Here is a 228707-nt window from a genome sequence, read left to right as displayed (position 1 = left end):
CGTGGCAGATCCATCGCGGTTTCGACATCGACCAGTTCGGGCAGCTTCTTGAGATAGCCGCTGGCCTGCCCGGTCTCGATGATCCGGTCCAGCGAGCGACCCGCAACGCAGAGCTTGCGGTTGGTCTTGCGGGCCACCTCGCCCAGCGTCTGAAGACGGGCCACGTTCGAAGCAAAGGTGGTCACCAGAACCCGGCGGCCGCGGTGCCGCTTCACTTCCTCCAGCAGGCCGCGATAGACCTCGCCTTCGGAACCGGACGCCTCGGGGTTGAAGACGTTGGTCGAATCGCAGACGAGCGCCAGCACGCCGTTGTCGCCGATTTCGGTCAGTTCGGCCTGGGTCGCGGGCGTGCCCACCTGGGGCTCGTCGTCCAGCTTCCAGTCACCGGTATGGAAGATGCGGCCGAACGGCGTGTCGATCAGTAGGGCGTTGCCCTCGGCAATCGAGTGCGCAAGCGGCACGTAGCGAATACCGAATGGTCCGAGCTGGAACTGGTCGAGGTGATCGATGACGATCAGTTCGACCCGGTCAAGAATGCCCGCTTCCTCCAGCTTCGCCGCCACCAGGCGCGCGGTGAAGGGCGTGGCGTAGATCGGAACGTTCAGTTCCTCGGCAAAATACGGAACCGCGCCGATGTGATCCTCATGCGCGTGAGTGAGGACGATCCCCAGCAGGTTTTCGCGCTCACCCTCGATGAAATCGAGGTCCGCGAAAACCAGGTCCACGCCGGGATATTCGTTCATGCCGAAGGTCATGCCCAGGTCGACCATAAGCCATTTGCCCTGGCAGCCGTAGAGATTGACGTTCATGCCAATCTCGCCCGAGCCACCGAGCGCGCAAAACAGCAGTTCGTTACCTGGAATCACTTCTTGGATGCCCTTTCGGCAAGAATGGCGAGGCCTTCGAGCGTCAGGTCGGGATCGACCGCGTCGAAAATATCGGAAGCCTCGTCGAACAGTACGGCCAGCCCGCCGGTCGCGATGACCTTGGCGGGGCGACCTATCTCGTTGCGCATGCGGGCGATCAGGCCCTCCATCATCGCCACATAGCCCCAGAACACGCCGATCAGCATCTGGTCCTCGGTATTACGACCGATCACGCTCTTCGTCGTGGGTACGGCAATGGCGATGCGCGGCAGCTTGGCCGTATTGCCCACCAGCGCGTCCAGCGACAGGTTGATGCCCGGCGAAATGATGCCGCCCTTGTAGGCGCCGTTGTAGTCTACCACGTCGAAGGTGGTGGCAGTGCCGAAATCGACGACGATGAGATCGCCCCCGTGTCGTTCATGCGCGGCAATGGCGTTGACCGCACGGTCGGCGCCGAGCGACTTGGGCTGATCGACGTCGATGTCGATCGCGTAGTCCGCCTTGCCGACGCCCGCCACCAGCGGTTCGACATCGAAATAGTGTCGGCAAAGTATCTCGAGATTGTGTAGCGCGCGCGGGACCACGGTCGAGATGATGATGCTCTTGATCTCTTCCGCCGCTACGCCGCGGATCGAGAGTAGCTGCATGAGCCATACCGCATATTCATCACCCGTGCGGCGGGGGTCCGTGGCAATGCGCCAGCGCCCGCGCAAAGTGCGTCCCTCGAACAGAGCGAAGACGACATTGGTGTTGCCGGCGTCGATGGCAAGCAGCATGGAATTTCCTTCAGGCGAGCGAAACGTCACCGGCGTGAACGACACGTAGGGACCCGTCGGCCAGACGCAAGCGCAATGCTCCGTCCGGGTCAAGCCCAGCAAAGGCACCTGGCAGCAGCCCTTCCTCGTCCAGCGTCACCAAGAGCGGCGTTCCCGGAGGATGAGCATGACGCGTCCAGTCGGCCAGCGTCGAGGCCAGCCCTTCCATGCGCCACTGCGCAAGACGCGCCGCGAAGCGGTCTGCCAGATCGCCGAGAACGGTATGTGCGTCGCTGCGATTTTCAGGGTTTGCCTTGCGGACCGACGTTGTCGCGCGGTCAGCAAGTTCCGGCGCCGTGACGACGTTGACGCCGATCCCGACGATCACATGATCGCCCCTGCGCTCCAGCAGGATGCCGCAGATCTTGGCGCCGCCGACCAGCACGTCGTTCGGCCACTTGAGCTGGCAATCCGCGCCAGCCCCAAGCTGCGAAAGCATGAGGTCGTGCACGGAAAGCGCGGCGACGAAAGCCAGGGTGTGAACCCAGGGGTCATCGGCTCTCAGCGCGACGACGGTGCTGGCGTAGAGATTGCCTTCGGGCGAGGACCATTCCCGGCCGCGGCGGCCGCGTCCGGCGCTCTGTCGCACCGCACGCAGCCAGTAACCTTCCGCCAGCCCCTCGCCGGCGCCCAGGCGCCGAACGAGGTCCGCGTTGGTCGATGCGGTCTCTTCTACGACCTCTATCAAAGGCCGGAGAACAGGGCCGCTGCGGCCGTGTCAGCCAGCCCGCCCAGCCACTTGCTGGCCAGATAGCCCAGCGGCGAGATGAAGATGCAGGCCAGCACGAGGATCAGCTTGTGCCAGACATCGCTCTCGCCCTTCACCACATCGGCCGGTTCGTCGAAATAGACGACCTTGACGACCTTCAGATAGTAGAAGGCGCCAATGACGGAAGCCGCAAAGCCGATGGCCGCAAGAGCGATCATGCCACCGTCGACAGCGGCCTTGAAGACCAGGAACTTGCCCCAGAAGCCGAACATCGGCGGAATACCGGCAAGGCTGAACATGACCATCGCCAGCGCCAGGGCCAGGCCCGGACGGGTGCGCGACAGACCGGCCATCTTGCCGAGATCCTCAACGGGGTTGCCGTCGGCATCCTTGAGCATCAGGATCACAACGAAGCCGCCGACCGACATCGCGACGTAGATCGCGAGGTAGAACAGCATGGCCGAAACGCCCTGCTGGGTTGCCACGGCAAGGCCAACCAGCATGAAGCCGACGTTGTTGATCGAGGAATAGGCCATCAGTCGCTTGATGTTCGACTGGCCGATGGCGCCAAGAGCACCGACGACGATCGAGGCAAGCGCCGCGAAGACCACGATCTGCTGCCAGGCGGCTGCCTGGTCGCCGAAGGCTTCGATGGCAACGCGCATGGTCAGGCCCATTGCGGCGACCTTCGGGGCCGTGGCGAAGAGCGTGGTCACCGGAGTCGGTGCGCCTTCATAGACGTCGGGCGTCCACATGTGGAACGGCACGGCGCTGATCTTGAAGGCAAGACCTGCAAAGACGAACACGATGCCGAACAGCGCGCCGTTCGAGAGGCCCTGCGCCATCGAGGCGCTGATACCGGCGAACGAGGTGGTTCCGGCGAAACCGTAGGTCAGGCTCATGCCGAAGAGCATGATGCCCGAAGCCAGCGCGCCCAGCACGAAGTACTTGAGGCCCGCTTCAGCCGAACGGCCGTCGGTGCGCAGGAAGGCCGCCAGCACATAGGCCGCGAGCGAGTTCATCTCGAGGCCGATGTAGAGCGTCAGCAGGTCGGTGGCCGAAACCATCATGCCCATGCCCAGCGAGGCGAGCAGGACCAGCACCGGATACTCCGCGCGCATCGCCTTGAAGCGGTCGAAGTAGGCCGGGGCTACTACCAATGACACGGCGGCCGAGAGGTAGATCAGGATCTTGGCGTAAGATGCGAAAGCGTCGGCACGGAATTGGCCGAAGAAGGCCGAAGTGTCAGCGCCCATGTGACCGCCGCAAAGCGCGGGGGCAACGAGGACACCGGCGGCGACGAGCGCCGCCACGGCGAGAACGGAGATCAGCTTTGCGGCCTTGTCACCGCCCCAGGCGGCCATCAGGAGCAAGACGAGGCTTGCGATGCTCAGCGTTTCTTCCGGCGCGATCAGGCGCAGCGACTGTGACCAGTCCATCAGTGTGCCCCCTCATGCGCGGCTTCTTCGTGCGCAGGCTTTTCCTTGCCCATGGCCAACTTGGCGTCTCCTTCCGGCTTTGCGCGAGCGAGCCGGGCGTCGAGCGCGGCAATGTCTGCGCGCATCGGAGCGATGAAGCTCTCGGGGTAGACGCCCATCCACAGCACCGCGAGACCGAGCGGGATCACCATCAGGTATTCACGCAAGTCGAGGTCGGCCATGGCGGCGGCATCGGCATTCTTCTGGTCGCCAAAGACGACACGGCGATAGAGGTAGAGCATGTAGGCAGCGCCCAGGATGATACCGGTGGTGCAGATCAGCGCCGTCCAGCTCGAAACCTGGTAGATACCGCCGAGGCTCAGGAATTCGCCGACGAAACCGCTGGTGCCCGGAAGGCCGATCGAGGCCATCGTGAAGAGCAGGAAGAACAGCGCGTAACGCGGCATGTTGATGGCAAGGCCGCCGTAACGGGCGATCTCACGGGTGTGCAGACGGTCGTAGATGATGCCGACGCAGAGGAACAAGGCGCCCGAAACGAGGCCGTGGCTGAGCATGACCAGCATCGAGCCTTCGAGACCCTGCGGATTGAAGGCGAAGAGACCGATGGTCACGATCGCCATATGCGCGACCGACGAATAGGCGATCAGCTTCTTCATGTCGTCCTGCACCAGCGCGATGAGCGAGGTGATGACGACGGCGGCCATCGACAGGCCCCAGACCAGCGGCGCGAAGTAGGCCGAGGCTTCAGGGAACATCGGCAGCGAGAAGCGGATGAAGCCGTAGCCACCCATCTTCAGCAACACGCCCGCCAGGATCACCGAGCCTGCGGTCGGCGCCTGAACGTGCGCCGCCGGAAGCCAGGTGTGGACCGGCCACATCGGCATCTTCACCGCGAAGCTGGCGAAGAAGGCGAGCCAGAGCCAGGTCTGGGCTTGCGGATCGAAGTCGTAAGTCATCAACGTCGGGACGAACGTCGTGCCGGCGGTGTGGACCATCCACAACATCGCCACGAGCATCAGCACCGAGCCGAGCAGCGTATAGAGGAAGAACTTGTACGAGGCGTAGATGCGATCCGCGCCGCCCCAGATGCCGATGATCAGGTACATCGGGATGAGGCCGGCTTCGAAGAACATGTAGAACAGGAAGATATCCTGGGCCGTGAACACGCCGATCATCAGCGTTTCGACGAGCAGGAAGGCCGCCATGTATTCGCCCACGCGCTTCTCGATCGAATTCCAGCTCGCGCCGATGCAGATCGGCATGAGGAAGACGGAAAGCTCGATCAGGAGCAACGCGATACCATCGATGCCAAGGGCGTAGGAGAAGCCGGAGAACAGCTCGTGCCGTTCCTGGAACTGCCACTGCGCGCCGCCGACGTCGAAGTTCATCCAGAGGACGACGCCAAGGGCAAGGTTCGCAAGGGTGGCGAGAAGCGCCACCATGCGTGCCGATTTGGCATCAAGGTAAAGACACGCCAGTGCCGCCGCGAGCGGCACCAGCAACATCAGACTGAGGATCGGAAAACCACTCATCATCTTATCCCGCGATCACCCAGCTGATGGCGCCGACAAGGCCCAGCAGCATGACAAGTGCGTAGCTGTACAGATAGCCCGACTGGACCTTCTGCGCGTAAGTCGAACCCCTGGCGACGACCCAGGCCGCACCGTCGGGACCGAACTTGTCGATCACGCCGATATCCAGGACCTTCCAGAACACCTTGCCGAGCCAGAAAGCCGGACGGACGAAGATGGCGTTGTAAAGCTCGTCGAACATCCACTTGCGGTACACGAAGGTGTAGACCGGCCCGAGCTGTTCGGCGACTGCCTTGGGGAACGAGAGGTTCTTGATGTAGCCGTACCATGCCGTCAGCAGGCCCAGCGCCATCACCGTGAACGGTGCCCACTTCACCCAGGTCGGCACGCCGTGCATGGCGTGGATCAGGTGCTCGTGGAAGACCAGGGCGCCCTTCCAGAATTCGCCGGTCCCCTCGGAGACGAAGGCGTGCTGGAAGACGAAGCCCGCAGCCACGGCGCCGATCGCAAGGACGATCAGCGGCACAAGCATTACCAGCGGGCTCTCGTGCGGATGGTAGCCACCCGTACCGTCGCCATGCGTGTCATAATTCGGTCCGCTCACGCCCAGCGCAGGTGCGGCATGGGCATGGGCATCATGGTGATCCGTGCTCTCGCCCGCATCTTCTTCAGCGGCAGAACCGTGACCGTGTGCGTCATGCGCATGATCGTCGTGACCATGGCCGTGGGCATCGTGAACGGCGTGCTGGATGTGCTCCGACTGGATCCAGCGCGGCTTGCCGAAGAAGGTCAGGAAGACCAGGCGCCACGAATAGAAGCTCGTCATGAGCGCGGCTGCGATACCCATCCAGAAGGCGAAACCGCCCACTGCCGTGCCCGAACCGAAGGCCGCCTCGAGGATTGCATCCTTCGAATAGAAGCCTGCGAAGCCCACGAAGCCCGCGATACCGACGCCGGTGATGGCCAGCGTACCCGCGGTCATCGTCCAGAAGGTGATCGGGATGTGCTTACGCAGCGCGCCGTAGAAACGCATGTCCTGTTCGTGGTGCATCGAGTGGATGACCGACCCTGCCCCCAGGAACAGCAGCGCCTTGAAGAACGCGTGCGTGAACAGGTGGAACATGGCCGCGCCATAAGCGCCGACACCGGTTGCGAAGAACATGTAGCCGAGCTGCGAGCAGGTCGAATAGGCGATGACGCGCTTGATGTCCCACTGCGTGCAGCCGACGGTGGCCGCGAAGAAGCAGGTGCAGGCACCGATGAATGCGATGAAGTGCATCGCCGTCTCGCTGGTTTCGAACAGCGGCGACAGGCGGCAGACCATGAAGACACCGGCGGTGACCATCGTGGCCGCGTGGATCAGCGCCGACACGGGGGTCGGGCCTTCCATCGCGTCCGGAAGCCAGGTGTGCAGGCCGAGCTGCGCCGACTTTCCCATCGCACCGATGAACAGCAGGATGCAGATCACCGTCATCGTGTCGAAGCGGTAGCCGAGGAAGCCGATCGTCGATGCGGCCATGCTGGGCGCGGCGTTCAGGATCTCGGGGATCGAAACGGTGCCGAACACCAGGTAGCAGCCGAAGATGCCGAGCATGAAGCCAAGGTCGCCGACGCGGTTGACCACGAAGGCCTTGATCGCGGCGGCGCCGGCCGAAGGCTTGCGGAACCAGAAGCCGATCAGGAGGTACGAGGCCAGGCCGACGCCTTCCCAACCGAAGAACATCTGCACCAGGTTGTTCGCGGTCACCAGCATGAGCATGGCGAACGTGAACAGCGACAGATAGGCGAAGAAGCGCGGCTGATCCGGCTCCTCGCTCATGTAGCCCCAGGAATAGAGGTGCACGAGCGCAGATACCGAAGTGACGACCACGAGCATGACTGCAGTGAGCGAGTCCACGCGCAGCGACCAGTCCCAGCTCATGGCGCCCGACTGGACCCACTTGAGCACCGGAATGACGCTGGCTTCGGCGCTACCGGTGAGAAAGCCGATGAAAATCGGCCAGCTGAGCGCGCAGGCAATGAACAGCGCGCCGGTCGTCAGGACCTTTGCGGGAACATTGCCCAGCTGTTTGTTGCCCAGCCCGGCGATGATCGCTGCCAGTAACGGCAGGAAGACGATGAATAGGATCGGGTGCAAGGCCTTATCCCTTCATCCGGTTGACGTCGTCGACAGCGATGCTGCCGCGGCCGCGGAAATAGATCACGAGGATTGCGAGCCCCACTGCGGCCTCGCCGGCAGCGACCGTCAGCACGAACATCGCGAAGATCTGACCCGTGAGGTCGTGCAGGGCTGCGCTGAACGCGACGAGGTTGATGTTGACCGCAAGCAGGATCAGTTCGATCGCCATGAGCAGAACGATGACGTTCTTGCGGTTGAGGAAAATGCCGAGGACGCCGAGCACGAAGAGGATCGAGCTCACGACCACGTAATGTTCGACGCCGATCACAGCGAAACCCCCTTGCCGACTTCGGGCTTGACGTTGACGGTCGCCTCATCGGGACGACGCGCGATCTGCTTGCTGACCTTCTGGCCGCGCGTATCGCCGCGCTGACGGTGAGTCAGGACGATGGCACCAACCATCGCGACGAGCAGGATCAGGCCGGCCGCCTCGAACAGGAACAAGTAGCGGCTGTAGAGCAGTCCGCCGATCGCCTCGATATTGGAAGCGCCTGCCGGCGTTACCGCCGTGCCGTCCGGCGTACCGAGGTTCAGCGCGCCGGCCTTGTAGGCGCCAAGGCCCAGCACCATCTCGGCCAGGAGCACGATGGCGACCAGCATGCCCAACGGGAAGTTCTTGACGAAGCCCGCGCGCAGCTCGGCGAAGTCGATGTCGAGCATCATGACGACGAAGAGGAACAGCACCGCGACCGCGCCGACGTAGACGATGATCAGCAGCATGGCGATGAACTCGGCGCCGGTGAGCATCATGAGCCCGGCGGCGTTGAAGAACGCCAGGATCAGGAACAGCACCGAATGCACCGGGTTACGGGACAGGATGGTCGCGGCCGCCGAAGCGATCGTGAGTACTGCGAAGAGGTAGAAGGCTAAAGTCTGGATCATGTCCGCGGCCCCCTATCGGTACGGTGCGTCGGCTTCAAGGTTCGCGGCGATAGCACGCTCCCACTTGTCCCCGTTCGCCAGTAGCTTGGCCTTGTCGTAGAGCAGTTCTTCGCGCGTTTCGGTCGCATATTCGAAGTTCGGCCCCTCGACGATGGCATCGACCGGGCAGGCTTCCTGGCAGAAACCGCAGTAGATGCACTTCGTCATGTCGATGTCATAGCGCGTGGTGCGGCGCGAACCGTCGACACGCGGTGCGGCCTCGATCGTGATCGCCTGCGCCGGGCAGATCGCTTCGCAAAGCTTGCAGGCGATGCAGCGTTCCTCGCCGTTGGGATAACGACGAAGGGCGTGCTCGCCGCGGAAGCGGGGCGAAAGCGGGTTCTTCTCGAAGGGGTAGTTGATCGTCGCCTTGGGCTTGAAGAAGTACTTCAAGGTCAGCCAATGCGCCTTCACGAACTCCCAGAGCGTGAAGCTCTTTATGAGTTGTCCGACGGTCATGCGAAGTGTCCGGTAGCCATGAGGTAGCCGCTGACGATTACGACGAACAGCAGCGATACGGGCAGGAAGACCTTCCAGCCCAGACGCATCAACTGGTCATAGCGGTACCGGGGAACGGTGGCCTTGATCCAGCTGAACACGAAGAAGAAGAAGAAGACCTTGAGCAGGAACCAAACGAAGCCCGGCACGAGGTACAGAACGGGAATGTCGAGCGGCGGCAGCCATCCGCCCCAGAACAGCGTCGCGTTGAGCGCGCACATCAGGAGCACGTTGGCATATTCGCCCAGCCAGTAGGCAGCGAAAGCCATCGACGAATATTCGGTCTGGTAGCCGGCAACGAGTTCCGATTCCGCTTCGGCAAGGTCGAAGGGGGCGCGCTGGGTTTCCGCAAGGCTCGAGATAAGGAACATCACCCACATCGGGAACAGCAGCGGGTTCGCGACGAAGCCGTTGATGATGCCGAAGACGTGGCCCTTCTGCGCCCAGACGATGTCGTTCATGTTGAACGTGCCCGCCCAGAGAACGACGCAGATCAGGATGAAGCCGATCGAGACTTCATAGGAAATCATCTGCGCCGAAGCGCGCATGGCCGAGAAGAACGGGTACTTCGAGTTCGAAGCCCAGCCCGCCATGATCGTACCGTAGACACCCAGCGAGCTGATCGCGAGGATGTAGAGCAGGCCGATGTTGATGTTGGCCAGGATCGCGCCCGAGTTGAACGGGATCACCGCCCAGGAGAGCAGCGCCAGCGTGAAAGTCACGATCGGCGCGATCAGGAACAGGCCCTTGTTCGCAGCCGAAGGAACGATGGTTTCCTGAAGGAAGACCTTCAAACCGTCCGCGAAGGACTGGAGCAGACCGAACGGGCCGACCACGTTGGGACCGCGGCGCAGCGCCATGGCAGCCCAGATCTTGCGGTCGACATAGATGATCATGGCGACGGCCAGCATCAGCGGCAGCGCGATGAGCAGGATGCCGCAGACGGTGGACACGAACCATGCCCACTCGAAGCTCATCCCGAGATTCTGGAAGAATGCGGTCATTCCGCGGCCTCCGCCAGGTCTTCACCGTGGAGCAGTTCGGCCGAGCAACGCTGCATGACCGCGCTCGCGCGGGCGATCGGGTTGGTCATGTAGAAGTCCTTGATCGGATAGGCGATCTGGCCGGCAGCGGAACCGCCACCGTTCGGCAGAACGCTCCCGTAGTCAGCAAGACCCTCGCTGCCAAGTGCAGGAACTTCCGCGATCATTGCGTTGCGCAGTTGATCGAAGCTGTCGAACCCGACCGAGACGCCGAAAGCGTCGGCAAGGGCGCGCAGGATGGTCCAGTCTTCCCGGGCGTCGCCCGGCGCGAACACGCCCTTGTCGGCCCACTGCACCCGGCCCTCGGTATTGACGTAAGTGCCTGCCTTCTCGGTGTAGGCCGAGGCCGGCAGGATCACGTCGGCCGCGTGGGCGCCCTTGTCGCCGTGGTGACCGATATAGACGATCATCGAACCGGCGAACTGGGTGAAGTCCACTTCATCGGCGCCGAGCGCGATCAGGACCTTGGGCTTGGCGGCGACGAGGTCGGCGATGCCGCCCTTCTGCGCGTAGCCGAGCATCAGGCCGCCCATGCGCGAGGCCGCCATGTGGAGGACGTTGAAGCCGTTCCACTTGGTGCCGTCTTCGAGATCACGAACGAGGTTGAACTGGCCTGCCAGCGCAAGACCGGCTTCCAGACCGCCGCGGCCGAGCGCCGCACCGCCGAGGATGACTGCCGGACGCTTGGCGTTCGACAGGGCATCGACGACGTTCTGCGGCAGATTGCCGAGAACCGAGAGGTCTTCGCCCAGGAACTGGCCACCGAACGTGGTTTCCCACTCGGGACCGACCAGGAACACCTTGGCGCCGCGCTTCACCGCCTTGCGCAGGCGAACGTTGAGCAGCGGGGCTTCCCAACGCACGTTGCTGCCGGCGATCAGGATCGCGTCCGCCGTCTCGATGCCCGAGAAGGTGGAGTTGAAATTGACGGCGGCCAGGCTGCCCGTCGCATAGTCCATCCCGGTCTGGCGACCTTCGATGAGCGTCGAACCGAGCGCGCCGACCAGCTTCTTGGCGGCGAACATCGTTTCGCAATCGACCATGTCGCCAGCGACGGCGGCGATCGAGTTGCCCGGGTTCAACGTGGCGATGGCGGCAAACGCCTCGTTCCAGCTGACCGCGACGAGCTTGCCGTCACGGCGCAGGAACGGCTTGTCGAGACGGCGCTTTGTAAGCCCGTCGACCATGTAGCGCGCCTTGTCGCTGATCCATTCCTCGTTGACGTCGTCGTTGTTACGAGGAAGCACACGCAGCACTTCGCGGCCGCGCGCATCGATACGGATGTTGGCGCCAGTGGCGTCAGACACGTCGATGCCCAGCGTCTTCTTGAGCTCCCAGGGACGAGCTTCGAAAGCGTAGGGACGCGAGGTGAGCGCACCGACCGGGCAGAGGTCGATCACATTGGCCGACATCTCGTGCTTTGCAGCATGTTCGAGATAAGTGGTGATCTGCATGTTCTCGCCGCGATAGAGCGCGCCGATCTCGTCCACGCCGGCGATCTCTTCCGAGAAACGCACGCAGCGGGTGCAGTGAATGCAGCGCGTCATCTGGGTCTTGATGAGCGGGCCCATGTACTTTTCGGTGACGGCGCGCTTGTTCTCGTCATAGCGCGAAGCCCCGCGACCGTAGGCCACCGACTGGTCCTGAAGGTCGCACTCGCCACCCTGATCGCAGATCGGGCAGTCGAGCGGGTGGTTGATGAGGAGGAACTCCATCACCCCTTCCCGCGCCTTCTTGACCATTTCGGAGTCCGTGCGGATCTCCTGGCCTTCGGTGGCCGGAAGCGCGCACGAAGCCTGGGGCTTGGGCGGTCCGGGCTTCACTTCGACCAGGCACATGCGGCAATTGCCGGCGATGCTCAGGCGTTCGTGATAGCAGAAGCGCGGGATTTCCTTGCCGGCAAGCTCGCAGGCCTGCAGCACGGTTGCGCCGTTGGGGACGTCGATCTCGACGCCATCGACTTTGACCTTGGGCATTACTCGGCAGCCTCGCGGACGTTATCGGCGATCCGGCGCTCAAGCTCCGGACGGAAGTGCTTGATCAGGCCCTGGATCGGCCATGCGGCCGCATCGCCCAGGGCGCAGATGGTGTGGCCTTCGACCTGCTTGGTCACCTGCTGCAGCATGTCGATCTCCTCGACTTCAGCATCACCGGTGCGCAGGCGCTCCATCACGCGCCACATCCAGCCCGTGCCTTCGCGGCAAGGGGTGCACTGGCCGCAGGACTCGTGCTTGTAGAAGTACGAGATGCGGCTGATGGCGCGGACGATGTCGGTGGACTTGTCCATGACGATGACGGCCGCGGTGCCGAGGCCCGAGCCGACCGCCTTCAGACCGTCGAAGTCCATCGGCGCGTCCCAGATGTCGGCAGCCGGAACCAGCGGAACCGACGAACCGCCGGGGATCACCGCCAGCAGGTTGTCCTTGCCGCCGCGAATGCCGCCGCAGTGACGTTCGATCAGCTCGCTGAACGGGATCGACATCTCTTCCTCGACCACGCAGGGACGGTTCACGTGCCCGCTGATCTGGAAGAGCTTGGTGCCCTTGTTGTTCTCACGGCCGAAGCTGGAGAACCACGCCGCACCGCGACGCAGGATGGTCGGGGCGACGGCGATGGATTCGACGTTGTTGACCGTGGTCGGGCAGCCATAGAGACCTGCACCTGCCGGGAACGGCGGCTTCAGGCGAGGCTGGCCCTTCTTGCCTTCGAGGCTCTCGATCATCGCGGTTTCTTCGCCGCAGATGTAGGCGCCGGCGCCGCGATGGACGAAGACGTCGAAATCGTAGCCCGAACCGCAGGCGTTTTTACCCAGCAGACCGGCCGCGTAAGCCTCTTCACGCGCCGCGAACAGGGTCTCTGCTTCGCGGATATATTCGCCGCGAATGTAGATGTAGGCCGCGCGCGCACCCATGGCGAAGCCCGCGACGAGCGCGCCTTCGAACAGCAGGTGCGGATCGTGCCGCATGATCTCGCGATCCTTGCACGAACCCGGTTCGGATTCGTCTGCGTTGATCACGAGGAAGCTGGGCTTCGGGTTGCCGGCCTGGTCGAGCGGCGGCTGCTTGGGCATGAAGGACCACTTCATGCCAGTCGGGAAGCCAGCACCGCCGCGACCGCGCAGGCCCGAAGCCTTCATCTCGTCGATGATAGCATCACGGCCGCGTTCGATCAGCGCCTTGGTGTTGTCCCAGGCGCCGCGCGCCTGCGCTTCCTTCAGGTTCCACGGCTGATAGCCGTAGAGGTTGGTGAAGATGCGGTCCTTGTCGGCGAGAGCCATTACCACTCACTCCGATAGTCATGATTGGACGTAGTCATCGCGGCCAGATTGGTCGGCTCGCCCACCGGTTCCACCGTGTGACGGGCGGGATCCTGGGTGCCGGCCTTTGGCGTTTCACCACGCACCAGAGCATCGAGAACCGCGTTCAGGCGGTCCGACGTCAGGTCTTCGTAGTTGTCGTCGTTGATCTGGACCATCGGTGCCGAGGCGCAGTTGCCCATGCACTCGACCTCGGTGAACGACCACATGCCGTCCTCCGAAATGTGGCCCTTCTTCATCCCGCGCGACTTGCAGGTGGCCAGCAGATCGTCCGACCCGCGCAGCATGCAAGGCGTGGTGCCGCAGACCTGGACGTGGAAACGGCCGATCGGCGCGATGTTGTACATGGTGTAGAACGACGCGACCTCGACCACGCGGATGACCGGCATGTCGAGATAGGCGGCGATATATTCCATCACCGGGATCGGCAACCAGCCCTGCGTGTTCAGCTCGGCGCCGACCTGGCGCTGGGCGAGGTCGAGCAACGGCATCACCGCCGAGCGCTGGCGCCCTTCGGGATAGCGGGACACGACATCCTTCGCCTTTTCGGCGTTCTCGGCGGTCCAGGTGAAATTGCCCCAACGGGCCCGAAGTTCGGGCGAGTCGGGTTCGATATAGCGGTCAGCCATGCTTACCCCTGCGCTTCAGCCACTGGTCCTGGCCGAAAAGAAACAATTCGAAACCGCCGATCGCGGTCACCAGCATCGGCAGCAGCGCCGTAGGCTGGAGGTCGAGATAGACGGCGGCAAAGTACCACAGCGCCAGCGAAACGCCGGTCACCGCGGCCCAGATGCGGGTCAATTCGAGCGTGTTGAACTTCATCGAACGAGCTCCCTCACCGGATGAATTCTACGCGCGAGCACTTGTCGCCCTCGAAGCTGTAGACAGCGAGGACATCGAAAGGCTCGACGAGATCGGAACCGTCCGTGGCCGGCCCGCGCGTGACGTGCTCGCGAAGGACGACGTAGTTGTCGGTCTCTTCGCGCGAAACGATCTCGGCCCGGTTTTCCGGCCACTTGGCGAAAGCCGTCTTGAGACCCGAGCGCGTACCTTCCCTGCCCTCACGAACGACTGCGCCGCGATAGTTCGCTTCGCAGGCTTCGTCGGTCATGTAGGTCACGTAGAGATCGGCGTCCTGCGCATTGTAGGCGGCGATCATGGCCTCTGCGATGGCGAGACGGCTCAACGGTCGCACTCCCCGAACACGACGTCGATGGCGCCGAGAATGGCGGTCGCGTCAGGCAGCATGTGACCCTTCGACATGAAGTCCATCGCCTGGAGGTGCGAGAAGGCGGTGGGGCGGATCTTGCAGCGGTACGGCTTGTTGGAGCCGTCCGACACGAGATAGACGCCGAATTCACCCTTCGGGCTTTCCGTGGCGACATAGACTTCACCGGCAGGCACATGGAAGCCTTCGGTGTAGAGCTTGAAGTGATGGATCAGCGATTCCATCGACTGCTTCATCTCGCCGCGCTTGGGCGGAACGACCTTGCGGTCATCGGAAGCGATCGGGCCTTCCGGCATCTCTGCCAGGCACTGCTTCATGATGCGAGCCGACTGGCGCACTTCCTCGACGCGGACCATGAAGCGGTCGTAGCAGTCCGAGTTGGTGCCGACAGGGATCTCGAAGTCCATGCGGTCATAGACATCGTAAGGCTGCGCCTTGCGGATATCCCAGGGAATGCCCGCGCCGCGGATCATCGGGCCGGAGAAGCCCCAGGCCAGCGCGTCTTCCTTGCTCACCAGCGCGATGTCGACATTGCGTTGCTTGAAGATGCGGTTGTCGACCACGAGGCTCATCGCGTCCTCGAACAGCGTCGGCAGGCGCGTGTCGAGCCAGTCGGCGATGTCGGTCAGCAGCTTGAGCGGCACGTCCTGGTGGACGCCGCCGGGGCGGAACCAGGCCGAGTGCATGCGGGCGCCCGATGCGCGTTCGAAGAAGTTGAGGCAGTCCTCGCGAATTTCGAACAGCCACAGGTTCGGGGTCATCGCACCCACGTCCATGACGTGCGAGCCGATGTTGAGCATGTGGTTGCAGATGCGGGTCAGCTCGGCGAACAGCACGCGCAGATACTGCGCGCGGATCGGCACTTCGAGGTTGAGCATCTTCTCGATCGCCAGGACATAGGAATGTTCCATGGCCAGCGGCGAGCAATAGTCCAGGCGGTCGAAATACGGCAGCGCCTGGAGGTAGGTCTTGTGCTCGATCAGCTTCTCGGTGCCGCGGTGCAGCAGGCCGACGTGCGGATCGATGCGCTCGATGATCTCGCCATCGAGTTCCATGACCATGCGCAGAACGCCGTGGGCCGCAGGGTGCTGCGGACCGAAGTTGATCGTGTAGTTGGTGATGACTTCATCGCCGGTGGTCGGCGACTGCTCGAGCTGGATGCTCACTTGTCGTCTCCCTTTTCGGACTTGTCGCCGGACGGCTGAGCGGCCTTGTCGTTCGCCTTGTCACCGGCGCCGGTATCGGCCTTCTTCTCGGTCGTCTTCGGTTCGGCCACGGGCGGCGGAGCCGGCTGCTGGGCAACCTTCTCGTCGCCGGGAAGCACGTATTCCGCGCCTTCCCAGGGGCTCATGAAGTCGAACTGGCGCAAGTCCTGGGCCAGCTTGACGGGCTCATAGACGACGCGCTTGTCCTCTTCGGAATAGCGCAGTTCGACATAGCCGGTCAGCGGGAAGTCCTTGCGGAACGGGTGGCCTTCGAAACCGTAGTCGGTCAGGATGCGGCGCAGGTCCGGGTTGCCGGCGAAGATCACACCGTACATGTCGAACACTTCGCGCTCGAGCCAGCCCGCGTTGGGCCACAGCGTGGTCACGGTCGGCACTGGCGTGTTCTCGGCAGCCGAAACCTTCACCATGATGCGATGGTTCTTCGTCACCGAAAGCAGCATGTAGACGACTTCGAAACGCTCGGCCCGCGACGGATAGTCGACGCCGGCCATTTCCATCAGCTGCTGGTATTCGTGATGGTCACGCAGCAGGCGAAGAACGTTCTCGATCTGGTCGCGTGCAACGGTGAGCACGACTTCGCCGTGCTCTTCCTTGGCAGCAACGACCACGTCACCGAGCGCGGCCGAAAGAGCCTCGATCACGCCGTCGTTCGAGGCGAACTTGGGGGCGGAATGCAGAACGGTCATCGTGCCCTTACCTCTCGAGCGTGCCGGCGCGGCGGATCTTGCGCTGCAACTGCATCACGCCGTAGAGCAGCGCCTCCGCGGTCGGAGGGCAGCCCGGCACGTAGATGTCGACCGGAACGATGCGGTCGCAGCCGCGCACGACGCTGTAGCTATAGTGATAGTAGCCGCCGCCGTTGGCGCACGAGCCCATCGAGATGACGTACTTCGGGTCCGACATCTGGTCGTAGACCTTGCGGAGTGCCGGGGCCATCTTGTTGCACAGCGTGCCGGCCACGATCATCACGTCCGACTGGCGCGGGGAAGCGCGCGGCGCGGCGCCGAAGCGCTCCATGTCGTAGCGGGGCATGTTGACGTGGATCATCTCGACCGCGCAGCAGGCGAGGCCGAAGGTCATCCACCACAGCGAGCCGGTACGGGCCCACTGGAAGAGTTCCTCGGTCGAAGTGACGAGGAAGCCCTTGTCGGACACTTCCTGGTTGAGGTCCTTAAAAAAGGACTGATCGGGCGGCGTGATCGCGCCACCCTGGCTAGCGGCCGGAGCGAGAGGCTGACCGGCGGAATTGACGAGCGTGCTCATTCCCAGTCCAGAGCTCCCTTCTTCCATGCGTAGGCGAGGCCGATGGCCAGTTCGCCGAGGAACACCATCATCGTCAGCCATCCAGCCCAACCGGTCATCTTCAGCGAGACGGCCCAGGGGAACAGGAAAGCGGCTTCAAGGTCGAAGACGATGAAAAGGATCGCCACGAGATAGAAGCGGACGTCGAACTGGCTGCGCGGATCTTCGAAAGCGGGGAAGCCGCATTCGTACTCGCTGTTCTTGTCGGCGCTCGGGTTGTGGGTGCCGGTCAGACGGGCGACACCCATCGGCAGCAGCACGATCACCGACGAAAGCGCGAGTGCAATCGCGAGAAAGATCAGGATCGGCAGGTATTGTGACAGATCAGTCAATGGTTCTGGCCTCATACCGGATACGGCAGCCGGACTCATGCCAAAAGCAGTGCCCGGTCGTTGCGGGCGCTCTTAGGCCAGCCCCTCCCCCTCTGCAAGGTGTCCGAAGGGAATAAATGGCTGAACTCTGCGGTGTTGCAAGTCGTTCGCAACAAGCACTGGAGGCGACATGCTTCGTTACCGTGCCGCATCACGGCGAAACCCGCAGAAGCCGCGAGATTGGCCAATTTCAATGGCAAAGCCCCCCTTGGAGGCACCCATGCAAGTTTCTGCATCGGACTTGCGAAAATCGGCGCAATGGATGACCCCGAACCGCCACAGGGATGAAGCATGATCGTGCTTGTTCGGGCGGACTCGCCAATTGCAATTGGTGCAGTGCAACACTACGTCGTCTTCAAGGATACCTGATTTTCAACGCGTGAAAGGCATCATAATAATGGCCCAGATCTCGGCTTCGGACCCGATTGTCATTCTTTCCTACGCCCGCACCCCGATGGGTGGACTCCAGGGCGCTCTCGCCGAAGTTTCGGCGACCGATCTCGGCGCAACCGCCGTCAAGGCTGCGGTGGAACGCGCAGGCGTTGCGGGTGAGGACATCGAACGCATCTACATGGGCTGCGTGCTGCCGGCCGGTCTCGGCCAGGCCCCTGCCCGCCAGGCCGCATTGAAGGCCGGCCTGCCGAAGTCGGTCCAGGCCACCACCGTGAACAAGGTCTGCGGCTCGGGCATGCAGACGGTCATCATGGGCGCGGAAGCGCTTGCCTCCGGTTCGCTCGACCTGCTGATTGCCGGCGGCATGGAATCGATGACCAATGCGCCGTATCTCTCGAAGAAGCACCGTTCGGGTGCCCGCGCCGGCCACGACACGCTTTACGACCACATGTTCCTCGACGGCCTGGAAGATGCCTACGAAGGCGGATCGATGGGCTCGTTCGCCCAGGTGACGGCCGACGAATACCAGCTCACGCGTGAGAACCAGGACGATTACTCCATCGAATCGCTGCGCCGCGCGCAGGAGGCGATCAACAACGGATCGTTCAAGGACGAAGTCGTTCCGGTCACCGTGAAGACCCGCAAGGGCGACATCGTGATCGACAGCGACGAGCAGCCGCCCAAGGGCAATCCCGACAAGATCCGCACCTTGCGCGCTGCCTTCGCCAAGGACGGTACGATCACCGCCGCCAGCTCCAGCTCCATCTCGGACGGTGCGGCCGCGGTCGTCATGACCCGCGCCAGCGTTGCCGCGGAAAAGGGCCTGACGCCCGTCGCCACCGTCGTCGGCGTCGCTGCTCATGCGCAGGAGCCTGCGAAGTTCACCACGGCACCGGTGGGCGCCATCACCAAGCTGATGGAAAAGGTGGGCTGGCAGCTCTCGGACGTCGATCTGTTCGAAGTCAACGAGGCCTTCGCCTGCGTGGCCATGTTCGCGATGCACGACCTGGGCATCCCGCATGACAAGGTCAACATCCACGGCGGCGCCACCGCACTCGGCCACCCGATCGGCGCGTCGGGAACCCGCATCATCGTCACGCTCATCAACGCCCTCAAGGACAAGGGCCTGAAGAAGGGCGTTGCGTCGCTCTGCATCGGCGGCGGCGAGGCGACGGCCGTGGCGATCGAACTGGCCTGACCGTTCTTACAGCATAAAAGAAACCCCCGTCCTTGCGGCGGGGGTTTTCTTTTATTCCCAGCCGTTTACCGGCCTCAGTTCAGGGCGCGCCCGCGCCCCAGAGCATCTCCTGCTCCACGAAACCCTTGTGCCCCTGAACATCGAAGGGGCACCATCCCTCCTTGCAGTCACCCAGCACGCCGACCACGCCCGATTCCATGCGCCAGAGCATGGGCGAAGCGGAACTGGGCGCCGCATGCATTTCGACCAGAGCCTTGCGCCCAGGACCTTTCACCAGCGCAGAGCGCTGGCGGGAGAGCAGGAGATCGCGCATCCAGCCTTTGGCGCCGTCAGGGTCTTCCACGAGTCTCCACGGCCCTTCCCGTCGCAGCACTTTCACGGGCAAGTGGAGACGGCGATAGACCCAATCGATCTTGTAGGATTCACCCGGCCCCACGCGCAAATTCGCGAGATCGGTATCCACCGATGCCCAATAGGGCACTTTGTCGTCATCTGCCGCATGGGCAGCGCCGGCCAGGGTGCAGAGAGCGACTGCACAAGCGGCCAAAGCCGACTGTCGAACTTTTCGAGGAAACATGGTCATTTCATACCCTCTAGCCGCACAGGTCTTCAAGGTTTCTTACCCCAGCCCTGTGGACGGCCGGAAAGTGCGGAAGGCTTAAACTGTCGGATCGAAAACAGGTTGCCCGAGTTTGGATCACAAATGTGATCGGGCGCTTTCAGCGGCACATGACGATGGCTTTTTATTTCGTTATTTCAATGATTAGCCGAGCCAATCTCAGCGGATTTGCAAGATACCGCGGACATCCAATGCGCAATGAAACCAAGGCTTTCGGGACATTGCCCTGCCGGTGATACCTCCGATCTTTCGCGAACGATCGAGACCCATCCGAACAAGCCCGAGTCGGCTTTGCGGGAAATCCCTCAGGTACAACCCCTTGTGTGCAGCCAATTTGCTGCTTTAGACCGATTTCCGGCGCGCGACGATCCAGGCACGCCGATGGGGACAATCGATGACGAAGCGCGGGCTCTTGCCCTTTCTCGCTCTGCCGGCAGCCATGCCGGTGGCCGCCATGGCGCAGGATGGCCGTACCGACTTCGCCGACAGCGGCGATACGGCCTGGATGATCGCAGCAGCCTGTCTGGTGCTTTTCGCCGGGCTCGGCCTTGCCCTCCACAATTCCGGCAGCGTGCGGGCGCGCAATGGGCTTTCGGTGCTCATCCAGACCGCCGCGGTCTCGGCGGTGGTGACGCTGCTCTGGGGCCTGGTGGGATATACGCTTGCATTCGGCGACATTACCGGCGGATGGATCGGTGGCGGCAATGCCTGGATGCTGATCGAGCTTGGCAACTTGCGGGGCGGAACCCGAACTGCCGAAAGCGCCTTCGCCCTGTTCCAGATCGCCGTGGCCGCGCTGGGGCCGGCCCTCATGATCGGAGCTTGGGCCGAACGTGCCCGCTTCGGCTGGGTAGTCACTTTCAGCGCGCTCTGGACCCTGGTTGTCCAAGCCCCGATTGCCCACTGGATCTGGGGCGGTGGCTGGCTCTCGCGAAATCTGGGTGTGCTGGACTGGGCCGGCGGTCTCGTGACCTTTACCAGCGCGGGTGTCTCTGCACTCGTCGTCGCCCTCCTCATGGGGCGCAGGCTGGGTTTTCCGGGTCAGTCGGGCAGACCACAAAACCCGGCGCTCGCGCTCTCCGGCAGCGCGATCGTCTGGATCGGCGCTCTGGGTCTATGCGGAGGCTGGGCTGTTGCCGCCAATGACGATGCGGCGGCGGCGATGATCGCGGCCCACCTCGCCATCGCGGCCGCGGCCCTGACCTGGGCCGGCCTCGAGCGACTGTCCATCGGTCGGGTCACGGCCATTGGCCTGGGTAAAGGCGTCATAGCCGGCATGGCCGTCAGTGCACCCGCGGCAGGCTACATCTCACCTGGCGCCGCCATGCTTTTCGGCGTCCTCGGGGCGCTGACGGGGTTTCCGACGCGCCGCCTGATCCGCGAGGCCCTCAACGTCGACGACACTCTGGATGTTTTCGCAGTGTCCGGAGCCTGCGGTATTCTGGGCTCCCTGCTGCTCGGCTTGTTTCTTTCCCCGAGCCTCGGAGGCATCGGATATTTCGGCGACATGTCCATGAAAACGCAGCTTATTGCACAATTATATGCACTCGCCATCGTGATTTTCTGGTCGGGAATGGCGACAGCGATCGTTGCCCTCATGGCCTCCCTCCTCTTCCCGATGCGCGTGTCCGAAGACGCCGAACTGGCCGGCCTCGACCTTGCCAGCCACGGTCACGGCGGAGAGCCGTTGCCCTGATGAAGGACCATCCCCTTCACGCCATCGGGCGAACGCTTCGGCTGAGCCTTACGCCGTCGGGACGCTCGCGGCGAAGCGAGGTATGGATCTACCTGATGTCCGCCGCGCTCATCGCGGCGCTCCTTTCCGGCCTCGTGTCCTGGGTCATGGAAGGCCCCCTCACCTCGTGGATCGGCCTCGCACTGGTCCTTGTCTGCGTCCTGCCGGCGCCGGCGCTTGCGGTACGGCGCTTCCACGATATCGGCCTCAGCGGTTGGTGGACACTGGCTCTCATGATCGGCGCGCTGCGCCTGCTGCTGCTGGAGATCCTCCAGCGCAGCCTCGGATGGGACGCCAGGGCAATGGCCGAAAGCATCTTCCACTGGGTGGATTGGGCGATTCTGCCCGCTTTCGGCCTTGCTTACCTCGCGCTGCTGACTTGGCCGGGAACCCGCGGCGACAATCGTTTCGGGCCGCGAGTGACATAGCTCAACGGAAGCGTAATCAGCCGGGCCGTTTCGGCAAGGCAATCTCCGCCAGGCCCGCGCACATGAGCGTGCCCTTCTGATTGGTCATCTTGTGCTTGACCTGCACCAGATGGCGACCCTCGTCATCGATCATCGTATCGACCACTTCGGCGGTCTGAATGGTCACATCTCCCGAAAGTGCCGGGCCCCGGTAATTGGCTGTGGAGTGCACCACCATGCCCCATTCCCCGGCCCAGCCCGCCAGATAGTCGGTAACCCACGCCCCCATCGAGGCGCCATATCCGTATGCCCGCGGCATGCCGATCTTGCGCGCATATTTCGGGAAGAGATGCCCACGCGACGGGCCGAAATAGGCACCATCCGTCAGTTCGGGATTGATCCGCTCCATGTGGGGATCGTTTTCATGCCCGGCCATCTCCGGTGTGAAGCCCAAGGCCGCAAGATCGAGTTCGCGCCGGTCGAGCGTCCCCCAGGTGGTGAACAGGAAGGAACGCCATTCGGTCGTGAAGCTCGCGACCGTATGCGGACCGAAGACGCGTTCGGGCAGATGGTCGCCCACTTTCACATCATCCCACCAGCGCTCCTTGTGGCCAAGCTCGTGCAACATCTGAATCCATGCGAACTTGCGGGCTTCGAGCTTCTCCAGTTCGTCATCCGACCATTCCGGTTCCTCGAACTCCGCCGTGTTGACGGTGTCGCCGCCGGCATGGGCGAGGTAGCGGATGGCGGTCGAGCGCTGCTTGGCGATCAGTTCGCCGTTCTGATTGCGGTAGAAGTTGTCTCCGCGCTGGAAGCAGGTCGGCCCGAAACCGGTGCTCTTGACGACGTAATCAAAGGGAATGCGTTCATTGGTCACGACATCGCCGCCGAAGATGCGCGGGCCATAATGCCAGAACTCATCGCCGCCGAAGAGCAGGTGCGAATTCGGTATGCAGCCGACACAGGAAGGTGCCGTGCCGTGGCCGTCGTCCATGACGATAGGAAAGCTTTGCGGCGCGACCAACTTTCCGTAGCGGCTTTCGGCGGCATAGGCCGGGTCGAAGTGAACGAGATTGGGATAATGCATGGCCTGGGCCCAGCGGCGGATGTCGTTGTTTCCCAAGGGCTCGCGGATGGGCGACGAATCGATCACTTTGCCGAGATACTGGTCGATGTCCGAGCAATCGAATTCTGCCACGACCTGATCCGATCCCTGGCCTGACGCTTGGTTAGACATAAGCGGTTCCCTCTCCTGGTGGCCGCCTCCGCAGCCTTCCTGATCGACACTGCTGTCTATTACGTTCAAAAGCCACCGTCCGCGATCTCATATCCTCCCGGCGTTGCAGCGCTTGAACGGCATGACACGCCTCTCGACAGAGCATCGGCGCGGCACTATGCCGGTTTAATCGATCGCTTAAACGGACTGAACATGACCTTGCCCGCGTCCTTCGACAGCTTGCGCCTTCCCGTGATTGCCGCTCCCATGTTCATCGTTTCGACGCCCGAACTGGTCGTGGCGCAAGTTCGTTCGGGCATCGTCGGCAGCTTTCCGGCGCTCAATGCCCGTCCCGCCAGCCAGCTCGACGATTGGCTTTATCAAATCAGTGAAGAAACAGAGGGTTATGACGCACCCTTTGCGGTCAACCTCATCGTCCACAAGAGCAACAACCGGCTCGAAGAGGACCTCAAAGTGCTGGAACGGCACAAGGTGCCGTTGGTCATCACCTCGCTTGGCGCCATTCCCGAGGTCAATGCGGCTGTCCATGGCTGGGGCGGCATGGTCATGCATGACGTCATCGATAACCGTTTCGCCCGCAAGGCCGTGGAAAAGGGTGCGGACGGGCTGATCGCGGTAGCGACCGGCGCAGGAGGGCATGCCGGCCCGCAGTCTCCTTTTGCCCTGATGCAGGAAATCCGCGCCTGGTTCGATGGCCCCCTGGCGCTGTCCGGTGCGATCGCTTGCGGCCGCTCCATTCTCGCGGCGCAGGCGATGGGCGCCGACTTCGCCTATATCGGCACGCCCTTCATCGCGACCCGCGAAGCCAACGCCGCTGAGGCGTACAAGCAGGCCATCGTCGACGGCAACGCGGGCGATATCGTCTATTCCAGCCTCTTCACCGGAGTCCACGGCAACTACCTTCGCGCATCCATCAAGGCTGCCGGGCTCGATCCGGACAACTTGCCGGAAGGCGACAAGAGCCAGATGGACTTCGGCTCCGGAGGAAACACGGCAGCGAAGGCCTGGAAGGATATCTGGGGGTCCGGCCAGGGCATCGGTGCCATCTCCAATGTCGAATCGGTAGCGGAACGGGTCGCCGAGTTCGAATCGCAGTACCGGGCTGCCGGCGAGGAATTGCGCAGCCGCTCCGGCATGGGCTGAACGATCAAAGGAATCGCAGCGGGCTGAAGTGCCTGTTCGGTTCCCGACCAAAGCGCTTCCACCAAGCTATCCAGCTCAAGGAAATCGGATTCCGCCCTGAGCGGATCGTTGCGATTGAGCAGCGGCCTAAGCGTCGATTGCCCAAGCAACAGTCGCCGCAAGGCGCGTTGCAGCAGTTCGATCCGCCAGCGCGCCACTTCCGTCGCGCGATCCGACTCCCGCGTCCGATCGCGCGACCATCGAGCCTCGATCTGGCCCAGACGCTCGCAGACAAGCTGTGTGTAACGGCGATGAGGTCCCCGATGAAGGGGCAGCCCCAGTCGAATTCCAGCCAGTTCAGAACAGGGAAGCAAAAGTCCGTTACGGCGGAAGTCCTCGAAGTAGGTCCGCACCCCGCCGAGCGCCATGAAAAAGGGCTGAAAGTCCGGTCTGCGGGCTAGTTGCAGCGGGAGGAGGTGATGCCGTTGCAGCCCTTCGTCATGATCGGGCAGGCCCCGCCGGTTGACGGAGCGAAACGAAAGATGCCGCCTCAGGGGTGCGGCTGAAAATCAAGCTTGCCGCCAGACCCAAAGCTGCCGTCCCGCCCGGGAAGGCTCCAGAAGCAACCGCCCTTTCGGCGTATCGATCTCGCGCGGTTCGGTGATCGAGCCCTGGCGAACGAGGTAATCCACGATCCGGATCGCCAGCTTCAGCGTTTCCGAGGGCGGCTCGCCCGCAGCCCCCTCCAATTGCATCTCGCAGCCCGAAAAGCGCGACAACCCACGCGTTGCGATGCTGCCGTCCTCCCCTCGCAGCAGCGCCGTCAGCCCGAGGGCGGGAAACGTACCGCCCGCAAGCCAATTCACCACGATCTGCGCGAAATAACGTGGCTCCATCACGGTTTGCGCCGATTGCCAGCCCACCGCAGCGACCGGCAGCTTCAGAGCGAGACTGGCAGCCAGTCCGGCCTGGGTCCGGATAACGGGCGGCAAGCCCGCACCGCCGGCGATATGTCGCCCGGGGAGAAGATGAATCGCCTCCAGTTCCGTCATAAGCGGCGCGCGGTCGAAGCCATGGATCTGCACCGTGTCGCCGCCGGCCGCAGCGTCTGCGGGTTCAAGGCCGGTCAGCTCGAAAGTCAGCCCGCTGGCGAGCAGTTCCAGCCACCCCTCGTCATCGGCAGGCCGATGGGTGACCCTGGCCATGATTTCCCCGTTCGAGGCATCCAGCAGAGCCGCGATCGCGGCTGCGGTCGGACGCTCCCCGGGTCGGAAAAAGAGCGAGACACCGTTGCCCGGCGCGGCGGGCGCCAACTCCATGTCCCCGGGTGCCGGATCGGCCGCATGCGGATCGTGGTTCACACCATCATCCGGCGCGGTCAGACAAGTCGTGTTCTGTTCCAAGATGCTCAGCTCGTTCGTTTTCAACGTGAACGATAAGGACGCAGTTCAGAGCGAACGTCGAGTCTGTTTACTAACTGATGCAACCAAAACGGTTTCATCTTCAGAAGATACCGAGGTCCAATCCTTCCGCAAATGCGGATCCAAGGTTTCGACAGGCATCGAGGTCCACCTCCGAAACGGTCTTTTCCGCGCGGATCTCCTCCATCGTCTGGGCACCGAGATTGACGATCAGCGACTCCGCCACGCGCTTGAGCCTCCAACCGGTCAGGATCCTGTCCATTTGCGAGAGCGCGCCGGCCCCGTCCGATCCGGCCGATATTGCCGTGGCGTAAGGGCGGCCTTCGACCCTGCCGAGCATGGGATAATAGCAGCGGTCGAACATTTCCTTCATCTGCCCCGTCATGCTTCCCAGGTTTTCCGGACAGACGAAAACGTAGCCCTTGGCGCCCAGCAGAATGGCCGGCATGGCCTCAGCCGCGGTGAGCAGCACGCCCTGTTCGCCCGCGCCCTGCGCGACGGCGGCCGCCATCGCACGCGACGCACCGGTGCGGCTGTGCCAGATTATCGCCAGCATCGATCCCTCTCCTCTTCCAATCGCCTCGCTGCCCTTTTCCCCGCTCGCCGCATAGTCTAGTCGGATCGCCATGGCTTCGCGACCTGTTACTTCCGTACTCGGCATCGATCGTTCGCTCACCGGCAAGGCCTGGCGCTGGCGAGGCGGCAACATGGACTTGTCCGAAGGCACTTCCGGCTATTCCGGCGGCGGGCTGGAGGACGACATCGTCACCCAGATCCTGCTGTCGCGCGGCGTCCCGCGCGAGGATCTCGATCGACATCGGTCGCCTTCGCTGCGCTCTTTCCTGCCCGATCCCTCCGAATTCCGTGACATGGATGCCGCTGCCGAACGGCTGGCGCAGGCGGTGATGACGGGCGAGACCATGACCGTCTACGGCGACTACGACGTGGACGGCGCCACCAGCGCGGCGCTGCTGATTCTCCTGCTGCGCGGGCTGGGTCACGACGCCCGCTACTACATTCCCGATCGCCTGCTCGAAGGCTATGGCCCCAGCGGCGAGGCGCTCGTCCGCATTGCCGGTGAAGGTTCCAGCCTGATCGTCACGGTCGATTGCGGCGCCATGGCTCATGAGGCGCTGGAAATGGCGCATCAGGCCGGCGTCGACGTGATCGTGGTCGATCACCACAAGTGTGCGCCCGAGCTTCCCCGGGCAACCGCGCTGGTCAATCCCAACCGCCTCGACGAGAGCGAACTCGCGGCGGGACACGGGCATCTCGCCGCCGTTGGAGTCGCCTTCCTGCTTGCCGTGGCCACGGTTCGCACCTTGCGCCGCCGCGGCTTCTTCGAGAAGCGCAGCGAGCCGGATCTCTTCGCCCTGCTCGACCTGGTGGCGCTCGGTACGGTGGCCGACGTGGCAGCCCTCCACGGGCTCAACCGCGCCCTTGTGGCCCAGGGCCTCAAGGTCATGGCCCGGCGCGACAACATCGGCATGGCCGCTCTGATCGACGCAAGCCGCCTGAGCCGGGCGCCGACGTGCTCCGACCTGGGTTTTGCACTGGGCCCGCGCATCAATGCCGGCGGCCGCGTCGGCGAATCCACGCTGGGCGTACGCCTGCTGACGACGACCGATCCCGACGAGGCGCAGGACATCGCCGCCCAGCTCTCGCGCCTCAACGACGAGCGACGCGGCATCGAGCAAGTGGTTCAGGAAGCCGCAGAGGCACAGATCGAGCGCCAGCATAACCGCGCCGTCATGGTTCTCTCCGGCGCCGGATGGCACCCGGGCGTCATCGGCATCGTCGCCGGGCGCATCAAGGAGAAGACGGGCAAGCCCACGCTCGTCATCGCCATGGATGCCGACGAGGCGGGAAATGGCAAAGGCTCCGGCCGCTCCATTCCCGGCGTCGACCTGGGCGCAGCCATCATCGCGGCCCGCCAGGCCGGTCTTCTGGTGGCGGGCGGAGGCCATGCCATGGCCGCGGGCCTCACCGTCGCTCCCGACAAGCTCGAGGCGCTCTCCGAGTGGCTCGACGCTCTGCTGGCGGCCGATGTGTCACGAGCGAGCGCCAACCAGTCGATGTTGCTGGATCTGGCGCTGGCGCCGCGTGGATTGACGCCTGAACTCGTGGAGAAACTGGAAAGCGCCGGCCCCTTCGGCATGGGCTGGCCGGGGCCGAGAGTGGCCGTAGGGCCCGTGCACGTCATCAAGGCCGACACGGTCGGTGCCGACCACGTTCGCCTGATCGTCGGTGGGCAGGACGGCGGCCGGTTCAAGGCCATGGCCTTCCGCTCGGCGGAAACCGAGATGGGGCAGGCCCTCCTCCACGCGTCACAAGGGCGCCGCCTCTGGCTGGCGGGACGCGCCAAGATCGACGACTGGGGCAGCCGTCCGCAGGCCGAACTGCACATCGACGACGCGGCCTTCGCCGGCTGAATTGTGCAGCGCCCTTCCCCCGCAAAGCCGCCGCTTCGCCGGCTTGTCATAGAGAGTTCAAATTATTCGCGATGAGGGGGTTGACCCCCCTCCGGACCCCCGCTAGAGGGCCGGTCCTGCCTCCGGCGCAACACCGATTGGCCCCTTCGTCTAGCGGTTAGGACGCGGCCCTTTCACGGCTGAAACACGGGTTCGATTCCCGTAGGGGTCACCATCTCGTTGGTGCGTCAAGGTGGATAAAATGGCTTCACGGCCCCTTCGTCTAGCGGTTAGGACGCGGCCCTTTCACGGCTGAAACACGGGTTCGATTCCCGTAGGGGTCACCATTTACATCCGCCTTCCAGCGGCACATGCTGGCCATATGGCCCCTTCGTCTAGCGGTTAGGACGCGGCCCTCTCACGGCTGAAACACGGGTTCGATTCCCGTAGGGGTCACCAGCAGATTTCGGGCCAGCGCCCACTTCCCCCTTCTTCTCCGACATTGCCGATATATCAGCGACATGCGCGCCAACCAGCGGTCCTGTTGGCCTGATCGAGATGAAGATGATCCGCGTGGGCGGCGTTGTAGTCCGGCGAAAGCACCGTCGAAAACGCATTGCAGGCCGAATCGCGCACGGCGTGGAGAAAGGCCGCGGCTTCGACCGAACCCTTCCAGTCCTTGCGCACACTCAGCCGCCTGCCATCCGCCAGCACGAACCCCGAAATGTCGATGGCATTGCCGGTGGCATGTTCGCTCCAGTTACCCTTGGTGCCGTTGCCTATGCGGCGGCAGTTATACGTGCCGAGTTGCTCGATCCTGACCACCCTGCTGCCAAAAATCGCCTCCGCCTGCGGCTGGACGCCGTGTCGCAGCCACCAGGCCAGACCGGCATCGACGGCACAAGTGGCCTCTGGGCGGGACGGAGAGAGCCGGATCTCGGCCGCTGCGGGGGCGGCCAGCACCTTGCGATCGTCGCGCCGGCAACTGTCGCTGCCAGTGGGCGCCAAGGCCGTCTTGTCGATACCACTGCGATCGAGAAACGCACGGCACAAGCCCCGGTCCGCGCGCAGGGCTGAGAGTTTTCGCGGGGTGGCCCAACCCGGTTGTTCCTCCAGGCTCAGGGGCGTCCAGGGGTCGTAGCCGGGATGTTCGCGCAGCCACGCCCGCCCGGCGAGCACCAGGCAGGCCAACAGAAGTGCAGCGACGATGAAACGGTCGAATGGGAAGGACATTCCTCGCCCAACGCATGGGAGGGGCGCTTGCTCCGGCCGGGCCTCAGTCCATCAGTGCGAAGAGCGCCCAGGCCAGCGCCGTTGCACCGCAGAAGAGCGGCCAGGACCAGTAGAGTTCGTGGCCCTGGTAGAAGGTATGGGTGATCGCAAGCATGCCGCCGCGCGATCCCTGGGATCCGATGACGAGAGAAACGACCCAGGTGAGCAGGAACCCTGGAATCAACGCCTTGATGGCCGACATGGATGGTGTCCGGTTTTTGAATAAGCCTGTCGGGATTTTGGCAGCGACAGGTAAATTTCCTCCTACTGGGCGGCATGGAGGCGCTGTGGACAATTCCGGCAAAACCGGTGCATGGCCGGTGGATAATGGGCGGAAAACCTGTGTGATGCGCACAAAAAAGGGGAGCCGGTCTGGCTCCCCTTTTTCTTTTTCAGTTGCCGCGGCCTCCGCTCAGACCGGCGGCACCGGCTGGGGCGGCGCGTCGCTGTCGACCTCGTGGGTTTCGATCAGCCCGCGTCCGACATGGCTGCGCGAACGGCTATAGCCGTAATAGACCAGAAGTCCGAGCATGGCCCAACCGACGAACAGCGCGATGGTCTGCACCGAGAGGCTGAAGAACAGGTAGATGCAGCCGATGATGGCCAGCGGCGCCGTCACCATGATGGCCGGGGTCCGGAACGGGCGCTTGCGTGCGCCGTCGGTCTTGCGCAGCACCATGACCGCGATCGAAACCGCTGCGAAGGCGAAGAGCGTGCCGGAGTTCGACACGTCTGCCAGCAGGCCGACCGGGAAGAAGGCTGCAAACAGCGTCACGAACAGGCCGGTCAGCAGCGTGATGACGTGCGGCGTGTGGAAGCGCGGGTGCACCTTCGAGAAGAACTCGGGGAGCAGGCCGTCGCGGCTCATCACGAAGAAGATGCGGGTCTGGCCGAACATCATCATCAGGATGACCGAGGGCAACGCGATGATCGCGGCGGCGCCCACCAGCCAGCCCACGAAGGGATAGCCGACCTGGCGCAGGGTCCAGGCCAGCGCTTCCTTGGAGCAGACCACGGCATTTTCATGGATTGCCGCACAGGCTTGCGAAAGCTCGGGCGTTCCCGGCGACAGCGCCTGGCCATTGGCGCCGAACACCGGCTGCGCGCCGACGGTACCGATCACGCCCGACGCCACCAGCATGTAGAAGATGGTGCAGATCGCAAGGCTGCCGATCAGGCCGATCGGCATGTTGCGTTGCGGGTTGGTGGTTTCCTCCGCGGCCGTCGAGACGGCGTCGAAGCCGACATAGGCGAAGAAGATCGAGGCTGCGGCGCTGGAAATGCCGGTGAAGCCAAGCGGCGCGAAAGGCGTGAAGTGACCCGAGCGGATGATCGGGATCGTCAGGGCCACGAACAGGGTAAGCGCCAGGATCTTGATGCCCACGAGCACCGCATTGACCGTGGCGCTTTCCTTGGTGCCCTTGATGAGCAGCGCCGTCACCGCCGCCGCGATCAGCATCGCCGGCACGTTGATGATGCCGCCGTCGAACGGCCCCCGCACGAAATCGTACGGAATATGCATGCCGAAGCTGCTGTTGAGCCACCCGATGAAATAGCCCGACCAACCGACCGAAACGGCGCCGGCGGCAATGGCATATTCCAGAATGAGTGCCCAACCGACCATCCAGGCGACCAGCTCGCCCATCACGGCATAGCTATAGGTATAGGCGGAGCCGGATACCGGCACCATGGCTGCCATCTCGGCGTAACAAAGCGCGGCCACACCGCAGACGAAGCCCGCGATGACGAACGAGAACATCATGCCCGGGCCAGCCTTCTGCGCGGCTTCCGCCGTCAGAACGAAAATGCCCGTGCCGATGACGGCGCCGATGCCAAGCATCGTCAGCTGGAACGCGCCCAGCGTCCTGTGAAGTGATTTCTTTTCCGCTGTCGCCAGAATGGCGTCGAGCGGCTTTACGCGTCCGAACATTGCGGTCGACCCCCGAATTTCTATATGCGCCGACGCTAGCGGGCTGCGGCGGCATGGCAAGCCTTAACGCTATCGGCTCCCCAGCTTTACCGAGATTGTTCCGCTTTGGCCGCAGTCTGGCCATGACCATCGCCTTGTTCCGATGCGCCGCAACGAAAATGCGCTTTTGCGCATCATCCAACCCGCGCTAGAAGCGAATCCATGTCTACGACCTTCCAGCTCGACACCGCGACCAGTCGCGCCAACCCCACGCCCGCGCCCATGAAGCGCCTGACCGTACCTGCCATCCAGCGCCGCAAGGTGGAAGGCAAGACCGTGGAGCCGCTGGTGATGCTCACCGCCTATACGGCGCGCCAGGCCCAGCTTCTCGACGAACATTGCGACGTGCTGCTGGTGGGCGATTCCCTGGCCCAGGTGATCTACGGGCTTCCCTCCACCCTTCCCGTCACTCTCGACATGATGATCGCTCACGGCGCCGCCGTCGTGCGCGGCAGCTACCATTCGCTCGTCGTCGTCGACATGCCCTTCGGCTCCTATGAGGAAAGCCCGCAGCAGGCCTTCGCTTCCGCGGCAAGGATCATGGCCGAAACCGGCTGTGCGGCCGTCAAGCTGGAGGGCGGCGTCGCCATGGCCGAAACCATCGCGTTCCTCACGCAGCGTGGCATCCCGGTGATGGCGCATATCGGGCTGACTCCGCAGGCGGTCAACGCACTGGGCGGTTACGGCGCGCGTGGACGCAGCCAGGAAGAGCACGCCAAGATCATCACGGACGGCAAGGCCGTAGCGGACGCCGGCGCCTTCTCGGTCGTGGTGGAGGGCGTTCTCGAGCCGATCGCCATCTCGCTCACCCATAGCCTCGACATTCCGGTCATCGGCATCGGCGCTTCGGCCCAGTGCGACGGACAGGTCCTGGTGGCCGAAGACATGCTGGGCATGTTCGACCGCGTGCCCCGTTTCGTGAAGCGCTATGCCGACATGGCCGGGCTCGTTTCCGAGGCTGCCGCGAAATATGCCGAGGAAGTGCGCGCACGCAGCTTCCCCGGTCCGGAACAGACCTATCAACCGAAGTAAGCCGGCCCCCAGAACGGAACCGGCCTGACCCCGGCCGGCACTGACGCCGGCGATCAGTTCTGCAGGTCGTACTGCTTGAGCAGATCGTAGAGCGTCGGCCGGCTGATCCCCAGCATCTTGGCCGTGCTGGAAATATTGCCTTCGCTGCGCGCGAGTGCATGGCGGATGACCTTGCGGTCTGCCTGCTCGCGCGCGGTCTTGAGGTTGAGCGCGTTGATCACTTGCTCGTCGGGAGCGGCCAGGTCGAGATCGGCGGCGCCCACCAGCTTTTCGTCCGCCATGATGACGGCGCGCTTCACCCGATTCTCCAGCTCGCGTACGTTGCCCGGCCAGTGCCAGGCGTCGATCGCCGCCAGCGCATCGGCAGCGAAACCGCGCACGCTGGGGTTCATTTCCTTGGCGTATCGGTGGAGGAAAGCCTTGGCGAGCAGCGTGGCATCGCCGGGCCGCTCCGCTAGGCCGGGAATGCGCACCACGATCTCGGCCAGGCGGTAGAACAGGTCCTCTCGGAAGCGCCCTTCCCCGATCATGGCTTCGAGGTCCTGATGCGTGGCGCAGACGATGCGCGTGTCGACCGGGATCGATTCGCGCGAGCCGACCCGCTCGATCACGCGCTCCTGCAGGAAGCGCAGCAGCTTCACCTGCAACTGGAGCGGGATATCGCCCACTTCGTCCAGGAACAATGTCCCCCCCGCCGCCTGCTCGATCTTGCCCGGCGTGGTCTTGACCGCCCCGGTGAAAGCGCCTTTCTCGTGGCCGAACAATTCGCTTTCGAGCAGGTTCTCCGGGATCGCGGCGCAGTTGATGGCCACGAACTCGCGCTTGGCACGTCCGCTGGCCTCATGGAGCCCGCGCGCCAGCAGTTCCTTGCCGGTGCCGCTCGCGCCGAGCAGCATGACCGAGACATTGGTGTTCGCCACCCGCTCGATGGTCCGCCCCACGCGGACCATTTCGGGCGCTGCGGTGATCAGCCTCCCGAGCACTTTCTCGTCCTTCTCGACCCGCGAGGCGAGGCGGCGGTTTTCCTCCTCGAGCCGGTGAAGCTGAAGGGCGCGGCGCACGATCAGGCCAAGGGCGTCGATGTCGACCGGCTTCTGATAGAAGTCGTATGCGCCGCGCGCGATCGCCTGAAGCGCGGATTCGCGCGCGCCATGGCCGGATGCGACGATCACCTTGGTGTCGGGCTTCAGCGCCATGATCTCGTCGAGCACGGCAAAGCCTTCGGTCGTGCCGTCGGGATCTGGAGGCAGGCCGAGGTCCAGCGTCACCACGTCGGGCGTCTCGGCGCGCAGGAGCGCCAGCGCCGAGGGCCGGTCGCCGGCAACGACCACGTCGAAATCCTCATAGGCCCACTTGAGCTGCGCCTGAAGACCGGCATCGTCCTCGACGACGAGGAGCTTGGGTCGGGTCTCGGTCATTCTCAGGCTACCTTCTGGTCCTTGTCAGTGCGGTTGAGATACATGTCGGTGGCTGCGGCCAGCGGTATGCGAACAATGAAGCGCGATCCCAGCCCTTCCCGCGATTCCACGTCGAGCCGGCCCTTCATCGCCTTCACCAGCTCGCGCGCCTCGAAGGCGCCGATGCCGAAGCCGCCACTCTTGGTGGAAACGAAGGGCTTGAACAGCCGGTTGCGGACGAATTCGGCCGACATTCCGGTGCCGGAATCGGCCACTTCGAAGCGGGCGCTGAGGCCGTCCGCGCGGATGGACAGGATGACCGGGCTCTCGGGCCGGCTGGCGTCCAGTCCATTCTGCACCAGATGGACCAGAACCTGTTCGAGCGAATGGGCGTTGGCCGTGGCGACAAGGTCCTGGACTTCGCCCAGCACGACTTGCCGGTGGCCGTTGAAGCGGGCGACCACGCTGCGGGCGACATCCGCGGCGCCCACATCGTGCAGCCGGTCCACGCCGCCGGCCCCATAGCGCGAGAGGCGGGCCAGCAGGGCATTGAGCTTGTCCGAGGAATTGCGCAGCGTGACAAGCATGTCGGCGCGAAACTCGGGCTTGTCGGCATGAAGTTCGGCATTGCGCGCGAGCAGGCTGAACTGGCTGGCCAGGTTCTTGATGTCGTGCATGACGAAGGCGATGCGGCGGTGGAAATCCTCGAACCGGCTCGATTCCGCCAGGGCTTCCTGGCTGGCGTGCTCGGCCAGATAGCTGGCGAGCTGCTGGCCGATCACCCGCAGCAGATCGAAATCCTCCCAGTCGAACTTGCGCGCCATCGCCGGGCGCGCCAGCACGACCATGCCGACGAGCCTTTCGTAATGCACCAGCGGAACCAACGCCCAGGCACGGCGCTCGGCAAGCAGCCAGTCGGGGGGGGCTATCTCAAAACCTTCGGCGACGACGCCTGCGCGCACCTCGTCGAGATCGGCGATATAGCAGGTCTGCTCGAACGGTCCGAGGGCGGCGAGCGGGTAGGCCAGGGCCGGCACATCCACTTCGGGCCAGTTCCAGCGGGCAGCGAGCATGAGATCGCCCTGCTCGTCCGGGCACAGCAGCAGGCCGGCAGGGCTGTAGGTGATATCCGCCAGGGACTGCACCACGCGCTCGCTGAGCGGAAGGGTCTCGTCGTCGTTCTTGCCGATGGTCCGGGTGAAGCGCAGCCATTCCTCGCGGTAGTCGTAGCGATGCTGGAAGAAATGCTTGGCGAGAATGACTTTGAGCCAGCTGCGCACGCGCCGCGAAGGCAGCACCACGAGGGCTATCGCGCTGGCGAACGTGAGGAAAGCCATCTCGATCAGCCGCGCAAAATCGCCGCCCGCATAGGACAGCCACTGCGCGACCGACACCATGGCGACCAGATAGACGCCGATGACGAGCAGCGAGAAAGTCTGGAACGTGACCGCGCGCGAGGGTTTGAGCCGCAATTCGTCGCGGTTGCGCGATGCGGTCAGGGCAAAGCAGCCCGCCAGCACGATTGCCGCGATGCCGCGCAGCGCCGCGATCTCGCTCGGCCAGCTTCGCGCGAGATAGGCCACGGTGTAGAGGTTGAGGTCGAAGGACCAGAGGACCGCCAGCCCGATTGCGGGCCAGCGCAAGGCCGGTCGCACTTCACGCGGTGCGCCCGCGTAGAGGTTGTGTACCAGCACCAGCCCGCCCACGGTGACGAGCAGGCGCAGCATGACCTCGATCTCGAACCCCAGATTGGCGAGACCGCCCTTCACCGAGAGGTAAGTCAGGGCCAGCGTCATGCTGAGGTGCAACGTCTCGACGAAAGCCAGTGCGAAGATCACCGGCCGAATCGGCGCAAGGCTGGAATGACGCCCATCGCCCGCGAAAAGCCGGTAGATCGCCACCAGCCATGCGAGATTGCGGATGCTCTCCGCAAAGGAGGCAAACATGGGAACTTCGGCAGTGAGGCCCACGGCCGCCGCGATGCACCAGCCCGCCGTCACCAAAAGCGCTGCGACGACCGCGCCTCCGGCTCCCGCCAGGCGCCCGCGACGAGGCCAGAGCCAGAGCGCCAGGCTGGCGACGGCAATGGCGCCGGTCAGGTCGAATGCGATCCCTGCGGTCGTCCAAAAATCCAGGCTGCGGGCCGCGCTCATCGCGCGCCTTCGCTCCACAGGACCACGCGCAGCGTCTGGAGAATGATCAGCAGGTCCAGAAAGGGTGTGTAGTTCTTGGCGTAATAGAGATCGTATTCCAGCTTGTGCCGGGAATCCTCTATGGAAGCGCCGTAAGGATAGTTGATCTGCGCCCAGCCCGTGATGCCCGGCTTCACCATGTGCCGCTCCGCATAATAGCGCAGCGCATCCTCGAGTTCCGCGACGAACTGCGGGCGTTCGGGACGCGGGCCGACGAAACTCATCTCGCCCTTGAGTACGGTCCAGGCCTGGGGCAGCTCATCGATGCGGACCTTGCGAATGAAACGCCCGACGCGGGTAACGCGCGGGTCGTCCTTGGAAGCCCACTGGGCCCCGGCCACTTCGGCATCGGTTCGCATCGAACGCAGTTTGATGACGTCGAAATTCTCACCGAACAGACCCACCCGCTGCTGGCGGTAGAATGCCGGACCGCGGCTGTCGATCTTCACCAACAGCGCGAACAGCAGGATGATCGGCGCCGTCACGCATAGCGCCACGGCGCTGGCGACGATGTCGAACAGACGCTTGGCGACGCTGGAGATCATCCGTCCCGAAGAGAAGCCGTCGGAAAAGATCAGCCAGCTCGGATTGACGGTGTCCAGATCGACGCGCCCGGTTTCGCGTTCGAGGAAGCTGGAGAACTCGTTGACATGCACCCCCGTGGTCTTGATCCGCAGCAGGTCCTTCAGCGGCAGCGCGTTGCGGCGCTCCTCCAGCGCGAGGACAACTTCGGTAACGCCCAGATTGTCCACGAATCGGGTGAGATTGTGGATGGCGCCGCGCGAGATGGCTTCCTCCACCACCGGCGCGCCATCGCTCATGGCCACATAGCCGACGATGACGAAGCCGCTTTCAGGCCGCTCCGCCAGGTCGCGCAGACGCTGTGCGCGATCGCCCGCCCCCAGGACGAGCACGCGGCGGCGGAAGGCCGAAGTGCCGAGAAATCCGCCCAGAACGAGGCGATTGGCTGTCAGCAGCACGATGGCGAACGCCATCGAATAGGCGAGCGTGGAGCGCCAGAAGTTCTGCGCGGCGAACAGGAAATCGACGAAGGAAAGCGCGATCACGCCCAGCGAAATCGCCACGAGCAGTCGCGCGGCCGCGAAGCGCATGGAACGCAGGGCCTCCGCGCCGTAGACGCCCACGGCCACCATGGACAGCGAGATGACGACCGCGAAGCCGGCGTGAAGCCCGATCCGGTCGACGAGACTGCCCAGCGCCATCCCGATCTGCCCGGCGCGCAGCCGCCAGGAAAGCTCGTTCGCCCCCAGCAGCAGGAACATGTCTGCCAGCCACAGCAGGGCCACGGCATGCGGGATGTAGTGTTTGAACAGACGAATCATCGTCGTGGGGCGCCATTTTCCGAGCCGAATCCGGCAATGAGGCCAGACTTATCCGAAAGGGGTAAACTGTCGGTGAATCTGACAGCCGTGAAACCGGCGGAAGCCGCCCTCTTTCGAGAAAGCCCACGAATTCCGGCCGGCGCTGTCGGTGCTCCTTACACGCATTGCACCGGGCACGAGCGCAATCAGCGCTTGGGCATGAGGCGCAGCGCCGTCAGCGTCAGGGCTTCGCTGCCCGAAGCAATGACCTTGTCGGCCTGGGGCGCCCAGAACGGGCTGTGCAGCGAAGGCAGGGCCGGCCCGCCCGCCTTGGCCGCGGCGATCTTCTGCGGATCGGCGCCGCCTACCCAAAAGATCACGGACTTGATGTGGTCCTCGTCCGCGCGCCGGAATTCGCCGAAATCTTCTCCGCCCATGACCGAGGGCGTGATCACCACATTGCCGTCACCCATCCTGGTCTTGAGATCGGCGACGGCCTCCTGCGTGAACTCGGGTGAGTTCCAGGTGGCGCGTGTATAGGGATCCTTGACCGAGACTTCCGGCATCAGGTTGTCCGGCAGGCCGGAAGCGATCGCCTCGCCCCGCGCGATGCGCTTGATGCCTTCGAGCAGGTGAGCGCGGGTCTCGTCCGAGTAACTGCGAACGGTCAATTCCAGCTTTGCCTGGTCGGAAATGATGTTGTGCTTGGCGCCCGCGTGGAATGAACCCACCGTCACCACTGCCGGGTCCAGCGGGCTCATCTCCCGGCTGACAAGGGTCTGCAGCTTCATGACGATCGCGCTGGCCAGCACGATCGGGTCCTTGGTCGCCTGCGGGTAGGCGCCGTGGCCGCCCAGTCCCTTCACGAGAATGTCCACGCTATCGACATTGGCGAGCGCCCAACCCACGGCCGCGCCGACCTGGCCGGCCGGAAGGTCAGCCGAATCGTGGAAAGCCAGCGTGTAGTCCGGCTTGGGGAAGCGGCTATAGAGCCCGTCCTGCAACATGCTGACCGCACCCGTGCCCACTTCCTCGGCCGGCTGGCCGATCATGACGAGCGTTCCGGCCCACTCCGCCTTGCGCTTCGCCATGAGCCGCGCCGTCTCGATCCAGGCGGTCATGTGCGTGTCGTGCCCGCAGGCATGCATGATGCCGCTCTCTACCCCGGCCGTCGAAACGCCGCGCTTCTTCGAGGCGAAGGCAAGGCCCGTCTGCTCGACCACGGGCAGACCGTCCATGTCGGCACGGATCAGCACGGTCGGCCCCTCGCCGTTCCTGAGCACCGCGACCACGCCGGTCTGGCCGACTTTCTCGGTCACGGTGAAGCCTGCCTCCCGCGCCGCCTTGGCCATCACGCCAGCACTGCGCACTTCCTGGTAGCTCAGCTCCGGATTGGCGTGCAGATCGCGGTAGATCGTCATCAGGCCCGGCAGGTCGCGCGCGATGCTATCGGGAACCGGCTCGGCGCGTACCGCCGTTGCGGAAGCGATCAGACCAAGGGCGACAAGGCCGAGTGCGGAGCGGGTGCGAAGGGCGTTCATGCCGGAAAGAGTATGAAGATGCGTGGCTTGCGGCAATAGGGATCCTCGTCCGGCCTGCGCGCATCAGCGCCCTAGCGCGTCAGCAGGCCCTGCGCCTCCAGCGGCTCGGCAGCGAAGTCCGGAATGCGCAGCTGGCGAACGACCTCCCGCCGGTCCTTGGATACGCCGGGATAGGCCCGCGCCGCTTCTTCCAGCACCCGGCGCGCCTCGGCGCCCTTGCCCGCCTGCGCGTAAGCGGAAGCCAGCAGATAGCGCGACATCAACCCACCATCCGCGGCGCCGAGCCGGGCATAGCGAAGGGCCTCGTCCGCCTCATCGCGATAGAGCGCGTCCAGCGCCAATCCCGACCAGTACCAGGGTGGATGCCCCGGATTGAGTTGGATCGCCTTGCGCGCCAGGGTGGGTGCAATCTCGTGTTCGCCGAGCGCGCCGAGCACCCGGCCCGCATTGGCCAGGACTTCGGAATGGTTAGGGCTGATCTCCAGCGCCTTTCCGATCGCCTCGCGCGCGGCGTCGTCCTCTCCGTGCCGGTAGAGCGCGAGCGCCAGATATTCGTAACCGATCGCATTGGTGGCATTGGCGGCCACCGCACGCTTCGCCGCCTCGAGCGCCTCAGGCGAATCGCCGACACCGTGCGCCTGCGCCTCGTAGAGGTGCATCCACGACAGCAGCGCCCAGGCGTCCGAATAATTGGGCTTGTCGTAGACGGCCCGCTCCAGGCATTCCTTTACGCGTCCGAGCTGCCCCTCGCGGCGCGAACGCATGAACTCGTAGGCTTCCAACTCGCAAAAATAGCGCTCCATGCCGAGATCGCGGTGGTTTTCCAGATCCTGCCGCATGGTCTCGTGGATCACGCCATAAGGCTGGCCGAGGCGCGAGGCGACGCCGAGCGCGATCTTCGACTGCACCTTGAGTATCTGGGCAGGGTCATAGTCGATGGAAGCGCTGCGCCCGGACCAGACGACCACCCCGCCCGGCATGCGCACGAGGCTGGAGTTGATGCGCAGCGTGGACCCCGCGCCGTCTATCGACCCCTGAAGCACGAAGGCCGGGCGCAACCCCTTGCGGCTCGGCTGCGTCCCCAATGCGCCTCCAGCGCCGAGCTGCCGCTCGCCCTTCGCGGTCCGTTCGTCGAGCGAAAGAACCGCCAGGTTCGGCAATTGGGCGAGATAGTTGATCAGGTCGAACTGCAACCCATCGCGCACCCGCTCGATGGCGGGATCCGATCCGGTGATCGCATAAGGCGCGACATAGACCACCGGCCCGTCCGGCATTTCGCCCGCGCGCACCAGCACGGCATCGCGCTCCCCGCCGGGCCAGTAGATGATCAGGAGCGAGGCGGCCAAGGCCAGCGCCGCCAGCAGCCCCCAGGAACGACGGCGTAAATTCAGGGCGCTCGACGACCGGACGATGTCCTCCCCCTGCTGCGCACGCGGCGAGGTGGAGGTATCAACCGGCGCTTCGGGTGACGGCTCCTGACGAGCCTCCTGGCCCCGTTCCGCGGCCGGTTCGAGCATGGGCGCATAAGACCCGCGGGGGACGACGAGACGGAAGGGATCGCCTGCTCCCTCCCCCGCATAGTACTCGCCCAGTGCCCGGCGCAGCCGGGTCATCTGCACGCGGACGATCGAATCCGACGAGGCATCGAAATCCTCGTCTCGCCCGAAGACATCGAGCGCGATGGGATAGCCCTTCAGCCGATCGCCATGACCGGCCAGCTTTTGCTCGACAAGATAGGACAGAAGTTCCGCCAGCTTCGGCGAAGACCGGAAAGTAGCGGCGGCGACGACGCGCGAGAGGGCGTCGCGATATTCGTCGGCACTGGGTTCCATGTCGTCCCCCTCCGGCGCAAAGTAGTCCGGAGGGGGCGATTTGGCAAACGCGCTTCTTGATGCGACCCGAAGCGGCTCTCCAAAAACTCTGTTATCGGCGCCTGCTCATGCCCGGCACCTGTTCCTCGTCATCCGTTCATCGCCAGGCCTTTGGCCGGCGCCCGGGCCGGGAACTGCTGGAAGCGCCGGCGATACAATGCCGCCGGTGTCCCGGAACCTCGTTTCCTCGACTCGGAACAGGCTTCCAGCAGACCTCGATATCGATCGCGGCCCGAGGGACGAAAGACATGCCACTGCGGCTGGGCAGTGGGATTTCAAGGTTATTACCAATGTAGAAAAATTGCCGCGCGAAACATGCGTGTTTCACCGTTAAATCGCGTCCATTCCCGAGGATAAAGGCCGGCGTCCCGTGCATTAGCGATTGTCCCGGTGAAGCCGTGGACGACATGCGCGCTCCCCGCACCCCGGCCATGAATACGAAAAAGCCGCGAGACCCTGGCTGGGTTCGCGGCTTTTCGTGTGGTGCCCCTGGCCCGACTCGAACGGGCACGCCTTTCGACAAACGATTTTGAGTCGTTCGCGTCTACCATTCCGCCACAGGGGCACGATCACGTGCTGCCGGTTGTCTTCGAACAGGAGTCGTCAGACGAACCGGCATCGGCGCGGGTGACTTAGCCGCGCCTTGGCTTCGGCTCAAGTCACTTGAGCGCGTTTGCCAGAATCTTGTGGAGACGCGAGTGCAATGCGTCGTTGCCCGCAAGGATTTCCTTGTCGTGGAACGGCTGCGAACGGCCCTTCCAGTCGGAAACGAAGCCGCCGGCCTCGCGAACGAGCAGACAGCCTGCCGCCGTGTCCCACGGCTTGAGGTCGGCTTCCCAGAAACCTTCGTAACGGCCCGCGGCAACCCATGCGAGGTCGAGCGCCGCCGAACCGAACCGGCGGATACCGGCAACCTGCGGGGCCAGGGCGTGATAGATTCGGGTCCATTCGCCCGCATCGCCGTGCCCGGCAAAGGGAATGCCGGTCGCGATCACGCTCTCGTCGAGATGGCGGCGCGACGACACGCGCAGGCGCTTGTCCTGCAGCCAGGCGCCACGGGCCTTCTCGGCCCAGTAGCTCTCGTCGGTCACGGGGTTGTAGATCAGGCCGGCGGTGACTTCACCCCAGCCCTTCCCGTCCAGGCGCGGTTCCTGCACGGCGATGGAAATCGCGAAGTGCGGAATGCCGTGGAGGAAGTTGGTCGTGCCGTCGAGCGGATCGACGATGAAGCGCGGCTTGTCGGGATCGCCTTCGATCTCGCCCGCTTCCTCGAACAGGTAGCCCCATTCGGGACGCGCTGCGCGCAGTTCGTCCCAGATGGTGCGCTCCGAGGCCTGATCCGCCTTGGAGACGAAATCCGCCGGTCCCTTGCGCGAGACCTGGAGGTGCTCGATTTCGCCGAAGTCGCGGCGCAGACGGCTACCCGCCTTGCGGGCGGCCTTTTCCATGACGCGAATGAGACCGGAGATGGCCATAAAACTTACCTTGTCCTTCGAGTACCGGCACGACGGCCAGTATGATTATCGGCCCTGCGGCGCGGGTTGTTGCGGGGCGGCGCCGGCAGCGGCCGTGGGCTTGTAGCCGCAGATCGCCACCATGGCGCTCAGCAGCTCGCTGGGGTTGTCGCGGTGGATCTTGCCGGCATTCTCGGCAATCACCTTGTCCATCGATTCGCTGATCTTCTGCAGCGAATTGTTGTAGATGCAGCCGACGAGCGCGCCCTTTACCGGGGGCTCGACCTTGTCGGACTGGAGGCCGCTGATCAGCACCTTCAGGTAGAGCATCGCGCTCTCCACTTCGGGCGACGGAGCATGCGCTCCGGCAGCCGGTGCCGGAGCGGCAGCCTTGGCCGGCGCCTTCTTCGGCGCGGCAGCCTGAGCGGGAGCGGAAAGCCCTGCGACCAGAGCAGCCGCGGCGACGAGCGAGGCCAGGGTCCGCATCAGTCGGCCTTCCTGACGTAGGCCTTCTCGTACACGTCGACGACGATGCGCGTGCCGCTTTCGATGTGCGGCGGCACCATCACGCGCACGCCGTTGTCGAGCACGGCAGGCTTGTAGCTGGACGAGGCGGTCTGCCCCTTCACCACGGCGTCGGCCTCGACGATGTTGGCTTCGACCTGTTCGGGAAGCTGAACCGAGATCGGACGTTCTTCCCAAAGCTCCAGGAGAACCTGCATGCCGTCCTGGAGGAAGGCAGCGGCATCGCCCAGGAGATCGGCGGGAAGCTGGATCTGTTCGTAGGTTTCGATGTCCATGAAGACGAGCTGGTCGCCCTCGACGTAGAGGAACTGGAAGTCCTTGGTATCGAGACGGACCTTTTCGACCGTGTCGGCGCTGCGGAAGCGCACGTTGGTCTTGCGGCCATCGATCAGGTTCTTCATCTCGACCTGCATGAAGGCGCCGCCCTTGCCCGGCTGGGTGTGCTGCGTCTTGGCAACTTTCCAGATGCCCTTTTCGTATTCGAGGATATTGCCGGGACGAATGTCGACGCCGCTGATCTTCATGGGATGAACCTTAAGATGGGAAAGAGCCGCTGTACGGGAAAGCATGCGCCCTTAGCCGAGGAGACTGGCTGTGGCAATTGCTTCGCGTGGATGCTAGCGGTTCATCATGATGCGCGCCCTTCATAACGCTCCTTTCGTCGCTTTCCTTCTCGCCGCCGGCTTCGTATCGGTGCCGCTGGCCGCCAGCCCGGCACCGCCCTCGGTGCCCGGCGGGCCGATCGGCACGCTGGCAGTCGGCCAATACAACTGCGAGCGGGACGGCTCGGCCGGTGGCCCTGTCGGCATCCGCCTGCCACAATACGATTTTCGCGCCGTCACGGGATCGAACTACAAGACGCCCGATGGCGTGCGTGGCAGCTATCTCATGACCGGTGACCAGGTCATCATGACCGGCGGCGCGCTCAAGGGCATGAAGATGCACCAAACCTCCAAGGGTTTCCTGCGCCATGTCGGTGCGGACGGCACCGACAACGACATTCGGTGCGTCCTCACCAAGGGTAGCCGCGGCCAGTTCGACGCGGCCGACAGCGTGAACGAGCCGGAGACCTGATCGCCTCGGCGGTTTGCCCCGCCTGAGGATCCGTCCTAGCCCCTTCCCACCACGATGGGACGAAGGCGAGCGGCGGCATGAATCTCGATCTTTCCGGCAGGCTTGCCGTCATAACCGGCGCCACGGCCAACATCGGCCGGGCCATAGCGCTCGAATTCGCAGCGGAAGGCGCTGATCTGGTGCTCGTGGGTCGCGATGAGGAAGCGGGCGCGGGACTGGTGGAGGCATGCCTTTCCAGCGGCGCCGGGCACGCGGTGTTCGTCGCGGCGGACATGCGCGATCCTGCGTCCCCATCGAAAGTCTGCGCAGCCGCCGCGCCAATCGGGCCAGTCGACGTGCTCGTGAACAATGTCGGCGGGAATGTGGACCAGGGGCTGTTCACTGATTCCGACCCGGACCTGTGGATGGCGGACATCGACCTCAATTTCGGCACCGTCCTGCGCATGACGCACGCCGTGCTGCCCGGAATGATCGCCCGCAAGGCCGGCGCGATCGTCAATGTCGGCTCCACCGCAGCTCTGGTTGGGGACTATATGCTGCCGGTCTATTCGGCCGCCAAAGGCGCGGTTCACAGCTTCACGGCCGTGCTGGCTAAGGAAGTGGGCCGGCACGGCATCCGCGTCAACGCCATCGCGCCTTATGCCACGATAGCTTCCGATCCCGCCGCCTTCAGCCGTGGCAGCCGTTTCCATCCCGAATCCGGACTGTTCAGCCGAGGCGGGGAAGCCCTGTCGGAGGAGGACAAGGCGCTCCGCCTGCGCCGAACCGTGGTCGGCCGTCCTTTCGCCGTGCCGGAAGAAATGGCGGGCATGGTCGCCTTCCTCGCCAGCGACCGGGCCAGTTTCATCACCGGGCAGGTCTATCCGATCGACGGCGGCGCCCTGCTCTAGAAAGGTAACATGCCATGGCGATCGATGAGACGGCCCTGCAGGTCCTGCTCGACAAGGAGGCGATCCGCGAACTGGTACTGCTCTATTCGCGCGCCATCGACCGGCAGGATATCGAGCTGCTGCGCGATCTCTACGCGCCCGAGGCCACGGATACCCATGGAGACAGCTTCGATGGCAGCGCCGAAGACTACTGCGCCTTCATCGCCAGAGCCTTCCCTCACATGCCCTACAGCGGCCACCACGTCTGCAACCACCTGATCGCCGTGGAGGGCGAGCGGGCAAGCGGCGAAGTCTACGCTCTCGCCTGGCATCTCATCCCGGGACGGGGCGGGGACAGCGAAGAGGACTTCATGGCCGTTCGCTACATCGACAATTATCGTCGCTGCGCGGACGGCAAATGGCGTTTTGCCAAGCGCGTCGTCACCTACGATTTCAAGCTGCGGCGTCCTTTCTCGGGCGGCGGCACGCTGGGGCAAGGCACGGCGGATCCCAGCTATGCCCTATGCCCCCCATCCCTCTTCGCGCGCGGCAAACGCGCCTAGGACGGACGCCTCCGCAGCATCGTGCAGCCTTTTCCCGTCTGATCCATTGTCTGCCGCAATGGAAAGCAGCCGCGGGACTTGGAGCTGAAGATGGCAGGCGTGACGGTGGGCATACTCAACGACATGGCCGACCCGGCACCTGGCCCCGGCGACATCGGGGAATGGCTGGAACGTGAGGTTCAGGCGCTCCAAAACGCCGGCCGGATCGATTTTCCGGTCAATTTCGCTTTCGCCTACGGCCTGGGGCTGCCTTCCGGTACCTCGGAGGCCGTGGAGACGGCCTATCGCCAACTGGTCGACGCAGGCGCAGGGATGATCGTGGGACCGGCGATCGGCGACAACGCCCTTGTCATCACGCCCCTTGCCGAACAACTGCGGGTGCCGACGATCAACTGGGCCGGCGCCGAACGCGCCCGCGGGCGCTGGATGTTCCAGCTCCAGGTCGGCAGCCATGAAGACGAATCGCTGCTTATCGCCCGCCATCTCGCAGCGATCGGCGCCACCGGAATTGGTGTCATCCACGACCGTTCCGCCATTGGCACCCGGCATTTCAAGTGTCTCCAGGACGAAGCGCGCGTGTTGGGTCTGGAGATCGTCGCAGCGGAAGGCATCTCCCCCCTGGGCGAAGACGCCGGCGTTCTCACCCAAACCGTGCTCAAGAGCCGCCCCGAAGCGTTCGTCTATCTGGGTCTCGGATTGTCTGCCCCGGCCGCTGCCGCCGTCCTGACAGAGGCGGGCTGGACCGGACCGAAGATCATGAACACGGCCGGCCTGCGCGGCTATCACGGCGATTTCGCACAGGCCCTGGATGGCTGGCTCTATCTCGACCTGGTATCCGACGATAACCGCACCCTGCACCGGCTGCTGGCCGAGACCGCGATGGATAGGACGCAAGCCCCGGCCGTAGCCCGAGGCCACGACCTCGGCCGCGTGATCGCCGAAGCGCTTGCCCGGGCTCCGGACAGAAGCCGAGACGGGCTTCGGCTCGGGCTGGAGCGGGTCAAGTGGCTCCCCGCGGCGCAAGGCCGCGAGGGTACTCTGCTCGGCTTCGGGGTCTGCGACCGCGGGGCGCTTCACGGCCGCTACCTCGTCATGCGGCAATGGCAGGACGGCGTGAGCCGTGAAATCGCCGGCAACCTTCACATGGACGGCGCGTAACCCCCGTTGAGAGGATAAGTCTGGCCCGTGATCCATTCCGCTGCATCGGAGCACAGGAAGGTCACCAGGCCGGCAACGTCGCTGGACTTGCCGTAGCGGCGGATCGTGTAGCGGGACATCATGGTCTTGGCATGGTCGCCCTGCATGATTTCGGCGAGTTGCTCCTCGGGCATGTCCGGCATCAGCGCCGAGAGCGAAACCGCGTTGCAGGTCACGTTGTAGCGTCCCAGTTCCTTGGCGATCGACCGCACGAAGCCCTGGGCGCCGGCCTTGGCGGACGCATAGACCGCCAGCCTCGGCTCGCCGATGCGGCCGGAATCGGAAACGATGGTCACGATCCGTCCGCGCTTCGCCTCGACCATGTTCGGGATGAAGGCGAAGCAGCAGTTGTAGACGCCATAGAGATTGGTGCGCAGGTAGCGGTCCCAGTTCGCGGGGTCTTCTTCCCAGAAGGTCTGGCTGGGCCGGATCGTGGCATTGGGACCGGCCATGCCGGCATTGTTGACCAGGATCGTCGCCGGGCCGAGATTCGCGGTTACGGCGGCACTGGCGGCGCGGATCGCGTCGAGGTCGCCCACGTCGAAGGGCACGGCAAGCGCAGGCACGCCCAGCGCGCGGATTTCCTCGGCCACGGCTTCCGCCCGTTCGGGCACGAAGTCGTTGACGGCGATACCCCCGGCATTGTGACGCGCCAGTTGCAGCGCCGTTGCCCGGCCCGCGTTCTGTCCCGCTCCCGTTACGATCGCGACTTGCCCGTCCAGATCGATGAGATCCTGTGTCTTCATGGCATCCTCCACCTGATTTCGTTGTCAGGAGAAGACTTCGCATAGGGCATGGCACGGCGCGATGGACCGAGCGCCAATCCGTGCCCGATATCGCAGCGACGGTTCGCCCATCGCTGCGAGGCTATTCGCCCCAGAGCGCCTCCGCCGCGGCCAGGCCTTGCTCTCCGCGACCGCCCAGTTCCGAGGTGAGCAGCTTGAGGCGATACGTCCACAAATGCAGCGGATGCTCCAGCGTCATGCCCATGCCGCCCAGGAACTGATGGTAATCGTAGCACACCCGACGTGCCGCCTCCTGCGCGTGGAGCAGCGCCATCGCGGCATCTGCGGCCTCGCCCGTGGCTGCGGCGCGCATGGCCAGCCAATAGGCGCAGTTCGTGAGAACTTGCGCCTCTGCCAGCCGGTGGCGCATGGCCTGGAACGTCGCCAGCGGGCGGCCGAACTGCTTGCGCTCGGACACATAGGTCACCGTGCTGGCCAGGGCAGCTCCCAGCAGTCCGGCCGCCTCCGCCGCCATGGCCACCCGCCATGCGCGCGTGATCTCCGCTGGGTCGGCGGCATGCAGGGTCATCGTCTCGGGCATGTCGGCAAGGAACGCGACCGGATAGGCGTAGAGCGTATCCTCCTGCGCCGGCGCAATCTGCTCCTCGCGAGCGGTGAAGCTGCGCACGCCGGACGCGCCGACAACGACCACGGTGGCACCGGGCCGGAGGAAGCGCACCGGCGTGCGGGTCCGTCCTTCTTCCAACAGGCAGATCGGCCGCGGCAAGTCGGGATCGATCAGCGGACGGACGAGCGCTGAAAACGCCGCCTCCACTGCGAAAGGCAGGCGCGCCAGTTTCTCGACCACGAGGGCCGCCGTCACCGGGCCGAGTTCTTCCACGGCCTGGACATCGAGAAAGCCATTCTCCACCAGCGCTGCATCAAGCTCGGCGCTTTCCAGTGCCAGTCCGGCATCGTGCAAGGGGGCGGATGCGAAAGGCCGAGCCAGTGCCTCGACGAAATCGAGCACCTGCCTCTGGTCTTCATTGAGGGCAAGCTGCATCAGCGTGGCTCCCGCGGCAGTTCCAGCACATCGCTGGCAATGATGTTGAGCTGGATCTCTGCCGAACCGGCCGCGATCCCCGCAACGATCCCGCGCTGATGGTGCATCTTCAGATAGGGCGAACCGCCGGCGAGCGCCTCGGGCAGGAACTCGACCACGAAATCGCAGACCGCCCGCTCGGCCATGACGGTAGCGTATCGGGCGGAACTCGACTCCGCGCCGATCGCCAATCCCTCCGTCCGCTTCTGCACGACGGCATAGTTGGCCGTACCCGCCCCTTCGCAGAGCGCAGCGCAGCGCGCAGCTTCGATCCGAACGTGCTCGCGGGCGAAGTCTCCGCGATCCTGCAGCATGGCCACGGCCCGGTCGAGCGCGGCGCGGGCCAGCACGAACCGCGGAATGCCCAGACGTTCGTTGCGCAGCGAATAGGCAACGATCTCCCAAGCCTGCCCCTCCTCACCGAAGCGGGCGGTTTCGGGCACGGTCACGTCGTCGAAGAAGACCTCGTGAATATCGCCCTCGCCGATCAGCGAAGGGATCTGCCGCACGGTAATGCCCGGCGTGTCCATCGGCACGAGGACGATCGTAATCCCCTTCTTCCGGTCGTCACTGGTGCGGGTGAGCAGGAAGCAGGTGTCGGCCAGCCCGGCGTAAGAGGTCCAGATCTTCTGGCCGTTGATGACGTAATGGCCGTCGGTCAGCACCGCGCGGGTGCGCAGCGAGGCCAGGTCCGATCCGGCGTCCGGCTCTGAAAAGCCCTGGCACCACAGCGATTCCCCCTGCGTGATCGGTTCGAGGTAACGCGCCTTCTGTTCGGCAGTGCCGTACTTCTGCAGCGTCGGGCCGATCCAGTTGACGTTCATGTACTGGCCGCCGCGCGGTTCTCCGGCGATCCACATTTCCTCGGAAAGGATCTGCTGCTCCCACGGTCCCAGCCCCTCTCCGCCCATGTCCTGCGGCCAATGCGGAAAGAGCAGGCCCGCCTCCGCAAGTTTGACGCAGAAGCCGCGCGCGAAAGCGGTCAGCGCGGGCGAAGCAGGGCCATGCTCGGAGAACTTCTCCCAGTCATCCGGGAGATTGGCATGCAGGAACTCCCGAATCTTGTGCCGGAACGAATCCTGTTCCTCGGTCCATTCGAACTGCATGGCATCCTTCGTTTTTGCTTTCCCTGGAGTTACCGAGCGCCATCCCCGCTCACAAGCACGGGTCCAACGCCCCGGCGAAAACCGCCCGGGTATGGCGCGCAAGCGCACGGGAAGCGCTCCGGCACGCAGTCTGTGCTTGTCAGACCGCTTAATCGCGGCGGCGGCTTGCCCATGAAAGCAGCCTCACGGTAAGGCTTCCTGTTCAGGCCCCCTGCCCTGTTCGTGTGCGCCAGCGGGAGCCCAAAGAGAAACGGGATGACGATGACCGAGAAGAACTTCGTGGCCGTGGCGACATTGGACGAAGTGCCGCCCGGCACGAAGCGGGTGGTGGACGTGAACGGGCTCAGCCTCCTGCTGTGCAACACGCTCGACCGCCTGTTCGCGGTGCGCAACTTGTGCAGCCACGCTTACGAGACGCTGGAATGCGGGCGGATGCGGGGTGGCTGGATCTCCTGCCCGGTCCACGGCGCGCGCTTCGACCTTGAAACGGGCGCGCCGATCAATCCGCCTGCCACCATGCCGATCGAGACTTACGAAGTGCGGGTCATCGGCGACAGCATCGAAGTCGCAGTCTAGAGCGCGAACGGGGACTGACACGCCTCGATATCGCCGCGGCGACCCGCCCCTGTCTGGACGCCCCCACGGCCGGGCGGCAAGGACAGGGGATGACCGATACTGCCGATCTAGAAGCCCTGCGAATCGAAGTCCGCGGCTTCCTCCAAGCCGAAGCGCCCACCGGCTGGCGCGATGCCAGCCGCACGCAGGACGATTTCGTCCGCACCCAGCGCGACTGGTTCGGCAAGCTCGTCCGCGCCGGCTATGCGATCCCGCACTGGCCCGCCGAATATCCCGGCGGCGGCCGCAGCCTGGCCGAGCAGAAAGTGATCTACGAGGAACTGGCCGGCGCCGATTGCCCCCGCCTGTTGCTCTCGTTCGTGTCCACCTACCACGCCTTCGCCACGCTGCACGAATGCGGAAATGCCGAGCAGAAGGCGCGCTATCTGCCCAAGATCCTCGAAGGCGAGACGTGGTGCCAGGGCTTCTCCGAACCCGGCGCCGGATCGGACCTTGCCGCGATCAAGACGCGGGCCGAACGGAAAGGCGACGTCTACGTCATCAACGGCCAGAAAGTCTGGTCGACGATGGCGCAGTTCGCCGACAAGTGCCTGCTGCTGGCGCGCACTTCGTCTGACGGAGTGAAGCAGGCGGGCATCACCTACCTGCTGATGGACATGAAGGCGCCCGGCGTCACCGTCCGCCCGATCCACCAGATCCAGGGCGACGAGGAATTTGCCGAGATCTTCCTCGATAACGTGGAGATTCCCGTCTCCGAACGCGTGGGCGAGGAAGGCAAAGGCTGGGCCGTGGCGCAGGCGACGCTCGCCTCCGAGCGCGGTTTGACGCTGATGGAACTGTCCTACCGCATGCGCGGGGCTTTGGGCCGGGTCGCGAAACTGATCCGCGAGCATGGGCACGAGGACGATCGCGGGGTGCTGCGCGATTTCGGCACGCTCGTCACGCAAGTCGACGCCGTCTGCGCGATTGCCGACCAGTTCCTCGACAACCGCATCAACGGGATCGAGCGCATGGGCGACGCCTCCATCGTCAAGAACGCCTATAGCCGGGCCCTGCGCGCCTATTCTGCGCTGGGCCTGCGACTGGGCGGAATGGCCGAGCAATATATGGCGCCGATCACGTTCGGCGATCTCAACACCGGCAACTGGATGGCCGATTTCATGAATTCCTATGCCTGGACCATCGCCGGCGGCAGCGAGGAAGTGCAGCGCAACATCATCGCCGAACGCATGCTGGACATGCCGCGCGAGCCGAAGGGGTGGGTGCTGTGATCGAACTGAACGAACTCACCGACGCCGCGCAGAAGGCGTTCCCGGCGGAAAAGCTCTCCCCCTCGCGCGATGAAAGCTGGCAACTGGCCGCCGAAATGGGCTGGCTGATGGTACGCCTGCCCGAAGAAGACGGCGGCCTTGGCTTCACGCGGGAGGCTTCGACCGCGCTGCACCTCGAAATGGGGCGCGTGCTTTCCGCGATGCCGCTGATCCCGGCGCAGCTTGGCCTTCAGGCGATAGCCGCGAGCGAGAGTTTTGCCGAACGTGCGGACTGGCTGGAGCGAATGGCCGGCGGTGATTATGCGCCGCTGCCGATGCTTTCCGCCAGGCTGATCGAAGGATCGGACGGCACCGTTTCCGGCACGATCTCGGGCGTGTTCGAGGCGGACATGGCCGTCGCCGTGGTCGCGCAACTGCCCACTGGCTACGCGCTGGTGCCGCTCGACGCACCCGGCGTCTCGCTGATGGAGCGCGCGATCTGGGATCCCAGCCGCCGCCTGTTCGACGTGGTACTGGATGGGTATGCGCCCACGCTGATGCTCACCGACGCAGCGGGCGCCAAGACCCTGCACGACCGACTTTCCGGCGAAGCCCAACTCGCCCTCGCCGCCGATTGCATCGGTGCTGCTGGCGCGGCGCTGGAAATGACGATCGAGTATATGAAGGTCCGCCGCCAGTTCGACCGTCCAATCGCGCTGTTCCAGGCCCTGAAGCACCGCGCCGCCGACATGAAGACGCGCATCGTCGTGGCCGAGGCCCTGCTGTGGAAGCGCGCGCGCGACGAGCAAGCCAACGTCACCGAACTCGCCGCAGCCAAAGTCCTCGCCGCCGAAGCGTTCCGCTTCGTGACCGAGGAGATGGTGCAACTCCACGGCGGAATCGGCCTTACCGACGAACATCCCTGCCACCTGTTCCTCAAGCGCGCGCTGCTGAACCTGCAACTCTGCGGCAATGCCGACCTGTGGAACGAGCGCGTGGGACGTCAGGCGCTGGGCTAAATCGACAGCCCTTGCGCAACCTCGCACGGGCGGTGACAGTTGGGACTCTTCGAAGTCCTGCGAGGAACCGCCCCACGATGAGCGAGACAGGCAGCGTAGCTGCGCATTTCAAGGCCAATATCGTGCTCTACGGCGCGCTGGCGGCCAATCTGGGCATTGCCGTCGCCAAGTTCGTAGCCGCCGGGATCAGCGGTTCGTCCTCCATGCTGACGGAGGGCGTGCACTCGCTGGTGGACAGCGGCAATCAGGTCTTGCTGCTCTACGGCCAGAAGCGCGCCAGCCGAAAGCCGGACCCAACGCACCCGTTCGGCTATGGGCGCGAGCTGTATTTCTGGGCTTTCGTGGTCGCCATCCTGATCTTCGCGATCGGCGCGGGCGTGTCGATCTACGAAGGCTTCGTCCACATACAACAACCACACGCGATCGAAGATCCGACGCTCAATTACATCGTTCTGGGCATCGCATTCCTGATGGAAGGCGCCTCATGGGCCCTCGCCGTGCGCGAATTCGATCGCGGGCGCGGCGATCAGACCTGGTGGCAGGCGATCCGCCGCAGCAAGGATCCGCCCGGCTTCATCGTGCTGTTCGAGGACAGCGCGGCGCTGATCGGCCTCGTCATAGCGGCGGTCGGCGTCTGGGCCTCGATCCACTTTGCCGATCCGCGGATCGATGGCGTCGCTTCCGTCCTGATCGGCTGCGTGCTGGCGGGCGTGGCAATGCTGCTGGCCCGCGAATCCAAGGAATTGCTGATCGGCGAAGCGGCAGACCCGGTTCTCATCGCGCAAATTCGGGAGGTGCTGAACGGCCACCCTCGCATCGACGCGGTCAATCACATCCGCACGGTCCACACCAGCCCGCAGGCCATCTTCGTCGCCATCAGCGCGGACTTCGATGACAGTCTGATGATGGGCGAAGCCGAAACCCTGATCGAGGAACTGGAGTGCCGGATGAAAGCACTCTCCCCGTGGATTACGTCGATCTACATTCGCCCGGAAAGGCGGGCAGACGCGATGGTGTGGTGATCCGCCGCGGCGCGGCTTGACGGATTTTCGAAGGGCATCGCGTTTCGGGCGCTGCTGCGTTCTCATTCCCAAGCTCTTGCATATGCGCCCCCTCCCGCACTGCTCACAATCTCGTCGCCCCCGCGAAGACGGAGATGACGAGGCCAGAGGGGGGCTTAAGTCGAGCCAGTTCAAATCACGTCGGCATTGCTTGGAGGAAGCCGTCCCCGGCGATCTCTGCTTCAACACCGTCCCGGCAAGTTCCCTACGTCTAGCCCAGCCAGAAGTGCTCCATCGCCCTATAACGCAAAAAGGCCCCCGCATCGCTGCGGAGGCCCTTCCGTTTGAGTGAATGGCGGTGCCGTTCAGCCCATCGCGACGAGGCGCTGGGCTTCGGCAATGATCTCGGGCGGCTGCACGAGGAAAGCGTCTTCCAGCTTCTTCGCGAAGGGCACCGAGCAATAGGGCGCGCCAAGGCGGCCGACCGGGGCCTTCAGCTTGCCGAACAGCGTTTCCTGCACGGTGGCGGCGATTTCCGCGCCGGGGCCGAAATTACGGCCGGCTTCGTGGACCACCAGCAGGCGACCGGTCTTCTCGGCCGAGGCCAGAACAGTTTCCTTGTCCCACGGAGAGATCGTGCGCAGGTCGATCACTTCTACCGAGACACCCGCCTTGGTCAGTTCCTCATAGGCCTGCATGACGGTGAACATCATCTGGCCATAGGAGACGATGGTGATGTCCGAACCGGGTGCAACGACATTCGCCTTGCCCAGCGGGATCGGGCCCTGATTGACCGGCACGTCCATCGGCACGAACAGCGTCTTGCCGCTTTCGACGATGATGACCGGGTCCGGGTCCTGGATCGCCGAGAGGTAGAGGCCCTTGAAATCCGCCGGGGTCCAGGGGATCACCACCTTGATGCCGGCAGTGTGGCAGAACCACGCCTCATAGAAGTCGGCATGCTGGCCGGCAGTCTGGTTGCCCGCGCCGGTCAGCGTGCGGATCACCATCGGCACCTGGCTCTGACCGCCCGACATGAAGCGCAGCTTGGCCGCGTGGTTCACGATCATGTCCATCGCGACCGCCGTGAAGTTCATCAGCATGATTTCGGCAACGGGCTTGTAACCGCCCATGGCCGCGCCGATGGCCGCGCCGATGATCGCCTGTTCGGAGATCGGCGTGGAGCGCACGCGCATCGTGCCGAACTTGGTGGAAAGCCCGCGGGTAACGCCAACGACGCCGCCGCCTTCGTTATCCGCAATGTCCTCGCCCAGCACGAGGACCTTGGGATCGGCCTCCATCGCCTCCATCAGCGCAGCATTGATTGCCTGAAGGCCGTTCATCTTCACCGTTTCCACGGCGGGGGCTTCGAGAGTTTCAGTGCTCATGCCGGAATCTCCTCGGCAAAGACGTCGCGGCGCAGTTCGTCGTCGGACGGGTATTCGCAGGCCATCGCGAATTCGATGGCGTCGTTCACTTCGGCCTCGATCTTCGCGGTCAGCGCGTCGAGCTGCGCCGCAGTGGCAATGCCGTCGTCGATCAGCTTCTGGCGATAGATCGGCAGCGGATCCTTGGCGATGGCTGCCGCCTTCTCTTCCTTGGTCATGTAGCCGTCGGCGTCGCCGAAGACGTGGCCCATGAAGCGGAAGGTCTTGCATTCCAGCAAGGTCGGCCCCTCGCCCGCACGCGCACGCTCGATGGCGGCGTGGGCGTGGGCATAGACGTCGACGGGGTCGTTGCCGTCCACGGTGTAGCCCGGCATGCCGTAGCCGATCGCGCGCTTCGATATCTGGTCGACCGAAGTGCCGTTCTCGTAACGGGTATGCTCGGCAAAGCCGTTGTTCTGGCAGACGAAGATCACCGGCAGCTTCCAGACGGAGGCCAGGTTCAGCGCTTCGTGGAACGCGCCGATGTTGCTGGCGCCGTCACCGAAATAGGCCACGGTCACCTGCTTGGTGCCGTCCAGCAGGGCCGCCCACCCGAAGCCGTTGGCGATCGGCATGGACGATCCGACGATGCCCGTCGTCACCATCACGCCGGTTTCCGGGTGAGTGAGGTGCATCGGGCCGCCCTTGCCCTTGCAGGTGCCGTCAACGCGGCCGCAGATTTCTGCCCAGAGCGGGCGGAGCGGCATGTCCTTGGCGACCATGTCGTGGATGCCGCGATAGATCGTGCAGATCTTGTCGTCGTTGTTCAGCAGCACCGAGATGGCTGAGGGAATGCATTCCTGCCCACGCGCCGAATAGTACGGCGCGGTAATGCGGCCGCGACGGATCTGGGTGCGGGTGGCGTCATCGTTGCGCTCGATCCGGATCATCCGGCGGTAAATGTCGAGCTGCGTCTTGGCATCCGGGGATGCCCTGTTCTCCAGTGTCTGGCTCATGTGTCCTCTCTCGAGCAGCCTCTCCGCCCATAGGTGAACCTTGCGGGCTGAACTCAAGTTCAGTACCGCAAGGGCAAGTGTGCGCAAGGGGAGGCCAGACCGCCGCAGCGTTATCGACCAACCGTCGCACCGGCGATGCCTCTCGACCGGCGCTTGACCGCCGACTTCACGCCGCTGTCAGACCTGGTTGCCCAAGCCTGCCGCATGCCTGGCGGCAATCCAGCCGAAGGTCATCGAAGGACCGACACTGGCCCCGGCGCCGGGATAGACGCGGCCCATCGGCGAGGCCGTGCTCACACCGCAGGCATAGAGCCCCTCGATAGGCGAGCCGTCAGCCCTGAGCACGCGCGAGTCGCTGTCGCAGACGACGCCGCCGTAAGTGCCGACATCGCCGGGAACCACCGGGATCGCATAGAACGGGCCCTGCTCGATGGTGCCCATGCAGGCATTGGGACCGTCCTTGAAGAAGGGATCGCCCAGCCAGTTGTCGTATGCCCGGTCGCCGCGATGAAAGTCCTCGTCCCGCCCGCCCCGGACGAAACCGTTCCAGCGCTCGACAGTGGCCTTGAGGGCCTGCTCCGGCACTGCAATCTGCCCTGCCAGCGCCTCGATGCTGTCTGCCTTGCGCATCCAGCCCGACGTCAGCCAGGCGGTCATGTTCTTCTTCGCCATGCCTTTGCCGGCAACCGCATATTCGTCCATGTACTGCTGATCCATGATCGCCCAACTCGGGATCGCGGGGACCGTGCGGTTGCGCAGCAGCATGTTTTCGCAGAACTCTTCGTAGGAGCCGCCCTCGTTCATATAGCGAACGCCGGTCTGATCGACCTGGATGGCATGCGGCTTGCCGGTGGTGCTCTGGGTACCCGGCTTGACGTAGTCCGTATCCCAGCCCGGGGCTTCCGACATTTGGAACCCGACCATCTGGTCCATCTGGGCGAGCACAGCGCCCTGGCGCTCAAGTTCGGCATGCATGTCGCCCGTGTCGCTTTCGATGCCGTTCGACCACGCGGCGCGCGTTCCGGGCATATACTTGTCGCGCATCGCCTGGTTCTGCGAGAAGCCGCCGGCATTCATCAACACGCCCAGCCGCGCGCCGATCCGCCAGGGCCTGCCGTCCTTGACCGTCACCACGCCCAGCGCGCGGCCATCCTCGACCACCGTTTCCGTGACCGGGCTGTCGGTGCGGATCTCCGCCGCCTGCCGGTCCAGCACGGCCTTGAGCATCCGCCCCTGCAAGGCGGCGCCCGCCGTCACCCAGTGCTTGCCGGTCAGCTTGCCGGCGATGATCTTCACCGCGGTCTTGAGGAGGATCTTCTTGATCGCCCAGGAATGCTTGGCGAAAGGCAGCTTCATACCATCGTCGAGACGGATGGGCGCCTCGGCAAAGCCCTGGCGCAGCTTGCCGGCCCATGACTTGCCCAGCGCGTTCTTGTCGAAAGGCACGGCGGTGACCGTGCGACTGGTCTTCATGCCCCCGGGCAGATCGTCATAATAGTCGGGCCAGAAGCGCGAGCCACGCTCCATCGCCACGCCCTGGGACACGATGAAGTCCAGCATCCGGGGCGCCTCCCGCGCATAAGCGCGGCGGCGTTCGGGGCTGGTCCCGGGGCTGTCGTCACCATCGGGAACGACCGCGTCAAGGTATTGGCAAGCCTGCTCGAAGCTGTCCTCGCCCGGGTCCATGAAGCGGTTGTTGGGGATCCACATGACCCCGCCCGACTTGGCCGTCGTCCCGCCCACCCACGGCGACTTCTCCAAGATGAGCACCGACTTGCCGGCCTGCTTCATCAGCAGCGCCGAGGCCATGGAACCGGCTCCGCTGCCGACGACCACCCAATCGAAGCTCTCGTCGAACTGCGCCATTTACGCTTCCTCTTCCATGACCCGCAGCTGGTGCCGTTCAGGCGTTCAGCGAGGTAGAACGGAACCGCCCGGCCTTGGCAAGGCGAAGAGGCCGACAAAGGCTTGCAAGAGCGAAGGTTTCGCCGGGGCGAAAGGTGATCGCGAAATGGGATTGCCCCTGCCTTCGCTGAACGGAGCGGTCTATCACCGCCAGGACGACAGCAAGAACCATTGGGAGACCTGACGAACATGAGCGCCATTCCGCCGCTGCCGAACCTGGCCACTATCGCCATGGCCCGCGAGGAACGCCTGCTGCGGATCACGCTCAACCGGCCGGAAGCGATGAATGCGGTCAACCTCCAGCTTCACGACGATCTGGCAGAAGCGCTGTGGTTCGCCCAGGGCGATCCGGGCTCCGACCTCGTGCTGCTGACCGGCGCCGGCCGTGCCTTCTCCGCCGGGGGCGACCTCGACCACATCGAGCATAATGCCCGCAACCCCCACTTGTTCGACCATGAGGCCCGCGTGGCGAAGCGCATCGTCTCGACCCTGCTGGATATCGACAAGCCCGTCGTCTGCCGGATGAACGGCCATGCCGTGGGCCTCGGCGCCACGCTGGCACTGCTCTGCGACGTGATTTTCGCTGCCGAAGGCGCGAAGATCGGCGATCCCCATGTCGGCCTTGGCCTGGTGGCGGGCGATGGCGGCGCGGTGATCTGGGCGCAGCGAATCGGCCTAACGAGAGCGAAGGAATACCTCCTCACCGGCGAACTGCTGACGGCTGCCAGGGCGGCCGAAATCGGGCTGATCAATCACTGCGTTCCGGCCGAGGAACTCGACGCCCGGGTGGATGCCTTCTGCGCGAAGTTGCTGGCCGGCGCGATGGTGGCGATCCGGGCGACGAAAGTCCTGACCAATCTCGAACTCAAGCGGCTGGCGGCGGCATTGATGGATGCCGGGATCGCCTATGAAAGCGTCTCCGTCCGCAGTGCCGACCATCTCGAAGGGATCGCCGCCCTGAAAGAAAAACGGCCGCCCCGCTTCAGCGGCCGCTGACACGCCTCGCGGCCGGGTGCCGCGAGGCTGCGGCAGTCACGCGGCAGGGGTTACCCGGTCGCCCCTTTCGGTGAACAGTGCGGTGTAGCAAGTGCCCATGTCCTGCGCGTCGCTCTGCGTGAGCTGGCCGGCAGCCGTGGCCTTGCCGATCGCGCCCAGCAGCGCCATCGGATCGTCTGTCTCGATGTCGTAGATCGCGAGATAGGGGTTGCTGTCGTTGCCGACGAGCCGGGCGACCAGTTCGTAACGCTGGGCACCGGTCATGCCGAAGGTGTTCACCAATTCCGGCAGGTGATTGTTGTCGTACCAGTGGTGATAGTCCTCCTCACGCCCTGCCTTGGGGGTCGTGAGGGCGATCAGCTTGTACTTGGGCATTGTCGTGCTCTCCCGTAGATCCGATTGCATCGGTATGCCGCCAGCTTCGACTACGGACATGACGAGGCGCAAGCGCAGCGACGTCCCTTGCGCATAGATCGCTCTGGCGTTTGCGCGGCTATTGAAGGAGCAGGCTGGCGCGCGGCAGGCCTGCAAATGGCTCGTTCACCGAACGTGCCGCGGCAGGAGCTGGCAAAGCAGCCACACCGCCGCCCTCGCCGCGATATTCTCGGGGGTTCAATCCGAACACGCGCTTGAACATGCGGCTGAAATGCGCCGGGCTCTTGAAGCCTACGCCATAGGCAATCTCGCTGATCGAAATGTCCCGCGGATCGCTCTTGCCCAGCCAGTCCTTCGCCTTTGCCAGCCTCTGCTCCCAGACCAGTTCCGAGAACGAGGTTTCGCGCAGGCGCAGCAGGAACGAGAGGTAGCGCGGCGAAATCCCGCAACCCCTGGCCACCATCGCCGTGGAAAGCTGCGGGTCCGAAAGGTGCACCTCGATGAAGCGCAGGACTTCCTCCAGACGGCGGTCGGCAATCGACTGGCGAGAGGGTTGCAAGGCACATAGGGCGCGCATGGCATTGGCGACCAGACCGATCGCGGTATCCATCAGCAGGCGCGCCGAACTCTCGCCCAGACGCCCTTCATCGGCGAAGACCTCGCCCAGCATCCGCTCGGCCATGGCCAGTTCCGGCCGGCCACCCGCCACCACCAACCCCGCGCCAAGGTCCTGCGCGATAGAGGAGCGCAGCACATGGGTGGGCATGGTGACGTGGAGGCTCTCGTGGCTGTCCTCGTCCTTGCGGCATTCGATGAGAAACGGCGTCATCGAACGCGTCACCAACAAGTCTCCCGGCCGCGCCAGCTTGCCGCCGAACTGGTCGGAATAGGACAGCGCCCCCCTTCGCACGAACCACAGGATCGAAAGATCGGTCGCATCTTCTCGGATATGCTGGCGGGACCGCCGGAAGAACAGGTTGCTGGCCGAGCGCTGGCGAATGATCGACATGGCCCCCACGGCCTTGCGCTCCGATCGGACATCGACAGTGCCCACATCCTCCACCCAGAAATCGCCGCTATAGTATTCCTGTTCGCGGGCGCCCCTGAACACCTGCTGGCAATCGCGGTAGTTGCGCCCGTCGAGCGCAAACAAGGTTTCCGTCATGACCCTCTCCCCGGGTATGAACGCCGGATCGAGCCCGGCCTGCGCCCCGCCGGTTCGAACCGGTCTGTGGGCGCGGATGAAATTATCATCAACCGGCTCGATCAATTCCGCTTTTCGTACGCCAAGGCCCGGCGTCCCTGCACATATCGCCCCCGCGCAAAATCTCGCACAGGGCTTGCAGGCGAGCAGGAACGCCGGATCGAGCCTGCGATCAGGCCTCCTGTTTCTGCATCCGGGCCGTGCGGTCGGTATCCTCATGCCGCATGAACATCTTCATGATGTCGCCCGAGGTGACCGGACGGGTATCGCCTTCCTCCACCGGACGCTCACCTGCAGATGACTTCGGACCGGTATCCACGCCCGCCGCCTTCGCCTTCTCGCGCAGCGCACCGACCGTCAGTTCCGCGCGCGTGAAGTGCTGGAACGGATCGAAGCGGAACCAGCGCATGGCATTCCCGTGCGTGATCTTGTCGATCTGCGCGTCGGTCAGATGGTTGATCGAGGGCCAGAGGTTTTCGGGCACTTCCGGCCAGAGCGTGTCGGAGTGCGGATAGTCGCATTCATAGGCGATGTTGTCCTCGCCGATGAACTGGATGTTCTGCAGGCCGAAGGCATCGTCGATGAAGCAGTTCAGGAAGTGCCGCCGGAACATCTCGCTGGGCTTCATCTTCTGGAAACGAGAGTTGGTCCAGGCCTTGTGCCGCCAGTTCGAGAAGTCCGCCCGCTCGGTGAAGTAGGGCACCCAACCGATCGAGCCTTCCGAAAGCGCGATGCGCATGTCGGGATAGTGATGCAGCGCCTCAAGCTGGAGCCAGTCCGAGGCGGCATAGGCGATCGACATCGGCATGGTCGAGATCCACGCCTCGATCGGCGTTTCCATCGAGGCATGGGGCGCCGGATTGCCGCCGCCGATGTGGATGCAGATCGTCATGTCGAGATCGTTGATCGCCTTGTAGAACGGATCCCAATAGGCGTTGTGGATGCTCGGCAGGCCCTGACAGGTGGGGTTCTCGCTGATCGAGACGGTGTGGCAGCCCTTGGCCGACACGCGCTTCATCTCGGCGATGGTGGCGTCCATGTCCCAGGTCGGAAGGATCGCGCAGGGGATGAAACGCCCCGGATAGGCGCCGCACCACTCGTCGATATGCCAGTCGTTATAAGCGCTTACATGGACTTTCGCGAGTTCGCGATCGGGCACGCGGTGGAGGCGGCCGCCGGCAAAGTCGAACACCGAACCGAAGTTGAGCGACGAGGCGACGCCGTTGACGTCCATGTCCTTGATGCGTTCGTGCACGTCATAGCAACCGGCGCGAAGCTGATCGAGCGAGGTCGGCTCCATGCCGTATTCCTCGAAGGGCCGGCCGACCACGGCATTCAAGCCAACCGAGGGGAACTTCATCCCCTGATAGACCCACAAGTCCTTGCCGTTCTCGTCCTGGATCAGCTTCGGCGCCGAGTCGAGCGCGGCGCCGGAAAGGTGGTTCTGGAACAGATCCGGCGGCTCGCTGATATGATCGTCGACGCTGATCAGCACCATGTCGTTCATTTGCATGACGGCACTCCCAAAGTTGCCGGGCCGGATCGGCTGCCGGCGGGCGCATCTTTAACGGCGCCTTGACCGGGGAAGCTACGCCTCCCCTCCCCAGGCGGCCAGCACGCGTTTCCAGCTATCGCGCCCGCGATTGCGTGGGCCGGGCGATTGAACGGGGCGACGAGGTATGATGTTGACGAGGAAACACGAAAACCAAAAGCCCCGGGAAAAGCCTGAAATGAACTTCGACCTCACCGACGAACAGGGCATGATGCGCGACACGTTCGCGCGCTTCCTCGACGAGCATTCCAGTTCCACGCGCGTGCGCAAGGCGCAGGAATCCGGCGGCTTCGATCCCGAAATGTGGTCGGGCCTTGCCGAACTCGGCGCTTTTGCGATGCGCGTGCCTGAAGAGGCGGACGGCATGGGCCTCGGCCTGTTCGACGCCGGTCTGCTAATGGAAGAGGCGGGCCGCACGCTCGCCTCCGGTCCGCTGGCCGAAGCTCTGGTGGCAACGCGCGTGCTGGGCCTGCTGGGCGGCCAGGAAGACCTTCTGGCAAACGCAGTCGGCGGCGAAGCGGTGGTCACCATCGCCATGCAGGATATTGCACAGTTCCCCAGGCAATGGGTCGCTGGCGGTCTGGTTGCCGACGCTGTCGTGGCCCGCAAGGGTGACGAGATCGTACTCGTCACGGTGCCCGCCGATGCACGCATGGCCGAGCCGACTCTGGCCTCCACGGCTATCGCCGACCTCGATCTCTCCGCCCTGCCCGTAACCGTGCTTGGCAGCGGGGACCCGGCGCTCGCGACTTTCGCCGCCGGTCTCGAGGAATGGAAAATCCTGATCGCACTCGCGCTCTCCGGCCTCAGCCGGGCGGCGCTGACGATGGCGGCGGAATATGCCGGCGAGCGCAAGGCATTCGGCGTGTTCATCGGCACTTTCCAGGCCTTGTCCCATCCGATGGCGGACCTGATCTGCGAGATCGATTCCGCCAAGTTCCTCGCCTGGAAAGCCATGCGCTCGATCGCCGACGGCGAGGCGGCCGCCGGCGCGCAGGTCTCGCTGGCCGCGTGGTACGCCTCCGGCGCGGCGGGCCGCACCGTGCGCCATGCCGTGCAGACCTTCGGCGGCATCGGCCTCACCACCGAGCATGACGTCCACCTCTACAACTTGCGCGCCAAGGCGTGGCCGCTGGTCGCGGGCGATCCCGAGGACTGGCTGGCAGAGGCCGGCCGCCGCCTCTACGCCGACGAAAAAGCCAGCCTTCCCGATGTGGGCGAAGTTCCGGTCGAGTTCGATCTGGGCGAGGATGCCCGTGCGATCCAGCAGGAAATCCGCACCTTCTTCGCCAGCAACGTCACTGACGAACAGCGCGAGAAGTTTCACTTCTCATGGGAAGGCCACAACCCGGTCATCCACAAGCAGCTGGTCGAGGCGAACCTTGCCTATCTCCAGCTTCCCAAAGATGTCGGCGGACGCGGCCTCAGCCCTTATGCAGTGACCGGCGCCCGCGAGGCTTTCGAGGAAGAGGGCTGGAACAATCCTGTCGCCAATGTCGCGCAGATGGTGGCGCTCATCATGTACCGCTTCGGCACCGAGGACCTGAAGCGCGACGTGCTGTCCAAGGTCATGGCGGGCGATGCGATCTGCTCGCTCGGCTACTCCGAACCGGGATGCGGCTCGGACGTCTTCGCCGCGCAGTGCAAGGCCACCCGGCTTGAGGACGGCTCCTGGCGGATCGATGGCACCAAGATGTGGACGAGCGGCGCCAACCTTACCGATTATGTGCTGATGCTCTGCCGCACCGATCCCGACGCGCCGAAGCACAAGGGGCTGACGATGTTCATCGTGCCGCTCAAGGCCGAAGGCGTCACGATCCAGGCCGTCCATACGTTCATGGACGAGCGCACCAATATCACGTTCTACGACAACGTCAGGATCCCGGACACCTGGCGCCTGGGAGAGATCAACGCCGGAGGCCGCACCATGGCGGCCAGCCTCGAACTCGAACATGGCGGCGGCTTTGCCAAAGTGCAGCGCGCGATGCTCGAAAACGCGGTCGAACTCTGCGAGGAAATCCCGGTGGCGGGCGGCGGCAAGCTGATCGATACGCCCAAGGCCCAGATGCGACTGGCCCGCACGTATGCCCATGTCATCGCCTCCGAAATGATCGCCTATCGCGCCAACTGGACGCAAGTCCACGGCAAGGGCAACGGCGCCTATGGGCCGATGGCGAAGATGTTCTCGTCCGAACTCTTCATCACCGACTCGCGCGATCTGCTCGATCTGACGGCGCCCTATTCGCTGGCCAAGCGGAAGGGCGCGGCCAATGCGCTCAATCTCGCCTATCGCCATGCCCATGGGACGACCATTTACGGCGGCACCAGCCAGGTGCACCGTTCGATGATCGCTGAAAAGGGCCTCGGCCTGCCGCGGTCGCGTAATTGAGGAGGTGGAAACCATGACCGACGAAGCACCGCACCTGCTCACCGAAGACGTGGACGGCATCCTGATCGCCACGCTCAACCGGCCCGATAAGCTCAACGCCATCAGCCGGCAGATGATGGACCTCCTGACCGAGGCCGTGCTGCGCTTTCGCGAAACGCCCGAGCTGAAAGTCATGCTCATCCGCTCGGCCGGGCGCTATTTCAGCTCCGGCGCGGACTTGCGCGGCGGCAATCAGAACATCGTCTCGCCCGTCTCCACCGGCGGCAGCGCGCGCGGTATTCGCGAGAACCACCGGCTCAATCTCAACAACATGCAGCAGCTCTGGGATGAGATCGAGCATATCGAGAAGCCCTTCGTCGTCGCACATCACGCGATGTGCGTCGGTGGCGGGCTGGAGATGAGCCTCTCGTGCGATTTCCGCCTTGCCGCGAAGAGTGCAGCCTATGCCTTCCCGGAAGGCCTGTTCGGCGTACTTCCGGCCTCGGGGGGTGTCTCGCGCCTCACCCGCATCTGCGGCCCGCACTGGGCGCGCTGGCTGATCATGGCGAACAAGCCCGCACCCGCCGACATGGCTCTCACCATGGGGCTGGTCCATCAGGTCTATGAAGACGAGACGTTCGAGGCGGATGTCATGGAATTCTGCCGCCACCTGGCCAGGCAGAACCCCGAGCAAATGGGCGCCGCCAAGGTCGCCATCGAACTCAGCGCCGAAGTCGGCCGCGACAGCGCGCGCCACATCGAGCGCATGGCCAACAGCGCGCTGATGCTCAACCCCGATTACATCCGGGGCATGGAAGAATATCTGAAGGGCGTCGGCGGCAAAGCGAAAGCCTGACGCCCAGCGAGCCTATCAGCGGGGACCTTGGGCCATGGCGAACCATGGCCCATCGATCCGGAAGCCTCAGGCCCCGACCATCCCGCGAATGGCGCTTTCGAACAGCGCGCGGCCGTCGGTGCCGCCGTGGATGCTTTCGATCGCGCGCTCGGGGTGCGGCATCATGCCCAGCACGTTGCCGGCCGCATTGAGCACGCCGGCGATCTGGCGCGCCGAACCGTTGACGTCTTCGGCGTAGCGGAAGGCCACGCGGCCCTCGCCTTCAAGGCGGTCCAGCGTTTCCTCGTCGGCATGGTAGTTGCCGTCGTGATGCGCCACCGGCACGCGAATGTGCTGACCCGCTTCGTATCCCGAAGTGAACAGCGACTGGGCGTTCTCGACCTTGAGCGAGACTTCGCGGCAGACGAAGCGAATGCCCGAATTGCGCAGCAGGGCGCCCGGCAGAAGACCGCTTTCGGTCAACACCTGGAAGCCGTTGCAGACGCCGAACACCGGCACGCCGCGATTGGCAGCCGCGACGACGGCCTGCATCACCGGCGAACGCGACGCGATCGCGCCGCAGCGCAAGTAGTCGCCGTAGGAAAAACCGCCGGGCAGGCCGATGAAATCGAGGTTTTCCGGCAGTTCGGCATCGCCGTGCCAGACGCGGATGCATTCGGTCCCCGAAATCTTCTCCAACGCCACCGCCAGGTCGCGGTCGCAGTTGGAGCCCGGGAACGTGACGACAGCGGAGCGGAATGCCATCAGGCGACCTTCTCGATGCGGTAGTTCTCGATCACCATGTTGGCGAGGAGCTTCTTGCACATGTCGTCGATGGCTTCGTCGCTGACCGTGTCTGCAACGTCCAGCTCGAAGAGACGGCCGGCACGCACGTCATTGACGCCGGAGAAGCCCAGGCCTTCGAGCGAGTGGTGGATCGCCCGGCCCTGCGGGTCGAGGACACCAGGCTTGAGGCTGACGTGGACGCGGACTTTCATCGCAGGGCCTTTCGCTTATCGGCGCAGATTCGTTTCACAGCGCCTATGGCCCCGGACACGCGCCGGGGCAAGGTTTGAGAGTCGTCCCCGCGAATGCGGCGCCGAGACGCCTTCCACCATGCATTTGGCCATCATGCACTTGGCCACGAAAGTCGCGATTGATGCGCCTCGCGCAACCTGCCATTTCTTTCTCCATGCAGGAATTCATCTCTTTCGCCGGCCAGGTCGCCGTGGTCACCGGTGCCGGTCACGGGCTTGGTCGCGCTTATGCACTGGAACTAGCGCGGCGCGGCGCGAGAGTGGTCGTGAACGATCTCGGCACCGATCGCGGCGGCGCGGGCCATTCCGAGGCCGCCCTTGCCGTGGTCGATGAGATCAAAGCTCTGGGCGGAGAGGCCATGGCCGATGGCGGCGACGTTTCCGACTTCGCCCAGATGGAGGCCCTGGCCGCTCGTACCCGCGAAAACTGGGGCGGCATCCATATCCTCATCAACAACGCCGGCATCCTGCGAGACCGCACTTTTGCGAAGATGGACATGGCCGACTTCGAACGCGTGGTGCGGGTCAACCTGCTCGGCAGCGCCTTTGCCACGAAAGCCGTGTGGGAGATCATGCGGGAGCAGAACTACGGCCGCGTGTTGATGACCACCAGCTCCAGCGGCCTCGGCGGCAATTTCGGCCAGGCGAATTACGGCGCCGCCAAACTCGGCGTGCTCGGCCTGGCGCGGACCTTGCGGATGGAAGGCGCGAAATACGACATCCGGGTCAATTCGCTGGCACCCACTGCCGGCACGCGCATGACGGCCGATATCTTCCCCGATGAAGCCTATCACGCGTTCCGGCCGGAAGCCGTCGTCCCGGCCGCGCTGTTCCTCGTTTCCAGGGACGCACCCAACGATGCCATCGTTGGCGCCGGCGGCGGCGTGTGCCAGAGCGCCTTCGTGACCATGAACGACGGCGTTCTGCTGCCATCGGAACAGCTGACCGTGGAGTCGTTCGCCCAGGCCTGGCCCCGCATAGCCGACCGGCGCGGAGACCGAATCCTCGAAACGGGAATGGATCAGGCTCATCATGCCTTGTCGATGCTTCTGAAATCGCAGAATTAAATCCGCGAAAGTCGGTTGACCGCGGGACTGCCTCTTGTACGGCCACCCCTCTGGATATTCGGGGGGACGAAGCCATGCAGGAAGACGAGCTTGAAAGAGGACTGATCTCGCTGCGGAGACGGGAAACCGGCCTGCGCTTCGTCATCGGTGCTTATCTGGCCTGCACCGCGGCGACCCTCATCCTGTGGGGATCCGTCATCGGCCGAGGTCTTGACCAGGAGGGAGACCATCCGCTCGTTCTGGCAGCCGGCTTCTCCGGACTGGCCTATGCGCTGTGCTTCGTCGCCAGTGTGATCGCTGTCTGCCTCTGGGTCCACCGCGCCCATGCCAACCTCTTCGCCGCCGGGATCGAAGGGCTGGAGTTCAAGCCGAACATGGCGGTGGGCTGGTACTTCATTCCCTTCGCGTTCTGGTTCAAGCCGTTCCAGGCCATGCGCGAACTGTGGAACGCCAGCCATCTCGCGAACGAAAACCAGCCTGCCAGGACCGAGCGGATGCTGATCGCCTGGTGGTCCTGCTGGGTCCTGGGGAATCTGATCGCCAACGGCAGCACCACCATCGGCGACATCACCAGCCCCATCACCGTACTCGATCTGACAGGCTATGGGTTCCATCTCGTGGCCGGGGCCACGCTGCTGCTGATCGCCAATGCCATCACGAAAGCACAGGCTTCCGAGATGAGCGTGCATCACGCCTTCGCCTGACCCTCAGCAGCGCAAGATCGTTCGAAGGCTCAGTCTTCCACGATCTTGAGCAGCTTGCGCTCCAGCGGGCTGAGAATGCCGGCCAGTTCATGACCGCGCTTGAGCACCTGGCCGGCTTCTCCGAACAGCGTCCACATGCCCTGCTTGCTGCGCAGGGACGGCCGCTTTTCGACCCGGGCCTGAGGCCTTTCCGCAGCGCGGCGGAAGGCTGAAAAATTCGCCGCTTCCTTGCCGAAATCCATGGCGTAGTCGCGCCAGATCCCGGCGGCGACCATGCGGCCGTAAAGATCGAGGATACGTTGCAGCTCCAGTCGGTCGAACCCCACCTGAAGCGGGATGCGTCCCGGAAAAGCGACGACGCTTCCGGTCCCGGTAATGGAAGACATCCGCCCGTCAGACACCCTTCACGGCCGGTTCGACTTGCTTTTCCTCTTCGAGGCGGTGCAGCAGCGTGTCCACTTGCGCCCGGAGCGCCGCGACCTGCTCTTCCAGTTCGTCCACTCGCTGGCTGCCCACCGGCTCGCACGGCTCCTTGCAGGGCGTGCCGTAAGGCATGAATTCCTTGGCGTAAGTCTCCGCCTTGACGAGCGTGGAGCGTGCCTTGACGCCGATCATGGTCGCACCTTCCGGCACGTCTTCGGTAACGACAGCGCTGGCACCCACGCGGGCACGCTTGCCCACCGTGACCGGACCGATGATCTGTGCGCCGGAGCCGACGATCACATTGTCCAGCAAGGTCGGATGCCGCTTGCCGCCCTTGCCGTTGGTCGGGTTCGAGCCGCCGAGCGTCACGCACTGGTAGATCGTCACATTGTCGCCGATGATGGCGGTTTCCCCGATCACGGTGAAACCGTGATCGATGAAAAAGTTACGGCCGATCGTGGCACCGGGGTGAATGTCGATGGCGGTCAGGAACCGCGATATGTGGTTCACCACGCGGGCCAGGAAAAACAGGTCCGCCCGGAACAGACGGTGCGCGATCTTGTGGAAGAACAGCGCCCATACGCCCGGATAGAGCAGGACTTCCCAACGCGATCGCGGCGCGGGATCACGCGCGACCACAGAGTCCAGATAGCGGACCAGATTACCCAGCATCGCGCGAATCTCCCATCAATCGGCCCGCAAAGCAAGCCATGAGGTCATGAGGCTTTCGGCTCGTCGCCGTTGAGGTCCATCGTCCACTTCAACTCGGAAAGCGCTTCACGCCAGATCGCCAGGGTCGGCGGCTGCTTGCGCTCCAGACTGAGACGGTCGATGGCGGCGACCAGTTTTTCGACGCCCACATGGCTACGTTCGCAACGCGGTACAAGATAGTCGGTTGCAGAAGGATCCAGAGACAGCCCGCGCATCTGGGCATGGACGTCGATCAATTCGCCCAGCATTTCCGCATCGGGCGCTCCAATTTCCAGTTCAAGCGCCGCGCCGAGCCGCGATCCGAGGTCCGGCAAAGTCACCTGCCAGCGATCCTCGCCCGACCCGCGCCGCCGACTGGAAATGATCAGCAGCGGCCGCGCGCGTTCCTGGGCGCGATTCCAGCTGTGAAAGACGATGTCCTCATCCAGGCGGTCGGCGTCGTCGAGGGCATCGCCATGGCCCGATTCGACGAACCAGCGCGCCAGCAGCGATTTGCCCGAACGCGGGGGGCCGGACAGGATGGCGCTGTGAAACGGCCAGGTGCCCGGCTCCAACAGCGCATCGATCGCCTGTGCGTTGGCATTGCCGACGACAATGCGCGGCGGGCTGTCGCTCGCGGCCGACAGCGGAAGTGCGATCTGCTTCATCACCGGGAGGACCTAGCGCGTGATCCTCAGCGCGCCGCCGCCGCTCGTCACCTTCCAGCCCTGCCCGCGCAGAGCCGAAGCGAGCCGCTCGCCGCCGCCTTCGACGGTCACGCGCATCACTGAAGTGCCGCCGACGGCCAGGCTGACCGTGGCTGCGCCGCGCACACCCGGCACACCCCGAACCGCCGCGAGCGCCGCATCGACAGCCGCCGCGTCAGGCGAGGCGAACTGTACCGAAACGGTCTCGACCGGGGCCGTGGGCACCAGCGACGGCACCGCGGCGGGCGCCTCCGTCTGCGAGGGAAGAGGCAGCGGCGCGAAAGCGTCTCCGCCCTTGGGCATCAGCTTCTGCCGCAGTTCGGCGAAGGCGCGGTCAAGCACCTGCCCGCTGGTCGTCAGCGTGGCATCGGGCCGCAATTCACCCCCGGAAAGCGCATCGCGATAGAGGCCATCCATACGCTGGACCGCCTTGTCCAGCATGGCCGGCAGTTCCTGCTCGCTGGCAGCATCGAGTTCGAACGTGCCGAGGAACGTATTGTCGGGGCCGTAGCGCGCCGTGAAGGTGCCGTGGATCGGACCACCGGGCCATTGCCGTTCGAGCCGGGCATAGGGCACCAGCACATCGGCAGCGTCGAACTGGTTGAGAACATTGCGCCACCACAGACGGCTGCGGCGCGATGCCTGCCCGGCCGTGAGGATCAGCGATTCTCCGCCCGCGCCCACCGGGCGGACATAATCGATGGGGCTCTGCGAAGCCTGGAATTCGGCCCAGGCACGCTGCCAGGGGCCGCGCACCTCGAATACCTGCTGCACGCCGCCCGAATAGAGCACGGGAAGCACCAGCATCGGCGCCGAACGGATCGTCGCCCCGCCGGCGCCGACATATTGTCCTGCGCGCGCCTTGCTGAAGATGACGCCCAGCGTCGCGATGTAGCGCCGCGGGCCGACCTGTTCCTGGCCGATGACGACCGAGGAAACCATGGCGTCGATCGATTCGACCGGCATGTCCGGTCCGCCGAGCTTCTTCCAGGCTTCCTTCTCGGCCTGCTTCCAGCCTTCCAGGCGCGCATCCGCACCGGTCTTGGCGGTAACGTCGACCTTGATGCCGTTGACCTGGATGTCTTCGGAGTTGGCGAGCGGAGCGATGCCGCGATCGCCCTCCACTTGCGCCACGAGTCGATAGCCGCCCACCGCTCCCGCAGCGAGAATCGCGGCACCGCCGGCCATGAGGGCCATACGGCGCACCGAACCGTCGCCGGAGCCGCGCGAACGGGTCAAGGCCAGGCCCCAGGTGAGGCCCTTGCCGGCCACGCGCCGGATATTATGGGAAAACGCTATCGCCATCATCAAACCGATGGGCCTTTTGCCCAAACCGATCCGGAAAACCAAGTCGTAATCCGAAGGCTCGCACAGTTGTATTGCCGAGCGATGCGCAAATTGGCGGAAGCCTGCCGACAAAGGCCGTCAAAGAATGCGGGAGACAAAGTTTCCGCCCGATTTGTTGCCCGGATTCGCGCCTCGGGCGTGACAGCAAGGCGTTTGCGCACTATGCGCGCGCAATGTCCGACGATAACACCCCGAAGAGCTATTCCTACGAGCAGGCCGGCGTCTCCATCGCCGCCGGCAACGCGCTGGTGAAGGCCATCGCCCCGCTCGCGAAATCCACCGCGCGCCCCGGCGCCGATGCGGAGCTGGGAGGCTTCGGCGGTTTCTTCGATCCGCGCGCGGCCGGCTACAAGGACCCGCTGCTGGTCGCCGCCAACGACGGCGTGGGCACCAAGGTCAAGCTCGCCATCGATCATGATCGCCATGACCACATCGGTATCGACCTTGTCGCCATGTGCGTGAACGACCTTATCGTCCAGGGCGCGGAGCCCCTGTTCTTCCTCGATTACTTCGCCACCGGAAAGCTGGAGAACGGCGTCGCCGAGCGTGTCGTGGCCGGTATTGCCGACGGTTGCCGCATCTCCGGCTGCGCCCTGATCGGCGGCGAGACCGCGGAAATGCCGGGCATGTATGCCGCCGGCGACTACGATCTTGCCGGCTTCTGCGTCGGCGCCGTGGAGCGCGGCGAGCAGCTGACCGGAGACAAGGTAGCCGATGGCGACGTGCTGCTGGGCCTGGCTTCGTCGGGCGTGCACTCGAACGGTTACTCGCTGGTCCGCCGCCTGGCCGAGGACAAGGGCTGGAAGCTCGACCGTCCGGCGCTGTTCGATTCGGACACGCTGCTGATCGACGCGCTGATCGCGCCTACGCGCATCTACGTTAAGAGCCTGCTGCCCTTCATTCGCTCGGGCCGCATCAACGCCCTTGCCCACATCACCGGCGGCGGCCTGCTTGAGAACATCCCGCGCGTCCTGCCCAAGGGTCTCCACGCCCGCATCGATGCCGGTGCCTGGGAACAGCCGCGCCTGATGGCCTTCCTCCAGGCCCAGGGCCATATCGAGCCGGCAGAAATGGCTCGCACCTTCAACTGCGGCATCGGCATGGTTCTGGCCGTGCCGGCCGAAGAAGCCGCCGCGCTCAAGACCGAGCTGGAAGCCGCCGGCGAAACCGTTTTCGTCATCGGCATCATCGAGGAAGGCGACAAGGGCTGCACCGTGCAGGGCGCCGCCGAAGTCTGGTCCGCGCGCGAGGACTGGGAGGCCGTCCATCTTGCCTGAGAAGGCAAAGGTCGCCGTCCTGATATCGGGCAGCGGCACCAATATGGCCGCCCTGCTCTATGCCAGCCGCGCCGAGGACTGTCCCTACGAGATCGTCCTCGTCGCCAGCAACAGGCCGGATGCGGGCGGCCTCGCCCTGGCAGCGGCCGAGGGCGTCGCCACTTTCGCGCTGAGCCACAAGGGTCTCGGCCGCGACGAGCATGACGCAGCGATGGACGCGGCGATCCGCGAATCCGGCGCCCAATGGGTCGCACTCGCGGGCTACATGCGGATCCTCACCGAGGGATTCGTGGGCCGGTGGAGCGGCCGGATGGTCAATATCCACCCGTCGCTCCTGCCGAAATACACCGGCCTCCACACCCACCAGCGCGCCATCGAGGCGGGGGACAGCCATGGCGGAGTCAGCGTCCACCTGGTCATTCCCGAGCTGGACGAAGGCCCGATCCTGGGCCAGATCCCGGTCGCGATCGTTCCGGGCGACACGGCAGAGGCGCTCGCCTCCCGTGTGCTGATCGCGGAACACCAACTCTACTCGCGTTGCCTGGCCGCTCTGGTCGTGCGCGAATCGAGCCCGGAATGGCTGCTCGAACGCATTCGCGAACGCGCTATGGCCCTGCCCGAAGCCGATGAGATCCAGAGCCATGGCATGCCCTGCTTCGGCGTGATCAAGGGCAAGAAGTTCGCTTACTTCACGTCGAATCACCACGCCGACGGGCGCACGGCGCTGCTGGTGAAGATCAGCGGTCCCGACGAACAGGCGATGCTGATCGAGGGGGATGAAGACCGCTATTTCCGCCCGGCCTATTTCGGCGACGGCTGGATCGGCATCCGCCTGGACCTTGGCCAGAACGACTGGGATGCCATCGGCGGATGGCTGGCGCGTTCCTGGCGGGCGATCGCACCGAAGAAGCTAACCGCCCTGATCGACGCGGCCGACCAGTTCTGATCCTTCGAAGGCTCCGGCAGGAGCCGCTGCGACCTGAACTCAGGCGCCCACCGCCCCTGCATCGCGGATCATCCGGCCAAGCTGGTCGAGCAGACAGAGGCGCTCCTTCTTGAGTTCCTCCAGCCGCATGTCCGACGCGGCCTCGATCTCCGATTCGACGCGCTGGATCGCGCCGTTCACTTCGTCATAGCGGTCGGCAAGCACAGCAAAGTGCCCGCGCGTCGCCTTGAGATGGCGCAGGATCTCGAGATCGTCCGGAAACTCGGAGGCAAGATCGTGGGGCTTGTGACCATGGACCTGTGACATCGGCTCTCCTCTTGATTCGAAACGAATGAAGGCGTGTTCCTGAGCTAGTCTCTCTCGTCCGAACCCGCCTTGCGCCAGATCAAGGCAGCGGCGGCCCCTCGGAATTCGGGTTCATCAGATTTCGGAATAGTCGACTTGCGGCCGGCTTTCGCGCGTGCCCCGGTAACGCTTCTCGGGTTCCTGAGGATCCCCCGCGATCAGAACATAATCGTCATGGACTTCGATCAGCGTGCCGACGAAAGGAAACCCTTCGAGACTGCCGCCCACGCGGTAGCTCACGGTGTCGCCCACCTTGAAGGTCTTCTCGTCGAAATTGAACTCGAACGGACAGACTTCGCCCGTATCGCCCATGCCCTGCATGTCTGCTCTCCTCTTCCGGGCGGCAATCTAGCGCAGAAGCGGAATAGGCCAAATCGAAAAGCACAAACCTCCGCCGCTGGTACGATTGCGACCGGGGACGTTGGTTTTGGGCGGTTCGGCAAGCCCGAAACAAAAAGGCCGCCCTTTGGGGGCGGCCTTTTCAATGTCAATCGAAGCGCGTGCTTCAGCCGACGAGTTCTTCCGGCTTGAAGAAATAGGCGATCTCGATCGCGGCGTTCTCGTCCGAGTCCGAACCGTGGACCGAATTGGCTTCGATCGATTCGGCGAAGGTCTTGCGGATGGTGCCCTCGGCAGCGTCGGCCGGGTTGGTGGCGCCCATCACGTCGCGGTTGCGCTTCACGGCGTCTTCGCCTTCGAGCGCCTGCACGACCACGGGACCCGAGATCATGAACGAGACGAGGTCGTTGAAGAAGGGACGTTCCTTGTGAACGGCGTAGAAGCCTTCAGCCTGTTCCTGCGTCATCTGGATGCGCTTGGAGGCGACGACGCGCAGGCCGGCTTCCTCGAGCATCTTGGTCACGCCGCCGGTCAGGTTGCGGCGAGTGGCGTCGGGCTTGATGATCGAAAAGGTGCGGGTAACCGCCATGGGATGTTCCTTGCAAACTGTAGGGCGAAAAGGGTTATGGTTCTTGCGCGCGCCACTAGCCGGGAACCGGCTTCATCGCAAGGCGCAGGCGATTAACTTACGGTCGTTCCGGATCAACTTCGGCGCGAGAGCCTATCGGCTCGGGATCACCCCGCCTGGACCCAGCGGCCGCCGTCCTGCTTCCAGTAATGATGCTCGACGCCTTCTCTGCCGCGCAGTGCGCGCCAGGTGTCGCGCGCGTGCTGGAGCGTCGATTCGTCGAACAGGAAGAAGGTACGCTCGAAAGCCTCTTCCCCTTCCCGCCACTGGCCATCGGCAATGGCCATGAACCTGGCGCCGTTGGCCGGTTCGGGCGCGTCGGAAATGAGGATCGGCTGCCGATCCTCGCTGCCGTCGCCCGCGAAGCCACTGGCCAGGAAACTCTCCGGCCCGGCCGACCAGAGCGCCTGGCAGATCCGCTGGCGCTGGCCGAGGTCGGCGGAGACGACGAGCAGACGCTCGCCATTCCCCGCCACCTTGCCGGCGATCAGCGCAAGCGCGCTTTCGGCGGGGTCACGACTGAGCTGGTAGAAATCCACGCGCATCGCCGTGTCCCCGCCTTTGCCTTACGCTTCGCCTTTGCCTTACGCTTCGAGGGTGTCGCGAACGAAACGGTCGAGCAGGCGTACGCCGAAGCCCGAAGCGCCCTTGTCCCAGGTCGCGCCCGGCTTGTCGGTCCAGACGGTGCCGGCAATGTCGAGGTGGGCCCAGGGGGTGTCGTTCTCGATGAAGCGCAGCAGGAACTGCGCCGCCGTGATCGAGCCGCCGAAGCGCGGGCCGACGTTCTTGATGTCGGCGATCGGGCTGTCGATCATCTTGTCGTAGTTCGGGCCCATCGGCATGCGCCACAGGCGGTCACCCGAAGCGTCGCCCGCTGCGTTGAGCTGGCCGGCGAGTTCGTCGTTGTTCGAGAACAGGCCCGCATATTCATGCGCCAGCGACAGGATGATGGCGCCGGTCAGCGTGGCGAGATCGACGACCTTGGCCGGCTTGTATTCGCGCTGCACCCAGGTGAGCGCATCGCAGAGAACCAGGCGGCCCTCGGCGTCGGTGTTGATCACTTCGATGGTCTGGCCCGAGAGCGAGGTGACGACGTCACCGGGGCGCTGGGCATTGCCGTCGGGCATGTTTTCCACAAGGCCGCAGACGCCGACCACATTGGCCTTGGCCTTGCGCAGCGCGAGCGCGAGCATGGTGCCGGCCACCGCACCGGCGCCGCCCATGTCCCACTTCATGTCTTCCATGCCGGCTGCCGGCTTGATCGAGATGCCGCCGGTGTCGAACGTCACGCCCTTGCCGACGAAAGCCACGGGTGCTTCACCCGCGGTTCCGCCCAGCCACTCCAGCACGAGCAGGCGCGCGGGACGCACCGAGCCCTGGGCCACGCCGAGCAGCGAACCCATGCCGAGGTCGGCCATTTCCTTCTCGTCGAGCACGCGGACCTTGAGGCCGCTGCCTGCATACTTCGCCTCGCAGCGCGCGACGAAGGATTCGGGATAGATCACGTTGGCGGGCTCGGTCACCAGTTCGCGGGTGAACGACACGCCGGCGACGATCGCCTGCTCGACCGCCCAGACCGCCTCGGTGCCTTCCGGCGCACCGATCACGGCGATGTCCACGAGGCTGGGCTTGGCATCGTCGGCCAGCTTGGTGCGGTAGGTGTCGAGACGCCATCCGCGCAGCACCGCGCCAAGCAGCGCACCGGCAGCTTCTTCGGCCGAAAGGCCCGCGCCGGTCAGGTCCAGGGTCAGCGCCGTCTCGCCCGAGGTCAGGTACTTGCCGACGACAGCCGCACCGGCGCGCTCCACGGCGCCCTTGCGGTCTTTCGCATCGGCCGCGCCGATACCGGCCAGCACCGCGCGCACGACTTTGCCGTCACGCTCTACGAAGCCTTCGAACACCTGTCCGGCCTTGCCGGCGAAACGCGATGCCTTGGCGCCTTCGGCAAGGACCTGCTCGATGTCGGCGGGAATCGAATCCTGATTCACGAAGCGGGCGACGAGACGCGCCGGGGCGGCTGCAGCAGCGTCAAGGAACTGGATATTCATGGGATCTCCTGAATCACGTGGGCGAGCGCCGATGTTGTGCGCTTCGCCGCAACAGCGGATTGCAGTTAGGCACAGGCGGTGCGATAGGCAAGTGATGCTCCCTGCCGTGCCGACCCTGCTGCAAGCCCCCATTCGCCGCTTGCGACCCGTTTCGCTGAGCGTCATGGCCCTCGGAATCGCCGCCTTCGGCCTGCCTTCGCTCGCCTGGGCGCAGGACGTTTCGCGCCCCGTCGACACCGGGCCGATCGAAGGCGCCCCTGCCGCGCCCCCGGCGTCGACGGACGACAACGTGCCGATCGCCTTCGAGGCGGACACCGTCGAATACGACCAGAACGACGAATTCGTGACGGCGACAGGCAATGTCGTGCTGCGCAAGGACCGGCAGTCCGTTCGCGCCGACAAAGTCACCTGGAACCGCAAGACCGGCCAGATCATCGGCAACGGCAACGTCCGCATGGTCGATCAGGACGGCAACCAGCTCTATACCGAAAGCGTCGAGCTGACCGACGAGCTCAAGACCGGCATGATGGAGAACCTGCTGCTGGTCATGCGCCAGGGTGGCCGCCTCGCCGCCAGCAAGGGCGAGCGCATTGCCAACGGCGACGTCGTCCTCCAGCATGCGGCCTATACCGGCTGCGCCGTCGAGAACGACGAAGGCTGCCCCAAGAAACCGACATGGCGCGTGGTCGCCAAGACGGTGGTCTATAGCGAGACCCAGAATCGCGTCCGCTTCAGCGATGCCCGGCTCGAACTGTTCGGCCTCGTCCAGCTTCCGCTGCTGGGCCTTTCTGTCAGCACCAACGGCGGCGCCGTCTCGGGCTTCCTGGTGCCCGACTTGCGGTCGAGCCCGTCGAACGGCATCGAAGTCGCGCAGTCCTATTACTGGAAACTTGCGGAAAACCGCGATCTCACCGGCTCGCTCCACGCCTATACCAAGGCGGCGCCGATGGCCTCGTTCCAGTACCGCGCGCTGACCGACATCGGCGCCTACCAGATCACCGGCTATGCGACTTCCAGCAATCGCATTCCGATCAACAGCAGCAATCCGGATCCCAACCGCGAACGCGCCTTCCGCGGCTATATCTTTGCCAACGGTAAGTTCCAGCTCGACGAGAACTGGAGCATCACCGCCTCGATCCGCCGCGCCACCGACCGCACATTTGTGCGCCGCTACGACATCTCGCGCGACGACCGCCTGCGCTCCTCGATCGAGGTCGAGCGGATCGACCAGGACAGCTACTTCTCGTTCTCGGGCTATGCGACGCAGACCCTGCAGTCTAGCCGCGACCAGGGGCAGATCCCGGTCGCCTTCCCGGTGCTCGACTATCGCCATCGCTTCGACGAATCGCTGCTGGGCGGCAAGATCGAAACCCAGGTCAACACCCTGGGGATCACCCGCGTCGACGGACAGGACACCCAGCGCGCCTTCGCCAGCACCCAGTGGTCGCTGCGCAAGCTGACGGGCATGGGCCAGGAAGTGACCTTGACCGGGCTCGTGCGCGGCGACGTCTACCACTCGGACGAAAACGAACTGTCCACCACCGCGCTCTACCGCGGCCAATCGGGTTGGGAAGGCCGCGGCATCGCGCTGGCGGCGGTCGACGTGAAATGGCCGCTGGTCGGGCAGGTCTTCGGCGGCAGCCAGGTGCTGACCCCCCGCGTCCAGCTCGTCGCCACGCCCAGGATCAAGAACCTCGCGATCCCGAACGAGGATTCGCGGGCGATCGAACTGGAAGATTCCAACCTCTTCGCGCTCAATCGCTTCCCCGGCTACGATCGGTTCGAGGACGGCGTGCGCTTCACCTACGGTTTCGACTGGATGTTCGAGCGCCCGCGCTGGCGCATCAAGTCCACGATCGGCCAGTCGATCCGCCTCAGCAACAAGCCCTCGATCCTGCCCGACGGCACCGGCCTTGCCAGCAAGACCTCGGACATCGTCGGCCGCACCGAAGTGCGCTATCGCAATTTCTTCAACATCATCCACCGCTACCGTGTCGACAAGGACACGCTAGCGGTACGCCGCAACGAGTTCGACATCTCTCTGGGCAACAACCAGACCTACCTCGAACTCGGCTATACCAAGCTGAACCGCGACATCTCGATGGACATCGAGGATTTGAAGGATCGCGAGGAAGTGCGCGCGGCCGGACGCGTGGCCTTTGCCAATTACTGGTCCGTGTTCGGGTCGGCTTCGGTCAACCTGACCGACCAGAACGAGGATCCTATCTACGGTTCGGACGGGTTCCAGCCCCTGCGCTCGCGCCTGGGCATGGCCTACGAAGACGACTGCCTCCAGATTTCGTTCACCTGGCGGCGGGACTACGTGACCTTCGGCGATGCGCGGAAGGGCAACTCATTCCAGCTGGGCTTCGCGCTCAAGAACATCGGCGCCTGGTAAAATCGGTCATGGCTGAGGAGCACAGGCGCGGGCGTTGGCACCGCGGACCAAAGCGGCTATCGGACGTGCTCAGTTTCGGTTAAGCCGCGTGCCGACATAGGGCCGGGAAGCTCCCTCGGCGAATTCTCCATCGAGCGGCATCGGCCGGACGGGTCGAATACGGGATACAGGTCAAGGTGAAAGCAATCCAACGCAACAAGTTCATCAAGCGCGCGGCTCTTGCCTGCGGCGCCGTGGCGGCGACGCTTTCGGCCCACGCTGCTTTCGCCCAGTCCGCCCCCCAGGGCGAGATCGTCATTCCTGACGACGTGAAGATCTTCGGTAACGACAATCCCAACCTGCGCCGCGCGACGGCGGTGGTAAACGGCTCGGTCATCACCGGTACCGACGTCGACCAGCGCCTCGCCCTGATCCTTGCCGCCAACCAGGGCAAGATCAGCGAGGAAGAACAGAAGCGCCTGCGCCTTCAGGTGCTGCGCAACCTGATCGACGAAACGCTCCAGATCCAGGAAGCCAAGGCTGTCGAAGTCTCGGTGGACGATGCCGAGGTAGACCAGTCCTACGCCCGCGTCGCTTCGCAGAACTTCAATCAGAACACCCAGGCGATGGACGCCTATCTCAAGCGCGTCGGCTCCTCGCCGGATTCGCTGAAGCGCCAGATCCGCGGCGAACTTTCGTGGCAGCGCCTGCTTCAGCGCAATGTGCAACCGTTCATCAACGTCTCCGACGATGAAGTGAACGAAGTGATCGACCGCCTCAAGGCGTCGAAGGGCACCGAGGAATACCGTCTGGGCGAGATCTACCTCGCCGCCACGCCGGAATCGCAGCAGCAGGTGGCAACCAACGCCAACCAGATCATGCAGCAGCTGCGCCAGGGCGGCAGCTTCGTGGCCTATGCCCGCCAGTACTCGCAGGCATCGACCGCTTCGGTCGGCGGCGATCTCGGCTGGGTGCGCCTCGGCCAGCTTCCGGGCGAAGTCTCGGAAGCGGTGCGCGACATGCAGGCGGGCCAGCTTGCCGGTCCGATCGAGATTCCGGGCGGCTTCGACATCGTCTACCTGATCGACAAGCGCCAGGTCCTCACCGCCGATCCGCGCGACGCCGTGCTGGCGCTCAAGCAGATCTCGCTGGAATTCCCCAAGGGTATCAGCGAAGCGCAGGCCAATGCCAAGGCCGAGAATTTCGCCAAAACCATCAAGACGGCCAAAGGCTGCGGCGATGTGGAAAAGGTTGCCGCCACCATCGGCGCGCAAGTCGTTGCCAACGACCAGGTGAAGGCCCGCGATCTGCCCGGCCCGATCCAGTCCTCGATCCTGACCCTGTCGCCCGGCGAGACCCTGCCGCCCTTCGGCTCGCTTGCCGAGGGCGTGCGCATCCTGATGCTCTGCGGCCGCGACGATCCGCAAGTCGAATCCGGCCCGAACTTCGAGCAGGTCATGGCGCAGATGGAAGACGACCGCGTCAACAAGCGCGCGCAGATGTACTTGCGCGACCTTCGCCGCGATGCGGTGATCGAATACAACTGACGAACAAGGGGGCGGCACCGATGGCGGCCAATACCAACGGCGCGCCGCCCCTCGCGGTTTCGCTGGGAGACCCGGCAGGAGTCGGACCGGAGCTTTTTGCCCAGGCCTGGGCGGATCGGCACGAAGCAGGATTGTCGCCGTTCTTCGCGGTCGGCGGCGCCGAAGTGCTCAAGGCGGCCGCGCGGAGCCGGGGCTTCGAACTGCCCATAGCCCGCATTGCCAGCGCCGACGAAGCCGCCGCCGTGTTCGGTGCTGCATTGCCGGTTCTGGGCGACGAGGATACGGCCGCCGTGTTCGGCCAGCCCGATCGAAGCGGTGCCGCCCTCGCCCTCCATTCATTGACCCGCGCCACGCAGCTCGCCCTTGCAGGCGAGGCCGGCGCCGTCGTCACGGGGCCTATCGCCAAGTCGAAACTTGCGGAAATCGGCTTTTCGCAGCCCGGCCAAACCGAATTTCTCGCCGATGCCTGCGGCGTTGCCCATGGCGATGCCGTGATGATGTTGGCCGGCCCGAACTTGCGCACCGTGCCGCTGACCGTGCACGTCGCCCTTTCGCAGGTGCCCGCGCTGGTCACGCGCGCCTTGATCGAGAGCAAGGCCCGCATCGTCGCGCAGGCGCTTCGCCGCGACTTCGGGCTATCGCCGGCCCGCCTCGCCATCACCGGTCTCAATCCCCACGCCGGGGAAGACGGCCGCATGGGCCGGGAAGAAATCGAGACGATTGCCCCCGCCATCGCCGCGCTCGCCGCCGAGGGACTGGCCGTAACCGGCCCGCACCCCGCCGACGCCCTGTTCGCTGCGCATGAGCGCGCCAAATTCGACGTGGCGCTCTGCATGTATCACGACCAGGCCCTGGTGCCGATCAAGACGCTGGACTTCGATGCCGGCGTCAATGTTACGCTGGGCCTGCCGATCGTACGAACCTCACCCGATCACGGGACGGCCTTCGGCATCGCCGGGCAGGCCGTGGCCAGTGCCGGAGCCACTATCGCCGCCCTTCGCATGGCCGGGGAATGCGCCGCGCGCAGGCGCCTGCCGGAGACCACTGCATGACTGCCGAACTGCCTCCCCTGCGCGAGGTCATCGCCAAGCACGGCCTTTCGGCCTCCAAGGCGCTCGGCCAGAATTTCCTGTTCGACGAGCAGTTGCTCGATCGGATCGCCGCCATTCCCGGCGGCCTTGAGGGGCAAAAAGTCCTGGAAGTCGGCCCCGGCCCCGGCGGCCTGACGCGCGCCCTGCTGCGCGCCGGCGCTGAAGTGACCGCGATCGAAATGGACCGTCGCTGCCTTCCCGCCCTGGCGGAAGTGGAAGCGGCCTTCCCGGGCAAACTGAAGGTCATAGAGGGCGACGCCATGAAGTTCGCGCCCGCCGACTTGTTCGACGGGCCTTATGCGGTGGTGGCCAACCTGCCCTACAATGTCGGCACCGCGCTGTTCATCGGCTGGCTTTCAGGTCAGGCCTGGCCGCCTCAGTGGTCCTCGCTGACTCTGATGTTCCAGGAAGAAGTCGCCCGCCGCATCGTCGCGGAGCCGGATACTTCGGCTTATGGGCGGCTGGCCGTCCTGGCGCAGTGGCGCGCGAAACCGAAGCTGGCGATGAAAGTTCATCGCAGCGCTTTCACGCCGCCGCCCAAGGTGATGTCCGCCATCGTCCATGTCGTTCCCGGCGAGGCGCCCGAGGGCGTTTCGATGCGGGTGCTGGAGCGCGTCACGGAAGCCGCATTCGGCCAGCGCCGCAAGATGCTGCGTCAGAGCCTGAAAGGCGTGATCGGCGCGCTGGATGCCCTGGAGCGACTCGGTATCGATCCGCAACGGCGTGCCGAGACTTTATCGGTGGCGGAATTCGTCAGCATAGCGCGGGAACTGACGCCGAACTGATCTAGCGTTCGGCGTCGCTCAAACCGGGGTTCGCCGTTTTGGAGAGAACCGCACCCGCCTGCGCTGGTTCGGGCTCGGCGGCGCCGAGACCCGGCTTCACAAGCTGGGCTGCCACCCAGATCGCAACAGCCGCACCAAGCGTCATCAGCATCAGCTGAACGAGGCGACCTGCCAGTCTTCCATCGGACGCCAGCGCCCCGGCCAAGCCCTGATCGCGCGGAAAGCGCAGGGCTTCGACCGCCAGCGCCACCGGCAAGGGTTCATCGTTGCCATTGGCATGGGATGCCGAACGTGCGGCTTCCCGCCCAGCGCGCGCTGCGTCGAGATGCACGACGCTGGATGGGTCGCTCGGTCCGGCGGTGTTACCTTCAGCCGGCACACCGCTTGACGGTGTGCCGGGTATGGCGTGCCCGTGGGCACGGTCGATTCTATGTCTCTTCAACGCCGGGCCCCCCTAGCGAACAATCCTTTGAATAGTGCTTTGGGGCCGATAGATCAAATTAAAGTTAATGCGAGAGTCAGACTTCTGCAAAAAGTTGCAGGCGGACGGCGTCCTTCTTTTTACGGCGCCAGGCATGGAGCAAGGGCTCGGTATAGCCGTTGGGCTGCTCCACGCCCTTGAACACCAGATCGCAGGCCGCGAGGAAGGCGAATGAGCCTTCCCAGTTGCCGGCCATGGGCTCGTAGAGCGGGTCGCCCGCATTCTGGGCGTCGACCTTGGCCGCCATGCGGCGCAGCGAATCCATCACTTGCTCGGCCGAGCAGACGCCGTGAAACAACCAGTTCGCCATGTGCTGGCTGGATATGCGCAACGTGGCGCGGTCCTCCATCAGCCCGACATCGTCGAGGTCGGGAACCTTGGAGCAGCCCACGCCCTGGTCGATCCAGCGAACGACATAGCCGAGCAGACCCTGGGCATTGTTGTCCAGTTCGTCCCGCACTTCCTCTTCGGACCAGTTGGCGCCGTCCGCGAGTGGAACCTGGAGCAGCAGGTCAAGGCTCGGGATCGCGGCCCCTGCCATCTCCTCGCGCAAGCCGAAGACGTCGACCTCGTGATAGTGCATGGCATGAAGCGTCGCAGCCGTGGGGGACGGAACCCAGGCCGTGTTCGCGCCCGTCCGGGGATGGGCGATCTTCTGCTCCAGCATGTCGCGCATCCGGTCCGGCGCAGCCCACATGCCCTTGCCGATCTGGGCAATGCCGGAAAGGCCATGCCGCAGACCGATGGCGACATTGCGCCGTTCATAAGCCGCAATCCACTCGGAGCCCTTGATCGCATTCTTGCGGATCATCGGCCCTGCCCGCATCGAGGTGTGGATCTCGTCCCCGGTGCGATCGAGGAAGCCGGTATTGATGAAGACGATGCGATCCTTCACAGCCTCGATGCAGGCCGCCAGATTGGCGGAAGTGCGCCGTTCCTCATCCATCACGCCGACTTTCACCGTGTAGCGCGGCAGGTCCAGCAAGTCTTCGACGGCATCGAACAGGTCGTTGGTGAAGGCGCATTCCTCCGGGCCGTGCATCTTCGGTTTGACGATGTAGATCGACCGCTCGCGGCTATTGCCGAAGCGCGTCAAACCCTTGACGTCCTGCGCCGAGATCGCGCTGGTCAGGACGGCATCCATGATCCCTTCCGGTATCTCCGAACCGTCCGGCAGCAGGATCGCCGGGTTGGTCATGAGATGGCCGACATTGCGGACGAACAGCAGGCTGCGCCCCGGCAATGCCAGCACTTCGCCGGAAGGCGTGGTGACGGTCCGGTCTCCGGCGAGTTCGCGGGTGCGGGTTTCGCCGCTCTTCTCGAACGTTTCCGTCAGGTCGCCGCGAATCACGCCGAGCCAGTTCGTGTAAGCGGCGAGCTTATCCTCCGCGTCCACTGCGGCGACGGAATCTTCCAGATCGACGATCGTGGTCAATGCCGCTTCCAGCACGATATCGGCAATGCCCATCCGATCCGCGCGCCCGACCTGGCTGGCCGGATCGACGACAATCTCGATGCCGAGCCCGTTCGAGCGGTAGAGGCGTCCCGCCTGTGTCACGCCCACATATTGGCCGGGGTCGGCAAGCGGGGCGCCGAGACTGTCGAGATCGCTCCAACTTCCGGTAGCGAGCGGCAGGGCCTTGTCGAGGAAACGGCGGCCCTGTGCGATCACCGCGGCGCCGCGAACCGGGTCGTAGTCCTTTCCCTGGGCCTGCGCAGCGTCGAGCGCGTCCGTCCCATAGAGCGCGTCATAGAGGCTGCCCCAGCGCGCATTGGCAGCATTGAGCAGGAAGCGCGCGTTGAGCACCGGGACGACAAGCTGCGGTCCGGCCATCGTCGCGATTTCAGGATCGACGCCGCGCGTGCCAATGGAAAACGCGTCCGGTTCCGGCACCAGGTAGCCGATTTCCCGCAGGAAATCCTGGTACTCGGCCTGATCGATGGGCTTTCCCGCGCGCTGGAGATGCCAGGCGTCGATGCTCGCCTGCAAGGCGTCGCGCTGCCTGAGCAGAGCCTTGTTGCGCGGTGCCAGGTCTGCGAGCAGCGCGGCAAATCCGGGCCAGAAGGCGGCGGCGTCCTGCCCGATCGGTGGCAGCACCCGGTCCTCCACGAAACGCGCCAGTGCGGCGTCGACCCGAAGGCCCGAGCGATCAACTCTGTCCGTCATTTTTCCTCGCATTCCCTGCACGCAGACCCATTCGGGCGGGCGGCGACCGTGACATCTGTTCAAGACTGTCCTGGGGAGGATCGGCCATTCTATGCCTCATCGCAAATGCCTTGGCAATCGCGAACGCGGTTTCGCAAGGAAGCTCCGTTACGGTCCCAAAGTGGTACCACGTCGGATCAGCTTACACCTTGCGTCGGAAAGACTTACATAGAAGATTGCTGTCGACGCCGCCCATCGCGGGAACCTCGGGTTGGCCCGGATGTTGCTTCGAATGCGCTGAAGTTCCTGCCGATCGGCACAGGGCAGGACTGGAAGGACTGGAATGCTTCGCAAGATCAGCCGCCTCTTCGTGATCAAGACCCGCTGGGAAGCGTTCATGATCATCTATGCCCTCGCGCTGGGCGCGGTGGAGCGTGGAAGCGTCTACCTCACGCGATTTCCGGGATGGGGCGGCAAGTTGCTGTTCCTGGCCTGCACGGGCGCCGTCTTCATGGCCGGCGCCAAGATACTCGACTGCCTGAAGTTCGAACAGGCGCAGGAACGCGCCGCCGAAAAGACCGAAATCGCATCCGAAACCGATCAGAATTCCATGGCGAGAATCGACGCCGCCTGAGCGCTGTCGTTGTTCGAACAGCCATCCGACCGAAGCCGCGCAGCAGGCGGTTTCGCGGCGATTCTCTTTGATGGGTGAAGGTGGGGTGTTTCTGTTGCAAGGTACACCCCGAACCCCTGGAATCCCTTCTGTTGCCCGGTGGGTCCAACCGCGCTTTAGCTTTGTAACGTCAGGCCGTTAGGCCCTAGAATTACGCGGCGAGAGCGAGTGCTTCGTTGTCGTTGGCACTTGTGAGTTTTGAGCCTTGAACGGGTTACTCAGCCCGAATGAAAACACCGCTTTTCAACACACGTCGATCCTAGTTCGGCCCCGTCATCACCCCTGCGACAACAGGGTTGCCCTGCCGAAAGGCAGGACGGGTGATGGTGGAGCCGCCGGGTACCGCCCCCGGGTCCGCTGTGCCTATTGTACGGCGCAGTTTATCATCATAGCCAACCGAAGCTGGCGAGACCCCATATAGGGCGCCGTACGAAAATGAAAAGGGGGCGGGTTCACCCCTCCCCCTCTTCGTGGAACGTCGCTGTGGAACACGCTCTTTCGCGAATTTCCCCAGCCAATCAGCCTTTCTTCAAGGCGTCGCGGATTTCCGCAAGCAGCTGAACTTCGGTCGGGCCGGTCGGCGCGGCCGGTTCTTCCTTCTTGGGCAGAAGGCGATTGGCCTGCCGCACGATCAGGAAAATCACGAAGGCGAGAATCAGGAAGTTGATGATCGCCGTGAGGAAGGCACCGTAGCCGAACATGGCCACGCCTGCCGCTTTGAGGCCGGCGTACGTCATCGGGCCGGTATAGTCTGCCGGGACGGTGCCCAGCACGACGAACTTGTTGCTGAAGTCGATACCGCCGGTGATGAGGCCGATGAATGGCATGATCACGTCGTCAGTCAGCGAGGCAACGATCTTGCCGAATGCGGCGCCGATGATGACACCGACGGCAAGGTCGAGCACGTTGCCGCGCGCAATGAAAGTCTTGAATTCCTGAAGCATGGGTCGGTTTCCCCTCGATCCTGTGCAGGCCATGGCTGGCCCTGGAGACCTGCCACATCGAAGTTTAGCTAACAATCGGTTGCGGTAAGAAGTTGCATGACGCGACTGTCCTTGAACCGGAACCGCCGCCTGCTATCTATCTGAGCAAGAGACCGTCCATTCAGAACGAGGCGGGGCCGAACGGTCCCGTCGATCAGGAGGATCACGCATGACCCTGTCGAACCTGGCCCGCAAGAGCCGCGCCGTGCTTGCCCTTGCGGCGGCTCTGTCGCTGGCCGCCTGCGGCTTCAACTCGGTTCCGACCAAGCAGGAAGCCGCCAAGGCGAAGTGGGCCGATGTGCAGGCCGCCTTCCAGGAACGCGCCAACCTCGTGCCGAACCTCGCCGCCGTCGCCAAGGGCGCCGCGACGCAGGAAAAGGAGATCCTCACGGGCGTGGTCGAGGCGCGTGCCAAGGCAACCAGCGTGCAGGTCAATGCCGAGGATCTGAATGATCCCGCGAAGATGCAGCAGTTCCAGGCTGCCCAGTCGCAGTTCGGCCAGAGCCTGTCGCGCCTGCTGGTCAGCGTCGAGCAGTATCCCGATCTCAAGTCGATCGTGAACTACCAGATGCTCCAGACCCAGATCGAAGGTCAGGAAAACCGCATTCGCATCTCGGTGCGCGACTACAATGCCGCGGTCCAGGACTACAACACCGAAGTCCGCACGTTCCCGACCATGATCGGCGCCAAGCTGCGCGGTGCAGATCCGCTCGTGCCCTACCAGGCCGCAACGCCGGGCGCGGACGTCGCGCCGAGCCTCGAAGGCAAGATCTGATATCGTGATCCGCGTGAAGGCCGTCCTTGCGGCCATCCTTCTGGCGTTCGGCGCGCTGCTTGCCCAGCAGGTGGCCGCCGCGCCCAGTTTCCCCAAGCTGACCGGGCGCGTGGTCGATGACGCCAAGGTCATCCCGGACGATGTCAAAGCCCGGCTCACGCAAAAGCTGGAGGCGCTGGAGAAGAATTCAGGCCGCCAGCTGGTGGTCGTCACCCTTCCCAGCCTTCAGGGCTACGAGATCTCGGACTACGGCTATCAGCTCGGCCGCGCCTGGGGCATCGGCCAAAAGGGCAAGGACAGCGGCGCGCTGCTGATCGTCGCGCCCAATGAGCGCAAGGTGCGGATCGAGGTCGGCTATGGCCTGGAACCGATCGTTACCGACGGCCTTTCCTTCCTCATCATCAACAACGACATCATCCCGCATTTCAAGCAGGACGATTATCCCGGCGGCATCGAAGCCGGCGCCGACGCTCTGGTCAAGCAGCTGACGCTGCCGCCCGAGGAAGCGCAGAAAGTCGCGGCCGAGGCCGATGCCGCGCGCAAGGATAGCGGCGGCGGATTCCCGATCGGCACGATCGTGTTCATCGTCATCATCGTCTTCTTCGTCGTCCTGCCGATGGTCAACGAGGCGCGCGGCGGCGGTCGGCGCCGGGGCGGCTTCGGCGGCCCGATCATCTGGATGCCCGGCGGTTTCGGCAACGACGATGACGACGATCGCTGGGGCGGCGGTGGCGGATGGGGCGGCGGCGGCGGCTTCGGAGGTGGCGGAGGTTTCTCGGGCGGCGGCGGCAGCTTCGGCGGCGGCGGCGCGAGCGGCAGCTGGTAGGGGGACGAGACAATGGCATTACCCATCTACCTCTCCGACGAGGACCATGCGCGGATCAGCGCCGCCGTGGGCGAAGCGGAAATGCACAGCGCCGGCGAAATCGTCACCGTCCTGGCAGACCGTTCGGACGGCTATACTGACGTGGCCCTTGCATGGTCGGCGATCGTGGCGTTTCTCGCCCTGGCCGCGCTGGTAATCGCTCCGGAATTCTACATGGGCCTCTACGAGCGGCTGCTGGCCGACTGGGGGCACGAATGGACCCCGCGCATGATCGTCGGCCTGGCTGCCGGTGTGGCTGCGATCAAGTTCGGCGCCATGCTGCTGCTGCAGCTCTGGCCGCCGCTCAAGTTCTGGCTAGTGCCTCCGCAGATCAAGACCATGCGCGTCCATGCCCATGCGGTTCGCGCTTTCCGCATCGGCGCGGAGCAGCGGACGACGGGGCGAACCGGCGTCCTCATCTACCTCTCCATGCGCGAGCACCGGGCCGAAATCGTGGCCGACCGCGCCATTGCCGCGAAAGTGGATCCCGAGGTCTGGGGCCAGGCCATGGCGGCCATGCTCGCCCATGTCGGCGATGGGCGGATCTGCGACGGCATGATCGTCGCCGTCGGCAAAGTCGGCGCGATTCTTTCCGAACATTTCCCTCGCGCCGATGACGACGTGAACGAACTTCCCGACAGGCTAATCGAAATATGACTGATATCTCCACGCTGCCCCTGCCCCCGGACGCCGATGCGGCGGATGAGATCATGTGGCAGGGCAGGTTCATCACCGCCCGCAAGCGCGGCCGCTGGGAATATGTCAGCCGCGCCAGGGGCATCCGCGCCGCGGTGATCCTGGCCGTCGATCCGCATGACCATGTCATCCTGGTGGATCAATACCGCGTGCCGCTGGGCAAGCGCTGCATTGAATTGCCGGCGGGGCTGGTCGGCGATCACGACGAGAGCGCCGATGAAGATGCCAGCGTAGCTGCTGCCCGCGAGCTGGAAGAAGAAACCGGCTATCACGCAGGCCGCATGGAAAATCTGGGCGAGTTCTTTTCCTCCCCCGGCATGGTCAGCGAAAGCTTCACGCTGTTCCGCGCGCACGATCTGGTGAAAGTAGGCGAAGGCGGCGGCGTCGATAGCGAAGACATCGTGGTCCGCCGCGTGCCGCTCGCCGGGATCGAGCAGGCCATCGCAGACTGGCGCGCGCAAGGCTACGCCATGGACGTGAAGCTCCTCATGCTGCTGGGCGCGCGGCTGTTGGGCTGATCGTGAAAACACGGTTCGGCGTCTGTCAACGCAAGGCGCGCTACGCCAGCGAGGCGGCGGCGCTGGAAGTGGCGCAAAAGGCCGATGTCGTTCTGCGGCCCTATCGCTGCCCGCTCTGCCGGCAATATCACCTGACCAGCCGAACCAAGGGAATGCGGGTTCCGCGTTTCCTGCTGGAGCGGGCGGAAGGGGGCAAGGGGGCCTAGCAACCCGCCCCCGATTGGCGGCCCCGCCCTTCTCGCCTCCCGATCCTCGCCCTCATGACCGGAAAAGTTCCGTCACGGCAAGCGATGGGATCAAGGTGAAAGTTCAGGCCGGGGCCGCTTTGGGCATAACGGAATTCAGAGCGTGGTGAAGATCGCTCCAAAGTCCTTGCCGCCGTTTCCGGCCTCGACGAACGCCTCGTAGATCCTGGTGGCGTGCTCACCCATCGGCACGGCGGCGCCGGAGGTTTCGGCTCCCGCCATCGCCAGACGCAGGTCCTTGAGCATGAGCGCCGAGGCGAAACCGCCCGCGTAGCCGTTGTCCGCAGGGCTCGTCGCGCCAACGCCGGGCATTGGCGTATAGTCGTTAAGCGACCAGCAGTAGCCGGTGGCCTTGGAGCTGATCTCGTAGAATGTCTGGGGATCGAGCCCCGCTTTTTCGGCCAGGGCCAGCGCCTCGCAGGTGCCGATCATATGGATCGCCAGCAGCATGTTGTTGCACATCTTGGCGACCTGGCCTGCGCCCGTTTCACCGGCATGGATAACCGCCTTGGCCATCGGTTCCAGCACGGCGCGGGCGCGCTCGAAGGCTGTTTCGCTGCCGCCGACCATGAACGTGAGAGTGCCGCCATTGGCCGCCGCGATCCCTCCCGAGACCGGCGCATCGACCATTTCATACCCGGCCGCCTGCGCCAGTTCCACGACTTCGCGCGCAGTGGCGAGGTCGATGGTCGAGCAGTCGAGGAAAAGCGCGCCCTTGGGAGCGTTTCCGAACACTTCGGCGGTGTAGACCGATCGGACGATCGCACCGTTGGGGAGCATGGTCACGACCGCTTCCGCGTCCGCGACGGCTTCGGAAACCGTCGCTGAAATCGAACAGCCCTGTTCCGCCGCCTTGCCGGTGGCTTCCGGCGAAAGGTCGAAGGCGGTCACGGCATGCCCAGCCTTCACGAGGTTCGCGGCCATGCCGCCGCCCATGTTGCCCAGACCGATGAAGGCGATTTTCATGACGTTCTCTCCCAAGTTTGAGACCGCTGGCCATCCGTTACCATCGGCCGGGCACCCAAGCGCCTCGCTGCATTCTTGCGCGGCTGGGCCAGCGGTCCCCGGTCACGCCGGGACGACATCCGACCCGCCACGGCGGCCTTAGCGGCCTTTCCAGACGCCGGGGCGCTTCTCGACGAAAGCGGCCATGCCCTCGGCCTTGTCCTCGGTGGCGGTGAGCACCTGGAACAGGCGGCGCTCCATGATGAGGCCGGTGTCGAGCGTGGTCTCGAAAGCGAGGTTGACCATTTCCTTGTTCATCATGGCGGCCAGCGGCGGCATCCCGGCAATCGCTTCGGCGGCCTTCAGCGCTTCGCCGAGGAGTTGGTCCTGCGGCACCACGCGGCTGACCAACCCCGAACGCTCGGCCTCCGCGGCATCCATCATGCGGCCGGTCAGGCACATGTCCATGGCCTTGGACTTGCCGACCGCACGGGCCAGACGCTGCGAACCGCCCATGCCGGGCGCCACGCCCAGCTTGATCTCTGGCTGGCCGAATTTCGCGTTTTCAGAGGCGATGATGAAGTCCGCCATCATGGCCAGTTCACAGCCGCCGCCAAGTGCGAAGCCGTTGACAGCAGCGATCCACGGCTTGCGGGTGGTCTTGACGATCTGCGCGGTCCAACCGGCGAAGAAGTCTTCCGAGTAGAACTCGGCGCCGGGCTTTTCGACCATCTCCTTGATGTCAGCGCCTGCAGCGAAGGCCTTTTCACCCGAGCCGGTGATGACGGCGCAGCCCTGGCTCTTGTCCGCCTCGAAGGCGGCGAAGGCCGTTATCAACTCGCCCAGTACCGATGAATTCAGGGCATTGAGCGCCTGCGGACGGTTGAGCGTGATGAGAGTGACGTTGCCCCTCGTTTCGACCAGGATCGTTTCGTAGCTCATCGGAAGTCCCTTCAGGTATTCGCTTCGATATCGGCGATCAGCGCGGCAAGATGGGCCGGGCTGGCATGTTCGTGCGCCTCGTCACGCGAGGTCGGCGTGTTGTCGTAAGGGATCGGCTCGTCGAACTGGTCCGCAGCCAGATCCCAGAACCGGCCGTCCACCCGGTTGTAGAAGTGAGTGCCGCCCTTGGTCGCGGTCTTGAAGATGTCCCCGCCGAAGTAGTGCTGCACGGCCAGCGCCGTCACCGCGCACTGATTGCGCGCGGGGTTAGCGGGATCGAATGGATCGGGGATGGAAGCGGCGGACCAGGATTTCTTGACGACGTGGTAGAGTTCAATCGGCGTCGGGAACGTCAAATCGGCCTCCACTCGTCTTCGGGGGCGAGCGGCGCGAAAATCGCGTCCAGCATATCCTCGGTCACGTCTTCGGGCGTCGACGGGTTCCACTTCGGCGCGTGGTCCTTGTCCACGATCACGGCGCGCACCCCTTCGGCGAAGTCGGGCAGGACCAGCACGTGACTGCCGATGCGGTACTCCATCGCCATGTTCTGCGCGAAATTGTCGAGGGTCAGCGAGGTGGCGAGCTGGCGCAGCGCGATCTTGCAGGCCTGCGGGCTCTTGGTGCGCAGCGTGGCGAGTTCCCGTGCGGCCCATTCGCTGTCGTCGCTTTCCAGCGAAGCGAGCACCTGCTCCAGCGTGTCGAAGGCGAAATGCTTGCGGATCTGCGCGGCGTGGGCGGCGATCCTGGGCTCGGGCGCCTTGTCGGAAAGCGCGCCGAGCACACCACCGATCTCATGGCCCGCGGCGATGCGGCGCTTGGCTTCGGGAAGCGCCTCGCTGGGCAGGTAGTGCGTCGCAAGGCCCGCCCAGAGGCATTCCGCGCCATCCAGCCGCGCGCCGGTCAGCGCCAGGAACTGGCCGAGCCTGCCGTCCAGCCGCGAGAGGTACCAGCCGCCGCCGACATCGGGGAAAAGGCCGATCCCGGTCTCGGGCATGGCGAAACGGGTGTGCTCCGTCGCCACCCGGAAGGGCGCGGGCTGCGAAATGCCGACGCCGCCGCCCATGGTCACGCCGTCCATGAATGCGACGACCGGCTTGTCGTAAATGAAGAGCTGGTGGTTGAGCTGGTATTCGGCACGGAAGAAGCGACGCCCCTCTATCCCGTGGTCTTCAAGGGCCGACCGGCGCAGCAGGTTGATGTCTCCGCCCGAGCAGAAGCCTCGACCCTCGCTGTGCTCGATCATGATCGCCTTCACCTCGGCATCGTCCGCCCAGGCCGCTAGCGCGTGGCTCATCGATTCGCTCATGCCCAGAGTGAGCGCGTGAATCGCCTTGGGCCGGTTGAGCGAGATGATCCCGGCCACACCATCGCGCCGGGTGAGGATTTCGGCGTCCAAACCACCAGCAGGCACGGCATCGGCAGGGAGGGTATCTCCAGACAGCGAATCGGTAGTCATGTCCTCGTGCCCCTTACTTGAGCAGGTCGCGGCCGATGATCATCCGCATGACCTCGTTGGTGCCTTCGAGGATACGATGGACGCGAAGGTCGCGCCAGAACCGCTCGATGGGATAGTCGCGAAGATAACCGTATCCACCGAAGAGTTGCAGGGCGCGGTCGACGACCGAGGAGCCGGTGTCGCTGGCCATCATCTTGGCCATGGCGGCAAAGCGGGTCTTGTCGGGCGCGCCGGCGGTGACCTTGGCGGCGGCAAGATAGAGCAGCGCGCGGGCTGCCTCCAGTTCGGCGGCCATGTCGGCAAGCCGGAACTGGGTGTTCTGGAATTCGGCAATGGGCTGGTCGAACTGCTTGCGGTCCTTCACATATTGAACCGCCTCATCGAGGCAGCGCTGCGCGCCGCCCAGCGAACAGGCACCGATGTTGAGGCGCCCGCCATCGAGACCGGCCATGGCGAACTTGAAGCCGTCCCCCTCGGCGCCGACGCGGTTTTCGGCCGGGATGCGGGCATCTTCGAAGATCACCTGCGCAGTGGGCGAGGCATTCCAGCCGAGCTTCTTCTCCGGCGCGCCGAAGGAGACACCGGGCGTGTCCTTGTCCACGACGAAGCACGAAATCCCGCGCGACTTGTGATCGCCCGTACGTGCCATCACGACGTAGACGTCGTTGTAGCCCCCGCCGGAAATGAACTGCTTGGTGCCGTTGAGAACGTAGTGATCGCCTCCGGCATCCTGGACCAGCCGCGCGGTCGTCTTCAACGCGGCCGCGTCGGAGCCGGAGCCCGGTTCTGTCAGGCAGTAAGAGCCGATCTTCTCCATGGAGCAGAGGTCAGGAAGATAGCGATCCTTGAGCTGCTGGTCGCCGAACCTGTCGATCATCCAGGCGACCATGTTGTGGATCGAGATATAGGCGCTGGTTGCCGGGCAGCCGTAGGACATGGCCTCCATGATGAGCGCCGCGTCCAAGCGGCCGAGGCCGATGCCGCCGCTTTCCTCGGACACGTAGATCGCCCCGAAGCCAAGCTCGCCCGCCGCTTTCCAGACATCGACCGGATAGTGGTGCTTCTCGTCCCACTCGGCAGCATAGGGCGTGATGCGGTCGGCAGTGAACTTGCGTGCGGTCTCCTGGATCGCAAGCTGGTCCTCGGTCAGCCCAAACTGTTCGGTCATCTCTGTTCTGTTCCTGGCAGGTGCGGTGGGGTGCTTCTAGGGGCACTTTGCATAAGTGAGCGTACCGGGCATCGCGTCCGGTCCGGTGTCCTTGCGGACAAGAGTCTTGCCGCCGTCGGGCGAGCGCAGGGCCACGTCAAGGTTCCAGCTCTGCCCTTCGCCGGTGAAGGCGAATTCGCCCTCCAGAGCCGTCGCGGAGCCGGACTTGATAGTGCCGAGCTTGGCCACTGATTCGTAGAACTTCAACGTATCGGCGTCGACCGTCAGCAGGCCTTTGGCATCACCCCTGGTGCTGGTGCAATCGGCATCGACGAGACCCCAGCGGCCCTGCAGGGCGGCGGGTATCGCCGAAGGCACCGCAGCCGGCTCCGATGAGGCAGAGCCGCCACCCGAGGATGGCGCCGTGGCACCGGGCGCCGGCTCCGGAAGCGTGGTCGCGGTTTCCTCGGCCGTGGGCTTGGCCGGCTCTTTCGAGCAGGCGGCGAGACCGAGGGCAAGCAGCGAGACGGTCAGGGCCGGGGCCAGTGCATTGCCGATCTTCATCATCGAGCGACCTTCCTTTTCTGCGGACGTTCCCGAGGAAACACCTGCAGTCCCTACCCTGTTCCGCGCTCCGGTCCCTGCCAATCGTCAGGCCATGGTCGGGATGATGAAGGCGCTGTCGCCCGCACCGCCATCCGGCCAGCGCTGGGTCACCGTCTTCACCTTGGTCCAGAAGCGGACGCCTTCCATGCCGTACTGGTTGTGATCGCCGAAGGCCGAGCGCTTCCAGCCGCCGAAGCTGTGGTAGCTGACCGGCACCGGGATCGGCACGTTCACGCCGACCATGCCCACTTGCACGCGCTGGACGAATTCACGCGCGGCGTGGCCGTTGCGGGTGAAGATGGCGACGCCGTTGCCGTACTGGTGCCTGGAGGGCAGCTCCACCGCTTCCTCGAAGCTCTTGGCGCGGACGATCTGCAGCACCGGGCCGAAGATCTCTTCCTTGTAGGCGCTCATCTCGGTGGTGACATGGTCGAACAGCGACGGGCCGACGAAGAAGCCTTCCTCATAGCCCTGCAGCGAGAAGCCGCGACCGTCCACCACCAGTTCGGCGCCTTCGTCGACCCCGGTCTGGATCCAGTTCTCGATCTTCTGCTTGTGGACGGCGGTGACGACCGGGCCGTACTGCGCTTCGGGATCGTTGGACACGCCGACCTTGAGCTTGTCGATCGCGGCGACCAACTTCTCGCGGAGCAGATCTGCGGTTTCGTCACCCACCGGAACGGCCACCGGCAGCGCCATGCAGCGTTCGCCCGCCGAACCATAGGCGGCGCCCATGATGTCGTTCACGGCCTGGTCCATGTCCGCGTCGGGCATGACGATGGCGTGGTTCTTCGCGCCGCCCATCGCCTGCACGCGCTTGCCGGCGGCAACGCCGCGCTCATAGACATAGTGAGCGATGTCGGACGAGCCGACGAAGCTGACAGCGGCAATGCCGGGATGATCGAGGATCGCGTCGACCATTTCCTTGTCGCCATGGACCACCTGCAGAACGCCCTCGGGCGCGCCGGCTTCCAGGAACAGTTCGGCAAGGCGGTTGGGAACCGAGGGATCGCGCTCGGAGGGCTTGAGGATGAAGGTATTGCCCACCGCGACGGCCGGAGCGAACATCCACATCGGGATCATCGCCGGGAAGTTGAACGGGGTGATGCCCGCCCCGACGCCGAGCGGCTGGCGCATCGAATAGACGTCGATCCCCGGGCCGGCGCCCTGGGTATATTCGCCCTTCAGCATATGCGGGATGCCGCAGCAGAACTCGACGACCTCAAGCCCGCGCTGGATGTCGCCCTTGGCGTCGTCCACGACCTTGCCATGCTCGGAGGCCAGCATTTCTGCCAGCGCCTGCATATTCTGTTCGATCAGTTCCTTGAACTTGAACAGCACGCGGGCGCGGCGCTGCGGGTTGGTGGCGGCCCACTTGACCTGCGCTTCCTGCGCGGTGGCCACGGCACGGTCGAGCAGGGCCTTGTCGCCAAGCGGGACCTGGGCCTGAACCTGGCCGGTGCTGGGGTTGAAGACGTCACCCATGCGGGCGGCCGATCCGCCGCTTCCGCCGACAACGACGTGGTCAATCAGGCGCATTCCTCATCCTTTCGCATTGTCTTCGACGGCACTCACGGTGCGCTTTCCACGTTAGGTGGTCCCGGTCCGATTTGCAGGCAAGCTGAAAATACGCCATCGATAACTGCACATTTGCAGCCCCGAGGACCATTTCCCGCAGTGACGATACCTTGACGATACCTTTTGGGACGATGCCCTCGATCGACTGGAGCGACTACCAGGCCTTTCTCGCCATCGCCCGGGCGGGACAGCTCGCGGGTGCCGCCCGCACGCTGGGCGTGGATCCCACGACGGTCGGCCGCCGGTTGCGCCGGCTCGAAGCCTCGCTGGGCACTGCCCTGTTCGAACAGACCCGCAGCGGCCAGGAACTGACCGAGGCGGGAGAAGCGCTGCTGTCCTCGGTGGAAGCCATGGCCAGCGCCGCCGGACGCATCGCGGAACAGGCCGGCGGGAACGACGGGCTTTACGGCACCTTGCGGATCAGCACGTCCGAGGGCTTCGGGTGCTGGTTCCTGGCCCGCCACTTGCCACGCTTCCAGGCCGCGCATCCGCGGCTCGCCATCGACCTCGTCGCCTCCAGCGGCTTTCTCAGTCCCACCCGGCGCGAGGCGGATGTCGCTATCATGCTGTCGCGCCCGCGCACCGGGCCGCTGGTGGCGCACAAGCTGTCGGACTACACGCTCGCGCTTTACGGCACGCACGATTACCTCGCGGCCCACGGTACGCCCTCGCGGCCGGCTGACCTGCTGGATGGCCATGCGCTGGTCGGTTATATCCCGGACCTCATCTACTCCCCCGAACTGCGCTATCTCGACGAAATCCAGCCCGGCCTGAAGGCGGCGATCCGCTCCCCCAGCATCACCGCGCAGCAAAGCTTGGTGGCCAGCGGTGCCGGACTGGGCGTGCTGCCCTGCTTCATGGCCGAATCCGATCCCCGCCTGGTGGCCGTGCTGCCGGAAAAGCGCATCCTGCGCAGCTTCTGGTTCGTCACGCATCAGGACATCCGCAAGTTGCCGCGGGTCGTGGCATTTCGCCAGTGGCTTGACGAAACCGCCCTGCGCATGGAGGGGATACTGAAGCCCTGACTTGCCCAAGGCTCCAACCGACAGGATGAACGACCCAGTGACGACAACGACCATCGATCCGGCCGAATTCCGCAAGGTGCTGGGCAGCTATCCCACCGGCGTCTGTGTGATCACCGCGCTCGACGAGGACCGGCCCACCGGCATGGTGGTCGGCTCCTTCACTTCGGTTTCGCTCGATCCGCCGCTGGTGGGCTTCTTCCCCGATCGGAAGAGCACTTCCTGGCCGCTGATCGAGAAGGCCGGGCACTTCTGCGTCAATGTCCTGGCCAGCGACCAGGCCGACGTGTGCCGCGCCGTCACGGCCAAGGGCGACCAGAAGTTCGTGGGCGTGGACTACATCGTTTCCGACCACAACCTGCCGATCATCGCCGATTCGATCGCCGCCATCGAATGCCGGCTCTATTCGGTGACCGAGGCGGGCGACCATTGGTTCGTGCTGGGCGAAGTCCTGCGCATGGAAGCCGTGCGGGAAGACGATCCCATGCTGTTCCACAAGGGCCGCTACGGCGGTTTCGCGGAGCGGATGTAAACGCACCCGAATCCGCCGAGGCGAATTCGGCGCGCTCGGCTTGACTTGACCCGCCCCTGTTGTTCACCCGTTCAGCACAGCAGGATGCTTGCGGGAGAGAATGCATGACACGTTCGCTTGAAGGCAAAGTCGCCGTCGTCACCGGCGGCGGCTCGGGGATCGGACGCGGCATTGCCCGGCGGCTGGCCGAAGACAAGGCGGCCATCGCGGTATGGGACCTCAATCCCGAAGGCGCGGCGGAAACCGTGCGGATGATCGAGGACGAAGGCGGCAAGGCACTGGCCCTCACCGCCGACTGCGCCGACAAGGCGGCGATCCAGGCTGCGGCGCAGGAAACCCGCAGCAAGCTGGGTCCGATCACCATTCTCGTCAACAATGCCGGCATCGCGCCTTTCACCCCGTTCATGGACATCGGCGAGGACGAGTTCGACAAGGTGATCCGCATCAATCTCAAGGGCCCGTGGCTGGTCACCAAGGAGATCGTGCCGGACATGCTGGCAGCCCAGTGGGGGCGGATCATCAACATCACTTCCTCGTCCACGCAGTCCGGCTCCTTTGCGCAAAGCCACTACGTTTCCTCGAAAGGTGGCCTGCTCGGCATGACCAAGGCCCTTGCCATGGAGCTTGGCGGCACGGGCATCACGGCCAACATGATCCCGCCCGGATCGATCGACACACCCATGCTGCGCCAGGCGCCTATCGATGCCGAGACTTACGGCAAGACCCTGCCGGTGAAGCGCCTGGGGCAAGTGGCGGACATTGCCGCCGCCGCCGCGTTCCTCGCCTCCGAAGAAGCGAGCTACATGACCGGGCAGACCATCAGCACCAATGGCGGGCGCTACATGGGTTCCGCCTGATAAGGATCGTGCGGGGCGATTGGAGCAGTGCAGGACGGCGGCGAAGACGCTAGCTTCCGTGTCATGACACAGGACTTCAGCATCGAGATCGGTACGACGACCCCTTGCCAGGCCACCCTGGCAGGGGGTCAACGCAGCGGCACGGGCACGCCGCTCGTCCTGGTGCATGGCTTCGGCGGCTCCCGGCACGACTGGGAGCCCGTCACGGCCGCCCTCCCCGATGACCTGCCGCTGATCGCCTACGACCAGCGCGGTTTCGGTGATTCCCATGGTGAAGCCGGAGCGCCCTTTTCGCACTCGGACGATCTGCTTGCCCTGCTGGATGCGCTCGAACTGGAACGGGCCGATCTGTGCGGCCTGTCGCTGGGGGGCGGCACCGTGCTCAACTTTGCCCTGAACCATCCCGAGCGGGTGCGCCGACTGGTGCTGGTGAGCCCGCTCATGGTCGGCTGGTCGTGGAGCGCCGACTGGATCGAACGCTGGAAGGCCATCGGGCGCGCCGCGCGAGGGGGCGAAATGGCAGCGGCGCGCGACCTCTGGTTGCAGCATCCGCTGTTCGACACGGCCCGCGACGGCCCGAACGCCGCGCGGCTGCGCGCGGGGATCGCCGCGTTCCACGGGCGCCAGTGGGTGCAGGACGACCAGAAACCCGAAATGCCCGATGTAGACCGGCTTTCCGCGCTGGCCCTGCCCACGCTCCTCCTGACCGGCAGCCGCGACACCGAGGATTTCCGCCTGATGGCCGAGTTGATCGATGCCGCCGGGAGGGACGTGACCCGGATCGAGCACCCCGGCGCCGGCCATTTGCTCAATCTCGAATTGCCGCAGCAGATCGCCCGTGAAATCGCGGGCTTCATCGGGAGAGGCTAGCCGCCCTCCCGCTTCCCCCAATCGCCATTGGTCCGGTTACCAGGAGACCCCGCATGAAGCTCGCTTTCGCCATGCCGCATATGCTGGAACTGAAGGCGACGATGCAGCCCTGGGAGACGGCCGTGACCGGCGCCGACCAGACGGCGCTGGCCAAATGGGCGGAAAAGCTGGGGTTCGAGATGATCGCCGTGCCCGAGCATCACGCGATTCCGCGGGATCATGTCGCCCTGTCCGGCGCTTTCTATTTCAGTGCCTTCACCGCGATGAGCCACTTCGCCGGCGCGACCGAGCGGCTGAGGGTCAATTCCTGCATCGCCATCCTGCCCGCCCAGCACCCGATCGTGACGGCCAAGGCGCTCGCGACCATGGACTGGCTTTCCTCCGGGAGGGTCACGGTTACTTTTGCAGTCGGCTGGCTGGAGGAGGAGTTCGCGCTGCTCGGAATTCCGTTCCACGAGCGCGGAGCGATGGCGGACGAATATATCCAGGCCATCATCGCCCTCTGGACTCAGGAAAACCCTGAATTCGAGGGCAAGTACGTGTCCTTCCGCGATCTGGCCTTCGAGCCCAAGCCGGTGCAGAAACCGCATATCCCGGTGTGGTTCGGCGGCGATGCCGATGCCGTATTGCGGCGTACCGCGCGCCATGCGCAAGGCTGGTGGCCCTTCCTCACCAAGCCGGAGACGATCCCCGAGCGACTGGATTTCATCCGCTCCCAGCCGGACTACAACGGCCGCCTGGAAGACGTATTCTACGGTATCTCCACCGCCCGCGTGGGCGAGGGTCACAAGGTCCTGGACGATCCCCGCGCCCGGCCCGGCCAGTCGAAGGACGAGCTGATCGCGCGGCTGGGCGAACTCTCCCGGCTGGGCGTGACCTGGAGTTCGGTTCCGATCCCTCCGCTCTCCGGTATCGAAGCCTACCGTGACTACACCCAGTGGATCGCCGAGGAGATCATGCCCGCGGTGCGATAGGAGTTCCGATGGTTTCGGGTGGTGCGGCCTGACGACCGCACCACCCGTTTACCGGATCCGACTGGACCGATCGGAACGTCCCGATCAGAACTTGCCGGAGAACGAAGCGCCGATCACGCGGGGTTCGTTGAACACGGCGGCCATGTAGTTCTCGATCACACCCTTGAGGTTCTTCTCATTGGTGATGTTGCGCGCGAAGGCCGCGATTTCGTACTGGCCGCCTGCGGCCGAGTAACCGATCTTGAGGCCGCCTTCGAAATCGCCCTTCGAGTAGAACTCCTTGGTCTTGTAGAGCACAAAGTTGGTGTAGCCCTGCCACATCCAGTCGGTGGCCGCGAACAGCGAGCCGCCATTGCCCAACGGCACGTCATAGCGCGCGGTGACATTGGCGGTGTACTTCGGCGCATTCGGCAGCGGATTGCCGTCGATCTGCGCAAAAGTGCCGCGCGCATTGGTGATCGTCGGGTCCTCGACCGTGCAGACGACGACGCCGTTGAGCGCGCAGACCTGGGCGTAGACGTTCTTGTCCTTGATCTCGGTGTGGAGCAGGCTGAGCCCGGCCGTCAGCGAGAGGTTGGGGATCGGACGTGCCTCCAGTTCCGCTTCCATGCCGTAGGCCTCGGCCTTGTCGGCATTGAACAGGACGCCGTTGCCGTCGCTGTCGTTACCGTTCAGCTGGATGTCCTTCACCCGGTAGGCAAAGCCCGAAAGGTTGAAGCGCACCCGGTTGTTCAGCAGGCTGGTCTTGATGCCGGCCTCGCCCGAAAGGATCGTTTCCGAATCCGCCGTGGTGAAGTCCGAGTTGAACACCGCCGAACGGCCCTGGATGGTCGGACCGCGGAAACCACGCGCGACGCGCGCGTAGACGTTGACGTCCGGGTTGACCTGGTAGTTCACGCTGACATCCCAGCTCGGCTCCTCGCCCGAGAGACGCACGTAGCGACGCCCCCGGTAAGTCACCGCGCCGGCCGCCGTGTCCGCGGTCTTGAGCAGACGCGTCTTCTTCGTGTCCTTGGTATAGCGCCCGCCGGCGGTGACCGTCAGACCCTCGGCCAGCTCGTAGCTCGCCTGGCCGAACACGGCCCAGCTGGTGTTCTGGTTGCGCAGGCGCACCCAGTTGTTGGGGTTGTTGGCCGGCGGCGTCAGGAAGTAGGCGCGCTGATAGAACTCGGTGATGTCGCGCTGGTCGAACCACATGCCGCCCACCTGCCACTTGAAGCGGGTGTCGCCATTGCTGGACAAGCGCAGTTCCTGGCTCAGCTGGTCGAGATCGCGCACGTTGCCCTGCGACTGGCCATAGCCGTTGGCCACGCCGTTCACCGGATAGTCCGCCGCCGCGCCGCCGTCGGTATCGCCGCGGCTATAGCCCGAAGTCGATTCCCAGGCGCTGATGGAGGTCAGCGTGACCGGGCCGAAGTCCATGGCGATGCGGCTGGAGGCGCCATAGGTATCGTAGGCCTGCGGATTGTTGTGCGCCTCGTCCAGGGCGATCTTGTCGCGCGGTTCCTGGCTTACGTCGTTCGAACCCTTGGTAAACGCGGCGCGGTGGAAGATCGTGGACGTGCCCTCGTATTTGCGGGCATGGAAGCTCGTCAGCATCGAGAAGCCCGAGCCGGTGGGCGCCAGCAGCAACTGGATGCGGGCGTCGCGCTCCTCGAAGCCGCCCATCGCATCCTTCTTGGGCGAGACGGTGCCATCGGCGCTGGGGCCGCTGTAGGTGTTGTCGATCCAGTCGTCACGGCGCTGGTAGAGCCCGGAAACGCGGACGGCCAGGACGTCCTGGATGATCGGTCCGCCAACGCCGGCGTCCACGTTCACCGAGTTGTATTCGCCGTAGCTGGCGCTGGCGCGGCCGGTCCAGCGGTCGGTCGTGGGCTTGATCGTGTCGATCTTGATGATGCCGGCCGTCGTGTTGCGGCCGAACAGCGAGCCTTGCGGGCCGCGCAGAACTTCCACCTGGTCCATGTCGTAGACCGGGTTGGACTTCAGCACGACGTGCTCCAGCACGACATCGTCCTGGATGATCGACACCGGCTGCGATGCGCCGAGATAGAAGTCGATATTGCCGAGACCGCGAATGTAGAAACGGGGGAAGATGCGGCCCGTGGTCGTTTCCGCGTAGAGGCCGGGTACGCGGCCCGACAGCGCAAGAATATCGTCGCCCGCAGCCTGGAAGCTGCGCAGCTGGTCACCGCCGACAACGCCCACCGAGATCGGCACCTGCTGGAGGTTCTCGGTGCGTCGCTCCGCCGTGACGACGATATCGCCAAGCCCTTCGCTGGGGGGCGCCGCGTCCTGGGCGAAAGCATGGGCGGAAATACAAATGGCACCCAGACCACAGGTCAGATGCAGAGCCTTTTTGGCGATGACTTTCGTGGACACGTCGCATTCCCTATTGGTTGAAAAACCGGCCGGGCGAGTACTTGTCCGCAATGACAGTCTTGTTACCGATTTTTGGGGGATATGTTGGCGGCAACGCAAATCCGCTCCAAATCAACTTTTTCCACATCGGATTTTCAACGGTTTGCGACATTTGCGCAACGCCCGCGCCCCCGCGATCAATCCCCTCCCCTGCTTGACGCAGACCCATGCGGCGCGGAATTTCGGCGCCTAAAAGGGAGAGGCTCCGGACATGAATTTACCCAGGCCCCGGCCCCGGCTGGATCAGGAAAACACCGCGTTCTGGACCGGCGGCGGCGAAGGCAGGCTCAACATCGTCCATTGCGGGGACTGCGGAAAATTCACCCATCCCCCGCGCCTGCTGTGCCGCCACTGCCAGTCGGAAAACGTCGCCCCGCAGGCCGTGCCCGGCACCGGCACGATCGACAGTTTCACGATCAATCACCAGCCCTGGGCCAAGGGGCTGGAAGTGCCCTACGTGATCGCCCGCGTGAAGCTGGACGGGGCGCCGGGGGTCTATCTGACCACCAATATCGTCGGCTGCCCGGTGGAAGCCGTGGACTTCGAGGACCGCGTCCGCGTCGTTTTCGAGGAACAGGACGGCGTCTTCTATCCCCTCTTCGAGAAAGCGGACTGATGCCCAGCAAGGAAGCCTATATTACCGGCGTCGGCCAGTCCGAAGTCGGGGTGCGCTTGCCGCGCCATCCGCTATTGCTGACCGTGGACGCCGTGCGCGAGGCGCTCGACGATGCCGGCCTCACGCTCGACCAGATCGACGGGGTCTTCACGTATCCCGGCAAGATGGCCGGCTATACCGCCTTTTCCCCGATCGCCAGCGAGGACCTGATCGAGGTTCTGGGCATCAAGTCGAAATGGCACATGGGTGCGATGGAGCAGCCGGCCCAACTCTCGGCCATCGGCGTGGCGGCCATGGCGGTGAAGCAGGGTCTGTGCCGCCATGTCATCTGTTTCCGCACGGTCTACGAAGCGGGCGGCATGGCCGATCCGGCCCAGTACATGGCGGGCGCGAAGCAGGACACCGTCAGCGGCAGTTCCCAGTGGACCAGCCCCTTTTGGGCCACTTCGGCCGCCTGCTGGACGGCGCAATATGTGGCACGGCACATGCACCGCTACGGCCTGACGCGCGAACAGCTTGGCCAGATCGCCATCAACGGATCGAGAAACGCCATGGCGAACCCGCGCGCGCGCGCGATCACCAAGGAAGAACTGACGCTCGAAAAGTACATGGCCGCGCGCATGGTGACCACGCCGCTCTGCCTTTACGATTGCGACCGGTTTTCCGACGCCTCGACCGTGGTGATCGTTTCGGCCGAAGACGCGCTGGACGAAGTCTCCGCCAAGCCGATCCGCATCGCCGCCATGTCAGGCTCTGTCGATCGCTATTCCTGGGATCAGGTGGAGGAGTTCGCCGCTTACGAGACCGGCGCCGACCTCTGGAAGCGGACGGACTACACCACTGCCGACGTCGACACGGTGCAGTTCTACGACGGCTTCGCCTTCCTGCCGATCACCTGGCTCGAAGGCCTAGGCTTCTGCGAAAAGGGCGAAGGCGGCCGCTTCATCGAGGGCGGGACGCGGATCGCGCGCGACGGGGAATTACCGCTGAACACGTTCGGAGGCCAGCTCGGCGCCGGACGCCTGCATGGCTTCGGTTTCGCGCATGAGGCCGTGACCCAGCTGCGCGGCAAAGGCGGCGAGAGACAGATCGCCGGCGACCCGAAAGTGGCCGTCGCCACCTCCGGCGGCGGTCCGATGGCTGCGGCGCTGCTGCTGACGCGGGAATGATCGGCGGTTCCGGCCTCGCGAGAGGTCGGAACCGTTTGCTCGTGGGAGTCAGCCTGCCGAAGCGAGGGCAGGCTTCTGCTCTTCGGCCGTGCCCCGCCGGCGCTGCCGCTTGAGCCCGATCAGCGGACGCAGCGGCCCTATCTCGCGCCCGATCAGGTAGAACAGCCAGCAACCCCCGGCCACTGCCGCACAGAGCGTGAGGAATTCCGCCAGGGCGCCAAGGCCCATGTCGCGAATGCCATAGCTGACGAAAACCATCACGGTCTGATGGGCGATGTAGATCGGGAAGACCGCCTCCACCAAAGTCGCACGCCAGCGGTTATCGAAGTTCCAGAAGCGATCGGCGATACCGAAGAGCGCGATCACCGTTCCCCAGCACTGGACGGACTTGGCGAAGGACAACGGCTCCTGCCAGGCCGCGGGCGTCGGCACATTGCCGGGATAGAGCAGCGTGTCGCCGATCACCCAGGCATAGCCGGCGATGCCGAGCGCAAGGGCGAGCTTCCACTGGCGGGCAATGGCCTCGCGGATGGGGTCCGAACCGCGCAGCAGGAATCCAAACAGGAACATGCCGAAATAGTGCAGGTGCGCGCCGCGGTCCTGGAGGAAATTATGGATGTCGGTCCAGCCGTAAGGAAGCATGCGGATCGCGAAGATCAGCCCGATTCCCAGCGGCAGCAAGGCCGGTCCCGAGAGCAGACGCTCGGCACCCCGGCGCAGTGCCGCGCGCCAGCTTCCGGGCAGGAGCATCAGTCCGGCGCAGAGCACCAGCGTGTAAGCCAGCAGATAGATCACGAACCACATGTGCATCGTGGCCGGGAGGATCTCGTATCCCACTTTATGGAACCGGAAGGCATCGTAAAGCAGGAAGTAACCATATCCATGGTCGTACCCGCTATTGACCAGCCCCATGTAGGGCTGGGGCGGCACCACCACGGTCAGGCCGAAAAGCAGAGGGATTCCAAGGCGCAGGATGCGGCTCTTGAGGAAGGCCCGATTGTCGCCGTCTTTCTTGAGAAGCGCGGCGCTGGCATAGCCGGAAATCGCAAAGAGCAGCGCCAGACGCCAGGCGCTGAGGCCGAGCAGCGGAATTTCCGCCCAGCTCACCACACCGCGCGTGGGCGTCTGATAACCCCACGGCGTGAACGAAAAACCGACATGGTAGAAGATCAGCAGAACGAACGCGCCGATGCGCAGCCAATCCATTCCATAGTGGCGTTGCGACGGGGCGAGCTTCATCTTTCTCCGGTGGGGTGGGCGGTTCCGCCAGCTGCGGAAGCACGGCCCACTTAGGGATTTCGCGCCTTTTCTGCAATGACACGGTTGTAACAGGTCGTCGCAGGCACATCTCCGGATCGGATCGGACTGTGCTTGGAAGCGCATGCGCGGGGCGACATGATGTTGAAATGCCACCGCCGCGCCTTACCATGGACGATGTCGCCCGCCTTGCCGGCGTATCCCGAAAAACCGTCAGCCGCCTCGTCAATGGCAGCGCATCCGTAGGCCCTGCTACCCGCGCGCGCATCCTGGCCGCGATGAAGGAGCTGGGCTTCGACCACCGCCTGTTTCCGCTACCCGGTAACGCCGCCGACCCTGCCATGGCCACACTCGCGCTGTTCCACGACGGCAGCGACCCCGCCCTCGCCGCTATCGTGGAAACGGCGATAATGGAGTTTCTGGGCGACGATGACCCGGTCATGACGCCCTGGCTCCTGCGCGAACAGCCGCTTGCGGGCCTGAAGGCCTTTCTTGAACGCCGCCGCCCCCAGGGCGCCATCTTCCTTCCTCCGCTCTCGGCTCGGGAGGATCTTGCCCACGCATGTGCCGATGCAGGGGCAGGCTGTGCGCGCCTCGGCCATCCCGGTCTTGCCTGCGACGATCGCACCGCCATGGCGCAGCTCGTCCACTGGCTCTCAGCCGAAGGACACCGCCGGATCGGTCTCGTTTCGAACAGCGACAATTCGCTATCCGGGCGCCTGCGCGAACAGGGGTTTCTCGAGGCTATCGCGGATCGCCGCCTGACCGGACCCCTGCTGGTGGTGGCGGGAGACGGCTCGTGCGAATCCGGCCGTGCCGCGGCGCACCTCCTGTTCGACGTCAGCCCCCGGCCCAGCGCGATCATCGCCGCCACTGACGAAATGGCTGCCGGCGTCCTTCAGGCCGCGGTGCAAGCCGGTCTGGCAGTGCCGCAGGACCTTTCCGTCGCCGGTTTCGAGGACATGCCCATCGCCGCCAGAACCGCACCTGCCCTCACCTCGATGCGCATTCCCTGGGACGAAATCGCGCGGGAGGCCGTAAGCAGGCTGACCGGCAATGACACGGATCGCCATACCTTCGCGGCCGATCTGGTCGTGCGCGAATCGGTTCGCGGCGTCGATGCAGACCATGCTCTCACCCTTGCCCGTCCTCTCGCCTGACCCCGTCCCGCCTCACGGGAGGCGCCAAGCCGTTCGGCATGGTTAGCAATGCTTTTACACTAAGGGATTAAACGGGTTACGGGCTCCCGTCCGGGACATGCCTTCCGCCGAGGATCGGTTCTCTTGAAGCACGCGATCGTTTCATCCCTGTTGGACCCTGTCCAGCCGCAGACCCGGCCCTCCACGCCTGTCGCGAACCAGGAGGCACAGCTCTATGCCCAGGCTGCCGCGCTCACCGAAATGGGCGCCTGGTCCTGCGACCTCTCGACGCAGGCCCTGACCTGGACCGAAGGCGTGTTCAACATCTTCGGCGCCCCGGCCGACCGACCGATGGACCGGCGCGAGACTCTGGATTTCTACACCGAGGAATCGCGTGCCTTGCTCGCGCAGCTTCGCGCCAAGGCGATCGAGGAAGGTTCGGGCTTCACCATGGACGCCCAGATCCTGCGCGGTGACGGCGAAGTCCGCTGGATGCGAATAACCGCTGCCACGCGCGTCGAACGCGGCCGGGCGACCACCCTCTACGGCATGAAGCAGGACATAACCGAAGAGCGCCTGCGCTGGGAACGCCTGCGCCATCTGGCCGAGAACGATGCCCTCACCGGCCTTTCCAACCGCGCCTGCTTTCACGCCGAATTTCTCGATCGGCCTGCGGGAAGCGAAGGTCTTTGCGAGATCGGCGCGCTTGTGCTGTTCGACCTCAACGGCTTCAAGACGGTCAACGACGCCTGGGGCCATGCAGCCGGCGACGCCTGCCTGAGCGACTTTGCGCGCCGCCTTCGCCGCACATTCCCCGAAGCGCGCCTGATTGCCCGGATCGGCGGCGACGAGTTCGCCATGATCCTCGACCGCAGCGCTTCGTCCGCCGCGCTGGAAAGCTCCGTGCGCCACCGATTGCCAGCACTGATGTCGCCGGTGGTCTGGCAGGGCCATTCCCTGCCGCTCGGCGCGAGTGCGGGAATGGCCGCGCCCGCCCTCGCAGGCGTGGTCGATCCGGAGGCGCTGTTCCACCAGGCCGATGCCGCGCTCTATGCCGCGAAACGGCGCGGCGGCAACCAGCTCTGCACAGCCGGAACCTGACCGCCTCCGCGCGAAAGGCCGAGCGGAGCCACCTGCCCTATTGCCCTTCCGGTTCCACCCATGTCGTGCGGGTGACGCGCGGCGAGAGATATTTCGTCGCCGTCCAGCCGCCATCGACGACGATCGACTGGCCATTGATCATCTCGCTCCCCGGCAGGCAGAGAAACGCGATCACCGAAGCGATATCCTCGGGCTGGGCGAGCCGCGGATAAGGCGTGGTCTCCACATTGCTGCGCTTGAACGTCTCGTCCTCGAAACGGTGGCGGACCATGTCGGTCATCGTCACGCCCGGCGCCACGCAGTTGGAGCGGATGCCGCGCGGCCCATATTCACAGGCCATGTGCTCGGTGAGCGACTTCAGGCCGCCCTTCGCCGCGGAATAGGCGCCCCCGCGCCTTCCGCCGATATGGGCGAACGTACTGGTGACATTGACCACGCTGGCCCCTTCGGAAAGGTGCGGCATGACATCGCGGCAGAGCCGGAACGGGGCAACCAACATGATATCGAGGAAACCGTCGAGCGCTTCGTCGTCAGTCTCGTCGAGCGGCTTGGGACTGCCCACGCCCGCGTTGTTGACCAGGGCATCGATCCGCCCGAACCGCTCCAGCGCGGCAGCAACCACGGCTTTCGGCGCGGCCGGATCGGTCAGATCGGCGCTGATCGCCAGGACGTGATCGGGATTGCCGATCTCCGCCTCCAAGGTCGCCAGCTTGTCCCTGCTTCGCCCGACGCCGACCACGGCAAAGCCCTCGCGGTGGAGAATTTTCGCGGTCTCCAGCCCGATGCCACTGCCTGCCCCGGTGATGATCGCCGTCTTCATCGCATGCTCCCGTCCATCGTCTTCCGCTTTCGGCTAGGCGTTTTCGGCGGGCCGGATAAGCCCGGCCGGGCGAAGGCGATGCTTGATCGTCGCTGCGATAAGCGGGGCTGCTCGTCTTGGCCGGTTCCGGGGCAGGGTCTAGCGTCAGCGCCATCATGAGCACGAACCAGAACGATAAAGCAGCCCTGGCCGGCATCCGCGTCATCGACATGAGCCGCGTCTTTGCCGCCCCCATCGGCGCCCAGATCCTGGGCGACCTTGGCGCCGACGTCATCAAGATCGAGCGCCCGGGCGTCGGTGACGATGGCCGGGGCTACGGTTTCTCGTGGGTGCCCGGCAAGGACGGGATCGAAACGCGTCACTCCAGCTTCTTCACCGTGTCCAACCGCAACAAGCGCTCGATCACGCTCAATCATTCCAAAGCGGAAGGCCAGGTGATCCTGCGCGAGTTGGTCAAGACCGCCGACGTGCTGATCGAAAACTATAAAGTCGGCGATCTCAAGCGCTTCGGCCTCGATTACGAGACTTTGCGAGAGATCAACCCCGGCCTGATCTACTGCTCCGTCACCGGCTTCGGCCAGACCGGACCCATGGCCGCGCGGCCGGGATATGACGGCTTGTTCCAGGCAACCGGCGGCATGATGGCCGTCACCGGCATTCCCGAAGGCCAGCCCGGCAGCGGACCGCTCAAGACCGGCCCCAGCCTTGTCGACTTCGTGACCGGGCACAATACCGCCCTCGCCGTCCTCGGCGCGCTGCAATATCGCAATCGCACCGGAGAGGGGCAATTCATCGACATCGCCCTGCTCGACAGTTCGGTCGCGATGGTCAGCCACATCATGCAGGACTACCTGATCAGCGGGCAGGCTCCGCCCCGCCTGGGCAATGGCGGCAATGGCGGCGGCCCCGCAGACCTGATGCGCTGCGCGGACGGCATCATCTACCTCACCGCCGGCACCGACGAGCACTACCGCCGCCTGACCGTGCTGATGGAGCAGCCCGAACTGTTCACCGATCCACGCTTCGACAGCAACCTCAAGCGCGGCAAGACCAACCGGGCGGAACTGATGGACATCATCAACACCTGGGCCAAGGCTTTCACCGTCACCGAAATGCAGGACATGCTCGACGGCGTGGGCATCCCGGCGGCTCGCTACAACGAGCTGGCCGATGTCTGGGAGGACGAGCAGGTCAAGCACCGGAACCTGCGTGCCACGACGCCGCACGCCCATGCCGAAAGCGGCACGGTGGACCTTATCGCCAGTCCGCTGGCGATGATGTCCGCCAGCCCGGCGACCATCCGCCTCGCCCCGCCGATGCTGGGCGAGCACAATGCCGAAGTGCTCGCCGAACTGGGCTATAGCGAACAACGAATAGCCGAGTTGGAGACCAGCGGGATCATCTGACCTGGCCGCACTGGCTGCCCTTCCCTGGCAGCCTTTGTCGATTCCCCCACCGCCTTTCAGCCGCCGGTTCCACTTCGGGGTCCGGCGGCCTTCGAGACTGCTAGCGCCCCTGGAAGGACGGTTGGCGCTTTTCGGAAAACGCCGTCACCCCTTCCACGAAGTCTTCGGTGCGCGAGGCATCGCGCTGGCCGAGGCGCTCGTTGGTGAGTGCCTGCTCCAGCGTGCAATCGGTGGCGGCCCAGGCCACCTGCTTGATCCGTCGCAGTGACCAGGGCCCGCGCGCCAGTTCCCCGGCCAGCGCCATGGCGGCTTCATCGAGGTCTTCGTCCGGCACCACGCGGTTGACGAGGCCCCATTCCAGCGCCTTCTCCGCAGGGAGCCGCTCTCCCAGCAGCATCATCTCCATGGCGCGCACCCGGCCGACCGCGCGGGCCAGCAACCAGGACGATCCCCCGTCCGGCACCAGCCCGACATGACGGAATGCCTGGAGGAAGAACCCGCTCATTCCGCAGAGGATGAGGTCGCCCGCCATCGCCAGCCCCGCGCCGACGCCCGCCGCCGCGCCGCGCACGGCGGTGACGACCGGCTGCTCCATGTCGCGCATGGCGATGATGACGGGGTTGAAGTGCCGGTCCAGCAAAGTACCCACGTCGCGGCGCGGGTTATCCAGCATATCTTGCGCATCGCCCAGGTTCGCGCCCGAGCAGAAGGCCTTGCCTTCGCCCGTCAGCAGCACGGCCCGCGCCTCGAACGCCGCACGCGAAACGGCATCGAAAAGCTCCTCGCCCATTTGCGCCGATCCGGCATTGCGCGTGGCGGGATCGTTCATCGATATCCGCGCCACGCCGTTTTCCAGGCTGTAGAGGATTTTCTCGTAAGTCATGTCAGGCATCGCTCCGTGCGTCGCGCCGGCTCAGGCCAGCATCTTTCCGAGGCGGGCATTCACGATTTCCTCGGCTTCGGCAACGATCCTATCGATCAGGTCCTTGCACGTCGGCAGGTCGTGGATGAGCCCCTGCACCATTCCCGCCCAGAAGATGCCCTTGGTGAGATCGCCGGACTGGAGCAGTTCCCGGCCCACGGCCCCTGCCACCAGGTGCTTGATGTCGTCGAAGGTCGATTCGGGGCGGGCGGAGATATCGACCACCTCGTCGGAAACGCCATTCTTGCCGACGCGGGCCGTGTTCTTGAACTTGCGGAAGATCAGGTTCGTCCCCCGCTCGTCGTTCTCGATATATTTAGCCTTCACGTTGTCATGGATCGGCGCTTCCTGCGTCGCGCAGAAGCGCGTGCCCATGTTGATGCCCTCGGCGCCCAGCGCCAGAGCGGCAACCAGCCCGCGCCCGTCACCGAAGCCGCCGCTGGCCAGCATCGGGATCTTCACTTTGTCGGCCGCTGAAGGAATCAGGATCAGCCCCGGAATGTCGTCCTCTCCGGGGTGGCCGGCGCATTCGAAACCGTCGATCGATATGATGTCGCAGCCGTGCCGCTCGGCGGACAGGGCATGGCGCACGGCCGTGCACTTGTGGAGCACGGTGATGCCATGCGGCTTCACCATTTCCCAGATCTCGCGCACCTGCTGAGTGCCGGCCGTCTCGACGATCTTGACCCCGCCGTCGATCGCGGCCTGCGCATAGGCCTTGTAATCGGGCGGGAGCAGGGTCGGAAACACCGTGATGTTCACGGCGAACGGCTTGTCGGTCATCGAACGGCAGCGCTCTATCTCTTCCCGCAGCGCCTTGGGGCTGGGCTGGGTCAGCGCGGTGAGCGTGCCCAGGCCGCCGGCGTTGGACACGGCGCTGGCCAGCTCGGCCAGGCCCACGCCCTGCATGCCGCCTTGCACGATCGGATGTTCGATGCCGAGCATCTCGGTGACGCGGGTCTTGAACGCCATTGCTTGCAAACTCCCAGAAACTTCCCTTGCAGTGGTCCTAGGGGGGATCGGCGCGCTTGAGGACACCGAACGCGCCGCCCGCCCCGCAATTCGCGCGGGCGATGCAAAGGCCGTTCCGGATATTGAAAGCCGCCGCGTGATACCCAGATTCCAAAGGCAAACATTTCAAGGAGTTTGGACAAGTGAACGGTTTCAAGACGGCCATGCTGCTGGCGGCGCTCACGGCGCTGTTCATGGGGCTGGGCTACATCTTCGGCGGCAGCGGCGGTGCGATGATCGCGCTGGTCGTCGCGGCGGGGATGAACCTGTTCACGTTCTGGAACGCCGACAGCATCGTCCTGCGCATGCACAATGCCCGCGAAGTGGACGAGCGCAGCGCGCCGGAATTCTACACCCTCGTGGCCGAACTCGCCCGCCGCGCGCGCCTTCCCATGCCGCGCGTCTACCTGGTCGAAAGTTCCAACCCCAATGCCTTCGCCACCGGCCGCGACCCGGAGCACGCCGCCGTCGCGGCGACGACCGGCCTTCTGAACATGCTGGACCGCGAGGAAGTGGCGGCAGTCATGGCGCATGAGCTGGGCCATGTCAGGAACCGCGACACCCTGATCATGACGATGGTGGCGACGATTGCCGGCGCGATCTCGATGATCGCCAACTTCGGCCTGTTCTTCGGGGGCCATCTTGGCGGGGGCGAAAACCGACCTAATCCCATTGCCGCCATCGCGGCCGTGTTCATGGCCCCCTTCGCCGCGATGATCGTGCAGATGGCGATCAGCCGCACCCGCGAATTCGGCGCGGACAAGGCCGGCGCCGAGATCAGCGGCAACCCGCGCGCGCTCGCATCCGCCCTCGCCAAGATCGCGGGCCCGGCGCAGGCGGTTCCCAGCGTGGCTTCGGAGCGCAATCCGGCGGCGGCGCAGCTCTACATCGTGCCCACTTCGGTTTCGGACCTGTTCTCTACCCATCCCGCCACTGAAAAGCGCATCGCGGCGCTGATGGCCATGGAAAGCGCGCCGGCCCGCCGCGCGGCATCCGCGCTCGACCCGGCCCGAAGGTAAGCGACCGACGCGGAGGCCCCTGCCCGCGCCGTTCAAATAGCGCGCCCACGATAGAGCGCGCCATTGCCTGCCCCGCCGACGGTTGTACATTCGTTCAACACGAATGAAGAACAAGCCGAGAGGTGTCGGAGTGCTGAAATCTGTCGACGGCGGACTGCGGTCCGTCCCCTATCCGATCGAGGATCCGGAACGGATTCCGGTCAAGCGCTACTACGATGCCGAATTCTACCAGGCCGAGCTGGACCACCTCTGGCCGCATGTCTGGCAGATGGCCTGCCGGGAAGAGCAGATCCCCGAAATCGGCGACTGGATCGAGTACGAGAACGTCGGCAAGTCCGTCGTCATCGTGCGGACCGCCAGCGGCGTGAAAGCCTTCCACAACGCCTGCCGCCACCGCGGCGTGCCCTTTGCCGGCGGCACCGGCCATGCGCACGGCAATTGCAAGAAGTCGGGCTTCGTCTGCCCGTTCCACGGCTGGCGCTGGAACATGGATGGCGAATCCACCCAGGTCTACGGCAAGCACATGTTCTCGGAGCGGCAGCTTCAGGAGGACGACATCAACCTGGTCCCCTGCCGTGCGGAGACTTTCATCGGCTGCGTCTGGATCAACCATGACGACGACGCGCCTTCCGTGCGCGACTCTTTCGGCCCCCTGGCACCCAATCTGGAAGCCCGCGGCCTGGACAAGATGCGCGCGGAATGGTGCTACGGAGCGGAGCTGCCGGCGAACTGGAAGGTGGCGATGGAAGCCTTCATGGAAGGCTACCATGTGATGCAGACGCATCCGCAGCTCCAGCATGCGGCGCCGATGATGTACGATTCGATGTATCGCAGCCCGCGCGGCCCGGTGCCGATCATGGCCGAACCGCACTTGTCCTATCGCGAGAACCAGGAACTTCAGGTCAAGTCCATGGCTCTGCTCAGCGAAGGCATGGCGGGGATGGTCCACGAAAAGGAAGTGGAAATTGCGCGCGGTCTCATCGGCATCGAAGAAGGCCTGCCGGAAGACCAGAACATGGCGATGTTCCACTGGCTGGGCATCGTCATGCACCAGATTTCCGCGCAGTTGCAGGCCCGTGGAGAGCCGGTGCCCGACCTTTGCACGGTGGCACAGACCCATCCGGTCAAAGCGGTGGAGTTCCTCTTCCCGCATTACTTCCTGCTGCCCTATTTCACCTCGATGTCCGCCTATCGGATCCGCCCAACGGGGCCGGAAAGCTGCTTCTTCGAGATATGGTCGCTGACATATGTCTCCGAGGACGACGACATGGAAACGGTGATGGAGCCCACGGTGCTGCCTTACAACAGCCCCGATTTCCCACCGATTCCGCGGCAGGACTATTCGAACATCCCGATCCAGCAGAAGGGGCTTCATGCCAGCGGCTTCGAGTTCATGCGCCTGTCGCACGAAGTCGAAGGGCTGATCAGCAACTACGAACGGATCATCGACGGCTACCTCAAGGGCGTGCCGCAGGAGCAGCTTGCCAAGGCCATCCACAAGCTGGGCGGCAATTTCGACGGCCCGATCGAAGACCTCGGGTTCTGATCCAGGACCCGCCTTGCCGGACCATCCGGCACGGCGGGCTTTCGGACGTCACTTTGCCGTCTTGGTGCGAAGGCCCGAAGGAATAGGCAGGACTTCCACTTTGCCCGTGGCGACATCGTAGAGGGCGGGCACCACCTTCAGTTCGCCGGACTGGACTTTCGCCTCGATCACGGGCGAGGAATTGATCAGGGTTGCAGCCTGGATCACGGCGTTCTGACGGGTGACGACGCCGGGATCCTGGCTTTGGCTGAGATAGAGCGCGGGCAGGATCGCCGGGAACAGCGCGCTGATCTGGCCGGGGACCTCGGGGTTCTCCATGGCAGCTTTCACCGCCCCGCAGTTCGAATGGCCCATGACCACCACGGCCTTGATGCCGAGCACCGCCACGCCGTATTCCAGGCTGGCGATGATTTCCGGCGTGGTGATATTGCCGGCGATGCGGGTGACGAACAGGCGGCCAATCGGCTCATCGAACACCATCTCCACTGGCACGCGCGAATCGGCACAGGACAGGACGCCGACGATCGGCCACTGCCCTTCCGCCGCGCGGGCCTTGATGATGGCCAGATCCCTGGTGTGGGCCGTGGGCGCTCCCGCAATGAAGCGGGCATTGCCGTCCATGATTTCCTTGAGAGCCTGGTCCGGCGTGACTTGCTCGCCGCCGCCCCCAGGTGCGGCGGACGAGGCGGCCATGGCCGGCGGCGCGGCGGCCAGGCTCAGGGTTCCGACTGCGCTGGCGGCGGCCAGGGCTCCCAGCATCTCCCGGCGCGAGGTCTTGCAGCAGGCGGCTTCGGCGTCAGGCACGGGAAGGCTAGAGGACATCGCGGTCTCCAGTGTGATCCGACTGGAACCTAACATGGCCGCCCCGCCGCGGTGCTTGTTGAAATCGAACGAATTCGGTTCGTTCGGTTTCCGCCTGCTCAGTCTGCCGCAGTTTGGCCGGCCGGGATCTGGTCCAGGCTCTGATCGGCCGGTGTCTGACCCGTAAGCGCCTGCTCAGTCAGGGCGCCGACCAGGGCCTTGACCTTCTTCTGGCGCCACTGCGGCAATGGTGCCACCAACCAGTACCCCCTGCGGCACGGGGTCGTCGTCTGGATCACGTCCCGGTCGTTCTCGCTGATGAGACCGCGCGCGAGCAAGCCGGGAACCCGCGCCCGGCCGAGGCCCGATCGCGCGGCGGCAATGGCCTGACCCGCATCGCTCACCGCAATCGGCGGCTTGGCCTCCTCATTGTCCTGATCGTCCTCGGTGCCCGGTGCAGGGTCGCCCGGCCAGCCGATCCAGTCGCCCTGGCCCACTTCGACCCATTCCGCCGCGCCCAGTGCCGCGCCTTCCAACTCGCCCGGCCCATCGGTCCAGCGCACCGCCAGGTCGAGATTGGCTTCGGTGAAATCGGTCAGTTCGCCGTCGACGATGACATAGCGGACCTGCGGATTATCGGCCCGGAACGCGGCAAGGCGGGGGGCCAGCCAGGCGGCGAAAAATTCGCGCGGTGCGGCGATGGTGTAGACGTGGCTAGACTGGCCCGCCTGCATGGCCTGCACGGCATCCTCGAAATGAAGGAACCCGGTGCGCAGCGCGGCAAGCCCTGCGCCGGCTTCGTCGGTCAGTTCCAGTCCCTTGCTGGTGCGGCGAAACAGCACCACGCCCAGCAGGTCTTCGAGTGCGCGGATCTGCTGGCCGACCGCGGCCGGCGTCACGGCCAGCTCGTCGGCGGCGCGGGTGAACGAAAGGTGGCGTGCCGCTGCATCGAAGACGCGCAGGGCATTGAGGGGCAGGTGCGTGCGCTTCATGGGAGTTCCCTATGCGCTGGTTTTCGCACGGGCAATGAAGAACTGCCGCAACGCCCCCGGCGCTGCGCATCGCCCCCCCGAAAGCCCGTTCCGTCAGCGCGCCGTGGCGGGCGCGGCCAGCGGGAAAAAGGGGATCGCCGCCTCTATCTCAGTGCCGTCGTCGCGCAGGAAGGTGTAGTTGCCTTCCATCGAGCCCTGTGGCGTTGGCAGAGGACAACCGGAGACGTAATCGTGGCTTCGGCCCGGCGCGATGACGGGCTGTTCGCCCACCACGCCTTCGCCATCGACCATGCTGACATCGCCATGACCGTCCGTGATGCGCCAGTGCCGGGTCATGAGCTGGAGCGTCTCATCCGAATCGTTCTCGATGCGAATGTGATAGACCCAGAACCACTTACCCGCCTCGATGCGCGACTGCTCGGGCAGGAAGTTGACGGCGACCCGCACGGTCACCCCATCGGTCATCGCCGTATGTTGGAAGAATTCCTTCATAACATCCGCCAGCCTAACGATGATTTGACGGAACGACAACTGCGCAGCGCGAACCTTGCGCGAGGCATTCGGCTGATGACATGGCGGACAGCCAGATGAAGCGCCGCCCCGGCGGGCAGCGGCGCTTCACGACGAATCAGAGACCGGCCTTGGTCAGCGCCTGGTCGAGATCCTCGATCAGGTCGTCGGCATCCTCCAGCCCGACATTGATGCGTAGCATGCCTTCAGTGACACCCATGGCCTCGCGTCCTTCGGGACCGACGCCGTGGTGCGTGGTCGAGGCCGGGTGGCACATCAGCGAGCGCGAGTCGCCGATATTGTTGGAAATGTCGATCAGTTCGAGCGCGTCCAGCAAGGTATGCGCCTGTTCGCGGCCGCCATCGAGGACGAAGCTGAAGATCGGCCCGCAGGCATCCATCTGCTTCTGCGCAAGAGCCTGCTGCGGGTGGCTGTCGAGCCAGGGATGCAGGATCTTCGGCACGCGGCCGGCGACGAACTGGCCGACCTTGAGGGCGTTCTCGCTCTGCTTCTTGGCGCGCAGATCCAGCGTCTCCAGGCCCTTCAGCACGACCCAGGCGTTGAAGGGCGAAAGGTTCGGCCCGGTGTTGCGCTGGAACGGCAGGAGCTTGTCGTTGATGAATTCTTCGGTGCCGCAGACGGCGCCGGCCAGGACGCGCCCCTGCCCGTCCATCAGCTTGGTCGCCGAATAGGCCACCACGTCGACGCCGAACTCCATCGGCCGCTGCAGGACCGGCGAGCAGAAGGCGTTGTCGACCACGGTGGTGATCCCGTGTGCCTTGGCGATGGCGCAGATGCCTTCGATGTCGGCGATGTCCATGGTCGGATTCGCAGGCGATTCGAAGAAGAACACCTTGGTATTGGGCCGAATCGCCGCTTCCCAGGCCGCCGTGTCGGTGGCGTCAATCACCGTCACCTCGATACCGAAGCGCGGCAGCAGGCTGTCGCCCAGCCAGCGGCACGAACCGAAGGCGGCGCGGGCGGACACCATGTGGTCGCCGGCCGAAAGCTGACAGAGCAGCGCCGTGGTCATGGCCGCCATGCCCGAGGCCTGGGTACGGCAGGCTTCCGCCCCCTCCAGCAGAGCGATGCGCTCTTCCAGCATCTGCACCGTCGGGTTCTGGAGCCGCGAATACGTCATGCCGTCGTCTTCGCCCATGAAGCGGGCGGCCACGGTGGCGGCATCGTCGTAGCTGTAGCCGGAAGTGAGGAACAGCGCTTCGCTGGTCTCCCCCATTTCCGAGCGCCAGGTGCCTCCGCGAATCGCGCGGGTGGCCGGGCGCCAATTGCGGGTCTTCGAGCGGTCCTGTCCGGTAGTGCGTTTCATGGGCCAAGCCTCTAGGATCGCCAAAGGGCCAGCGCAAGCGGCCAGTGCAACCTTAGGCGCGCCGCGGCTTCGGTGGAGCAAGTTTCAGTCAGCCTTGCAGTCCCCTTACTTCGCCCTTATTCCGCCGGTCCGATGCCGAACGCTTCGCGCAATGAGAGAGATCCGATCGGCTGGAGCCTGATCGTGACGGGCCTGTTCCTGGCCCTCGCCCTGTTCCGGCTTGCGGAACCGAACCGCTATTACTTCGACGAGATCCACTACGTCCCGGCTGCGCTCAAGCTGCTGGAACTGATCCCGGCCAATGGCGAGCATCCCATGTTCGCCAAGGAAGTGATCGCCGGCTTCATCTCGATCATCGGCGACCGGCCGATCGCCTGGCGCATCGGCCCGCTGCTGTTCGGCGTGTTCGGCCTGTTCGCCTTCGCGCGCTTCGTCTGGCACTTGTCCGGACGCCGCCGGGCCACGATCACCGCGGCCGTGCTGCTGGCCACCAATTTCATGTGGTTCGTCCAGAGCCGTATCTCCATGCTCGACATGGTCGAGGCCTCGCTGTGCATGATCGCCCTCTGGCAGTTCGCGGCCGCCCTTCATGCGCCGACGAGCGGCGCGGCGCGGGGACGACTGGCAGCGGCAGGCGTAGCGCTCGGGCTTTCGCTCGGGGCCAAGTGGAGCAGCGCTCCGGCGCTGATGGTGCCCGGGCTGTGGTTCCTGGCGCTGCGCGTGCGGGAGAGCGGCTGGAAATTCGTCGGCCGCAAGGGCGCGGGACCCATCCCGGGCATCTCGCTGGCGGAAGCCGCGTTCTGGCTCGGGCTGCTGCCCCTGATGGTCTATTGGGCGACGTACCTTCCGGCGATGTTCTATAGCAGCCGCCCGCTCTCGCCCTGGGGCTTCATCGAGCAGCACCGCCATATGATCGCGCTGCAGGACAGCGTGAAGAAGCTGCACCCCTACCGCAGCCTCTGGTACCAGTGGATGGTCGACTGGCGGCCGATCTGGTACCAGTTCGAGAACATCGACGGCCACCAGCATGGCATCGTGATGCTGGGCAATCCCTTCTCGATGATCTCCGGGCTCTTCGCGCTGGTTTGGGGCGCCTGGGTCTCGCTGTTCCGCGGGCGCCGGGACGTCCTGACGCTGGTGCTGCTCTATGCGGGCACGCTGGGCATCTGGGTGGTCAACGGCAAGCCGATCCAGTTCTACTACCACTATCTGCTCCCCGGAGCCTTCCTCATGGGCATCCTGGCCTTCGCCCTGGACGCCCTGTGGAACCGGCGCAACCGCTGGCGCCACCTGGCCACTGCGACCATGGCGATCTCGGCAGCGATGTTCGTGGGCTTCTACCCCATCATCTCTGGCGCCCCGCTGCCGACCAAGGAATTCTACAACGTCTGGATGTGGTTTCCGAACTGGCGTTGACGGAACGCCGGGCGCCTGTCCCTAGCCAGACGCGGCCAGCTTGCCCAAGTGATCCGCCTGCATGTCGGGCGTAACGACCTCGATCGCGCGTGCGCTCTCCAGCATCAGCTCGATCACGTCCAGGCCGCTCGCACGCCGCCGGTAGCGGGCCGGCCAGCCTTCGCGCCCGGCGATGGCATAGACTTCCGCGATGTCGAGCGATGTCGCCAGGGTCACGCTGCAATGGCCCGCATCCGTGCAGGGATCCTCGCAAGGCACCACAAGCATCTGCGGCGCCGCCTGCGATGCCTCCACGCGCCAACCCGCGCCGCAGCGCACCGACCGGCCGCCGACAAGTTCGGCCAGCACCGCGGCGACCCGGCAGGGGTCGCGGGCGTCTATCGAAACGCGAAAGATCATGCATTGTCCCTCAAGCCGGCTCGGCCCCGGTGCTGGACATGATTGCACGAGTGAACACAAAGCGAATCCGGCGAACGCCCTACAACGACCGACGTAGGGCAAACAAAAACGCGCGCCGGAACCCCGGCGCGCGCTTTTGTCTGTTCGCCGCCGCCATCAGGGCGGCGGGCCAGCTATCGCAGCTGGCTTAGTACTTGCCCCAGACGAACTTCGAGGACAGCGCGAAGTTCCAGACCGCGGCCAGCACGATGCCGGTGACGACCGCCACCACGTCATGAATGCCGATGGTCCTGAGCACAGCAGCCGAACCGACGTTGGTCAGCAGGCCCAGCGAGCAGGCGACGGCGAACTGCGCCCATCCACGCATCAGCGGGCCGAAACCGCGCAGGCGCTTGTCCGAGTACGTCAGTTCGTTGTTCAGCACGAAGTTGAACGTCATGGCCACGATCGCCGCGATCGAGTTCGCGATGTTGAACGTCGCGCTTTCCGACCAGTTGCCGTAGACGAAGCGCTCGGCGAACACGAGGTGGAGCATGATCCACAGCGCGCTGAACTGCACCACCACGCCCAGGGCGCCAACGGTTCCGAACAGGGCGAAACGGGTGGGGATGATGCGCCCCAGCCACTTGTCGTAAAGGCCTACGAGGAATTCGAACACGACGGTCTGGTCCAGCTTGCTTTCGCCTTCCGCACGCGCCGCGAAATGGAGCGGGAACTCCTTCACGCGAAGCGGACGGTCGACAGTTGCGAGAATGTCGAGAAGGATCTTGAAGCCCACGCCCGAGAGACGATGCGCATCGGCGCGCAAGGTCTCGGTGCGAAGCATGAAGAACCCGCTCATCGGATCGGTCAGTTCCACCCCGGTCACCTTGTTGGCGATCCGGTTGGCAAGGCCCGAGGCCTTCACACGGTCGGGACGGCCCCAAGCTTCGGTGCTGGCCCCTTCCGCGAAGCGCGAGGCATAGGCCAGGTCGTACTCGCCCGAGGTCACCGCCTTGAGCATGCCCGGCAGCAGCGCAGGATCGTGCTGGTGGTCGGCATCCATCACGGCAACCACCGGCGCGGCGGTGGAGCACATGCCCTCGATCGCCGCGCTGGCAAGGCCGCGGCGGCCGATGCGCTGGATGCAGCGCACGCGCGGATCCTCCAGCGACAGGCGGCGCGCCTCGTCCGAGGTGCCATCCGGGCTGTTGTCGTCAACGAAGACGGCCTCCCACACCACGCCCTTCAGCGCGGCATCGAGTCGCTCGATCATCGTCGCGATGTTCTTGCGCTCGTTATAGGTAGGCAGGACGATCGCCAGCTCAAGCGGCTTGGCTGCGACGTCGAGCGCCTCTGCGAGATCAGAACGAGTTATGTTCATGCGCCCCGTAATAGGTGGTAATCCTGAATAAACCTTTTTGGTCCGAACGGTAGGCGATCTTACAGCCGTTCGACGACCGCGTCACCGATTTCTCGCGTGCCGGCCGTACCGCCCAGATCGCCGCCCTTGATGCCATCGGCCAGTGTCCTGGCGACGGCAGCCTCGATCCGCGCAGCTTCGGCTTCGAGACCGAAGGAGTGACGCAGCAGCATCGCCGCCGAAAGGATCGTCGCCATCGGATTCGCAAGGCCCTTGCCCGCGATGTCCGGCGCCGAACCGTGGATCGGCTCATAGAGGCCGTACGTGCCCTCGGCAAGGCTGGCCGAAGCCAGCAGGCCGATCGAGCCCACGCACATCGAGGCCTGGTCGGAAAGGATGTCGCCGAAGAGATTGCCGGTGACGATCACGTCGAACTGGCCCGGGTTCTTCACCAGCTGCATCGCCGCATTGTCGACGTACATGTGGGTGAGTTCGACCTCGGGATATTCCTTGGCCACTTCGATCACCACGTCGCGCCAGAGCTGCGAGGTTTCGAGCACATTGGCCTTGTCGACCGAGCAGAGCTTCTTGCCGCGGCCCATCGCCGCTTTGAAGCCGACATGCGCGATGCGGCGCACTTCGTCCTCGGCATAGGACATCATGTCCCAGCCCTGGCGGCGGCCGTCTTCCAGCGTGCGCAGGCCCTTTTCGCCGAAATAGACGTCGCCGTTGAGTTCGCGCACGATCAGCAGGTCGATCTTGCTGGCGACTTCGGGACGCAGCGTGGTCAGGTCCTCAAGGCCTGCGAAAACCTGCGCCGGGCGCAAGTTTGCGAAGAGGCCGAGTTCCTTGCGCAGGCCGAGGATGGCCTGCTCCGGGCGGAGATGGCGTTCGAGATGGTCGCAGGAGAAATCGCCCACGGCCCCGAACAGGATCGCCTTGGCCGAACGCGCGATCTCCAGCGTTTCGGCAGGAAGCGGGTGGCCATGCTTGTAATAGGCCGCGCCGCCGACATCGCCTTCGACAAGCTCAAGACCCGGAAGTTCAAGCTTTTCGAGAACGCGCACTGCCTGCTCGGTGACCTCGGGACCGATCCCGTCTCCTGCAAATACTGCGATGCGCATGTCGTTCTCCGCTTGCTTCTCAGCCATGAATCCGTGCCAGCCGCTCACGCAGCAGGACGCGCGCCCCCATAGCGTCTCCACGCCGATCGGCAAGCGGATAGCGCGAAAGCTCACGGCCGAGGCGGTCGAAAGTGGTGAGTATCGCGCCCCAGTCGTCGTCCTGGGGACGGGCGACAGGTACGCCGTAACCGAGTTCGCGCAGCAGCAGGACCTCGTAGGAAAGCAGCGGCAGCGCCCAGCCCCTGGCCGAGGGCGCCACGCAGATCGCCTCCAGAAGCGCGCAGAGCGCGTCGTAAAGCGCGGGGTAGGGTTGGCGCTCCGGCAGCGCCATGGCGGTCAGCGCCGTCACCCAGGAGATCGCGGCGGCGGGAAGCGGCTCGCTGAGCCAGGGCCCGCGGCTGGTGACGAGTTCGATGCGGGCGAAGGGAAGCTGGCTATCGCTTTTCGCGCGCAGATCCGCCTCCACGGCATTGCCGGGGATCAGCACCGGCCGCAGCTCGCGCCCCCGGCCTCCTGCCACATAGGCAGCGACGATCCCGGCTTCGGACGTCAGCATCCGGGCGATGACCGCCGTCTCGCCGTGAGGGCGGGCAGCGCAGACGATGGCGGGTGCTCGAAGCTGCATGGCTCGCCGCTAGCGGCAGCGCGGTGCGGACACCACAAGCGCCGCACGCCCAATGCAAAACGCGGAGGAAATTCCCCCGCGCTTCATGCCTGTTTCCAGGCCCGTTTCCAGAATGGCGTCACCCAGGCCTTTTACTGGCCCGACTTGCCTTCGAGCGCGTCGATGCGCGCCTTGAGCGTTTCCACTTCGCCGCGCGCGGTGGCGGCGAGTTCCTTCACGGCCTCGAACTCCTCACGCGTGACATAGTCCATGTCGCCCATGAGTTCCTTGAAGCGCTCGCGCGCGCTGTCGCGGGCTTCGCGGCCGACGCCTGCGAGCGTGCCGGCAGCACTGTTCATCATCTTGACGAAATCGGCGACGAAGGGGTTTTCGCTTTGCATGGCGCCTATTTGGTATTTTGCGCGGAGGCGCGCAAGAGCTTCCGGCGAATTTCCAGACCGTTCAGATCTCGAAACGCTCGACTGCGCGTGGCCCTTCCGCACCGTCGAGCGCGGGATTGGCCTGGAGGAAGGCGTAGTTGAGATAAGTCGCGAAGCAGATCCAGGCGAGGTAAGGCACGAGCAGCAGTGCCGCGCCTGGCCGGATTCGCGCGAAAAGGACGATCGTCACCAGGACGGCCAGGTCGAGCAGGCCGATCACGATCAGGCCGGCCGTCATTCGGTGCGCGCCGAAGAAAACGGGGCTCCAGGCGAGATTGAGCGCGAACTGCACGGCGAAGGCGACCACCGCCAGTCCCCGCCCATGCGCCCCGCGCGCCGCGCAGATCATCGCAAGGGCCAAGCCCATCAGCACGTAGAGCACGGTCCAGACGATCGGGAACGTGATCGGGGGCGGGTAGATGCCGGGCTTCACCAGGGCGTCGAACCAGGGATTGCCCGGCCCGCTCTGCGCCACGCGGCCGGAAACGAAGCCCAGCAGCACGACCAGAGGAACGAGCACGAGCGCCCAGCGCAGCAGGCTGGCGCGCAACTGGCCGGACGAGGCAATCAGGTTCATTCCCTTAACAACTCCCGAATCAGGATAAACCACGAAGATGCGCGGGTTGTGTAACGAGCTTGCCGCCGGTGCAATCGCTCGCCGCCGGGAAAATCATCCCCGCAGTGCCGAAACGAGAAACTCGACGTTGCCTTCCGGCCCCTTGATCGGGCTTTCGACGATGCCCTGGATCACCCAGTCATCGGCCTCCAGCCATTCGCGGACTTCGGCGCAGACCCGCTCATGAAGCGCCGGTTCGCGCACCACGCCGCCCTTCCCCACTTCGCCGCGGCCCACTTCGAACTGCGGCTTGATAAGGGCGACCAGACGGCATTCGCGCGCCGCCAGGCGAAGCGGGACTTCCAGCACTTTGGACAGACCGATGAAGCTGGCGTCGCAGACCACCCAGTTGCACGGCGCGTCGATCTGCTCGGGGGTCAGGATTCGCGCGCTGGTCTGCTCCAGTACGGTGACGCGCGGATCCTGACGCAGCTTCCAGGCGAGCTGGTTAGTGCCCGAATCCACGGCAAACACGCGTTCGGCGCCGTGAGTCAGCAGCACATCGGTGAAGCCGCCGGTCGAACTGCCGATGTCCATGGCAACCGCGCCGGTGGGGTCGAGATCGAAATGCTCGATGGCATGCGCCAGCTTGATTCCGCCGCGCGAAACCCAGGGATGGTCGCGCCCGCGCACTTCCAGCGGGGCGTCGGCCTTCAAGCTCTGGCCCGGCTTGGCCACCTTGGTTTCGCCGGTGAAGACCAGCCCTGCCAGCACCAGCGCCTGCGCCCGGGTGCGGCTCTCCGCCAGGCCGCGATCCACCAGCATCTGATCGACGCGGGACTTGGCTATGCGGGGCGCTGGGCGAGTCGCTTGGCGCGGCGCGGCGCCTGCTTTCTTATCGACGGGGCGGGGTTCGGACGGGTCAGTCATGGCTTTGCACACTTGAGATGAGCCGCGCCTCATTCCATACCGGGGGAATGAAGGCAAATCCGCGCCGGCGCACCGACGCCCTTTCGTTCTCCCGCAAGTTGCCCCGCAAGGTGCTGACAGCCGCTTCGCTGACCGCGCTGGTGCTTGTCGCAGCTTGCGTTCCGGCAGCCAAGCCCCCCGTTCAGGCCCCGCGCCCGGCACCGACGCCGGCCGCCCCGCCGCCACCGGCCCCGCCGCCGCCACCCGCCGACTGGCGCGATTCTCCCGCAACGCCGGGCGACTGGCGCATCACCAGCCCGGGAATAGCCAGCTTTGCCGACGGCATTTTCGGCATCCGCTGCAATCGCGCCTCCTCCACCATATCCCTGTTCCGCAGCGGCACTTCGGCCGGCCCCGTTTCCCTTTCGATCACCACATCCGACACGACTCGCGCCGTTGCCGCCCATCCCGTCAGTGGCGGGGTCCAGGTCGACTTGCCCGCGCGCGACCGGCTGCTCGATTCGATGGCCTTCAGCCGCGGCCGTTTCGCGGTCCAGGCGCAGGGCATGCAGCCGCTCTACATTCCAAGCTGGACGGAAATTTCCAGGGTCATCGAAGACTGCCGCTGACCGCCGGATTCGGCCATCCCGTGTCGAAGCGCGTCCTTCGGCACGGTACGGCCGCGCGGCTTGCCGCGCAGGAACCAGACTTGTGCGCACAAGTGACCGGGAATCATCCGACCACTGAGGCAGGAATTTCTCGCGATTCGACGAGGTTTTGCGGCGATTTCAGAAGGTTGCAGGCCGCAGTTTTCAGCCCCCAGAAACGGCCCTTCGGCAGGGCATCCAGGCTGGGGAAAACTAGCCCGAAGCCTCGATAATGACCGCAAAAAAGATGATTGCAAGGCTTGTTGTGCGCTGCGGAATCGGACACAAATTTCACAGGACGGCGGGACCTGGGAAACGCGCCCGGGAGTTACTGAAGTCCAGCTGCCTCGGTGCAAGATCCAAGGTGGCAACCCTGGCTTAACAGCGCGAAAGGAGGTGATCCGATGTCTCATGGTTCAGCAGAGAGGTCGGCAATTTCCGTCGCGAGGCATTATCGCTAAATCTTGATGAAGCGATAAAGGCTTTCGCTGGCGGCACTTCCCGGCCGCTGACCATGCGAAGGGCCGCACCGGGCAACCGGGGCGGCCCTTCTCATTTGAACGTCTGCCAGCCACACGACTGCCAGCAACATCCCGCCGCGGATCGTAAGCTCGGCATCGCTCTCCTGGCTCAGACTTGACTGGCCTGAATGCCAAAAAGCGAATTTCCCGCTGGCCCTCCAGCGTTTCCCGAAGCTAAGGCAGAGACACGGTAAGTCTGGACGTCCATCGGACACCCGGACTTTCGCGCTTTACCGCTTTCCCCGGGCAGTAAAGCGCCTTGCACGCGTATCAAAATTACTTTTCGGTTGCCTTGAGCGTAATTTTCGTTCAACGCGCTCCGGAAACGCACACAAGAGGACTAGTTCGATGGCGACCCTCGCCGATGCCGGCCTGACTTTCACCACCCTGCCCCACCCTTCGCCCGCCAGCGCGGAGCAACGTGAGGCCGTGCTTGCCAACCCCGGATTCGGCACGAACTTCTCCGACCACATGGTGACCGTGGAGTGGACCGAAGGCCAGGGCTGGCACGATGCCGTCGTCGGACCGCGCCAGCCGATCGCGCTCGATCCGGCCGCTTCGGTGCTGCACTACGCCCAGGAAATCTTCGAGGGCCTCAAGGCCTACGTCCAGGCCGACGGATCAGTCGCGCTGTTCCGCCCCGAAGCGAACGCCGCCCGCTTCAATCAGTCGGCCCAGCGACTCGCGATGCCGGAACTTCCCGAAGCGCTGTTCGTCGAGGCGATCGAACGCCTCGTGAAGATCGACCGCGCGTGGATCCCGGCCGGCGAAGGCGCCTCGCTCTACTTGCGTCCGTTCATGATCGCTACCGAGGCCTTCCTCGGCGTGCGCCCGGCCAAGCAGTACAAGTTCATCGTGATCGCCAGCCCGGCGGGCAACTACTTCAAGTCCGGCGCTCCGGCCGTCTCGATCTGGGTTTCCGACTACACCCGCGCGGCCCCCGGCGGCACGGGCGCGGCCAAGTGCGGCGGCAACTACGCCGCCAGCCTGGTGCCCCAGGCCGAAGCCATCTCGCGCGGCCACGACCAGGTCGTCTTCCTTGACGCCGCCGAGCACAAGTGGATCGAAGAGCTGGGCGGCATGAACCTCTATTTCGTGTTCGAGGACGGCACGCTGCTCACCCCGGCTCTCACCGGCACGATCCTCCCCGGGATCACCCGCGACAGCCTGCTCCAGCTTGCGCGCGAGGAAGGCCTCAAGGTCGAGGAAGGCAAGTACAGCCTCGACCAGTGGCGCGATGATGCCAATTCCGGCAAGCTGATCGAAACCTTCGCCTGCGGCACGGCAGCCGTGGTCACCTCGGTCGGCAAGGTTTCGGGCCGCGACGGTGAATTCACCATCGGCTCGGGCGGCCCCGGCCAGCTCACGGCCAAGCTGAAGTACCGCCTCGTGTCGATCCAGCGCGGCGAAGCTGCCGATACTCACGGCTGGATCCGCAAGGTTTCCTGATCGCCGCCATCTGACGGCCGATAATTCGGGAGTCCGGGGGTTAGCCTCCGGACTCCGCTTTCCACACCCCGCCGATTTCGCCTGCCCTCAGCGGCCCGGCGTCACCCCGATACGCCGCAGCATGGCGATCTGCGTCCGGGTCAGCCGCTCGATCGTTTCGTCCAGCGAGAGATCGGGCCGCACGCTGTTGCGATAGACCCGCGGTCCGATCATCGCCCAGGTCAGCAGGAACGTGGCGAAAGCCTCGGCATCCAGGTCCTCATCGTCGCTGAACTCGCCGCGCAAGCCTTCGACAAGCGCCTCCCAATGCGGATAGCGTTCCCCCGCCCGCCCGGGCGCCAGGAATTCCTCGGTCCAGAGCGCGATCACTTCCGGTTTTTCGATCACGAAGCGGGTGATGAAGCGCGTGCGGTTTTCCATGGTGTCCGAAGGCGCGAAAGCCGCGGCCAACTGGTTGGCCGACCACGCCCGCACCGCCGTGAGCAGAGCCTCGCGGCTTTCGAAATGATAATAGACGGTCGTGCGGTTCACACCCGCCTCGCGCGCCACTTCCGACAGCGACAGCGCCTCCGTGCCCTTTTCCGACATGAGACGGATCGCCGTATCGATCAGCAGCGCGTGGGTTTCCTCGAAGCCCTTGTTGCGGCGACGCGTGGGCTGACGCCTGCCCAATGGAGCTGCCGGCGCGTCGATCGTCTTGCTCATTCGCTTCCTGCCTGTCTTCCCGGCGCGACCGGATAAGGCCGCAATATCACTCTAGGCAATTGATTTAAAATGACATTCGCGAAAAGTCGAGGTCTCTTCCGGTGAATATGTCGCCTGCTGCCCATTACCGAAGCGAATTGACCGGCGGCCTTGTCGTGCCTTGGGGCGCTTCCTAGATGTGCGCCCGACACATCAAGGAGTTGCTCATGGCCGACCTTACCTACACGCCGCCCGCTGTCTGGACCTGGGACAAGGGCAATGGCGGGGAATGGGCCAGCATCAACCGGCCCATCTCCGGCGCCACGCATGAGAAGGACCTGCCACGCGGTGAGCATCCGCTGCAACTCTACTCGCTGGGTACTCCCAATGGGCAGAAGGTCACGATCATGCTGGAAGAATTGCTGGCAGCAGGCGTGGCCGAGGCGGAGTACGACGCCTGGCTGATCGACATCGGCGAAGGCGACCAGTTCGGTTCGGGCTTCGTGTCGGTCAATCCGAACTCGAAGATTCCCGCTCTTCTGGATTGCTCGGGCGCATCGCCGGTCCGCGTGTTCGAATCGGGTGCGATCCTGCTCTACCTCGCGGAAAAGTTCGGGAAGTTCGTGCCGGCCGCTTATCCCGAGCGCGCAGAGTGTCTGTCCTGGCTGATGTGGCAGATGTCCACGGCTCCGCTGATCGGCGGCGGCTTCGGGCACTTCTATGCCTATGCCCCGGAGAAATACGAATATCCGATCAATCGCTATGCCATGGAAACCAAGCGCCTGTTCGACGTGGCCGACAAGCGCCTCGGCGAAACGCGATACCTGGCGGGCGATAGCTACACCATCGCCGATATCGCCGCTTATGGCTGGTTCGGCAGCTTCGTGCGAGGCGATGCCTATGGCGATGCGGCGCGCTTCCTGGACGTTCCGAGCTATACCAACCTGGTGCGCTGGGGCGAGGAAGTGGGCGCCCGCGAGGCGGTCCAGCGCGGCCGCATCGTCAATCGCAAGGGCGACGGCTTCGTCCGCGAACGCCACAGTGCCGCGGATATCGACACCGTGCTGAAGGGCTGATCGCTTCCCCATAAAGCCGGCGCGGGAAAAGTGCTCGATAAGGGCTTTTCAGCGCCGGCTTTAGCCGCTAAGCGCGCAATCCCTGCTGGGGCGTCGCCAAGTGGTAAGGCACCGGTTTTTGGTACCGGCATTCGCAGGTTCGAATCCTGCCGCCCCAGCCAGTATTTTGACCCATTTCGACCAACAAGGTCTCAGAGGATCTCAGAAGCAGCAAACTGGACCAGGCAGGTTTTGGATCCGCGACGGCAAGGCCGGAGTGTCGATCATGCTGCCCTATCAATTGCTCACCGCCCTGGCCCCTCGGTCGAAGCCTATCCATCAATCTCCCTCGTAGCATTCCGTTTGGGACAGCCTCCGGTCACACAGTGGCCGGAGGCTCGACGGGGTCACTTTTGCACGGGCAGCTTCGCGAGTTCTGCGTCGATCTTTCCTAGGACTTCATCCGTGACGGTGTCGGATGAGTACGATTGAATCTGCTTCAGCGTCATACCCCGCGCCATCTCGATTTGTGGGTTACTCACAAGATCCGGGAGATACTTCGTGACAATGGCCTTGGTCGTGGGATTGTCTAGCAAGGTCCCGATAGAGGTCGTTGAAGTCGACAAGGCTGCTGCCGGAGCGGAGGCAGCTGCGGGCTCCGCCGCGTTGACCGATAGCGGCGCCGTGATGGCAGCCGCAAACGTTGCGGCGAGTAGAAATTTACGAAGCATATTGGCAGTCCTCTCTTCAGTGATTTTGCACTTTGCTGCTTCGAACGTCCCTTTGACCCTTTGAGGGCTGCCAGGGTCGGCCGGCAGTGCTTGCGTTGACCAGCGATCTTGCGTCACACACGACGGGATGGCCGAGAACAGCAAACCGAATCGCAAGTTGAGCGACACAGCATCGCATAAAGCCGGGCCGCTGGCATCATCAAGATCCACGCATGCCCGCGCCGTGCGATCGGGCAAGGCGCTGCAGGAAGCCATGCTGGCATTGCTCCAGCGCAAGCCCTTCGATCAGATCACCGTTCGCGACATCTGCGCTGAAGCCAAGGTCCATTACGCCACGTTCTTTCGCCATCATGAGACCAAGGAAGCACTGCTCAGCGCCATTGCGAAAGACGAGATCGCGCATCTCAACCGATTGACGCTCTCCATCCGCGATGCCGAAAGCTACGAGGCCGGGTTTCAAGCCTTGTGCGGCTACGTTGCCGACCACCGCGCGCTCTGGGCCATCCTCCTCAACGGCGGAGCCGGCGGTGCCATGCGCGAGGAATGGCTTCGCGTATCCATGGTCGTGGCAAAAGAGGAACAGCCCATCAACGCCTGGCTCCCTACCGAGCTTGGAACGATCTGCGCTGCCTCGCTTATCGCCGAAACGCTTGCCTGGTGGGTTGGCCAACCCGAAGATGCCTACAGCGTCTCTGAAATCGCCAAGATCCTCTACAGGCTCCTTTCGACTTCGATCATGGCGCCCGATTGAGGCATACATCGATCCCAGGATCGGTGCTCGGTTCCCAGGCTTGTTGCTCAAGGTGACGGTGCTTTTCAGAGACCAAATCTCGAAGATCGATCGCGGATCCTCCCTGCCCGGCATCGTTTCTAGTCGGAGGCGTCACTCCCAAGCGAGAGCGACACAATCCGAAGTCGAAAGGGCCGGGGCCAGAAACCCAAAGCCCTTCCGCTCGGAAATCATTTAACGCGAGCCGATTGCTGCGCGGAAAGTCACCCCGAATTCGCGAGGAGCGGTAACCGAAACACCCGCATAGCGGCTGGAGTAAACCGTCGATCCGATACCCGATACGCTGAAGGTCGGCGGCCTTAGAAAGACGTCGGTGACGGAGGTGAACTGGGCGCGGTCATCCTGACTGATGAGCTTCGTCGTATCGAATATGTTCTTGGCGTAGACAGACACTTCCCAGGCCCCGTCCTGCGATCGCAGACCGCCGAACAGGTTCAACAGGCCGTAAGCCTTGACGTCGTCGAACGCGTTGTTCGGGTCCGTCTTGGATTTACCCTTCCAACTGAACAGTCCTCGCAAATAACCATCCATCTTGTTGGCGACCGGCAAAGTATACTCGGCCCTTAATACACCCGACCACTCGGGCTGGAAGGTTGCCGACTGACCGCCACCCGGGCACTGCGCCACGCGTTCGCCGCTGTAAGCCTGCTGCATTTGCGCCAGGGTAGGCGTAACAGTATCGGGAATGCCGTCAGAGCCTACAGCGCCGGTCTGGTTGTCGAGCGCATCCGTGCAGGCCAGCAGAGCATTGCCGATCCGGCTGCGAGCGAAGTTGAGAGTTGCACCAAGATTCCAGCGCGGCGTTGGCGTGAATGCCAGTTCGGCCTCGATCCCGTTCACCTTGATCGGAACCGCGCTAACGAAATTGAAGTTGCCGATCGTCGGGGCGCCCGCCGAGTTGATGTCGATATAGGCAATACCGGCACCGCCCGCTCGATAGGGGTAATTCTTGTAGTTCTGGTGATAGGCGGTCAGGTTGAACTGCAACCGGCGGTCGAACCAGTCCGATTTCAAGCCGACCTCGTAGGACTTCGAGCTTTCCGAAGGCAGCGAGATATGCGCGACTTCGTTCGCCGTGTATTCGGCATGCGTGAAGTCGCCGATGGCCACAACCGGTGGGCGCCACGAGCTGCCGGTCGAGGCATAGACCATGAGCCCCGGCGTGAAACGATGCTTGATGCTTGCGCTGTAGATCGTGGTGTTCTCGCTGACGTCCGATTCCGTACCGTTCTGGCGCGTGCAACCGCCGGCGGCATACATGTCGGGCGTGCAGCTGATGAACAGGCCGTCTCGGTTATCCGTGAAATGGATCCGCCGCAGTCCGCCTGAAAGCTCGGTGGATTCGGTGAGATGGAATGTCAGGTTACCGAAGAACGAGTCTTCCTTGGGCGTCCCCTTTGCAATGTAGATCGGCGTGTCGGTCACGCTTGGGGCGGCGATGGGAATACCGAGGCCGGCCAGTCGAAGCTGAGTGATACTGAGATCGTGGAGGTTGGTCTGCGAAGGTACCTGATAGTGGAAGTATCCGACGACGTAGTCGAACAGCCCGGCTACCCGGTCGGGGTTCTGCAAGCGCACCTCATGGCTGCTTGTCGTTCCCTTGGTGTCCGCAATCTGCGCAATTTCGAGATCCGGGAAGAAATTCGCAAGATCACGGACGCCATAGCTGTAATACTTCTGGGAAGTAGCCGAGCCGACGTAAATGAGACGCTGCCCCAATACGTCGACTTCCGCATTCCAGTTGTAGAACTGGAACTTCTGCTGGGTTGTACTCGGGCGGGACTGAACCGACAGCCTGTCGCTCAAGCCGATATTGCCATAGTCGGGTGCACCGGTCGTCGGCACATAGTCGGGATCGTACGCGCTGACGGATCGCACCTGGTCAAAGCGCGTGCCGTCAGTCTGCATCGCTTCGTACAGGAAGCCCAGGCGAAGCCACTGCGTCGGTTCGAAGCGGACAGCCGCCCGAATTGCATTGGTCTCGCTGCGAGGCTTCTCATCACTATTCAGGCTGGTCACGCGGTTGCCGCGATCCTTGCTGTGAATGCCTGCCACGCGCACGCCCAGCACATCCGAGATGACAGGAATGTTCAGGGCGCCATTGAAATTAGCCGCCCCAGCCGAACCGAGCGTTCCGGCAAGATAGCCACCCGCTTCGACCAGGTCGGGCGCACGCGTGGTTACGGTGACTGAACCGGATGGCGTCGACCGGCCGCGCAACGTGCCCTGCGGCCCCCGCAGCACTTCGATCTGCCCTACATCGTACATCGTCTGCATGACGAAATTCGACGGTACCGGCGCATCGTTGCGATAATACTGAATCGTGCCGTTTTCGGCGCTCACATTCACGTCGTGATTGACGCCGCGAAGTGATGAGGAAGTCCCGATGCCGTTGGCGTTGGGCGTCAGTTGAAGACCCGGAACGACCGAACTGATCTCGGTGAAATTGCGGATGTTCAACTTGGAAATCGCCTCCGAGGTGACGGCATTCACAACCAGTGGCACATCCTGCAGGCTTTCATCACGGCGACGGGCTTGAACGATGATTTCGTTTGCCACTGATGCGTCGGTGGCGTCAGGCGGTGCGGCCGCTTGGTCCTGCCGAGCGATCGCCGGCACGGCCATAGCCAGCGTGCTCGCTCCCACGAGCGTCAGCGCCATTTTCCTACGCATCGAATCCCCTTCCCTATCGATTTTTTTATTCTGATTTTTGTGCGCCACACTATCGCATTGGTCAATCCATTTGCTGGATTCGGATCATCCGTTCGCTCTGGCGAAGTGGGCGCGTCGGGCCATTGGAAACGAGCCGGCGGAAACCCCGTGAGATTCCCCCGGCCCGCTTCTGAATGGCAGGGTCAATCTACCGGCAGCAGGGCCAGATCCCGATCGACGGCATCAAGCGCTTCGTCGGTAAACTGGCCGGGCGCGAACTTCTGAATCGCGCGCAGGGTCATCGACTTCGCCATGCCGATCCGCTTGTCCGCCGTTATCCCGGGAAAGTGCTGATCGAGCACCGCCTTGGCCCCGGGATCGGACAATAGCTTTGCCAGTTTTGTTGAGGCGGTGGAGTACCCGGCGACCGGCACCGAGACTGGCCCCGAAACTGGCGCTGGCGGCACCGCCTGCGGGCTGGATGCCGGTACCGACTTCTGGATCATGGGCGAGCCGCCAGGCGAAAGGTCGACCCCCGCCGCCGGTGTCAGCTTGAGGTGAAGTTCCGAAAGCCCGCGAATGATGAAACTCGGCTCGAAGTCCAGCTTGCGCGCCCCGCGCGGACCATGCACTTCGGCATCGAGATCGATGTCGGCAGTGTACTGGAGCAATTTCTCCAGAATGATCCGCACTTCCACCCGCGCAAGCGGCGCGCCTGCGCAAGTATGGGCGCTGCGCCCGAAGGCAACGTGCTCGCGGATTTTCGGCCGATCGAGCTTGAAGGCCTGGGGATCTTCCCAGCGCGCAGGGTCGCGGTTCGCAGCAGCGATCGACAGCATGATCTTGGTCCCCGCCGGTACCGGAATATCGCCGATCTTCGTGTCACGGCGCGCAAGACGGGCCGTCTGCTTGGTCGAACCCTCAAGCCGCAGAACTTCCTCGATCAGCGCCGGAACAAGCTTGGGATCGGCACGCAGCTTGTCCTGCAGGCCCGGCTGATCCACGATGTAGCGCATCGCATTGCCGAGAAGCTTCGCGCTCGTATCCTGGCCCGCGCCGAACATGAACATGCCAAGCTTGACGATGGCCATCTCGTCGGGAAGCGTGCCATCGGGATAGACGGCATTCGCCAGCTCGGAGAGAATATCCTGCTTCGGGTCGGCACGCCGTTCGGCGACGTATTGAGCGAAATAGCCGCCCATGATCATGAACGGATGATCTTCGGCATTGAGGTCAAGTTCGCCGTCGAGATTGCCGGGAGGCGGCGCATCCTGAATGATGTCCATGAACTTCTGCCGGTCCTCGGCCGGGATGCCCAGAAGGTCGGCAATCACCAGCGTGACGAAAGGCGTCGCGATCGTCCTGACCAGTTCGACGCCGCCATTTGCCACCGCGTCACGCACCAGCTCGTCCGAGAAGGCCTGGATAAACTCCTCGTTCGCCTTGAGCCGCGAGGGTGTGAACAGCCGGTTGACGAGCGCGCGCAACTGCACATGCGCATTGTCGTCCAGATTGACCAGCAAGTCGCCACCGTGGAATTCGCCGCGATGCGCCTCGATCTGTGCCGTGATGTCGGGCCCATGCGGCGTGAACGGCAGCGGGGCCGAGGCGCCCTGCAAACCGATGATCGCCGAAAAATCCTCCGAATTGCGCATGATTTCCAGGGTTTCTTCAAAACCCATGACCATCAGATAGTCCTTGCCCTTGGGCTGATAGACTCTGCCCTTGCCCCTCACCGCTTCGAAATATGCGTAAGGATCGACGAGGATTTCGTGGTCGGTGAAGTAATCCCGATCTGCCAGTTCAGTCATGTGTCCCACTCCTGTTTCGTGCCCGCACTTTTCGCCGGCGAATATTGTATGTCTGGTCAATCTTCAGGGGCGATCTTCACGCGAAGTCCGTCGAGAGCGTCAGTAATCTGGAGCTGACATGAAAGGCGTGACTGGCTGCCGCGATGACTGGACGAATCCAGGAGGTCGTTCTCGTCCTCACTCATCGCCGCAAGAGCATCGGTGGGGCCAGCTTCGATGTGCACATGGCAGGTCGCGCACGAGCAACACCCGCCGCATAGCGCCAGCAGCTCGTCGAAGCCGGCGTCGCGGATGACTTCCATGACGGTCTGTCCGGGATTGGCACGGAGAACTCGTTCCTCTCCGGATGCCCCTATGACGGTGATTGATGCCATTTCTCAGCACTCTCCAGGTTTGGCTTGTTGTGCGCTCTTGGATGAGACTTCCGCCGTCGGCGGCTTGATGCTGCCCGACCGGACAGTGGACGCCCAAAAGCGGCGCTTCGTTTTATGCGATACAGTGGCGCATACATCCAGCAGCCGGAGAGCGTCAACCCGGATTCCGGGACAGGGCTGGCGGTGAGATCGCGTTCGCGGTCCGCTTCACGAGTTTGATCGCCGCAGCGTTATTCCGGCCGCGCGCCGGGCCAACCAGGACATCTGGATAACGAAACCCGGTCATATGAAATAACGCGGTAGTACGGGCGCTTCGCATCGGTCTGACCGGCTTGACAGTCTGCACCCGCAATTTATACGCGACACATTGTCGCACAAAAGTGCGGCTTTGGGAGAGTTGAGCAGATGCGCTTCAGGCAAGCATGTCTGCTTCTGCGAACGTCAGGCGAAAACATCTATGGCGAAGAGAACGCGATTTCGATCCGAAGCGGCAGCGCTGAAGCTACTGCTGCTTTCGATCTCTGCGTGCTCATCCTTGGCATGTGCGCAAGACGGCTCAGTTGTCCCGCCGAGCGCACCGGATGAACTCGAAACGGATTTCTCCGATCCGCCCATGGATGCCCGCCCGCGCGTGTGGTGGCACTGGATCAACGGCAACATCACCGAGGAAGGACTCCTCAAGGATCTTGCCTGGATGAAACGCGTGGGGATTGGCGGCGCGCAGTCGTTCGACGTCAACCTCCAGAGTCCGCAAATCGTGGATCAGCGCCTGGTCTACATGACACCCGCCTGGCAAAAAGCCTTCAAGGCCGCCACCCGCGAAGCGGATCGCCTGGGTCTCGAACTGGCCATCGCCTCTTCGCCGGGCTGGTCGGAAACCGGCGGACCTTGGGTTTCCCCCGCCGACGGCATGAAAAAGCTGGTATGGAGCGAGGTTACACTTGGCGGCGGAACGGGCGGCGGAAAGCGCGTCACCCTTGCGCTCCCCGCCCCGCCCACCGTGACCGGACCGTATCAATCAATAGCCGCAGCATCGGGAACGAACTCGACGATCAACGAGAAAGCGCCCGATGTCCCGGCGCCATTCTACCGCGACGTCAGGGTGCTCGCGGTGCCGGCACTGGCAAGCACGGGCTCAGCCCTTCCGGCATTTGCCGATAGTTCAGGGAAGCCTCTCGACGCGAAAACATTGACGGACGGCGATTTCGAGACCGGGATCGATCTTGCGAAAGCAGCGAAGGGGCCAACGCTCCTCGCCGTTCGCTATCCGACTGCCCGTACAATCCGCGCCATGACCCTGTTCGTGCCCGGAGGATCGGGCAAGTTCATCGGCGCCAACCTCAAGGCAAGCCTCGAAGCGGAAGTCTCGGCGGGGAAATGGACCACCGTGACCGATGTGCCGCTGGCCCGTGTCCCCACCACGCTGGCATTCGCGCCCGTGACTGCCCGGAACTTTCGCGTTTCCTTTCAGGAAGTCAGCAGCCTTCCCGACATCGCCGCGCCGCCTGCCGGTGTCGATCTGTCAGCGCTGGCTGCGGGGTTTTCAGGCGGAAAGCCAAGCACGTCGATCCGCATCACCGAGATCGAACTGTCCGGCCAGGAGCGGGTCAATCGCGTCGAAGCCAAGGCAGGTTTCGACATCGTTCCCGATTATTATCCACTCGACGCAGGCCTCGCCGATTCCGCCGGCATACCTCCGGACAAGATCCTCGACCTGACCGATCGCCTGAGGCCAGACGGCACGCTGGAATGGACGCCGCCCGCGGGGCGATGGCGCATCATTCGCTTCGGTTACTCGCTTGTCGGCACGATGAACCATCCGGCTCCGTTCGAGGCAACCGGCCTTGAAGTGGACAAGTACGATGCCGAGGCAGTCCGGCGCTACATGGATCACTATCTCGCGACTTACCGCCAGACGGTCGGTCCCGATCTGATGGGGCGCAGAGGTATCCGGGCAATCCTTAACGACAGCATCGAGGTTGGCGCCGCGAACTGGACGCCGCAGATGATCGCCCAGTTCAAGCGGCTGCGCGGGTATGATCCCGTCCCGTGGATGCCCGCACTGACCGGGACGATCGTGGGATCGCGCCAGGAGAGCGAACGCTTCCTCTACGATTTTCGGCGAACCCTGGCCGACCTTCTTGCCAGCGAGCATTATGGGACCATAGCCGAGGCAGCGCATGACCATGAGCTGATCGTCTACGGCGAAGCGCTGGAAGATCATCGCCCTCTGCTCGGTGATGACATGGCGATGCGCAGATGGGCCGACGTGCCGATGTCCGCGATGTGGTCGTTCCAGCGCGACCGTGGCCCCAAGCCGAGCTATCTTGCCGACATGAAGGGCGCGGCCTCGGTCGCGCATGTCTATGGCCGCAAATACGTCGCCGCGGAATCGCTGACATCCATGCTGTCGCCTTGGGCTTTTGGCCCAGGCGACCTCAAGCGGATGATCGATCTCGAATTCGCGACCGGCATCAATCGCCCCATCATCCACACCTCGGTCCATGTTCCGGTGGAGGGCAAAAAACCTGGCCTGCGCCTCTCCATTTTCGGACAGGACTTCAACCGCAACGAGGCCTGGGCCGAACTCGCGCGGCCATGGATGGACTATATCGCGCGCAATTCCCACTTGCTTCAGCAAGGTACCAATGTCGCCGACATCGCCTATTTCTACGGCGAAGAGGCCCCGCTGACGTCCCTGTTCGGGGACAAGCCGGTCGCCGAGGTTCCTGCCGGCAACGCATTCGATTTCGTGAACGCCGATGCACTTCTCGGCGCATTCTCCAACGACGGCGGCGATCTGGTGAGCACGGGAGGCGCCCGGTACCGCGTACTCTATCTGGGAGGTTCTGCCAGCAGGATGAGCCTTGCCGTTCTCGTCCGGATTGCCGAACTGGTGGAGGCCGGCGCGACGGTGATCGGCCCGCGCCCAACAAGCGATCCGGGCCTCACCGCAGACCCTGCGCGCTACCAGGCGCTGCTCGAAAAACTCTGGCCGGGATCCCCTGTTACCGAAATCGGGCGAGGCCGGGTGATCGCCGCGGCCGACCTTGGCGGAGCCTTGTCCCAAGCCGGCATCGCGCCGGATTTTGCATTCGAAGGCGGAAAGCAGGGCGCAGCGCTCCCCTTCGTCCATCGCCGGCTGCCCGGAGGCGATATCTATTTCGTCGCCAACCAGAAGGACCGCACCGAAACGATCACCGCGCGCTTCCGGGTCACGGGGAAGGTACCGGAACTGTGGCACGCCGACACGGGCAAGTCGGAACCGGTCAGCTTTACTGTTCAAGGCGGCGTGACAGCCATTCCCATGTCCCTCGCTTCGGACGAATCCGTGCATGTGGTTTTCCGCAAGGACACCGCCGAGACCAGCCGCAAGGTCGCGCCCGTCGAACTCACGAAGGCCGCACTCCTTGCAGGTCCATGGAACGTGGCATTCGAACAGGATCGCGGCGCGCCGCCTGAGACCCGGCTTGCCGAACTGTCCCCGCTCAATGAGAACACGCAGGCGTCGATCCGCTACTTCTCGGGGATCGCGACATACACGAAGGAATTCGTGGCCCCGCGCGGATGGAAGAAAGGCAAGCCACTACTGCTCGATCTCGGCGAGGCGCGCGAGATCGCAGAGGTAAGAGTGAACGGCCAATTCGCCGGCTATGCCTGGCACAAGCCTTATCGCATCGACATCGGCGCGCAGATGCATGCCGACAAGAACCGGCTCTCGATCCGCGTTGCCAACCTTTGGGTCAATCGCCTCATCGGCGACGCGCAGCCTGGGAATGGGGAGGCCGGCGCGAAGAAAGTGACCTGGACCGCAACTCCGACATACCGGAAGGACGCTCCCCTGCGTCCGTCGGGGCTGCTCGGTCCGGTGCAGTTGCTGCTGCAACGGTGAATCTCGAAAAACAAAATCGGCCGAAACAAGCAGGAGAGCGGCGAGTGGGCAAAATCGAACGAATGCTGACGGCGATGATGCTGGGTGCGGCCATAACAGTCACCGCATTCGCCGCGCCTGCTTTCGCGTCATCCGATCGCGCCAGCGCCCAATCGGATGACTCACAGGCGGGTGACGCACAAGCGGGTGACGCAAGGCCGGCGATCGCATTGTCCCAGGGCTGGCGGTTTCATTTCGGGGACGCGCCCAGTTCCGTCACCGACGCCCGCTTCGACGACCGCGGCTGGGAGAAGGTCTCGGTCCCGCATAGCTGGAACCACATCGGCGCCTATGCGCTGACGCGCGGCACCGAAACCGACAACCGGCAAGGCGTGGGCTGGTACCGCCTCTGGGTCGACGCACCCGCGGCGAAATCGGGAGAACGCCAATATCTGGACTTTGCCGCGGTCGGCAAGCTGGCCGAGGTCTGGGTGAACGGCCGGCATGTCGGCACACACAAGGGCGCATTCGCCCGCTTCCGCCTCGACGTCACCGAGGCCTGGAAGCCGGGGCAGCGTAACCTCGTGGTTGTCAGTGCCGATAACAGCAAGGTAGAACCCGGCAGTTCGACATCCGAAGTGATCCCCCTGTCCGGCGATTTCTTCGTGCATGGCGGCATTTACCGCGAGGTTTCGCTGCTCCAGCTTCCAGCGGCCTCTATCGATCCGCTCGATTTCGGCGGGCCAGGCGTTTACGCATACGCCGCGAAGATAACCCCGGAAAGCGCGGCCATCGAAATTCGCACGAAGCTGCGCAATGCAGGCGCGGCCCCGCGTAACCTGACGCTCTCGACCGAGATCCGCGATGCGCGCGGCAAGATCGTCGCCCGCGCAGTTCAGCCCGTGACCTTGGCGTCCGGGGCCAGCGAGCAGCGCGCGAACGTGAACATCGCGCGGCCCCATCGCTGGAACGGCAGGGCCGATCCCTACCTCTACTCGGTCACCTCCACGCTTTCGGACGGAAAGGCCCGGCTCGACCGGGTGTCCCAGCCGTTGGGCCTTCGCACATTCCGCTTCGATGCCGATGCCGGCTTCTTCCTGAACGAGCAGCATGTGAAGCTGCACGGCGTCTCACGCCATCAGGACGCGCTGGGCTCAGGCTGGGCACTCACGCCCGAACAGCATGCCGAGGACATGGCCCTGATCGAGGAGCTTGGCGCGAACACCATTCGCCAGGCCCACTACCAGCACGCCGATGCGTGGTCCGATCTGGCGGACAAGGCGGGAATGGTCGTGTGGGCGGAGCTGCCATACGTCACCACGCCCAGCGTCTCCGGCGGGCAGGGTTCTGAAGCGCTCTGGACCAATGCCGAACAGCAACTTCGCGAGCAGATCCGTCAGAACTACAACCATCCCTCGATCCTGATGTGGTCTGTCGGCAACGAAGTGGATTCGGCCAAGGGCTTCGGTGTCAAAGGCAGCCCGCCCAAGCCATTGGCGTTGCTCCAGCACCTCGATGCGATCGCCAAGGAGGAAGACCCGCACCGCCCGACGACATTTGCGGACTGCTGCGAAGGGCTGACGCTGGTCCAGACCGCAGGCGAAAAACTTGCAGGGACGGCCGACCTCATCGGCTACAACCGCTATTACGGCTGGTACTATCCCAACCCGCTGCAGGCGCGGACCGATCTTGGCGACACGCTCGACAAGTTCCACCGGGATCACCCTGCCCTGCCTTTGTCGCTGAGCGAATATGGCGCGGGCGGCGCGATCAGCCAGCACAGTGACGATGTGCGGAACGGCTTCGTCAATTTCGTCGGGCGCCCCCATCCCGAGGAATATCAGGCCTGGGTTCACGAGCAGACCTGGCCCAGCATCGCCAAGCGCGATTTCGTCTTTGCCAGCTGGGTCTGGGCCATGTTCGACTTCTCCAGCGACCTGCGTGACGAAGGCGAGGCCGTAGACCTCAACGACAAGGGGCTGGTCACCGCGGACCGCAAGGAGCGCAAGGACGCGTTCTGGTTTTACAAGGTCGCATGGAGCGATACCCCTGCCCTGCATCTCGCGGGGAAGCGGTATGTCGATCGCGCCTATCCCGTCATGGACGTTAAAGCCTATTCGACCGCCTCATCCGCGACGCTGGCGATCGACGGCAAGCCGATCGGCACGGCGCCTTGCGCCGAATTCGTATGCGAATGGAAGAACGTCTCCCTTCGCCCCGGCGCCAATACCGCGGTGGTGACGGCCACGGAAGGCGGCAAGACGCTGCGCGATACCGCCCGGTGGAACGGGCCGGACGTCGAGCGCAACGGCCTGCGCATCAACGCTGGCAGCCTTGCCGGGCTCGATCTTGGCACGCGGCAATTCGGCTCCGACACTTTCGTGACGGGCGGCAAGCCCGTCGTGCTTAACCTTGTCGGCTTTGGCGGACGCTCGATGGCCCCCATCCGTCAGGTGGATGCTGCCGATCCCGCGCTGTTCGACTACTGGCGCGATGGCGCCGCCTTTTCCTACGACATCCCGCTGCCCAACGGCCAGTGGACAGTGACCCTGCACTTGTTCGAACCGCGCAAGACCTCCTCGCCCGACCAGTCTCTTGCCGTGAAGGCCAATGGCCATTCGGTCATCGAAGGGCTCAATCTCCTGAAGGAGGCCGGAGCGCCTCTCAAGGAACTGGTTCGCACCTTTCCTGTGACCGTCCTCCACGGCCGCCTGATCCTCGATTTTTCGAGCGTCTCCGGCAACGCGGCCCTGGCCGGGATCGAGATCACGCGGTGAGCGCCGGACGCCGCCACAATTTCCATGGAGAGAGACATGTTTGATCGACGCACGTTTCTGGCATCGAGCGCGGCAGCGGCCGCGCTTTCGGCAAGCGGGGCGAGAGCTGCCGATATTCCGGGCGAAACGGTCCGGGTCGATACCCGCGCGATTGCCGGCCCGCTGCCTCACGTATGGGAAGAGTGCGTAGGTTCGGACCGCGCCGCGATCACGATGCGCGAAGAATGGCGCCAGGACATGCGCCTCGGGCTGGCAGAGGCCGGTTTCAAGCGCGCCCGGTTCCACGGCATCTTCAACGACGAACTCGGCGTGTTCGGAAAGAGCATTCTTGAGATGCGAAGGAACGGCGGGCCGAACTGGCTCAACGTCCACCGCGTCTACGACGGTCTGCTCGACTTGGGCGTATCTCCCTATGTCGAACTCAGCTTCATGCCGGGCAAGCTCGCCTCAGGGAAAACCCAGTTCGGCTTTTACGGCGGCAACATCACGCCGCCCACTTCGGACGCCGAGTTCGCCGGTTTCATCACATCATTCACGACCGCCATGATAGAGCGCTACGGGCTGGAAACCGTGCGCAGCTGGCCGTTCGAGGTGTGGAACGAGCCCAACCTCTCCTTCTTCTGGACCGGTGACAAGCAGCGCTATTTCGAAATGTACAAGGCTGTGGCGACTGCGATCAAATCGGTCGATCCGCGTATCCAGGTCGGCGGGCCGGCAACCTCGAAGACAGCGTGGATCGGGGATTTCGCGCAGTGGTGCGCGGCGAACAATGCCCCCGTCGATTTCTTCGCCACACATGCCTATGCCGGCGACGATCAGGACGACGTCTTCGGAAAGGGCGGTCCGCGCCGCAGCGTCAATGACGTCATTCCCGAGGCCCTTGCCAACGCCCGCCGCACGATCGACGCCGGTCCCTTAGCCGGCAAGCCGATGTGGCTGTCCGAATGGTCGTCAGACAGCCCGGCCATGATTGCCCATGTGATCGCCAATGGCATGGCGCACTGCGCCGGCATGTCACAATGGACGCTGAGCGGCATGTACGAGGAACTCGGCGTCGACGACTACATGCTGAAGGAAGGCTCGATGGGCTGGAGCATGATGATCGACGGCATCGCCAAGCCCTCGTTCAATACCTACCGGCTGCTCCATCGCCTGGGGACGCAGCGCCTCGCCGCACAAGGGCCTGCTTTGGCATCGCGCGACAGGACCGGGCGGACTTCCGTGCTCCTGTGGAATCTGGCCGAAGTGGATCAGCCCGGAGGAATTCCCGGCATGACTGCGGAGCGCAAGATCACCGGAGGTGCCAAGCGGATGACGTTGCAGTTCGACGGGCTCAAGGGACGGAAGACCGCCGAAGTCCGGTTCGTCGATTGGGAACGGGGATCGCCCATGCCGGCCTGGCGCGCCATGGGGTCTCCCCGCTATCCTTCGCGCGCCCAGATCGCGCATCTGCGCCAGGTCTCGCGTCCGGTGGTGGAAACGCACCGTCTGAATGCGGATGGCACCCTGGTCCTGAACCTGCCCGCCGAGGGTCTCGCGCTTGTCGAGCTCGCCTGACCCAGGCCGCGATGACAGTGGGTCCCGGGGCTGTTTATGTCCCGGGACCAGCCACGACTTACGCGGCCATTCCGCCATCGAGCATTAATGTGCTGCCGGTCATGAACATCGCCATGTCCGATGCGCAGAACAGGATGGCCCGGGCAATATCGTCGGCCACACCGACCCGGCCCAGTCGGCTGGTGCCGATCCCGGGGATCGGGCAATTTTTGATGGTCTCTTCGTCCCAGTCGGCAATGAACATGGTCTTTTCAGTGAGCGAAAAGCCAGGCGCGACGCCCAGCACCCGGATGCCTTGCGCGCCCAGTTCGATCGCGAGTTGCCTGGTCAGACCGACCACCCCGTGCTTGGAGCTGCAATAGGCAGCCTGCCCTTCGGAAATCCCCCTGACCCCGGCCAGCGAGGCGACGTTGACGATCACGCCGCCCTGCCCCCTAACTATCATCCGTCTTGCAGCCTCCTTGGCGCCGACGAAGGTACCGCGCAAATTGATCGCGAGGACGTTATCGAACTCCTCCACATCCAGATCGAGCAACGGTGAAAACGAGGGTATGCCCGCGTTGTTGACCCAGATGTCCAGCTTGCCGAAACGGTTTTCCGCCAGGTCCGCAGCGGCGATAATCGAAGCTGCATTGCCGGCATCGAGACGGGTCGAAGTCACATCCGCAGAGAACCGCTCGGCCAGTTCCCTTGCGGTCACGGCCGCCGCTTCCTCATCGATATCGGCAATGAGAACGGCAGCTCCCGCCTCTGCAAGCCGCCGCGCCGCGGCTTTTCCCAGACCCCAGGCCGCACCGGTAACGACGGCGCTTCTGCCCTTGAGAGAGATCAGTTGATCGATCGAATGGTCCGAAACATCTGGCACTGGCATCCCCATTTCTCCTTATCCATCGAGCCTGTCCCGACTGGGTCATTTCCGTAGAAATTGCGGCTCCTGGATGTCCGCCCGGGCCAGTCGCGACTGCACCGCGAAATCGAATCGCGGCGCTGGCGTGCCTATCTGCAGGCTGGACAGGTTTCAAGTTGTGCGCCACAATATCGCATAAACTGGCAGGGTCGAAGATCGCTGCCGGACAGGAAAAGGCACGGTGAACAGTCGCCGCGCGCCGCAAATGGGAGAGAGCGAATGGTTGCCGATCGTGTCGTCGTCGTCACGGGTGGAGCATCGGGTATCGGGCTTGGTGTTGCACGGCTTTTCGCGGACAAGGGCCATCCGGTCGCGATCCTCGACGTTCAGGAAGACGCCCTGAAGCGCGAGAGCGAAGCTCTCCGCGCGCAAGGCGCACGAATCGTCGCGCGCAAGGTCGATGTTTCCGATCGGGCCAGCATCGACGCCGCTTACGAAGCCGTTCGCGAAGAACTCGGCCCGATCGCGATCGTGGTCGCCAATGCCGGTATTTCCGAGGGCATTCCCTTTCAGGACGTGACCGTCGAAACCTGGCAGCGCATGATCGACATCAACCTTACCGGCGTCTTCCACACGGTTCAGGCCGCCTTGCCGGACATGGTCGATGCCAGGTGGGGCCGGATAATCACGATCTCGTCGCAGGCCGCGCAGTCCGGCGCCGGAGACCGCGCGCACTATTCCGCCGCCAAGGCCGGTGTGATCGGGTTGACCCGGTCTCTCGCCCGCGAATTTGCCGGGCAAGGCATTACCGTCAACACCATCCCGCCCTCGGTCGTTGCCACCCCCATGGCCGAGGCCGGTATTGCTGCCGGGACTTTCCCGCCGCTGGAAGTCATCTCCCAGCATATTCCCATCCCGCGTCCCGGTACCCCCGGCGATATCGCAGCAGCCTGCGAATACCTCGCCTCCGACGGTGCAAGCTACGTCACCGGCCAGGTCCTTGCCGTCAACGGCGGCATGTTCATCGGATAACGGGACATCGGCGGCGCACCATCAGCAAGTCGCCGATGTCCGCCGCCGGGACTGCGTCACCTGGAAACACCTGGGAGCGAACACAATGACCAAGCCATCGGAAGCTCGAAAGCTGCGCATCGTGCAATGGGCCACCGGCACGGTAGGCGCGGCAGCCATGCGCGCCGTGCTCACGCACCCCGAGATGGAGCTTGTCGGCGTCAAGGTCTATTCGCCCGCCAAGGAAGGCAAGGATGCCGGCGCGCTATGCGGAATGCCGCCAACCGGCATCAAGGCGGTACGGGACCTGGCATCGGTGCTGGCGCTCAAGCCGGACTGCGTGCTCTACATGCCCGAACTGACCGACTACGATGACGTCTGCGCCCTTCTGGAAAACGGCATCAACATCTCTTCCACGCGGGCGGATTTCTTCCATCCGGGAAGCATGGAGCCCATGATCCGCGCGCGGATCGAAGCGGCATGCCGCAACGGGGGCGCCACGCTGCACAGTTCCGGCAGCAGCCCCGGCTTCATCACCGAAGCCCTGCCTCTCGTCCTGTTGTCGCTCGCACGGCGTCTGGACCTTCTTACCATCGATGAATTTGCCAACTGCATCGACGGCTGCTCGGAAGAGATGCTGGTCGGAATCATGGGCTTCGGCGAGACGCCCGAGGCCTTCGCCCAGCGCCCGTTCTACGAGCGGGACGAAGTGTTCAACCACTCCCTGCGCGCGCTGGCCGAGGCGGTCGGCATCGACATCGAGCGTTTCGAAGTCTCCAGCGAAGTCGCGCTCGCCAAACGTCCCGTTAAACTGCATGAAAGCACCATTCCAGCAGGCTCGGTTGCCGGACAGCGGATGGTGACGACCGGCTACCGCGGCGGAACGCCCGTCATGCGTTTTCGCTGCAACTGGTTCGTCACCGAAGAACTCGATCCCCCGTGGGACCTGCGCGGAGACGGGTGGCGAGTCACCGTCGAGGGGGACACGCCGCTCGATATCAGCATCGGCTTTCCCATTCCCCACGCCGATCGCCAGACAACGCTACCTAACCTGACGGCGCATCGTCCCGTCAACGCAGTATCCAGCATCTGCGCCGCTCCGCCTGGTATCCTGACGACCGGATCGTTGCCCTCGGTCGTGGCCCGTTTGGGTTAGCCCCAGCGCTTTCCCATCAGTGGGAAGCAAACGCACCGCACCTACCCCCGCTCAACCAGAAACTACCTCGCAAACGGCGAGGGCTAAATCCGGGGCCGGCAAGAGGAGCCGCCTTGTTGCACAATGGTGCAAGCTGACGGCACTCGATTAAAAGTGGGTGTTAACCGCTCAGACTAGGTCAGTGGCTGACACTGGGCCAACGCAGACTGAGCCGCAGGATGTCGGCGGCTTCGTTGTCGGGATCGTCTTCGGCCACGACCGCATAGCGCCAAAGCTCATGAGCGGGATCCGCAACTGCCTCCTGCACGAGTTCTCCCAAGGGCCCGTCCTTGACCAGCCCAGCAGCGAGCGAGCCAGCTTTGTCCAACTGGCCGTCGTAGCGGATCAGCCGCGCGGGTGTGTGGTATGAAACGTGCATTTGCAGACCCTTTCCCTTTTCTTCTGGCGACAATCGCGCCGCGCCATGAAACGCGGCACGGTTTCGAGAACAGGGAACGGCACGTCCGAGTGCCCGCATTTCAGGTTTTTGCGACAGTTCGGGCTATAGGCGCGCCAGACCTTTTGGCCAGATTGCCGGTTGCAACCTCCCGCGCCCCGTCGGAGCAGCGATAGATCTGTTCCAGCACCATGGCGGCTGCACCGCGCGCGTAGGCGCCTTTGTCGCCAAGCTTGAAGTGCAGCCTCGTGCGGCGGCGCAGCGCTGGAAACGTGTTTCGCTCCAGGGCATCGAAGAAGATGCTGCGCAGTTCCTCGATCATGGCGAATTTCGGGCCGAGAATGACCACGGCCTCCGGGTCCTGCATCGTGATGTGATTGGCAACGGCCACGCCGAGATAGTGGCTGGCCTGTTCCAGTATCGGCCCGATGTCGATCCTGCCCGCGGCCTGTTCGGCCATCAGGCCGTCGAAGGCGGCGTTCATCCTGTCAAAGTCGGGCAAGGGCCTGCCCAGTTGCGCGCAGGACTGCTCCATGATCGATTGCACGGAGCAATAGGCCTGAAGGCAGCCGATGCCGCCGCAGTAACAGGCTCTGCCCGTGTCGGGCACGACCTTGGCATGCCCGAATTCGGCGGCCATGCCGTGGACGCCGGTGACGAGTTGGCCGCCGCGGTACAAGGCGGCACCGATCCCCAGATCGATGTTGATCAGGGTGAAATCGTCCGCATGGGCAGCGGCGCCGTACCAATGCTCCGCGCGGGCCAGCAGATTGGTGCTGTTGTCGATGAGAGTGGCAACCCCCAGCGCCTCGCCGACGATGCCGCCGAAGTCCACCGGCCCGGATTCCAGCGAGATGATATGCTCGACGATGCCCGTCCGATTGTTGACGATGCCGGGAATGCCGATGCCGATACGGTAGATCTCTTCCCGGGGGACGTCCCACTCGGCAAGGGCCTGTTCCAGCGCCGTGATGAATTGCCGTGCGAGACCTTCGATGGTCGTGTCCCGCGTCAGCGCTGCCTTGGCGAAGCCGAGGCTTTCGCCCCTGAGATTGACGATCTCCGTCAGCAGTTCGCCCTCGTTGGTGGGCGTGGTGCCGACGACGTAGCGTCCTTGCGGATTTATCCGAAGGTTCACGCGCGGGCGGCCCGGGCCCGAGGTGGCGACCTTTTCCTCGATCACGATCCCGCGCCGGACCAGATCGGCAGTGATGGCCGTGATGGTTCCGCCGGTCAGGCCGGTCAGGCCGACCAGATCCGTCCGGGCCACGGGCTCGCTGGCGCGCAGCTTCTTCAGCACGAGCACTCGGTTGAATTCCTGATCGGTGAGCCGCATCGCGCTGTCATCGGCCAAACGCCATGCGCATGCAACCGCGCCGCCCGGGCGATTATTTTAATCTCTAAAATTTCCTCGCGACAGCCCATCTCGGTTATGCCACCCAAGGCCGCGAACGAACGATCATTTCCGAAAGACCAACACTGGCTGGAATGCGGGCAAGGCGCCCTCACCGGATCATGGCAGCACGGAGCACAGGAATGCCTTCTGCAAATCCCTCTCGCTTGAAACTGGCTGGATTGCTCACTGTAACGGCCGCCATGGCCATGGCGGCGATCGACCACTCCGCTGCCAATGCCCAGAGCGTAGCGGCCAAACAGGAGCCTGCCGCCGTGCCCGATGCGACTTTCGCAGAGCCCTATATCGACATCGACGAATGGCGCGATGCGCCGGTGCGCCATCGCTATGTCCATGGCGGCTTCAAGGGCACGGACACGCGCTTCTCGTTCTATTTCCCGCCCAAGGATCAGTACCAGGGCCGGTTCTTCCAGCACTTCACCCCCGCCCCTGACAACGAGAACCTGGCCCAGCGGGCGACGACGCCCACCAACGACAAGCTGTCCTTCGCAATCGCGAGCGGGGCCTATTTCGTCGAGACCAATGGCGGCGGTCCGGCCGTCGCCGGATATGGATCGAGCGATCCCACGATCGGCGCCTACCGCGCCAATGCCGCGGCCGCGCAGTATTCGCGCGTGGTTGCGGTGAAGATGTACGGCGGCAAGCGGCCCTACGGCTATGCCTATGGCGGCAGCGGCGGCGGCTACCGAACGGTCGGTTCGATGGAAAACACGCGCGGCGTGTGGGATGGCGCGGTGCCCTACGTGCTGGGTTCGAGCATGGCGATCCCCAACTCGTTCACGGTGCGCATGCATGCGATGCGCCTGCTTCAGGACAAGTTCCCGCAGATCGTCGACGCCATGGAGCCGGGCGGCAGCGGCGATCCTTATGCAGGGCTCAGCGCGGAACAGGCCTCGGCCTTGCGCGAAGTGACGCGCATGGGCTTCCCGCCGAAATCGTGGTTCGGCTGGAAGACGATGGGGATCCACGGCTTCGCCGCGCTCTACGGCGGCGTGCTGATGGCCGATCCCGGCTATTTCACCGATTTCTGGACGAAGCCCGGATATCTTGGCTTCGACCATCCCGAGAGTTTCGCCGGCTATCGCTTGCAGCATGAAACGGCGATCTCGGCGCCGATCACGGCGGCCGAAGCAGCGCGCCTCAAGATCCACACCGGCGTCACCGACGGCAAGGTCCAGGGCAACGTCGACGACAGTTTCGCCGCCCTGCAGGGCAAGGAAGCGAAGAACGTGGTCGCTGTCCGCCTCGCCAAGGCGCCGCCAAGAGTTCAGTTCCTGGGCGGCGACCTGATGGTCAAGTCCGGCGCCGCCAAGGGCGCGCGCCTCACGGTCAGCCGCATCGAAGGCGACGTGGCGGTGCTGGGCATCGTCGATCCCGCCGTGGCCGCCAAGCTGGCAGCGGGCGACGAGGTCAGTCTCGACAATTCGAACTTCCTGGCCGCGCAGACCTACCATCGCCACCAGGTCCCCGGCCCCGAATTCAAGGTCTGGAACCAGTTCCGCGGGGCAGACGGCAAGCCGCTCTACCCGCAGCGGCCCATGCTGCTGGGGCCTGTCTTCACGCAGGCAACCGCCGGTTCGGTGCCGAAAGGCAATTTCGATGGGAAGATGATCCTGGTGGAATCCCTCTGGGACCGCGAGGCCTTCCCCTGGTCGGCCGACTGGTATCGCGGCCTCGTCACCGCTCACTTCGGTGCTGCGACGGACGATCATTTCCGCCTCTGGTACACCGACCATGCGCTCCACGGCGATTCAGACCCCGAAGACCCGACGCATACCATCACTTATGTGCCGGTGCTCAACCAGGCCCTGCGCGACCTTGCGCTCTGGGTGGAGAAAGGCATCGCTCCGCCCGCTTCCACCAGCTACCGCTTCGACGATGGCCAGATCGTCGTCCCGGCCGGGGCGGCGGATCGTCACGGCGTGCAGCCGGTCATCGACCTCAAGGTCGCTGGGGGAGTTCGGGCCGAGGTCAAGGCGGGCCAGAAGGTCACTTTCGTCGGCAAGATCGATGTTCCGCCCGGCGCCGGCGCAATCGTCGCGGCGCAATGGGATTTCGACGGCGCGGGCACTTTCCCTGTCGAATCCGAAATCCGCTCCGGAGCCCGTTCGGCGACCGTCACGGCGACTCACACCTTCGCCCGGCCCGGCACCTATTTCCCCACATTGCGCGGCACGTCGCAGCGAGAGGGCGACAAGAACACGCCCTTTGCCCGCATCCAGAACCTCGGGCGCGTCAGGGTCGTCGTGAAATAGCGGCCCGGTCCTTGGAGACGCGGCCCGTCTTGGCGGTCAGATTTCCTTGAGTTCCGTGACGAACTCGTAGCGATCACCGCGGTAGACCGAACGGGTGAACTCGACGATCCGGCCGTCGGGAATGCGGGTCTTGCGCTCTATGCGCAGCACTTCGGAATTCTGCTTCACGCAGAGGATGCCGGCCTCGGTCGGGGTCGCGAGCGAGGCGCGGACGCGCTGCGTGCCGGAAGTCGGGCGGAATCCGTGAATGTCGAGCGCCTGGTAGAGCGAATCTCCGAGCGCGGTCAGGTCCGGCATGAACTGCGCCGGGATCACGGCATGTTCGATCGCCAGCGGCTCCCCGCCGGCCAGGCGGACGCGGCCCAGCCGCGCGACGGAAGCGTTGGCGGGGATCTCCAGCGCCGCCGCCTCTTCCTCGGTCGGCTGCGCATAGGCCTTGTTGATCCACACCACGCCGGGGTTCTCCCCGCGCGAGCGGGTATCGTCGCTGAAGCTGCTGAGCCTGGCGCCGGGTGCCTCGATCCGCTTGGCCACGAAAGTGCCCGAACCCTGCTTGCGGAACAGCACGCCTTCCTCGATCAGCTGCTCGATACCCTTGCGCACGGTAACGCGCGACAGCCCCGCCATCTCGCTGAGGTCCCGTTCGGATGGGAGCGCGCTGCCCGGATCGATCGCACCGCTGCTGATGTGCTCGCGCAGGCTGCGGGCAAGCTGCAGATAGAGCGGCGTGCCCTCTTCGCTGCGGGTCCAGGCAATGTCGCGCATCGTCGATCAGTCTCGCTTTTCCAGCAGTTGCAGGACCTGGCGCAGATTGCCGCCATTGTCTTCGAGCAGCGTGTTCGCCTCTGCGAGAGGAACGCCCAGCGCGACGATCACGCCGAGCCGGATTTCGTTTCCTGCCGTTTCCAGCGCGCGGGCCGCGACTTCGGCGTCGACCCCGGCGATATCCTGAACCATGGTCCGCCCCCGTTGCAAGAGCTTCGCATTCGAAATGCGCATGGCCACCATGCGGCCCTGATAGACCAGGCCGCGGCGCAGCATGATCGCGGTCGACAGCAGGTTCAGCACGGCCTTCTGCGCAGTACCCGCCTTCATGCGGGTGGAACCGGCAACCACTTCGCTGCCGGTGACGGCCAGGATGGCATGTTCGGACGTGTCGAGCAGGACCGAGCCGGCATTGTTGGCGATGCCGATGGTGAGCGCACCCGCGGCGCGGGCTTCCTCGATCGCAGCGACGGTGTAGGGCGTGCGGCCGCTGGCAGCGACGCCGATCACCACGTCCGAGGGGCCGATGCCCCGTTCGCGCACTTCGGCGCGGCCGGCCTCGACATCGTCCTCGGCGCCTTCATAAGCCTCGGTCAGGGCGCCGATGCCCCCGGCCATGAGGAAGACCATGCGGTCCATCGTCCAGCCGAACGTCGGATAAAGCTCCGTGCCGTCCTGCACGGCAAGGCGGCCCGAGGTGCCCGCCCCCACGAAGACCAGCCGGCCGGTATCGCCCAGCCGCAGCGCCGCCGCTTCGGCCGCGCGGGCAATCGCCCGGGTCTGCGACTGGATCGAGGCGATGGCCGCCATCTGCCCTTCAAGCATGGCCTCCACGGCCAGTTCGGTCGGCCAGAGGTCGAGATCGAGGTATCGGGCGTCGAGCGCTTCAGTATTCATGGTATCCTTTGTCCCTTGCGGGGATCAACGTTCAACAGGCGCCATCGTCTTGCCCGATCCGGCCGGCGCGGCGCAGATCGCGAAAGCGATGACCGTGCCGATGCAAAGCTGGAACGGGAACGACAGGCTGCTCAGAGCGGCCGGAAGGCCGATGGCATGGGCGATAGAAGGCTGGAGCAACAGGATCGTGACGAAGCCGACGAGAAGCGCGGCGATGACCGATCCGGTGGTGCCCCGTCCGGTGAACAGCGCGGTGAAGTAGACACCCAGCAGGCCGGCGTACGTGAAGACCATCACTTGCAGGGCGAATTCCAGCAGCCCCATGTCGGTGTAGCGCTGCCAGTAGAACGAGACCACGGCCATGACGAACATGGCAAAGCCGATCACGCCCATGCCCACGCGCCCCGCCGAAACGAAGTGATGCTCTGGCGGGGTGCCGCGCTTCTCGCGCCAGGGGCGGTAGAAGTCCTGGACCAGCACCGAGGACATGGCGTTGAGCGCCGAGTTCGTGGTGGCGACGGCCGCCGCGCAGATGCCCACGGTCACCAGTCCGCGCAGGCCGCCGGGAAGCTGGGTGAGGATGTAGTGCATGAAGATGCTGATCTTCTCGCCGCCGAACTGGTTGCCGGCAGCCGCCGTGGCGCCGCCCATCAGGTCGGGCCGGTCGTAGAAGACATAAAGCAGCAGGCCGATGACGATGAACATGCCCACCACCGGCAGCGTCGCGAAGACCGAGAGGTAAAGGCTGCGCGCGCCGGTCTTGGCGTCCTTGCAGGCCAGCAGGCGCTGCGTCGTGTCCTGGTCCATGCCGGCATTCGCGATGTAGAGCAGCGACAGGCCGAGCACGATGGCCAGCATCGAGAAGGGACGCGAAAGGTCCATCGAGAAATCGAAGAACTTCAGCTTGTTCACGCCTTCGGGCGTATGGGAAAGGCCCTGGATGATCTCGCCGGTGGACGCGGGGATCGAGAGGCGCAGGAAGACGAGCACCGCGATCGCCGATCCCAGGTAGACCACGAACTGGATGAGGTCGTTCCAGAGCACCGACTTGAGGCCGCCCACGAACGTGAAGAGCACGCTGGCCACGATGAGCACGGCGGCGGCGATCATGATGCCCTGGGCCTCGACCGTGCCGGTGATGACCATGGCCAGCGCGATGGCGGCCAGATAGACGCGCGCGCCGCCTGCGAAGACGCGGCCGACCAGGAACATGCCCCCTGCCCAGCGCGTCGCCTTCTCGTTGAAGCGCAAGGTCAGCAGCTCATAGGCCGTCGTCGCCTTGATGGCGTAGAAGCGCGGGATCATGACATGGGCGACGAAGATCGCGCCGATCAGTCCGCCGATATTGCCGCTGAGGTAGGTAAGGTCGCCGTGATAGCCATAATCCGGCCCGCCCAGGAAAGTGGCTGCGGACTGGGTGGCGGACAGCACCGAGATGGCCGCGAGCCAGGCCGGAACGCTGCCGCCCGCCAGGAAGTAGTCATGCGCGGATTCGGTCTTGCGCGGCGTGAAGATCCAGCCTCCCGCGACCAGCAGCAGCAGGTAGGCGGCGATCACCAGCCAGTCCGCCATCGAGAAAGGCAGCGTCATCGAATTCGTCTCCGGACCCGGCCCTGAAATCGGTCTTCAGGGCCTGACAAAAAAGCGGGCGCCCGGTCGGAGGAGGAGGAGGTTGACCGGGCGCCGCGCAGGGTGGGTTATCCTCAGAGGTGCGCGGTCAGCGAGAAGCCGATCGTGCGTCCGAGAATGTCATAAGTGTCGGGGAAGGTGTTGAAGACACCGCCCGTCGACACATAGGGGGGATTCTTGTCGAAGAGGTTGTAGATGCCGGCGCTGAAGGTGATCGCGTCGGTGAACTCGTAGGAGGCCGATAGGTCGAAGGTGTTCTGGGCCGAGATCGTCTCGGTCGAACCGACCGTGCTCGACTTCACCTTGCCGATGCGCTGCCAGTCGAACTGGATCACGCCCTTGTCGAACAGCCACGAGAGACCGACCGTGTGGCGATAGTCAGGCTGTACCAGAGTGGTGCCGTCGCTGGAGCAGGTGGCGCCGAAAGTGCCCTTGCACTGCACGGCCGAAACCGTGGAGTTCGCCTGGATCAGGTAGGACGTGACGATATTGCCCTGGTAGCTCAGGCGCACGCCCGTGCCCGGCACGAAGTCCGGATGCAGCGTGTAGCTGGCCGAGATGTCGAAACCGCGCTGGAGCAGTCGGCCCAGGTTCTGGTTGTTGACGAAGGCATCCTTGAACGTGCCGTCGGCATTACGGGTCACCAGCGAGCACAGCGGATTGGTGGCGGTGGGGTTGGTGACATAGCAGCTGGTGATCGCCGCGATCGGCTGGATCACGCCCACGGCGCCGCGCAGGTCAAGCTCGTACCAGTCGACGGTCAGGTTCAGGCCGGGCAGGAACGTCGGCGTGAACACGGCGCCGAGCGTCGTGGTATAGCCGGTCTCCGGCTTGATGTCCGGGTTGCCGCCGTAATAGTAATTGCCGGTGAGGTAGCTGGCCGCGTTGGAGTTCGCCGAACCCACTGCAGGCGCGCCGAAGCGGGCGCACTGGGCGGCATCGCCGGTGCCGAGCACGCACGGATCGCCGCCGTAGCGCGGCTTCAGACGATCGACCGTGACGAGGTTGCTGAACGGCAGCGAGGACATGCCGGCCGCGAACTCGCCGAAGTTCGGGGTGCGCAGGACGCGCTGGTATGTGCCGCGCAGACGCAGGTTGCGATCGACTTCCCAGTTGCCCTCCACCTTCCAGGTGCCGTGCGTGCCGAACATGTTGTAGTCGGACAGGCGGTAGGCACCGCCCACGTCGAACTTGCGGATCAGGGGCAGGTCGCGCAGGACCGGCACCAGGATTTCGCCGTAGAGTTCCTTGACGTCGAACGAACCGCTGTAGGCAGCCTGCACGCCCTGCCGGTAGGTGTTGCCCGTAAGAAGCGCGGTGTCCTGATCGATGCTGGCGGTTTCGCGGCGATACTCGGCGCCGATGGCGAAACCGATCGGGCCGGCCGGCAGCGAGAACAGCTCTTCCAGCGTGCCGCTCAGGGTCGCCGCGGTCACGAACTGGTCGCGCTTGCGGTTGAAGCCGTTGATCGTGCTGCCCAGCGCATCGGCCAGTTCGGTCTGGTTCGGACCGAAGATGTTCACGCTGTTGACGATGGAATCGAAGTTGTTCGCGCCGGTCGGGCTGGTGACCAGGCCATCGCCGGTGATGAGCGTGTTCTCGGTCGAACGGCCGTACTGGGCATAGACGTTCCACTTGACCGCATTGGTCAGCGGGCCGCGCAGGCCGGTCTGGAACTGCAGCGTGTTGCGCTCGGTCTCGTAGTTGATGAGGCCGAGTTCGGCCAGCGAGCGCGAGACGTTCACGCGCGCGGTGCCGTTCACGAACGTCAGCTGGTTGCGGATATCGTCCGTGAGGTAGGGATTGCTCTCGCTGATCGAGACGGTGCGGTTGACCGAGGCCGGCGTCGCGCCGGGGGTACCGGTCTCCTGCGTGCGCGAATTGGTATACATCGCGCGGCCGTAGATCTCGACCTGCGGCGTGATCTCGTACTTGAACAGCGCCGCGACATTGATGCGCTTCAGCGGCGAGACCAGCGGATAAGTATCCGAGATGTTCGAAGTGGCCGAAGGGTTCGTGGTGAAGTCACCGCTGTCGGTGAAGCCGAACTTGCGGCCGCTTGCCACGTCGGTGAAGACGCCGCCGATGCTCGGGATCGTCTGGTTCGGCGTTTCCGCCCAGTCGCGCTGGCCCGCGCGAATGCGGTCGCGCTGGGTATAGTCGGCCGCGATGACGATGTGGCCGCGGTCGCCCAGGCCGGTACCGACCATCAGCGAGCCGCCGTACTGCGCGCCGCCATGCTCGGACAGACGGCTGGTGGCGGTGCCGCGAATGCCTTCGAATTCATCGTTGAGGATGAAGTTGACCACGCCGGCCACGGCGTCCGCGCCATAGACCGCGGCGGCGCCGCCGGTCAGCACGTCGACGCGCTTGATCAGCGAGGCGGGAATGGCGTTGACGTCAGCCGAGTTGCGGAAGCTGAACGGCGTTGCGCGGGTACCGTCGATCAGGACCAGCGAACGGCTCTGGCCGAAGTTGCGCAGTTCCAGAACCTGGGCGCCGAAAGCGTCGCTGCCCTGCGAGCCTTGGCGAACGCCGCCCGAAAGCTGCGGGATCTTGGTGGAGAAGTCCTCGACCGTCAGCGCCGACTGGAGCTTGATCTGCTCCTCGCCGGTGGAGGCGACCGGGCTGCTGGACGTCAGTCCCGGAACCGCGATGCGGGTGCCGGTGACGACGATGTCGGCGCCAGTTGCGGCTTCGCCTGCATCGGCGCTGCCTGCCGACTGCGCGAAGGCAGCAACCGGCACTTGCGAAAGGGCGATGGCAAGCGCCGCCACGGCCACGGTATGTCGTTGTGACTTAACCATTAGACTTCCTCACTACTTCCCTGAACCCTGTTCCGTCGTGTGTTGGTGCGACCCGAAGACTCGACGGCATGCCCTTTCCGGACTCATTCACCATGCATACCTGTCATGGATATGTAAAGGTGTGGTATCTAAGTGGTGATGTAATAATTCGCCGCGATCAGACCACTTCGGCTAACGTGTTTTCCGGCCGCCAGATCGTTCCCCCCGTCAGCGGCTGTGACACCCCGGTAGTGCCGGGGAACGTCAACGGCATGCCGCGCAGGCTGCGCGCGGCGAGGAAGGCCATGGCTTCCGCCTCCACGAAGTCGCTCCGCAGGCCGACTTCGTCCGCGGTCCGGCAGTCGCCCAGCCGTGCGCGGAGAGCCGCCATCAGCGTGGGATTGTGGCTACCACCCCCGCAGACTACCCAGATTTCCGGCACTTGCGGCAGGATGCGGGCTGTCACGGCGACGGCCTCGGCCGTGAAGGCGGTCAGCGTTGCCGCCGCATCCTCCAACGAACAGGCGTCGGCCCATTCGAGCGGGAAGTCGTAACGGTCAAGCGACTTCGGACCCTCGCCGTGGAAATGCGGGTGAGACAGCAGCGCCGCCAGGGCCGCCTCATCCACCGTGCCTGCCGCCGCGATGCGTCCGCCATCGTCGTAGCGGCCCGCGCCATGCGCCTGGACGACCTGATCGATAAGACCATTTCCAGGCCCCGTATCGCAGGCGAGCAGAGAACCGTCCGCGCCGATCCATGTCAGGTTCGCAACGCCGCCGATATTGAGGAAGGCCAGCGGGCGGGGCAGCCCGATTTTCTTCGCCAGAGCAAGGTGATAGGCCGGTACCAGGGGAGCGCCCTGCCCGCCGGCCAGGAGATCGTCCAGACGCATCTGCGCCACCACCGAAGCACCCAGCCCGTCGGCGATCACTTGCGGATCGCCGATCTGCACGGAGAGTTTCCGTTCCGGGCGGTGCAGCAAGGTCTGGCCATGGAAGCCGACGAGGTCAGGAAGCCGTCCCAGCCTCTCGATCACATGATGCCCCGCGCGCAGATGCGCCGCTTCGATCACTTCGCCCGCCAGCCCGAACGACAGCGGCTGTTCGCCGAAACCGTCCCAGAGCAGCGCATCGCGCGTCGCCTTTTCCAACGCCGCGCGCTCGGCGGCCGAAAACGCGATCATGGCCGAAGGCCCGAAACCCTCGATCCGCTCGCCATCGGTCTCCACGACCGCCACGTCGACGCCGTCGAGCGACGTCCCACTCATGAACCCCATGACCAGCATCAGCGTGCACTCCCCCAACTACAGACAATCAGACTGGCATCGTCATGCGGCTTCACCCGGGGATGACGGTGCAGAGAACCCGGCGCTTTTTCGAGGTCGCGCAGGCGGCCGAGCCAGCGCGACCAGTCTTCCCGATCGGAAATGCACAGGAGATCGGCAGGCGTGGCGACCGCGAAAAGCTCGTTCAGCCGCAGGAAACCGTCACTGGCGATCGCAAAGCGCTGCCCCGGCCGCACCGGCATGCGGCATTGCCAAAGGTGGTCGGCCGCCGCCGGCTCGGTGCCGAGCACCCAGTAGCCGCCTTCCCGGTTCATCAGCTTACGGTTCGCCCGGAGACCCGGCAGCAACCGGGCCTTGAGCGCGTCGAACCCGATGTCGCCCTCCGCCGTCAGGATCGCCTTCATGGCCTCGACCGTACGGCCTTCGAGAGCATCGAGCGCATAGCTGCCGAACAGCCGCGCCTCGCCTTCACCGTCGCCGTCGCCGTCGCCGTCGCCCTCACCCTCGACCGTCACGATTCGGCAGTCCGCCAGCGCCGTGAATTCCGCCACGCCGTCGATGACACGCACCATCGCGAAGGCGGCCGAGGGATGTTCATGCGGCCCTTCCGCTTCGCGCACCTGCTCGCGCGCCAAGGCGTCACGGCAGCGCCCCATCACCTCCCGCAGGAGCGCCACGGTCGAAATTTCCGAATTGCCGGCAAGCAATTGCGTCAGGGCCGCGTTGGCGGTCCGGGCAAGCCAGGAGGCATCGCTAGGTGCGTCAAGCAGCGCCGGACCAATCCCTGTCGCGCCATCGACGACCCACGCCGCATCACCATGATGACCGACGCAGTCCTCATTGACTTCACTCTGCCCATCGGAAGCGGCAATCTCGATCCTGAGCATCGTCTTCTCCCACATCCGGCCCTCGCCGAACCGAACCGGTATCATGAACGCGGCGAATTATAAAACCACTTTAATGCCACTTGTACCAAAAAGCTAAACTGGTATCTGTCAGATCATGACCCAAGCGACACCGAACGCGCCGGCAGCGGCGCCCGCCAGCACCACGCAGATGTCCCGCGAAGCGCGCGAGGCGCCCGCGCGCTGCGTCGAGCAGCTTCGCCGCAATGCAGATATCGTGCGCGAGGCCGGCCGCCAGCTCCGCGAGCTTGCCCCGCCCTTCGCCGCGACTCTGGCGCGCGGCAGTTCGGACCAGGCCGCCGCGTTCGCGAAGTTCCTGCTGGAAACCCATGCTCGCATCCCGACGTTGAGCCACGCCCCTTCGGTGGGTTCGCTCTATCACGCCACGTCTGCCCAGTTCCTGGACGTACCGATGATCGCGATCTCGCAGTCCGGTCGCAGTCCCGACCTGCTGGCTGCGGCGCAGGACGCCCGCAACAAGGGCGCGGTCGTCATCGCCGTGGTCAACGATGCCGAATCGCCGCTGGCCGAGCTTGCGCAGATCGTGATCCCCGTCCACGCCGGCCCGGAAACGAGCGTCGCGGCGACCAAGAGCTTCGTCTGCACCCTTGTCGCGCTTACCCATCTCGTCGCCGAGTGGAGCCAGGACGAAGCGCTGCTCGCGGCTCTCGAAACCACGGGCGAGGTTCTGGAAACGGCCGCCAATGCCGACTGGACGACGGCGGTGGACCTGCTCAAGGATGCCAGCGAAATGCTGGTGCTGGGGCGCGGCCCGACACTGCCGATCGCCGGTGAAGCCGCGCTCAAGCTCAAGGAAACCTCCAGCCTCCATGCCGAGGCCTTCAGCAGCGCCGAAGTCGCCCATGGCCCGATGACGCTGGTGGGGGACGGGGATCCGGTGCTGGTGCTTGCCCCGCTCGACGTGGCGCGCACCGGCCTTCGCGAGCGCCTGGACGACTTTGCGGCGCGCGGCGCCCGGGTCATCGCCGCCGGCCTGCCCGAGGATGTTGCTCCCGCCGCGCTGGTACTGCCGCTGGCCACGGAAGTGCATCCGGTCCTTGGAGCCATTGCCGAGATCCAGAGTTTCTACGGCCTCGCCAACGAACTCTCGCTGGCGCGCGGACGGAACCCGGATAATCCTCCGCACCTCAACAAGGTGACGCGCACGCTATGACCCGGATCGCCCTTATCGGTGCGCGTATCGTCCTTGCCGACCGCGTGGTCGAAGACCAGGCGCTGGTCCTCGACGGCGATCGCATCGTCGACCTTGCGGCGCCCGACGCCCTGCCCGGCGACTGCGTGCTGGAGCGGCTCGACGGCGGCTACCTGCTACCCGGCTTCATCGACACGCAAGTGAACGGCGGCGGTGACGTGCTGTTCAACGACATGCCCTGCATCGAAGGCATTCGCGCCATCGCCCAGGCGCATCGCCGCTACGGCACGACCGGCATCCTGCCCACGCTCATCAGCGACTTCCCGCAAGTGGTGGAAGCTGCCATCGCCGCCGGCGAAGCTGCGATGGCCCAGGGCGTTCCGGGCGTGCTGGGCGTGCATATCGAAGGCCCCCACCTCAACGTCGCCAAGAAGGGTATCCACGACCAGACCCGCTTTGCGCCGGTGGACACCGAAGTCATCGCCCGGCTTTCGGCACCGACCACGGGCCGCCGCGTGGTGACGCTGGCGCCCGAACTGGCGCCCGAAGGGACCGTGCGCGCCCTCACCGAAGCGGGCGTGCTCGTCTGCGCCGGCCATAGCCTCGCGAACTACGACCAGACCCGCGCCGCGCTTGCCGAGGGGCTGGTTGGCTTCACCCACCTGTTCAATGCGATGACGCAGTTCCTCAGCCGCGACCCCGGCATGGTCGGCGCGGCGCTGGAAGACCGCGCCAGCCACTTCGGCCTCATCGCCGATGGCTTCCACGTCCATCCCGCCTCGATGCGCGTGGCCCTTGCGGCCAGGGGTGAGGAAGGCATCATGCTGGTGACGGACGCCATGCCGCCGGTCGGCGGGACGCTGGGCCGCTTCACGCTCATGGACCAGGACATCAAGGTGGAGAACGGCACCTGCACCGGGCCCGACGGCACGCTGGCCGGCTCCGCGCTGACCATGGCGCAGGCCCTGCGCAACGCGATGGACATGATCGGCTGCGACATCGTCGCCGCCTCGCGCATGGCCAGCGGCAACCCCGCCCGCTTCCTGCTCCTCGACCATGAGACCGGCGCCATCGCGCCGGGGCTGCGGGCGGACCTCGTCCATCTGGGCAACGATCGCCTGGTCCGCGCTACCTGGATCGGCGGCGCACGCGAGGACCACCGCGAATGACGAGGCAAGGAAGCCAGCCGGAACTGGGCCTGATCGAGGGCCGCTTCGGTCGCATCTGGAACGAGGCCGAGCGCAGCCATGTGGTGAAGACGCTCGCCGAGGCCGGCTACGGCTTCTACCACTATGGCCCCAAGGCCGATCGCGCGCTGCGCCGCGAATGGCGGGTGTCGCATGACATGGCCCGGACCGAAGCGCTGGCCCGCCTTTCCGCCGAGTGCCGCGCCGCGGGCATGCGCTTCGGCATGGCGATCACCCCGGTCGGCTCCACGCATCCCTTCGACGACGAGGCCCGCGCGGACCTCACGCGGCGGGTAGCCGAACTCGACGCCATCGGCATCGACGACCTTGCCGTGCTGTTCGACGATCTTCGCGGCGACATGCCCGAACTCGCAGAACGCCAGGCGGATGTCGTCAACTTCTGCGCCCAGCTCACCGGTGCCGCGCGTGTCTACACCTGCCCCACCTATTATTCCGACGATCCCGTGCTCGACCTCGTCTTCGCGGATCGCCCGGCGGACTATCTCGGCAAGCTCGGGCGGCTGCTCGATCCCGCCGTGCAGGTCTACTGGACCGGCGAGGAAGTCTGCTCGAAGGAAATCGGCCCGGCCCATCTGGAACGCGTCGCAGGCGAACTGGGCCGCAAGGTCTGCCTCTGGGACAACTGGCCCGTGAATGACGGCGCCCGCATGTCGCGCTTTCTCCATCTGCGGGCATTCACCGGCCGTCCGGCAGCGATCGCCGGGCACATCTCCGGCCATGCCATCAACCCGGCGATCCAGGCGCACCTCGGCTGCATTCCCGCCATCACCTTGCCGATGGTCTACCGGCAGGGAGAGACTTACGCCTATGGCGAAGCCTTCGGCGCAGCGGCGCGGCACCTGCTCGGCGATGATTTCGCGCAGATGCTGCAGCAGGATATCCCGGCCCTGCAGGACGTGGGCCACGAGCGCCTCGGCGCGCGCGCCGATCGCCTGCGGGACCGCTACGAAGGGATCGATCATCCCGCGGCGCGTGAAATCCTGAACTGGCTGGACGGCAAGGACCTGATGACCGACGACGAGGTCCAGACCCAGTAAGCGGGGATACAACCATGGCAGCAAGCACCAAGACCCGGGATATCGCGCTACTGACCGCACTGCGCGCCGCCGTGGGCAAGCGCCATGTGCTGACTTCCGCGCGCGAGACGGCCCGCTTCCGCAAGGGCTACCGCACCGGCGAAGGCCCGGCCATCGCGGTGGTCCGCCCCGGCAGCCTGGTGGAAATGTGGCGCGCGGTGCAGGCCTGCGTGGCGGCAGACGTCTCGATCATCATGCAGGCTTCGAACACCGGGCTGACGGGCGGCTCCACCCCCGATGGCGAAGACTATCCCGGCGGCCTGGTGATCGTCAGCACCACCCGGCTTTCCGCACTCAAGGTGATCTGCCGCGGAGAACAAGTGCTGTGCCTGCCGGGGACCACGCTCTACAAGCTGGAGCAGGCACTGCGGCCGTTCGGGCGCGAACCCCATTCGGTGATCGGTTCTTCCTGCCTTGGCGCCTCGGTGGTCGGCGGGGTCTGCAACAACTCGGGCGGCTCGCTGATCCGGCGTGGTCCGGCCTATACCCAGCTTGCGCTTTATGCCCAGGTCCAGGGCGACGGCTCGCTGCGCCTCTTCAACCATCTCGGCATGGACCTTGGCGACGACCCGGAGACCATGCTGTCCCGGCTGGACCTCGAACAGTTCACCGAAGCCGACATCGATCCCGCCAGCGACAAGTGGGCGCACGACCACAGCTATGCCGACCATGTCCGCGACATCGACAGCGAAGTGCCGGCCCGCTTCAATGCCGACCCCCGGTGCCTGTTCGAGGCGGCGGGAAGCGCGGGCAAGCTGATCGTCTTCGCCGTGCGCCTCGATACGTTCGCGCGCGAAGACGAGACCACCACGTTCTACATCGGCACTAACGAGGCAGACCGCCTGACCGCGCTGCGCCGCACGATGCTGCGCGATTTCGACACGCTGCCGATCGCCGGCGAATATATGCACGCCGAAGCCTTCGACGTGGCCGATCGCTACGGCAAGGACATGTTCTTCGCCATCGAGCGCCTCGGCACCGACCGGCTCCCGGCGCTGTTCGCGGCCAAGTCCCGCTTCGACGGCGTAATGGGCAGCGGGCTCAGCGACCGCCTGATGCAGTGGTCCAGCCGGTTCATCCCCGACCATCTCCCGGCCCGCATGCGCGACTATCGCGCGCGCTTCGAGCATCACCTGATCCTCAAGGTGCCGCGGGACCAGGTGGAAGCCGCGCGCACGCTGCTGCACGACCTCTTCCCCGGCGACGCGGAGGATACAGGCACTGACGGCGGGCACTTCGAATGCACGGCGCAGGAAAGCGCCAAGGCCTTCCTCCACCGCTTCGTGGCGGCGGGCGCTGCGGTGCGATACCGCGCCGTCCACCCGGACACGGTCGAGGACATCGTCGCGCTCGACGTCGCCCTGCCCCGCAACACCCGCGAATGGGTGGAACGCCTGCCGGCCGAACTTGCGGCGCGCACGGTCCACACCCTCTACTACGGGCACTTCTTCTGCCAGGTATTCCACCAGGACTACATCGTGAAGAAGGGCACCGATCCGCTTGCATTCGAGCACGCGCTCTGGGCCCTGCTCGACGCGCGCGGCGCGCAGTATCCGGCCGAGCACAATGTCGGCCACCTTTATGTCGCCCGGCCCGAACTCGCGCAGTTCTACCGCGAGATCGACCCGCGCAACCAGCTCAACCCCGGAATCGGCCATACCCCCCGTGGCCGCGACTGGGGAGATCACCCAGGCATCGGGGCTACCGGAGAACATCCATGACCTATTTCCTCGGCATCGACGCAGGCGGCAGCAATTGCCGCGCCCGGCTTGTCGACGCGCAGGGCCAGGAGATCGGCCACGGCAAGTCCGGCACCGCCAATGCGCGCATCGGGATGGAGGCACTCTACGAAACGCTGAAGGACACGGTCGACCAGGCCGTGGCCGAAGGGGGCCTTACAACGGCCGAGCGCGCCACCATCCAGGCCGGCATGGGCATTGCCGGGATCACCCGCCCCGGCGTGCGTGAGGCGCTGGCGGAACTCGACTTCGGCTTCGCCGCGGTGCGCTATGCCACCGATGCCCAGATCGCCAACCTCGGCGCCCATGCCGGGCAGGACGGCGCGATCCTCATCATCGGCACCGGCAGCGCCGCGCAAGTGCGATTGGACGGCCGGGACTTCACCATCGGCGGTTACGGTTTCCCGATCTCCGACGAAGGCAGCGGTGCCGCGCTCGGCCTCAGCGCGATGCGCCACGCCTTGCGCGCGCTCGACGGGCGCACCCGCAAAACCCCGCTGAGCGCGGCCGTGACCGAGCGTTTCGAACACGACACGGCGCAGGCCATCGCCTGGATGGACCACGCCACCCCGCGCGACTACGGCACTTTCGCGCCGCTGGTCATGGACTATGCCGAAGCGGACGACGCCATCGCCCGCTCCATCGTCGAACATGCCGCGGGCCATATCGAGCGTTTCATCGAGACGATCTTCGAGCGCGGCGCCACCCGCTGCACGCTCGTCGGCGGCCTGGCCCCGCGCATGCAGCCCTGGCTGCGTTCGCGCACGGTCGAGCGACTGAGCCCGGCCCTCGGCGATTCCCTTGACGGCGCGCTGCGTCTGGCGGGCTTCCAACCCGCCTGACGCCTGCTGTCCCTGCTGGGCATCTTTGCCGCTGCCGGCATCGGCCGAACGGCGCAAAAATCCCGGCCCTCCCGCGCCGAAAGCCGCCCGCATCGTTCTATAATAGGTCAGGAAAAACGATTTCATTCGGCCGGACAAGATCCGCCGGGCAGGAGTTGAACTTGACAGTCAAGACCGTCGAGGAACGTCTGGAGTTCCTCGAATTCGATGCCGCGCAGCGCCGTATTCTCACCGCTGCGCAACCATTTCTCCGCACCTGCATCCAGCCAGCGCTCGATCACTTCTACCGGCGGGTCCGCGCGACCCCCGAGATGGCGCGCATGTTCCGCAGCGATGCGCACATCAACGCCGCCAAAGGCGCGCAAGTCGGCCACTGGCTGGGCATCGCCACCGGCCGGTTCGACGCCGAATACTACGCCGCCGTCAGCCGGATCGGCAAAGTCCACGCCAAGATCGGCCTCGAACCGCGCTGGTACATCGGCGGCTATGCGCTGATCCTGGAAGAGATCATGGCCGCCGTCGAACGCAGCGCCAGCCCCTGGCGGCTGTTCACGCGCCGCGTCAGCCCAGGCAAGCTCAACCGCGCGCTGATGAAGGCGGCCATGCTCGACATGGACTTGTCGATCTCGATCTATTTCGAGGAAGCCGAAGCGGAGCGCAACCAGGCCATCGCCGCCCTCGATCGCGCCATGTCGCGGCTGGCGGGCGGCGATCTTCTCCACGACATCGACGACCTGCCCGCCGGGTTCCTCTCGCTGAAGACCTCCTACAACCGCAGCCTCGCCAACTTGCGCGAGACGATCGGGTCGGTGGTGACGGCCTCCCATGCGATCTACGGCGAATCCGGCGCCATCGCGCGGGCCTCCGAAGACCTTGCGCAGCGCACGGAAAGCAGCGCCGCGAACCTGGAGGAGACGGCCGCGACGCTGCTGCGCGTCGAGGAACGCGTGAAGGCCACGGCATCGGGCGCGCAGGAAACCCTGGGCATTGCCGGGGAAGCGCTCGATTCCGTCGAGCAGGGACGCGAAGTGGCCGGCGACGCGGTGCAGGCGATGCATGTCGTGCACGAAAGCGCGCGCGGCATCGATGCCGTGATCGAGGGGGTCGACAAGATCGCCTTCCAGACGCGCGTCCTGGCCATGAACGCGGCCGTGGAGGCCGGTCGGGCCGGAAGCGCCGGGCGCGGCTTCGCGGTCGTTGCCGATCTCGTGAGTTCCCTGGCCATGCGCGCCGAGGAAGAAGCCCGCAAGGCGCGCGACGGCCTTTCCGCCACCCGTTCCGAGATCGACCAGGCGGTCGCCACCGTCTCGCGCGTCGATCGTTCGCTGGAGACCATCGCGGGCGAAGTCGGCCGGGTCCACGCCCTTGTCGAGACGATGGCGCGGGACAACGATGCCCAGGCCACGGCCATTTCGGAAGTCAGTTCCACGGTCGGCATGATGGACCGCACGACGCAGCAGAACGCGGCCATGGTCGAGCAGACCTCCGCCGCCGCCCGCACCCTCATCTCGGACGCGACGACGCTTGCCAACCAGGCCGGGCGATTCCAGATCGGCGAGGAGCCACCCGTCAGGACCTGCGCGGCCTGATCGCCCGCGCCTGATCTTCGCGCGCCGCCCTGCTGCGAGGGGGCGGCGCGTGCTCGCCGGGCGTTGACCGCGCCAGAGCGATACTTGGCCGCGCGCTGCATTCCGGCCGCGCGGCACTGGCGGGAAGTGCGCTAGCCCATGGCCAAACACGAATCGCGGGAGACACCTTCGCCATGAAGATCGACAACACGCTGGCCGCCGTCGTCACGGGCGGTGCATCGGGCCTTGGCCGCGCCAGCGCGAAGGCGCTGGCCGATGCAGGCGTGAAAGTCGCCATCTTCGACATCAGCGAGGAGGCAGGCGAAGCTTTCGCGGCCGAAATCGGCGGCGTGTTCTGCAAGGTCAACATTCTCGACGAGGAGAGCGTGGAGGCAGGCTTCGCCCGCGCCCGCGCCGCCCATGGCCAGGAACGCGTCGTCGTCCACTGCGCCGTCGTGGCCGGCGGCGGCAAGACCGTCTCGTTCGACAAGGCCACGGGCGGCTTCAAGCGCATGGCCACCGAACAGATCGCCAAGACGGCCGAGGGCGTGTTCACCGCGTCCTACCGCGTGGCCGCGATCGCCGCGCTGGGCATGGCGACGGCCGAGCCGCTCAATGCCGACGGCGAACGCGGCTGCATCGTCTTCACTTCTTCTGCCGCTTCGCAGGACGGACAGATCGGCCAGGTCGCTTATGGCGGCGGCAAGGGCGCGGTCAATGCCATGGTGCTGCCGATGGCGCGCGACCTGATGGACCTCGGCATTCGCGTCAACGCCATCCTGCCCGGCACATTCGCCACCCCGCCGATGCTGCGCGTCAAGGAGATGAACGAGGCGGTCTATGAAGGCCTCGGGCGGGCCGTCCCCTTCCCCAAGCGCCTGGGCAATCCCGAAGAGTTCGCCAGCTTCGTGCTCGAACTGGTGCGCAACACGTACTTCAACGGCCAGTGCATCCGCCTCGACGGCGGCATCCGCATGCCTCCGAAGTGAGGTAGCCGCAGAACTCGGGCGCAAGCCGGTGCGGCATGCCGCGCGCCCGCAAGAACGGGCGCGCGGACACGGATTCCGTCCGCAGGACGGCCCCGTGACCGCCGCTCTGCACGCTCGCTTTTCTTGCCCCTCCTCCCGATACCCGCCTTGACAGCCGCGCATGCGCAGGCCCAATCGACAATCGATGCGACGTCCCGCCGTTAACGCCCTGAAAGCCCTGGTCATCCGCCAGCGGCAACGCATGCGCGAGAGCGAGCTGGCGTTCATCGTGCTGGCCGTCATGGCAGGAATAGCCGCCGGATGGCTCACCAACCTCCAGGGCTTTCTCGCCCACACGCTGCAACAGCTGTTCTACGCGATCGACGGCAACCGGCTGAGCGCACTGGGTGAAATCCGCCATCCCTGGCGGTTGCTCGCCCTGCCCTTCGGCGGCCTGGTCCTGATCGGCATCGCCTATCTGCTTCGCAGACGCCGGCGCGCACCGATCGACGTCGTCGAAGCCAACGCGCTGCACAGCGGGCGGATCCCCTTCATCGACAATCTCATCATCTCCGCCCAGACCATCATTTCCAACGGCGCGGGAGCCTCGGTGGGGCTGGAGGCGGCTTATGCCCAGATGGGCGGCGGCGTCGCCTCGGTGCTGGGCCAATGGTTCAAGCTGCGCCGCGCCGACATGCGCACACTGGTCGGCGCCGGAGCCGGAGCCGCGGTTGGCGCCGCTTTCGGCGCGCCCCTGGCCGGTGCCTTCTACGCCTTCGAGATCGTGATCGGCGCCTATACGCCCTCCGCCATCGCCCCAGTCATCGCCGCCGCCCTCGGCGCGGCGTTCATCACCCGCGAACTCGGCGTCGAACCGTACCTGATCGCCGCGTCCAGCGCGCGCGACCTCACCACGGGCGACTATTTCATCTACGCCGTGCTCGGCCTGGTCTGTGCCCTCGTGGGCATACTCATCATGCGGCTGGTGACCTTCACCGAATTGCACGTCCAGCGCCTGACCCGCTTCGCGCGCTGGAAGCCGCTGGTGGGCGGGCTGCTGCTGATGCCGCTGGCCTGGGTCTCGCCGCAGTCGCTTTCGGCGGGCCACGGCGCGATGCACCTCAACCTCGCCATGCAGCCGGCGATCCATTTCCTGCTCATGGTGCTGGCGCTCAAGATCGCCGCTTCGGTCATCTCGCTGAGCTTCGGCTTTCGCGGCGGGCTGTTCTTCGCCTCGCTCTTCCTGGGGTCGCTGGTCGGCCTGATCTTCGCCGCCGCCGTGCAATTGCTGCCTTTGGGCATCGAACTCGATCCCACCCAATCCGCCCTCGTCGGCATGAGCGCGCTGGCGGTCTCCATCGTCGGCGGCCCGATGACTCTGGCCATGCTCATGCTGGAGACGACTCACGACTTCGCGCTGATGGGCGTGGTGCTGACCGCCTCGCTCGTCTCCAGCGCCTTCACCCGCGAAATGTTCGGCTATTCGTTCTCGACCTGGCGCCTGCACATCCGCGGCTCGATCATCCGCTCCCCGCGGGACATCGGCTGGATGCTCAGCCTTACGGCCGGACGCATCATGCGCAAGGACTGGATCTCGGCACCGGCCACGCTGTCCGTGGCCGACTTCCGGGCGCGCGTTCCGCTGGGCTCGGCAAGCAAGGCGATCCTGCTGGACGAGGACGAGCATTACGCCGGCATCGTCGCCACGTCCTCTGCCTATAATCCCGAACTGCCGCAGGACAGCGCGATCGGCTCCCTCGCCTCGCTGAAGGGCACCACCCTTTCCCCGACCACCGACATCCGCGCGATGATAAAGGCTTTCGACGTGGCCGTGGCCGACGAACTGGCGGTGGTGGACGGCGTCGGCCGGGTGGTCGGCGTCGTCACCGAGCGCCATGCACGTCGGCGCTACTTCGAGGAAATCGAAGCCTCGCAGCGCGAACTCTTCGGGGAAAGCTGACCGCGTGACCTCGTCCCGGATCGGGTCCGGAACGAGGCCGTTTGCTTAGTCACCAGCAACCGGAAGCCACACGGCACTCGCCGCATCGCCGCCGTACGTCACGGTTTCCGTCGCCTTCACATAGTCGCTGGGCCTGGCTTCCATGATGGAGGATACCCAGGACTGCGGGTTGCGGTCGTAAAGCGGGAACAGGCTGGACTGCACCTGCACCATGATCTTGTGTCCCGGCAGGAACACATGATCGACGTTGGGCAGCGACCACTGGAACGTGTAGCTCTTGCCCGGCTCAAGGGGTTGCGGCTTGTTGAAACCGTGGACGTAGCGGCCCCGGAAGATCTCGATACCGATGCCGAGCTGATAGCCGGCCAGGGCAGGGTTGGCCGAGTTCTCCTGCGGATAGACGTCGATCAGCTTGACCACGTAATCGCTGTCCTGCCCGCTGGTGGCAGCATGAAGCTCGACCTTGGGTGCGCCCTTGATATGGACGGGCTTGTCCAGCACGCCGGTGCTGTAGCTCAGCACATCGGTGCGGCCGTCAACGAAGCGCTGGTCGTGAACGAGCCAGGTCTTCCACTCCTCGCCCTGCATGTGGACGGGGCGCGGCAGCAGCGGCACGGGCTTGGCCGGGTCGGAAACGTAGCTGTCGCTGCCCGCCGCCGGCTTGCTCCACGAAAGGCCGTAGTTCGCCGCGAGGTAGAGCGGCGTGTAGCTGCCTGCGGGCCAACTTTGCGATACTTCCCAGCGGTTCTCGCCCGTGGCGTAAGTCACGACCGGCGGGGTATCGCACTTCGGGGCATCGGTCTTCAGGTGGCAGTCGAAGAACGGCTTCATGTAGCGCTGGCGGAACTGTGCGCCGGTATCGCCTTCCCACTTGAGCGGGCCCAGTTCGCGCGCCTCGTAATTGACCTGGGAATGGCGCCAGGGGCCGATGGCGAGGCTGACCATGTCGCTGGGCGTGCCGTTGGCCTTGAGCGCCTGATAGACGGCCGGGGCGCCGTAGCTGTCTTCCTGGTCCCACTGACCGACGACCAGCATGGTCGGCACCGTCAGCTTGCGCGCGCCCAGCAGCTTGTCCACGGCCTGACCCTGCCACCAGGCGTCGTAGCTGGGATGCTCCAGCACCTTGCGGACCACCGGAAGGTCCAGCAGGCCGTACGCCTTGGCATAATCCATGGCCGAACCGGCTTCCAGATAGGCCTGATATTCGTCGCCGGTGCCCTTGGGCACCGCGCCCCCGCCCTTCTTGACGGTCTGGCCCAGGTCATAGTCGAAACCGAACATGCGGAAGGCGCCGTTATGGAACCAGTCGTCGCCCATCCAGCCATCGACCATCGGGCTCTGGGGCACGGCAGCCTTGAGCGCCGGGTGCGGATCGATCAGCGCCATCAGGGAGGTGAACCCGAGGTAGGACGAGCCGGTGATGCCGACTTTCCCGTTGCTCTCCTTCACGTTCTTCACCAGCCAGTCGATGGTATCGTAGGCGTCGGTGGCATGGTCGACCTTGGTCTTGTTGAGCGGCCCGCGCAGCGGCCGGTTCATCACGTAGTCGCCTTCGGACCCGTCCAGCCCGCGCACGTCCTGGTAGACGCGGATATAACCGTCGTTGACGAAGTCCGCGTCCATGATCGAAAGGATTTCCTCGATCTTCTGGCTGCGGTTGCGGCTGGTCATGCCGCCGGCATTGTAGGGCGTGCGGCCGAGCAGGATCGGCCCGTCCTTCGTGCCCTTGCGCATGACGATGACCGTGAACAGCTTCTTGCCGTCGCGCATCGGGATCATCACTTCGCGGCGGATATAATCCGCCTGCGGGCGCACCCAGTCATACGAGCCGACCTGCTCGTTCATCATCGTATCGGTGGGCGGGGCCGCCGAGAGTTGCGAAGCGGCGGCAAGAGCGAACGGCGCAACTGCGAGGCCCGCGGCGATCCGGAAATGTTTTGTCATGGACCCGTTTGGTGGCCCGTGCATTTCGAGCGGTCAAGCGGGTTCTCGACCGATCTCCACCGGATAGAGCATCCCACTTGCGCGGCAGGATTCAGGTGGGACCAAGTCCCCGCGCCACTTGCGAACGCTCTATGTTCATCCGGTCTTCGCGCGCCTGGGCCGCCCACTCACTGCGGGACATGCAGACCCGCTTGATCTTAAGGCGCGACCCGATTTCCTGGAACTTGCGGCATTCGATCGGATCGGCCTGGTCCATCCCCGGCTTCTTCTCGGCCGCCTTTTCGGACGCCGCAGGGCCCTTTGCCAAGGCCGGATTTCCGGCGGCGAAGACCACGACCAGCGCAAGCAACGCGAACTTCTTCATGACGCCCCCTCCCCACCGAAACATCCCGCCAATCCGTTGCCCCCGGCATTCCAGACAGGCTGCTCAAAAGGCATCAGGACGGACGACGCTCGTCCAAGCCTATCGGCTTTTCGTAGAATTCGCATCGATTTTGCGAAGCTGAAAGAAGAGTCCCGCCCCGTTACAATCAATTTTGCACGGCGGCCCGTCTGGGCGCCGGGGATGAGGGCGGTGGACGAAGCCGAAGTCAAGGCATTGGCGCAGACGCTCGAAATGTGGGCGGCGCTGGGCGGTTCCGTGAAGGAATGGTCCACAGCGGAGGCGACCATGCTTCAGGCCGCCGCGGTGATGCGTCGTCAGGCGGCCCAGATCGAAGCACTGCGCGCGCAAGTGCGGGAAAGCCGATCCGCCGCCTGCCAACCCTGCACCTGAGCTTCGGTCCCACCGCTCAGGCTTCCGGCAAGAAAACGGGCAGGAAAGCCAAGACTTTCCTGCCCGCGCAACTTTATCGAAAGCAGTGGTTTCAGGCCGCCTGCTTCTGCCGCTCCGTCGCTTCCAGGTTGAGCAGGTCGGCGATCTCGAACGCGAGTTCGATCGACTGCGCACCGTTGAGGCGGGGATCGCAGTGCGTGTGATAGCGGTCCTTCAGCGCCTCGTCAGTGATGGCGATGGCGCCGCCGGTGCATTCGGTCACGTCCTGGCCGGTCATCTCGATATGGATACCGCCAGCATGCGTGCCCTCGGCGCGGTGGACGGCGAAGAAGCCGCGCACTTCGGCCAGGATGCGGTCGAAGGGACGAGTCTTGAAGCCGCTCTCGGCCTTGATGACATTGCCGTGCATCGGGTCGCACGACCATACCACGGGATGACCTTCGGCCTTTACCGCGCGCACCAGCTTGGGCAGGCCGGCCTCGACCTTGTCATAGCCATAACGGCTGATGAGCGTCATGCGGCCCGGCTCGCGTGCCGGGTTCAGCGTATCGAGCATGCGCAGCAGAGCGTCGGGCTCGAGGCTGGGTCCGCACTTCATGCCGATCGGATTGCCGACGCCGCGCAAGTACTCGACATGGGCCGAGCCTTCGAAGCGCGTGCGGTCGCCGATCCACAGCATGTGGGCCGAACAGTCGTACCAGTCGCCGGTCAGCGAATCGCGGCGGGTCAGCGCCTGCTCATAGGGCAGCAGCAGCGCTTCGTGGCTGGTGTAGAACTCGGTGCCCTGAAGCTGCGGAACCGAAGTCGGGTCCACGCCGCAGGCCGCCATGAAGTCCAGCGCCTCGCCGATGCGGTCGGCCATCTGTTCGAACTTCTGGCCCCAGGGGCTGCGGTTGATGTGCTCCATCGTCCACTGGTGAACCTGGCGCAGGTTCGCATAACCGCCATGCGCGAATGCGCGCAGCAGGTTCAGCGTGGCCGAGGACTGGCCATAGGCCTTCAGCATCCGCTCCGGATCGTTGCGGCGCGTTTCCGGCTCGAACTCGATGCCGTTGATGATGTCGCCGAAGTAGCTGGGCAGTTCCATGCCGCCGATCGTCTCGGTCTGGGCCGAGCGCGGCTTGGCGAACTGGCCCGCCATGCGGCCCAGCTTCACCACCGGCTGCTTGCTGGCGAAAGTCAGCACGACCGCCATCTGCAGCAGCACGCGGAAGGAATCGCGAATATTGTCTGCGCTGAATTCGGCGAAGCTTTCCGCGCAGTCCCCGCCCTGGAGCAGGAAACCGCGACCGGCGGCGACTTCGGCGAGATCCGCCTTCAGAGCACGCGCCTCGCCCGCAAAGACCAGCGGCGGAAACTTCGCAAGCGTGGCCTCAACCTCGCCCAGCTTCTCCGCATCGCCGTATACCGGAAGATGGCGGGCTTCCTGAGCCTTCCAGCTTTCCGGGGTCCAATTGCTAGCCACGTTACGTACTCCCGGCGGTTCCTTCGCCCTCTCTCCCCGCGCCGAATGCATGGGGCCAAACCGGCAAGAACCGCAAACAAGGGGCGGGCCATAGCCTCCCCGGGCAATTTTTGCAAAGCCGGTTTAGACGATCAGGGTGATCGATTGCGCCTTCAACGCCCCGGCGCGGCGAAACAAGGTGTCGCAGGCAGGATTGCGCGCGTAACTTGCGAACAATCCTGCCCCGCGTTCAACCTGATCCTACTTTACGGCGACCGCGCCGACCGCCTTGCCTTCCGGCATGACCTCCAGCTGCCACGAATTGTTCTTGCCGAGATAGCGGGCGGCAAGCGCCTGCATCTGCTGCGGCGTCGTGGCGGTATAATCGTAGAGGATCGTGCGAACGGTGCCGATGCGCGAGGGATCGTAAGTCGCACCTTCCAGCTGGCCCATGAAGAACGAGGTGCTGGAGGCGGCGCGCGTCACCTGCTGACGCATCGGCTCGGTCACAAGCGCCAGTTCCTGCGCCGTCGGCGGATTGTTGATGAGATCCTGCGCGATCTCGTCCGCGGTCTGGAAGAACACCTTGGTCGACTTGGGGTCGAGCTGCGCCATGGCGGTGATCGAACCGCCGGCCGCCATGTCCACGGGCCACTGCGAATAGACGTAAGGCGCATAGGCCACGCCCAGCTTCTCACGCACTGCATCGAGCAGGCGGTTGGTGAAGAGCTGCGTCAGGATTTCAAGCTGACGCGATTCGCGGATGCCCATAGAGCCGCCGCCGGTCGGCCAGGAGATAACCGCCGCCGCCTGGTCGGGATCGCCATGGTGCTGCAGCACGATGGGGGTGTCCGAAGGCTTGGGCACGGTCACGTCCGCCAGGTTGGCGGTGGAAGGCGCCGGCGTGCGCGGCTTGAGCGCGCCGAAGGTCTTCTCCAGCGCGGCGATGGTGGAAGCCTTGTCGAAATCGCCATAGATCTGGACTTCGACCGGGCCGCTGGCCAGCGCCTTGCTCCAGACTTTCTTGAACCCGGCCGCCGTGGTCTTCTCGATCGCTTCGGGCTTCGGCGTTGCAAAGCGCGGATCCTGGCCGCGCTGGTAGAATTCCAGGTCGCGGTTCAGCACGCCCTGCGGCGAGGTGGAGTAAGTGGCATACTGGATCATCGCCGCGGCCTTGGCGCGGACCAGCGGCTGCGGATCCCAGCGTGGGAGATCGAGCTTGGCCGCGAAGAGGTAGAGCTGGTCCGCCAGGTCCTGCGGGCGCGTTTCCGCCTGGAACTGGAAGCTGGCGTCCTGCACTTCGAAGTCGAAGCCCATCTTGCGCCCGGTCGAAATACGGTCGAGATCTTCCTGGCCGAGCGTGGCTAGGCCCGAGCCGACGAGCGCGAACTCGCCCAGCGCGATATAGGGCGCGTCCTTCGGGTCGATCGAACGCTTGCCGCCGCCGAACCGCACTTTCACGGTGACGCGGCCGGGCTCTTCCTGAACCGGCCAGAGCAGCGCCTTCACGCCATTGGCAAAAGTCAGCTGCTCGATATCGAGCAGTCCCGTCGAGGTCTGGGCGGTCGCCTTGTGAGGCGCGCCGATGGCGGGCAGCTTCTCGAAGGACACCGGCTTTTCATTGCCGGCGGTGCGGATCGAGGCATCGGGCTTGATGGGCTGGAGCAAGGCGGAGCGGAGGGACTGGTCGGTAGCGCCGCCTTCCTTCTGCGTGGTGAACAGCGCCCGCGTCACCGTTCCGTTGAACAGCTGCTGCGTGTGCTTGAGCACGTCCGCTGGCGTGAACAAGTGCTTCGATTCGCGGAAGATGCGCAGCACGTCGTTCGGCGCGGCCACCGTTTCGCGGATGTCGAGCGCATTGACCATGTCGTCGGCCAGCTTCGAGCCCGGCAGGATGCGCTGCTGCTCGACCGGAACCTGGAATGCGACATCCAGTTCGGCCACTTCGCGGTCGATCTCGGCCTGCGTAGGCGGCTTGGTGGTGGCATCCGCGATCACGGCGCGCACATCGCGCAAGGCCGCCTCCCAGTCGTCGCCGAGCGGCGTCACCGACACGAAAGTGGCGTCGGCCGAGCGCGAGACATCGTCCTGGTTCACCGAAGCCGAGAGGAAGCTGCCACCGGCCCGCGCTTTCGATTCGAGACGGCGGTTGATTACGGCCTGGGCAATGGAATCGACCATAAGTCCCTGGTTATAGACGATATTATCCGTAACCTGACGCCACGGGCGCAAGATGGCATACATCAGCGAAGGCGGCAGGTCGGGCTCGACCAGCACTTTCGTCTCGCCGACGGGATTGCTGCGATCGGCATCCTTGGGCGCGACCGGATCGCCGAAGCTGGGCGCCTGGCTCAGCTTGCCATTGGCCTTCCAGTCCGCGAACCACTTCTTCACGTAGCTTTCCAGCGTGGCCGGATCGGCATCGCCCGCGACGATCACCGCCACGTTGTCAGGGCGATACCAGCGCGAATAGAAGGCGCGCACCGAGGTCGGCGTTGCCGAAGTCAGCGATTCCACCGTGCCGATCGGCTCGCGCACGGAGAGCGGCTGCCCGGCATAGAGCGTCTTCTGCATGGCATCCTGCACACGCTTGGCGGCGCCGCCCCGCTCGCGCATTTCGGCCAGCACGATCGGCAAGTCGGACTTGAGGTTGGAGGCCGACAGCGTCGGCGCCGTCACCATGCCGCTCATCAGCTTGAACGTCTCGTCCAGCGAAGTGGGCGTCGCGTTGGGCAGGTCGAGCTTGAACACGGTCTGCGTGGTCGAGGTCACGGCATTGGTATCGCTGCCGAAGGTCGCGCCCAGACGCTGGAAGGCGGCAATGGCCGTGCCTTCCGGAATGTACTTCGACTGGCGGAACAGCATGTGTTCCAGCAAGTGCGCATAGCCGCGCTCCGAATCGGTTTCGTAGAGCGAACCGGCATCGACACGGATGCGGATCGAAACCTGCCCCGGCGGCACGCCGTTACGGCGCACGGCATACTTGAGGCCGTTCGGCAGCTCACCGAAATGCCATTCGGGATCGCGCGGAATGTCGCTGCCGCGATAAAGCCACGGATTGCTGTCTCCGGGCAGCGTGTCTGCCGCCGGAGCCGGGGCGTTCGGCACTTGCGCCAGAACGGACTGAACCGGGAGGGGAGCCAGCAGGAGCAGGCAAGCGAGCGAGCGGGCGGCGCGCGAAGATTTCGTCATCGGGAGGGGTATAGGTTCCGGTTCGATTAAGGGCCAGTGAATAGCGCCGGTGATTAGGAAGCGCCGGTCGTCAGGGGATTCAAGCGTGTGAAGTCGCGGCTTAGAAAGAGGCAAATCGCAGCCTTGTTCCCGCGCCGCGCAAAGTCAATTGCGGCTTGTGGACTTGACCCTATCCGCGCAGCACCTAAATCGCGTGGATCATGTATATCGAAACCGAAGCCACGCCCAATCCCGCCACGCTCAAGTTCCTGCCCGGACGGCAGGTCATGGCGTCCGGCACCCGCGAATTCACTTCGCCCGAAGACGCGGAAGTCTCGCCGCTGGCGCAGGCGCTGTTCGACCTGGGCGACGTGACCGGCGTGTTCTTCGGCCAGGGCTTCGTTTCGGTGACCGCCGCGCCCGGCGCGGAGTGGTCCGACCTCAAGCCGCAGGTCGTCTCCATCCTGCTCGACCATTTCGTATCGGAAGCCCCACTGTTTTCCGGCGGCGATGCCAGCGGCTTCTCGGTACCGGCCGAAGAGGACGCCGACTATGGTGACGATCCGGCCGATGCCGACATCGTCGAGCAGATCAAGGACCTGATCGAAACCCGCGTCCGCCCCGCCGTGGCCAACGACGGGGGCGACATCGTCTATCGCGGGTACCGCGACGGCGTGGTCTACCTCGCCATGCAGGGCGCCTGCTCGGGCTGCCCCTCCTCCAGTGCGACGCTCAAGCACGGCATCGAAAGCCTGCTGAAGCATTACGTCCCCGAAGTCACCGAAGTCCGCGCCGCCTGATCCCGGGAACGACTGACCAGACATGACGGAAGCGACAGATGCGCCTTTCAGCGGCCCGACACTGGTGATCGATAGCGCGACCGAGGCCTGCTCGGTCGCGCTTTTCGATGGCGACAGGCTGGTGGCGGGCGAGTTTCGCATGCTGGGCCGCGGCCACGCCGAAGCCCTCGTACCGATGATCGCCGCCCTTCCCGATCGTGGCCGCGCGCCGCGCATCGTGGCGGCACTCGGCCCCGGCAGCTTCACCGGCGTGCGCGTGGGCCTGGCTGCGGCGCGCGCGCTCGCCCTGGCCTGGGGCTCCGAGATAGCCGGCTATTCGACGCTGGCCATGGTTGCCGCGATCGCGCGCGACCAGGCGGGCAACGTGCCCGTGGGCGTGGCCATGACCGGCGGACACGGAGAATGGTTCATCGAAGGCTTCGCGGGAGACGGCAACGTGGCCCGTCCGCTCGTGTCGCTCCGGCCCGAAGCTGCCGCAGCAAGCGCAATCGAAACCGTGATCGCCGGCACCCAGGCCGAAGCCCTCGTCACGGCGCGCGGAAGCGGCACGGCCCTGCCCGTCTGGCCCGATGCGCGCGCGTTCCCGCTGCTGCCGGCCGCGGCGCTGACATCCGACACCCGCCCTCTGTACGGCCGCGCACCCGATGCGCGCCTGCCGGGCGGCCTTCCCGCTCCCGGAAACTGAGGCGCCGATGATCGACGATCTCGACAGGATCATGGCCGTCATGGCGCAGGCTTTCGAACCCGCCTGGGGTGAAGCCTGGAACCGGCGCCAGGTCGAAGATGCCCTGGCCTTCGGGAATTGCCACTATTTCCTCATTTCTGCACAAGGAACGCCTGTCGCGGAAGACGAAGCGGCGGCGGGTTTTTCGCTTTCCCGTACCGGCTACGAGGAAGAGGAACTGCTGCTTCTGGCCGTGAACCCCGAATATCGGCGCCTAGGACTTGGACGCTCCATATTGGACTCGCTTCGACTTGCCGCAGCGACAAGAGGGGCTAAACGACTTTTACTTGAAATGAGAAAAGGAAACCCTGCGGAACTGCTCTATTCCGCTTTCGGTTTCTACCAGATCGGCGAACGCAGGGAGTACTACCGTACACCTAGTGGTGACAGAATCGACGCACTAACCTTTGCTTGCGACATTGGTTGCCCGCCTTCTGAATAAAGATGTCGATACCTAATGTTACAACTGTCACAATTAGGGACGACTTCTAATAGACCTTGAATTCCTGAACAAAATGGTTCAGAAGACAAGTGCAGGCCTTAAATGGCCGCCGATTCCAAAATGGTCGCAAAAAAGAGGTCGTAAAATAATGGAAACCATCCAGGCTGATGCCAACGAGACGTTGATCACGCTCACGTCGGACATCGTAGCTGCTCATGTCAGCAACAACAGTGTCGGCGTAGAGGATCTCCCCGCCCTCATCACCAATGTCTACGGCGCCCTCGCCGGACTTGGCGGTGCCCCCGTGGTCGAAGAAGAAAAGCCTGAACCCGCCGTTTCGGTGCGCGCTTCGGTCAAGCCCGACTACATCGTCTGCCTGGAAGACGGCAAGAAGCTCAAGATGCTGAAGCGTCACCTCATGACGCACTACAACATGACCCCGGAAGAGTATCGCGCGCGCTGGAACCTTCCCGCCGACTATCCGATGGTCGCCCCCAACTACGCCGAGAAGCGCCGCGAACTGGCGAAGAAGATCGGCCTGGGTCGCAAGCCCAACGCGCGTCGCGGCCGCAAGCCGAAGACCGTCGCCGCCTGATCGGCTGCGAACAGAACCGTCACGAGCATCGTCGATTTTCGTAATCGACGTTCTCCGGTTGTGATTGAAGGCACGGCCGCCTATCTAGGTTGCCGTGCCTTTTCATTGATACAGGTCAAACGTGCATCAACCTATCGACCTCGAAGCCCTCTGCGCAGAACGCGGCCTTCGGATTACCGAACAACGCCGCATCATCGCCCGTGTGCTGTCTGAGAGTACCGACCACCCCGACGTCGAGAAGCTCCATGAACGCGCCACCGCGCTGGATCCGGGCATCTCGATCGCAACGGTCTATCGTACCGTGCGCCTTTTCGAAGAAGCCGGCATCCTGGATCGCCATGACTTCGGCGACGGCCGCGCGCGCTACGAAGCCGCCCCCGAAGCGCATCACGACCACATGATCGACGTCGAATCCGGCCAGGTCATCGAATTCGTCGATCCCGAACTGGAATCGCTGCAGCGCCAGATTGCGGAAAAGCTCGGCTTCCGTCTCGTCGATCACCGCATGGAGCTTTTCGGCGTGCGGATCGGCCGCGAGGAAGGCGAAGCGCGCAAGTGAAGCCAGAGGCTTCGGCCAGGGCTTCCGAACCGATCAGGCGGATCGCGATCTGGGGCTGGCCCCTGATCGCGATCCGCCTTTTCGCTTTATTGGCGCTGCTGCTGGTCTGCGTTCCAGTCTATTATGCGGCATCGCCCTTCACGGCGCGCAATCCGGTGCCGCCGTTTTTCCTGCGTCTGGTGGGCACCATCTCCGGCCTGCGCGTGACCGTTCGGGGCCGCCGGCCAGCACCCGGCAGCTTCTTTCTGGCAAACCATGTCAGCTGGCTGGACATCCCCGCGCTCTCCGGCGCGAGCGGGACAGCCTTCATCGCCCATGACGGCCTCGCCGATTTCGGCCCGCTGCGCTGGCTCTGCACGCTCAACGACACCGTCTTCGTGGCGCGCAATCGCCGCAGCACCGTCGCTGCGCAAGTGGAGCAAATTCGCACGGCGCTGAAGGAAACCGGCGCGCTGACGATCTTTCCCGAAGGCACCACCTCCAACGGCACGGATCTGCTGCCGTTCAAATCGTCGCTGCTTTCCGCCATCGGCACGGAAGACGCGGGCCTGACCGTGCAGCCCGTCTGGCTCGATTACGGCAACGAAGCGGAAGAAATCGCATGGGTGGGCGACGAACCCGGCCTCGACAACGCCCTGCGCATTCTCGCACGCGTGCGGCCCGTTCGGGTGACGCTGCACTTCCTCCAACCCCTGGAGGGCGAGGAACGCCGGGATCGCAAGGCCATGGCGCGCAGCGCAGAGGCCGCGATCGAAACCGCCAGAAACGAGTTGGGCCAGGCCAGGCGCTGACCCTTAGGAAGAAGCTACGGCTCCTGCCGCATCAACCCCGGTCCCCATGATTGCGAGGGCGCCGGAGCGCCCTCGTCTCACACTTAACGCGTGGCGTTGTAGGCGAGCTGCGCCTCGTCGAGCTGGAAGCCCACGAGGACTTCGAAGCTCGACCGGGCAACGGCGGCCTTCACGGCCGGATCCGAAAGCGGATCGACGGCGGCATCGGCGTCGCCGGCCTTGCGCTTGCGGGTGATCTTCTCGCGTATGTCGGCCGGCAGCGTGGCGGCGGCGCGATCGATATAGGCCGAGCCGTTGGCGTGGAACTGCGCGCGATCCTGGCCGTCTGCGAAGTTCAGCGTGACATGGCCGACGCGCTTGGAAACGACGGCGGTGCCGCCCTGAAGCACCGAGACGAAGAACGGCAGCGTCACCTGGCGCGCGCCCTGCTTGTCGTTGCGGCGCGCAAGAACGTCGAACTCCACTTTCGCGAAGACCTTGTCAGTGCCCTGGTCGTTGCAGCTCGTCCGCACATTCGTCATCGCCGCTTCGAGGTCGATATTGTTGGCGGTGCGATCGTTCGCCGCGCGGAACAGCGTCATGTCGCCGGTATAGTCGGGAATACCCACGGCCGGACAGGCCGAACGCACGGCAGTGATGCCAACCCCCGAATCGACCACGATCTCTCCCTTCTTGGCGCAGCCGCTCAGCGCGGTCACCGCGGCGGCGGAGCAGAGAACAGTGGCAGTCAGGCGGCGTGCATTCATCGTGAGGTTCCTCGAAGACGTCGGCTTGCCCTAGCGGCGCAAGCGGCAAAGCGCTAGAGGCCCATTCATGAACGCGCCCTTTCCGTCTCCCAACCCGTCCCGCGCCGGCAAGCCCCTGCGCCTTCTGATCGCGGCCCCGCGCGGCTTCTGCGCCGGCGTCGATCGCGCCATCGAGATCGTGGAGCGCGCGCTCGATATCTACGGCGCCCCGGTCTACGTGCGGCACGAGATCGTGCACAACAAGTTCGTGGTCGACAGTCTCAAGGCCAAGGGCGCGGTCTTCGTGGAAAGCGTGGACCAGGTGCCAGACGGCGTACCCGTGATCTTCTCCGCCCACGGCGTGCCCAAGTCGGTGCCGGCCAAGGCCACGGCGCGTGGTCTCGAATGGCTGGACGCCACATGCCCGCTGGTCAGCAAAGTGCACCGCCAGGCGGAGCGCCAGATCGCGGACGGGCGCCACATCCTCTTCATCGGCCATGCCGGACATCCCGAGGTGATCGGCACCTTCGGGCAGGTCCCGGAAGGCAACATGACCCTGATCGAGACGGTCGGCGACGTGGCGACGGTGGACGTGCCGGAAGGCAGCGAACTCGCCTATCTTTCGCAGACCACGCTGTCGGTGGACGATACGGCCGCGATCATCGCCGCGATCGAGGCGCGCTTCCCGCAAGTCGTGGCGCCGAAGCAGGAAGACATCTGCTACGCCACGTCCAACCGCCAGGGCGCCGTCAAGCAGATCGCCCCGGACTGCGATCTGGTGCTGGTGATCGGCTCACCCAAAAGCTCCAACTCGATGCGCCTGGTCGAAGTGGCCGAGCGCGCCGGTTCGCGCGGCGTGATGATCCAGCGCGCGACCGACATCGAGCCGGAATGGCTGCAGGACATCGACACCCTCGGCCTGACCGCCGGTGCCTCGGCACCCGAGGAGCTGGTGAACGAGGTGGTCGCGCGCATCAAGGAAGTGCGCGAAGTCGAATCCGAAGAGCGTGTGACCGCCGAGGAAACCATCACGTTCAAGCTGCCGCGCCAGCTCGCCCGCTGAAGGAATCCAGTTCGTCATGGCAGTTTATACCCGACTCGGCGCGGAAGAGATGTCCGCGATCATCGAGACGTTCGGCGTCGGTACGCTCATTTCGGCCAAGGGCATCGCGGAAGGCGTGTCCAACAGCAACTGGCTGATCGAAACCCGGCAGGGCGAAGACGCGCGCCGCTTCATCCTCACCGTCTACGAAAGCCGGACGGATGTGGCCGACCTCCCCTTCTTCCTCGACCTGCTCGACCATCTGGCCGCGCGCGACTGCCCGGTGCCGCGCACCATGCATGACCGCGACGGGGCGAGCCACCGCTTCATTGGCGAAGGCGAAAACCGCAAGGCGCTGGCGCTGATCGAGTTCCTGCCCGGGGTTTCGGTTTCCGAGCCTTCGGCGGCGCAGGTTCGCGCGGTCGGTTCGGCCCTGGCGCAGATCCACCTTGCCGCCGCCGACTTCGGACATGGCCGTGTCAACGCGCTGGACCTGCCCGCCTGGCAGCAACTGCTGGGCGACTGCGGCCGCGAAGGGCTGGAATCGATCGACCCCGCGCTCGGCGCCCTGGTCGAACGCGAACTGGCCGAGCTGGCCGGAAAATGGCCGTCGGACCTGCCCAGCGGCGTGATCCATGCCGATCTGTTCACGGACAACGTGCTGATGCTGGGCAGCCAGGTCACCGGCCTGATCGACTTCTACTTCGCCTGCACCGACATCCTGGCCTACGACGTCGCCGTCACCCATTCGGCCTGGTGCTTCAGCAACGACGGCACGCAGTTCGATGCCGAACTCTCGCGCGCGCTGATCGAGGGTTACGAAGCCGTGCGACCGCTTTCCGAGGCCGAGCGCACCGCCCTGCCGCTGTTGGCGCGCGGCGCGGCCATCCGCTTCCTGGCGACCCGCGCTTATGACTGGCTGAACACGCCGGAAGACGCGCTCGTCACCCCCAAGGACCCGATGGCCTTTGCCCGGCGCCTCGAATTCTATGCCGATCCGGCCAATTCTGGCATCTTCGGCGCATGAAACAGGTTCAGATCTTCACCGACGGCGCCTGCAAGGGCAATCCGGGGCCGGGCGGCTGGGGCGTGCTTCTGCGCATGGGCGTCCACGAGAAGGAGATGTCGGGCGGCGAGCCGGACACCACGAACAACCGCATGGAGATGACGGCCGTGATCAAGGGCCTCAACGCCCTTACCGAGCCTTGCGAGATCACGCTCCAGACCGACAGCAAGTACGTGATCGACGGGATCACCAAGTGGGTTCACGGCTGGAAGAAGAAGGGCTGGATCAATGCCAGCAAGCAGCCGGTGCGCAATGCCGATCTCTGGCATGACCTGATCGAGGCGGTTGCACGTCACAAGGTCCACTGGGAATGGGTGCGCGGCCATTCCGGCCATGCCGAGAACGAGCGCGTGGACAAGCTGGCCAGCGACGCGGCGGTGGCGGCAGGCAAATAGGGAGGCGCGACCTGCCTGCTTCCGAACCGCCCCGGTTTCCGCCGCTCCCCGTCCTTCGCGAACGCCTTCGCGAGGAAGCCCGTGCCCTGGTGACGCCCGGCCCGCGCATGGCCGACGAATGGGCCTGCGTCGCCTCGGTCATGCTGGCGATCCTGATCGCTCACCTGATCGGCGCGCAGATGGTCGCCTGGGCAGCCTTCACCGCCTTCGTCCTGCTCAAGAGCGAGACCGCCGAGACTTTACTGCGCGGCGTGCTTCGCATCGTCGGCACGGCCATCGGCTCGCTGCTGGCCCTGGCGATCGTGCCTTATGCCGCTCACGCCCTTCCGCTCGCCATGGCCAGCGCGGCGCTGGTGGGTGCCGTGGGCCTCTACGGCATGATCACGGCGCGGCGCGCTTATGCCTGGCTGCTGTTCGGCCTGACCTTCGAGATGATCCTGCTCGACAAGCTGGAGCATCCCGACCTCGACACCATACATTTCGCGCAGACCCGCCTGCTGGAAGTGATCGCCGGCACCCTGGCCTGCGTGATCGTCAGCCTATCGGCGGCGACCCTGACGGGAAGGAAGTGGCTAGCCGGACGCAAGCCCGCGCCGGACCGGATGAAATGGCACCCTCACGCCGCACGCCACGCGGCGCAGGCCGGTATCGCCATCGCCGTGCTCCCCGTGCTGCACGCGGTGTTCCAGTTGCCGCAGATGGCGCAGGCCGCCGTCACCGTCATGGCCGTGATGATCGTGCCGGTCAGCGGCATCGGCGCGAGCGGCTTCGTGCCCGTGACGCGCCGCCTGTTCCAGCGCACGCTCGGCTGCCTTGCGGGCGGCGGCCTGTCGCTGGCGATCCTGCTGGTCGCGCAGGGCAATACCGCGGTGCTCGTGGCGGGCACCTGCCTCGGCATCGTCATCGGGCGCCATATCGAAAACGGCCTGCCGAACGTGACCTATCTGGGGCTCCAGTTCACGCTCGCCGTGCTGGTGGTGCTGGTGCCGGACTCTTATGCCGACGCGCAGATCATGCCCGCCGTGCACCGCCTCGTCAGCATCTTCGTGGGCATGGCCGTGCTGGAACCGGTGCTGCTGGCATGGCACTTCGTCGCGCCCGGCCGCAAGGCATCGGCACGGGTCGGCGATGCGGAAAACAACGAGTGATGCCCGCCGGAACGAAGCCTGCGGCGGGCGCCCTGGCCTAGCGTCCGAACCGATCCGGCGCGAAGGGGGCGGGATCCACTTCGCCCCCCGTCGTCCGGCCCAGCAGGAGCCCGGCGCCCAGTTCCGCCGCGGCCGGGGCGGTCTGGATGCCGAAGCCGCCCTGCCCCGCAAACCAGAAGAAGGCCGGATCTGCCGGATCGAAACCGTAGACCGGCAGCCGGTCCGGGGCGAAGGAGCGCAGCCCGGCCCAGCGGTGCTCGACGCGGCGAACCGGGCGATCGACCACTTGCTCGAACCTGTCCACCGCAAGCGCCACGTCGATTTCCTCCGGCGCAGCATCGCAGGGCGCGCTGGGCGTCTCGTCATGCGGGCTCAACCAGAGGCGGCCGTTTTCGGGCTTGAAATAGAACTGGCCGGCCACGTCGAGGACCAGTGGCAGCGTGTCCGGCGCGGCCGGCTCGATCGCCACCTGGGCAATGGTGCGCCGATAAGGCGCGATGCCGAGCGGCCGGGCGCCCGCCCGGCTCGCCACCGTATCCGCCCAGGCGCCCGCAGCGTTGACCAGCACGTCGCAGCCAAGGCGGCGGCCATCGGCAAGGGTGAGTGACCAGCCTTGCGGCCCACGTTCGGCGGCAGCGAGCCCGGCGCGGCTCCACAAGGCGACGCCCGCCTTGCGCGCTTCGACCAGGTAGTGCTGGTGGAGCGCGGCGACGTCTATGTCGCAAGTGCTCGGCTCCAGCACGCCGCACGTCCATTCGGGACGGAGATCGGGGATGCGCGCGGCGACCTCGGGAGCTTTCAGAATGGAAACGTCGATGCCGACGGCACTGTAAGTCTCGGCGAAAGCGGCGATGTCGCGCACCTGCCCGGTTCGGCCGATGGTCAGCGCGCCCCGCGGAGTCAGCACGCCCAGCCGCTGCAGTTCCGGTCCCGATGCCGTCGTCAGCGGCTTGACGCGCGGGCCGCCATAGCTCTCGGTCCAGAACGCGGCCGAACGGCCGGTGGCGTGATAGCCGGGGCGCTCCTCGGCCTCGATCACCAGAACCCGCGCATGGTCCGCCAGTCTGGCGGCCAGCGAGGCACCGGCCATGCCGGCGCCCACTATGACGATATCGAACCTCGCATCCATAAGGGTTTCAGCCCCTAACGCGCGCAGTCCGGTTCAGGAAGTCCCGTATGGCCGCGAGTGCCCGATCGCGTGCCGGATCGGCTTCGCGCAGGATTTCGTGGCGCGCCTCGTAGCCGAAAGCCAGGAGTTCCGCCTGCGGCAGACGGCGGGAAGCACGCCGGATCGCCGGCCAGGAGACCAGCCCGTCATACCGGGTGGCCAACAGCAGCACCGGCAGGTCGACCGCTTCCAGCACCCCCCGCGCCTCAAGCAGGCGAATCGAGGCGAGCGCCCGCTCGATCCAGCCCCAGCTTGCCGGTCCCATGGCGATGCCGGGCCGGCGCTGGCGCCACCAGTCCTCATCGGAATAGCGACCCTTGTCATGCGTGAGCAGATGCGATCGGGCCTGCGGCAGGAGTTCCGGTTTCTCGCTGTGCTTCCAGGCAGGGCGCCGCGAATCGCCGAGCCCGGCGATCCCACGCGCCACCGCGTGAAGCAGCCCGGCAGGCAGCCAGGCGGGGTGAATGCCCAGCATCGGCGCCGAGAGCACCAGGCTATCGGGCCGGACTTTGCCTTGCGCCACGGCGCGAAGGGCAAGATGCCCGCCCATCGAATGACCGATCAGCACATGCGGCCCCGGCTTGTCCGCCGCCCAGCCGCGCCAGAAAGCGGCGAGATCCTCGATCCACACATCGAAGTCGGGGACATGGCCGGTCGCGGCGTCGAAGCCGAAGCGTCCGCTCAGCGCCTGGCCGCGCCAGTCGATCGAGCTGACTTCCCAGCCTTCCAGATGCCACTGCTCAAGCGTCTCCAGCCACTTTTCATAGCTGTCACCGCGTCCCGGCAGGAACAGGATCGATCCGCGCGCCTGCGGCAGACCCGCAGCATGGGCGGGCCAGTCGATCCGGCGCAGCGGCTCCGGTCCGCTCGGCCCGGTCCAGAAGCTCTCGACGACGCCTTCGGGTATCGCCCGCCGCGCCTTCGCCGCCAGCCGCGCGATCTCGGCGGGGGACGGCATGCCTTCGCCGGGCACAGGCTCGCTCTCGGTTGCCTGAATGGTCACGATTTTGCAGTCATGGGGCTAAGCTCGGCCTCGATACTGTGGTTACTGTTTGGTAAGCGATGTCCGATAGATCGTGCCCCGGGCCAAGGGGGAACTCACGAATGCCGGGCGGAGCCTTTTCGTATGCATTGCTGCTGGCATTGGCAATCGCCCTGCTTGTCGCAGCCTTCACCGATCTCAAGCGCCGGGAGATCGACAATACGCTCAATCTCGCGATTGCCTTGGCCGCGCCGTTCTGGTGGTGGTCGATCGGGCTGGGCTGGGCCGACATGGCCTGGCAGCTTGGCCTGGCGCTGATCACTTTTGTCGTCGCATGCCTGCTGTTTGCACTGCGCCAGATGGGCGGCGGCGACGTCAAGCTGCTGACCGCGCTGGCGCTGTGGTTTGCGCCTGCCGGTTTCGGCCAGGTCATCGTCCTCATGGCCATGATCGGCGGCGGAGCCTCGATCGCCATGGCCGCCTTCAACATGGAACGGCGGCCCGGCGAGGCGATGCGCGACGCGCTCGGCTGGATCGTCGCCCTGGGCTGGGTCTTCGCTGCGGGCGCGGTGGTTCTTGCGCTGGCCATGCACCGCCCGGTGATCTCACCCGACCAGCTCGGCGCCGTGCACGCTGCCATTCCCCAGGCGTGGCTGCTGGCACTCATCGCGCTGGCCGTGGTCGCGCTGTTCCTGTTCGGCTTCCGCCACATCATGCGCCGCCAGAAGTCGCGCCTGCCCATTCCCTACGGCGTGGCCATCTCGGCGGCGGCGCTCTGGGTGATGGGCGAGCAGGTGCTTTCCAGCGCGCTTGTTCGATGAACTCGATTTTAACCATTTTACGCGATTCTACTGACACTTGCCCAGTCACGAACGCAGTGACTTCGGGCGCAGGGGTTTCGCACAGGGCGTTTCTGACGCCGCATTTCGGCCTTCGGGGCGGCGCCTGCCGCTCCAGGGCTTTCAGGGGGTCGCTTAGACATGGATAGGAAGAAGCTGGTGCTGCTGGTTGCCGCGCTGCTGATAGCAGTGGTGACGGCAATGGGCGCCCGCTCGATGTTCGCCGGTTCGGCAGCGCCCCAGGCGCAGGCCGTGGCGACCGCCCAGCCGACCGGACCCAAGGTCCTCGTCGCCCAGCGCGCCCTGCCCGTGGGCACGATCATCACCGCCGACGCCGTCTCCTATCAGGACTGGCCGAAGGAGCTGGTGAAGGATGCCTACTTCATCGACGGTCAGGCCGACATGCAGAAGCTGCTCGGCACCGTGGTCCGCTTCCAGATCACCGCCGGACAGCCGGTAACCCAGGGCGCCCTCGTCGCGCCGGGCGACCGCGGCTTCCTGGCCGCCGCCCTCGGGCCGGGCATGCGCGCGGTGACCATTCCCGTCTCCGCCAAGACCGGCGTCGGCGGCTTCGTCTTCCCCGGCGACCACGTTGACCTCGTGCTCACCCAGCAGGTCACCGGCAACGACGGCGGTCAGGCCCTGCGCGCATCGGAAACGATCCTGCGCAACTTGCGCGTACTCGCCACCGACCAGGCCACCGACAACGAAGTGGTGGACGGCAAGACGGTGGTCCACGCCTTCAGCACGGTCACGCTCGAAGTGACGCCGCGCATTGCCGAAAAGGTGGCCGTGGCGCAGGAAATCGGCACGCTCAGCCTCTCGCTGCGCGCCATCGCCGACAACCAGGGCGAATTCGAGCGCATCCTCGCCAGCGGCGACGTCAAGGTGCCGGAAGGCGCCACCCGCGAACAGGAGGAGCAGCTCATGCGCAATGCCATGAACCGCCCCATCGAAGGCACCTCTACTTATATGACCGGCGGTGACGTCTCGCGCTTCCAGCGCTCCAGCCGCCCGGCCACCGGCCCCGAAGTGGCGGCCCGCACCGTTCCGGTCGTCGGCGCCCCCCAGACCGCTTCCGCAGCGCCCGTTCGTACCGGCCCCGTCGTGCGCGTCACGCGCGGCAAGGACACGACCGAAGAACCCGTCGGCAGCCACTGATGACCCGCCCGCAGAACGCATTCTCCGCAAAGCGCATCCATCCGACGAAGGGTCTCACGATGCAACCGCGCCTTCTCAAGTCCCTGCTGATCGCGGCCTGCGCGCTGGCGCCGATCGCGGCCGCCGCGCCCGCCTGCGCGCAGTCGATCGTCCATCCCGCGCAGGACCTCTCGCTGTCGATCGGCAACGGCCAGCTCATCAACGTGCCTGGCGCCATGGCCGACGTCTTCGTTGCCAATGACGCGGTGGCCGACGTGCAGGTCAAGTCCGCGCGCCAGCTCTACGTCTTCGGCAAGGCCGGCGGCACCACCACGGTCTATGCCAGCAACGCGGCAGGCGCCGTGATCTGGTCTGCCACCATCCGCGTCGGTTCGAACCTCGACAGCGTGGACGCCATGCTGCGCCTGGCCATGCCGGAAGCGAAGATCGGCGTCTCGACGATGGGTTCCAGCACTTTCCTGCTGACCGGCACCGTCAAGACCCCGGAAGACGCCGCGGAAGCAGAGCGCCTCGTCCAGGCCTATGTCGGCAAGGATGCCAATGTCATCAGCCGCCTGCGCATGGCGACCCCGCTGCAGGTCAACCTCCAGGTCCGCATCGCGGAAGTGAGCCGCTCGCTGGTCAAGTCTCTGGCCGTGAACATGGCCACCATCGACGGCACCGGCGGCTTCAAGTTCGGCATCGGGCAGGGAACCGTCAACGAATTCCATCCCGGCCGCGCCATGGGTGTCGGCGGAGACGTCTCCATCACCTTGCCCGATGGAACGACGGTTCCCGGCAGCAGCGTGACCACCAACACGGCCGGCAGCACGCTGGCTGCGGCAGGCAAGCTGTTCGGCGTGAACATCCTCGGTTCGCTCGACGCCGGCGAGACCATCGGCCTCGTCACCACCCTCGCCCAGCCGAACCTGACCGCGCTGTCGGGCGAAACGGCTGAATTCCTGGCGGGCGGCGAATATCCGATCCCCATCAGCCAGGCGCTCGGCACCACGTCGATCGAATACAAGAAATACGGCGTCAGCCTTAGCTATTCGCCGGTCGTCCTCGCCAATGGCCGCATCTCGATGCGCGTCCGCCCGGAAGTCTCCGAACTGTCGAGTCAGGGCGCCGTCAATTTCAATGGCTACGAGGTTCCCGCCCTCACCGTGCGGCGTACCGAGACCACCGTGGAACTCGGCTCCGGCCAGAGCTTCATGATCGCCGGCCTGCTGAGCAACAATTCCTCCAATACCATCCAGAAGCTGCCGGGCGCCGGCGACCTGCCGATCCTGGGTTCGCTGTTCCGCTCCACCAGCTACAAGCGCGGCGAGACCGAACTGGTGATCGTGGTGACGCCCTACCTCGTCAATCCGGTCGACGCCTCCCAGATCGCGCTGCCGACCGACGGCTTCAACGCCCCGAACGACTTGCAGCGCCTGCTCGGCAACATGGAAAACGACGGCACCAGCGGCAAGAAGCGCTCGGAAGCCGTGAGCGGCGCCGCTGCCGCCCCGGGAGCGAGCGATGCCTCCACCGCGCCCGCCACGTCCGGCAAGCGCTCGGCCGCCGATACCGCCGTTCGCCCCGGCTTCAGCCTGAACTGAGAAAGATGAACCCGATGTCCAACCAGATCGCGCGTCGTCCCGGCCTCGGCCGTCTCGCTGCCGGCTCGCTCGTCCTCTCGTTCGGCCTCCTCCTTACCGGTTGCGGCGGCATGCCCACCAACCGTTCGATGAACAGCGTGCATCAGCCCGTGATCGAGCGCGTCAACTACACGCTGGACGTGCGCACCGACGGCTCGGGCCTCGGGTCCGGGGAGCAGGGACGGCTGGCCGGCTGGTTCGAGGCCATGGGCCTCAAATACGGCGACCGCATCTTCGTGGACGATCCCTCGGGCAATCCCGGCGTCCGCAGCGCCGTGGAAGCCGTGGCCGGACGCTATGGCCTGATCCTCACCGAGGGCGCGCCGGTCACTGAAGGCTATGTCGATGCCGGCAATGCGCGGATCGTCGTCGCCCGCACCAAGGCTTCGGTGCCGGGTTGCCCGGACTGGTCCGCCCATAACGACTTCAATCCCAACAACGGCCTCACCAGCAACTACGGCTGCGCCACCAATGCCAATATCGCGGCCATGGTCGCCAATCCCGAAGACCTGGTGCACGGCGCCCAGTCGACCGGCGAAACCACCGTCATGAGCGCGTCCAAGGCGATCGAGGCTTATCGCAGCGCCACTCCCACGGGCGGCAACACCGTCGCCGCCACCTCCAGCAAGGCGAACTGAGCCATGAACGCACCCTGGAAATCCGGCGGCCCCGGCGGCCGCGACCAGTTCGCCGCCTATATGTGCGACGAGGCATCGCTCGACGTGCTGCGCCCCATTGCGCTCGAAATGGGCTGGCAGCCGGAGAAGTGCAACAAGGGCGGCCTGCGCAACGCGGTCCAGTCGCTGTCGATCACCGCAAGCCCGAACATCCTCCTGGTGGACCTGTCGGAAAGCGGCGACCCGCTGAACGACATCAATGCTCTGGCCGAAGTCTGCGAGCCCGGCACCGTCGTCATCGCGGTGGGCCAGGTGAACGACGTGCGCCTCTACCGCGACCTGCTGGCCAGCGGCATTCAGGACTATCTGCTCAAGCCCCTCTCCCCCGGCACCGTGCGCGATACGCTGGCGCAGGCGCAGGCCGTGTTCTCGGCCCCGCGCGGCCATGAGCCCGGCGCGGCCAAGTCCCACCTTTCCACGGCCGTGATCGGCACGCGCGGCGGTGTCGGTGCCTCCACCTTGGCGACATCGCTTGCCTGGCTGTTCAGCGCGGACGAAAAGCTGCCGACCGCCCTGCTCGATCTCGACATCCATTTCGGCACCGGCGCGCTCTGCCTCGACCTTGAGCCCGGCCGCGGCCTGACCGACGCGATCGAGAACCCCAGCCGCATCGACGGCCTGTTCATCGAACGCGCGATGATCCGCGCCAACGACAACCTGGCGATCCTCTCGGCCGAAGCCCCCATCGGCACGCCGCTGATGACCGACGGCGCGGCCTTCGTGCAGCTTGAGGAAGAATTCCGCCAGGCCTTCGAGATGACGGTCATCGATCTGCCGCGCAACATGCTGATCAACTTCCCGCAGCTTCTGGCCAATGTGAACGTGGTCGTGCTGGTCGTGGAACTGACGCTGGCCTCGGCCCGCGATACGATCCGCATGCTCTCCTGGCTCAAGGCCCATGCCCCGCATGCCCGCGTGCTCGTGGTCGCCAACAAGATCCAGCCCAGCCTGGCCGAGATCACCAAGGCCGATTTCGAAGCCTCGATCGAAACCCCGGTGCAGATTGCCATCCCCTACGACCTCAAGGCCGCATCGATGGCCGCGAAGCTGGGCCAGACATTCGCCGACACCAACCGCACCAACCGGGCCGGTGCCGCAATCCGCGACCTGTCGCGCCTGATCCTCGAAGAGACCGGAGAGGCCCGCTCGGCACCGGGTGGTCCTGCCGCCAAGCCTTCGCTGCTCGGCAAGCTCGACCTCAAGGCTTTCATGGGCAAGGCCGCGGCGAAGAAGGAAACGGCCCCCCGCTGAGGGGCCACGTAAGGGGCGAAAAGCAGCCATGAACATGATGCAGTTGCTGCTGCTGGCGATCGGCCTGACGAGCGCGGTGGCGCTTGTCTGGGTCGCCTTCTCCGGCCCTTCGCCAGCCAAGGAATCGACGCGCCGGCTGAAGTCGGTGCGCTACCGCCATTCGCAGAGCACGACCGACCGCGTCGAGGCGCAGATGCGCAAGGCCGTGGCTGCGCGCCGCCCGAAAATGCACAAGACCGCGGGTTCGGGCTCGCGGATCGACGCCCTGGCCCTGCGCCTGCACCGCTCGGGCGTGAGCTGGTCGCTGAACCAGTACCTCTACGTTTCCGGCGGCGTCGGCCTCTTCGTCACGCTGCTGGTACTGCTCAAGACCAAGGCGCTCATCCTGGCGCTGGCCTTCGGGCTGTTCATGGGCGCGGGCATTCCGCATTTCGTGCTCAACAAGCTCATCTCGCGGCGCACCAACGCGTTCAACGCCAAGTTCCCCGATGCCATCGAACTGCTTGTACGCGGCCTGCGCTCGGGCCTGCCGGTCACCGAGACGCTCGGCGTCGTCGCCAAGGAAGTGCCCGGCCCGGTGGGCGAGGAGTTCAAGCTCGTCACCGAACGCATCAAGATCGGCAAGACCATGGAGGATGCCCTCCAGGACACTTCCGACCGTCTCGACATCCCGGAATTCGCCTTCTTCTGCATCACGCTGGCCATCCAGCGCGAGACCGGCGGCAACCTGGCCGAAACCCTGGCGAACTTGTCCGACGTGCTGCGCAAGCGCTCGCAGATGAAGCTCAAGATCCGCGCCATGAGCTCGGAATCCAAGGCCTCGGCCTATATCGTGGGCTCCCTGCCCTTCATCGTCTTCGGCATGATCTGGTGGATCAACCCCGGCTACATCGGCAAGTTCTTCACGGACGACCGCCTGATCGTGGCGGGCATGGGAGGCGCGGTCTGGATGGGCATCGGCGCCTTCATCATGGCCAAGATGGTCAGTTTCGAGATCTGAGCGAAAGATAGACGGTCCGATGCCAAACCAACCTGCCGGTCCCACCCTTCTCGGTTTCGACGTCATCATGGTCGGCACGCTGCTCGCGGCCGTCGCGGCGGCGGCCGTGCTGCTGGCGATCTATGCCGCGGTCACCGTGCGCGATCCCATGGCCAAGCGCGTCAAGGCGCTCAACCAGCGCCGCGAAGCGCTCAAGGCCGGGATCGCCACCGCCCCGCGCAAGCGCCAGAGCGTCGTGCGCAGGAACGAGACGACCGATCGCATGGGCGCCTTCCTCGGCAAGCTGAAGATGCTGCAGGACAGCCAGCTTCGCACCATCGAGCAGAAGCTGGCCCAGGCCGGCATCCGCAACAAGGAATGGGCGGTCGCGGTGGTCTTCGCGCGCCTCGTCGCGCCAATCCTGATGGGCGGCACCGCTGCTCTGGTGATCTACGGGATCGACTACTTCCCGCAATGGAGCAGCTTCAAGAAGTTCATGGGCTTCGCGGGGATGCTGATCGCCGGCTACAAGGGGCCGGATATTTTCATCAAGAACATGGTCACCAAGCGCACTGACGCCATCCGCAAGGGCCTTCCGGACGCGCTCGACCTGCTGGTGATCTGTGCCGAGGCCGGCCTGACGGTCGACGCAGCGTTCGACCGTGTCGCCCGCGAACTCGGCCGCGCCTATCCCGAACTGGGCGAGGAATTCTCGCTCGCCTCGATCGAACTGTCGTTCCTCACCGAACGCCGGCAGGCATTCGAAAACCTTGCCTACCGCGTCAATCTCGACGCCATGCGCGGCGTCGTCACCACCATGATCCAGACCGAGCGCTACGGCACGCCGCTGGCTTCGGCCTTGCGCGTCCTATCCGCCGAATTCCGCAACGAACGGATGATGCGCGCCGAGGAAAAGGCAGCCCGACTGCCCGCGATCATGACCGTGCCGCTGATCCTGTTCATCCTGCCGACGCTGTTCATCGTCATTCTCGGCCCAGCCGCCTGCTCGATCGCCGATGCCTTCTCGGGCGGCGAGCCCCACGCGCCGAAGTAGAGCTAGCGGCGCTGCGACGGGCGGCGGGGGACATAGACGACCACGCCGTCCGGCCCGCGATAGACCCGCTGCCAGCGCCGCGACCGGGCGAGTTCCCCCGCCAGCGGCGCATTGTGCTCCTCCTGGATGAGGAACGCGGCCGGATGCCACTTGGCGATCACGTCGACGAGGGGAACGTAGCCGTTCTCGATCCCGCCGTTGTACTGCCACTCCTCGCGCGCGTAGCGATAGTAGCGACCGTCATAAGCGACGTGCCAGGCCGGCCAGCCCGCGTCGATGACAGGGCCGCCATAAGGGAAATCGGCGTAGATGGTGCCGTGTACGTCAAGCGTCTTCAGATAAGCGATGGCGCCGAGCGGCAGAGTAGGCGCAAAGCGCGTCGGTGCCACGATCGGCGTGATCGCCGCCACGAACAGCACGGCGGCTGCGGCCAGACCCCGCGGCGCGGCGCGTTGGGTGCTCCCGCACTCTTCGCTCCCTGTCACGGCCCGCGTCATGGCCCGCGCGATCACCGGAACGAGCGCAAGGGCCCAGAACAGCACGAAGCGATAGGCAGTCGCCGTCAGGATGAAGAGAGCCAGCGCCAGCAACAGTTCGCGCAGCTCATGGCGCTCCTGCTGGCGCAGGACAAGGAACAGGGCAACGATGGCCACGGCCAGGACCGGCACGGCGTTGGTCCAGTTGCCCTCGATCCAGAGCGGGCGCCATTCGCTGGCGCCGATCGCAAGGCTCATCTCGGCATTCTTCGCCGAAATGGCCAGGATCGAGACGCCGTCAGGCGTGGCGAAGACCGCGCCGATCGCGGCCAGGCTCAGGATCGCCGGGCCGATTGGCAAGGGACGGCTGCGGTCGCGCAGCCAGGCAAGGAGGCCAAGGGCCGTCTGGATGCCCAATGCGAGCGCGCCGACGCTGACCGAGGGATGCAGGTTCTGCCAGAGCAGGAGCAAGGGCACGCCCAGCGCGATGGCCGGGAGCGGTCGCAATTCGAGGCGCTGCAGCGCCAGGAGCAGACCGAAACAGAGCGAGGCGTAGCTCTGCGGCCGAATGCTGGCCGTCTCGACTGCAGCGATGAACGGCAGCACGAGCGCGGCGGCGACCGCCAGCCTGGAGGCGCCCCGCAGGCGGCAGGCAGCCGCGACCGCCCAGAACCCGCCGAGCCAGCATAGCGAATCGTAGATCCGCAGCCCGTCCCAGCCGCCGATGGCGCGAACGAAGGCCATGCTGGCCTGCGCCAGCCAGCCGATGGCCGGCAGAGGCTCGCCCAGATGCAGCGCGGCGAAGGGCTCGCGCGAGATCGGGCCGCCATGGGCAAGGATGATCTCGCCCAGCTTGAGCTGCCAGAAAATGTCGACATCCCAGACCCGGCGGAGCAGCAGCACGGCGAGCATTGCCGCCGGCACGAGCGCCGCGGCCCAATGCGCCCAGGACACTTGCGCTGTCGTCCTGGCTTCGGCCGTGGGGGCCGCGGCGGCGACCGGCCGTCCTTCGCTCGTCTCGATCCGTCCGCTCACCTTGTCCCCCGGCTCATGCCCCGCGCATGCCCATCACCTGCATGGCACGCGCTTTCCTTCACCGCAGCGCGAGAGGCTGTTCAAGCCCCCTGCGCTGCGGAAGCGGGGATAATCGGGTTCGGACGGCTATCCCGAACGTTGGCACCGGACAAGGCCGCGCTCAGCGTGGCCGAAATGCCCGGCTCAGTAGCCCATCAGGCTGAGCACTTCCTTGCGGCTGCGTTCGTCGTCGAGGAAAGTCCCCATCATGCGGCTGGTGATCATGCTGACGCCCGGCGTACGCACGCCGCGCGCGGTCATGCAGGCATGGCTGGCCTCGATCACCACCGCCACGCCCTGCGGCTGGAGATGGTCCCAGATGCACTGCGCCACTTCGGCGGTCAGTCGCTCCTGGATCTGGAGGCGGCGCGCGAAACCGTGCAGCACGCGGGCCAGCTTGGAAATGCCCACGACGTGGTCCTTGGGCAGATAGGCGATCGCCGCCTTGCCGATGATCGGCGCCATGTGGTGTTCGCAGTGCGACTGGAAGGGAATGTCCTTCAGCAGCACCACTTCGTCATAGCCGCCCACTTCCTCGAACACGCGGCTGAGGTGGATCGCCGGATCCTCGCCATAGCCCTGGCAATATTCCTTCCAGGCGCGGGCCACGCGCTTGGGCGTATCGATCAGCCCTTCGCGCGCGGGATCGTCTCCGGCCCACTCGATCAGCGTGCGGATGGCCTGCTGCACATGGTCGGGGACGGCCGGCTTGCCCAGCGGGTTGTCCTCGTCGGGACCGTCAAGGCTGCTCATCCCTTCTTACTCCTTCGCAATCTGTCCATGAGGCGCAGCCGCATGAGCTGCCCCTTGCGGCGGAAGAGACCGCGCCGCTCGATCGGCTCGAACATCTCTCCGGGTCGTTCCGGGTCGAGCAGAGCACTTTCACCCAGCGCTCTTTCAGCTTCGGAGAGATGTTTCAAGGGCAAGGGTTCCAGATGTTTGCCCGTGGGCACAAGGCTTTCGACCGCCGCCAGCATCGAGCCATGGCGATCCAGCGCCTCGGCGATGGTCTCTTCGGTCACGCCGCAATGCTCGGCGAGCAGGCGATGGCGCAAACCCGCGATCGCCGGCGAGACATGGGCGTTGGCAGGCCGCGCCGCATCGATGAAGACATCGCATTCGGAATCGAGCCCCATCGAACGGTTGTTCATGTTCGCCGAACCCACCCGCAGCACTTCGTCATCGATGATCATGAGCTTGGCATGGACATAGATCGGCGTGCCGTCCGCGGCGACCGGATAGTAGATGCGGAAGCGACCGGCACGGTCCGCCTCGCCCAGCGTCCGCACCAGTTCGACGCGCGCGGTATCCATCGCCACCTGCTCCAGCCAGCCGTCCGCCGTCAGCGGATTGACGATCAGGAACTCCGGCGGATCGTCTTCCAGCAGCCGTTCGCAGATCGCCTCGGCTATCGCGCGCGAGGCGAAATACTGAGTTTCGGCATAGACGAAGCGGCGGGCGCGGCGGATCTGCTCCACGAACAGGGCCTCGATCTCGCTGACCTGGGGGCACTCGCCATATTCGGCGCGGGTCCGGGCAATGCCGACTTCCACATTCTCGAATTCGGCGCGGAGCTTGTCAGGCCAGGGGCTGAAGTCCTGCGGCACGCAAGGCGCGATCTCCGCACCGCCCGCAACCTTCCAGCGCTCGCGCCCCAATTCGCCCAGCGCGGCGGCCACTTCGCCCTCCATCACCATCGTCACGTCGTGCCAGGGGCCATAGAGCCCTCCGGTCGGGCGGCGGCGCCGAGGGTCCTTGGGCAGATGGTCCGGGGTGTCCCAGCGATCGGAAGTCATGTCGATACCGCCGCACGCCGCGAAGACATCGTCCACCACCACGATTTTCTGATGGTGGCTGCAGCCGATCGGATGCGCACCGTCGAACTTGAAATCGATTCGCGCCTGCAGCGCCCAGCGGATCAGGTCGAAGACCATCGTCCCGCGAAAGAGCGACTTCACGAGCGAGATGTTCCACTTGAGCAGCAGGATCTCCAGCCGGGGGTTCGACTTGACCAGCCAGATGATGAAGGAACCGAGCCGCGCGGGAAATTTCTGGCGCCGCCCGCGTTGCCACCAGCGGCGGCCCGAGGCGAGCAGGATCCGCGAATCGAAATCCCAGCCGATCAGGAAGATGCGTTGCCGGGCTTCTTCCATCACGCCGCGCATCAGTTCGAAATAGTCGGCCGCGTCGATCACCACATAGGCGCGCTTCGCCATGGCGTAGCGCCAGACCGATGGCGAAGCCGCTGGGTCCTGGCCTCCCCCGTTAGCCGAGTTTTGTATCATCACTTACCTTGCTGGATCAGCCGTCGCCCGCGATCAAGGGTTGAGATCGAGGGATGTTCCGAAGGGCATTTGTCCGACATGTGACACGACCCGCCGCCCCTGAAACCTGCGAATGGCCGATTTCCGCCACTTCACCGTAAAAAAGAGCCGCTTTGACGGTTGATCCGGCACCGTTCAGCGGCCATTCCGTTGCAAGTGTGCAACATGCACCGTCAAAGTCCGTTCCTTCCCAGTGCTAACCCACGCGGAACGGGCTTCCAGCTTTCGGGTTGGAACAAATCGTCCGGGTCGTGAATTTTCCGGACCACCATTCACGCTTCCGCAGCGATTGCGCGTCGGAAGCCTCCGAGCCGGAACCGTTGGGTCGGTTCCCGCATCGAGAAGGAGTATGCCATGAAGAAATCTCTCATCGCCGCCGCGATCGCCGCCGCGACCTTGTCCCCGGTGACCGTCATGGCTCAGGGCACGGCTGCTGCCGCCACCGCCGCCCCGACGGTAGGTGCCAAGGTCTATGCCCCCGATGGCTCCGAAGTCGGTACCGTGGAAGCGGTCCAGAACGGTGTCGTCACCGTGAACACGGGCACGGCCCGCGCCGGCCTGCCCGGCACCGCTTTCGCCATGCGCGAAAAGGGCCTGACCATCGGCATGAACAAGGCCGACCTCGAAGCCGCCGTGAACGGCGCCAAGGCTGAGAGCAGCGCCGAACTCGCCACCGCCTTCGTGGCCGACAAGCCGATCAAGAGCAGCGACGGCGTCGTTCTCGGCACCGTGAGCAAGGTCGAAGGCGACGACGTCTTCGTGGCGCTCAACAACGGCTCGGTCGCCCAGCTCAAGAAGTCCTACTTCGGCCTCGGCGCAGACAAGTCGCTGACGCTCGGCATGACGTCCACGGCGTTCAACTCGCAGCTGCAGGCCAGCGCCGGCGGCCAGCCGGGTGCGGATGCCCAGGCTGCTCCCTCGGCCACTGCCGCCGCGGGCGAGACCCCCAGCGGCCAGTAATCGCCTGAGGGCAATCTGATCGAAAGGCCGGGAGCGCAGCTGCGTTTCCGGCCTTTTTCGTTTCAGTCTGATCCGGCCTCTCAGCCCGCCTGGTATCGCAGATACGAAAAACCCCGCTGGAGCCAGGCTCCGCGGGGTTTTCAGTGCATTGGTGCAAGTGGTGCGCCCGGAGCGATTCGAACGCCCGACCCTCAGATTCGTAGTCTGATGCTCTATCCAGCTGAGCTACGGGCGCACAATTTGCCCTATGTGGTGCCATTCCCTGCCGAAGGAGAGAATGGTGCGCCCGGAACGATTCGAACGTCCGACCCTCAGATTCGTAGTCTGATGCTCTATCCAGCTGAGCTACGGGCGCAAATGTCATTCTCCAACCAAAGACCATACCCCCGAAGGAGAATGGTGCGCCCGGAACGATTCGAACGTCCGACCCTCAGATTCGTAGTCTGATGCTCTATCCAGCTGAGCTACGGGCGCGTTGGAGAGGCGCCAATAGGAGCGCTTCGCCTTGCCGTCAACGCCTATATCGCGTTCTGCGCCAAGATTGTGGATAAGGCTGCGGCGAGCGGATAGTCGAGCGGCGGCATGTCGAGACCCGGGATCTCGCCGGGCATGTACCAGCCCAGCGCTTCGGCCTCATGGGCCTCCGGCTCGCCCTCCCAGGCACGGCACGCATAAAGAAGAATGACGATGGCACGGCCGCCCCCGCTCTTGGCCCTGACCTTGGCAGCCTCGTCTCCGGACGGCAGGCTCCCCGGCCCGCTCGCGAAGCCCACCGGCATGAGCGCTTCCGGCGCCAGCGCCACGCCCAGCTCTTCATGCAGCTCTCGCGCGGCAGCCATCTCGGGCGTCTCGCCTGCCTCGACTTTGCCGCCGGGGAACTCCCAGAGCCCGCCGTGTTGCGACGCCAGAGCCCGCTGCTGCATCAGCACGCGCCCGTCCGCGCGTAGCAGAGCCACGGCGACGACCAGCAAGGGTGTAAGGAAATTTTCCAGGGAAACGCCCTCCTTTAGGAACTCTTTAACGCTAAGTCGCTAATTCAATCAATGATTGGGGGCATTGCAAGTATTCATGACAGAATCATCATTTCTTACCCGCCTTCTTCGAGATGAAGATGGCGCCACTGCAATAGAGTATGGCCTGATTCTGGCCATGATCGTCCTTGCCATACTTGTCGCGCTCAACAGCCTTGCATCGGAAACGATCGCCTTGTGGGCATCCGTCAGTGATAAGTCTGCAGCGGCTACATCCGGTCAGTAATTACTTTCTCTGTTTAAGTTTTTTTCAACACTTCCAGCCTAGATCCCAATCTGTCCAAAGCGCCGAAGCGAGTGCCTGGCGGGGCGGACCGGGTACACAAGACTGCTTTCATTCAGGAGACATGACATGAAGTTTCTCGCCAAGCTGCGCCGCAACGAAGAAGGCGCCACCGCAATCGAATACGGCCTGATCGCCGCTCTGATCGCCGTCGCCGCGATCGCCGCCATGCAGGGCCTGGGTTCGAACCTTAAGACGACGTTCACCAAGACCTCGACCGCGATCGAAGGCGGCAACACCGCATCTGAGAGCGAATAATAGCTCCATAAGCAATTCTAGAGGGCGGCGGGGAAACCTGCCGCCCTTTTTTATAAGTCGTATGTTTGAGGCCAACGCCGCGATCTACCTTAGCCGACGTCATCCTGAACTTGTTTCGGGATCCACCGCGGGCCATGAACCGCGGCGTCTTGTGCGGCACACATCCTGAAATAAGTTCAGGACAACGCTGGCAATTACCGAAACTAGGCTTCAATACGTCACCAGCTTCACCCGCTGCCCCGGAACCAGCCGCGCACCGCTCCCCAGTCCGTTGAGCACCAGAAACCGCTCCACGGCCCCATCGCTGTACGCCATGCGCGATGCCAGCGACTGCACGGTGTCGCCAGCCTTTACAGTCACGACCGCCAGCCTTCGCGGCTTGACTTGGCCCGCCTCGCCTGCGGAAATCCGGCGCATGCTCTTGAACATCGCGTTGAACGCGCCCGCGCCGCCGACGCGCGTGATCGTCAGGAAGTGATAGGCCTTGCCGCCGCCGAAGTCGTAGGCGAACACGGCCACATCCACCGGACCGCTGGACGCCTGCACTTGCGCCACGCCATAGGCCGCCGGAATGCCGTTCACGTTCGCGCTCTCGATGCTGGACGGCACGATCCGCGCCTGCCCTGATTCGGTGAGGCTGGAAAACACGGTCTGGATATAAGCATCCAGTCCCGTCCCCATCGGTCCGCCCGAGAACTGCGCCTTCCCCGAATCGCCGTTGATCGAAACCGCCTGGGTTCCATTCACGAGGTAGAACCCCTCGGGCGCCTGGAACGCCAGGCGCAGCTCGGGATGGGTGAAACGGTTGCCGTCGATAATTCCCTGCTTGGGATCGTCGCCGTAGACCAGACCATCGATCCGGGTGAGAAATTCGTCGCGGTTGGTCATGCCCGTCGCCGAGGCGCCTGCCTGGGCCTGCGCATCGCGCACGCGGGAGGCCGGGTCCGGGTGCGTTGAGGCCCACTGCGGAACCTGATTCGATGTGCCGCGCAGTTGCGCCTCCAGGGCCGTCTGGCGCGCGAGGCTATCCAGCACGGTCGCCATGGCCCGCGGATCGTAGCCCGCCCGCTTTAGGTAAGTGATGCCAAGCCGGTCCGCTTCCAGCTCCTGACTGCGCGAATATTTCAGCGTCAGCATTTGCGAGCCCTGTGAGGCCAGTTGCTGCCCCAGCCTGCCGAAAGCGCTGTCCCCCAGCAGGACACCCGACAGCAAGGATCCCAGTACGCCCAGCAACTGGTTGCGCGAGGCGGCTTCCTGTCGCTTGGCCGAATGCCGTGCGGCGACATGACCGACCTCATGCCCAAGCACCCCGGCCAGTTCCGCCTCGTTGTTCATCAGGGCCGTGAGCTGACGGGTGACGTAGATATAGCCGCCCGGGATCGCGAAGGCATTGTTCACCGGCGAGTTCAGCAACGTGACGGTAAAGTCGCCGCGCGCGTTCGAAAGGCCGGACTGGATTGCGATGTTCTTGCCGACCTGCTCGACATAACTGGCCTGAGGGCCGGTCACGGCGCCGCCGAATTCGGCGAGGAGATCGGGGTGCGCCTTGGCGCCTTCCGCCTTGTCGGCACGGCTGATGGCGTTGACAGTGGCCGGGCGGGCCGCGGCAGCGACGGCAACGCCTGTCGTGCTTGGCGCCAGGGCCAGCAGCGCGGCGCCCGCGCAAGTCGCGGCGAAAGCGCCCCTGAGCGCCCGAACCGGTTGGTATGCAGACATCTTCTTCCCCTCGGACGATGGCAATTCTTCGCGTTTCTCCCGTGAAGCAACGGGAAGGATAATGCGAGGTTCCCTCCGCTCAGCCGCGCGCCAGTGGATGGCGCGCGTTTACCAGCGCCACCAGCCGCGCGCTGTCGACATGCGTGTAGATCTGGGTCGTCGCGATATCCGCATGCCCCAGCAGCATCTGCAGAACGCGCAGGTCCGCCCCGCCTTCGAGCAGATGCGTCGCAAAGGCATGGCGCAGCACATGCGGAGACACGCGCGTGGGATCGATTTCCGCGCGCACCGCCAGCGCCTTCAGCAATTGAAACAGGCGCACCCGCGTCAGATGGCCGCTTTCCCCGGTGGAGGGGAACAGGAATTTCGACGTGCCGCGTCGTACCGCCAGCCACCGCGAGAGCACCATGCGCGCACGGCCGCTCACCGGCACCATGCGCTGCTGCCCGCCCTTCCCCGTCACATGCAGGAAAGGCGCATCGCGCGGCACCGCGGCGACCGGCAGAGAAACGAGTTCGGTGGCCCGCAGGCCCGAGCCATAGAGCAATTCCAAAAGCGCCAGCAGCCGCACCGCGTCGGAGCGCTCCCCCGCCGCCTCTGCCTCGGCCGTGGCCAGGAACCGCTCCACTTCCGCATGCGAAAGCATACGCGGCAAGGGCCTGCGCGTGCGGGGGCGCGGCAGCGAGCCGGAGGGATCGTCTGCACGCAGGCCCTCGTCCACCAGGAAGCCGTAGAATTGCCGGAGCGCCGAACAGCGGCGCGAAAGGCTGGATGCTGCGAGCCCGGTCCAGGCCTCTCCCAGGCCGGCCAGCGAATCGCCGTCGGCAGCCGCAAGATCGCCCAGCACCTCCTCGGCGGCCGCAAGATCGCGCCGATAGGCGGCGAGCGTGTTGGCCGCGGCCCCGCGTTCGGCCGCCAGCATCGCCAGGAACCGTTCGGCGTGGCTTCCGCCCGCCATCCCGGTCAGGCCCGTGCCACGGCTTCCGCGGCGATCATCCGCGCCTCGGCATCGAGGCCGACCGTGCGAAGCGCAGAGACGATGTGGTAGAGGTAACGCGGCGTCATCCGCTGCCAACTGCTGCCCTGCATGCCGAGACCGACAAGCAGGGCGACGCTGGCGGCATCGCCGTCCGTGGCCGCCTTGTCGATGGCGGCGGTGAAACGGGTCGCGCTGTCCAGCTGCATGCCCCAGTCGCCCGAATAGCGCGAGGCCGCGCCTTCATCGATCCGACCCAGTCCGGCAAGTCCGGCGACAAGGAAGGCGCTGCGGCGCTTGTTCTGGCTGTCGTCGGCCCCGTAATAGGTATCCACCGCGCCCGAATCCACGGCCCGGATACGGCCCGGCGCAGCGAGCGTCAGCAGGCCCCAGCCCTCGCTGCCCGACGCCACGATCGGCGACCAGGCCAGCGCATTGGTATCGTAACCCGCCGAAAGCATCGAGGCGATCAGCGCAGCGGCATCGTCCTCCATGTCCTTGCTCGGCGCAATGCGCGCTGCGGCTGCGGCGGTCAGCACCTGGCGGGCATAGGCAGCCTCCCCGGTCGTGCCGGTCCAGAGGTTCTGCATCGCGGAAAGGCGCGCGCCGGGCGCTTCCAGCGTATAGGCATCGCGCAGGCTTTCTGCGCGCTTCTGCCATTCGCCGGTCACTTCGGGATCGGCATAGACCTGCGAATAGAGGTCGACCATCGCGGCATTGGAAAGCACGCCGCTGGCCGCCGCCCGGTCGGCGGCAATGGCCCGGCGCTCCAGGCCGACCATCGGCGCAAGCGCGGTGGCATAGTCGTACATCCGCCCGGCGCCGGACATGGCGCTATCGGGCGGGGTGAGACCAACGCCGATCGCCAGGCCGTAGCGCCAGGGCGTCATCGTATCGACGCCGTCCCACTCGATCGTCACGGCCTTGCGTGAACGTCCCGCAGCGCCTGCGTACTTCTGCGCGAGCAGCGAATCGATCCGCGGCATCTTGCCGCTGACGCGGGCCCGCTCCAGCCGGGCGAGCGCGGCGGCGCCACTGCCCCGGAAGGCATCGCAGATCGACTGCGCGGCGCTCCATTCGGCAGTGTCGTCCTGCATGCCCTGGATCGAGAGCACCGGGCACATGCCGGTGAAATCGGCCGTGCGCTGGTAGATGTCGAAGGCCTCGCGGGTAATACCCGGCGTGAAGTTCGAGATATCCAGCCCCTGCAGGACCGCGCGGGCGGCGTCCGTTTCGCCCATCCGAATCAGCAGGCCTACGCGAAGGCCGAGGAATTGCTGCGGGCTCATGCCCGGCGGCGCCTGGAGCCGCGAGGCGAGCGCGCGGCGCAGCAGGATATGCCCCCAGCGCGAGACCAGCGCCCCGCGATTGGCGGCGATGGCGGTCTGCACCAGATAGGGGTTCTGGGCGGAGAGCGAAGCTGCGGCCATCCCGCCCTCGCTCTCGTCGACCAGACCGATCTGCTCCATCGAGCGGCGAGCGCCCGCCGGCATGTCGAGATCGAGCTTGTCGGTCAGCAACTGTTCGAAGGCCTCGGGCGACATGCCCTGCAGTTCTTCAAGCGTGGGCATGCGCGTGAGCGTGCTCTTGCCGCTGGCGTCGGTCGTCACGAAGCCGCTGGTGGGAAAGCTCGGCGCATCCTCCACCGGCAAGGCCTGGATCACCGGGGTCGAAACCGAGCGCGGCGCGCTCGACGGCGATGCCGGTGCGGCGACCGAAGGGCTTGCCGCCGGGCGACTGGAAGGCCGCGGCGGCGCAGCAGGCGCGGCGCTTGGCGTGGCGCGCGCGGGCGGTTCGTCGAACATCTTCGGCAGTAGCGATTCGGGCGCATCCTGCGCCACTGCCCACACCGAAGTCAGCGCCAGCGAAACGCCGGCCAGCAGATGCCAGGACCGTACACCCAGGCTCATCGGGGCAGCTCCGGCACCGGAATCGGCTCGACGATATCGCGCACCGGCGAACGGCCGCCGTCCGACCATGCCCAGGCGCCCAAAAGGACCGCCCCCAGGACTGCCACCGGAGCGACGATGGAAACGGCAGCCACGCCTGAGAACTTGCGCCTGCGTTTTTGTATCGTCACTCGCCTTCCTTCACCGATGCTTGCGCTGCGACCTAGCGCAACTATAGGCGATGGAGCAATGGACGTTCAACAAACCCGGTTTTCCGCGCAGGAAATTGCCGCACTCGCGCGGCGCATCGATCGCCCCATCGTGCTGGTGGGTATGATGGGCGTGGGCAAGTCCAGCGTGGGCAAGCGGCTCGCGACGCTTCTCGAATGTCCTTTCGTGGACGCCGATGAGGAAATCGAGCGTTCCGCGCAGATGACCATCCCGGAAATCTTCGAAACCTACGGCGAATCCTACTTCCGCGACGGCGAGCGCCGGGTGATCTCCCGCCTCATCGAATCCGGGCCGGATTCCAGGGTCGGACGCTGCGTGATCGCCACGGGCGGCGGCGCGTTCTGTAATGAGATCACGCGGCAGCTGATCCTGGACAAGGCCATCACGGTCTGGCTCGACAGCGAAGTGGAAACCCTGGTCGAGCGCACCGCGCGCAAGGACAACCGCCCCCTGCTCAAGGGCGGCGACCCGCACGAGATACTCGGCAGGCTGCGCGACGACCGGCGGCCGCACTATTCGCAGGCCCCGATCCATGTGCTCAGTCACAGCGGGCCGCACGTCCAGACGATCAACAACGTCCTGCAGGGAATTTCGCAATGGCTGTAATCCCCGTCGATATCGCCGGCCGCCCTTACGAAGTGCGCGTCGGCGCCGGCCTCCTGGCCGAACTCGTCCCGCAGTGCCGCGGCCTCCTGCGCAAGCGCGGCGTGCCGATCATCACCGACGTCAATGTCCACGCCGCCTGGGGCGCCGTGGTAGAGGCCAACCTGCGCGAAAACGGCCATGAGCCGCACTGGCGCATCCTGCCCGCCGGAGAGGCCACCAAGTCCTGGGAAGAACTGGCCGCCACCGTGAACTGGCTGCTCTCGCTGGAAGTGGAGCGCGGCGATCACATCCTCGCGCTGGGCGGCGGTGTCATCGGCGATCTCACCGGCTTCTGCGCCGCCGTGCTCAAGCGCGGCTGCAAGTTCATCCAGGTGCCGACCACGCTGCTGGCCCAGGTCGATTCGAGCGTGGGCGGCAAGACCGCGATCAACACGCCCGCCGGCAAGAACCTCGTCGGTGCCTTCCACCAGCCTTCGCTCGTCCTGGCCGACCTCTCCGCGCTGGAAACGCTGCCAGAGCGAGACTTCCTGGCCGGTTATGCCGAAGTGGTGAAGTACGGCCTCATCGACGATGCCGACTTCTTCGCCTGGTGCGACACCAACGCGGCCGCCATGATCGCCGGCGACAGCCAGTTGCGCGAATATGCGGTGGCCCATTCCGTGGCGAGCAAGGCCCGCATCGTTGCCGAAGATGAGTTCGAGACCACCGGCAAGCGCGCGCTGCTCAATCTCGGCCACACGTTCGGCCATGCGCTGGAGGCCGAGACCGGCTTTTCCGACCGCCTGCTCCACGGCGAAGGCGTGGCGCTCGGCATGGTGCTGGCCGCACGCTATTCCGCGCGCCGCGAACTCATGCCGCGCGCCAGCGCCGAGCATATCGCCCGTCATATCGGGGAGATCGGCCTGCCTGCCGGGCTTGCGCGGCTGGGTCTGGACTGCGACGGCACCCGCCTGGTCGATCACATGCTCCATGACAAGAAGATGGACGCGGGCACCCTGCCCTTCCTGCTGCTCAAGGGAATCGGCCAGACCTACCTCGACAAGCAGGTTTCGCTGGAGGACGTCGCCGCCTTCCTCGACGAGGAACTCGCCCGCCCGGACTGACCGGCTCTTGGCAAACCACGCCCGACCGACTGATTTCACGCGCAAATGTTCCGATGTCCCGTGCCTCGCGCGCGGTGACTGCCGAAACCCGATGCCTCTCCGCACGTTCTGATTCTGTCCCGCCACGCGGGAATGTGGCGCCGATCGCAAACCCTTTTTTGGGAGGTCCGGGGGCGTACGGGAAGGCGACAGGTCGATCGGGTCTGTCGCCTTTTCCCGTTTGGAGAGAGGCGCTTGGGCCTCGCAGGCCGTGCAATCCTTGGCCTGGCGTGACATTACCATGACGCGCCACTATGGTGCGCGCTTGGATAACAAAAGTACCGGGCCGCACCAGACCGCCATGACACTTTCCGAAGCCACTCCCGAACTCGACTTCCCCGAGGAAATCGAGCGCAACGACCGCGCATTCCTGGGCCACCCCAAGGGCCTGGGCTATCTCTCCTTCGTCGAGGGATGCGAGCGCTTCTCGTACTATTCGATGCAGACCCTGCTCGTGCTCTACATGGTGAAGTACCTGCTGCTGCCGGAGAACGTCGGCAAAGTCGCCGGCCTGTCCTGGCTGCGCGGCTGGCACTACGCCGGGCTGGAGGGACAGCCGCTGGCTTCGGCGATCTTCGGCGACTACACCTCGCTCGTCTACCTGACCCCGATCCTGGGCGGCATCGTCGCGGACCGCTGGCTGGGCCGCAAGGCCACCCTGATCGCGGGCGCCGTGGTCATGTCGCTCGGCCACTTCCTCATGGCGTTCGAGGGCATGTTCCTCTTCGCCCTGATCTCGCTGGTGGTCGGCGTCGGCCTGTTCAAGGGCAATATCGCCAGCCAGGTCGGCGAACTCTACAAGCCCGGCGATTTGCGCCGCGCCATGGCGTTCCAGATCTTCTACATCGCCATCAACGTCTCGGTGATCGTCGCGCCGCTGATCGCGGGCACGCTGGGCGAGGAAGTGGGCTGGCACTACGGCTTCGGCACGGCCGGGATCGTCATGGTGCTGGGCCTCGTCATCTATCTCAAGGCCGGGCACTGGCTGCCCGCCGACAACCGCGCGGCCAAGGGCGACAAGACGCCTCGCTCACGTCTCGCCCGCGGAGACTGGCCGCGCCTCGGCGCGCTGGCCGTGCTGGTGCCGGTGCTCGCCATCGCGATGATGACCAACCAGGAGATCTTCAACGCCTATCTCGTATGGGCGGACGCCAAGTTCCAGCTGACTTTCTTCGGCACCACCCTGCCGACGAGCTGGATGATCACCGTGGATGCGACCCTCAGCTTCTCCATGCTGGTGGCCGTAGCCGCGTTCTGGAAATGGTACGCGGATCGCACCGGCCGCGAGCCCGACGAACTGGGCAAGATGATCATCGGCTCGGTCTTTTCGATCATCGGCGGGTCATGCCTGGTCATCGCCGCCGCAACGGCCGGGGACGCCAGGATCGGCCTGTTCTGGCCGGTCATGTTCCACTTGTTCAATTCGATCGGCTTCGCGCACATCATGCCGGTAAGCCTCGCGCTCTTCACCAAGATCGCGCCGCGCGCGCTCAACGCGACGGTCGTCGGCATCTATTACCTGGCCTTCTTCGGTGCCAACAAGATCGTGGGCGAAGTGGGCGGCTGGTATTCCTCGATGGACACCGTGTCGTTCTGGCTGATCCACGTCGCTGCCGCAGCCGTCGGCCTGATCGCGTTCTCGGCCTTCAAGATCGCGCTGGGCAAGACCCTGGCAGGTGAGCCGGCGCCCGCCTGACAAGGCGGGATCGCCACCCGACTTTCGTCATCGCGCACTTAGCGAAGCGATTCAGGGCGGTTTACACCGCTCCGGATTGCTTCGTGGGCTGCGTCTCCTTGCAGGTGACGAAAAGGGCTGAGCAACTCAGCCGAACACCGCCACCGACTGCATCCCCGCAATCACCGGCGCGCCCGCAGCGCTCCACTGGAGAATATGCTCACTGGCCCCGCCGTCCCGCGCAAATGCGCTGGTGGTGCGCAGCAGCCACCAGCCGTCCTCGGTGACCGGCGCCGGTTCCAGCAGATTGATGTGCCAGTGCATCGAGCTGATCGGCACGCGGAAATTGAGCAGCGGCAGCACCGCCGTCGGCAAGGCATCGCCGACCAACACCGCTTCCAGCGCCGGATCGAGGCCGCCGCGCTCTTTCAGGCGCACCCACCAGCACATATCCGCCTCGCCCAGCGCCGATTTCGGCAAGGCGAACCGCGCATCGAAGTTCCGCTTCAGAAATTCGGGCGCCACGTCCAGCGGCACCGGCCTGGCATCGGCCACCGGGTTCACGCCCTCCGGCATCGGATAGCCGGCGATATCCGCCGCGCTCTCGATCTGGCGCATGAACACGAAGCTGGCGGTGAAACCCACGCACTTCTCGTTCGCAAGCTCGGCAGCTACCCAGGTGGCATTGCGCCCCTTGCGCACGATCCGCGCCCGCGCTTCCACGCGGCCAGCCAGCGGCGCGATCATCGCGAACTGGCCGGAACGCAGCGGCGGCAATTCGGGATCGAGCCGCTGCGCCGCCGCCAGCGCAACCGCCGAAGTCAGCCCGCCGTAAGCGGTGCGGCCCTGAAGCCAGTCTTCGGTGATATCGAAAACGAAACCGCCCTCGATCTCCTCCGCGCTCGCCAGAAGCGCAGCAAACCCCGTCATCAGAACAACCTCGAACCGTTGGGCACCGGCTGGTCCGGTGCGAAAAGGACCACCCGGCCCTCCTCGTCCGCGAAGCCGAGCGTGAGCGCCTCGGACACGGCCTTGCCGATCTGGCGCCTGGGGAAATTCACGACCGCCGCCACCTGCCGCCCGATCAATTCTTCGGGAGAATAGAGCGCGGCGACTTGCCCCACGCTCTTTCTCTCGCCAACGCCGGGACCGAAATCGATCCGCAATTTAAGGCTCGGCTTGCGCGCTCCCTCGTAGACTTCGGCGGCGACGATCGTGCCGACGCGGATGTCCACTTTCAGGAAGTCGTCGAAGCTGACTTGCTCAGCCGCAGGCGCGGCGGGGTCGTGGTCCAGGTGCATTTACTCCATTTCGAGGATGACGGCGTCCACCGCAAGGCTTTCGCCTGCCTTGGCATTGACCGCCTTCACCACGCCCGACTTCTCGGCGCGCAGGATGTTTTCCATCTTCATGGCTTCGACGACGGCCAGCGGCTGCCCTGCCTCAACCTTGTCCCCCTCGCCCACATGAAGCGCGACGAGCAGGCCCGGCATCGGGCAGATCAGGAACTTCGAGAGATCCGGCGGGATCTTTTCGATCATGTGCTTGCTGAGCGAAGCCACGCGGCTGGGCAGGATCTGCACATTGTGGATGCAGCCGCGCGTGGTCATCCTGAGGCCCGTGCGCGTCGGTGCGACGCGGATGCCGATGGCCTCGCCATCGATCTCGGCTTCGATCAGCCGGTCACCGGGGGTGTATTCCATTGCCAGTTCGACAAAGGCGCCGTTCACCGTGACGTCCTCGTCGTCGATGACGACTTCGTAGGCCGCCTTGTCGATGGTGACGGTCCATTCCGAGGGCGGCGACAAACGATGCGGCGCCAGTTGCCCGTCGACCCGGCGTGCCCGGTCTGCCCGCGCAGTGGCGACGAAAGCGGCGACGGCAGCCAGCTTGCCCTTGAGGTCCTCCGACGCGGGCGCGCCGGTAAAGCCCTCGGGATATTCCTCGGCGATGAAGCCCGTGGTCAGTTCGCCCGAGCGGAAGCGCGGGTGCTGCATGATGGCCGAGACGAAATCGATGTTGTGGCCAAGGCCCTCGATCTCGAACAGGTCGAGCGCGGCCACTTGCTTGTCGGCGGCTTCGTCGCGCGTTTCGCCCCAGGTGATGAGCTTGGCGATCATCGGATCGTAGAACATCGAAACTTCGCCGCCTTCGTAGACGCCGTCATCCACGCGCACGCCATGGATGCCGCGACGGCCGTTCTCGGCGCCGTCGTCGTCCCAGCCGTCCACCGGCGGCTGATAGCGCACGAGGCGGCCGGTCGAGGGCAGGAAGCCGCGATAGGGGTCTTCGGCATAGACGCGGTTTTCGATGGCCCAGCCGTCGATCTTCACGTCCGCCTGCGTCATCTCCAGCTTCTCGCCCGCGGCGACGCGGATCATCTGCTCGACCAGATCGACGCCAGTGATCGCTTCGGTAACCGGGTGCTCGACCTGAAGACGGGTGTTCATTTCGAGGAAGTAGAAGCTCTCGCCGGTCGCATCCGCGCCCGAGACGATCAGTTCGACGGTACCTGCCGAATAGTAGCCCACCGCGCGCGACAGCGCGACGCACTGCTCACCCATCGCCTTGCGCATCGCGGGGGTCACGAAGGGCGACGGCGCTTCCTCAACCACCTTCTGGTGGCGGCGCTGGATCGAGCATTCGCGCTCGTTCAGGTAGAGGATGTTGCCGTGCTTGTCGCCGAGGATCTGGATTTCGATGTGGCGCGGGTTGAGAATGAACTTCTCGATGAAGACGCGGTCGTCGCCGAAGGAATTGAGGCCCTCGCGCTTCACGGACTCGAAGCCCTCGCGCACGTCCTTTTCGTCGTAGGCCAGGCGCATGCCCTTGCCGCCGCCGCCGGCGCTGGCCTTCATCATCACCGGATAGCCGATCTCGTTCGAGATCCGCACGGCGTGCTCGGTGTCCTCGATCTCACCGACAAAGCCGGGGACGACGTTGACGCCCGCCTGCTTGGCCAGCTTCTTGGATTCGATCTTGTCGCCCATCGCGGCGATCGCGCCAACGGGAGGCCCGATGAACTCGATGCCCTCTGCGGCCAGCGCTTCGGCGAAGGAGGTGCGCTCGGAGAGGAAGCCGTAGCCGGGGTGCACCGCTTCGGCGCCGGTCTGCTTGCAGGCCTGGATGATCTTGTCGGCAATCAGGTAGGACTGCGCAGCGGGCGCGGGACCGATGTGAACCGCCTCATCGGCCATCTGCACGAACGGCGCGCGGGCATCGGCGTCGGAATAGACGGCAACGGTCTGGATGCCCATGCGGCGCGCGGTCTTGATCACGCGGCAGGCAATCTCGCCCCGGTTTGCGATGAGGATTTTCTTGAACAACCCCGTAACTCCCAAGTCAGCCGCCGTGCATGAAGAAGCCGGCGTCGATCACCAAAACCATCGCTCAGAGCGTCGCGGCGAGGATGAATATCCCCGCCGGCACACTCATCGTTCGTCTCCCTGAACTTGTTTCAGGGTCCATCGCGCCGCACAGGCCATCGGCCCGGGGCGCGAAATGGATGCTGCAGCGCGTCCAGCATGACGGGTTTGCAAGCGGAGAGCACCGGGCATCAGTTCCCCGCGCTCCCATAAGCGCGCAGCTGTTTCGTGCGCGCCTCGGTCAATCCCTTGAGGCAGCCGTTCTGCTGAAGCGGCCAGATCGTGCCGCTTTCCTCACGCGGGCCATTCTCCGAAAGGCACTGGGCGTCGCGCCAGGCGAGCCACTTGCGCTGCGCATCGAGCAGCCGATTGAAATTGCCAACGGGTCCCTGCTTGTCGGCAGCTTTCGCCTTGGCCACCGCCTTCCCCCAAGCCTCGTTCATCACCCGATCGGCGGACTGGAAGTCGCGATACGAACACACGTTCATGTCCGTCTGCGTCATCGCATTGGCGCAATCGATCGGGGGCTGCGAGGCCAGGAGAAGGATCGGCAGGATCATGCGCGGGTCACTCGGCCGCTTCCAGCTTCGCGCAGCCCTTGGGCATCCGCTGGGCTTCGACTTGCGCCTCGGTCAGTTCGATGGCCATCGGCTTGATGCCGAGGCGCGCGAACATCGCCATGTCGCTGTCGTCGCCCGCGTTCGGCGCGGTGAGCAGCTGGTCGCCCGTGAAGATCGAGTTCGCGCCGGCCATGAAGCACATCGCCTGCGTCATTTCCGACATCGACTCGCGCCCCGCCGAGAGGCGCACCATCGACAGCGGCATGGTGATGCGCGCGACCGCCACCGTGCGCACGAATTCCACGTCATCGATCTTGGCCAGCGGAGTGTCGGCCAGCATGTCGCCCAGCACGGTGCCCTTCACCGGAACCAGCGCGTTGACCGGCACCGACTGCGGGTGATCCGGCAGGGTCGCCAGCGTGTGGACGAAGCCCACGCGGTCGGCACGCGTCTCGCCCATGCCGACGATGCCGCCGGAGCAGACGTTGATGCCCGCCATGCGCACGTTCGACAGCGTGTCGAGGCGGTCATCCATCGTGCGCGTGGTGATGACCTGGTCATAGCGCTCGGGCGAAGTGTCGATGTTGTGGTTGTAGTAGTCGAGCCCGGCGTCAGAAAGCATGTCCGCCTGATCGGGCGTCAGCATGCCCAGCGTCATGCAGGTTTCCATGCCCATCGCGCGCACGCCCTTCACCATCTCGATGATGGCGGGCATGTCGCGGTCCTTGGGGTTGCGCCAGGCGGCGCCCATGCAGAAGCGGGTGGACCCCTGATCGGCCGCCTGCGCCGCACGCTGGAGCACCTGCTGCACTTCCATCAGCTTGGTAGCCTTGACCCCGCTGTTGGCCGAAACCGACTGCGAGCAATAGCCGCAGTCTTCCACGCAGCCGCCGGTCTTGATCGAAAGCAGCGTGGAAAGCTGCACTTCGTTGGCCTTGTGGTTGGCACGGTGCACTTCGGCCGCGCGGAACACCAGTTCGGTGAACGGCAGATCGAACAGTGCCGCGATTTCCTCACGGGTCCAGTCGGTACGGGGGCTGATGGAAGGGGTTTCGGTCATAGTCATTCCTCAGGCAGAGCGCGCGGGATGACGCGCGGCCAAACCCCGGTCATAGGGGCAAGCGCGGCGTCGATCCAGCGTGACCATCCTTATTCCGCCACTTCCAGCGAAGAACCGAGCGGCGGCATGTTGTGGCCGAGCAGGCGCAGCACGTCAGCCGCGCATTCGACGACGTTGGTGCCGGGGCCGTAGATGCCCTGAACGCCGGCACCCCGCAGGAACTCATAGTCCTGCGGCGGGATCACGCCGCCGGCGATCACCTTGATGTCGCTCCGGCCCGCTTCGCGCAGTTTCTGGATCAGTTCAGGGATCAGCGTCTTGTGACCGGCCGCGAGGCTGGACGCACCGACCACGTCGACCGCGCTTTCCAGCGCGAGCACGACGGTCTCTTCCGGCGTCTGGAACAGCGGACCCGAAACGACGTCGAAGCCCATGTCCCCGAAGGCCGAGGCGATGACGTTGGCGCCGCGATCGTGGCCATCCTGACCCATCTTGGCGACCAGCACCTTGGGCTTGCGGCCGAGACGGCGCTCCACCGCCTGCACGCCGTCCAGCACCTGCTGCCAGCGGCTGTCACCCTCGTAAGGCGCGCCATAGACCCCCTTCACCGGGGTCGGCTGGGTGCCGTAGCGCTGGAAGCTGTCTTCCATGGCCGAGCTGATCTCGCCCAGCGTGGCGCGGGCGCGGGCACACTCGACGGCGAGCGCGAGGAGGTTGTTCTCGATGCTGGACACGCCTGCCGCGCCGTCACGCAGCGCCTTCAGAGCGGCCTGGCACTTGGCCTCGTCACGCTCCGCCTTCATCTTGTTGATGCGGGCGATCTGGCCTTCGCGGACCTTGGCGTTGTCGACTTCCAGCGTCTCCAGCAGGTCCTCGCTGGCGAGACGGTACTTGTTGACGCCGACGATCACGTCGTCGCCCCGGTCCACCCGCGCCTGGCGGGCGGCGGCGGCGGTTTCGATCATCGCCTTGGGCCAGCCTGCAGCGACGGCCTTGGCCATGCCGCCCTCTGCCTGCACGCGTTCGATGATCTCCCAGGCCTGGTCGACCAGCTGCTGCGTCAGCGATTCGATGTAGTAGGACCCACCCAGCGGATCGACGACATTGCACATGCCGGTCTCCTCCTGGATGATGATCTGCGTGTTGCGGGCGATGCGGGCCGAGAAGTCGGTCGGCAGCGCGATCGCTTCATCCAACGCATTGGTATGCAGCGACTGGGTGCCGCCCAGCATCGAGGCCATCGCCTCGATCGTGGTGCGGATGACGTTGTTGTAGGGATCCTGCTCCTGCAAGCTCACGCCCGAAGTCTGGCAGTGGGTGCGCAGCATCTTCGAACGCTCGTCCTTGGCGCCCAGCTCCGTCATCACCCGGTGCCACAGCACGCGCGCGGCGCGCAGCTTGGCCACTTCCATGAAGAAGTTCATACCGATGGCGAAGAAGAACGACAGGCGGCCTGCGAACTTGTCGATATCGAGGCCCGATGCCACGCCGTACTTCACGTATTCCGCGCCGTCCGCGATGGTGAAGGCCAGTTCCTGCACCTGCGTCGCGCCGGCTTCCTGCATGTGGTAGCCGGAAATCGAGATCGAGTTGAACTTCGGCATCTCGCGGCTGGTATAGCCGAAGATGTCCGAGATGATCCGCATGCTCGGCTCGGGCGGGTAGATATAGGTGTTGCGGACCATGAACTCCTTGAGGATGTCGTTCTGAATGGTCCCGTCGAGCAGCTTGCGGTCGACGCCCTGCTCCTCACCGGCAACGATGAAGAAGGCCAGGATCGGGATGACCGCACCGTTCATCGTCATCGAGACCGACATCTTGTCGAGCGGAATGCCGTCGAACAGGATCTTCATATCCTCGACGGAATCGATGGCGACGCCCGCCTTGCCCACGTCACCCACGACGCGCGGGTGATCGCTGTCATAGCCGCGATGGGTGGCAAGGTCGAAGGCGACCGAAAGGCCCTTCTGGCCCGCCGCGAGGTTGCGGCGATAGAAGGCGTTCGATTCCTCGGCAGTGGAGAAGCCCGCGTACTGGCGGATGGTCCAGGGCCGGCCGGCATACATCGAGGCGCGCACGCCGCGCGTGAACGGCGCGAAGCCGGGAAAGCCGGGATCGACGGTCACGTCCTCGGCGGTGTAGAGCGGCTTCACCGCAATACCCTCGGGCGTGTTCCAGGTCAGGTCCTTACCCTTGACCTCCTTTTCGGCGGCCGCCTTCCAGTCATTGATGTCTGCCATTGTCCGCATCCCTTTCGGCCCGCTTTCATTGCGGCGGACCGTAATCTATCTCAGTGACCGCCTTTGGGCGTTTCCATGATCTCGGTAAGCTGACCGCCCATGTCCCTGGGGTGTACGAAGAAGATCAGCGTCCCGTGCGCGCCCACGCGCGGCTCACCCAGCACGCGCTTGCCGAGGCTTTCGAACCAGGCCTTGGCGGCGTGAATGTCCGGCACTTCGTAGCAAATGTGGTGCTGACCCCCGAGCGGGTTCTTCTCCAGCCACTTGCCTACGGCCGAGTCCGCGGCAGTCGGCTGGAGCAGTTCGATCTGCGTACCTGCCGTGCCACCTTCACCCGGCGTATTGACGAAGCAGACGCGCACCTGCTGGCTATCGAGCACGAACGGCTCGGTAATATCGGTAGCGCCCATCACGTCGCGATAGAACGCGATCGAGGCGTCGAGATCGGGCGTGGCGACGCCGATGTGGTTGAGACGGCCGAGCTTCACGCCACATTCTCCAGCACGAGAGCGATGCCCTGCCCGCCGCCGATGCACATCGTGACTAGCCCGTACTTCCCGCCCGTGCGCTTCAGCTCGTACATGCACTTAATCGCGAGCATCGTGCCGGTGGCGCCGACCGGGTGACCGATCGAGACGCCCGAACCGTTGGGGTTCACCTTCTCCGGATCGAAGCCCAGCACCTTGGAAACGGCGGCGGCCTGCGCCGCGAACGCCTCGTTGCTCTCGATCACGTCGATCTGGTCGAGCGAGAGCCCGGCGCGCTTCAGTGCCACGGGAACCGCCTTGATCGGGCCTTCGCCCATGTAGGCAGGCTCGACACCGGCATGGCCCCAGGCGACGATCTTCGCCATCGGCTTCAGGCCGCGCATTTCGACTTCCGAAGCGGTAGCCAACACCACGGCAGCGGCGCCGTCATTGATGCCCGAGGCATTGCCCGCCGTGACCGCGCCATCCTTCTTGAAGGCAGGCTTCATGCTCGCCAACGTCTCGGCCGTCGTGTCTGCCCGGACATGCTCGTCGGTGTCGAACACGGTCACGCCCTTGCGGGTCTTCACTTCGATGGGAAGGATCTGGTCCTTGAAGCGGCCTTCCGCGATGGCGCGAGCGGCGCGCTGGTGGCTGGTCGCGGAGAGCGCATCCATGTCCTCGCGGGTGACGCAGTGGCGCTCCGCCACGTTCTCCGCCGTGATGCCCATGTGATAGCCGCCGATGGCGTCCGACAGGCCGACCGTCAGCGCGTCTTCCTGCGTGTTCGCGCCCATCTTCTTGCCCCAGCGCACGCCGTGGTCGTGATAAGGCACGTTCGACATCGACTCCGCGCCGCCCGCGACGGTGATCCCCGCCTCGCCCAGCTTCATCATCTGCGCGGCCGAGACGATCGCCTGCACGCCCGATCCGCACAGGCGGTTGAGCGTCAGCGAGGGCACTTCGAACGGCACGCCGGCATTGATGCCGATCACGCGGCTGAGCATCTCATCCTTGGCGCTGGTCGGCATGACCTGGCCGATGACGATGTGGCCGACGTCCTCCGGCGAAACGCCCGCGCGGGCCAGTGCCTCGGTCACGACCTTGCCGCCGAGATCGGACGGCATGAACGACTTCAGCGAACCGCCGAAGTCACCGACTGCCGTGCGCACGCCGCTGACGATGTAGATGTCTTCCATGACCTGACTTCCCAATCTTGCTTCTGACACATGCCGTCTTTCGCGGCCTGGAAGAGATCGCGGAACTCTCAAAAAGGAGGTGTCCCGCGATCCTCATGCGCCATCAAAGCGGAATGTTGTCGTGCTTCTTCCACGGATTTTCGAGGCTCTTGGTCCGCAGCTTGCGCAGGCCCAGCGCGATGCGCTTGCGGGTCGAGTGCGGGTAGATCACCTCGTCGATGTAGCCCCGGCTTGCCGCCACGAAGGGATTGGCGAAGCGGTCTTCGTATTCCTTGGTCTTCTCGGCAATACCTTCGGACGAGAGGCCGCGGAAGATGATCTCCACCGCGCCCTTGGCACCCATCACCGCGATTTCGGCGGTCGGCCAGGCGTAGTTGAGATCGCCGCGGAGGTGCTTGGACGCCATCACGTCATAGGCGCCGCCATAGGCCTTGCGGGTGATCACGGTGATCTTCGGCACGGTCGCCTCGGCATAGGCGAACAGCAGCTTGGCGCCGTGCTTGATGATGCCGTTGTGCTCCTGGTCGGTGCCCGGCAGGAAGCCCGGAACGTCCACGAACGTAATGATCGGGATGTTGAAGGCATCGCAGAAGCGTACGAAACGCGCGGCCTTCTTGGACGAGTTGATGTCGAGCACGCCCGCCAACACCATCGGCTGGTTGGCGACGACGCCCACGGTCTTGCCCTCGATGCGGCCGAAACCGACGATGATGTTGCCCGCATGGAGCGGCTGAACCTCGAAGAAGTCACCCTCGTCGAGCGTCTTCCTGATCACCTCATGCATGTCGTAAGGCTGGTTGGCCGAAGGCGGGATCACGGTGTCGAGGCTTTCCTCGGCGCGGTCCCAGGGATCGGCACAAGGACGCTCGGGCACTTCCTCGCGGTTGTTGAGCGGCAGGAAGTCGAAGAAATCGCGCGCCGCCAGCAGCGCCTCGATATCGTCTTCCAGCGCCAGGTCGGACACCGAAGTCTTGCTGGAATGCGTGATCGCACCGCCCAGTTCTTCCTGCGTGACGACTTCGTTGGTGACGGTCTTCACCACGTCCGGCCCGGTGACGAACATGTACGAGCTGTCCTTCACCATGAAAATGAAGTCCGTCATCGCCGGCGAATAGACCGCGCCGCCCGCGCACGGGCCCATGATCAGCGAAAGCTGCGGCACCACGCCCGAAGCGAGCACGTTGCGCTGGAACACTTCGGCATAACCGCCAAGCGAGGCCACGCCTTCCTGAATGCGCGCGCCGCCGGAATCGTTGAGGCCGATGACGGGCGCGCCCACCTTCATCGCATTGTCCATCAGCTTGCAGATCTTCTGCGCGTGACGGTGCGAGAGCGAACCGCCGAACACGGTGAAGTCCTGGCTGAACACGAAGACGAGGCGGCCGTTGATGGTGCCCGATCCGGTGACGACGCCGTCGCCCGGGATGCGCTGGCTTTCCATGCCGAAGTCGGTGCAGTCATGTTCGACGTAAAGGTCGAATTCCTCGAAGCTGCCTTCATCCAGCAGAATGTCGAGGCGTTCGCGCGCGGTCAGCTTGCCCTTGGCATGCTGCGCGGCAATGCGCTTTTCGCCGCCTCCCAGCTTCGCTGCGTCGCGGCGCTTCTCCATTTCGGCGATATTGGCTGACATCCGGGTTCCCTTGGCAAGTGACCTTGGCGGCACGAATTATTGCCCCTGCTAGGCAGGTCGAGGGGGGAAGGTCAATAGTTTTAAGTGATCGGTTAAATGACAAAAGTGGCAGGTTCGCGCGGATTTCGCCCCACCGATGTGTTTGGGCGCGGTTCGATCGTCCCGGCGCGTTATCGCGCTGCCGCGGGGTTTTCCCGGCCTGACCCGCAAACGAAAGGCGCCGCCACCGAACCGACGGTGACGACGCCCTCTCGTTCCGCCTTGGCGGATCGGCCGACAGATTGCGGCAATAACCGCGTGGCGGGCAAAGCCGCCCGCCCGGCCGCCTTATTTCATGAGCACCAGTTCCTCCGACATGGTCGGGTGAACGGCCACGGTAGCGTCGAAATCGGCCTTGGTGAGCCCGGCCTTCACCGCAATCGCGGCGGCCTGGATGATCTCCGGTGCGTCAGGCCCGATCATGTGCAGGCCGACGACCCGGCCCGTCGTGCCTTCGCAGACCATCTTGTAGAGCGAGCGCTCGTTGCGGTGCGCCATGACGTTCTTCATCGGCCGGAAATCGCTGGTGTAGATCTCCACCGATCCGAGTTCCTGCCGCGCCTGCGCCTCGGTCATGCCCACGGCGCCGATCGGCGGATGGCTGAACACGGCCGAGGGAATGCAGGCGTAGTCGAGCGTGGTCGGCTTGTTGCCGAATACGGTATCGGCAAAGGCCTGCCCCTCGCGGATCGCCACCGGGGTAAGCTGCACGCGGTTGGTGACATCGCCCACGGCGTAGATGTGATCGACATTGGTCCGCGAATGCTCGTCGACCCGGATCGCGTTCTTGTCATCGAGCGCGACGCCGACATTCTCCAGCCCCAGCCCCTCGACATTCGGCACGCGGCCGGTGGCGAAAAGGACGCAGTCGACCTCGAGAGGCTCGTGATTGGTCATCGTGACCGTCAGCGAGCCGTCGGCATTCTTCTCGATGCCGCTGAAATCGGCATTGAAGCGGAAGTCGATGCCCTTGGTGAGCGAGATCTGCAGGAGGCGATCGCGCATGCTTTCGTCATAACCGCGCAGAAGCTGGTCGGAGCGGTTGATCAGGGTCACCTTCGAGCCGAACTGGTGGAAGATGCCGGCAAATTCATTGGCGATATAGCCTGCGCCCGCGATCAGGATGCGCTTCGGCAATGCGTCCAGATGGAACGCCTCGTTCGAGGTGATGCCCAGTTCGTGGCCCGGGCAGGACGGCACATGGGGCCGCGCGCCGGTGGCGACGAGGATGACTTTCGCGGTCTTCTTCGCGCCGCTCGCCAGCGTGATCTCGTGCGGGCCGGTGATCGTGGCGCGCTCGTGGAAGATCTCGACCTTGTTGTTCTCCAGGGTCTGCGTGTAGATCCCGTTGAGCCGGTCGACGTCGCCCAGCACGTTGTCGCGCAGCTTCACCCAGTCGAAGTGGCAGGCCGGGATTTCCCAGCCAAAGTGACGGGCATCTTCCAAATCCTCGGCGAAATGGGCGCCGTAGACGAGCATCTTCTTGGGCACGCAGCCCCGGATGACGCAAGTGCCGCCGACCCGGTACTCTTCCGCCACCGCCACGCGTGCGCCATGCGCCGCTGCGATCCGGCTGGCACGGACGCCGCCCGATCCGGCGCCGATGGTGAAGAGATCGTAGTCGAATTCTGACATGCACTTGCTCCTGCTGCGCCGGCTTGCGTCCGGGCACGGCGCATATGGGGCATGGTGCCTTCGATTGCCAACGGACGTTTTGTCGGAACACGACCTCCGTTGAGCGCAAAAATATTGTCAACTAAAACAGTTGAGTTTATCGGAGTCGCATCACGTTCCGCATACCTACAGGACAGCCTGCGCCAGCGGACATCGGCAAAAGCCCCACTGCGGGCCTACTCCTAGTTTCGGGAGACGAGCGAAATGGCAAAGACGAACCAACATCCCACATCCCCGCAGGAGCCTCTCGTGCTTCTGATCCCCGGCCTTGACGGCAGCGGACCTGGCCACTGGCAGCGCCGCTGGGCCGAGGAGATGGACAATGCCCAGATGGTCGACCTTGGACTATGGGAAAAACCGCATCGCAATACCTGGATCAACCGCCTGAACCTCTCGGTCCAGCGCGCGGGTCGGCCGGTGGTGCTGGTGGCGCATAGCCTGGGATGCCTCCTCACGGCCTGGTGGGCGAAATTCGAGCAGCCCGCCTGGTCCTCGCCGGTGATCGGCGCCTTGCTGGTCGCCCCGCCGGAAGTGGACTTCTTCCCGCGCGACGACCGGCTCAACGGCTTCGCGCCGACGCCGAGCGACGAACTGCCCTTCCCCTCGATCCTCGTGGCCAGCCGCAACGACCCGTGGATCGGCTTCCCCACCGCCCGCCTGCTGGCACGGCAATGGGGCAGCCAGTTCGTGGATGCGGGCGATACCGGCCATATCAACGCGGATTCGAAGATCGGCAGCTGGGAGGACGGCAAGCAGTTGCTGCGCCAGTTGGCCGGAGGTGCCGCTTCGCCCCAGCCTGCGCACACGCCGCTTCATGCGGATTGGTCGGAAGGCCTTGAATACCGTTCCTGAAGCGCACAGGCCCGGGAATGGAGAACGGGGCAGGTCGCCATGCGGCCTGCCCCGTTTCTCATGAGACCGGAATTTCAGGGGGCCTTGTCTCGGCCCCCTATCTCAGGCGATTCCCGAAAGCTGCAGAAGTGCCTCGGTCGAGGGATCGAACGTGGTGCCGCCCTTCTCGATCTGCTTGGCGATTTCCTTGCCCAGCTCGACACCGAACTGGTCGAAGGGGTTGATCTCCATCAGCACGGCATTGGCGAAAGTGCGGTGTTCGTGGAACGCCACCAAGGCGCCGAACGTCGCCGGCGAGATTTCGTCCAGCAGGATCGTCGCCGAAGGACGGTCGCCCGCATAGGCCCGCGCCGGGTCCTCGCTCGCCTTGCCGGCCATCAGCGCCGCGCCCTGCGCGAAGCAGTTCGACAGGAGAATGCGGTGATGCGCGGGGTTGAGATCGTCGCCCGGGGCAATCGCGGCGATGAAGTCCACCGGCACCAGGTTGGTGCCCTGATGGAGCAGCTGGAACACGGCGTGCTGCGCGTCCGTGCCCACGCCGCCCCAGGTGATCGGCGCCGTCGGCCCGTCAACCGGCGAGCCGTCGTACTTCACGCTCTTGCCGTTCGATTCCATCTCCAGCTGCTGGAGATAGTCCGGCAGCAGCGCCAGCCGCTCGTCATAGGCGAAGACGGCGCGGGTCTGGCAGCCGCGCAGGCGGGTGTAGTACTGGTCGGCGAAAGCGGCGCGCAGAGGCAGGTTGGCGAGACCGTCGGTATCGCGGAAGTGCATGTCCATTGCCGCCGCGCCGTCGAGGAATTCGGCGAAATCCGGCCAGCCCAGCGCCATGGCGACCGGAAAACCGATCGACGACCAGAGCGAGTAGCGCCCGCCGACGCTTTCCGAGAACGGCAGGATGCGAGTCTCGTCCACGCCCCATTCCACGGCCTTTTCCGGCGCTGCAGTGAGGGCGACGACCCGTCCGTAGGGGTCTTCCACGCCGTTCTCGCGCATCCACGAAAGGACGCTTTCGGCATTCGTCATCGTCTCGATGGTGGTGAAGGTCTTGGACGCCACGGCCAGCATCGTCGTTGCCGGGTCGCACTTGGCAAAGGCCGCTTCGAGCGCACAGCCGTCGATGTTGGAAACGACCTGAACGTCCACCATGGCGCCGTCGCGCGCGAGCGCGTCGATCGCCAGCGCCGGGCCGAGGGCCGAGCCGCCGATGCCGACGTGGATCAGATGCTTCACTTCGCCCATGGCGCCGCGGTGAATGGCCTCGACAATGGCGGCCATGCGGGCGTGAAACTCATGCGCAAGTGCCACGCTCTCGTCGCTGCCGACGCCGCGCTGGGCGGTATGCTCGGCAGCGCGACCTTCTGTCGGGTTGACGATTTCGCCGGAAAACAGCGCCGCGCGGCGCCCGGCGAAGTCGGTGGCTTCGGCCAGTTCCTCGAAAGCGGCGATATGGGCGGCATCGAGGTGAGTTTTCGACCAGTCGAACCGCATGGCGCCGGGGCTGGTCTCGTCACCCAGCTCCAGGCGAGTGGCGAGCAGGTCGAGACGGGCCGGATCGGCGTCGAACAGCTCGGCAAGCGTCGGTTTGGGCAATCCTTTCAGCTTGTTCCATACCGTTTCGCTCATGCCATGGTTCCTTTGTTCGGGTTGGGGGCCAGCCTTATGCCCAGCAGGCGGCAGAAGGCCAAGGTCATTCTTGCACCCATCTCTGCGCAGGACGCACGTCAGGAACATGACGTTTTTGGTCGATACGGATGTGTCTCTGCTCGGTATGTCACTTGACGGATGGCCTCGCGCGCAACAAGGGTTCGAGCCATGAGCGACATCGAAACCGCGACTTCCGGCCCCGCATCCGACAAGTCTGAACTACCCTCATCGGGGCCTGCCTCAAGCGGCGGCGGCAAGCCGGTCGTGAAGGACGCCAAGAAGGATGCCAAGAAGGATGAAGGCTTCTTCTCCTTCCTGCTCTGGCTGGTGCTCGGCGTCGTGGTGCTGCGCAGCTTCATCATCTCGCCGTTCAACATCCCGAGCGAGTCGATGCTGCCCCGGCTGCTGAACGGGGATTACCTGTTCGCTTCCAAGTGGTCCTACGGCTATTCGAAGTATTCGCTGCCCTTCAGCCTGCCGCTGATCCCCGGCCGCGTCTTCGCCGGCCAGCCGGAACGCGGCGACGTGGTGATCTTCAAGGCGCCCCCAGGCAACGATGTCGACTACATCAAGCGCGTCATCGGCCTTCCGGGCGATGAAGTGCAGGTGAAGGGCGGACAGGTCTGGATCAACGGCAAGGCGGTTCCGCGCGTCAAGCAGCCCGACTTCGCGCTGCCGGTCACCGCGAACACCCATTGCTACGCCCCCGAGTTCGAAGGCAAGGATGCCGCCGGTGGCCCGGTCTGCAACTATCCGCAGTTCCGCGAGACCCTGCCGAACGGGAAGAGCTACAACGTGCTCGACCTTGGCCAGACCCCGCAGGACGACACTGGCGTCTACATCGTGCCCGAAGGCCACATGTTCCTGATGGGCGACAACCGCGACAATTCGCTCGACAGCCGTTTCCCGGCGATCGAGGGCCAGGGCATCGGCATCGTCCCGCAGGACAACCTGGTGGGCAAGGCCGCGGTGATGATGTTCTCCACCGACGGCGATGCGGAATGGCTCAAGCCCTGGACCTGGTTCACCGCCGCCCGCTGGAGCCGGATCGGGAGCGTGATCTGAGTGCTTGAAGCAAAGGACCGCGAGTTCCTCGCCGAAGTCACGGGCAACCTTCCGGGCGACGAAACGCTCTGGCTGGCCGCCCTCACTCACGGCAGCACCGGCGAGAAGCGCAATTACGAAAGACTGGAATTCCTCGGCGACCGGGTCCTCGGACTCTCGGTCGCCGAATGGCTTTTCGAAAACAGCGAGGAAGCGGAAGGCCGCCTTTCGCAGCGCCTCAACGCGCTCGTCAGCCGCCAGACCTGCGCGCAAGTCGCGCGGCAGATCGGCCTCGGCCCGCACATGCGCCTCGGCAAGCAGGCGCGCGACGACGGCGGGCTGGACAGCGACAATATCCTGGGCGACGTGATGGAGGCCCTGATCGGCGCCTGCTTCACCGAGCGCGGCTTCGAAGCGGCGCGCGTGATGGTGCGCAAGCTGTGGTCCGAATCGATGCACGGCAAGGCCGGCAAGCGCAAGCACCCCAAGTCCGCATTGCAGGAATGGGCCGCCGGAAACCGCCGCCGCATGCCCGAATACAAGCTGGTCGAACGCTCCGGCCCGGACCATGCCTCGCAGTTCACGGTGGAGGTCGCGGTCCACAATGTCGGCGCCGCGCGCGCCACGGCCAATTCCAAGCAGGATGCCGAGACTCGCGCTGCCGAAGAATTCATGAGAAAATTCGGCTGATCCTTCGGCAGGACCGACTGGAGCGAGCCGGGACACCAATCGGAACGTCCCGCGTTTAGCCCTGGACCTGTCGAAAACGAAAATCGCCGAAGACCCAAAGCACGCAGGCGCCGAGCCTGACCAAAGGAATGACAATGACTCAAAAATGCGGACTCGTCGCCGTGATCGGTGCGCCAAATGCCGGCAAGTCCACGCTGGTCAACGCGCTGGTCGGGCAGAAAGTGGCGATCACTTCGGCCAAGGCCCAGACCACCCGCGCGCGCCTGCTGGGCATCGCCCTTGCCGATGACGTGCAGATCATCCTGGCCGATACCCCCGGCATCTTCGAGCCGAAGCGCCGCCTGGACCGGGCGATGGTCGCTGCAGCCTGGGAAGGCGCGCAGGAGGCCGACGCCATCCTGCTGGTGGTAGACCCGATCAAGAAGCGCCGCCACGAGCTGGAGCCCCTGCTCGAAGCGCTGGCGACGCGTGCCGAACGCAAGATCCTGGTGATCAACAAGGTCGATGCCGGCGCCAAGGAACCGCTGCTGGTGCTGGCCCAGGAACTCACCGGCAAAGTCCAGTTCGACGAAGTGTTCTTCGTCTCCGCGCTCTCTGGCGACGGCGTGCCCGAGCTGAAGGCCCATCTCGCCGGGCTCATGCCGGAAGGCCCCTGGCACTACCCGGAAGACCAGGTCTCCGACGCGAGCGAGCGCCTGCTCGCCTGCGAGATCACCCGCGAGCAGCTCTACAAGCAGCTTCACGAGGAACTGCCCTACGACGCCGCGGTGCGCCCGGAAGCCTATGAGCAGCGCAAGGATGGCTCGGTGGAGATCCGCCAGCAGATCGTCGTCACCCGCGACAACCAGCGCGCCATCGTGCTGGGCAAGGGCGGCTCGAAGATCAAGTCCATCGGCGAGGCCGCGCGCAAGGAACTGGGCGAAGTGCTTGGGCAGAAGGTCCACTTGTTCCTCCACGTCAAAGTCGAGGAAAACTGGGCCGACGCCCGCGATTTCTACGAAGAGATGGGGTTGGACTGGGTCAAGTGATGGCACGTTTCACGTCGACGGCGTTGTCAGCCGCCGTCATGATTTCCGGCACGCTGGCGCTATCGGCCGCGCAGGCCCGGGCTGCCGAGGCCGAACAGAGCGTAGCCGTCGAGGAAAGCCTCGTCGGGCAGCGCTACGTGGCGATCGGCTCCTCCTTCGCGGCCGGCCCGATGCTGCCGCCGGCCAAGTCCGGCGCTCCGGCACGCTGCGGCCAGAGCATGAACAACTATCCGACGCTGCTGGCAGAGCGCTTCGGAATGATCCTGACCGACCGCACCTGCTCGGGCGCCACGACCAACAATGTCCTTGGCCCCTGGGGCGAGATCGGCCCGCAGATCAATGCCGTCACCCCGCAGACACGGCTGGTGACGGTGACGATCGGCGGCAACGACCTCAACTACATCGGCAATCTGTTCACCGCCACCTGCCTCTATCGCGCCAGCCAGATGCCGGCGGGCAGCAAGCGGGCCGCCTGCGGCGCCGTGAAGGTCCCCACCGAAGTCGACTACGCGCGCGACGAGATGCAGATGATGGAGATCGCGCGCCGCATCCGCACGGTCGCTCCGCGCGCGCGGCTCGTCTTCGTGCAGTACCTCACGCCCCTGCCCCAGGCAGGATCGCTGTGCGCCGTCACGCCGGTCAGCGAGGATCACGCCGCCGTGGTGCGCCGTACCGGACAGCGGCTTTCGGAAATCACGGCCCGCGTCGCGCAGGCCTACAATGCCATCGTCGTCGAGATGAACCAGTCCTCCTCCGCGCATACGCCCTGCGATCCGCTGCCCTGGATGATCGGATCGCCGGAAGGCTATGACGGCAGCCAGGGCCTGCAATGGCACCTGAACTTCGCCGGCATGCAGGCCACCGCCAACGACATCGCCTGGTGGCTGACCCGTAGCGGCGTGAAGGCGCCGCGGCCGACGCTGACCCTGCAGCCGCAAGCGGCGCCCGCGCCGATGATCGCCACCCCGCCCCCGCCGGCTCCACGGGCAACGCCCACGCCCGCACCTACCGGCAGCGCGGCCAAGCCCGGCATCAAGAGCCAGACCGGCGTCAAGTCGCGGCGCTAGGCCTTCTCGGCCAGGCGCCAGCGGGCCAGGCTCGCAAGGGCCGCCACCACCGCCAGCGAAGCGGCCATGAGCATCGGCGCCGGGCCTTGTCCGGCGCCGAGCGACAACATCGTCCCGATCATCGCCGCGCCCAGCGTCTGGCCGAAGAGGCGTCC

Annotated in this window: 212 protein-coding genes, 8 tRNA genes, 1 other RNA gene and 1 pseudogene (2 of these 222 only partly in view); 95 read left to right on the top strand and 127 right to left on the bottom strand. The window is 64.9% G+C overall.

Annotated elements, in window-relative coordinates; all coding sequences use genetic code 11:
- The 19 genes in view from AC1VV3_RS01875 to AC1VV3_RS01785 are tightly spaced (at most 13 nt apart) and all read right to left on the bottom strand, a layout consistent with a single transcriptional unit that may run on beyond the window.
- Positions 1–866: the 5' portion of a ribonuclease J gene (locus AC1VV3_RS01875; RefSeq protein WP_134092835.1), read on the bottom strand. Its footprint begins 760 nt before the window's first position; only the first 866 of its 1626 coding nucleotides appear in the window; it begins with the start codon at positions 864–866; the stop codon falls past the left edge of the window.
- A complete protein-coding gene (locus AC1VV3_RS01870; RefSeq protein WP_132262586.1) occupies positions 863–1642 on the bottom strand; it encodes a type III pantothenate kinase in 780 nt (259 codons plus the stop codon). Before AC1VV3_RS01870 ends, AC1VV3_RS01875 begins: the two co-directional genes overlap by 4 nt.
- A gap of 10 nt (positions 1643–1652) precedes the next feature.
- On the bottom strand, positions 1653–2369 hold the full coding sequence (locus AC1VV3_RS01865) for a biotin--[acetyl-CoA-carboxylase] ligase (protein WP_431566606.1): 717 nt from the start codon (positions 2367–2369) through the stop codon (positions 1653–1655).
- Positions 2366–3829, bottom strand: coding sequence for an NADH-quinone oxidoreductase subunit NuoN (gene nuoN / locus AC1VV3_RS01860; protein WP_134092833.1), 1464 nt, complete (start codon positions 3827–3829; stop codon positions 2366–2368). Before nuoN ends, AC1VV3_RS01865 begins: the two co-directional genes overlap by 4 nt.
- Positions 3829–5361 carry an NADH-quinone oxidoreductase subunit M gene (locus AC1VV3_RS01855; RefSeq protein ID WP_132262580.1) on the bottom strand — a complete coding sequence of 511 codons (1533 nt, stop codon included), beginning with the start codon at positions 5359–5361 and terminating at the stop codon, positions 3829–3831. The genes nuoN and AC1VV3_RS01855 overlap by 1 nt, the downstream gene beginning before the upstream one ends.
- A gap of 4 nt (positions 5362–5365) precedes the next feature.
- A complete protein-coding gene (gene nuoL / locus AC1VV3_RS01850) occupies positions 5366–7498 on the bottom strand; it encodes an NADH-quinone oxidoreductase subunit L (RefSeq protein WP_431566605.1) in 2133 nt (710 codons plus the stop codon).
- Positions 7499–7502: 4 nt separating this feature from the next.
- A complete protein-coding gene (nuoK, locus tag AC1VV3_RS01845) occupies positions 7503–7808 on the bottom strand; it encodes an NADH-quinone oxidoreductase subunit NuoK (protein ID WP_132262577.1) in 306 nt (101 codons plus the stop codon).
- A complete protein-coding gene (locus AC1VV3_RS01840) occupies positions 7805–8422 on the bottom strand; it encodes an NADH-quinone oxidoreductase subunit J (RefSeq protein ID WP_132262575.1) in 618 nt (205 codons plus the stop codon). The genes nuoK and AC1VV3_RS01840 overlap by 4 nt, the downstream gene beginning before the upstream one ends.
- A gap of 12 nt (positions 8423–8434) precedes the next feature.
- Positions 8435–8920 carry an NADH-quinone oxidoreductase subunit NuoI gene (nuoI, locus tag AC1VV3_RS01835; protein WP_132262574.1) on the bottom strand — a complete coding sequence of 162 codons (486 nt, stop codon included), beginning with the start codon at positions 8918–8920 and terminating at the stop codon, positions 8435–8437.
- A complete protein-coding gene (nuoH, locus tag AC1VV3_RS01830) occupies positions 8917–9963 on the bottom strand; it encodes an NADH-quinone oxidoreductase subunit NuoH (protein ID WP_132262572.1) in 1047 nt (348 codons plus the stop codon). Before nuoH ends, nuoI begins: the two co-directional genes overlap by 4 nt.
- Positions 9960–11978, bottom strand: a complete 2019-nt coding sequence (gene nuoG, locus AC1VV3_RS01825; RefSeq protein ID WP_134092829.1) for an NADH-quinone oxidoreductase subunit NuoG — start codon at positions 11976–11978, stop codon at positions 9960–9962. The genes nuoH and nuoG overlap by 4 nt, the downstream gene beginning before the upstream one ends.
- A complete protein-coding gene (nuoF, locus tag AC1VV3_RS01820; RefSeq protein ID WP_134092828.1) occupies positions 11978–13279 on the bottom strand; it encodes an NADH-quinone oxidoreductase subunit NuoF in 1302 nt (433 codons plus the stop codon). The genes nuoG and nuoF overlap by 1 nt, the downstream gene beginning before the upstream one ends.
- Positions 13279–13947: a complex I 24 kDa subunit family protein gene (locus tag AC1VV3_RS01815; RefSeq protein WP_431566604.1), complete on the bottom strand. Its 669-nt coding sequence runs from the start codon at positions 13945–13947 to the stop codon at positions 13279–13281. The genes nuoF and AC1VV3_RS01815 overlap by 1 nt, the downstream gene beginning before the upstream one ends.
- Positions 13940–14140: a hypothetical protein gene (locus AC1VV3_RS01810; RefSeq protein WP_132262565.1), complete on the bottom strand. Its 201-nt coding sequence runs from the start codon at positions 14138–14140 to the stop codon at positions 13940–13942. The genes AC1VV3_RS01815 and AC1VV3_RS01810 overlap by 8 nt, the downstream gene beginning before the upstream one ends.
- Positions 14141–14153: 13 nt before the next feature.
- Positions 14154–14504, bottom strand: coding sequence for a nuclear transport factor 2 family protein (locus AC1VV3_RS01805; RefSeq protein ID WP_431566603.1), 351 nt, complete (start codon positions 14502–14504; stop codon positions 14154–14156).
- The gene (locus tag AC1VV3_RS01800; RefSeq protein ID WP_132262562.1) at positions 14501–15712 is read right to left on the bottom strand and encodes an NADH-quinone oxidoreductase subunit D; all 1212 of its coding nucleotides are present in this window, start codon (positions 15710–15712) and stop codon (positions 14501–14503) included. The genes AC1VV3_RS01805 and AC1VV3_RS01800 overlap by 4 nt, the downstream gene beginning before the upstream one ends.
- The gene (locus AC1VV3_RS01795; protein WP_431566602.1) at positions 15709–16458 is read right to left on the bottom strand and encodes an NADH-quinone oxidoreductase subunit C; all 750 of its coding nucleotides are present in this window, start codon (positions 16456–16458) and stop codon (positions 15709–15711) included. The genes AC1VV3_RS01800 and AC1VV3_RS01795 overlap by 4 nt, the downstream gene beginning before the upstream one ends.
- Positions 16459–16465: 7 nt before the next feature.
- Entirely contained in the window at positions 16466–17035 is a 570-nt protein-coding gene (locus AC1VV3_RS01790) for a NuoB/complex I 20 kDa subunit family protein (RefSeq protein WP_132262559.1), read from the bottom strand.
- Complete coding sequence (locus AC1VV3_RS01785; protein ID WP_132262557.1) at positions 17032–17406, bottom strand: NADH-quinone oxidoreductase subunit A; 375 nt, start codon at positions 17404–17406, stop codon at positions 17032–17034. Before AC1VV3_RS01785 ends, AC1VV3_RS01790 begins: the two co-directional genes overlap by 4 nt.
- 436 nt (positions 17407–17842) lie before the next feature.
- Between AC1VV3_RS01785 and AC1VV3_RS01780 the strand changes: the two genes are divergently transcribed.
- The gene (locus AC1VV3_RS01780) at positions 17843–19036 is read left to right on the top strand and encodes an acetyl-CoA C-acyltransferase (RefSeq protein ID WP_134092823.1); all 1194 of its coding nucleotides are present in this window, start codon (positions 17843–17845) and stop codon (positions 19034–19036) included.
- Between the two features lie 79 nt (positions 19037–19115).
- Here AC1VV3_RS01780 and AC1VV3_RS01775 read toward each other — a convergent pair whose 3' ends face one another.
- Entirely contained in the window at positions 19116–19613 is a 498-nt protein-coding gene (locus AC1VV3_RS01775) for an SH3 domain-containing protein (protein ID WP_132262554.1), read from the bottom strand.
- Positions 19614–20094: 481 nt separating this feature from the next.
- Here AC1VV3_RS01775 and AC1VV3_RS01770 point away from each other — a divergent pair, with 481 nt between their 5' ends.
- The gene (locus tag AC1VV3_RS01770; RefSeq protein WP_482961944.1) at positions 20095–21351 is read left to right on the top strand and encodes an ammonium transporter; all 1257 of its coding nucleotides are present in this window, start codon (positions 20095–20097) and stop codon (positions 21349–21351) included.
- Complete coding sequence (locus AC1VV3_RS01765; protein ID WP_431566599.1) at positions 21351–21818, top strand: DUF805 domain-containing protein; 468 nt, start codon at positions 21351–21353, stop codon at positions 21816–21818. The genes AC1VV3_RS01770 and AC1VV3_RS01765 overlap by 1 nt, the downstream gene beginning before the upstream one ends.
- Before the next feature lie 16 nt (positions 21819–21834).
- Here AC1VV3_RS01765 and AC1VV3_RS01760 read toward each other — a convergent pair whose 3' ends face one another.
- Entirely contained in the window at positions 21835–23034 is a 1200-nt protein-coding gene (locus AC1VV3_RS01760) for an FAS1-like dehydratase domain-containing protein (RefSeq protein WP_431566598.1), read from the bottom strand.
- A gap of 192 nt (positions 23035–23226) precedes the next feature.
- Here AC1VV3_RS01760 and AC1VV3_RS01755 point away from each other — a divergent pair, with 192 nt between their 5' ends.
- The gene (locus AC1VV3_RS01755; protein WP_431566597.1) at positions 23227–24177 is read left to right on the top strand and encodes an NAD(P)H-dependent flavin oxidoreductase; all 951 of its coding nucleotides are present in this window, start codon (positions 23227–23229) and stop codon (positions 24175–24177) included.
- 248 nt (positions 24178–24425) lie between these two features.
- Here the strand turns inward: AC1VV3_RS01755 and AC1VV3_RS01750 are convergent.
- From AC1VV3_RS01750 to AC1VV3_RS01740, 3 genes and pseudogenes are all read right to left on the bottom strand, one after another.
- Positions 24426–24647: pseudogene (locus tag AC1VV3_RS01750) on the bottom strand (AHH domain-containing protein); the annotation flags it as partial.
- 78 nt (positions 24648–24725) lie between these two features.
- Positions 24726–25583 (bottom strand): hypothetical protein, encoded by an 858-nt coding sequence (locus tag AC1VV3_RS01745; protein ID WP_431566596.1) that lies wholly within the window; start codon positions 25581–25583, stop codon positions 24726–24728.
- 76 nt (positions 25584–25659) lie between these two features.
- The gene (locus AC1VV3_RS01740; protein WP_431566595.1) at positions 25660–26133 is read right to left on the bottom strand and encodes a flavodoxin family protein; all 474 of its coding nucleotides are present in this window, start codon (positions 26131–26133) and stop codon (positions 25660–25662) included.
- Positions 26134–26203: 70 nt separating this feature from the next.
- Between AC1VV3_RS01740 and recJ the strand changes: the two genes are divergently transcribed.
- The 4 genes from recJ to AC1VV3_RS01720 all read left to right on the top strand — a co-directional run bounded on the left by recJ (position 26204) and on the right by AC1VV3_RS01720 (position 28447).
- The gene (gene recJ, locus AC1VV3_RS01735; RefSeq protein WP_134092817.1) at positions 26204–28009 is read left to right on the top strand and encodes a single-stranded-DNA-specific exonuclease RecJ; all 1806 of its coding nucleotides are present in this window, start codon (positions 26204–26206) and stop codon (positions 28007–28009) included.
- A gap of 139 nt (positions 28010–28148) precedes the next feature.
- Positions 28149–28223 (top strand) — tRNA-Glu (locus AC1VV3_RS01730).
- Positions 28224–28260: 37 nt separating this feature from the next.
- Positions 28261–28335: transfer RNA gene (locus tag AC1VV3_RS01725), tRNA-Glu, on the top strand.
- A 37-nt stretch (positions 28336–28372) separates the two neighbouring features.
- A tRNA-Glu gene (locus AC1VV3_RS01720) sits at positions 28373–28447 on the top strand.
- Between the two features lie 54 nt (positions 28448–28501).
- Here the strand turns inward: AC1VV3_RS01720 and AC1VV3_RS01715 are convergent.
- The 3 genes from AC1VV3_RS01715 to AC1VV3_RS01705 form a co-directional block, all read right to left on the bottom strand.
- Complete coding sequence (locus AC1VV3_RS01715) at positions 28502–29221, bottom strand: extensin-like domain-containing protein (RefSeq protein WP_431566594.1); 720 nt, start codon at positions 29219–29221, stop codon at positions 28502–28504.
- A gap of 43 nt (positions 29222–29264) precedes the next feature.
- Complete coding sequence (locus AC1VV3_RS01710) at positions 29265–29462, bottom strand: hypothetical protein (protein WP_132262541.1); 198 nt, start codon at positions 29460–29462, stop codon at positions 29265–29267.
- A gap of 210 nt (positions 29463–29672) precedes the next feature.
- Positions 29673–31190 carry an amino acid permease gene (locus AC1VV3_RS01705; RefSeq protein ID WP_132262539.1) on the bottom strand — a complete coding sequence of 506 codons (1518 nt, stop codon included), beginning with the start codon at positions 31188–31190 and terminating at the stop codon, positions 29673–29675.
- Positions 31191–31391: 201 nt separating this feature from the next.
- On the opposite strand from AC1VV3_RS01705, the gene panB reads away from it, so the two are divergent.
- Positions 31392–32261 (top strand): 3-methyl-2-oxobutanoate hydroxymethyltransferase, encoded by an 870-nt coding sequence (gene panB, locus AC1VV3_RS01700; RefSeq protein WP_132262537.1) that lies wholly within the window; start codon positions 31392–31394, stop codon positions 32259–32261.
- Between the two features lie 53 nt (positions 32262–32314).
- Here the strand turns inward: panB and prsR are convergent, their stop codons facing one another.
- From prsR to efp, 9 genes are all read right to left on the bottom strand, one after another.
- Complete coding sequence (prsR, locus tag AC1VV3_RS01695; RefSeq protein WP_132262535.1) at positions 32315–33679, bottom strand: PEP-CTERM-box response regulator transcription factor; 1365 nt, start codon at positions 33677–33679, stop codon at positions 32315–32317.
- 2 nt (positions 33680–33681) lie between these two features.
- Positions 33682–35811, bottom strand: coding sequence for an XrtA/PEP-CTERM system histidine kinase PrsK (gene prsK / locus AC1VV3_RS01690; protein ID WP_482961943.1), 2130 nt, complete (start codon positions 35809–35811; stop codon positions 33682–33684).
- Entirely contained in the window at positions 35808–37193 is a 1386-nt protein-coding gene (locus tag AC1VV3_RS01685) for a TIGR03013 family XrtA/PEP-CTERM system glycosyltransferase (RefSeq protein ID WP_132262531.1), read from the bottom strand. Before AC1VV3_RS01685 ends, prsK begins: the two co-directional genes overlap by 4 nt.
- Positions 37194–37378: 185 nt before the next feature.
- Positions 37379–38713 carry an amidohydrolase gene (locus AC1VV3_RS01680; protein WP_431566592.1) on the bottom strand — a complete coding sequence of 445 codons (1335 nt, stop codon included), beginning with the start codon at positions 38711–38713 and terminating at the stop codon, positions 37379–37381.
- A 71-nt stretch (positions 38714–38784) separates the two neighbouring features.
- Positions 38785–40545 carry a hypothetical protein gene (locus tag AC1VV3_RS01675; RefSeq protein ID WP_482961942.1) on the bottom strand — a complete coding sequence of 587 codons (1761 nt, stop codon included), beginning with the start codon at positions 40543–40545 and terminating at the stop codon, positions 38785–38787.
- A 520-nt stretch (positions 40546–41065) separates the two neighbouring features.
- Positions 41066–41149 (bottom strand) — tRNA-Leu (locus tag AC1VV3_RS01670).
- A 94-nt stretch (positions 41150–41243) separates the two neighbouring features.
- Positions 41244–42059, bottom strand: a complete 816-nt coding sequence (locus tag AC1VV3_RS01665) for an inositol monophosphatase family protein (protein ID WP_132262501.1) — start codon at positions 42057–42059, stop codon at positions 41244–41246.
- Between the two features lie 45 nt (positions 42060–42104).
- The gene (locus tag AC1VV3_RS01660; protein WP_132262499.1) at positions 42105–42524 is read right to left on the bottom strand and encodes a hypothetical protein; all 420 of its coding nucleotides are present in this window, start codon (positions 42522–42524) and stop codon (positions 42105–42107) included.
- Positions 42524–43087, bottom strand: a complete 564-nt coding sequence (gene efp, locus AC1VV3_RS01655) for an elongation factor P (protein WP_132262497.1) — start codon at positions 43085–43087, stop codon at positions 42524–42526. Before efp ends, AC1VV3_RS01660 begins: the two co-directional genes overlap by 1 nt.
- Before the next feature lie 106 nt (positions 43088–43193).
- On the opposite strand from efp, the gene AC1VV3_RS01650 reads away from it, so the two are divergent.
- The 4 genes from AC1VV3_RS01650 to AC1VV3_RS01635 all read left to right on the top strand — a co-directional run bounded on the left by AC1VV3_RS01650 (position 43194) and on the right by AC1VV3_RS01635 (position 46227).
- A complete protein-coding gene (locus AC1VV3_RS01650; protein ID WP_431566590.1) occupies positions 43194–43637 on the top strand; it encodes a hypothetical protein in 444 nt (147 codons plus the stop codon).
- A 77-nt stretch (positions 43638–43714) separates the two neighbouring features.
- On the top strand, positions 43715–44527 hold the full coding sequence (locus tag AC1VV3_RS01645; protein WP_431566589.1) for an SDR family NAD(P)-dependent oxidoreductase: 813 nt from the start codon (positions 43715–43717) through the stop codon (positions 44525–44527).
- A 14-nt stretch (positions 44528–44541) separates the two neighbouring features.
- A complete protein-coding gene (locus tag AC1VV3_RS01640; RefSeq protein WP_431566588.1) occupies positions 44542–45069 on the top strand; it encodes a nuclear transport factor 2 family protein in 528 nt (175 codons plus the stop codon).
- A gap of 78 nt (positions 45070–45147) precedes the next feature.
- On the top strand, positions 45148–46227 hold the full coding sequence (locus AC1VV3_RS01635) for an ABC transporter substrate-binding protein (protein ID WP_482961941.1): 1080 nt from the start codon (positions 45148–45150) through the stop codon (positions 46225–46227).
- Here AC1VV3_RS01635 and AC1VV3_RS01630 read toward each other — a convergent pair.
- The 3 genes from AC1VV3_RS01630 to AC1VV3_RS01620 all read right to left on the bottom strand — a co-directional run bounded on the left by AC1VV3_RS01630 (position 46209) and on the right by AC1VV3_RS01620 (position 49199).
- Positions 46209–47012, bottom strand: coding sequence for an SDR family NAD(P)-dependent oxidoreductase (locus AC1VV3_RS01630; protein WP_134092808.1), 804 nt, complete (start codon positions 47010–47012; stop codon positions 46209–46211). The genes AC1VV3_RS01635 and AC1VV3_RS01630 overlap by 19 nt on opposite strands.
- A 121-nt stretch (positions 47013–47133) precedes the next feature.
- On the bottom strand, positions 47134–48054 hold the full coding sequence (locus AC1VV3_RS01625; RefSeq protein ID WP_431566586.1) for an acyl-CoA dehydrogenase family protein: 921 nt from the start codon (positions 48052–48054) through the stop codon (positions 47134–47136).
- Positions 48054–49199: an acyl-CoA dehydrogenase family protein gene (locus AC1VV3_RS01620; RefSeq protein ID WP_431566585.1), complete on the bottom strand. Its 1146-nt coding sequence runs from the start codon at positions 49197–49199 to the stop codon at positions 48054–48056. Before AC1VV3_RS01620 ends, AC1VV3_RS01625 begins: the two co-directional genes overlap by 1 nt.
- Positions 49200–49460: 261 nt before the next feature.
- Here AC1VV3_RS01620 and AC1VV3_RS01615 point away from each other — a divergent pair, with 261 nt between their 5' ends.
- The 4 genes from AC1VV3_RS01615 to AC1VV3_RS01600 all read left to right on the top strand — a co-directional run bounded on the left by AC1VV3_RS01615 (position 49461) and on the right by AC1VV3_RS01600 (position 53066).
- Entirely contained in the window at positions 49461–49775 is a 315-nt protein-coding gene (locus tag AC1VV3_RS01615; protein WP_431566632.1) for a Rieske (2Fe-2S) protein, read from the top strand.
- 89 nt (positions 49776–49864) lie between these two features.
- On the top strand, positions 49865–51046 hold the full coding sequence (locus tag AC1VV3_RS01610; protein WP_431566584.1) for an acyl-CoA dehydrogenase family protein: 1182 nt from the start codon (positions 49865–49867) through the stop codon (positions 51044–51046).
- Positions 51043–52044: an acyl-CoA dehydrogenase family protein gene (locus AC1VV3_RS01605; RefSeq protein WP_431566583.1), complete on the top strand. Its 1002-nt coding sequence runs from the start codon at positions 51043–51045 to the stop codon at positions 52042–52044. The genes AC1VV3_RS01610 and AC1VV3_RS01605 overlap by 4 nt, the downstream gene beginning before the upstream one ends.
- A gap of 77 nt (positions 52045–52121) precedes the next feature.
- Positions 52122–53066, top strand: coding sequence for a cation diffusion facilitator family transporter (locus AC1VV3_RS01600; protein WP_431566582.1), 945 nt, complete (start codon positions 52122–52124; stop codon positions 53064–53066).
- A 344-nt stretch (positions 53067–53410) separates the two neighbouring features.
- Here the strand turns inward: AC1VV3_RS01600 and AC1VV3_RS01595 are convergent, their stop codons facing one another.
- From AC1VV3_RS01595 to AC1VV3_RS01585, 3 genes are all read right to left on the bottom strand, one after another.
- Positions 53411–54433, bottom strand: a complete 1023-nt coding sequence (locus AC1VV3_RS01595; RefSeq protein WP_207912805.1) for an alpha-ketoacid dehydrogenase subunit beta — start codon at positions 54431–54433, stop codon at positions 53411–53413.
- The gene (locus AC1VV3_RS01590; RefSeq protein WP_314468014.1) at positions 54430–55428 is read right to left on the bottom strand and encodes a thiamine pyrophosphate-dependent dehydrogenase E1 component subunit alpha; all 999 of its coding nucleotides are present in this window, start codon (positions 55426–55428) and stop codon (positions 54430–54432) included. Before AC1VV3_RS01590 ends, AC1VV3_RS01595 begins: the two co-directional genes overlap by 4 nt.
- Positions 55429–55605: 177 nt before the next feature.
- On the bottom strand, positions 55606–57294 hold the full coding sequence (locus tag AC1VV3_RS01585; protein ID WP_431566581.1) for an FAD-binding protein: 1689 nt from the start codon (positions 57292–57294) through the stop codon (positions 55606–55608).
- Between the two features lie 228 nt (positions 57295–57522).
- On the opposite strand from AC1VV3_RS01585, the gene AC1VV3_RS01580 reads away from it, so the two are divergent.
- Positions 57523–58329: an enoyl-CoA hydratase/isomerase family protein gene (locus AC1VV3_RS01580; RefSeq protein ID WP_132262475.1), complete on the top strand. Its 807-nt coding sequence runs from the start codon at positions 57523–57525 to the stop codon at positions 58327–58329.
- Between the two features lie 36 nt (positions 58330–58365).
- On the opposite strand, the gene AC1VV3_RS01575 is transcribed toward AC1VV3_RS01580, so the two are convergent.
- From AC1VV3_RS01575 to AC1VV3_RS01565, 3 genes are all read right to left on the bottom strand, one after another.
- The gene (locus tag AC1VV3_RS01575) at positions 58366–58704 is read right to left on the bottom strand and encodes a DUF4286 family protein (RefSeq protein WP_314468019.1); all 339 of its coding nucleotides are present in this window, start codon (positions 58702–58704) and stop codon (positions 58366–58368) included.
- A gap of 118 nt (positions 58705–58822) precedes the next feature.
- Positions 58823–59869: a helix-turn-helix domain-containing protein gene (locus tag AC1VV3_RS01570; protein WP_431566580.1), complete on the bottom strand. Its 1047-nt coding sequence runs from the start codon at positions 59867–59869 to the stop codon at positions 58823–58825.
- Between the two features lie 211 nt (positions 59870–60080).
- Positions 60081–61421 carry an amidohydrolase family protein gene (locus AC1VV3_RS01565; protein WP_431566579.1) on the bottom strand — a complete coding sequence of 447 codons (1341 nt, stop codon included), beginning with the start codon at positions 61419–61421 and terminating at the stop codon, positions 60081–60083.
- 217 nt (positions 61422–61638) lie between these two features.
- Between AC1VV3_RS01565 and AC1VV3_RS01560 the strand changes: the two genes are divergently transcribed.
- A complete protein-coding gene (locus tag AC1VV3_RS01560; protein WP_431566578.1) occupies positions 61639–63849 on the top strand; it encodes an acyl-CoA dehydrogenase family protein in 2211 nt (736 codons plus the stop codon).
- Positions 63850–63862: 13 nt separating this feature from the next.
- Entirely contained in the window at positions 63863–64684 is an 822-nt protein-coding gene (locus AC1VV3_RS01555; protein ID WP_132262465.1) for an enoyl-CoA hydratase/isomerase family protein, read from the top strand.
- A gap of 66 nt (positions 64685–64750) precedes the next feature.
- Here AC1VV3_RS01555 and purQ read toward each other — a convergent pair whose 3' ends face one another.
- Both purQ and purS read right to left on the bottom strand, forming a co-directional pair.
- Positions 64751–65428 carry a phosphoribosylformylglycinamidine synthase subunit PurQ gene (gene purQ / locus AC1VV3_RS01550; protein WP_132262463.1) on the bottom strand — a complete coding sequence of 226 codons (678 nt, stop codon included), beginning with the start codon at positions 65426–65428 and terminating at the stop codon, positions 64751–64753.
- Entirely contained in the window at positions 65428–65661 is a 234-nt protein-coding gene (purS, locus tag AC1VV3_RS01545; RefSeq protein WP_132262461.1) for a phosphoribosylformylglycinamidine synthase subunit PurS, read from the bottom strand. The genes purQ and purS overlap by 1 nt, the downstream gene beginning before the upstream one ends.
- A 194-nt stretch (positions 65662–65855) precedes the next feature.
- Here purS and AC1VV3_RS01540 point away from each other — a divergent pair, with 194 nt between their 5' ends.
- Both AC1VV3_RS01540 and AC1VV3_RS01535 read left to right on the top strand, forming a co-directional pair.
- The gene (locus tag AC1VV3_RS01540) at positions 65856–66767 is read left to right on the top strand and encodes an SDR family NAD(P)-dependent oxidoreductase (protein WP_431566577.1); all 912 of its coding nucleotides are present in this window, start codon (positions 65856–65858) and stop codon (positions 66765–66767) included.
- A gap of 74 nt (positions 66768–66841) precedes the next feature.
- Positions 66842–67471, top strand: coding sequence for a DUF4328 domain-containing protein (locus AC1VV3_RS01535; protein WP_431566576.1), 630 nt, complete (start codon positions 66842–66844; stop codon positions 67469–67471).
- Between the two features lie 29 nt (positions 67472–67500).
- On the opposite strand, the gene AC1VV3_RS01530 is transcribed toward AC1VV3_RS01535, so the two are convergent.
- Genes AC1VV3_RS01530 through AC1VV3_RS01515 form a run of 4 tightly spaced genes read right to left on the bottom strand, consistent with a single transcriptional unit; the run spans position 67501 to position 70596 of the window.
- Complete coding sequence (locus AC1VV3_RS01530) at positions 67501–67857, bottom strand: DUF2794 domain-containing protein (protein WP_132262455.1); 357 nt, start codon at positions 67855–67857, stop codon at positions 67501–67503.
- Positions 67858–67864: 7 nt separating this feature from the next.
- Complete coding sequence (gene epsC / locus AC1VV3_RS01525; RefSeq protein ID WP_132262453.1) at positions 67865–68566, bottom strand: serine O-acetyltransferase EpsC; 702 nt, start codon at positions 68564–68566, stop codon at positions 67865–67867.
- A gap of 44 nt (positions 68567–68610) precedes the next feature.
- A complete protein-coding gene (locus AC1VV3_RS01520) occupies positions 68611–69252 on the bottom strand; it encodes a P-loop NTPase family protein (protein ID WP_132262451.1) in 642 nt (213 codons plus the stop codon).
- A 12-nt stretch (positions 69253–69264) separates the two neighbouring features.
- Positions 69265–70596 carry a heavy-metal-associated domain-containing protein gene (locus AC1VV3_RS01515; protein WP_134092791.1) on the bottom strand — a complete coding sequence of 444 codons (1332 nt, stop codon included), beginning with the start codon at positions 70594–70596 and terminating at the stop codon, positions 69265–69267.
- Between the two features lie 215 nt (positions 70597–70811).
- On the opposite strand from AC1VV3_RS01515, the gene purM reads away from it, so the two are divergent.
- Together purM and purN are read left to right on the top strand one after the other, a co-directional pair.
- The gene (gene purM / locus AC1VV3_RS01510; RefSeq protein WP_134092790.1) at positions 70812–71915 is read left to right on the top strand and encodes a phosphoribosylformylglycinamidine cyclo-ligase; all 1104 of its coding nucleotides are present in this window, start codon (positions 70812–70814) and stop codon (positions 71913–71915) included.
- 43 nt (positions 71916–71958) lie between these two features.
- On the top strand, positions 71959–72861 hold the full coding sequence (gene purN / locus AC1VV3_RS01505; protein WP_465128242.1) for a phosphoribosylglycinamide formyltransferase: 903 nt from the start codon (positions 71959–71961) through the stop codon (positions 72859–72861).
- A gap of 39 nt (positions 72862–72900) precedes the next feature.
- Here the strand turns inward: purN and AC1VV3_RS01500 are convergent, their stop codons facing one another.
- The 5 genes from AC1VV3_RS01500 to AC1VV3_RS01480 form a co-directional block, all read right to left on the bottom strand.
- Positions 72901–73167 carry an HP1242/YdcH family protein gene (locus AC1VV3_RS01500; protein WP_431566574.1) on the bottom strand — a complete coding sequence of 89 codons (267 nt, stop codon included), beginning with the start codon at positions 73165–73167 and terminating at the stop codon, positions 72901–72903.
- A gap of 114 nt (positions 73168–73281) precedes the next feature.
- Positions 73282–73527: a hypothetical protein gene (locus tag AC1VV3_RS01495; protein WP_132262443.1), complete on the bottom strand. Its 246-nt coding sequence runs from the start codon at positions 73525–73527 to the stop codon at positions 73282–73284.
- A 184-nt stretch (positions 73528–73711) separates the two neighbouring features.
- Entirely contained in the window at positions 73712–74134 is a 423-nt protein-coding gene (gene ndk, locus AC1VV3_RS01490; RefSeq protein WP_132262441.1) for a nucleoside-diphosphate kinase, read from the bottom strand.
- A 146-nt stretch (positions 74135–74280) separates the two neighbouring features.
- Positions 74281–74718: a DNA polymerase III subunit chi gene (locus tag AC1VV3_RS01485; protein WP_431566573.1), complete on the bottom strand. Its 438-nt coding sequence runs from the start codon at positions 74716–74718 to the stop codon at positions 74281–74283.
- 39 nt (positions 74719–74757) lie between these two features.
- A complete protein-coding gene (locus AC1VV3_RS01480; protein WP_132262437.1) occupies positions 74758–76221 on the bottom strand; it encodes a leucyl aminopeptidase in 1464 nt (487 codons plus the stop codon).
- Between the two features lie 94 nt (positions 76222–76315).
- Here AC1VV3_RS01480 and AC1VV3_RS01475 point away from each other — a divergent pair, with 94 nt between their 5' ends.
- From AC1VV3_RS01475 to rsmA, 4 genes are all read left to right on the top strand, one after another.
- Positions 76316–78619 (top strand): LPS-assembly protein LptD, encoded by a 2304-nt coding sequence (locus tag AC1VV3_RS01475; RefSeq protein WP_134092785.1) that lies wholly within the window; start codon positions 76316–76318, stop codon positions 78617–78619.
- Positions 78620–78795: 176 nt separating this feature from the next.
- Positions 78796–80145, top strand: coding sequence for a peptidylprolyl isomerase (locus AC1VV3_RS01470; RefSeq protein ID WP_431566572.1), 1350 nt, complete (start codon positions 78796–78798; stop codon positions 80143–80145).
- A gap of 20 nt (positions 80146–80165) precedes the next feature.
- A complete protein-coding gene (gene pdxA / locus AC1VV3_RS01465; RefSeq protein ID WP_482961940.1) occupies positions 80166–81197 on the top strand; it encodes a 4-hydroxythreonine-4-phosphate dehydrogenase PdxA in 1032 nt (343 codons plus the stop codon).
- Entirely contained in the window at positions 81194–82021 is an 828-nt protein-coding gene (gene rsmA / locus AC1VV3_RS01460) for a 16S rRNA (adenine(1518)-N(6)/adenine(1519)-N(6))-dimethyltransferase RsmA (RefSeq protein WP_314468047.1), read from the top strand. The genes pdxA and rsmA overlap by 4 nt, the downstream gene beginning before the upstream one ends.
- A 1-nt stretch (position 82022) precedes the next feature.
- Here rsmA and AC1VV3_RS01455 read toward each other — a convergent pair whose 3' ends face one another.
- Both AC1VV3_RS01455 and AC1VV3_RS01450 read right to left on the bottom strand, forming a co-directional pair.
- Positions 82023–82463, bottom strand: coding sequence for a hypothetical protein (locus tag AC1VV3_RS01455; RefSeq protein WP_465128079.1), 441 nt, complete (start codon positions 82461–82463; stop codon positions 82023–82025).
- Between the two features lie 76 nt (positions 82464–82539).
- On the bottom strand, positions 82540–84669 hold the full coding sequence (locus AC1VV3_RS01450; protein WP_431566569.1) for a malate synthase G: 2130 nt from the start codon (positions 84667–84669) through the stop codon (positions 82540–82542).
- 322 nt (positions 84670–84991) lie between these two features.
- Here AC1VV3_RS01450 and AC1VV3_RS01445 point away from each other — a divergent pair, with 322 nt between their 5' ends.
- Complete coding sequence (locus AC1VV3_RS01445; protein WP_134092780.1) at positions 84992–85282, top strand: hypothetical protein; 291 nt, start codon at positions 84992–84994, stop codon at positions 85280–85282.
- Positions 85283–85399: 117 nt separating this feature from the next.
- Here the strand turns inward: AC1VV3_RS01445 and ssrA are convergent.
- Positions 85400–85767: a transfer-messenger RNA gene (gene ssrA / locus AC1VV3_RS01440) on the bottom strand.
- 72 nt (positions 85768–85839) lie between these two features.
- Complete coding sequence (gene mscL, locus AC1VV3_RS01435; protein WP_132262421.1) at positions 85840–86265, bottom strand: large conductance mechanosensitive channel protein MscL; 426 nt, start codon at positions 86263–86265, stop codon at positions 85840–85842.
- A 208-nt stretch (positions 86266–86473) separates the two neighbouring features.
- Between mscL and AC1VV3_RS01430 the strand changes: the two genes are divergently transcribed.
- The 5 genes from AC1VV3_RS01430 to AC1VV3_RS01410 are packed head-to-tail and all read left to right on the top strand — an operon-like array spanning position 86474 to position 89364.
- Positions 86474–87079 (top strand): LemA family protein, encoded by a 606-nt coding sequence (locus AC1VV3_RS01430; protein ID WP_132262419.1) that lies wholly within the window; start codon positions 86474–86476, stop codon positions 87077–87079.
- A gap of 13 nt (positions 87080–87092) precedes the next feature.
- Positions 87093–87905 (top strand): TPM domain-containing protein, encoded by an 813-nt coding sequence (locus AC1VV3_RS01425; protein WP_314468191.1) that lies wholly within the window; start codon positions 87093–87095, stop codon positions 87903–87905.
- A 12-nt stretch (positions 87906–87917) separates the two neighbouring features.
- Positions 87918–88601, top strand: a complete 684-nt coding sequence (locus AC1VV3_RS01420) for a TPM domain-containing protein (RefSeq protein ID WP_132262415.1) — start codon at positions 87918–87920, stop codon at positions 88599–88601.
- Positions 88598–89158: an NUDIX hydrolase gene (locus AC1VV3_RS01415; RefSeq protein WP_132262413.1), complete on the top strand. Its 561-nt coding sequence runs from the start codon at positions 88598–88600 to the stop codon at positions 89156–89158. Before AC1VV3_RS01420 ends, AC1VV3_RS01415 begins: the two co-directional genes overlap by 4 nt.
- Positions 89159–89160: 2 nt before the next feature.
- Entirely contained in the window at positions 89161–89364 is a 204-nt protein-coding gene (locus AC1VV3_RS01410; RefSeq protein WP_431566568.1) for a hypothetical protein, read from the top strand.
- A 135-nt stretch (positions 89365–89499) separates the two neighbouring features.
- Here the strand turns inward: AC1VV3_RS01410 and mmsB are convergent, their stop codons facing one another.
- From mmsB to AC1VV3_RS01375, 7 genes are all read right to left on the bottom strand, one after another.
- Positions 89500–90369, bottom strand: coding sequence for a 3-hydroxyisobutyrate dehydrogenase (gene mmsB, locus AC1VV3_RS01405; protein WP_134092776.1), 870 nt, complete (start codon positions 90367–90369; stop codon positions 89500–89502).
- A 138-nt stretch (positions 90370–90507) separates the two neighbouring features.
- The gene (locus tag AC1VV3_RS01400) at positions 90508–91290 is read right to left on the bottom strand and encodes an enoyl-CoA hydratase-related protein (RefSeq protein ID WP_431566567.1); all 783 of its coding nucleotides are present in this window, start codon (positions 91288–91290) and stop codon (positions 90508–90510) included.
- Between the two features lie 11 nt (positions 91291–91301).
- Complete coding sequence (locus AC1VV3_RS01395) at positions 91302–91646, bottom strand: YunG family protein (protein ID WP_314468059.1); 345 nt, start codon at positions 91644–91646, stop codon at positions 91302–91304.
- On the bottom strand, positions 91643–92746 hold the full coding sequence (locus tag AC1VV3_RS01390) for an enoyl-CoA hydratase/isomerase family protein (protein ID WP_431566566.1): 1104 nt from the start codon (positions 92744–92746) through the stop codon (positions 91643–91645). The genes AC1VV3_RS01395 and AC1VV3_RS01390 overlap by 4 nt, the downstream gene beginning before the upstream one ends.
- Positions 92747–92759: 13 nt before the next feature.
- Positions 92760–93914, bottom strand: coding sequence for an acyl-CoA dehydrogenase family protein (locus AC1VV3_RS01385; RefSeq protein WP_132262405.1), 1155 nt, complete (start codon positions 93912–93914; stop codon positions 92760–92762).
- 36 nt (positions 93915–93950) lie between these two features.
- Positions 93951–94460: a hypothetical protein gene (locus tag AC1VV3_RS01380; protein WP_431566565.1), complete on the bottom strand. Its 510-nt coding sequence runs from the start codon at positions 94458–94460 to the stop codon at positions 93951–93953.
- Between the two features lie 84 nt (positions 94461–94544).
- A complete protein-coding gene (locus tag AC1VV3_RS01375; RefSeq protein ID WP_431566564.1) occupies positions 94545–96038 on the bottom strand; it encodes a CoA-acylating methylmalonate-semialdehyde dehydrogenase in 1494 nt (497 codons plus the stop codon).
- A 170-nt stretch (positions 96039–96208) separates the two neighbouring features.
- Here AC1VV3_RS01375 and AC1VV3_RS01370 point away from each other — a divergent pair, with 170 nt between their 5' ends.
- From AC1VV3_RS01370 to AC1VV3_RS01350, 5 genes are all read left to right on the top strand, one after another.
- Positions 96209–97102, top strand: coding sequence for a LysR family transcriptional regulator (locus AC1VV3_RS01370; protein ID WP_132262399.1), 894 nt, complete (start codon positions 96209–96211; stop codon positions 97100–97102).
- A 37-nt stretch (positions 97103–97139) separates the two neighbouring features.
- Positions 97140–97631, top strand: coding sequence for a flavin reductase family protein (locus AC1VV3_RS01365; RefSeq protein ID WP_132262398.1), 492 nt, complete (start codon positions 97140–97142; stop codon positions 97629–97631).
- Between the two features lie 104 nt (positions 97632–97735).
- Positions 97736–98488: an SDR family NAD(P)-dependent oxidoreductase gene (locus AC1VV3_RS01360; protein WP_431566563.1), complete on the top strand. Its 753-nt coding sequence runs from the start codon at positions 97736–97738 to the stop codon at positions 98486–98488.
- Between the two features lie 63 nt (positions 98489–98551).
- Positions 98552–99358, top strand: a complete 807-nt coding sequence (locus tag AC1VV3_RS01355; RefSeq protein WP_431566562.1) for an alpha/beta fold hydrolase — start codon at positions 98552–98554, stop codon at positions 99356–99358.
- 53 nt (positions 99359–99411) lie between these two features.
- Entirely contained in the window at positions 99412–100332 is a 921-nt protein-coding gene (locus AC1VV3_RS01350; protein ID WP_431566561.1) for a TIGR03619 family F420-dependent LLM class oxidoreductase, read from the top strand.
- 84 nt (positions 100333–100416) lie between these two features.
- Here the strand turns inward: AC1VV3_RS01350 and AC1VV3_RS01345 are convergent, their stop codons facing one another.
- On the bottom strand, positions 100417–102714 hold the full coding sequence (locus AC1VV3_RS01345) for a TonB-dependent receptor (protein WP_431566560.1): 2298 nt from the start codon (positions 102712–102714) through the stop codon (positions 100417–100419).
- Positions 102715–102964: 250 nt separating this feature from the next.
- Between AC1VV3_RS01345 and AC1VV3_RS01340 the strand changes: the two genes are divergently transcribed.
- On the top strand, positions 102965–103369 hold the full coding sequence (locus AC1VV3_RS01340) for a Zn-ribbon domain-containing OB-fold protein (RefSeq protein WP_431566559.1): 405 nt from the start codon (positions 102965–102967) through the stop codon (positions 103367–103369).
- Entirely contained in the window at positions 103369–104538 is a 1170-nt protein-coding gene (locus AC1VV3_RS01335; RefSeq protein ID WP_482961939.1) for a thiolase family protein, read from the top strand. Before AC1VV3_RS01340 ends, AC1VV3_RS01335 begins: the two co-directional genes overlap by 1 nt.
- Positions 104539–104586: 48 nt before the next feature.
- Here the strand turns inward: AC1VV3_RS01335 and AC1VV3_RS01330 are convergent, their stop codons facing one another.
- A complete protein-coding gene (locus AC1VV3_RS01330; protein ID WP_482961938.1) occupies positions 104587–105777 on the bottom strand; it encodes an acyltransferase family protein in 1191 nt (396 codons plus the stop codon).
- A gap of 167 nt (positions 105778–105944) precedes the next feature.
- On the opposite strand from AC1VV3_RS01330, the gene AC1VV3_RS01325 reads away from it, so the two are divergent.
- Positions 105945–106955, top strand: a complete 1011-nt coding sequence (locus tag AC1VV3_RS01325; RefSeq protein WP_431566557.1) for a LacI family DNA-binding transcriptional regulator — start codon at positions 105945–105947, stop codon at positions 106953–106955.
- 123 nt (positions 106956–107078) lie between these two features.
- Positions 107079–108035 (top strand): GGDEF domain-containing protein, encoded by a 957-nt coding sequence (locus tag AC1VV3_RS01320; RefSeq protein ID WP_465128077.1) that lies wholly within the window; start codon positions 107079–107081, stop codon positions 108033–108035.
- A 37-nt stretch (positions 108036–108072) separates the two neighbouring features.
- On the opposite strand, the gene AC1VV3_RS01315 is transcribed toward AC1VV3_RS01320, so the two are convergent.
- Positions 108073–108855: an SDR family NAD(P)-dependent oxidoreductase gene (locus AC1VV3_RS01315; RefSeq protein WP_134092768.1), complete on the bottom strand. Its 783-nt coding sequence runs from the start codon at positions 108853–108855 to the stop codon at positions 108073–108075.
- A gap of 155 nt (positions 108856–109010) precedes the next feature.
- Here AC1VV3_RS01315 and AC1VV3_RS01310 point away from each other — a divergent pair, with 155 nt between their 5' ends.
- On the top strand, positions 109011–110261 hold the full coding sequence (locus AC1VV3_RS01310) for a CaiB/BaiF CoA transferase family protein (protein WP_431566554.1): 1251 nt from the start codon (positions 109011–109013) through the stop codon (positions 110259–110261).
- 100 nt (positions 110262–110361) lie between these two features.
- Here AC1VV3_RS01310 and AC1VV3_RS01305 read toward each other — a convergent pair whose 3' ends face one another.
- A complete protein-coding gene (locus AC1VV3_RS01305; protein ID WP_431566553.1) occupies positions 110362–111144 on the bottom strand; it encodes an enoyl-CoA hydratase-related protein in 783 nt (260 codons plus the stop codon).
- Positions 111145–111174: 30 nt separating this feature from the next.
- Positions 111175–112155, bottom strand: coding sequence for an NAD(P)H-dependent flavin oxidoreductase (locus AC1VV3_RS01300; RefSeq protein WP_132262379.1), 981 nt, complete (start codon positions 112153–112155; stop codon positions 111175–111177).
- A gap of 182 nt (positions 112156–112337) precedes the next feature.
- Between AC1VV3_RS01300 and htpX the strand changes: the two genes are divergently transcribed.
- Together htpX and AC1VV3_RS01290 are read left to right on the top strand one after the other, a co-directional pair.
- Positions 112338–113213 (top strand): zinc metalloprotease HtpX, encoded by an 876-nt coding sequence (htpX, locus tag AC1VV3_RS01295; protein ID WP_431566552.1) that lies wholly within the window; start codon positions 112338–112340, stop codon positions 113211–113213.
- A 130-nt stretch (positions 113214–113343) separates the two neighbouring features.
- Positions 113344–114759 (top strand): aromatic ring-hydroxylating oxygenase subunit alpha, encoded by a 1416-nt coding sequence (locus AC1VV3_RS01290; protein WP_243654048.1) that lies wholly within the window; start codon positions 113344–113346, stop codon positions 114757–114759.
- A 48-nt stretch (positions 114760–114807) separates the two neighbouring features.
- On the opposite strand, the gene AC1VV3_RS01285 is transcribed toward AC1VV3_RS01290, so the two are convergent.
- The 4 genes from AC1VV3_RS01285 to AC1VV3_RS01270 all read right to left on the bottom strand — a co-directional run bounded on the left by AC1VV3_RS01285 (position 114808) and on the right by AC1VV3_RS01270 (position 118389).
- The gene (locus tag AC1VV3_RS01285) at positions 114808–115581 is read right to left on the bottom strand and encodes a carbonic anhydrase (RefSeq protein ID WP_431566551.1); all 774 of its coding nucleotides are present in this window, start codon (positions 115579–115581) and stop codon (positions 114808–114810) included.
- 98 nt (positions 115582–115679) lie between these two features.
- Positions 115680–116552: a LysR family transcriptional regulator gene (locus tag AC1VV3_RS01280; RefSeq protein WP_431566550.1), complete on the bottom strand. Its 873-nt coding sequence runs from the start codon at positions 116550–116552 to the stop codon at positions 115680–115682.
- A gap of 93 nt (positions 116553–116645) precedes the next feature.
- Positions 116646–117044, bottom strand: coding sequence for a Co2+/Mg2+ efflux protein ApaG (gene apaG / locus AC1VV3_RS01275; protein ID WP_132262370.1), 399 nt, complete (start codon positions 117042–117044; stop codon positions 116646–116648).
- A 136-nt stretch (positions 117045–117180) separates the two neighbouring features.
- Positions 117181–118389, bottom strand: a complete 1209-nt coding sequence (locus tag AC1VV3_RS01270) for a trans-sulfuration enzyme family protein (RefSeq protein ID WP_314468095.1) — start codon at positions 118387–118389, stop codon at positions 117181–117183.
- Between the two features lie 132 nt (positions 118390–118521).
- On the opposite strand from AC1VV3_RS01270, the gene AC1VV3_RS01265 reads away from it, so the two are divergent.
- Positions 118522–119805, top strand: coding sequence for a phospholipid carrier-dependent glycosyltransferase (locus tag AC1VV3_RS01265; RefSeq protein ID WP_431566549.1), 1284 nt, complete (start codon positions 118522–118524; stop codon positions 119803–119805).
- 21 nt (positions 119806–119826) lie between these two features.
- On the opposite strand, the gene AC1VV3_RS01260 is transcribed toward AC1VV3_RS01265, so the two are convergent.
- The 7 genes from AC1VV3_RS01260 to AC1VV3_RS01230 all read right to left on the bottom strand — a co-directional run bounded on the left by AC1VV3_RS01260 (position 119827) and on the right by AC1VV3_RS01230 (position 125200).
- Positions 119827–120204 (bottom strand): hypothetical protein, encoded by a 378-nt coding sequence (locus tag AC1VV3_RS01260; RefSeq protein WP_431566548.1) that lies wholly within the window; start codon positions 120202–120204, stop codon positions 119827–119829.
- Positions 120205–120391: 187 nt separating this feature from the next.
- Positions 120392–121567 carry a glycosyltransferase gene (locus AC1VV3_RS01255; protein WP_132262362.1) on the bottom strand — a complete coding sequence of 392 codons (1176 nt, stop codon included), beginning with the start codon at positions 121565–121567 and terminating at the stop codon, positions 120392–120394.
- Between the two features lie 59 nt (positions 121568–121626).
- A complete protein-coding gene (gene leuB / locus AC1VV3_RS01250) occupies positions 121627–122670 on the bottom strand; it encodes a 3-isopropylmalate dehydrogenase (RefSeq protein WP_132264056.1) in 1044 nt (347 codons plus the stop codon).
- A 19-nt stretch (positions 122671–122689) separates the two neighbouring features.
- Entirely contained in the window at positions 122690–123295 is a 606-nt protein-coding gene (gene recO / locus AC1VV3_RS01245) for a DNA repair protein RecO (protein ID WP_132262360.1), read from the bottom strand.
- 131 nt (positions 123296–123426) lie between these two features.
- Positions 123427–123675 carry an accessory factor UbiK family protein gene (locus AC1VV3_RS01240; RefSeq protein WP_134092760.1) on the bottom strand — a complete coding sequence of 83 codons (249 nt, stop codon included), beginning with the start codon at positions 123673–123675 and terminating at the stop codon, positions 123427–123429.
- A 61-nt stretch (positions 123676–123736) separates the two neighbouring features.
- The gene (locus tag AC1VV3_RS01235) at positions 123737–124291 is read right to left on the bottom strand and encodes a TspO/MBR family protein (protein ID WP_431566547.1); all 555 of its coding nucleotides are present in this window, start codon (positions 124289–124291) and stop codon (positions 123737–123739) included.
- A gap of 93 nt (positions 124292–124384) precedes the next feature.
- Positions 124385–125200 (bottom strand): TlyA family RNA methyltransferase, encoded by an 816-nt coding sequence (locus AC1VV3_RS01230; protein WP_132262354.1) that lies wholly within the window; start codon positions 125198–125200, stop codon positions 124385–124387.
- Between the two features lie 47 nt (positions 125201–125247).
- Between AC1VV3_RS01230 and AC1VV3_RS01225 the strand changes: the two genes are divergently transcribed.
- Together AC1VV3_RS01225 and AC1VV3_RS01220 are read left to right on the top strand one after the other, a co-directional pair.
- On the top strand, positions 125248–125808 hold the full coding sequence (locus tag AC1VV3_RS01225) for a hypothetical protein (protein WP_134092759.1): 561 nt from the start codon (positions 125248–125250) through the stop codon (positions 125806–125808).
- An 887-nt stretch (positions 125809–126695) separates the two neighbouring features.
- Positions 126696–127796, top strand: a complete 1101-nt coding sequence (locus tag AC1VV3_RS01220) for a branched-chain amino acid aminotransferase (RefSeq protein WP_431566546.1) — start codon at positions 126696–126698, stop codon at positions 127794–127796.
- Positions 127797–127883: 87 nt separating this feature from the next.
- Here AC1VV3_RS01220 and AC1VV3_RS01215 read toward each other — a convergent pair whose 3' ends face one another.
- Complete coding sequence (locus tag AC1VV3_RS01215; protein ID WP_431566545.1) at positions 127884–128501, bottom strand: TetR/AcrR family transcriptional regulator; 618 nt, start codon at positions 128499–128501, stop codon at positions 127884–127886.
- A 206-nt stretch (positions 128502–128707) separates the two neighbouring features.
- Between AC1VV3_RS01215 and yghU the strand changes: the two genes are divergently transcribed.
- Complete coding sequence (yghU, locus tag AC1VV3_RS01210; protein WP_314468108.1) at positions 128708–129556, top strand: glutathione-dependent disulfide-bond oxidoreductase; 849 nt, start codon at positions 128708–128710, stop codon at positions 129554–129556.
- An 86-nt stretch (positions 129557–129642) separates the two neighbouring features.
- Positions 129643–129717, top strand: a tRNA-Gln gene (locus AC1VV3_RS01205).
- A 225-nt stretch (positions 129718–129942) separates the two neighbouring features.
- Here AC1VV3_RS01205 and AC1VV3_RS01200 read toward each other — a convergent pair.
- The gene (locus AC1VV3_RS01200) at positions 129943–130476 is read right to left on the bottom strand and encodes a hypothetical protein (RefSeq protein WP_431566544.1); all 534 of its coding nucleotides are present in this window, start codon (positions 130474–130476) and stop codon (positions 129943–129945) included.
- 13 nt (positions 130477–130489) lie between these two features.
- On the opposite strand from AC1VV3_RS01200, the gene AC1VV3_RS01195 reads away from it, so the two are divergent.
- On the top strand, positions 130490–131017 hold the full coding sequence (locus AC1VV3_RS01195) for a TetR/AcrR family transcriptional regulator (protein WP_465128075.1): 528 nt from the start codon (positions 130490–130492) through the stop codon (positions 131015–131017).
- 213 nt (positions 131018–131230) lie between these two features.
- On the opposite strand, the gene AC1VV3_RS01190 is transcribed toward AC1VV3_RS01195, so the two are convergent.
- The 3 genes from AC1VV3_RS01190 to AC1VV3_RS01180 form a co-directional block, all read right to left on the bottom strand.
- Positions 131231–133717, bottom strand: a complete 2487-nt coding sequence (locus AC1VV3_RS01190) for a TonB-dependent receptor (RefSeq protein ID WP_482961937.1) — start codon at positions 133715–133717, stop codon at positions 131231–131233.
- Between the two features lie 194 nt (positions 133718–133911).
- Positions 133912–135519 carry a cytochrome P450 gene (locus AC1VV3_RS01185; protein ID WP_431566541.1) on the bottom strand — a complete coding sequence of 536 codons (1608 nt, stop codon included), beginning with the start codon at positions 135517–135519 and terminating at the stop codon, positions 133912–133914.
- Between the two features lie 56 nt (positions 135520–135575).
- On the bottom strand, positions 135576–135893 hold the full coding sequence (locus AC1VV3_RS01180) for a 2Fe-2S iron-sulfur cluster-binding protein (protein ID WP_314468116.1): 318 nt from the start codon (positions 135891–135893) through the stop codon (positions 135576–135578).
- Positions 135894–136506: 613 nt separating this feature from the next.
- On the opposite strand from AC1VV3_RS01180, the gene AC1VV3_RS01175 reads away from it, so the two are divergent.
- The 3 genes from AC1VV3_RS01175 to AC1VV3_RS01165 are packed head-to-tail and all read left to right on the top strand — an operon-like array spanning position 136507 to position 144098.
- A complete protein-coding gene (locus AC1VV3_RS01175; RefSeq protein ID WP_431566540.1) occupies positions 136507–139785 on the top strand; it encodes a glycosyl hydrolase in 3279 nt (1092 codons plus the stop codon).
- A gap of 44 nt (positions 139786–139829) precedes the next feature.
- Positions 139830–142541 carry a glycoside hydrolase family 2 TIM barrel-domain containing protein gene (locus tag AC1VV3_RS01170; RefSeq protein WP_431566539.1) on the top strand — a complete coding sequence of 904 codons (2712 nt, stop codon included), beginning with the start codon at positions 139830–139832 and terminating at the stop codon, positions 142539–142541.
- Positions 142542–142577: 36 nt separating this feature from the next.
- The gene (locus AC1VV3_RS01165) at positions 142578–144098 is read left to right on the top strand and encodes a GH39 family glycosyl hydrolase (protein WP_431566538.1); all 1521 of its coding nucleotides are present in this window, start codon (positions 142578–142580) and stop codon (positions 144096–144098) included.
- A 58-nt stretch (positions 144099–144156) separates the two neighbouring features.
- On the opposite strand, the gene AC1VV3_RS01160 is transcribed toward AC1VV3_RS01165, so the two are convergent.
- Positions 144157–144969 (bottom strand): SDR family NAD(P)-dependent oxidoreductase, encoded by an 813-nt coding sequence (locus tag AC1VV3_RS01160; protein WP_465128074.1) that lies wholly within the window; start codon positions 144967–144969, stop codon positions 144157–144159.
- Between the two features lie 255 nt (positions 144970–145224).
- Here AC1VV3_RS01160 and AC1VV3_RS01155 point away from each other — a divergent pair, with 255 nt between their 5' ends.
- Together AC1VV3_RS01155 and AC1VV3_RS01150 are read left to right on the top strand one after the other, a co-directional pair.
- A complete protein-coding gene (locus AC1VV3_RS01155; protein WP_134092749.1) occupies positions 145225–145977 on the top strand; it encodes an SDR family NAD(P)-dependent oxidoreductase in 753 nt (250 codons plus the stop codon).
- A gap of 85 nt (positions 145978–146062) precedes the next feature.
- Entirely contained in the window at positions 146063–147112 is a 1050-nt protein-coding gene (locus AC1VV3_RS01150; protein WP_482961936.1) for an NAD(P)H-dependent amine dehydrogenase family protein, read from the top strand.
- A gap of 178 nt (positions 147113–147290) precedes the next feature.
- Here the strand turns inward: AC1VV3_RS01150 and AC1VV3_RS01145 are convergent, their stop codons facing one another.
- Positions 147291–147530 (bottom strand): hypothetical protein, encoded by a 240-nt coding sequence (locus tag AC1VV3_RS01145; RefSeq protein ID WP_132262330.1) that lies wholly within the window; start codon positions 147528–147530, stop codon positions 147291–147293.
- A 100-nt stretch (positions 147531–147630) separates the two neighbouring features.
- Complete coding sequence (locus AC1VV3_RS01140) at positions 147631–148884, bottom strand: ROK family protein (RefSeq protein WP_431566535.1); 1254 nt, start codon at positions 148882–148884, stop codon at positions 147631–147633.
- Between the two features lie 239 nt (positions 148885–149123).
- Here AC1VV3_RS01140 and AC1VV3_RS01135 point away from each other — a divergent pair, with 239 nt between their 5' ends.
- Positions 149124–151217 (top strand): PKD domain-containing protein, encoded by a 2094-nt coding sequence (locus tag AC1VV3_RS01135; protein WP_431566534.1) that lies wholly within the window; start codon positions 149124–149126, stop codon positions 151215–151217.
- Between the two features lie 36 nt (positions 151218–151253).
- On the opposite strand, the gene AC1VV3_RS01130 is transcribed toward AC1VV3_RS01135, so the two are convergent.
- The 6 genes from AC1VV3_RS01130 to AC1VV3_RS01105 all read right to left on the bottom strand — a co-directional run bounded on the left by AC1VV3_RS01130 (position 151254) and on the right by AC1VV3_RS01105 (position 159466).
- A complete protein-coding gene (locus tag AC1VV3_RS01130; protein WP_132262327.1) occupies positions 151254–151982 on the bottom strand; it encodes a GntR family transcriptional regulator in 729 nt (242 codons plus the stop codon).
- Positions 151983–151988: 6 nt separating this feature from the next.
- On the bottom strand, positions 151989–152879 hold the full coding sequence (locus tag AC1VV3_RS01125; protein ID WP_134092745.1) for an N-acetylmuramic acid 6-phosphate etherase: 891 nt from the start codon (positions 152877–152879) through the stop codon (positions 151989–151991).
- Positions 152880–152903: 24 nt separating this feature from the next.
- On the bottom strand, positions 152904–154469 hold the full coding sequence (locus tag AC1VV3_RS01120) for a sodium:solute symporter (RefSeq protein WP_431566533.1): 1566 nt from the start codon (positions 154467–154469) through the stop codon (positions 152904–152906).
- A 113-nt stretch (positions 154470–154582) separates the two neighbouring features.
- Positions 154583–157315: a TonB-dependent receptor domain-containing protein gene (locus AC1VV3_RS01115; RefSeq protein WP_132262322.1), complete on the bottom strand. Its 2733-nt coding sequence runs from the start codon at positions 157313–157315 to the stop codon at positions 154583–154585.
- A 157-nt stretch (positions 157316–157472) separates the two neighbouring features.
- Positions 157473–158561 carry an anhydro-N-acetylmuramic acid kinase gene (locus tag AC1VV3_RS01110; protein WP_482961935.1) on the bottom strand — a complete coding sequence of 363 codons (1089 nt, stop codon included), beginning with the start codon at positions 158559–158561 and terminating at the stop codon, positions 157473–157475.
- A 17-nt stretch (positions 158562–158578) separates the two neighbouring features.
- Positions 158579–159466 (bottom strand): protein phosphatase 2C domain-containing protein, encoded by an 888-nt coding sequence (locus AC1VV3_RS01105; RefSeq protein WP_482961934.1) that lies wholly within the window; start codon positions 159464–159466, stop codon positions 158579–158581.
- A gap of 115 nt (positions 159467–159581) precedes the next feature.
- Here AC1VV3_RS01105 and AC1VV3_RS01100 point away from each other — a divergent pair, with 115 nt between their 5' ends.
- From AC1VV3_RS01100 to AC1VV3_RS01065, 8 genes are all read left to right on the top strand, one after another.
- Positions 159582–160658, top strand: a complete 1077-nt coding sequence (locus AC1VV3_RS01100) for an SIS domain-containing protein (RefSeq protein ID WP_132262316.1) — start codon at positions 159582–159584, stop codon at positions 160656–160658.
- Complete coding sequence (gene nagA, locus AC1VV3_RS01095; RefSeq protein WP_431566530.1) at positions 160655–161806, top strand: N-acetylglucosamine-6-phosphate deacetylase; 1152 nt, start codon at positions 160655–160657, stop codon at positions 161804–161806. The genes AC1VV3_RS01100 and nagA overlap by 4 nt, the downstream gene beginning before the upstream one ends.
- Positions 161803–162882 (top strand): beta-N-acetylglucosaminidase domain-containing protein, encoded by a 1080-nt coding sequence (locus AC1VV3_RS01090; RefSeq protein WP_431566529.1) that lies wholly within the window; start codon positions 161803–161805, stop codon positions 162880–162882. The genes nagA and AC1VV3_RS01090 overlap by 4 nt, the downstream gene beginning before the upstream one ends.
- A 14-nt stretch (positions 162883–162896) precedes the next feature.
- Complete coding sequence (dld, locus tag AC1VV3_RS01085; protein ID WP_431566528.1) at positions 162897–164642, top strand: D-lactate dehydrogenase; 1746 nt, start codon at positions 162897–162899, stop codon at positions 164640–164642.
- Complete coding sequence (locus tag AC1VV3_RS01080) at positions 164639–165502, top strand: glucosamine kinase nucleotide-binding domain-containing protein (RefSeq protein WP_431566527.1); 864 nt, start codon at positions 164639–164641, stop codon at positions 165500–165502. The genes dld and AC1VV3_RS01080 overlap by 4 nt, the downstream gene beginning before the upstream one ends.
- A 161-nt stretch (positions 165503–165663) precedes the next feature.
- A complete protein-coding gene (locus tag AC1VV3_RS01075; RefSeq protein WP_314468148.1) occupies positions 165664–167091 on the top strand; it encodes a protoglobin domain-containing protein in 1428 nt (475 codons plus the stop codon).
- 173 nt (positions 167092–167264) lie between these two features.
- Positions 167265–168059, top strand: coding sequence for an SDR family oxidoreductase (locus tag AC1VV3_RS01070; protein ID WP_134092736.1), 795 nt, complete (start codon positions 167265–167267; stop codon positions 168057–168059).
- Positions 168060–168243: 184 nt separating this feature from the next.
- On the top strand, positions 168244–169998 hold the full coding sequence (locus tag AC1VV3_RS01065) for a chloride channel protein (protein WP_132262303.1): 1755 nt from the start codon (positions 168244–168246) through the stop codon (positions 169996–169998).
- A gap of 45 nt (positions 169999–170043) precedes the next feature.
- Here AC1VV3_RS01065 and AC1VV3_RS01060 read toward each other — a convergent pair whose 3' ends face one another.
- Complete coding sequence (locus AC1VV3_RS01060) at positions 170044–171942, bottom strand: CocE/NonD family hydrolase (RefSeq protein WP_431566525.1); 1899 nt, start codon at positions 171940–171942, stop codon at positions 170044–170046.
- A 91-nt stretch (positions 171943–172033) separates the two neighbouring features.
- The gene (locus tag AC1VV3_RS01055; RefSeq protein ID WP_431566524.1) at positions 172034–172306 is read right to left on the bottom strand and encodes a hypothetical protein; all 273 of its coding nucleotides are present in this window, start codon (positions 172304–172306) and stop codon (positions 172034–172036) included.
- A gap of 210 nt (positions 172307–172516) precedes the next feature.
- Between AC1VV3_RS01055 and AC1VV3_RS01050 the strand changes: the two genes are divergently transcribed.
- Entirely contained in the window at positions 172517–172717 is a 201-nt protein-coding gene (locus AC1VV3_RS01050; RefSeq protein WP_132262298.1) for an SUI1 family translation initiation factor, read from the top strand.
- Positions 172718–172808: 91 nt separating this feature from the next.
- Here the strand turns inward: AC1VV3_RS01050 and AC1VV3_RS01045 are convergent, their stop codons facing one another.
- Both AC1VV3_RS01045 and AC1VV3_RS01040 read right to left on the bottom strand, forming a co-directional pair.
- Positions 172809–174182: a class II 3-deoxy-7-phosphoheptulonate synthase gene (locus AC1VV3_RS01045; RefSeq protein WP_132262297.1), complete on the bottom strand. Its 1374-nt coding sequence runs from the start codon at positions 174180–174182 to the stop codon at positions 172809–172811.
- A 240-nt stretch (positions 174183–174422) separates the two neighbouring features.
- On the bottom strand, positions 174423–177353 hold the full coding sequence (locus AC1VV3_RS01040) for a M16 family metallopeptidase (RefSeq protein ID WP_482961933.1): 2931 nt from the start codon (positions 177351–177353) through the stop codon (positions 174423–174425).
- A 200-nt stretch (positions 177354–177553) separates the two neighbouring features.
- On the opposite strand from AC1VV3_RS01040, the gene AC1VV3_RS01035 reads away from it, so the two are divergent.
- The 6 genes from AC1VV3_RS01035 (at position 177554) to AC1VV3_RS01010 (ending at position 181243) form a co-directional block, all read left to right on the top strand.
- Complete coding sequence (locus tag AC1VV3_RS01035) at positions 177554–178132, top strand: NifU family protein (RefSeq protein WP_132262293.1); 579 nt, start codon at positions 177554–177556, stop codon at positions 178130–178132.
- A 22-nt stretch (positions 178133–178154) separates the two neighbouring features.
- On the top strand, positions 178155–178817 hold the full coding sequence (gene tsaB / locus AC1VV3_RS01030) for a tRNA (adenosine(37)-N6)-threonylcarbamoyltransferase complex dimerization subunit type 1 TsaB (protein ID WP_431566522.1): 663 nt from the start codon (positions 178155–178157) through the stop codon (positions 178815–178817).
- A 7-nt stretch (positions 178818–178824) separates the two neighbouring features.
- Positions 178825–179298 (top strand): GNAT family N-acetyltransferase, encoded by a 474-nt coding sequence (locus AC1VV3_RS01025; RefSeq protein WP_431566521.1) that lies wholly within the window; start codon positions 178825–178827, stop codon positions 179296–179298.
- 148 nt (positions 179299–179446) lie between these two features.
- The gene (locus AC1VV3_RS01020) at positions 179447–179893 is read left to right on the top strand and encodes a Ros/MucR family transcriptional regulator (protein WP_132262288.1); all 447 of its coding nucleotides are present in this window, start codon (positions 179447–179449) and stop codon (positions 179891–179893) included.
- 121 nt (positions 179894–180014) lie between these two features.
- Positions 180015–180452, top strand: coding sequence for a Fur family transcriptional regulator (locus AC1VV3_RS01015; protein ID WP_132262286.1), 438 nt, complete (start codon positions 180015–180017; stop codon positions 180450–180452).
- Positions 180449–181243 carry a lysophospholipid acyltransferase family protein gene (locus AC1VV3_RS01010; protein WP_465128071.1) on the top strand — a complete coding sequence of 265 codons (795 nt, stop codon included), beginning with the start codon at positions 180449–180451 and terminating at the stop codon, positions 181241–181243. Before AC1VV3_RS01015 ends, AC1VV3_RS01010 begins: the two co-directional genes overlap by 4 nt.
- A gap of 83 nt (positions 181244–181326) precedes the next feature.
- Here AC1VV3_RS01010 and AC1VV3_RS01005 read toward each other — a convergent pair whose 3' ends face one another.
- Positions 181327–181989, bottom strand: a complete 663-nt coding sequence (locus AC1VV3_RS01005; RefSeq protein ID WP_132262283.1) for a hypothetical protein — start codon at positions 181987–181989, stop codon at positions 181327–181329.
- A 67-nt stretch (positions 181990–182056) separates the two neighbouring features.
- On the opposite strand from AC1VV3_RS01005, the gene ispH reads away from it, so the two are divergent.
- The 4 genes from ispH to AC1VV3_RS00985 all read left to right on the top strand — a co-directional run bounded on the left by ispH (position 182057) and on the right by AC1VV3_RS00985 (position 185619).
- Complete coding sequence (ispH, locus tag AC1VV3_RS01000; protein ID WP_431568019.1) at positions 182057–183031, top strand: 4-hydroxy-3-methylbut-2-enyl diphosphate reductase; 975 nt, start codon at positions 182057–182059, stop codon at positions 183029–183031.
- A 16-nt stretch (positions 183032–183047) separates the two neighbouring features.
- The gene (gene thrB / locus AC1VV3_RS00995; RefSeq protein ID WP_431568018.1) at positions 183048–184037 is read left to right on the top strand and encodes a homoserine kinase; all 990 of its coding nucleotides are present in this window, start codon (positions 183048–183050) and stop codon (positions 184035–184037) included.
- On the top strand, positions 184034–184471 hold the full coding sequence (gene rnhA / locus AC1VV3_RS00990) for a ribonuclease HI (RefSeq protein ID WP_132262277.1): 438 nt from the start codon (positions 184034–184036) through the stop codon (positions 184469–184471). Before thrB ends, rnhA begins: the two co-directional genes overlap by 4 nt.
- 89 nt (positions 184472–184560) lie before the next feature.
- On the top strand, positions 184561–185619 hold the full coding sequence (locus AC1VV3_RS00985; protein ID WP_431568017.1) for an FUSC family protein: 1059 nt from the start codon (positions 184561–184563) through the stop codon (positions 185617–185619).
- 37 nt (positions 185620–185656) lie between these two features.
- On the opposite strand, the gene AC1VV3_RS00980 is transcribed toward AC1VV3_RS00985, so the two are convergent.
- Both AC1VV3_RS00980 and AC1VV3_RS00975 read right to left on the bottom strand, forming a co-directional pair.
- Complete coding sequence (locus tag AC1VV3_RS00980) at positions 185657–186748, bottom strand: NAD(P)/FAD-dependent oxidoreductase (protein ID WP_431568016.1); 1092 nt, start codon at positions 186746–186748, stop codon at positions 185657–185659.
- 7 nt (positions 186749–186755) lie between these two features.
- On the bottom strand, positions 186756–187745 hold the full coding sequence (locus tag AC1VV3_RS00975) for an alpha/beta fold hydrolase (RefSeq protein ID WP_431568022.1): 990 nt from the start codon (positions 187743–187745) through the stop codon (positions 186756–186758).
- 146 nt (positions 187746–187891) lie between these two features.
- Between AC1VV3_RS00975 and AC1VV3_RS00970 the strand changes: the two genes are divergently transcribed.
- The 7 genes from AC1VV3_RS00970 (at position 187892) to AC1VV3_RS00940 (ending at position 195352) form a co-directional block, all read left to right on the top strand.
- Positions 187892–188590, top strand: coding sequence for an A24 family peptidase (locus tag AC1VV3_RS00970; protein WP_465128070.1), 699 nt, complete (start codon positions 187892–187894; stop codon positions 188588–188590).
- Between the two features lie 159 nt (positions 188591–188749).
- The gene (gene cpaB, locus AC1VV3_RS00965) at positions 188750–189769 is read left to right on the top strand and encodes a Flp pilus assembly protein CpaB (RefSeq protein WP_314468177.1); all 1020 of its coding nucleotides are present in this window, start codon (positions 188750–188752) and stop codon (positions 189767–189769) included.
- 59 nt (positions 189770–189828) lie between these two features.
- Complete coding sequence (locus AC1VV3_RS00960) at positions 189829–191352, top strand: type II and III secretion system protein family protein (RefSeq protein ID WP_431568014.1); 1524 nt, start codon at positions 189829–189831, stop codon at positions 191350–191352.
- 14 nt (positions 191353–191366) lie between these two features.
- Positions 191367–192029 (top strand): CpaD family pilus assembly protein, encoded by a 663-nt coding sequence (locus tag AC1VV3_RS00955; protein WP_431568013.1) that lies wholly within the window; start codon positions 191367–191369, stop codon positions 192027–192029.
- Positions 192030–192032: 3 nt separating this feature from the next.
- Positions 192033–193319 (top strand): pilus assembly protein CpaE, encoded by a 1287-nt coding sequence (locus tag AC1VV3_RS00950; protein ID WP_132262263.1) that lies wholly within the window; start codon positions 192033–192035, stop codon positions 193317–193319.
- A 28-nt stretch (positions 193320–193347) separates the two neighbouring features.
- On the top strand, positions 193348–194319 hold the full coding sequence (locus tag AC1VV3_RS00945) for a type II secretion system F family protein (protein ID WP_134092722.1): 972 nt from the start codon (positions 193348–193350) through the stop codon (positions 194317–194319).
- Between the two features lie 19 nt (positions 194320–194338).
- A complete protein-coding gene (locus tag AC1VV3_RS00940; RefSeq protein WP_132262259.1) occupies positions 194339–195352 on the top strand; it encodes a type II secretion system F family protein in 1014 nt (337 codons plus the stop codon).
- A gap of 2 nt (positions 195353–195354) precedes the next feature.
- Here AC1VV3_RS00940 and AC1VV3_RS00935 read toward each other — a convergent pair whose 3' ends face one another.
- From AC1VV3_RS00935 to AC1VV3_RS00925, 3 genes are all read right to left on the bottom strand, one after another.
- The gene (locus tag AC1VV3_RS00935) at positions 195355–196863 is read right to left on the bottom strand and encodes a hypothetical protein (protein ID WP_431568012.1); all 1509 of its coding nucleotides are present in this window, start codon (positions 196861–196863) and stop codon (positions 195355–195357) included.
- A 183-nt stretch (positions 196864–197046) separates the two neighbouring features.
- Entirely contained in the window at positions 197047–197655 is a 609-nt protein-coding gene (gene folE / locus AC1VV3_RS00930; protein WP_132262257.1) for a GTP cyclohydrolase I FolE, read from the bottom strand.
- Positions 197652–199187, bottom strand: coding sequence for a phospholipase D-like domain-containing protein (locus AC1VV3_RS00925; RefSeq protein WP_431568011.1), 1536 nt, complete (start codon positions 199185–199187; stop codon positions 197652–197654). Before AC1VV3_RS00925 ends, folE begins: the two co-directional genes overlap by 4 nt.
- A gap of 393 nt (positions 199188–199580) precedes the next feature.
- Here AC1VV3_RS00925 and AC1VV3_RS00920 point away from each other — a divergent pair, with 393 nt between their 5' ends.
- Entirely contained in the window at positions 199581–200186 is a 606-nt protein-coding gene (locus AC1VV3_RS00920; protein ID WP_132262253.1) for a hypothetical protein, read from the top strand.
- A gap of 158 nt (positions 200187–200344) precedes the next feature.
- On the opposite strand, the gene AC1VV3_RS00915 is transcribed toward AC1VV3_RS00920, so the two are convergent.
- The 4 genes from AC1VV3_RS00915 to AC1VV3_RS00900 all read right to left on the bottom strand — a co-directional run bounded on the left by AC1VV3_RS00915 (position 200345) and on the right by AC1VV3_RS00900 (position 201157).
- A tRNA-Arg gene (locus tag AC1VV3_RS00915) sits at positions 200345–200421 on the bottom strand.
- A 43-nt stretch (positions 200422–200464) separates the two neighbouring features.
- Positions 200465–200541, bottom strand: a tRNA-Arg gene (locus AC1VV3_RS00910).
- 42 nt (positions 200542–200583) lie between these two features.
- Positions 200584–200660, bottom strand: a tRNA-Arg gene (locus tag AC1VV3_RS00905).
- A 44-nt stretch (positions 200661–200704) separates the two neighbouring features.
- A complete protein-coding gene (locus tag AC1VV3_RS00900; RefSeq protein ID WP_465128069.1) occupies positions 200705–201157 on the bottom strand; it encodes a (deoxy)nucleoside triphosphate pyrophosphohydrolase in 453 nt (150 codons plus the stop codon).
- 97 nt (positions 201158–201254) lie between these two features.
- On the opposite strand from AC1VV3_RS00900, the gene AC1VV3_RS00895 reads away from it, so the two are divergent.
- Positions 201255–201443: a Flp family type IVb pilin gene (locus AC1VV3_RS00895; protein WP_482961932.1), complete on the top strand. Its 189-nt coding sequence runs from the start codon at positions 201255–201257 to the stop codon at positions 201441–201443.
- Positions 201444–201569: 126 nt separating this feature from the next.
- Complete coding sequence (locus AC1VV3_RS00890; RefSeq protein ID WP_465128068.1) at positions 201570–201758, top strand: Flp family type IVb pilin; 189 nt, start codon at positions 201570–201572, stop codon at positions 201756–201758.
- 210 nt (positions 201759–201968) lie between these two features.
- Here AC1VV3_RS00890 and AC1VV3_RS00885 read toward each other — a convergent pair whose 3' ends face one another.
- The 4 genes from AC1VV3_RS00885 to AC1VV3_RS00870 all read right to left on the bottom strand — a co-directional run bounded on the left by AC1VV3_RS00885 (position 201969) and on the right by AC1VV3_RS00870 (position 206530).
- Positions 201969–203474: a M48 family metalloprotease gene (locus AC1VV3_RS00885; RefSeq protein ID WP_431568007.1), complete on the bottom strand. Its 1506-nt coding sequence runs from the start codon at positions 203472–203474 to the stop codon at positions 201969–201971.
- A 79-nt stretch (positions 203475–203553) separates the two neighbouring features.
- Positions 203554–204432 carry a tyrosine recombinase gene (locus tag AC1VV3_RS00880; protein ID WP_431568006.1) on the bottom strand — a complete coding sequence of 293 codons (879 nt, stop codon included), beginning with the start codon at positions 204430–204432 and terminating at the stop codon, positions 203554–203556.
- A gap of 5 nt (positions 204433–204437) precedes the next feature.
- A complete protein-coding gene (locus AC1VV3_RS00875; protein ID WP_431568005.1) occupies positions 204438–206360 on the bottom strand; it encodes a hypothetical protein in 1923 nt (640 codons plus the stop codon).
- Positions 206357–206530, bottom strand: coding sequence for a hypothetical protein (locus tag AC1VV3_RS00870; RefSeq protein ID WP_166675155.1), 174 nt, complete (start codon positions 206528–206530; stop codon positions 206357–206359). Before AC1VV3_RS00870 ends, AC1VV3_RS00875 begins: the two co-directional genes overlap by 4 nt.
- A 58-nt stretch (positions 206531–206588) precedes the next feature.
- On the opposite strand from AC1VV3_RS00870, the gene AC1VV3_RS00865 reads away from it, so the two are divergent.
- The 3 genes from AC1VV3_RS00865 to AC1VV3_RS00855 all read left to right on the top strand — a co-directional run bounded on the left by AC1VV3_RS00865 (position 206589) and on the right by AC1VV3_RS00855 (position 210014).
- Positions 206589–207176, top strand: coding sequence for a shikimate kinase (locus tag AC1VV3_RS00865; RefSeq protein WP_132262242.1), 588 nt, complete (start codon positions 206589–206591; stop codon positions 207174–207176).
- On the top strand, positions 207167–208279 hold the full coding sequence (gene aroB / locus AC1VV3_RS00860; RefSeq protein WP_431568004.1) for a 3-dehydroquinate synthase: 1113 nt from the start codon (positions 207167–207169) through the stop codon (positions 208277–208279). Before AC1VV3_RS00865 ends, aroB begins: the two co-directional genes overlap by 10 nt.
- 340 nt (positions 208280–208619) lie before the next feature.
- The gene (locus tag AC1VV3_RS00855) at positions 208620–210014 is read left to right on the top strand and encodes a peptide MFS transporter (protein ID WP_134092713.1); all 1395 of its coding nucleotides are present in this window, start codon (positions 208620–208622) and stop codon (positions 210012–210014) included.
- 126 nt (positions 210015–210140) lie between these two features.
- Here AC1VV3_RS00855 and AC1VV3_RS00850 read toward each other — a convergent pair whose 3' ends face one another.
- The 10 genes from AC1VV3_RS00850 to gor form a co-directional block, all read right to left on the bottom strand.
- Positions 210141–210923, bottom strand: a complete 783-nt coding sequence (locus tag AC1VV3_RS00850; protein ID WP_431568003.1) for a thioesterase family protein — start codon at positions 210921–210923, stop codon at positions 210141–210143.
- Positions 210923–211294 carry a tRNA-binding protein gene (locus AC1VV3_RS00845; RefSeq protein WP_431568002.1) on the bottom strand — a complete coding sequence of 124 codons (372 nt, stop codon included), beginning with the start codon at positions 211292–211294 and terminating at the stop codon, positions 210923–210925. Before AC1VV3_RS00845 ends, AC1VV3_RS00850 begins: the two co-directional genes overlap by 1 nt.
- Entirely contained in the window at positions 211295–213319 is a 2025-nt protein-coding gene (locus tag AC1VV3_RS00840) for an ATP-binding protein (RefSeq protein WP_431568001.1), read from the bottom strand.
- Between the two features lie 230 nt (positions 213320–213549).
- A complete protein-coding gene (locus AC1VV3_RS00835) occupies positions 213550–213918 on the bottom strand; it encodes a lysozyme inhibitor LprI family protein (protein WP_431568000.1) in 369 nt (122 codons plus the stop codon).
- A 7-nt stretch (positions 213919–213925) separates the two neighbouring features.
- Positions 213926–214978, bottom strand: a complete 1053-nt coding sequence (bioB, locus tag AC1VV3_RS00830) for a biotin synthase BioB (RefSeq protein WP_134092708.1) — start codon at positions 214976–214978, stop codon at positions 213926–213928.
- 89 nt (positions 214979–215067) lie between these two features.
- Positions 215068–217218, bottom strand: a complete 2151-nt coding sequence (scpA, locus tag AC1VV3_RS00825) for a methylmalonyl-CoA mutase (RefSeq protein ID WP_465128067.1) — start codon at positions 217216–217218, stop codon at positions 215068–215070.
- A gap of 50 nt (positions 217219–217268) precedes the next feature.
- Positions 217269–217706 carry a methylmalonyl-CoA epimerase gene (gene mce / locus AC1VV3_RS00820; RefSeq protein ID WP_431567998.1) on the bottom strand — a complete coding sequence of 146 codons (438 nt, stop codon included), beginning with the start codon at positions 217704–217706 and terminating at the stop codon, positions 217269–217271.
- Positions 217703–218884 carry a beta-ketothiolase BktB gene (bktB, locus tag AC1VV3_RS00815; protein ID WP_431567997.1) on the bottom strand — a complete coding sequence of 394 codons (1182 nt, stop codon included), beginning with the start codon at positions 218882–218884 and terminating at the stop codon, positions 217703–217705. Before bktB ends, mce begins: the two co-directional genes overlap by 4 nt.
- Positions 218885–218987: 103 nt before the next feature.
- Positions 218988–220514: an acyl-CoA carboxylase subunit beta gene (locus AC1VV3_RS00810; protein WP_482961931.1), complete on the bottom strand. Its 1527-nt coding sequence runs from the start codon at positions 220512–220514 to the stop codon at positions 218988–218990.
- 327 nt (positions 220515–220841) lie between these two features.
- Positions 220842–222188, bottom strand: a complete 1347-nt coding sequence (gor, locus tag AC1VV3_RS00805; protein ID WP_134092703.1) for a glutathione-disulfide reductase — start codon at positions 222186–222188, stop codon at positions 220842–220844.
- 288 nt (positions 222189–222476) lie between these two features.
- Between gor and AC1VV3_RS00800 the strand changes: the two genes are divergently transcribed.
- Positions 222477–223079, top strand: a complete 603-nt coding sequence (locus tag AC1VV3_RS00800; protein WP_431567995.1) for an RBBP9/YdeN family alpha/beta hydrolase — start codon at positions 222477–222479, stop codon at positions 223077–223079.
- A gap of 102 nt (positions 223080–223181) precedes the next feature.
- On the opposite strand, the gene pgi is transcribed toward AC1VV3_RS00800, so the two are convergent.
- Positions 223182–224702, bottom strand: a complete 1521-nt coding sequence (gene pgi, locus AC1VV3_RS00795) for a glucose-6-phosphate isomerase (protein ID WP_134092701.1) — start codon at positions 224700–224702, stop codon at positions 223182–223184.
- 189 nt (positions 224703–224891) lie between these two features.
- On the opposite strand from pgi, the gene lepB reads away from it, so the two are divergent.
- From lepB to AC1VV3_RS00775, 4 genes are all read left to right on the top strand, one after another.
- A complete protein-coding gene (lepB, locus tag AC1VV3_RS00790) occupies positions 224892–225788 on the top strand; it encodes a signal peptidase I (RefSeq protein WP_132262214.1) in 897 nt (298 codons plus the stop codon).
- A complete protein-coding gene (gene rnc / locus AC1VV3_RS00785) occupies positions 225789–226457 on the top strand; it encodes a ribonuclease III (RefSeq protein ID WP_132262213.1) in 669 nt (222 codons plus the stop codon). It begins immediately after the preceding gene.
- Between the two features lie 134 nt (positions 226458–226591).
- Positions 226592–227485: a GTPase Era gene (era, locus tag AC1VV3_RS00780; protein WP_431567994.1), complete on the top strand. Its 894-nt coding sequence runs from the start codon at positions 226592–226594 to the stop codon at positions 227483–227485.
- Positions 227485–228552, top strand: a complete 1068-nt coding sequence (locus AC1VV3_RS00775) for an SGNH/GDSL hydrolase family protein (protein ID WP_431567993.1) — start codon at positions 227485–227487, stop codon at positions 228550–228552. Before era ends, AC1VV3_RS00775 begins: the two co-directional genes overlap by 1 nt.
- Here the strand turns inward: AC1VV3_RS00775 and AC1VV3_RS00770 are convergent.
- Positions 228549–228707, bottom strand: the 3' end of a protein-coding gene (locus tag AC1VV3_RS00770; protein ID WP_465128065.1) for an MFS transporter. It continues 1233 nt past the right edge of the window; 159 of the gene's 1392 nt are visible here — the last part of the coding sequence; its start codon lies off the right edge, out of view — the gene reads right to left on this strand; it ends in the stop codon at positions 228549–228551. The two genes, AC1VV3_RS00775 and AC1VV3_RS00770, sit on opposite strands and share 4 nt — an antisense overlap.

This window comes from Novosphingobium sp. BL-S-34 (assembly GCF_056857015.1).
Note: the sequence above shows the minus strand (reverse complement) of the source record. Positions and strands in the feature narration are given on the sequence as shown.

Coding starts and splice junctions, on each gene's coding strand:
- AC1VV3_RS01600 (WP_431566582.1), top strand. CDS start 52,122: ATGAGCGAGACAGGCAGCGTAGCTGCGCATTTCAAGGCCAATATCGTG.
- AC1VV3_RS01100 (WP_132262316.1), top strand. CDS start 159,582: ATGACCCAAGCGACACCGAACGCGCCGGCAGCGGCGCCCGCCAGCACC.
- AC1VV3_RS01650 (WP_431566590.1), top strand. CDS start 43,194: ATGATGCGCGCCCTTCATAACGCTCCTTTCGTCGCTTTCCTTCTCGCC.
- AC1VV3_RS00895 (WP_482961932.1), top strand. CDS start 201,255: ATGACAGAATCATCATTTCTTACCCGCCTTCTTCGAGATGAAGATGGC.
- AC1VV3_RS01375 (WP_431566564.1), bottom strand. CDS start 96,038: ATGCGCCTGATTGACCACGTCGTTGTCGGCGGAAGCGGCGGATCGGCC.
- AC1VV3_RS01540 (WP_431566577.1), top strand. CDS start 65,856: ATGCAGGAATTCATCTCTTTCGCCGGCCAGGTCGCCGTGGTCACCGGT.
- AC1VV3_RS01060 (WP_431566525.1), bottom strand. CDS start 171,942: ATGACAAAACATTTCCGGATCGCCGCGGGCCTCGCAGTTGCGCCGTTC.
- scpA (WP_465128067.1), bottom strand. CDS start 217,218: ATGGCAGACATCAATGACTGGAAGGCGGCCGCCGAAAAGGAGGTCAAG.
- AC1VV3_RS01595 (WP_207912805.1), bottom strand. CDS start 54,433: ATGAGCACTGAAACTCTCGAAGCCCCCGCCGTGGAAACGGTGAAGATG.
- AC1VV3_RS00845 (WP_431568002.1), bottom strand. CDS start 211,294: ATGCACCTGGACCACGACCCCGCCGCGCCTGCGGCTGAGCAAGTCAGC.
- AC1VV3_RS00955 (WP_431568013.1), top strand. CDS start 191,367: ATGTCCAACCAGATCGCGCGTCGTCCCGGCCTCGGCCGTCTCGCTGCC.
- AC1VV3_RS01575 (WP_314468019.1), bottom strand. CDS start 58,704: ATGCCCAAGTACAAGCTGATCGCCCTCACGACCCCCAAGGCAGGGCGT.
- AC1VV3_RS01530 (WP_132262455.1), bottom strand. CDS start 67,857: ATGTCTTCCATTACCGGGACCGGAAGCGTCGTCGCTTTTCCGGGACGC.
- AC1VV3_RS00810 (WP_482961931.1), bottom strand. CDS start 220,514: ATGTCAGCCAATATCGCCGAAATGGAGAAGCGCCGCGACGCAGCGAAG.
- AC1VV3_RS01620 (WP_431566585.1), bottom strand. CDS start 49,199: ATGCAGTTCGAATGGACCGAGGAACAGGATTCGTTCCGGCACAAGATT.
- AC1VV3_RS01625 (WP_431566586.1), bottom strand. CDS start 48,054: ATGCAGCTTGCCCTCAATGAAGACCAGAGGCAGGTGCTCGATTTCGTC.
- AC1VV3_RS00885 (WP_431568007.1), bottom strand. CDS start 203,474: ATGTCTGCATACCAACCGGTTCGGGCGCTCAGGGGCGCTTTCGCCGCG.
- AC1VV3_RS01685 (WP_132262531.1), bottom strand. CDS start 37,193: ATGATTCGTCTGTTCAAACACTACATCCCGCATGCCGTGGCCCTGCTG.
- AC1VV3_RS01515 (WP_134092791.1), bottom strand. CDS start 70,596: ATGGCGATAGCGTTTTCCCATAATATCCGGCGCGTGGCCGGCAAGGGC.
- AC1VV3_RS01615 (WP_431566632.1), top strand. CDS start 49,461: ATGACCGAGAAGAACTTCGTGGCCGTGGCGACATTGGACGAAGTGCCG.
- AC1VV3_RS01185 (WP_431566541.1), bottom strand. CDS start 135,519: ATGACTGAACTGGCAGATCGGGATTACTTCACCGACCACGAAATCCTC.
- AC1VV3_RS01310 (WP_431566554.1), top strand. CDS start 109,011: ATGAGCACGAACCAGAACGATAAAGCAGCCCTGGCCGGCATCCGCGTC.
- AC1VV3_RS01140 (WP_431566535.1), bottom strand. CDS start 148,884: ATGCGGCTCACCGATCAGGAATTCAACCGAGTGCTCGTGCTGAAGAAG.
- AC1VV3_RS01380 (WP_431566565.1), bottom strand. CDS start 94,460: ATGATGAAGATCGGCAATGCACTGGCCCCGGCCCTGACCGTCTCGCTG.
- AC1VV3_RS01035 (WP_132262293.1), top strand. CDS start 177,554: ATGTATATCGAAACCGAAGCCACGCCCAATCCCGCCACGCTCAAGTTC.
- panB (WP_132262537.1), top strand. CDS start 31,392: ATGTCTACGACCTTCCAGCTCGACACCGCGACCAGTCGCGCCAACCCC.
- AC1VV3_RS01070 (WP_134092736.1), top strand. CDS start 167,265: ATGAAGATCGACAACACGCTGGCCGCCGTCGTCACGGGCGGTGCATCG.
- AC1VV3_RS01770 (WP_482961944.1), top strand. CDS start 20,095: ATGCCGGTGGCCGCCATGGCGCAGGATGGCCGTACCGACTTCGCCGAC.
- AC1VV3_RS00835 (WP_431568000.1), bottom strand. CDS start 213,918: ATGATCCTGCCGATCCTTCTCCTGGCCTCGCAGCCCCCGATCGATTGC.
- AC1VV3_RS01225 (WP_134092759.1), top strand. CDS start 125,248: ATGAAGGCAAATCCGCGCCGGCGCACCGACGCCCTTTCGTTCTCCCGC.
- AC1VV3_RS01025 (WP_431566521.1), top strand. CDS start 178,825: ATGATCGACGATCTCGACAGGATCATGGCCGTCATGGCGCAGGCTTTC.
- AC1VV3_RS01350 (WP_431566561.1), top strand. CDS start 99,412: ATGAAGCTCGCTTTCGCCATGCCGCATATGCTGGAACTGAAGGCGACG.
- purN (WP_465128242.1), top strand. CDS start 71,959: ATGGCCGCCCTGCTCTATGCCAGCCGCGCCGAGGACTGTCCCTACGAG.
- AC1VV3_RS00890 (WP_465128068.1), top strand. CDS start 201,570: ATGAAGTTTCTCGCCAAGCTGCGCCGCAACGAAGAAGGCGCCACCGCA.
- AC1VV3_RS01175 (WP_431566540.1), top strand. CDS start 136,507: ATGGATGCCCGCCCGCGCGTGTGGTGGCACTGGATCAACGGCAACATC.
- AC1VV3_RS01560 (WP_431566578.1), top strand. CDS start 61,639: ATGAACTTCGACCTCACCGACGAACAGGGCATGATGCGCGACACGTTC.
- efp (WP_132262497.1), bottom strand. CDS start 43,087: ATGAAGATCAGCGGCGTCGACATTCGTCCCGGCAATATCCTCGAATAC.
- AC1VV3_RS01675 (WP_482961942.1), bottom strand. CDS start 40,545: ATGGAACCCAGTGCCGACGAATATCGCGACGCCCTCTCGCGCGTCGTC.
- prsR (WP_132262535.1), bottom strand. CDS start 33,679: ATGACCGAGACCCGACCCAAGCTCCTCGTCGTCGAGGACGATGCCGGT.
- AC1VV3_RS01220 (WP_431566546.1), top strand. CDS start 126,696: ATGGCGACCCTCGCCGATGCCGGCCTGACTTTCACCACCCTGCCCCAC.
- AC1VV3_RS00855 (WP_134092713.1), top strand. CDS start 208,620: ATGACACTTTCCGAAGCCACTCCCGAACTCGACTTCCCCGAGGAAATC.
- AC1VV3_RS01065 (WP_132262303.1), top strand. CDS start 168,244: ATGCGACGTCCCGCCGTTAACGCCCTGAAAGCCCTGGTCATCCGCCAG.
- AC1VV3_RS01360 (WP_431566563.1), top strand. CDS start 97,736: ATGACACGTTCGCTTGAAGGCAAAGTCGCCGTCGTCACCGGCGGCGGC.
- AC1VV3_RS01420 (WP_132262415.1), top strand. CDS start 87,918: ATGGCATTACCCATCTACCTCTCCGACGAGGACCATGCGCGGATCAGC.
- AC1VV3_RS01400 (WP_431566567.1), bottom strand. CDS start 91,290: ATGAGCTACGAAACGATCCTGGTCGAAACGAGGGGCAACGTCACTCTC.
- AC1VV3_RS01450 (WP_431566569.1), bottom strand. CDS start 84,669: ATGACGGACAGAGTTGATCGCTCGGGCCTTCGGGTCGACGCCGCACTG.
- nagA (WP_431566530.1), top strand. CDS start 160,655: ATGACCCGGATCGCCCTTATCGGTGCGCGTATCGTCCTTGCCGACCGC.
- dld (WP_431566528.1), top strand. CDS start 162,897: ATGGCAGCAAGCACCAAGACCCGGGATATCGCGCTACTGACCGCACTG.
- AC1VV3_RS01305 (WP_431566553.1), bottom strand. CDS start 111,144: ATGACTTACGAGAAAATCCTCTACAGCCTGGAAAACGGCGTGGCGCGG.
- AC1VV3_RS01105 (WP_482961934.1), bottom strand. CDS start 159,466: ATGCTCAGGATCGAGATTGCCGCTTCCGATGGGCAGAGTGAAGTCAAT.
- AC1VV3_RS01120 (WP_431566533.1), bottom strand. CDS start 154,469: ATGACGCTGCCTTTCTCGATGGCGGACTGGCTGGTGATCGCCGCCTAC.
- AC1VV3_RS00970 (WP_465128070.1), top strand. CDS start 187,892: ATGCCGGGCGGAGCCTTTTCGTATGCATTGCTGCTGGCATTGGCAATC.
- AC1VV3_RS01340 (WP_431566559.1), top strand. CDS start 102,965: ATGAATTTACCCAGGCCCCGGCCCCGGCTGGATCAGGAAAACACCGCG.
- rsmA (WP_314468047.1), top strand. CDS start 81,194: ATGACTGCCGAACTGCCTCCCCTGCGCGAGGTCATCGCCAAGCACGGC.
- purQ (WP_132262463.1), bottom strand. CDS start 65,428: ATGGCATTCCGCTCCGCTGTCGTCACGTTCCCGGGCTCCAACTGCGAC.
- AC1VV3_RS01500 (WP_431566574.1), bottom strand. CDS start 73,167: ATGTCACAGGTCCATGGTCACAAGCCCCACGATCTTGCCTCCGAGTTT.
- AC1VV3_RS01580 (WP_132262475.1), top strand. CDS start 57,523: ATGAGCGCCATTCCGCCGCTGCCGAACCTGGCCACTATCGCCATGGCC.
- AC1VV3_RS01040 (WP_482961933.1), bottom strand. CDS start 177,353: ATGACGAAATCTTCGCGCGCCGCCCGCTCGCTCGCTTGCCTGCTCCTG.
- AC1VV3_RS01385 (WP_132262405.1), bottom strand. CDS start 93,914: ATGACCGAACAGTTTGGGCTGACCGAGGACCAGCTTGCGATCCAGGAG.
- AC1VV3_RS01585 (WP_431566581.1), bottom strand. CDS start 57,294: ATGGCGCAGTTCGACGAGAGCTTCGATTGGGTGGTCGTCGGCAGCGGA.
- mscL (WP_132262421.1), bottom strand. CDS start 86,265: ATGCTTCAGGAATTCAAGACTTTCATTGCGCGCGGCAACGTGCTCGAC.
- AC1VV3_RS01285 (WP_431566551.1), bottom strand. CDS start 115,581: ATGTCCTCTAGCCTTCCCGTGCCTGACGCCGAAGCCGCCTGCTGCAAG.
- AC1VV3_RS01775 (WP_132262554.1), bottom strand. CDS start 19,613: ATGTTTCCTCGAAAAGTTCGACAGTCGGCTTTGGCCGCTTGTGCAGTC.
- AC1VV3_RS01265 (WP_431566549.1), top strand. CDS start 118,522: ATGCCGAACGCTTCGCGCAATGAGAGAGATCCGATCGGCTGGAGCCTG.
- nuoG (WP_134092829.1), bottom strand. CDS start 11,978: ATGCCCAAGGTCAAAGTCGATGGCGTCGAGATCGACGTCCCCAACGGC.
- yghU (WP_314468108.1), top strand. CDS start 128,708: ATGGCCGACCTTACCTACACGCCGCCCGCTGTCTGGACCTGGGACAAG.
- AC1VV3_RS01260 (WP_431566548.1), bottom strand. CDS start 120,204: ATGATCTTTCGCGTTTCGATAGACGCCCGCGACCCCTGCCGGGTCGCC.
- AC1VV3_RS01630 (WP_134092808.1), bottom strand. CDS start 47,012: ATGAAGACACAGGATCTCATCGATCTGGACGGGCAAGTCGCGATCGTA.
- rnhA (WP_132262277.1), top strand. CDS start 184,034: ATGAAACAGGTTCAGATCTTCACCGACGGCGCCTGCAAGGGCAATCCG.
- AC1VV3_RS01355 (WP_431566562.1), top strand. CDS start 98,552: ATGACACAGGACTTCAGCATCGAGATCGGTACGACGACCCCTTGCCAG.
- AC1VV3_RS01270 (WP_314468095.1), bottom strand. CDS start 118,389: ATGAAACGCACTACCGGACAGGACCGCTCGAAGACCCGCAATTGGCGC.
- ispH (WP_431568019.1), top strand. CDS start 182,057: ATGAACGCGCCCTTTCCGTCTCCCAACCCGTCCCGCGCCGGCAAGCCC.
- AC1VV3_RS01740 (WP_431566595.1), bottom strand. CDS start 26,133: ATGCTGGCGATAATCTGGCACAGCCGCACCGGTGCGTCGCGTGCGATG.
- AC1VV3_RS01180 (WP_314468116.1), bottom strand. CDS start 135,893: ATGGCATCAATCACCGTCATAGGGGCATCCGGAGAGGAACGAGTTCTC.
- AC1VV3_RS00880 (WP_431568006.1), bottom strand. CDS start 204,432: ATGGCGGGCGGAAGCCACGCCGAACGGTTCCTGGCGATGCTGGCGGCC.
- tsaB (WP_431566522.1), top strand. CDS start 178,155: ATGACGGAAGCGACAGATGCGCCTTTCAGCGGCCCGACACTGGTGATC.
- AC1VV3_RS01795 (WP_431566602.1), bottom strand. CDS start 16,458: ATGACCGTTCTGCATTCCGCCCCCAAGTTCGCCTCGAACGACGGCGTG.
- AC1VV3_RS01090 (WP_431566529.1), top strand. CDS start 161,803: ATGACGAGGCAAGGAAGCCAGCCGGAACTGGGCCTGATCGAGGGCCGC.
- bktB (WP_431567997.1), bottom strand. CDS start 218,884: ATGGAAGACATCTACATCGTCAGCGGCGTGCGCACGGCAGTCGGTGAC.
- AC1VV3_RS01480 (WP_132262437.1), bottom strand. CDS start 76,221: ATGAATATCCAGTTCCTTGACGCTGCTGCAGCCGCCCCGGCGCGTCTC.
- AC1VV3_RS01240 (WP_134092760.1), bottom strand. CDS start 123,675: ATGCAAAGCGAAAACCCCTTCGTCGCCGATTTCGTCAAGATGATGAAC.
- AC1VV3_RS00945 (WP_134092722.1), top strand. CDS start 193,348: ATGAACATGATGCAGTTGCTGCTGCTGGCGATCGGCCTGACGAGCGCG.
- AC1VV3_RS01115 (WP_132262322.1), bottom strand. CDS start 157,315: ATGGTTAAGTCACAACGACATACCGTGGCCGTGGCGGCGCTTGCCATC.
- gor (WP_134092703.1), bottom strand. CDS start 222,188: ATGTCAGAATTCGACTACGATCTCTTCACCATCGGCGCCGGATCGGGC.
- AC1VV3_RS00925 (WP_431568011.1), bottom strand. CDS start 199,187: ATGATACAAAACTCGGCTAACGGGGGAGGCCAGGACCCAGCGGCTTCG.
- era (WP_431567994.1), top strand. CDS start 226,592: ATGACTCAAAAATGCGGACTCGTCGCCGTGATCGGTGCGCCAAATGCC.
- epsC (WP_132262453.1), bottom strand. CDS start 68,566: ATGCTGGGTAATCTGGTCCGCTATCTGGACTCTGTGGTCGCGCGTGAT.
- AC1VV3_RS01780 (WP_134092823.1), top strand. CDS start 17,843: ATGGCCCAGATCTCGGCTTCGGACCCGATTGTCATTCTTTCCTACGCC.
- AC1VV3_RS01640 (WP_431566588.1), top strand. CDS start 44,542: ATGGCGATCGATGAGACGGCCCTGCAGGTCCTGCTCGACAAGGAGGCG.
- AC1VV3_RS01415 (WP_132262413.1), top strand. CDS start 88,598: ATGACTGATATCTCCACGCTGCCCCTGCCCCCGGACGCCGATGCGGCG.
- AC1VV3_RS01150 (WP_482961936.1), top strand. CDS start 146,063: ATGACCAAGCCATCGGAAGCTCGAAAGCTGCGCATCGTGCAATGGGCC.
- folE (WP_132262257.1), bottom strand. CDS start 197,655: ATGAGCAGCCTTGACGGTCCCGACGAGGACAACCCGCTGGGCAAGCCG.
- AC1VV3_RS01645 (WP_431566589.1), top strand. CDS start 43,715: ATGAATCTCGATCTTTCCGGCAGGCTTGCCGTCATAACCGGCGCCACG.
- AC1VV3_RS01610 (WP_431566584.1), top strand. CDS start 49,865: ATGACCGATACTGCCGATCTAGAAGCCCTGCGAATCGAAGTCCGCGGC.
- AC1VV3_RS01565 (WP_431566579.1), bottom strand. CDS start 61,421: ATGCAAATGAACGACATGGTGCTGATCAGCGTCGACGATCATATCAGC.
- mmsB (WP_134092776.1), bottom strand. CDS start 90,369: ATGAAAATCGCCTTCATCGGTCTGGGCAACATGGGCGGCGGCATGGCC.
- AC1VV3_RS01335 (WP_482961939.1), top strand. CDS start 103,369: ATGCCCAGCAAGGAAGCCTATATTACCGGCGTCGGCCAGTCCGAAGTC.
- AC1VV3_RS01230 (WP_132262354.1), bottom strand. CDS start 125,200: ATGACTGACCCGTCCGAACCCCGCCCCGTCGATAAGAAAGCAGGCGCC.
- AC1VV3_RS01235 (WP_431566547.1), bottom strand. CDS start 124,291: ATGAACCTGATTGCCTCGTCCGGCCAGTTGCGCGCCAGCCTGCTGCGC.
- AC1VV3_RS01520 (WP_132262451.1), bottom strand. CDS start 69,252: ATGAAGCAGATCGCACTTCCGCTGTCGGCCGCGAGCGACAGCCCGCCG.
- AC1VV3_RS00960 (WP_431568014.1), top strand. CDS start 189,829: ATGCAACCGCGCCTTCTCAAGTCCCTGCTGATCGCGGCCTGCGCGCTG.
- AC1VV3_RS01815 (WP_431566604.1), bottom strand. CDS start 13,947: ATGGCTGACCGCTATATCGAACCCGACTCGCCCGAACTTCGGGCCCGT.
- pdxA (WP_482961940.1), top strand. CDS start 80,166: ATGGCGGCCAATACCAACGGCGCGCCGCCCCTCGCGGTTTCGCTGGGA.
- nuoF (WP_134092828.1), bottom strand. CDS start 13,279: ATGGCTCTCGCCGACAAGGACCGCATCTTCACCAACCTCTACGGCTAT.
- AC1VV3_RS00950 (WP_132262263.1), top strand. CDS start 192,033: ATGAACGCACCCTGGAAATCCGGCGGCCCCGGCGGCCGCGACCAGTTC.
- AC1VV3_RS01755 (WP_431566597.1), top strand. CDS start 23,227: ATGACCTTGCCCGCGTCCTTCGACAGCTTGCGCCTTCCCGTGATTGCC.
- AC1VV3_RS01055 (WP_431566524.1), bottom strand. CDS start 172,306: ATGAAGAAGTTCGCGTTGCTTGCGCTGGTCGTGGTCTTCGCCGCCGGA.
- AC1VV3_RS01555 (WP_132262465.1), top strand. CDS start 63,863: ATGACCGACGAAGCACCGCACCTGCTCACCGAAGACGTGGACGGCATC.
- AC1VV3_RS01080 (WP_431566527.1), top strand. CDS start 164,639: ATGACCTATTTCCTCGGCATCGACGCAGGCGGCAGCAATTGCCGCGCC.
- AC1VV3_RS00850 (WP_431568003.1), bottom strand. CDS start 210,923: ATGACGGGGTTTGCTGCGCTTCTGGCGAGCGCGGAGGAGATCGAGGGC.
- AC1VV3_RS01330 (WP_482961938.1), bottom strand. CDS start 105,777: ATGAAGCTCGCCCCGTCGCAACGCCACTATGGAATGGATTGGCTGCGC.
- nuoI (WP_132262574.1), bottom strand. CDS start 8,920: ATGACCGTCGGACAACTCATAAAGAGCTTCACGCTCTGGGAGTTCGTG.
- AC1VV3_RS01705 (WP_132262539.1), bottom strand. CDS start 31,190: ATGTTCGGACGCGTAAAGCCGCTCGACGCCATTCTGGCGACAGCGGAA.
- aroB (WP_431568004.1), top strand. CDS start 207,167: ATGGCTGTAATCCCCGTCGATATCGCCGGCCGCCCTTACGAAGTGCGC.
- AC1VV3_RS00775 (WP_431567993.1), top strand. CDS start 227,485: ATGGCACGTTTCACGTCGACGGCGTTGTCAGCCGCCGTCATGATTTCC.
- AC1VV3_RS01710 (WP_132262541.1), bottom strand. CDS start 29,462: ATGTCGGCCATCAAGGCGTTGATTCCAGGGTTCCTGCTCACCTGGGTC.
- pgi (WP_134092701.1), bottom strand. CDS start 224,702: ATGAGCGAAACGGTATGGAACAAGCTGAAAGGATTGCCCAAACCGACG.
- AC1VV3_RS00920 (WP_132262253.1), top strand. CDS start 199,581: ATGAAGAAATCTCTCATCGCCGCCGCGATCGCCGCCGCGACCTTGTCC.
- AC1VV3_RS01535 (WP_431566576.1), top strand. CDS start 66,842: ATGCAGGAAGACGAGCTTGAAAGAGGACTGATCTCGCTGCGGAGACGG.
- AC1VV3_RS01855 (WP_132262580.1), bottom strand. CDS start 5,361: ATGAGTGGTTTTCCGATCCTCAGTCTGATGTTGCTGGTGCCGCTCGCG.
- AC1VV3_RS01475 (WP_134092785.1), top strand. CDS start 76,316: ATGCTCCCTGCCGTGCCGACCCTGCTGCAAGCCCCCATTCGCCGCTTG.
- AC1VV3_RS01110 (WP_482961935.1), bottom strand. CDS start 158,561: ATGAGTGGGACGTCGCTCGACGGCGTCGACGTGGCGGTCGTGGAGACC.
- AC1VV3_RS01840 (WP_132262575.1), bottom strand. CDS start 8,422: ATGATCCAGACTTTAGCCTTCTACCTCTTCGCAGTACTCACGATCGCT.
- AC1VV3_RS01870 (WP_132262586.1), bottom strand. CDS start 1,642: ATGCTGCTTGCCATCGACGCCGGCAACACCAATGTCGTCTTCGCTCTG.
- AC1VV3_RS01325 (WP_431566557.1), top strand. CDS start 105,945: ATGCCACCGCCGCGCCTTACCATGGACGATGTCGCCCGCCTTGCCGGC.
- bioB (WP_134092708.1), bottom strand. CDS start 214,978: ATGACCGAAACCCCTTCCATCAGCCCCCGTACCGACTGGACCCGTGAG.
- AC1VV3_RS01370 (WP_132262399.1), top strand. CDS start 96,209: ATGCCCTCGATCGACTGGAGCGACTACCAGGCCTTTCTCGCCATCGCC.
- recO (WP_132262360.1), bottom strand. CDS start 123,295: ATGCAGCTTCGAGCACCCGCCATCGTCTGCGCTGCCCGCCCTCACGGC.
- nuoN (WP_134092833.1), bottom strand. CDS start 3,829: ATGGACTGGTCACAGTCGCTGCGCCTGATCGCGCCGGAAGAAACGCTG.
- AC1VV3_RS01300 (WP_132262379.1), bottom strand. CDS start 112,155: ATGGCGTTCAAGACCCGCGTCACCGAGATGCTCGGCATCGAACATCCG.
- nuoH (WP_132262572.1), bottom strand. CDS start 9,963: ATGACCGCATTCTTCCAGAATCTCGGGATGAGCTTCGAGTGGGCATGG.
- AC1VV3_RS00980 (WP_431568016.1), bottom strand. CDS start 186,748: ATGGATGCGAGGTTCGATATCGTCATAGTGGGCGCCGGCATGGCCGGT.
- AC1VV3_RS01810 (WP_132262565.1), bottom strand. CDS start 14,140: ATGAAGTTCAACACGCTCGAATTGACCCGCATCTGGGCCGCGGTGACC.
- AC1VV3_RS00940 (WP_132262259.1), top strand. CDS start 194,339: ATGCCAAACCAACCTGCCGGTCCCACCCTTCTCGGTTTCGACGTCATC.
- AC1VV3_RS01160 (WP_465128074.1), bottom strand. CDS start 144,969: ATGCCAGTGCCAGATGTTTCGGACCATTCGATCGATCAACTGATCTCT.
- purM (WP_134092790.1), top strand. CDS start 70,812: ATGTCCGACGATAACACCCCGAAGAGCTATTCCTACGAGCAGGCCGGC.
- AC1VV3_RS01215 (WP_431566545.1), bottom strand. CDS start 128,501: ATGAGCAAGACGATCGACGCGCCGGCAGCTCCATTGGGCAGGCGTCAG.
- thrB (WP_431568018.1), top strand. CDS start 183,048: ATGGCAGTTTATACCCGACTCGGCGCGGAAGAGATGTCCGCGATCATC.
- AC1VV3_RS01680 (WP_431566592.1), bottom strand. CDS start 38,713: ATGAACGCCCTTCGCACCCGCTCCGCACTCGGCCTTGTCGCCCTTGGT.
- AC1VV3_RS01255 (WP_132262362.1), bottom strand. CDS start 121,567: ATGAACATAACTCGTTCTGATCTCGCAGAGGCGCTCGACGTCGCAGCC.
- AC1VV3_RS01660 (WP_132262499.1), bottom strand. CDS start 42,524: ATGCGGACCCTGGCCTCGCTCGTCGCCGCGGCTGCTCTGGTCGCAGGG.
- AC1VV3_RS01130 (WP_132262327.1), bottom strand. CDS start 151,982: ATGCGCGACATTGCCTGGACCCGCAGCGAAGAGGGCACGCCGCTCTAT.
- leuB (WP_132264056.1), bottom strand. CDS start 122,670: ATGCGCATCGCAGTATTTGCAGGAGACGGGATCGGTCCCGAGGTCACC.
- AC1VV3_RS01190 (WP_482961937.1), bottom strand. CDS start 133,717: ATGGCGCTGACGCTCGTGGGAGCGAGCACGCTGGCTATGGCCGTGCCG.
- purS (WP_132262461.1), bottom strand. CDS start 65,661: ATGAAAGTCCGCGTCCACGTCAGCCTCAAGCCTGGTGTCCTCGACCCG.
- lepB (WP_132262214.1), top strand. CDS start 224,892: ATGAGCGACATCGAAACCGCGACTTCCGGCCCCGCATCCGACAAGTCT.
- AC1VV3_RS01165 (WP_431566538.1), top strand. CDS start 142,578: ATGTTTGATCGACGCACGTTTCTGGCATCGAGCGCGGCAGCGGCCGCG.
- AC1VV3_RS01390 (WP_431566566.1), bottom strand. CDS start 92,746: ATGACTACCGATTCGCTGTCTGGAGATACCCTCCCTGCCGATGCCGTG.
- AC1VV3_RS01445 (WP_134092780.1), top strand. CDS start 84,992: ATGCTTCGCAAGATCAGCCGCCTCTTCGTGATCAAGACCCGCTGGGAA.
- AC1VV3_RS01570 (WP_431566580.1), bottom strand. CDS start 59,869: ATGACGGAAACCTTGTTTGCGCTCGACGGGCGCAACTACCGCGATTGC.
- AC1VV3_RS01125 (WP_134092745.1), bottom strand. CDS start 152,879: ATGAATACTGAAGCGCTCGACGCCCGATACCTCGATCTCGACCTCTGG.
- AC1VV3_RS01430 (WP_132262419.1), top strand. CDS start 86,474: ATGACCCTGTCGAACCTGGCCCGCAAGAGCCGCGCCGTGCTTGCCCTT.
- AC1VV3_RS01760 (WP_431566598.1), bottom strand. CDS start 23,034: ATGTCTAACCAAGCGTCAGGCCAGGGATCGGATCAGGTCGTGGCAGAA.
- ndk (WP_132262441.1), bottom strand. CDS start 74,134: ATGGCGGTTACCCGCACCTTTTCGATCATCAAGCCCGACGCCACTCGC.
- AC1VV3_RS01280 (WP_431566550.1), bottom strand. CDS start 116,552: ATGAAGCGCACGCACCTGCCCCTCAATGCCCTGCGCGTCTTCGATGCA.
- AC1VV3_RS01005 (WP_132262283.1), bottom strand. CDS start 181,989: ATGAATGCACGCCGCCTGACTGCCACTGTTCTCTGCTCCGCCGCCGCG.
- AC1VV3_RS00875 (WP_431568005.1), bottom strand. CDS start 206,360: ATGAGCCTGGGTGTACGGTCCTGGCATCTGCTGGCCGGCGTTTCGCTG.
- AC1VV3_RS01315 (WP_134092768.1), bottom strand. CDS start 108,855: ATGAAGACGGCGATCATCACCGGGGCAGGCAGTGGCATCGGGCTGGAG.
- AC1VV3_RS01590 (WP_314468014.1), bottom strand. CDS start 55,428: ATGAGCCAGACACTGGAGAACAGGGCATCCCCGGATGCCAAGACGCAG.
- AC1VV3_RS01020 (WP_132262288.1), top strand. CDS start 179,447: ATGGAAACCATCCAGGCTGATGCCAACGAGACGTTGATCACGCTCACG.
- AC1VV3_RS00975 (WP_431568022.1), bottom strand. CDS start 187,745: ATGCCGTCCCCCGCCGAGATCGCGCGGCTGGCGGCGAAGGCGCGGCGG.
- cpaB (WP_314468177.1), top strand. CDS start 188,750: ATGGATAGGAAGAAGCTGGTGCTGCTGGTTGCCGCGCTGCTGATAGCA.
- AC1VV3_RS01765 (WP_431566599.1), top strand. CDS start 21,351: ATGAAGGACCATCCCCTTCACGCCATCGGGCGAACGCTTCGGCTGAGC.
- prsK (WP_482961943.1), bottom strand. CDS start 35,811: ATGAGCGCGGCCCGCAGCCTGGATTTTTGGACGACCGCAGGGATCGCA.
- recJ (WP_134092817.1), top strand. CDS start 26,204: ATGGCTTCGCGACCTGTTACTTCCGTACTCGGCATCGATCGTTCGCTC.
- AC1VV3_RS01485 (WP_431566573.1), bottom strand. CDS start 74,718: ATGCGCGTGGATTTCTACCAGCTCAGTCGTGACCCCGCCGAAAGCGCG.
- AC1VV3_RS01145 (WP_132262330.1), bottom strand. CDS start 147,530: ATGCACGTTTCATACCACACACCCGCGCGGCTGATCCGCTACGACGGC.
- AC1VV3_RS01495 (WP_132262443.1), bottom strand. CDS start 73,527: ATGCAGGGCATGGGCGATACGGGCGAAGTCTGTCCGTTCGAGTTCAAT.
- AC1VV3_RS01155 (WP_134092749.1), top strand. CDS start 145,225: ATGGTTGCCGATCGTGTCGTCGTCGTCACGGGTGGAGCATCGGGTATC.
- AC1VV3_RS01715 (WP_431566594.1), bottom strand. CDS start 29,221: ATGTCCTTCCCATTCGACCGTTTCATCGTCGCTGCACTTCTGTTGGCC.
- apaG (WP_132262370.1), bottom strand. CDS start 117,044: ATGAAGGAATTCTTCCAACATACGGCGATGACCGATGGGGTGACCGTG.
- AC1VV3_RS00865 (WP_132262242.1), top strand. CDS start 206,589: ATGGACGTTCAACAAACCCGGTTTTCCGCGCAGGAAATTGCCGCACTC.
- AC1VV3_RS01665 (WP_132262501.1), bottom strand. CDS start 42,059: ATGGCCATCTCCGGTCTCATTCGCGTCATGGAAAAGGCCGCCCGCAAG.
- AC1VV3_RS01790 (WP_132262559.1), bottom strand. CDS start 17,035: ATGAGCACGCTCGTCAATTCCGCCGGTCAGCCTCTCGCTCCGGCCGCT.